This window comes from Planctomyces sp. SH-PL14, assembly GCF_001610835.1.
GTDB lineage: Bacteria > Planctomycetota > Planctomycetia > Planctomycetales > Planctomycetaceae > Planctomyces_A.
The window spans coordinates 2685941-2916626 of record NZ_CP011270.1; the positions used below are offsets into that span (position 1 = coordinate 2685941).

Genomic DNA, 230686 nt, shown 5'->3' on the forward strand with positions numbered 1-230686 from the left:
ACAGTGGCCCAGATGTCGCATCGGGATCGCTGGCAGAAGCTGGGGTTGATTAATGAACCGAATTGCGAAGAAGCCAAGGATCGCGACGAATACGGCCTGCGGCTGGATCGGTGGAAAGGGGATCCGAAGAACGCTTATCCCACGGATCCCCAATATGGCCGTCCGACTGGAGTCATCGGCCTGCGGATGTTCGACAATCCGAAATTCGACAAGACGAAGTGGGACTATGCCGGCTATTCAAAAGTCCCCGGAAAGTACGAGCCACCGCACTTGTTCGGGATTACGTGTGCCTTTTGCCACGTCGCATTCGATCCCCTCAACCCGCCTCAGGACCCCATTCGTCCGCGGTGGGAGAATCTCGCCGCCAACATCGGCAACCAATACCTCCACGAAGGCCGGCTTTTCTTTGGAACCGAGGGGCTCTTCCGATTTCATGAAAAGGAAGGGCTCGGCCCGGACGACTTTGTCTGGCAGTACGGTGAGACCCAGCAGCGTGGAACTTCGGAGACCTCTCGCTTCAGTTACGACTTCCTGAACAATCCCAACACGATCAACCCCGTGTTCTATGTCGGGCAGCGAGTCCCCTTCTTTGAGACGACTCCCCCCGGTCTCCCCCAGCGAACATTGCACGTCCTCAAGGACGGGGCCGATTCCGTCGGGCTGGAGATGGGCTTGGCCCGCGTTTTCATCAACATCGGGATGGAAGGGCCCTACTGGATCGACCATCTCTGGAATCCTGTGAAAGGAACGCCGCAGCGGCCGATGCTTCTGGACGAGATTCGCCGCAAGGTGCCGGCCGAGCGGTTGAAGTATCTCGACGCCCGATATGCCGATGGCGGGCCGGGGACGGTCGGATATACGCCCGATTGGCCCATGGGGAAAAGTTGGGCCCTGACCGAGGCGCGAATCCCCGCGCTCATTGCGTACCTCTCATCGTACGAGCCGATGCGGCTGAAAGATGCCCCGGACGGCGCCAGGCACCTGCTCAATCCCTCCAAGTCCGAAGAGGCCGAGCGGCTCAAACGCGGCAAGATTCTCTTTGCCGATCATTGCGCCGAATGCCACTCCAACAAGCAGCCATTTTATCTGCTGAAGGATGTTGAGGAGCGGCGTGAGTTCTACCGTCGTTCGGTCCTTGCCGACGACTTTCTGGATGGGAACACGCTCAGCAGCGACGAGCGATACCCGGTCACGCGAATTCAGACGAATGCTGCCCGGTCGCTCGCCACGAACGCCATTGAAGGGGACCTCTGGGCCGATTTCTCCTCGCGAGAATACAAAGCATTGCCCAGCGTGGGTGTCCTGAAATTTCCCAATCCCTATTTGGGAGAGGTGACGTTTACCGCGCCGGGAGGAGGGCGAGGCTACTACCGCCCCGCCTCGCTGGTCAGCCTGTGGGCGACTGCACCGTATCTGCACAACAATTCTGTTGGTCCGCTCATGTCGGACGACCGGATGACCGTGCCCGACCCGTCGGTCAAGGAACGCGTCGTGCTCTTTCAACGTGGGATGGAGCAGATGCTGCTTCTGACCCCGAGGACGACGGTGATCAAAAGGACCACCGAGGAATGCACGCTCGTTCCGCCAGAAGTGATTCGCCGGGTGGTGGTGGCCCTGGCCGTCCAAAAGGTCGCCAGGCACCTGGCACCCGCCATCGAGAATGCCGTTGCCACACCGGAGCAGAAAGACGCGTTGGCCGCGGAAGCGGAACGCATTCTGAGCGAACGGTTCGATGACACGTTCGCGGGAGGCCTGTTGTTCGCCTCGGCGGCCGTCCAGGCGCTGGAGCAGCAGCAGGCCGCGCTGGTCGAGGCCTTGTCCTTGAAGCTCGAGGCCGAACTGTCGAAATCGAATGCGGCGAAGTCCATTGTTCGAGAGTTGCTTCCGAGCCTCCGGCCGACGCTGGAGTCCGGAGTGAAGTCCGGCATCGCCGACCTGCAATTGCTCGTCAGCATGAACTGGAGGCTGCCCAAAGACTTTCCGATCAACCTGCTGCTCAATCTGCGGGCCGACAAGGTGCCGTACGTCTTGATCTTGGCCGCCCAGACGGGATCAGACCCGACGGCTCTCTTCCAAGCCTTACTTCAACTGAGTGATTGTCCAGACCTCGTCGAGGATCACGGCCATCCGTTCGGGACGCAGCTCTCCGAGCTGGAAAAGCGAGACTTGATCGAGTTTCTGAAGACATTCTGAAACCAGCCGCGTGCAACTCCATGGATGCCGCATTCGATTACATCGTGGTGGGAGCGGGAGCCGGAGGGGGCGTCGTTGCCTCGAGGCTGGCGCTGGCGGGCCATCGTGTGCTCGTCATTGAGGCCGGCGGCCCTGTCGAGAGCCGGAACTCGGAGGTGCCGCTGTTCCATCCTCATGCGTCCGAAGATCCGAGTCTAAGTTGGCGAATGTTCGTCCGGCACTATCCCGAAAATGTGCCTCGCGACTCGAAGGCCGCTTGCGACGGGCGGATCTTCTACCCGCGGGGCGCGGCTGTCGGCGGCAGCACCGCGGTCAACGCCATGATCGGCATCCTACCGCATCATTCCGACTGGGATGGTCTGGCCGCGATGACGAAGGACGAAACATGGAACAGCCGGGAGATGCATCGCTACTTCCGGAGAATCGAGCGCTGCCAGTACATCGCGATGCCGCTCGTCCGAGACGCGCACGAACTGAACCCGGGTGAGCACGGGTTCGAGGGATGGCTCCCGCTGAACCGCCCCGATCGGAGCGACGTGCTAGAGAGGCTTGACCCAGTCCTCACCCGGCTGATCGCCGCCGCCCTCTTCGCCAATTATCCCGAGCTGGCGAAGGCGTTTCGCCAGGTTCAAGATCAGTACAAAGCTGCCAAGCCGATCCTGCTGGAGCACGTGCGGCGCTCGATCGGGACGGTGCTCGATGCGGACAAGTTGCTGAACGACATCGGCCGCAGCGCGCTGCGAAACCTGGTGGCTTCGCAGAAGTCCCGCCGGGATGAACCGGAGACGATCAGCCACCTGACAGAAACGCTCCAGTCGCTGGGGGCAACGTTTCGGCAGATCCACGAGCATCCCCATGAGCTTGCATTGCAGAAGCTGTTTCTGTTCGAAGCCTTCGGACGGTTGAAGCGAGTCCTCGCATCACTCGACAGCGTGCTGGACCCTAACGACATCCGGGTGCTGAACGATCGCCGCCAAGGGGTCTTTTTCATTCCGCAAGCGATCGACGCTCGGACTGGAAAACGCGTGGGGACTGCGGACTTCCTGAACCATGTTCGCGAGGAGAAACCCGGAAACCTGACCATCCAGTCCGGGGTCTACGTGTCGCGCGTCCTCCTGCAGGAGCATCAGAGTGGATACCGGGCCATCGGGGTTGAGTGCATTCCTGGCGAGCAGACCTTTGAGGGGGCACACCGTGGCCATCGGCGGGATCCGACGGGACCGCCGTTTCGGATTCTGGCTCGTCGCGAGGTCATTCTGTGCGCGGGCGCATTGAACACGCCAGCGCTGCTGTTGCTATCGGGAATCGGACCAAAGTGGGAAATCGAGCAGGCGAATTCGCGGCCGGAAAGTGCTTCAAAGATCGAGCCGCTGGTGGATCTGCCGGGTGTCGGCCAGAACTTGCATGACCGGTATGAGATCACAGTCCTGTACAGGATGAAGGAGTTCATTTCACTCCTGGCACATTGCGCCTGCGATCCGAATGGCTCGCTGGACGCAGATCCCGAATGGCAGCGATGGCAGCGCAGAGAGGGAGGGCCTTACGCCAGCAACGGCGCCGTCATCGGGTTCAGTCGTCGATCGCGGCCGGATCTGCTCGATCCGGATTTGTTCGTCCTCGGTCTGCCGGGCCGATTCGTCGGCTACAAGGTCGGTTATGCGCGCGATCTGCTCGACGGTGACGGCCGAGCGTGTTGGAGCTGGGTGATCCTCAAAGGACATTCGCGAAACCGGAAGGGGACCGTGAAGCTGGCTTCCCGCGATCCGCTGGCGATGCCGGACATCTGTTTCCACTATTTCGACCCCCAGGATCCAGGCGATCAGGCCGATCTTGAGGACTTGCAGGAGGGGGTCCGCCTCGTTCGTGAACTGATGTCTCGGGCTGAGGTGCAAGGGGCAGAAGAAGACGGAGCGCTGGCCGGAAGGGACGGGGCGGACCTGGCCGCCGCGATCCGGGCGGAAGCTTGGGGCCATCACGCCTGCGGCACGTGCCAGATCGGAGCGGACGACGACGCGGACGCGGTCTTGTCATCGGATTTTCGCGTGCGGGGAACGTGGAATCTTCGCGTCGTGGATGCGTCCGTGTTTCCGAACATTCCGGGCTTCTTCCTGGCGATGCCTGTTTACATGGCGGCCGAGAAGGCCGCTGACGTGATTCACGCCGCGAGTACAGCGCCTCCGGCCGGTCCAGCCCCCCTCCCCCGCTCCAAGACCTGAGTCGAGGCCCCGAGACATGTCGAGCTCCGCTTTGTCGCTTCCGCATCCCGTGGAGAACGACCCGATTTTCCAGCCGCTCACATTCCGGTCGGGACTGACGGTCAAGAACCGTTTGTTCCGGTCGAACGTTTCGGGGCGGTTCGACCACTACAACGGGCACGGAACCGACGCGCGAATCAACTGGGAGACCAGCTTCGCCCGGGGTGGGGTCGGTGGGATCATTTCGTCGTTTGTGCCGGTCCACGTCCGCGGCCGGATCCTTCCCAACTACGCGATGATCGACGACGACGACAAGATCATGTTCTGGACACGCCTGGCGCAGGACGTTCACGACGCGGGACGCCAAGCCTGGCCGGATGACACTGGATCGCAGAGGGAACCGTGTCAATATCTGCTCCAGCTGAGCCATTCCGGACGACAGCAGGACCAGGGTGGGGTCGAGAACCGATACAAGCGGGCCCTCAGTTCCACCAGCCGGAACGACTATTTTCACGGGATCCTTTGCCAGGCGATGACCCGCCGCGAGATCCGGGAGGTGGTCCATCAGTTCGCCAAGGGGGCGGCGCGGGCGAAGGCGGCCGGGATCGACGGCGTCGAGTTGCATGCGGCCCACGGATATCTCTTCACGCAATTCCTCAGCTCGGCCATCAACGATCGGAGAGACGAGTACGGTGGGTCGCTGAGGAACAGGGCGAGGTTCATGCTGGAGGTTATTGACGCCATCCAGCAGGAGGTCAATGGAAAAGACGGCCCGGAGACGCATCCGTGGTTCCATGTGCAGTTGAAGATCAACGCGGTGGACTTCGACAACGCGCTTTATCCGTGGCGGAACCGCGGAAACACGTTGGAGGAATCGCTAGAGCTGTGCGACCTGGCCGTTCACGACGGAATCGACGCTCTGCACATCTCCAGTGGAAGCATCTTTCCTCACCCGCGGAGCCCGGCGGGAGATTTCCCCTTGTCGGAGGCGATCGACTGGTACGACGGCATGCTTTCCAGCGGCGTCAACGCCCGATTCAACTACTTCGTCTTCAAGGCGCCCATCATCGGGCCGCTCTTCCGGTGGTGGTGGAACTATCGCCGCGGCGTTCCTTTCGAGGCGATTCAGCTCGGCATCAACCTGGAGCTCGCCGCTGCTGTCAAAGAGCAGACCCCGGCCGACGTGAAGGTCATCGTAACCGGCGGGTTCCAGCACGCGTTCGTTATCCGGGAAGCGCTGCGGTCCGGCAAGATCGACGCCGTCTCGATCGCCCGACCCCTGATCGCCAATCGCGACCTTCCCAAGCTGTTTCGCAAGGGGATGGACTGGGAGCATGCCTCGTGGATTCCAGACGGACAGTGGCCGATCCGAAATCGGAACCCCTGCACATACTGCAACAGGTGCCTGCTCAACGACCTCGAGAATCCGCTGGGCTGCTACGAACAGAGTCGCTATCCGGACTATGACGCCATGATCCAAGAGGTCATGGAGGTGTTCACGCCCGATCCGAAATTCTGGAGCGTTTCCCCGCCCGGTCCGACACCCATTCCGCCTTCGACTCCGCCAAACGTTCCGCCCGGCCCCCAATAGCAGTCGCAACCCGACGTGAAGGCCAGCCCCCCATGAGTGACACCGAACTTGTCCCGCCGATCGTCGTCGAGCGCCGCCGGCTTCGGCGGCGGGCTGTCGCGTTCATGGTCACATTGGCCCTGGCGGTGAGCTCGCTGGTCTACTGGTTGGTCCTCGCGGAGATCCCGGTGGACTATGTTCGCGACGAAGACCACTTCCTCCACGGGTCGATCGGCTCCGACTACGGCGGGGGGATTCCCCTGCGGATTTGGAAGATCCTGCCGGCGGTGTTTCCGGAATACCTCCCGGACGGAGGACTCCAGTTCCGCTCGGCTCCCGATCGACGGTTCGCCTGGCGCGACGGGTACGCATCGTTCGGTTTCCTGATGGAGCCGGTCTCCGACCTGAACGCCCCTCCGCTCCCGATCGGCTTCTCGCAGAGGCGTGTGCTCGTTGATCGGGTGGGCTTGAATTGCGCCCTGTGCCATACCAGCACGGTCCGCATCGTCAAGGGGATGAACATCCCCGAGGTCTATCCGCAACATAAGCCCCAGGTCATCGAGCGCCGCAGCATGGAGCCGCACGGCGTGCCCACCGAGAGCCTGCTGATCTATGGCATGCCGGCCAACACGGTGGACCTGGAAGCTTACTTTACCTTCCTCTTCCGGTGCGCCGAGGACTCCCGGTTCACGACAGAAGGGATCATGCAGGCCGTGCGCCGGAGTGCCGAGGAAGAAGGGAATCCCTTGGCGAAGACCGACGACCTGATCCTCACTAGGGCCGTGCCGCTGCTCAAGGAAACCCTCAGGCTACGCCGCCATCAGTTGAACTATCTCTCGTTGCTGCCGCATTCGCCGGGGGAGCCGGTGTCTCTTCGATTTGGCCCGGGACGGGTGGACACATTCAATCCTTACAAGTCCATTCAGTTCGGGTTCCCTTACGACGGGACTTACGGCATTGCTGATTACCCCTCGATCTGGAACCAGCGGCCGCGGGAAGGCATGCAGTTGCATTGGGACGGGAACAACCGCTCCGTCTTCGAGAGAAATATCAGCGCGTCGCTGGGGGCAGGCGCAACCCCTGTGTCGCTCGACTTCGACCGGATCCTCCGCGTCGCGGCCTGGATCGGTGCGCCTCCCATGGTGCCGTCGTCGGAGGAACCTGAATCGTTGATCGATCGCAGCCGGCCATATCCTGCGGCGGGCCAGATGCCGATCCCCAATTATCCGTTCGCCATCGACCGGACGCTGGCCGCGCGGGGGGCGGGCCTTTATGCGAAGCGCTGTGCCACGTGCCATGACTGGGACGGATCGCAAATTGGAACGGTCGAACCCATCGCCAGCATCGGGACCGATTCCGCGCGGCTCGACTCATACACCGAGGCCCTGCAGTCCAATCAGAACCTGCTCGGAGCCGATCACTGGTGGCGGTTCAAGAATTTCCGCAAGACCAACGGATACGCCAACGGCCCTCTGGACGGAATCTGGGCCCGCGCGCCCTATCTCCATAACGGCTCGGTTCCGACGCTGCTCGATCTATTCCGCAAGCCTTGCAATGAGGATGACCTCCACGAGCTGGGCCTCAATTCCGAGACCGACCTGGTCGCGCTCGCGACGAGTCCCTCGCGTGTGTCGAAATTGATTCAGAACGCCCGTGACCAGGGACTTCGTCCTCCGCTCTTCTTTCGCGGCGATGATGAGTATGACCCGGTGAACGGGGGATTCCGTTGCGACCGGCCCTACTCGGTCGACGGCCGGAAGCTGTACCTGTTCAGCACCATCGAGATTCGATCCGATGGCGTCCGCACGCTCTTGGGCAACGGGCACCAAGGACACTACGGCGAGCGGTTTGGGACCGAGCTGAACGAAGGCGAGCGGCAGGCCGTCGTCGAATACCAGAAAACGTTCGGGCAGCCTTCCCCCTGAAATGAAACCCGAGTGTCACATGCACGAGAGCGTAAGCTGGTTCCGTTGGGCAATGGTCTTCGGGTTCATGATCACGAACTTTTTCGCGATCGCCGGGATCTTTGCTCCGGGCGCGGTTCTGACCCTGCTGGACCTGCCACTGGCGACATCGCCGGTCTGGCCGGCGTTCGCCTGGCTGCTCATGTTCCTCGTGAGCTGCTTCTCCATCCCGGCCGCTATTGATCCGTTGCGGCACTGGCCGACGGCCGTGTTCAGCGTCCTCAGCCATTTTGTTTATGCCGCATTCTGGTACTGGCAGTTTCCCGCGCTGGCCCACAGGCCGGCCCCCTTGATCTGGTGGCTGGAGTTCATTCTCGGCGCGATCCAGCTGGTGCTCCTCACGCTGGTCCGCCGCGCCGCCCTGACGGAATCGATCAGTCCCAGGATCTAGTACCGCTCACATGCTGTCGCGGAGACGTTCCATGGCCTCCTATCTGCCCGAAACGACCCGGCCTCGCCGCCGCCGAATCAGGCGCTGGCTTCTGTCGGGTCTTTTCGCACTGGTGTTGGTCGGCGGAGCGCTGGTGTGGGAGAAACTCTTCCACGAATACCCGCAGGAGTTCGCTACAACAGCCGACCAGTTCAAATACGGATCGATCGGCGCGGAGAACTCCCAGGGAATTCCTTACTGGATCTGGGTCGTCCTGCCGCGAGTCTTTCCCGATCACCTGCCGGGGCCCGGCGGTTATGCCTCGCTGGGAATTGTCTGGGAGCAGGTCGACCCCGGCCACCCCGCGCCGGAAATGCCCGTCGGCTTTTCAAGGAAGCGGATCGGCTATGACCGCGTCGCCGTCAATTGCGCTCTCTGCCATTCGGCGACCTACCGCACTCGATCCGACGACGGGCGGCTCTCGGTGACGAATGTCGTGCCGGGCGGACCCGCCGGCCGCTTCGATCCCCAGTCCTATCTGGCGTTCCTCCGCGATTGTGCCCAAGACCAACGGTTCAACGCCGACACGCTGATGGAAGCCATCTCCTACAACGTGAAACTCTCGACGCTCGACCAGTGGCTGTACCGCTATGTCCTGATTCCCGGGACGCGGGACGCTCTCTTGAAGCAGTCCGCGGCCAGTCAGTGGATGCAGAGTCGCCCCCTGTGGGGCCACGGCCGTATCGACCCGTTCAATCCGGTCAAGTTCGGAATGCTCGAGATGAACCTCGACCGAACGATCGGCAACTCCGACATGATGCCTCTTTGGGACCTGTCCAGCCGCCGGACGCGTCAGGGGACATGGAATCTGCACTGGGACGGACTCAATGTCGATCCACTCGATACTTCGCTTGCGGGCGCGTTGGGAGATGGAGCCACACGAAAATCGCTGCCCGTCGATCAGATCCGCAATCTGCAAACCTGGTTTACGTTCGAACTGCCGCCCCCCGGCAGTCCACCCGGCGCGAGGGCGAAGCGCGAACTGATCGAGGAGGGACGCCAGATTTTTGCCCGGCACTGCAGCGATTGCCACGGCCGCAAAGGAGATCGCCTCAATGAAGTCATCGTCTGGTCGTCAGACGATCCCAACGCCACGGACGACCATCGCCTGAAGATGTGGAACACGCTGACGGGGGACAATCCGCCGCGGCACGCGGCCGCGATCTACAATGACTACGGGAATGGCTATGCATGGGACTTGAACTCATTCGTCAAGACCGAAGGCTATGTGGCCACGCCCCTGCAGGGGCTGTGGCTTCGAGGTCCTTACCTGCACAATGGCTCCGTGCCGACACTGGCCGACCTGCTCTGTCCACCTCTGTCTCAGGTGGAACAGCGAAAGTTGATCCTGGATGCGGCGGTCGAGACCAACCTGACCCGGCTGCTGGTGGAGTTCTTCACGGACCGCCCGGCGGATACAAGGACATTCGACAACCTGGTAACCACTCTCAAGGACGCGCGCGACGAGAGTGCCACGCGTCGTCTGGACGAGTTTCTGGAAGGGCTGCGGCGAGCGGAAATCAGTCCCGAAGGAGCCTCCGCGGTCGCGACCCGGCTGCAGCGGCTGAAGCCACTCGTCGATCGAGTGATCCGGCTGGCTCGCGAAAGACGGCGCCGGCCTCCCATGTTCTACCGCGGCTCGGACGTGCTCGACATCGAGCATGTCGGATTTGTTCACGACAGTTCGGGGGTCGTCGGCCGGCACCTGGCGGTTCCTTACGTCACGCTCGTTCCCGGCAACAGTGCCCAAGGGCACCTCTACGGCACCACCCTTCCGCAGAGCCAAAAGCACGCGCTGCTGGAATTCTTGCGCAATGGTGAGTTCTAGAACTCGCCATCGATCCGGAGGAGTTGACCATCCATGACGCAACACGATCCGCAAATTGATCGCAACGGCTGGGGATTCTGGTTTCGAATTGCACTCTGGGCCGGGATTCTCCAGGACTTTGTCCTAGGCGTGCCAGCCGTGTTCTGGCCCAATGCGACGCTCCAGACGCTCGGACAAACGGCATCGCGTGAGCCAGCTTATGTCTCATTCGCCGCCGTGGTCCTGCTGACCTTGGGGGCGATGTATCTCCCGGCAGCCTGCAATCCTTACCGGCATCGCACGATCGCATGGCTGTCCGTGTTGGCGCGGCCTCCGGGGGTTTCCTTCTTCTTCATTCTCTATTCCGGGACCTATCCCCTTTTCGGCGTCGTGGACCTCGTCCTCTCGCTGTTGCAGATTCCGCTGCTGATCCTGGCGCTGTACGGCAAAGTCGACCAGCCCTCCGGTCTCGCCATCGAGGGCGACGATCCCAAAGCCCAGTCCCCGTTTGGCTACTTCGGAACGACATTCCGCAAGCTTCAATCGGTCGTCTGGAGCGATGCGTATTCCAGGATTCCCTACCACTTGGCGCTGGGGCCCTTCCGCCTGATCACGTTCTGCAATCACTCCGCCCGGAACCTGATCGACAAACGGGACCTTCTTCCCTATTTCGACAAGTTGATCCATGCCAACGGCATCTGCCATGCGGGAACCTGGGAGATCACTGAAGAGTCTCCTTATTCCGGCTTCTTCGCGAAAGGTTCAAAAGGGCTGCTCCTGGCCCGGCTATCGGTCGCGGGCCTGACGGTCTCCCCCGGCACCCGCCGCGCCTTCGGAATTGCCGGCAAGCTGTTTCCTACGATGGACCACGACGAACAGGTCTATCCCGCGAACTTCGTCACCGTCAGCCACCTGAGCGGCGACCGGTCCAATTATGTGATCGACATCCCGGTGACCAACCGTCCGACCATCGGACTCGACCCGCTGGCGAATCTGATCAACCGCGGGATCTTCCGACTGATGGACCGTCGGCCGGGATTCCGTCAACTGCACCCGATTTCAATGCTGGGGCTTGGCCCGAAGGACCCGGTCAGTACTCCGACTCTGATGATGCTCCGCGCCCCCGACTCGCTCCCGCGAGTGAAGGCCAAGGACTTTCGCGAGGAACTCCGCGTGAAGAACTATCCGAATGGAGAGCTCATCTTCGAGATCCTCGTCCGCGAAAGCACGGACAAGGCGTGGAACAGAATCGGAAGGATTACATTTACGGACGATATCGTTTCGGAGAGCGGCGACAAGCGATTGCATTTCTGGATCCCGCGAGACATTGGCGTTACTTAATATTGACGTCCTTTACCCCCCCGGTTCTCTCATGAAAAAATCCTTGTGTTTGGCCGTTCTACTACTTGTGTTCGCGTCGAAAACGACGGCACAGCAGTTTTCTCAAGACGTCGAAATGATCGCGTTCGATGACACTGGAAACCTGATCCCGGCATCAGCCCAGCGGTTGAATGTGATTCTCAATCAGCCCGGAACTCCGCCGCCGACCGATGTATATATCGTCGCCCATGGATGGAACAACAGCTTCAGCGAGGCCAGGGCATCCTATCGAAAGATGATGGACCAGATGCGCGCGGTTGCCAACCGGCATACCTTGCTGGACGCGTCTTACCGTTCACTGATTGTCGGCGTCAGCTGGCCTTCCAAGGCCTGGGACGAGGAACCGCAGGGTCGTTCTCTGACAGATGAAGGAACCAGCGACAGCGATCTGCTAACGCTGTATCGCGTATTCCCGGCTGCGCTCGGCAACGGAACTTATGAGCAAGACATCTTAACGATGCAGCAATTGCTGGCCACCGCTCCTGAGTCGCTGACGGTGGCCGACTATCAGGTTGCGGAAGACCTGTTTCGCAAATACCGCTTGAAAGGGGAAGATGCTGACGATGACGGCGTCTTTCTCTTTGCAACGGATGGTCGGGGATTGTTCGATTCTCGCTTTTCCATCCGCAATGGTCTGCGGATGTTTACCTATTGGCAAATGAAGGAGCGCGCCGGAGTCATTGGCCAGAAAGGCGTGCGGCCTAAGCTAATCGACCGCATCCATGTCGCTTATCCGCAGGCTCGGGTCCATCTGTTGGGGCACAGCTTTGGCTGCAAAATGATGCTGGCCTGTCTTGCTGCGAACCAACCTCCGGTGCGCAAGGTCGAATCGCTGGTATTGCTGCAGGGCGCGGTGTCCTATCAGGCGATGAGCCCGATCGGCAGTTACGCCAACGTCACAACTCGCGTGGCAGGTCCCATCCTCGCCACATTTTCCGAACACGACTCGGCTCTCGGGCTGCCCTACGAACTCGCGTCGCAAGTGGCCGGGCAAACCGCGGAACGGAGCGCGTCCGTCTACAGTGCGCTCGGACGAGTGGGAGCAGAGATCGGACAGCGGATCACAATCGTCGACGACCAGGCCGCTGATCCCTATGTCCTGAGGCCGGGGGTCTACAGCGCCGATGGACGAAGATACGTTCTGGAACACAGTGATTTTTTCAACGCAGCCGTCGCGAGGCTGATCTGGTCGGCTGTCCGGCCACAGGCAACTGGTGTTCAGCCAACCGATCATGGCCCGGCGCGATCACTTGGTCGCGGTCGTTCGTCTGATGAATTGCGAGGAGCCGCGCAACGTGCGTCGAAATTGGTGGCTGCAAGTGGCGATCTGCCTGATCGCGCCATCTTTCAACTCTTCGTCGAAAGTGTCGATTCGCAACTTGCAGCGCCTTCTCAGGCAGACGCACTCGGAACGGTAGCGGACTCCATCACTTTTCCGCCGCTTTCCATAACACTCGATGAACCGGGCGGGTTTAACCTGACAGCGGCCAGACCGTTACGCGTCGACATCAATCGAAGTCTTGTCCGGAGTTCGTTGCGAAGCAAATTGATTGATGAGCAGTTTATCCTGGTCGACTCGTACCGGAAGAACGTCCGCCAGATGATCATCGACGGACGGGCCGATGCGGGTGTCGAGCGTGTGCTGGGTGACTGCGGCCAGCGCGATGGTGACTTTAAACAGTGCGTGGCCGTCGGCTGGCGACGCAAGGGACTGGACGGAGACTGGTCATGGGAAGGCTCAGGAACGCTGGTCGATTCGAACTTTGTGCTGACGGCGGGGCACGTCGTACCTGATGGATTGCGGTTGCGCGCGCCAGCCGAGCGAATTGATACGATCGCCAACCGGTGGGAGTTCGCAGTTCTGATTGGAAATGACGTCAGTGCTGAAAGGCCCACCATCAAGCGCGTCAAGTTGCGCCACGAGCATCCTGAGTTCGACGGGATCCGCTATCGACATGATCTGGCGCTGCTGGAACTGGTCGACCCGGTAAAGCCAGCCGATCTCGGACTCGCCGACGGCGCAGCGCTCCCCATCCAGCCAGCGGCAACGGAAGTGTGGAACAATGTAACACCGCAATTGGTAACGCTGGTTGGGTTCGGTTCCTGCAATCGGACAGCCGATCCGGAGTCTTTCGGATCGAGACGCGCCGCGCCCGATGTCCCTGTCGGGATTCCAGCAAGCGAGAGCGATGCAAGAATTCTGGGGTGCAATTTTCCCTGGGAGTTCGCAGCCGGTGGAATGGGAGTCGATACCTGCAAAGGTGATAGCGGGGGTCCCGTCTTCTTTTTCGACGGTACCAAGTATTGGCTTGTGGGGGTCACGTCGCGTGCCGCCCACATCAATGTCGCTGCTGGCATCTCGGTCGCTGCGCCGCAAATATCGCCTTGTGGAGACGGAGGGGTTTATGTCTGGATTGGAAAGTATCTTGACACTTGGATTCGACCTGCGATGAGGGCTGCCCGGGCCTCGGGTGCGACCACAGGGACCGGGAATTGAAATGACTCGGCCCATTGACTTAATCGTCGTAGGCAGTGGCTTCGGGGGCGCTGTCGTGGCGTGCCGGGCTGCCGAGGCCGGGGCGCGCGTGCTGGTGTTGGAACGCGGCCGGAGGTGGACGCCCGACACGTACCCTCGAACGTTCAAGGATCCCTGGCTGTTCGATGCGCACCGCCCTCGGTATTGCAACGGCTGGTTGGACGTCCGCGTGTTCCCGAAAATGACCGTGGTCCAGGGGGCCGGCGTCGGTGGAGGATCGCTGTGTTACTCGAGTGTTCTCCTGCCGGCGACGCCCGACGCGTTTGAGTCGGGCTGGCCGCCGGAGATCACGTTTCGCGAGTTGCAGCCCTACTATGAGCGGGCGGCACAGATGCTCCAACCGGCACCGGTTCCCGACGGACAGCGTTCGGCGCGGTTTCGATTGCTGCAGAGGGCGGCCGCCGCGGCGGGCCTCTCGGAGCAATTTCGTCCGGCCCCACTGGCGGTCTCGTTCGATCCCAACTACTCGTTCGACCTTCCGGAGCCGATTCACCCCCGGCACACTCACGCGTTCCGGAACGAACATGGCCGATGGCAGGGAACCTGCGTGCATCTGGGCAACTGCGACATCGGTTGCGACGTCCGCGCCAAGAATACGCTCGATCTCAACTACCTGGCGGTGGCCGAGAACCATGGGGCCGACATCCGGCCGTTGCATCTCGTCCGGTTTGTGGAGCCTGGCGGTCGGGGGTATCGGGTCCATGTCACGCAGCTGTCCAGCGGCGCCACCGAGGTGCTCGAGGCCCCCAAGGTCGTCTTGGCGGCCGGGTCGCTGGGAACGACGGAAATCCTGCTTCGATCTCGAGACGAATATGGAACGCTCCCTCAAATCAGCCCTGCGTTGGGTTCCGGCTGGAGTGCGAACGCGAACGTGCTCACACCAGCGAAATACCCTAATCGGAACGCCGTGCAGCAAGGCATCGGACCGACGATTTCCGCCATACTGGATTTTGGAGACGGCCCGCGACAAGGTCAGAAGTTCGTAGTGGAGGACGACGGCTTTCCCAATGTCCTTCTCAACACGCTGCGGGCGAAGTGGTCCACGCGCTGGGGCTCATCGGTCGCCATGTCTTTTCCCCCTTTGCTGCGGCGGGGTTTTGGCGAAAAGAACCCGCTTGCCAACCTGATGATATGGTTGGGAGCGGGAGTTGACCGCTCGGACGGCCACCTTCGCCTCCGCCGCCAATGGCTGACTCCCTGGAAGCGTCGTCTCACTCTCAAATGGGACGCCGCCAGTGCCCTGGCCACGGTTGAAACCATTCTGCAGGTTCACAAGGAATTGACCTCCCGAACCGGTGGACGGTTGCAGATCCCCTTCTACTGGCGATGGTTCCGACACCTCGTGACCGTTCATCCACTCGGCGGAAGCAGGATATCTCAGGATGTTCTGTCGGGAGTCACCAATCATTTCGGAGAAGTGTTCGGGTACAAGGGGCTATTCGTCTGCGATGGAGCGGCCATCCCGCAGGCTATCGGACGGAACCCTTCATTAACAATCGCTGCTCTGGCGGAGAGATCTTCGCACTTCCTACTCCACAATTCTGATCATATAACCTAACAGCGTGTTGAAAGACCGTCCTTCGCGTGGCGATTTCATACGCGTTCTAGTTGGAAGTGGCGCGTTTGAGTGCCTTGTCGGAGCAGACGGTCTTCATCAGTTCGGGGTTGAGAACTGCAGTCCGCCATGCGGACATGGCCGCCGCCTCCAGCGAGTCGTAGTCGGCGTAGGACTTGTTCGACCAGTAGTGGCTCTTGAGGTAATGCCACAGATTCTCCGCCGGGTTCAGTTCTGGACTGTAAGCCGGAAGCTGCAGGACCGTGACATTGGCAGGCACACGGAGCATGTGGCTGGTGTGGAAGCCCGCTCCATCCCAGATCAGGACAGCCTGTTCGTCGGCACTTGAAGCTGCGGATCCGGTCGCTCCTGAAGGAGGAGCGGGTCGAGGAGGACTGCGAGCAAGGCGCCTGGACGAAACGGTGGCGGACGTGGCTGGCCGGTGTGTTGCTGCCGGAGCATTCGCGATGGGTGCTGGATCGGGACCTCAAACGTCTCGATCAGCTAGCTCATGAGATCAAGGAAGTGGACAACCGGATGGAGGAGGCGACGCGGGAAGACGTCGTAGTCCAGACGCTCCGGAAGCAGCCGGGAGTCGGCGTGGTGACGGCGCTGCTGTTGCGGGCTGTGATCGGCCGCTTCGACCGGTTTCGGAGCGGGAAGCAGCTATCGCGGTACTGCGGCCTGACACCGCGGAACGCCTCCAGCGGGAAGCGGCAGTCAGACGGTGGCCTGGTGGCGGAGGGGCACGATGACCTGCGAGCAGCCTTGATCCAGTTGGCGAAGCGTCTTCCCCGGCACGAGCCGAGATGGCAGGAGCTGCATGCGAGGTTACGGAAGACAAAGCCGGCGAACGTAGTCTCGGCGGCGATTGCCAACCGGTGGGTGCGTCGTCTGTATCACGAGTTCGTTCCGGGCCTGAGCCGGAATCGGGGCCCCGCATGAGGCCGAACAAGGGAACATGAAGGACGAAGGAGCTTGGAGATGAGGAACCGAAGGAAGAAGACCACTGCGACGCCTGCGTCGCGAGGATGAGCTCGAGTGCCACTTGGGCGGAGGGAGAGGACAACCTCTCGATCCGACTCGTCAGCAGACAGGGCAGTTCTCGCAACCTCGAACATCCCCACATGGGCTAGGTGCTCCGCACCGAGGCTCGGATAGAAGACTGGGCTTCCCGCAGCGATCCACCTTCCGACCGATTCCGACTTGACGAGCAACAGACTTGCATAGAAATGGCACCCGGCCCCAGCCACCCCGCCGAGCGTGAATCTCCAACATGCCAGGTGTTGATCCAGCATTCGCCACTTATTGAAAGACAATCGACTGTCCGCTTTGGATGGCGACACTGCATAACCGACTTAGTCTCTCTAGAACTGGCTCCCCATCAACATCAATAAACGAATCATATAGACACGTCGGCTTCAAGCCTAAAAAATGTGCAACATGTCTCTGCCAATCAGATTGGTACTGAATGGCAGGCAGGTCCCGAAACTTTGCTGATATATCCTCGAGCTCGCCTTTTAGTCGCTCACATTCGGCGAGAGTCCATTCGCCGTCACAATCGGAATGAAGAATTAACGTCGGATACTTATCCCCAGTCTTCCCTCCCTCGAGAAGCTCCGTGACACTGTCTCGAAAGAATCCGAAGTCGGCGTAGCTCCCAACCTCGACTCCTTCGAGCTCATCACCATCGTCGAACACACACAGATACAACCCCATTGCTTCCTAACCTCTCTCAATATGCAAGAGCCCGGAGTGCTCCTTTTGGAAATCACGCAAACGCGGCTGCAGCCTGCACTGCATGGGTACATGGATGATCAGCTTAATCCCACTCTGCAGTGCTCGGTAGGTTAGCAGCCGAATTTGATATGTAAGGCTAAGTGAAGAGACATTCTTTATTAAATGAAGTGCGTCTCGATGTTCGGCATCGGCTCTGGTTCCTCTGGCTGTCTGATGTTTTGTGTAGCGGTACTCTATGCTCATTCTACCCCTCGACACGCACGCCCCACCGACTGAGCCAATCGCGAAATGTCGGACTAATTGGCCTTGTCGTGTGGATCGTATACGGTTGCCCTTCAATTACGGACCGATATGTTTGGAGTCTCAGCTGATAGCTGGACTGCAAGATGCTGGTGCCTCCTTTTATTTCAGTAAAACCGCCCTCTGTAGCGTCCAGAATTGTGCCTTTCAGGACTCCCGTCTTTGTGTGTTTAGCTTCACCCACAATCACCTTGAATGCCGCACTCTGCGTTTCATTGCCTGTGGGCCGCCACACTGTCGTGTTCTTTGGAAGTCCGAGTTTCCCCAGTTCATAGGCTTCATGCTCGCGGCCAGCTTTTAACGCGTCTTGTCCTAACTTGAAGAGACAGTCGTCATTGGCATTATGGACGAGCACGCCGGCTGAAGTAACTTCATAGACATGCTCGCCATGAACTTCGATATTGTACACCGAAACTGGATTTCTGCACTGCCCAATTGCCTCAACCCAAACAGGCCCGTTCCGGCCGAGCAGAGCATCCCCCACGTTCAGTTCACCCAAGGGTCGCCAGCATCCATCGTCTGCCGACCAGACGGGGTGGATTGACGTCCCTTCCAGGGTTTCTCCGGTCGACAACGCAGCCCGAACCGTGCCGTCGACCTGGCGGGTGATGAACCGACCAGTGACTATTTGGCCATCACCTACTGCCAGTCGCGGACAGGCCGCGATGGAGTGGACAGTCGCCCAGCCCTCCACCTCCAGTTCCCGGGAAACGATCGGAATTCGCCCTTTCACCTCCACCTGCTGCTGCGTCACCCACCACTGGGGCCTAAGTAATTCCGCGTCGACGACCGTTCCGTCAGTTCGAGTCACTTCAAGCGTCAGACAGACCCAGGTTTCCCGATCAGGCTCAGCGAAGGTACTGTCGTAGTCTCCAGGAATCGGATTGCGTCTAGCGACCCGCGCTCCTAACGGAACCGATTCGATCGGCACACAAGTGGACGACGCAGCCTCCAAAACCGAAGCGAATTGAGTCGTTAACGTACCATGACCACCCTGATTCGTCGGTTCGACGTCGCAAATTACTCCAGTGTCGTGGCCTTTCGGCATAGAGGCTACACGGACAAGAGTTCCGGCAACGAAGCAGCCGGCGTTTCTCATTGTCCCGCCTGTCGCGGCGATATCCATTCCCGCCTCGACGAACGAGGCGATCGTACTGCTCCCAGTTAGATCCGTGAGGATTTGATGCTTGAACGTCTCCGTCGGCGTGTTCGTCAACATCGTTGTTACGCCGGCGTAAAAATTGTCTCCCCCCGTCAGAAGCATATAACCGACGCCAATTGCTGCAACGGGCCCGAGAACCGGACAGGTCATGAGGATACCACCAGCGGTGGCGATCATGACGACACTGCCTGCAATCTGCCCGGCAGCTTGGATCCGGGGAAGTTGCTCCTGCACGTGATCGAGGGCTTGGTCGAGTACATCACCTTCATGGCCCCCGATCGCTGCAATCAGTGAGTCGATGGCGTTGGGGGCACTCTCTTCGGCTGCCGTAGAGTCCTCATGGTTGACCGAGTCATCAATACACTCTTCCTGCGAGACTCGGTTCGCCGTCTGCTCCCGGGCGTCCTCGACTGCATCCGCGATGTTCTCCGCCACCTCGGCCGGTGGAATCGGGGGCTGAGGCAGAGTGGCGGGGAGCCGAACCGTCGGAATTCCTGCCTTGTCGTAATCTTCTGCTTGTGAATCCGTGTCGAACAAGAAGCCCCAGAGAAATCCGCCATCTGCATCCTTCAGCTTTCGGTGCAGCGTTTCCCGAGTGGCTGAATCGACCGGGAAGGCATCAATTCCGCTGAGGATCTTGCCGCTCGCGTCCGCGACTGCAATTCCCTTGGCATTCATGTCCTTGATGAACGTGTCCTGAAGCTCCTTCTGACTCTTCTCGACCCGCGGCAGTTCGCTCCGCTTGCCTCGCCCCTGAGCCCCCGCCTTCTGGATGTCAGTCCATCCGGCGTCGGTCAGAACCTGGTGAGTCGTCTTTCCTCCCGTGATTGTGAGGTGATAGGAGTAGGGTTCCCGGTCGCTCCAGCCGTTCTCCGTGATCGGTTCCTGAGTTTCGCCTTTGACCCAGCAGACGTTCCCGTCGCACTCGAGCATCTTCGACTGTTCGCCCAGCTTCGCCACCAGATCGCGACCGAACCCCATCACCGCGTCCGCATTCAGCGAAAAGGCGTCCACGATCCCCGTGATGACCTGCGAGCCGTTGATCCCGCCACCGGCCTGCGTGCTGTTGTTGCCAGTGGGCGACGTTGACATCGCGTTGTAGATCGTCCGCCACTCCGTCGTGGTCGTGGGGCTGCCGCTGCTGCCGGAACTGCCGCTGCCTGAGCCCGATTCGCCGCCTGACGAAGAACCTTCGCCGCTGCCGCTGGACTCACCGCTTCCACTTGATTCTCCGCTGCCGCTGGTCTGGCCTTCGGTCTCGACCGGAGTGATCGGGATCGGGAGGGTCCAGGTCTGGCCGTCGTTCGAGTACGCGCCGGTCCCCACGGCTGCGCCGTAGGTGTTCAGGTCCAGCGAGGCCGCGTCCGCCAGGCCGGTCCAGGCGACATATGTCGTCTCGGTGACCGGGGGATGCGCCGCCAGGAGGACCCACAGATGGGATCCTCCGGAGCCGGCGATCCCCGCGCCCAGGATCCCGGTCTCTTCCTGCGTGGAGGTCGAGGTGGAGCCCGACTGTGTGGTGGCGTCGGTCAGGCTCCGCTCCAGCCACAGTTCGCCGGTCACAGGATCGAACCAGCCCGCGTCCTCCACTGTGATCGTCTGGTTCCCGCTTCCGTCCATCCCGCCGGACCAGCCGGCCCAGGAGCGGGACTGGATCGTCTCGCCGGAGGCTGTGTATTCCCCGATCGTGTAGGCCGGGCCGCCGTCGGGGCGCGCTCCCTCGCCCGCTTCGCTGAGGTCGATGTCGATCTTCAGGACCTCGCTGCCGTGGACAGAGAAGCTGGAACCGGTCGCCAGGTCCCAGCCATAGGGAGCCTCCTCTTCCGACGGGGGAGTGATGGCCTCTTTCCAGTTCCCGCCGAACTGCTGGTCGACGGTCTCATTGCGCTCGTAGTGGAGCTGCTCGTCCTCCAGCAGGATCTCCGTCCGGGAGCTGTGGGTCGCGCTGGAGCCGCGGCGATAGACCTTCAAGGCCGTGAACTGCGGACGCTCCTCCTCCGCCTCCATCTCGAAGTTGGCCGAGTCGGTCCGGACTTCGTGGCGGAAGTGGTCTTCGTCCCCGTTGTCAAAGGTGCGGCGGTCCGTGACATCGTAGGCGACGGTCCGCATCACATTCGCGCTTTGTACCGCTGCCCGCTGCCCCAGGTTGGTCCGGACCTGGGCGCCGGCCCCTTCGATCCACAGGGTAACGCTCCCCTCGGCGACCACTTCGGCGGACCGCGTGTCGTTGTCCGCGACGTTCCCGTCCGCGTCGGCGTCCCGGACCAACTTGCTGATGATGGTCCGCTGGACGTCGTCCGACATGGAATACTGAGTGTCCGCCAGACCGGAACTTTCCTGCATCTGCTCGTTGAGCGTGCTGTGAGTGAACGAAGTCGTGAACGATGCCTCGTCCTGCACCAGCTGCGTCTCCATGTTCGAGTCGAGCTCCAGCTCGATCCAGCGGTTGTAAGTATAGGAACCGATGGCGGTGTCGACGCTCTCCGAGCTGACCTGGCGGCTTCCGGACGTGATTCCATCGAAGCTCTCCTCGCTCGAATACTGCTGCATGAGCGTTGAGGAACTTCCACCGATCGTGTCGACCGATTCCTGCCCTTCCCCCCCGAACAGCACGGTTGTCATCTGCATCGAGCTGTCGGTCGAGAGCGTGCGATACTCCGACTCCGAGTCGGAGGATTCCACGAGGAGCCCGGCCGAGAACGGCGCGTTCGGGGCGGCGTTCACACTCACCACGCCCCCCATCAGGCCGAACTGGCGGCTGGGGGCCACCACGCCTCCCATGTTCACCCGCTCCTGAGTCCACTCTTCCGCTTCGCGGACCTCCTCGTGAACCGCCATCACCTCCGACTTCTCCGTGGTGACGATCGAGCCGGTCGTCGAGTACGTGTAGCCGGGGTCGTCGTTCGTCGGCACCGCCTCGGGATCGGGCGTTCCGGTGGTCAGGACGTGCGTGGTGTTGGTCGATTCCGACGCGAACGTGCTGCGATCGCGGGTCTCGCTGGTGACATCGCCCGAATAATTCCGGACGCGGGTCACCATATAGTCGGTCCAGGGACTGGAACCGGGGACGAAAACGGTGAACTGCAGGAAGGTGTCGGGCGGGAGACCGCGGTGGCCCTCGCCGCCGGTCGAGCTCCCCTCCGGCAGCGTGATCGACGCCCCGCGCTCCGTAATCTCCGTGTTGGTCAGCGTCCGGGTGTGGAGGACTGTCTGGCTGGAGCTGACTTCGTCCTCGGCGGCCTGGACGCTGCCGTTCTCCAGGACCCGCGTCCCCGAGCCGTACATGAAGTGGTCGATCGTCTGGCCCGCCGTCCAGTCGTGCTGCTGCGTCTGGATGAGCCGCGTATCGCGGAGGTCGTTCGTCTTGGGGTCGAAGATCGTGACGTCCGCCTCGACATCCTCCCAGAAGGTGGTGGCGGCGTCATAGATCGAGATGGCCCAGGTGTCGCTTTCCAGGATCACCTCGGCGTCCGGCGGCGGATTCTCGGGATCGACGACCGTGGTCCCCCAGCCGTCGACGGTCGACGACTCGCTCCGGACGCGGAGGGACTGGGAATCGTGCAGCCGCGTGCCCGTCATGCCGGCCGCCACAACCTCCTCCGGATCGCTCGCCGACGTGAGGGCCACAGTCAGGCCGCCGAACGTGATCGCCCCGCCGGTCAGGCTGCCATCCAGGAAGACTCCCCCGCCGGTCCCGACCGAGTACATCCGCATGGCGGAGGTCTCGTCGACCGGCAGCTGAATCGTGACGAAGCCGGGGTCGACCGGGTTCTCGAACTGCGTCGGATCGTCGGAATGCCCTTCCCACTGCAGGTCTTCCGGCAGCGAATTCGCCGGGTTGAAGGGGATCACGATCCCGCCGGTCTCGGAGAGCGAATGCCGGTCCGTGATGACGGTCGACTGCACCCCGTTGCGGATCGTTTCGACGTCGAGATGCGAGACTTCCTCGGTGTAGCCGCTGAAGGCGGTCACGTCGGTGTAGTCGTACGTCGATTCCAGGACGATCTCGGTGACGAGATGGGCCTCGTCCTCCTCGACGACGCCGTCCTGGTCGACATCGACGTTCTCGACCTCCAGCGAAAAGCTCGACACGGAGCTCGAGGTCTCCGCCCAGGCGGTGATGCCGGACTCAATGGTGTTGCTGGTGCTCTGCAGGATCGTGTGCGTGATCTGGTTGCCGCCGGTGGGGATTGTTGCCGTCGTTGTCTTGTCGACGTCGAGCGTCAGGGAGTCCTGAGTGAAGTAGGCCTCCGTCCCCGCCCCCGTGCTGGCCGTGGTGGTCGACGTCGAGTATCCCAGCGACGCCCCGTTGCTCCCGGTCGCTCCTTCGGTCTCCGTCTCGACCGAGAGCGTCCACTCCTCGGTCCCCTCCGTGCGAAGAACGGACTCGGACGCGAACGGGATGGCCGGACCCGTGCCGGACATGTTCAAGGTCGTGATGTTGACACGGTCCTCCGTGGAGTAGTCGCTCTCCCCGGCGGACTCCAGGAGCCCGCCGGCGGTGAAGGTCACGTCGCTGCCGACGAGGGTCGTGTGCCGCGAATCCGCCGTGGACCACGTGTCGCCATCGGGCCGCGCGGCGGTGACGTTGGTTGATTCCACGTGGCTGTGCCGGATGAGCGTGGTCATCGTCTCTTCGACCGGATCATCGTGCGTCAGCGTGTAGAGGACGTCGCTCTCCAGTGTCGTGGCGTCGTGCCCTTCGCTGGTCCCGGTCAGGCTCCCCGACACGAGTGTTCCGGACGAGGTGGTCTGGTACTCGTCCTCGATCGTCGAATCCAGCCGAGTCGTCGAGATCGTCCTCGTCTGGTCGCCATTCATGGCGATATAGAGTCCCGAGGTGAGATCAGCGTGCTGGATCGACACGAGCGTGCCGCTGTCCGAGTAGGCGTAGGCCGAACCGGTGATCTGATGCGCCGCGTCGTAGGTCGTCGTCAGCGAGAAGGCGAATTCGTCGTGCGTGACGAAGGAGGAGTGGGAGGTGTCGAGAAGCGACACATTCAGCGTGATGTCGTAGGCCGGTTGCTCCGCCGCCGCGGGAACGGTGATGGTCCGCGTGGTGGACTCGTCGACGTCCGACTCGGTGGTGACCGAGAAATCGTCCTCGCCCGAAGACTCGTAGCTCAGCGTCGACGACGCCCCGCTCTGCAGCACGAGCTGCCACTCGTAGCCGCCGGACGTCTGGACCTCGATCCGCTCCGTGGAGTCGGCCGCCGTGGTCGACAGGACGACGAGCGTACCGTTGTAAGTCTCTTCGACGCTCTCTTCGAACGCCGGCCCCGACGCGGCCGAACCGGGGAGCGTGCCGAGCCGGACGTGCCGCTCCTGGTCCCCGGACGAGCTGTACAGCCCCGTGACGGTGAAGGTCCCCCCCTCCGCGTCGGTCTCGACGACGTCGGTCTCGCGAACGAACGCGTAGTGGTCGGACTCATGGACCAGGACGTACCAGGAGACCGTCTCGACCCCGACCCCGTCGTAGGACTTCGAATAGAAGAACTCGGTGTCGGTCGATCCCGTTTGCGTGAGCGTGTAGGTGACGCCGTTCTGGTCGTCGAAGGTCGTCACGACGGTGTAGGTGGTGACGACGTGCTCGAAGTACGTCCAGCCGCCGTATTCGTCGACGGTCGACGAGGTGGTGACCGATTCGGACTCGACCGTGGTCCGCGCGTACTGGGAGTCCGCGAGTTCCCAGGTCTCGGGATCCTCGGTGTTGTCGGAGGTGGTCGTGACCGTGGAGAGCGCGACGTTCCCCTGCGAACCGGTCGGCAGGAGATCGAGGTAGGGATCCGTCAGGCCCCCCCACTCCGTCCCGACGGCGAGCCCGCCGAGCACCGGCAGCTCGATGTTGGGCGAATACTGCTCCCGGCCGAAGACATCGATCCGCGGCGGCGGGGCGGTGCTCGATCCTTCGCCGCTCGACCCGCTGCCGTACGGGTTGCCGTTCCCCCCCGAGTAGCCGTTGCCGTACTCGGTTCCGGAACCGGACGTGCTGCCGCCTCCCGTCCCGCTCGTCGATCCGGAGCCTTCTCCCGATCCCGACGAACTCCCCTCCCCGCTGCCGGAGGTCTCTCCGCTTCCCGACCCGCTCCCTTCCCCGGAGCCGCTCCCCTCACCCGAACCGCTGCCGCTGCCGGATCCGGTTCCCGATCCCGGAGCGACGACCTCGATGGAGATGAGAGCTGTTGCCGAGCCGTAGGTGTCCGCGACCGTGACCGAGAAGGTGTAGGTCTGGCCTTCGACGAGCTGCGTCGGATCGCTGACCGTGATGGCCCCCGTGGACCAGTCCAGGAGGAACGGGCCGGTCGATTCGGACGTCATCCAGTTCAGGGAGTCCCCTTCCGGATCGTTCGCCACGGGGGTTCCGACCGCGGCTCCGTACAGGGCGTCGCTCTCGACCTGGTAGCTGTACGTGGTCTGCGTGAACTGCGGCGGCTGGTTGAGCGGCGGCGCGATGGTGATGGAGACGGTGGCCGCGTCCTGGCCCCAGGCGTCGACGACCATCACTCCGAAGGTGTAGGTCTGGCCTACCGTCAGGGACCACGGATCGTTCACGCGGATCGAGCCGTCGGAATCGACGGAGAACGGCGAAGAATTGTCCGTCGCCCAGTAGAGCCGATAGTCCCCTTCGGCATCCGTGGCCGCGATCTGGCCGACGGTCGCATACTGCTGGACGTCCCGCGGGACGGAGAACTCGAACGTGGACTCGGTGAACGCGGGGGGCTGGTTCGTCGACGGCGTGACGAGGATCGAGACGGCCGTCGTCGCGGACCCGTAGTAATCTTGCGCGGTGACTTCGAAGGTGTAGGTCGTTCCCACCTGCAGCGCGTAGGAGTCGTAGACCCGGATCTGGCCGGTCATAGAGTCGACCGTGAACGGCCAGCTGCTGCTGGAGGACGAGAAGTAGAGACTCCCTCCATCGGCGTCCTCGACGCTCAGCGTCCCCACGACCGCCTCGCTCGAGGAATTGAGCGGCAGGGTGTATTCGAACTCGGCTTGGGTGAAGCTCAGCGGCGTGCGGGGGGTGACGTCCACCTGCAGCTCGTACGCCAGGCCTGGGGCGCTGCTCCCCCCCGATCCGGAGCCTTCTCCGGAACCCGAGCCGGAGCCGTACGTGGAATACCACTCGTTGCCGGCCGCGGAGAGGCCGATGTAGTAGGTCCCGGACGAGGAGGCGCTGAACGTCAGGACGCTGTCGTTCGAGGATTGACCGGTCTGCGGATCGATCCCGTTGCCGTTCGCCGCCACCTCGTATCCCCACTCGTCGAAGACGCGGAGATGGCTGTCGAGGCTGCTCAGGGATGTGCCGTTGTCGCGCTGGGCCGCGTCGATGTCGAGCCGGACGGAATCGCCCGCGTTGAGCGTGATGCGGTAGAAATCGACGTCGTAGGCGCCGTTCGCGTTGTCGCCGATCTGTCCGGCGGCCCGGGCGGACTGGCCGGTCAGCAGGTGGCTCGTGGAGGTGTCGTCTCCGGCGACGTCGCCGACGAAGATCGAAACCTGGGTCGCCGCCGAGGAGTCCCCTCCGACTTCGACGACGTACTGGAACTGGTCGACCCCGGTGTAGCCCGTGGCGGGGGTGTAGGAGAATGTGCCGTCCGCGTTGAGGCTGACCGAGCCGTGGGCTGCGTTCTGGGTCAGCGCAGCGCTGCTGCCGGACGTCGCGCCGGGGTCGTTCGCCAAGACGCTGACGGCCGAGGCCAGGGCCTGGTCGGCGGGGGTGTGGTAGACGTCGGGCTGTGCGGAGACGCCGGACAGGAGGGTCCGCGCCTCGAGAGCTTCGGGGAGGCCGAGCCGGGCGGACGCGCGGGTCCGGCGGCGTGGACGCCGGACGGCGTTCCACCAGAAGCGCGCACGAACAAACCGCAGCCATGACGTGAGCAGCATGCCGTCATCCCTGTCAAAACGAAGCAGGCCCTAGGACTTGGCCCCTGAGTCCTGCGAACGATTGTGAATGTGTCGTCGAACTTGGTAGCCCTGTTCCTTTCACCCACCTGGAAAATGGTCTCTAGGAAACAGGCACGGCGGTCCTTCAACTTCGTGAACGATTTCGGCCCCCGAGTCAATGCGAGCGAGCCCCCTCGATGCCGTTTCCAAAGGATCAGCGCGCGGCTCAGGGCTCTCACCCCGGGGCGCCGCTTTGCTGTGACCAACTTTGGCGAACGGGGTTCGAGAACACCCCCTCAGATGCACCGTCAAGGCGTTGGCGCTTCAACCTGGCGATTGGCGCCCGATGGGATCGGACGGCAGCCGGTGCAAATGTAACGGCTCGATCGTCGTCGCATTGAAGAGGCTCGCCCAGACCCCTGTCCAGCAGTTTGTTTCCATTTCGCATCGCGGCAATTTTCGCATCCCAAGAGTGAAGAATTGACGGAGTGTCGAATCCAAAGGGTTGCGCTACCGATTGCAGATCATGCTGTTCGTCTCTCGCGATTGAATCTCATGGCAGGAGGATCGATTCCACGTCCGACAGGTTCGGAAGTCATGGATCGACTTCCAATAGCTGAGGGAAAGGGCAGGAGGTCCCCACGTACTCATGGGGACCTCCGAAGTTGCCTTTCGATGTAGTGATTCGCGTTCTATCTGTCACGACTGCGTCGAGAATGCATGCGGATCCCTCCAGAGTGGAAGGACATTGCCACGCTGATGAGAGCAGTTATGAGGAAGACAGCCCACGAACTAGTCGCGGTGCCAACCAAGGTCGCAATAGTTAGAGCGCCATTTACGTGCGCATTGTTCAGTTTCTGACGATCACTCAAGCGATTCTCCTTTCGAGGGTTCACGACGAGCCGACGAGGTAGTGGGCGGCTCGATGATCAATAAAGACAGTCCCAGTCTTGATGGAGTTGGGGCAGCATCAGTTGCCCGTGCAGTGGCCATCGCCAAACGAGGTCGCCTCCGAAGTCCGGCTCGCCACCGCCCGGTCCTCCCGTTCGGCTAATTTGCGAATTCCGTTGCTTACAAAGAGAGTCTCTTTGTATTCTTAGACGATCCAATTCCCGGCAATTACATTGAGTTCGAGGATGAGACGTCTGCCTAAGATCGAGCCTGTGGGAGGCATCTGGCGTGCTAGGGAGTGTGGACATTGAGGGTGGCGTTTTCCTCTGGAGTTGGCATCATCGGCTGCACTTCAGACCGGTCAAGGAAGACCACGATGTCCAGACGCCACGCTCTCACCGACGCGCAGTGGAACCGGATCCAGGATCTCTTGCCCGGTAAGGCTGGTGATCCGGGGAAGACGGCTGCAGACAATCGTCTCTTTGTGGACGCAATCCTGTTTGTCGCCAAGACAGGGGTTCTCTGGAGAGACCTCCCCGAACGATTCGGGAAGTGGAACAGCGTCTGGCGACGATTCGATCGCTGGTGTGAACGGAACGTCTGGAAACGACTGGCTCAGGAACTGGGCGAGTCGGATCTCGCCGAACTCCAACTCGACTCGACGTCCGTCAAAGTGCATGTCGCGGGCCTTGGCGGTCGTCGTCAGGCCGAGGAAAAAAGAGGATGCCGACGAGCGCCGCTGTCTCGGCCGGTCTCGCGGAGGTCTGAATACCAAGGTCCATGCGGCTGTCGATGCTCAAGGGCACGTGGTCAGCATGAAGCTCAGCCCCGGCCAGGACGGTGACGGCCCGCACGGCCGGGAACTGCTTGCGGAGTTCTCCCGAGGGCAGATTGAGCACGTTCTCGCTGACACCGCCTACGACGGTGATGAAACGCGGGCCCTGGTGAAGCGGCTGAAAGCGAAGGCTTGTATCAAGCCGCACAAAAGGCGGACCAGGACGAAGCGTTACGACAAGGAGCGTTACAAGCACCGGAATCTTGTGGAGCGGTTCTTCGGCCGCATCAAGCAATTCCGTCGTGTGGCGACCCGGCCCGAAAGGACGGCCAGGAACTTTGTCGGCTTCGTCTGGCTCGCGGCCCTCATCATGGACGTCTTGTGATTGTCCACACTGCGTAGCACGTTGGGTCTGAGCTATGAGACCCAGCCCTTTGAAGGTGCATCCTCCTTCATGGTAAACCGGTGTCATGTCGAGACATGCACAGGATTTCCAGGGAGGAGGCGACCATGGTTGGTCAATCGGTCCTCGACCGCTTCATTCAGCAGGCTCCGCTTTGTGTTATGGCCCGGGCGACACTTGAGAAAGTCTTCGCCCCGCAGAGATTGGATGCCCTGTTTCAACGGACGGCTGTCCGACAGTACGAACGGGAGCTTCTGTTCTCGACCGTCGTCGATCTCATGAGCCTGGTCGTCTGTCGCGTCACACCGTCCGTTCATCGGGCCTATCAGCAGAAGAAGGCCCAGATTCCCGTCTCCATCCGGGCTCTCTACGACAAACTGGGGCATATCGAACCGGCCACGTCCCGAGAACTGGTGCGGCAGACCGCCTCTGAGATGGCCGAGCTGATCCGGACGCTGCCGGCGATGGCGGCTCCCCTCCTTCCCGGATACCGGGTCAAGATTCTCGACGGCAACCACCTAGAGGGAACAGAGCATCGGCTCAAGCCGCTGCGAACTCAAGGAGGCGGAGCCTTGCCCGGCCAGTGCGTCGTCCTGCTCGATCCCCAGCTCCGCATGATCCTGGACGTGATTCCTGACCTGGATGCCTACACCCAGGAGTGTCGTCTCTGCCTGCCGCTGTTGGAGGGGATCGAACCCAAGGATGTGGTGATCGACGATCGGAACTTCTGTACGAGCGAACTCCTGTTCGGTCTGGCCCGACACGCCGCGTTCTTCATCACCCGGCAGCATCGGGGCCGGCTGCGATGGGAGGTTACCGGGAAAGCCAAATCGCTCGGCCGGGGCGATTCCGGCCGCCTGACGGAAGAGCCTGTCCGCCTGACGGATCCCACAACCGGTGAGGTCCTGCCGGTCCGCAGAATCACCATCGAGTTGGACGAACCAACCCGGGATCACGACTCCACGCTCCACTTGCTGACGAACCTGCCCGCCAGTGAGGTCACCGCAGCACAGGTCGCTGAGCTGTATCGGGAGCGATGGACGATCGAGACAGCCTTCCAGGAACTGACGACACACCTGAGGTGTGAACTCAACACCCTTGGCTATCCGCCTGCGGCCCTCTTCGGCTTCTGCACGGCGGTTGCGTGCTACAACGTCCTGGCGGTCGTGCAGGCCGCTCTGGCTTCTGCTCATGGCCAGGAGTTCGTTGACGAGCAGTTCTCGCACTGGCGGATGTCGGATGAGCTCAGCCGCACCTACGTCGGGATGATGATCGCGATTCCGGCGGATCAATGGGAACAGTATGGAACTCTTCCCACCGAAGCTCTCAGCCGGCAGCTCCACGTCTGGGCCCAGAGCGTCGATGTCATCCGATATCGCAAATCGATTCGTGGTCCCAAGACACGCACCAAACGTCCAGCCGCGAGGGCTCAGCACTTCTCGACCGACAGGCTTCTCAAGCAGCGGAGATCCAACACGGGATAGCCACCTTCAAAGGGCCCGCTCTCTGGCCCCTGCGGCGACGTCCCCTAGAATTGACGCCACCCGATTGTCAGCTTTGGGACGTGCTTCCTTGTCCACCGACCCCGGCATTCCGCTCGATCAGTTCTCTCCCGAGGAAATCGCGTTCTTCCAGGAGAACGGCTACGTCATCGTCCGCGGCCTGGGTGACACGGTCACGCGGGAGCGGATGTCGGAGGTGACGCTCGAAGGGCTCGCGCGGCTCATCGAGCCGGTCGAACTCGAAGCAGACCTGCACTACCCTGGCGCGCCGCAGTCGCGCGAAGCGGAAGGGGGCCGCACGGTCCGCCGCCTCAAGCAGGCGCTGACCCGCGACTACGTCTTCCTGCAATGGGTTCAGCACGCCGCCTTCGCCGGGCGGCTCCGGCAGCTCTTGGGGCCGGAGATCGTCTGTCCGCTGGCGCATCACAACTGCATCATGACCAAGGAGCCGCGGTTCAGCAGTGACACCGGCTGGCATCAGGACATCCGCTACTGGTCGTTCACACGGCCGGACCTCGTCAACATCTGGCTGGCGCTGGGGCGGGAAGACCAGACGAACGGCTGCCTGCAGGTCATTCCCGGCACGCACCGCATGCAGTTCGACCGAAGCCGGTTCGACGATGCGGTCTTTCTGAACCCGGATCACGAGGAAAACAAGCCGCTGATCGAGCGGGCGGTGCCGGTGATCCTGGATCCGGGCGACGTGCTGTTCTTCCACTGCCTGACGTTCCACGCGGCGACGCGGAACTTTTCGGACCAGGCGAAGTATTCGGTCGTGTTCACGTTCCGGGCGGGGGACAATCCGCCGCTGCCGGGGAGCCGCTCCGCAGCCTCATCAGAGCTGATCCTGCGATAGCTGAACCGGGTCCAGGGGCACCCTGGTGGGGGATGCAAGGGGATCACATCCCCTTGCCCGCCGGAGGCCCGTCTCGTCGAAAGATCTCTGAAGGAGCGGGTGTCCAAGCGCGGACAACGTATCGGATGCCCCCACTCCTCGGATTCTGACCGTCCGGCGAAAGTGTCTGACCAGCCGCGCCCGCCTGCCGGGCAGCGTTGGCCCGGCCCCGGGACGGCGGCCTCTGAGTCTGGCTGGCGAGCGCCCGTAGAATCCCGGGCGTTCGCGTTTCGCCATGATTCTCCGTCCTGACGTGCTGCCGATGCCCCGCCTCTCGATCCTCGATCTCGCCTTCGTTCCCGACGTCCTCACCCCCGGGGACGCCCTGCGGAACACGCTCGATCTCGCCCAGCACGCGGAGCGCTGGGGCTATCACCGCTTCTGGCTCGCCGAGCATCACAACATGGTCGGCATCGCGAGCGCCGCGACCGCCGTCGTGATCGGCTACGTCGCGGGGGGCACCCGCACCATCCGCGTCGGCTCGGGGGGGATCATGCTCCCCAACCACGCTCCGCTCGTCATCGCGGAGCAGTTCGGGACTCTCGAATCGCTCTATCCGGGGCGGATCGATCTCGGCCTGGGCCGCGCCCCGGGGACCGATCCCCTGACAATCCGCGCTCTTCGCCGCAACGTGACCGCCGCCGACAGCTTCCCGCAGGACGTGCTCGAGCTCCAGCACTACTTCGAAGAGCCCGGTCCGGCCCAGGCGGTCCGGGCCATTCCAGGAGCGGGGCTGCGGGTGCCGCTCTGGATCCTCGGATCGAGCCTCTTCGGCTCCCAGCTCGCCGGAGTCACCGGCCTGCCGTACGCCTTTGCGTCCCACTTCGCCCCGACGCATCTCATGAACGCCCTCCACATCTACCGCAAGGAGTTTCAGCCCTCCCCACAGCTCGATCGCCCCTACTGCGCCGCGGGGGTGAACGTCATCGTGGCCGACACCGACGCGGAGGCGCGGCGGCTCTTCACGTCGCCCCAGCAGCAGTTCACGCGACTCATCCGCGGCACGCCGGGCAAGCTCCTCCCGCCGATCGACGACATCAACACGTTCTGGGCTCCGCACGAGGAGCAGCAGGCGTCGGCCATGCTCAAGTACGCGTTCGTCGGCTCGCCGGAGACGGTCCGCCGCGGTCTGGAGGCGTTCGTCCGGGACACGGGCGTTGACGAACTCATCGTCGCGGCCGCAATCTACGACCATTCCGCGCGGCTCCGCTCTTACGAGCTTCTCGCCGAGCTCTGGAAGGACGTCAGCGCGGCCTCGCCGGCGGTCGTGAGCGCGACATGACGTTCAAGGTCCTGTTCCATGAAGGCCCCGAAGCCAGCCTGGCGACGCGAGGGCGGATCGGCCGGCTCAAGCTCACCCCGGATGCGGCCGTCATCGACAGCGATCCCCCGGTCGTGATCCCCCACGAGGCCCTGCGGTCGGTCGAGCTGTTCCGGATGCACAACACCGGACGGATGCTGAAGGTGACGCACTCCGGCGGCACGCTGTTCATCACGGTCGTCCGCTTCAGCCTGTTCGGCTTCTTTGCCCTCGTCAACTACTTCGCCACGGGAGAGCTGGCGGAACTGTGGAAGCGGCGAATGCCAGCGGGTCACGACGACTGACCGCCGCTCGCACCGGCCGTGGCGGATGCGTCGGAAGTTGCTAGAAATTCAGGGGATTGCGCTTCCCATGTTCGGCCGGATTCGACAGAACAAGGCCTGACCGGGAGTGCGATCCCTCCCCAAATTCCTGACTGGCGACGGAGTGAGGTTCGTTGTGGCGGACGTGACGTGCGACATCGTGGTGATCGGAACCGGCCCCGGCGGCGAAGGGGCCGCCATGCAGGCGGCCAAGCACGGGAAGCGCGTCGCCGTCATTGAACGGGCCAAGATCGGCGGCAACTGCACCCACACCGCCACGATCCCCAGCAAAGCCCTCCGCCATGCCATCAGCGACATGGTCCAGATCCGGAACAACCCCCTGTTCCGGTCCCGGGCCACATCGCTCGAGTTCACGGTCCGCGATCTCCGCCGGGCCACGAACTCGGTCATCAATCAGCAGATGCTGATGCGGACGACGTTCTACGAACGCAACGACTGCCACCTGTTCCAGGGGAACGCCCGGTTCCTGGGCCCCAACGAGATCGAAGTCGTCGAGGACGACGGCGGACGCAAGACGATCGAGGCGGCCTACTTCGTCATCGCCACCGGCTCGCGCCCCTATCACCCGCACTTCGTCGACTTCAACCACCCGCGGATCTTCGACAGCGACACCATTCTCAAGATCGACGAGGAGATCAAGACCCTCACGATCTACGGAGCCGGGGTCATCGGCTGCGAGTACGCCTCGATGTTCCGGAACATGGGGGTGCGGATCAACCTCATCAACACCCGCGACAAGCTGCTCGACTACCTCGACGAAGAGATCATTGATGCCCTGAGCTACCAGTTCCGGGAGAAGGGGGTCGTGATCCGGAACCTGGAGGAGGTCGACAGCGTCGAAGGACACTCGGACGGCGTGGTCCTGGCCTGCAAGTCCGGCAAGCGGTTCAAGACGGACGCCCTGCTGTGGGCCGCCGGACGGACGGGCAACTCGAACGACATGGGGCTGGAAGCGATCGGCGTCACCCCCAACTCACGCGGCAACATCGAAGTCACCGAGACGCTCCAGACCGCGCAGCCGCATATCTATGCCGTGGGGGACGTGATCGGGATGCCGGCCCTGGCCAGCGCCGCCTACATGCAGGGGCGGTTCGTCTCCATGCACATCCTGGGAGAGAAGGATCTGACGATGATCCGGGACATCCCGACCGGGATCTACACGAGTCCCGAGATCAGCTCGCTGGGGAAGACGGAGCGGGAGCTGACCAACGCCAAGGTCCCCTACGAGATCGGCTACTCGCACTTCAAGAACCTGGCTCGCGCGCAGATCAGCAACCAGACCGCGGGGATGCTCAAGATCCTGTTCCACTGCGAGACGCTGGAGATCCTCGGCATCCACTGCTTCGGGGCGAACGCCTCGGAGATCATCCACATCGGTCAGGCGATCATGATGCAGCCGCCGCCGAACAACACGATCCGCTACTTCATCAACACGACCTTCAACTACCCGACGATGGCGGAAGCCTACCGCGTCGCCGCCCTGAACGGTCTGAACCGCCTGTTCTGAACCGCCGGTTCCCGACGGGCTCGCCATCCGCCACCGCATCAGCCGCCGGACGTTCGGAAGTTCAATCGGAACGTCGGGGCGGAAGCGGGAGCGGCCTCCGGGCCCGGTTTTCCGAAGCTCTGAGCCGAGGCGTTCGCCCGATCCGACGGACCGCCGGACTGCCCTTCGGACGGAGCAGCCGGCCGGAAACCGGAACCGGTTCGGTTCCCCCAGGCCACCGGAGCGAACTCAGGACGGGTCAGCGACATCAGTCCCGCCCCGGGACGCTGGTGAACCGGCCAGGTGCGGAACTCCTGGACGGTCAGCGCCAGCTCGACGTCGTTCCGGAGCCCCATCTTCTTCAGCAGATGGGCGCGGTGCTTCAGGACCGTCTGGACGCCGATCTCGAGTTCCGCGCCGATCTCTTTGGAGCTGCGGCCGCGGACGAGCAGGTTCATGACCTCGCTCTCCCGCGCCGAGAGGAGTTGCATCTGCCGGGCGACGGCGGCGTGCCGGATCCGTGCGGGGAGGAACTGGCGGTCGAGCTGCAGGGCGGTATCGACCGCCTGGACGATCTGGCCGGGCCGCGCCGGGAGAAAGACGGTGTCGGTGACGCTCAGCCGCAGCGCCTGTTCGACGAAGGCTGCATCGCCCCGTTCGCCGACCGCTACCGTGGGGAACTGGCTGCTGAGTCGCCGCAGGGGTGCAAAGGCTTCGTCGTCGTCCAGTTCTTCCTCTTCGCCGCCTTGCAATGGACACGGGAGCGCCAGCACCAGGCAGCACGCCGTCGCTGCGGCCATTTGCTCGATCCACCCGACGTCGTCGCTGAGGTGAATCCGGAGGACGGTCGCCCCCAATCCATAATTTCCCGCGGCCACATCCTCGAACACCGTGTTCAGCGGGTCGAGAACGTAGATCCGCGCGTGCAGATTCTGTGTCATTTGTATTGCGGGCCCCATTACGAGATCCGGCCGAAAAGATTGATGCTTTTGGGGGGAGATCGTCGCGTTAAGGTTCATCGGTCGAATCCACCGCCGATCTGTGACAACGGGTGTCACATGTGTGGCAAAACAGGACAATTCAGGATGCGAGATTTTCGCCGGTTCGGTGGCGAACGGCGAATTATTCCCCTGCCCGCAATCGGCAGCGGCCGAAGGACTTGAGAGCGGGCGCAGGGAGCCGCCTGATCAGGGAGTGCGCGGCGGCCAAAAAAGCAACGCAGCCCCCTTACCTGACCCGCGGGGATTGCAAAGCGAGCGGTGAGTTCTCAGTGCCGGTCCCACAAAAGGGGACATCCGTTGTTTACCACGGTTCCTCGTGGAAGTGCCTCCGGCGGCAAGGGGGCGTGGCCCCCTTGACCCCAGACTGCCGTGGCACGCTGGGTCTGAGCAATCGATGTCGTGCCGGCAAGGACGGTTTTCAGATGCCGTCCAATGCGACGCCCAGCTTCTGAGCTGTGTCCTGGATCTGACGCCAGGTCTCGTCCGGAATCGTCACGCCGGAGGCCGCCCGCTCCTTCCCGCGACGGACCTCGATCTCCCCGGGGAGCAGGATCTCATTCACCCCCGGCAGCTTCCGGGCACTCTTGATCGACTCCGCGTACTTCGAGACCAGACAGTCGAACTCGCTGCGGTCAATAAACCGCGAGATATCGACCACGTACAGCCACACCCCATTGGCCCCCCGCGGCAGGTCATCCCGGCAGACACCGCTCCCGGACAGCATCCCGCACAGCACGTCGACCATCACCGCCAGACCAAAGCCCTTGTGCCCCATCAACGCCCCCCCCAGCGGCAGGATGGCGCCGTACGGCTTGCTGTAGTAATCCCCCGGATTGGCCGACGGGTTGCCGTGCCCGTCGATGATCAGCCCCTCGGGAATCGTCTCCCCCTTCTGGTGCGAGACCCGCAGCTTCCCTTCGGCGGTGGCACTCGTCGTCATGTCGAGGACGATCGCCTCTTCGCCCAGCGGAGCCCCCATGCTGATCGGGTTCGTCCCCAACCGGCGGTCAATTCCGCCGAACGGCGCGACTCCCCCGGGCCCGGGAGCGTTGACCGCCATCAAGGTGACAAAACCTTCGCGTGCGGCTTTATGAGTGTAGGAGCCCAGCCGGCCGACATGGTTGCAGTTCCGGACCATGATCGTCGCCGTGCCCGACTGACGGGCCTTCTCCATCCCCATCGCCAGGGCCTTGGCGGCGATGACCTGGCCGAAGTTGAAGTGCCCGTCGAGGATGGCGAACGCCGGAGCGTCGGTCACGACGTCGATCGGGCTCCCCGGCTTCACGAAGCCTTCGTGCATCATCTGCACGTACTGCACCAGCCGCATGACGCCGTGGCTGTCATGGCCGACGATGTTCGCTTCCGCCAGTTCCTCCGCCACGATCGCCGATTCCTCGACAGGAACCCCCGCCCCATTCAGGACGAGCTGCGCAATCTGGAAAAGCTGGGAACGGTTGAAAGTCGGCATGGGACGGGGCGAGCAAAGAGGGATAAGAGGGGGTGGCTGCGGACAGCCGCCGACTCTATCCGTTCGCCGCGCGATCGGCCAATGGACGACGCACCGGAACCGGACGAGAGAAAGGAGCGGACGATGACGCCCGGTTCAGGCCCGGTTCGCCGCCGGTTCGCTCGCGCTCTTCAGGAGGGCGCGGACCTGGTCGCGAAGATCGTTGTCGGAGAGCTGCTCGATATCGAACAGGCGGAGGAACTGCACGCCGTAGTAGTAGCGGCGGAGCTCCTTGCGGGCGAGGGTCGTGACGACCTCCTCGTCCACGCGGCACACCTTGCACTCGATGAACTTGGTATCGAAGCCGTTCGTCGAAAACCGGACGAACCACGGATGCTCGCTGGGAATCGACTCCATCGAGACGATGCGGGCTCCCCCTTCGGAGACGTCGCGGGTCGAGATCCGTCGCAGTTCCGGAGACCCTCCCGCGCTCGGGAGGAGCAGCAGCCACCCCGGAGTGACGATGCTGGAGCGTGCCTGCCGTCGGCGGTTCATTCCCTGGCCCGCGGTGGTGTTCCCGTTTGAACTGGCCGGAGCGGATTGCGTCGGAGGGTTCAAACAGTCGTTCATTCGCACTCTTTTCCGTCGGTCAGGGGGCGGGGAGCCCCGGCAGGCGGTGAACCGGAAATCGCGGGAGGCTGACGCTCCGTCTGCGCCGGCGTTTCTCGATCACCTCCCTCTATATGGCATACGCCCGGCGCAGCCGCTCCGGCCATTTCCGTAATTGCCCGGATGGGGTCCCAAGCTCCATCGCTCCAACCGTCACAGGCGTCAGGACCCCTGTGATCGCCGCTCCCGGGGCGGTCGGGGGTCCACAAACCGAAAAAACCGCGTTTCGGAAGTGACTTGGAAACTCGCCCAAACCTGAAGGCATAGTGAGATCCGGAGCGGGTCGATCTGGTTCCAAGTCGGCCATTTGCGACAATATCAGGAATTCCGCGGCCCTCGCCTCCGGAGGGGTGTTTCATCTCATCAGGACGGCGTCACCCGCCGTAGGTTGGTGAGGTAGAGGGAGCGCGGGAGCCGGAACGGCCGCCACACGCCGCGGCCGTTCCGGTCCCCGCGTCATCAGTCAGCGTTTGTTCAGGTCAGGACCTCAATGGATATCGGCGCTCTTCTTCTGCAGCGGGGGCTTATCCAGTCGCACCAGCTCGCCGGAATCCGCGGAAACGGACGCCGGGTCGACCAGATCCTCGTGGAACAGGGGGTCATCACCGAGGAGGCGGCCCTCAAGGCGCTCGCCGATGAACTCGGGATGCGGTTCGTCTCGCTCAAGAACTTCGAGGTCGACCGCAACCTCCTGATGCAGTTCCCCGCCACGGCGATCTTCCGCCACAGCGTCCTGCCGCTCGAAAGGACGGGCGAGTGGGTCACGATGGCGACCTCCGACCCGTTCGACCTCGAAGCCCTCGACGAGCTGAGCTCGCTCGGCAACTGCCGGATCCAGCCGGTCATGGCCTGCCGGGACGAGATCGTCGAGCTGATCAAGCAGAACCTGGGGGTCGGCGGCGACACGATCAACCAGCTCGTCGCGCAGCGGGCCGAGGAAGGTGTCGAGCTCCTCGACGCCCTGCCGGAAGGGGAAGTCGACGAGGCGGCCCTCGCTCCCTCGGTCATCCGCCTCGTGAACGAGCTCCTGATGGAAGCTCTCGAGCAGCGGTCGAGCGACGTGCATCTCGAGCCGCAGGAAAAGGGCTTCGTCATCCGCTTCCGGGTCGACGGCCTGCTGCGGGTCCAGCCGGTCCCGCCGGAGATCAACCACTTCGCCTCGGCGATCGTGACCCGTCTCAAGATCATGGCCCGGCTGAACATCGCCGAGAAGCGGCTGCCGCAGGACGGCCGCATCAACCTCCGCGTCCGCGGCCGGGAGATCGACGTCCGTATGTCGATCATCCCGATGCTTCACGGCGAGGGGGTGGTCCTCCGTCTTCTCGACAAGTCGCGGATGGTGTTCGACCTGAAGCGGGTCGGGATGCCGCCGGAGCTCGACGCCAAGTTCAAGGACATCATCTCGCTGCCGCACGGGATCGTCCTGGTGACGGGCCCCACCGGGAGCGGAAAGACGTCGACGCTCTACAGCGCTCTCGGGACGATCAAGTCTCCCGAGACCAAGATCATCACGGTCGAGGACCCGGTCGAATACCACATGGACGGGATCAGCCAGATCCAGGTCCACGCCAAGATCGGCCTGACGTTCGCGGCCGGTCTCCGCAGCATTCTCCGTCACGACCCGGACGTCGTGCTGATCGGAGAAATCCGCGACGGCGAGACCGCCACCAGCGCCATTCAGGCGTCGCTGACGGGCCACCTGGTGTTCAGCACGCTGCACACGAACGACGCCCCCAGCTCCTTCACGCGTCTGGTCGATATGGGTGTCGAGCCGTACCTCGTTGCCAGCACGGTGGAAGGGATCCTGGCCCAGCGTCTGGTCCGCGTCCTCTGCAGCCATTGCAAGGAGGAGTTCACGCCCGACGAGGAATCGCTTCCCGACGATCTCCCCCGGCCGGTCAAGACGCTGTGGCGGCCGAAGGGGTGCCGCAACTGTCGCGAGTCGGGCTTTGCGGGCCGGACGGGGATTTTTGAGCTGTTGATCAACGACCCGGTGATCCGGAACCTGTGTGTGGAGCGGGCCAGTGCTGCGACGATTCGCGACCATTGCCTCAAGCATGGGATGACGACGCTCCGGCAGTCGGGTTACCAGAAGGTGCTGTTGGGACAGACCGCGATTGACGAAGTGGTTCGGACGACCCGCGGCGACATCGGTTGAGGCAAGCACGTTCTGGCCGGCACAGCTCGATAGCTCAAACCCAACGTGCGACGGCAGCCTGGGGTCAAGGGGGCCACGCCCCCTTGCCGCCGGAGGCGCTTCCATGAGGAACCGTGGGACACAACGGATGTCCCCTTTGTGGTGCCGGCGTTGAGGACTCCCTGCTCGCCTTGGAATCCCAGCGGGTTGGTGAGGGGGAATACGGCAAGTTGTCCGCGTTTGGACACGTGCTCCTTCAGATATCTCTCGACGAGACGGCCTCCGGCGGGCAAAGGGGCGTTGCCCCTCTGCACTCCCCACCAGGGGTTACCCCCTGGACCCCGGTGCCTGTCACCCGCTACCCACTTCGCCCCCAATCCGCTATCAGTCCATACCCCGATGACCAAGCCGGCGGAGCCACCCACTTGCATCGACTCATCCCCGCCTCCCTCGCAACCTTCCTCGCCTCAGGCTTCGGCATCGGCTTCGTCCCGTTCGCCCCCGGAACCTTCGGCAGCGTCCTCGGCGTCGCCCTCGCCGGCCTGCTATTGAAGTCCGGACTCCCCCTCGCCTGGTACGCCGCCCTCGCCATGGCGGTCTTCCTCTTCGGCATCCCCTGCACCCGCCGCGCCGCCGAAGTCCAGGGCGTCAAAGACCCCGGCTGGATCGTCCTCGACGAAATCGCCGCCGTCCTCTTCATCTACACGGTCATCCCCTTCACCTGGACAACCGCAGTCCTCGGCTTCCTCCTCTTCCGCCTCTTCGACGTCTCCAAGCCCTACCCGCTCCGCTGGCTCGAACGACTCCCCCACGGCTGGGGCATCATGGCCGACGACGTCGCCGCCGGCTTCTACACCGGCCTCCTGATGGCCATCGCGCGCCACTACGGCTGGCTCAGCGTCTAACGCCGGCCAGCCGCGTCGCATCTCACCCGGATCCCCGTCGGCCGGCCCTTACCCAGCAAACTCGTTCCCAACCTTCCGCGCCCGCGTCGGCTTGTCGAGATCGATCCCCAGCTGCAGGCCCACTTCCACCAGCAGGTTCCACCCGGCCGCCATCTGCACGAACGGCCCCAGGTCCCCCAGGTCCGGAATCAAAATCGTCGGGAACGGCGTCGGCCGCGACGAAATCGCAATGATCGACATCCCAATGTTCTTCTGCAGGACATCGGCAAACTTCTGCTCCGACTCGGCGTACGGCTCCACCCAGATCAGCACGTCGTCCGCGTTCATCACCTCTTCGATCCCGTGGACGGCGTACGTCCCCTCCAGGTAATCGGCCGACTTGCGGGTGATCTCATTCGTCTTGAGCGTCAGCTCCTCCGCCACCCCCTCATTCCGCCCCGCCCAGTAAATGTGCCCCGCCCGGGCGATCCTCGCGGTGACGTCGGCTGGAATCGCCACGGTCAACGCGGCCTGAACCGCCGCGGCCAGTTCCTCCCGCCGCCCCGCCAGCGCCGGCTTCCCGGCGACCTGCTCCAACAGCCCCCGATAGAAGAGGGCCTGTTCGACCACGCTCTTCGTCGCCGCGACCGCCCCTTCCGGCCCGCAGGTCAGGACGTAACCCCGCGTCGCCAGCGACTCCAGCTTCGAGTCCGCAAAGGCGGTGAGGCTGTAGCGGCTCGTGTGCCCCCCCTTCTGGAGCTTGTCGAACAGCCCGATCACCTCGGCGGTGCGGCCGGAGTTCGAAAGGGCAAACACCGACCACCCGCTCAGGTCATATTCCTGCGCCTGCCGGCCGGCGTCCGTGTGCAGTTCCAGCTTCCACCCTTGGCGGCGGGCGTGGGCCATCGCGCTCTTGGCGGGAAAAATCCGGCTCGACCCTTCCCCCGTCAGCAGGAGGCGTCCGGTCGCCGCAATCTCCTTGGCCGTCTCTCCGCCGCGGGAGGGATCGAACCCCCGGATGATCTCCGGAACGGCGAGCATGTCGCGGGTGAGGCCGAACTTCGTGTAGCGGGAATCCGTCGAATTCATGGATCAGGCAGGAGTCGAGTCGGGAACGGAAGGCAGGCGATGCGACTGCGGGACGCTACACAATGCCGTGCCGACCCCGAACAGTCAAACCGGGCCGGATGAACCGTGCCCGCCCGGCGAATTCCCCGGCGAATTCCCCGGCGAACTTCCCCGCGGCTTCCGGCCCCGGACACCCCGCCCTGAGAGGTCGCGCTCCCCCAACAGTCACCCGCCTCCTCGCGGCCCCCCTCCCAGCAAATCGCCTCACCGGGGAACCCCTCGTTGACGTCCGAACAGGCGGGGTCTACAGTCAACTACTTCGATTTCTCACAATCCGGTCCGAACGAGGGACGTTCGTCGGAGCAGAGCCGCTGCTTCCTCGGACCGCATCCCGGAACCCTTTCCGTTCGGTCCCGGTTCCCCGCCCACTCGAGCGCATCCGTTCTCATGGCGAAACCCGAAACTCCGCGACGTCCGGACCGTTCTCGTGACTCCGGCCAGCGGTCTTCGATCTGGCTGGTCTTCCTGCTGGTCCTGTTCGTCGGCGTTTCGATGTTCTATCTGAAGCCGCTGAGCGACCCGCGGGAGCTCACCTTCTCCGAGTTCCTGAACGGCGTCGAAAAGCACGAGTATCACGACGGGAACGTCTACGAGCTGCAGATCGGCGAGCAGGTCATCACGTTCCAGAACGCCCCGACCCCCAAGCGGTCGTTCCTGCTCAGCCCCTCCACGACCGAGACCGGAACCGACTTCAAGAAGTACCGGATCTATCTCCTCGGCATCCGCGACGAAGCGGTCGAGAAACTGCGCCTCGTTCTCCAGAAGAACGGCATCGACTACCGCGGCACCACCCCGCCCGCCTTCGACTGGTGGTCCCTCTCCAGCCTCCTGATGATGGGCCTGCTGCTCGGCTCGCTCCTCATCTTCTTCCGCAAGATGGGGGGCCCCGGCGCCGCCATGTCGTTCAGCCGCAGCCGCGGCAAGCTCTACGCGGAAGACGACGTCAAAATCACCTTCGACGACGTGGCCGGCATCGAGGAGGCGGTCGACGAGCTCAGGGAAGTCGTCGAGTTCCTCCGCACCCCGCAGAAGTACCAGGCCCTCGGCGGCCGGATCCCCCGCGGCGTCCTGCTCGTCGGTCCTCCGGGAACCGGCAAGACCCTCCTCGCCAAGGCGGTCGCCGGCGAAGCGGGCGTGCCGTTCTTCAGCCTCTCGGGCTCGGACTTCGTCGAGCTGTTCGTCGGCGTCGGCGCGGCCCGCGTCCGCGACATGTTCGCCCAGGCGGTCCAGAAGGCCCCCAGCATCATCTTCATCGACGAGCTCGACGCCCTCGGCAAGCGCCGCGGCGACGGCGGGCCGGGGAACCACGACGAGCGGGATCAGACCCTCAACGCCCTCCTCGTCGAGATGGACGGCTTCGGCACCGACCAGAGCGTCATCGTCATGGGGGCCACCAACCGCCCCGAGATCCTCGACCCCGCCCTGATGCGGCCGGGCCGGTTCGACCGCCACGTCCTCGTCGACAAGCCTTCCTACAAGGGGCGGGCCGCGATCCTCCGCGTCCACTCCAAGAAGGTCAAGATGGCGGAGGACGTCAACATCGACCACCTCGCCAAGATCTCCCCGGGCTTCGTCGGGGCGGACCTCGCCAACCTCGTCAACGAGGCGGCGCTCCTCGCCGCGCGGAACAACAAGCACTCGGTCGGGATGAAGGAGTTCGAGGAGGCGATCGACCGCGTCGTCGCCGGTCTCGAGAAGTCGTCGAAGATCATCCACGAGGACGAGAAGCGCCGCGTCGCCTACCACGAGTGCGGCCACGCCCTCGTCGCCTGCACGCTCCCGCAGACCGACCCGGTCCACAAGATCTCGATCATCCCCCGCGGCTTCGGCGCGCTCGGCTACATGATGCAGCGTCCCGACGACGACAAGCATCTCGTGACCCAGACCGAGCTCCACAACCGGATCTGCGTCCTGCTCGGCGGGATCGCGGCCGAAGAGGTCGTCTTCCAGGAGACCTCGACCGGTCCGCAGAACGACCTCGAACGGGCGACCGACATCGCCCGGCGGATGGTGACCGAGTGGGGGATGAGCCAGAAGCTCGGCCGCGTCAACTACGGCGAGGCCCGCCGCTCGGCGTTCCTCGGCTCCACGATGCAGGGCCCCGCCGACCACGTCCACAGCGAGCAGACGATCCGCGAGATCGACCTCGAAGTGAAGCGGATCATCGACGAGTGCATGGCGACGGCGCGGGAAGTCCTGCAGTCGCGGCGGGTGGTCCTGGAGCAGCTCACGAAGGAGCTGATCGAGATCGAGGTGATGGACTCGGAGCGGATCAACAAGATCCTCGACAGCCACAAGGTCGGTCCGCAGATCAAGCCGGGAACGTACGTCGATCCGCACGGCCCGACGGCGGCCGCGCACCCGGCCCCCGCGGCCCATCCGATCACGGAAGCGGACCTCCTCCCCAGGACCGGCGACAGCGCCTGATCACGGCAGCTCAAAGGTCCGCGGCTTCGGCATCTCGGATCGCCAGTCGGCCGCGGACCTCTCGGCCGGTTTCGGCGCCACCGGGCGGCAATCGCAACCGGGAAGACACCAGTAGACGCTCGTGTCCTGATCGATCCGGCCGACGAGCTTGGACGGGACCTCGCTGATCGTGTGCTCCCCGTCGAACAGAAAGAGCGCCGTCCCGGTCCGCACGATCAGGTAGCCCTTCATCATCCGGGGAAAGGGCTGATCGTGGAGATGCACGGTCACATGGCGGCCCCCGCCGTGCCCGATCGTCCGCAGAAACCACCCGTAGGTCGGGGGATACCACAGGAGGAACGAGGCCGCGACGACCAGACCGGCCATCGCCATGCCGCAGCCGATGGGCGAAATGCGTTTCACCGCCCCCATGGTCCCCGCGGCCAGCATCATGACGACCGGCGCCACGAGCTGGTTTCCCTGCAGCCCCACGCTCCGGACCACGGCCAGCCATCCCGACATGATGAACAGGATCGCCAAGAGGGCGACCGGCAGGAGCACCACCCGCTTCCAGGTCGGGAACTCGGTATCATCTTCGGACTTGAAGGACCTCAGGGCCGTCAGCACCGTCCAGGCCGCCAGGTAGATCGCGGCGGCGGACAGCGTGATGACAAAGCTGACGACGGCCGCCGTCTCGGCCACAAAGGGGATCCCGTCGGCCGGCGTCCGGACGCCGTAGTAGAGCACATACCAGTAGGCGCCGAGCTTCGTGAGAAACCCCGCGACCCCCGCGCTCCCGATCGCGCTCACCAGAGCGCCGATGACCAGCCGGATCGGCAGCGAGACCGGCCCGAGCGAACCGGCAACTTTCCTGACCCCCTCGACGAAGTTCGTCCCCATCCGGCCCCTCCCTACCCGTTGCCCCCGCTTCCCCGCGGATCATCGCTCGAGAGTATGGCGGCCCCTGTCCGGGCGTCCAATCCGCCGGCCCTCTCGCTCATTGCCGTGCTCGGCCCCGCTCACTTGGCCCGCTTCAGCTCCGCGATCTCGTCCTTGAAGCCGGCGATCTTCTCCGGGTCGAGGTGATCGCGGACGAGGTTCCGGAACGTCGTCACGAGCTTATTGATCCGGGCCTCGGCCAGCCGGTCCTTGCGGTCGCGGGCGGACTGGATCCCGCGGACGCGGACCGCTTCCACCCGCTCGTCGAAGTCGGCGATCGACGGGAGATCGATGATCCGGCTCGTGAGGCTTTCGATCTCGTCCCACTTGTCGAGCCGGGAGAGCTGCTTCGCGCGGGCCATGAACACCTCCCGCTGGCCGACGATGGCGATCAGCTCCCCTTCCAGGATGCTGAGCTCCCCTTCGACGGTGAGGCGGGCCGAATCGTCCGGCACCTCCAGGAGGAGTTCCGGCACAATCCCCGGAACGACCGGGACGCGGGCCAGGAGGATCGAGCCGCTGTGGACCTGCACCCAGCGGAGGACCTGGGCCGGATCGCGCGCCAGATCGATCCGCCCCAGCCGGTCCGTGGTCAGGGCCAGGGGAGCGGGGGCCGGCGCCGATTCGGGGGAGGCAGCGGCAGTAGCGGGAGCAGAAGGAGCCGCTTCACGCCGCTCGGGGCTCCCGTCCAGGACGTCGACACGGGCGCCGACGACCGGGTTCCCGGGATTGCCGTAGGGGACGATCCGCAGCCGCGTCCCCGCGAGAGAGGGGCGGGCCAGGATCGCCCGCAGCTCCGTCCGGCGGCGGCCGGGAACGAGCGGCGCATTGAAGGCGGACGCGATCCGGCCGACAACGAGGCTCCGGTCGCGCGACTCGACCGAGAGATAAGTCCACGGGACCACGAACCGCCGCAGGACCTCCCGCTCGCGGTTGAGCATCCGCTGAAACGGAATGAAGACGGTCTTCTCGGGGAGGGGGAGGAAGCGGGGATCGGAGGGGAGCAGCTCGCCCCCCTGGATCTCCAGCTCGGCCTCGGCCCCGTCGACCTTCCGGATCACGGCGAGAGGCCGGAAGGCGTCCGCCAGCATGGTCGTCAGCGCGGCGGCGACGAGCCGGGAGTCGGTCACGGCCCGGGCCGACCAGCTCCCCAGCGTCGCGGAGCTGCGGTCCCACTCGCCCGCCCGGAGCGTGTACTCCGCTCCGGCGACGTCGAGCGCCGCGAGGAACACCTTGTCTTCGGGACGGCCTTCGAGCGCCGGCCGCCACGCTTCGAGCGCGCGGGTCTCCGCCGGAATCGGAGACAGGACGAGTCCGCGGCCCGCCTCCTCGATCGCCAGCGGCTCCCACAGCGGCCCGGCCCCCGAACCGACCTGCTCCTGGAGATCGCGGAGAATTCCGCGGCGGACCTCCGGAGTCCACTCGGGCGCATCGGAAAAGGTCACCTGGATCGCGACGGAATAGGATTGCAGCCCCGGTCGCGAAGGGACGCGGACCACCGGTGCCGGCGCCGCGGGAGGGACAGCGCCGGGGTCGGCGGCCGCGGGCGAAGCGGTTGCGGCCGCCGCCTCGGACGGCGCGCCCGGCTGCGGATCCTGAGCCCGCGCGGCGGCGGACCAGACAAAGGCCGCGGCCAGCAGCAGGCCCCGCAGGACGCAGCCTCGGGGAGCGGGAGCGCGCGTCGTCATGGCAGCTCCATCCGGTACCACGGCTCGATCGTCCACCGGTCCAGGCTGTCGTAGACCTGCATCGGCACGGCCGGGAGGTCCCGGACCGTCTTGCGGACGACCTGGAACGAATCGGTCTCCCACAGCGGAATCACGGCGCAGTCGGCCAGGACCTTCCGCAGGACCGCGCGGGCGAACTCGCTCGCCCGGGCGGAGTCGGTGATCCGGTCCAGTTCGATCAGGTCGTGCCGCAGCCAGGAGGGGAGGTGATCCAGGTCGGCGATCCGGGCCACGGGGCTGGCGGTGACGAGGGGCCACAGATCGATCGTCGGCTCGGTGAGGACCGCCGCCCGGTACAGGATGTCCCAGTCCGCCGGGGGAGGAGGGCCGTCCGCCGAGATGATCTCGACCTGAATCCCGACCCGTTTCCAGGCCCGCACGAGCGCCTCGCAGGCGGCCCGCTCGACCGGCTCCCCGGGAGCGACGAGCCTCAGGACCGGGAGCTCCGTCCCGTTCCCGAGCTGATGCGCGGCGGCGAGCGACATTGCGATGGCGGTCGGGACGTCGTATTCGAGCGGCGGGAAGTCGCCCCGCGCGATGCTGAGCGGTTCCGGGAACGGCGTCCGGGAGACCCGGCCGTGCTGCCGCTGCAGACCGCGGAGCAGGACGTCGCTGAGGATCGCCTCGCGGGGAACGGAGCTCGCCAGCGCCCGCCGGAGCTCGCGGTTCCGGAGCGGGACGCTCCGCGGGTTGAACTGCAGGAAGTGCGTCAGCGGCAGGGCCATCGGCCGGACGTGGAACTCGCGCGTCGTCTCCGGGATCGCCTGCAGCTCCCGGACGAACCAGGCGGGCAGGTCCGGGACGAGCGACACTTCCCCCTGGACAAGCGCCCGGTACGCCCGGTCCGGACTGTCATAGACGTGCTCCACCACCTCCGCCGTCCGGTACCGCGGCTGCCCCCCCGGCTCCGGACGGGCGCGGCGATACGACACGGCGACGTCGGTCTCTTCGCGGACCGTGAAGCCCCCCGCCCCGTCATCTCGGTGCGCCGGCTGCTGCGGCGGCGGCTCCGCGGAGCCCCCCTCTCCTGCCGCCGGCGGCTCGGGCTCCCCGACGGCGATCCGGGCCAGGATCGGCTCGATCCGTGCGGGAACACGGCGGAACTCGATCGTCAGCGAGTACGGAGTCTGCACACGGACGGAGTCGACGTACGTCGCGAGACGTTCATCGAATGCCGGCGACGCGGAGTCGAGCCTGGCCAGGAGGGCCTCCCCGCAGGACTCGGCGGAGAGCGGGCCCTGCATCTCCCAGGGCTGGGCGTGCGTCCGAAGCGTCAGGAGCATCCGCCGCCCCAGGTCCTCCGGCTCCCAGTCGTTGAAGTACCGGGTCCGGTACGAGACCAGTCCCCCCTGAACCCGTTCGGGATGAAACAGCGGAGCGGGCCGGAGCGACTGCTCGCGCAGGTCGGCCCGCGACGGCGTGAGCCGCGGGCCCCGTCCGCGGGGATCGACCGTCCGGACGGTCCCGACATGCAGCCGGGGATAGCGCAGCAGGTGAGCCCGATGCCGGGCCTTCATTTCAGGGAGCTCCGGCCAGACCGCCGCCGCCACCTCGGCCCGGAGCGCCGCGGTCCGGACGTCCCCCCGCGCGGCCGCCTCGTCCGCTTCGGCCAGGATCCGCCGCGCTTCGCCCGCCAGCCGGTCGGCGATCGCGCTCGCCGCCGCGCTCTCGGGCCGCATCGCCCGGATCCGGCGATAGACGTGCTGGACGTTCGCGATGTTTCCGTCTCCCCACGCCCGCTCGCCCCAGGCCGCTCCCGCGCCCTCGATCACTTCCGACAGGCCGGGCAACTGCGAGTCCCGGCGGAACAGCTCCTCCGCCAGCACGAGCGCCGGCTCGAACTGCATCGTCTGCAGCCGCAGCCGGGCGTCGGCGAGAACGAGCTTGTTGTGGCGGTCGGCGACGCCGATCCAGGTGCCATATCGCCGCTCCATCAGGATCTGGAGCTCCATCGCGACGTCGATCTCGTTCGCCTCGACGAGCTGGTCGATCCGCCGCAGGACGAGGTCTTCGTGATGGAGGACCTGCTTCACCATCTTGATCGGGATGCGGTACTCGGGGAGTTCCGATTCCCCCGGCAGGATCACGGCGAGAAACTTCTGTTCGTCGATGCGGGCCTGGAGGTTCTCCATCTCCTCCGGCGGAGTCGTCGGCTTCAGCCGCAGGAGGTCGTTGTAGGCCCGGTCGATCTTCGCCAGCGTGTCGGGCCGCGGAACGACCGGCTCGACGACGAGGACGTAGTCGCCGGTCAGGACGATCCAGTCGTGCGGAGGCTCGGTCAGAAACTGCTCCGCCGTCGGGAGGGGGAGGTTCGCCAGTTGCGGGAGCGACTCGATCGACTCCGCGGGGGCCGGCTGAGCGGGCGACGCAGCCGGGGCCGCCGCGGGGTCCGCCGCAGGCGCTTGCGCGGGGGCCGGCTGAGCCAGGCTCGTTCGTCCCGCGCCGATGACGAGGAGCGCGACGAGAACCCGCGCTCCGCACCAGAACGCCTCGCGCCCCCGATCGATCCCGCGACAGGTCCGCCGGACTGCCGACATCATGGCCGGGCCTCCTGCGGAACCCGCTGAAAGCTCCCGTCGAGCGTCCCGACGTAGAGCTCCTGTCCGATCCGGAACGGCCCCGTCGCCAGGAGAGAACGCCCCCGCCGCGTCGATTCGATTTTCCCCGTCTCGGCATTCGCGGCGAAGACCGTCCCGTTCCGCAGGGCCACGTGAACCGTCGACCCCTCGACCCGGGGGGACCCGGCCAGGGACTGCCCCTCGAGGGGAATCGACCAGCGGGAGGCGAGGTTCCCCTCCGGACGAACGGCGTGCAGGGCCTTTCCGCGCTCCTCGACAAAGATCATCCCGTCGGCCGCCCAGAGGTCGTTCTCGATCGGCTGTTCGAAGGTCCGCTCCCCCCGCGGAGCGAGTTCGGAAGAAAACATCTTGAGCGTCCCGTTCGCGAAACCGACGGCGACGATTCCCCCCCCGACCCCCGGCGCGCCGCTCGGGACGCCGCCGAGATCGACCCGCGCCGCTTCGGCCAGGTGGAGCCGCGGCGTCGTCTGCAGCCGGACCAGCAGCATCTGGCCGGTCGACAGGACCGCCACCAGCGACTGATCGTCGAGCGGCGTCACCGACTGCCACGCCGGAGGACGCTCGTCCCCCTGGGCCAGCAGGAAGTCCTGGGCGCTCTCCCCCGCGGCCGACCGGAGCAGATGGAGCCGGCCGGGCATCGGAACGACGACCCGGTTCCCGAGGGCCACCGGCCGAGCGGAGGCGGCCCGCTCCAGCGGGACCTGGCGGTCGACCTGCCCCAGCCGGTTGATGAGCCAGGCCCGCGGATTCGGATCGCCGCTGACGGCGACGAGCTGGCCGTCCGGAAGACTCGTCGCCAGGAGCGGCGCGGTGAGGTCGTCCGGCAGGTTGAGCCGCGCGGGCGACGCCAGCGAGAACCCGGATGTCGCGAGCTGCGCGGGAGTCGCGCGGAACGTCGCTCCCGCCTCGGAGACGGCGATCAGGTCGCCCCCGTCGCCGGGGCCGGCCGACCACGCCAGAAACCGCGCCCCGACCACCGCCTGCCACTCGCTCGTCAGCTCATCGCGGTCGGTGTGGGTCAGCGTGACGGCATCGGTCCAGGCCCGCCGCCGGGCGTTGAAGAGCGTGCTCCCCGCCGTCTGGATCGGCTGCGAGGCGAGGCCCGCGCCGGTCGTCCGCTCGTCCGCCCCCAGGGCTCCCCCGACCAACTGCAGCTTGCGGAGCGTGCTCCCCGCCATCCAGACCTGCCGGTCCGAACCGGCGGCCAGGAACACGAGGCTCTTGCGGGGGGACTGTGTCTGGTAGACCGGCCCGACCGTCACCGGCGGCTCGCCGGCGTCATCGGAAATCGCGAAGGCGCTCACCCGCTCGCCGCTCGAGGGAACAAAGAGGTCCCGCCCGCGGAGGACCGGCGTATCGAGGACGCGGCCGGCGATCGTCCGCGCCGTCCGCTCCTCGGCCGTCGTCGCGGTGTCGACCACCGAGAAGTCGGCCGCCGGAGTCAGCACCCGCAGGACCGCCCCCTCGCCGACGTTCTCGATCGCCAGGAGATACCGCCCCATCGTCAGGAGCGGCGCTTCGACCGATCCCGCCCCGTGCCCGAGGTACGAGACCGTCTGGCATTCCAGCGACTGGCTCCCCAGCGTGTAGGCCACCTCGCGGTTCCCAACGACCAGCAGCCGCTCGCCGTCGCGCCACGCCGCGGGACCGGTCACATCCTGGGAGAAGGTCACGCGGGCCGCGATCCGCCCGGTCTCGAACTCGATCCGGTAGAGACGCCGCCCCTCGGTCGGAACATAGAGCGCGTTCCCGGCGAGAAGCGGATGCCCGCGGACCGGCTCCTCGAGCGTCTGCCGCCAGAGGAGCTTTCCCGAGTTCTGCTGGATCCGCTGCAGCTCCCGCCGCTGCGGGTCGAAGAGGACGAGGCTCTGCGTCGCCGGATCGGCGATCGGAAAGAACGGATGTCCCAGTCCGACCGGCCGCCGCCAGACGGGAGCCCCGGTCACGGTGTCGATCCCGTAGAGACAGTCCTTGGACTGAACGAACGCCGCCTCGCCGACCGAGACCTGATCGGACCGGGACCGGGCGGAAAAGACCCCCGTCGCCGGATCGGGCAGCTCGGACCGGGCGTCGTCCTTCGTCGCGTCGACATCGAGCGCTTCCGCCCGGGCGGTCTTCTTCTCCGCCTCCAGCGTCGACGCCATGAGCCCGGTCACCTTCCGATCCTCGGAGAATTCCGGATAGCGGGCGAGAAGATTCCGCCGCAGGACGAGCGCCTGCATCGGAGTCTGCTTCGCCAGGGCGTCATTGATCTCCTGAACCGCGGCGACAAACGTCTCGTGCCGCAGGTTCTGCTGGTCCGACACACGGGCCCGGCCTTCAATCTGCTTGAGAAGCTCCGCCGGAGGGGTCTCCTTCGGCGAATAGGTCAGAAGCAGCGTCCGGGCCTCTTCCGACACCGCGAGCAGGCCCCGATTGAACGCCTTCCCCGACTCCTCCGCCGCCCCGAGCGCCATTTTGCCGGCCCGCTGCGTGATCGCCGGATACTGGTCGGCGAAGCCGGACGTCTCCCGCTGCGCCGTGATGAACGACTTGAGCTGTTCCACTCCCGCCGGATAGTCCGGGGTCGCGGTCTCGATCTTGGCGTCGACCCGGGCGAGCCCCGCCAGGGCCCGCGCCCCTCCGGCCGAGGGATGCTCCGGATGAAGGTCCGCAAACGAATCCAGGGCCGCGATGGCGGAGTTCAGCTTGCCGTCCCGATAGAGCGTCTCCGCCGCCTGGAACTCCGCATCGGAGGACTGCCGCCCGGCCATCAGGTAGAAGACCCCCCCCACGATCGCGAGGACGAAGATCCCCGCCCCCAGCCCGATCACGAGCGGCGACCGCAGCGGATCCTGCTCGCTGGGCCGGCTGCCGCGGGACTGCAGCGCCTTCTTGAGCCGGTCGGACACCTCGGCCGCGGGCGGGGCCGCCCCGCGTGAAGCCTCCCGGCGGGGACTCACCGCCGCGCGGCGCTCCGGGATCCGCACCTCATCCTCTTCGTCCTCCTCCTCCGGGAGAGCGACCGGACTCGGCGTGGCAGCCGCCTTCTCCCGCCGGCGCTCCTGCCAAGACGGCCGTTCCTCCGGCTCGACCGCTGGCGGACCGCGCCGCAATGACCGCTCCTCCGGCTCCACCGGTGGCGTGCCACGCCGCAACGGCCGCTCTTCCGGAGGCTCCGCGGACGGAGCAGCCCGCCGCGACGCCGGCGGCGGGGTCAGCGGTGACAACTCCACGTCATCCGCCCGGGGCTCGACCTCCTCGTCCCGCGACGGACGCCGACCGCGCTTCGGCGGCTCGGCATCGGCCTCCGCGGCGTCTCCATCGACAAACTGATCGAACTCGGCGGCCGGGTCATCCCGGAGCCGACCCGCAATCCGTTCCGCCGCCGCGCGGTCGGGATCCTCCTCGACCCGCGGCCGTTTCCGACGCGGCGGCTCGACCGGACGCTCCCTGGCCGGCGGTCCCCCCTTATTCTTCGTCGAGGCCGGAGGCTCGTCCCGCTTCGCGGTCCCCGCGGGAACGACGTCCTTCTCCCGATACAGGACGTCGATTCCTCCGAACCGCAGTACGTCTCCCGCCTTCAGCAGCGCCCGCTGGACGACGGCCCCATTGACCTCGATCCCCTGCCCCCCCGCGGCGAGCGCCTCATAGCCGGACTTCGCCCACGCGATCCGGCAATGGAGCACGTCGACCCCCGCCTCGTTCAGGCTGATGTCGTTCGACGAATGGCTCCCGATCGACACGGGCGCCAGCTTCGAGAGCGGGTACCGGTCGATGTCGCCATTCGGATAAAGAATCTTGAGGGACGGCATGCGTAAAGGAGAAGGCTTTCGAGGGACAGGTCAGCGAGAGGGGGACGCGCTCGGAGCGAGGTGGAGGAAACGGGATCAGGGATCCCCCTTCCGGGAGAGCCGCCGCACGCGCTGCATGCCGACATCCATGGCGGTGTCGGTGATCGAGACGACGGTGCCGTGCTTCGCCTCGTACTGGGCCTGGATCAGGACCTCGGTCTTCTGCTCGCCGACCAGCTTCTGGTTCAGGACTTCCCGCAATTCATGGATCCCTGCCACGGCCTTCCCGTCGACCGTGATCCGGTCCTGCCCGTCGACCTCCACGATCACCGAAGACTCCTCGAGGTCTTCGATCGTCGGTCCCGGCGCTCCCCCGCCGGCGCCTGCCTCCTCGGCCTGCTCCTGTTCCTGAGGGGGGGACGTCTCCAGGACCTTCTGAGCCGCAAAGGACGCCGTCACCATAAAGAAGATGAGCAGCAGGAACGTGACGTCGACCATCGCGGTCATGTCGATGGCGTCGTTCTCCTGATGCCGCTTCCGCGAGGGATTCCAGTCCTCGTCCTCCTCGTCTTCGCTGTCGACGGGCCGCGTTCCGCGCCGGGTCTCCCCCGCTCCTCCGGCCGCCGCCTCCCGTTTCGCGATGAGCCCTTCGGCAGCCTCTTCTCCTTCGCCCGCATCGAGCGTCGGAACCGGCACCTCTTCCAGGCACGAAGGACAGACGGTCGTCCCGCCTGCCTTCCGCCGGCTGATGCTGAGGAGCTGCTGACAATGCTCGCAGCGGAACTGGATCGGCATCTCGGCTCACCCGCCTGTCTGCTGGAGAGGATGGGTGAGACACGCCCGCCCGAGTTCCGACGTCAGGCTGCCGAACGGATGTCCGACGCTCCTCCTGGAAAGCCATTCCCCCGGGATCTGGCCCACGTCGGAAAGGGATCGCGGTTCAAGGGGCATCGACCACCCCCACGAGAAAGCGTTCGATCCCCTCCGCGCGGGAGGCTTCCCGGGCCACGTCCTCCACAAACCCGGACGCCACGTCCCGGTCCGCCTTGATGACCACCAGCCGTTTCCCCTCCGTGATCCCCTCCTGCACGTGAGCCGCCACCTTGTCCAAGGCGACCGGCCCGTTCTCCCGCTTCCCGTTCGAGAGATACAGCTCCGGCCCGGTCTCGGTCCGGAACACGGTCAGATAGACGGCGGTCGTCAGGTCCGGGGCCTGGCCGTGGCGGGCCGACGGCATCGTGATCGACGACGCCATGTCGATCGTCGCCGTCACCATGAAGAAAATCTGGAGCAGGAACGCCACATCGATGAGGGGCGTCAGGTCGAGCTCTTCTTCGAAGTGGAGTCGGTTGTGCATGGGGGAGTCGTCAGTTTTCAGTGGGGAAACGACGCGGATCATCGTGCCGTTCACCCCTTCTCCGACTGTTCCAGGCCGTTGAGGAACTCCGTGAGCTGGCCGTGGACCTCGTCGCTGAGCCGGCCGATCCGGACCATGACCCAGCCCCCCAGCAGCGTCATCGGGATCGCGATCACCAGGCCCCACATCGTCGCCATCAGGGCGAGGCCGATGTCGCGAGCCAGGGCCCCGGGATCTCCCTTCTGCGTCGCCGAGATCTTGCTGAACGAGCCGATAATCCCGGTCACGGTCCCCAGCAGCCCGACAAGGGGGGCCGTCTTGGCCACGACCGCCATCCCGAGATGGAGATAGGTCAGCTCCGCCAGGACCTCCCGCTCGAACCGCTGCGTCAGCAGTTTGCCCAGCTTGCCGATCGACAACGCCCGGTGCGCCATCCCGACCAGGATCAGCTGCGCCGTCGCCTTGCTCCAATAGCGCGGCGAGTCACACACCTCGACCACGCCGTCATAGTCCCGCTGCTGCAGCCGGGACTGGATCTCCTCCATGAACTCGTCCCCGGCCCGGCCGTTGCGGAACTGCTTCTGGCGAATCTTGCGAACGACCAGGATCGCCAGAAACGCCCCCAGGAGCCCGAGCATCCCCTGCGTTCCGAAGATCACCGGCTCGGCAAAGTGCAGCACCCGATCGAGCATCGACCGTCCCCCTCGTTCCGCTCCTCCCGGAGGGAGGAAGTTGTTGCTGTTGATCCGTCCCCGTCCCCACCGCCCCTGCCCCGTTCTATCGCAGGAATGTCTGCCGGGCGACGACGAACGTGTAGTCCTTCGCGGTCCGGATCACGTTGAAATAGGTCCGCCGCACTTCCCGCAGTTTCCGGCTCGTCGCCCGGGCTTCGAGCGTTGCCAGCAGGTTCTCGGTCTTCGGCGAATAAAAGTGAAAGATCGTTCCGCGGTCCATGATCCCGGCCTTCCTCAGGAGCGCCTCGTCCGCCCCCTTCCGCTCCCCCCCCTGCCACCGGAAGTAGAGCCGCTTCTCGTCCTTCCCCGACTGGACCTTGCGGGTGACCGGCTGCGGGGAGGAGAGCTTCGAGACGTAGGTCAGGGTTCCATCGGCGGAGAGCACCCCCAGCTCGATCTCGAAGAAATCGAGCTGCCGGGCGTACTCCTCTACGGAGACGCCGTCGGAAAATTTCACGAACCATCGCAGCTCGCGGGGAACGCCCCCCGTGGTTCCGCCGCCCAGTCCCAGCGGCCGCCCCCCCGTCCCGCGGGCGCTCCCGGGGACGCCGGTCGATTCAATGTCATTCGTTTCGACCGGCTCATCGGAAACCGCCATCCCCATCTGGGAGGCCCGGCCGGAGGCAGTCATGACGTTCGCAATCGTCGAAGCGACCGCCGGCGTGTCGTCCGCCGTCGCCGCCTCCACGAGCGAGGCGTTGAACCGCTCCGGCTCCGGAGACTCGACGCGGAGCGTCTCGTCCGGCGAGCCATCCTCATACCCGCCGTCGACGTCCACGATCTCCAGCGGCACCAGCTGTTCAGGCGGCGGAGGGGGGCGGGTCGTGAGCCACCAGCCAATCGCCATCACGGCGGCCAGCGTCACGGCGGCAATCATCGCCATCAGGAGCGAACTCACCCGGTCGTAAGCGGTCACCCGCAAAACAGGACCCGCGTTCCGCGGCAACCGTGGGGGGGCCGCGGCGGGCGAAGGGTTCGGCGACGGGTTGGTCCGGAGCGCCATGCCGTGGGAAGTGTGCTGGCGGACGAAAAAAGCGGCGGAGACCTCCGCCAGAAGGATTTGCGTAACTGCATGCTATGGCGACAGTTCAGGCCGGTCAACGATCGCCAATCCGGCAAACCGGCAGAAACGACGCCCCCGGCCCGTTCGCCGCGGCTTCATATTGACCCTGAATTTTGGCCGGCCTATCGTTTCGGGGTGGCGCCGGGAGCCAGGATGTTCCCCGCCGCTGCGGTCGTTGGATCGACTGCTTACCGTTGCGAATGGAGTCGGATACATGACACCCGCTGTGCTCCCCTTCTCTGAGGCTCAACGTTCCGATGCTCCTGTTCCGCTGATCGATCTGGTGGAACAGTACGAGTCGATCAAAGGGGAAATTCACGAGGCGGTCGACCGCGTCTTCTCGCGGCAGTCGTTCGTCCTGGGTGAAGAGGTCTCGCGGTTCGAGACCAACGTCGCCAAGCACTGCGACGCCCGCCACGCCATCGGCTGCGGCTCCGGGACCGACGCTCTCGTCCTCTCGCTGATGGCCCTCGACATCGGCCCCGGCGACGAAGTCATCACCACCCCGTTCACGTTCTTCGCCACGGCGAGCTGCATCGTCCGCGTCGGCGCAACTCCGGTCTTCGTCGACATCGATCCGGAAACCTTCAACCTCGATCCCGCCGCGGTCGAAGCGGCCGTCACGCCGCGGACCAAGGCGATCATGCCGGTCCACCTCTTCGGCCAGTGTGCGGACATGACCCCCCTCTGGCGAACCAGCGTCCGTCACGGCCTGGCGATCATTGAAGACGCCTGCCAGTCGATCGGCGCCTCGTACAACCAGCGCCGCTGCGGCGTCCTCGGCACGGTCGCCTGCTTCAGCTTCTTCCCGACGAAGAACCTGGGCGGCGCCGGCGACGGCGGGATGATCGCCACGGACGACGCCGACCTCGCGGCCCGCCTCAAGCGGCTCCGCGTCCACGGCGACGCCGGCCGTTACGAGCACGTCGAAGTGGGTCTGTGCAGCCGGCTCGACGCCCTGCAGGCCGCGGTCCTCGACGTCAAACTTAAGTACCTGGACCAGTGGGCCGAAGCCCGGCAGACGAACGCGGCCCGCTACCACGCCGGTCTCCGCCAGCTCGGCGCGACCTCGGCGATGGATCTGCCGCTGACCCGTCCGCAGTGCGGCCACGTCTTCAACCAGTACTGCATCCGGGTGCATGACGGCCAGCGGGACGCCGTGATGCAGCACCTCAAGGAAAAGCAGGTCGGCTCGGCGATCTACTATCCGAAGCCGCTGCACGTGCAGAAGTGCTTCGCGAACCTCGGCTACAAGATGGGTGACTTCCCGCAGTCGGAGAAGGCGTCAGCCGAGATCATGGCCCTGCCGATCTACGCAGAACTGGGCGAAGCCCGCCAGCACCGGGTGATCGAGTCTCTCGCCTCGGCGGTGGGTGCCGGCGAGCGGAACCGCACGCTCAGCTTCCCGAAGACCGAACGCCGCGCGGCGTAGTTTTTCGATGGTCTGCGACGCAGTACAAGGACGGTCCCAACCAGGGCCGTCCTTTTTTCGTTGGGCGGCTGACCATTGCAGCCCCAATCACCGGGCCCAGGGGCACCCTGGTGGCGTGCAGGGGCCACCCCCTGCCCGCCGGAGGCCGTCTCGTCTCGATCTCTCTGAAGGAGCGAGTGCCCAAACGCGGACACCGTGTCAGATGCCCCCACATCAACCCGCGACGATTGCGACGCGAGCATGGAGTCCTCAACGCTGGCTCCACAAAGCGGTCGTCCGTTGCCACCACGGTTCCTCACAGGAGTGCCTCCGGCGGCAATGGGGTGAGACCCCCTTGACCCAGCCCTTTGAAGGTGCATCCTCCTTCATGGTAAACCGGTGTCATGTCGAGACATGCACAGGATTTCCAGGGAGGAGGCGACCATGGTTGGTCAATCGGTCCTCGACCGCTTCATTCAGCAGGCTCCGCTTTGTGTTATGGCCCGGGCGACGCTTGAGAAAGTCTTCGCCCCGCAAAGATTGGATGCCCTGTTTCAACGGACGGCTGTCCGACAGTACGAACGGGAGCTTCTGTTCTCGACCGTCGTCGATCTCATGAGCCTGGTCGTCTGTCGCGTCACACCGTCCGTTCATCGGGCCTATCAGCAGAAGAAGGCCCAGATTCCCGTCTCCATCCGGGCTCTCTACGACAAACTGGGGCATATCGAACCGGCCACGTCCCGAGAACTGGTGCGGCAGACCGCCTCTGAGATGGCCGAGCTGATCCGGACGCTGCCGGCGATGGCGGCTCCCCTCCTTCCCGGATACCGGGTCAAGATTCTCGACGGCAACCACCTAGAGGGAACAGAGCATCGGCTCAAGCCGCTGCGAACTCAAGGAGGCGGAGCCTTGCCCGGCCAGTGCGTCGTCCTGCTCGATCCCCAGCTCCGCATGATCCTGGACGTGATTCCTGACCTGGATGCCTACACCCAGGAGTGTCGTCTCTGCCTGCCGCTGTTGGAGGGGATCGAACCCAAGGATGTGGTGATCGACAATCGGAACTTCTGTACGAGCGAACTCCTGTTCGGTCTGGCCCGACACGCCGCGTTCTTCATCACCCGGCAGCATCGGGGCCGGCTGCGATGGGAGGTTACCGGGAAAGCCAAATCGCTCGGCCGGGGCGATTCCGGCCGCCTGACGGAAGAGCCTGTCCGCCTGACGGATCCCACAACCGGTGAGGTCCTGCCGGTCCGCAGAATCACCATCGAGTTGGACGAACCAACCCGGGATCACGACTCCACGCTCCACTTGCTGACGAACCTGCCCGCCAGTGAGGTCACCGCAGCACAGGTCGCTGAGCTGTATCGGGAGCGATGGACGATCGAGACAGCCTTCCAGGAACTGACGACACACCTGAGGTGTGAACTCAACACCCTTGGCTATCCGCCTGCGGCCCTCTTCGGCTTCTGCACGGCGGTTGCGTGCTACAACGTCCTGGCGGTCGTGCAGGCCGCTCTGGCTTCTGCTCATGGCCAGGAGTTCGTTGACGAGCAGTTCTCGCACTGGCGGATGTCGGATGAGCTCAGCCGCACCTACGTCGGGATGATGATCGCGATTCCGGCGGATCAATGGGAACAGTATGGAACTCTTCCCACCGAAGCTCTCAGCCGGCAGCTCCACGTCTGGGCCCAGAGCGTCGATGTCATCCGATATCGCAAATCGATTCGTGGTCCCAAGACACGCACCAAACGTCCAGCCGCGAGGGCTCAGCACTTCTCGACCGACAGGCTTCTCAAGCAGCGGAGATCCAACACGGGATAGCCACCTTCAAAGGGCTGGCCGGAGTGCCTTGAGCGGCGAACGCTCTCGCGGTGAACCGCGCGGGCTCCGCCCAGACCTTATCAGTGTTGACCATCGTGAGCATCTCGGCGAACTCGGTAGTGCCTTCTGGGTCATAGGCGGTGTTCGCCTGATCTCTCAGGCCACCGAACAGAGCCAACAACTCATCCTTCGACCTGGCATTGACGAAGCCCGCCGGAACTTCCGCACTATTCGACCCGATGATGAGGGGCACCTGTGCCTGACGGCCGGCCCCGTAGCCGCTCTCAGCCGTCTCCACCGCGAGCCGGCCGTCGAGAATCGGCCCGGAATATGTGGGTGGACCGCCAGGGCCCGCAGTTTGGCAAGCGCGGCCGCATCGACGCCCTCGATCCCGTGCCTCTTGGCGAAGTTCACGCCAATGGTCTCTGCTGAAACCGGATAGTGGCGATCTGCATTTTCCTTACTGATCGGCCGCCCGGTCAGCACACCGTCCCAGCCACCACCCGACTGGCTGATCGCCCTGTGGAACAGCCCGCGGGACAAGGGTGAACTCAGCAGAGTGTGCACAGAGACCTACCCCTTTCAAGGTCGTTTGCGTTTGCGTTTCTCAAGGAGTCTGGCGGTCGAGAGGTGATCGTTGCGGCGTCCTGTTTTCGCGGGAGGCGGGTGTTTCGGACCTCGCTTCCGCTTGGGATACCGGGACAACTTCACCCTCTTCGCCAGACGAACCAGCTCCTTCGCCAGCCCCTGGGGGCACAACCCCTGGTGCCAGCACCACGCCGAAGCCTCCACAGCGATCTCCAGACCGCAGTGCGTCAGCAGCACGTCATGCATCAGGTGATAGTCGGACAGCGTCGCCTCGATCGTCTCCCAGCCGTGAACCGACTTCAGCGCCCCCTTGACCACCGCATACGTGTTCCAGGCCACCACCGCCACGGCAAACGAGAACAGGGCCGCCCGCGGATAGCCCAGCGTTTCCACCTCGCACCGCAGAACCTCCGTCAGACACTGGAACGCCTCTTCGATCGTCCACCGCAGGCGGTACGCCTCCACCACCTCGCCGGGCGGGACCGTTTCAGCCGGAAGATTCGTCAGGATGTGGACTTCGCTCTCCCCCTGGTTCGTCGGTCCGTCCAGTTCGATCGTCAGCCGCCGGACCGGCAGCGTCTGGCCCTCATAGTTCAGGTCCAGGGTCTGCTCGAACATCATCCCCGTCGCCGTCCGGCCGATCCGCCGCCGCTTCCCCTCCCGCTCCCAGGAGAGCGTCGAGCGATGCTGGCGGATCACAAAGCTGGCCGCGTGTTCCACGATTCCGAACAGGATCCGGCTCGTGCAGAAGTTCCGGTCGGCGACGAGCACCATCCCCTTCCGCAACCGCTCCAGCAGCTCCGGGACGAGCGAGCGTTCCTGGGCATGGCCATCCTCACCGGGAACAAGTTCCGTGATCAGCCCCCGACGAAGGTCCAGCAGGGCCAGCGTCTGTCCGGGGAGGGCCGCTTCGCGGGTCGTCCGCAACTCGGCAAGCCGGTGCTCCGTGCTGGTCAGGTGATTCCCGTCGACACAATAGACGTCGTACGTCTTCAGTCCCCCGGTCAGCACGGGTGGCCGCAGGCCCGGCAGAGCATCGATGGCTCGTGCGGCATCGCGGGCGGTCTCGCGGACCAGGGCGGCCGTGACGGCCGGTTCAAGCCGTCGAAGTTTGTCGTACAGGGCCTGGGGTGAGATGTCGAGTTTGTCCTGAGCCGCCAGATAGGCGGCATGGACAGACGGCTGCGAACGGGTGGCGACAGCCGACATGATCGCCACGAGCTGCGAGAACAGGAGCTGGCGGCTGTACTGCCGCTGGGCGGCCCGCTGGAAGACCTCATCCAGCCGCTCGGGCCGCAGCAGGTTCTCCAGAACGGCCCGCACCATGACCGCGGCGGGACAGCGTTCGACAAAACGCTCCAACACTTCGGCTGGCAACATCCCTGTTGTCCTCTCCAGGAGTCCGTCGCAACCTCCAGACAGAGACAGGGTAAGGACTGACTCGCTCACCTTTAAAGGGGTAGCACAGAGACCCCACCGGCCGACTCGCCGAAGATCGTCACGTTGTTCGGGTCTCCTCCGAACGCGGCGATGTTTTGCCGCACCCACTTGAGCGCCGCAATCTGATCCATATAGCCGTAGTTGCCTTTGGCCTCGTCCGGATGCTCAAGGCTGAGCGCGGGGAAGGCGAAAAAGCCCAGGCGACCCAGGCGGTAGTTGAAGGTGACGAGCATGACGCCCTGCTTGGCGAACGCATCCCCCGACGATCCGGCGCCGCTCCCAAACACGAATGCACCGCCGTGGATCCACACCATGACCGGCAGCTTCGAGTCGGGGCTGGCCGTGGCAGGTCGCCACACATTGATAAACAGGCAGTCCTCCGACGAGTTCGGCGCGATGCCGCCCGCCCCGCCCCGTCCAAATCCCGCCTGGGCGCAATTGGCGCCGAACTGACTTGCGTCTCGCTCTCCGTCCCACGTCACGGCGGGCTGAGGTGGACGCCAGCGATTGGGACCGACAGGCGCGGCCGCATAGGGAATCCCCTTGAAGACCGAGACATCTCCTTCGGTAACACCACGGACGACACCAGATATGGTGCGAGCGGTCGGTGCCGGGCCCGGGGCGGTATTGGCCTTGCCGACGTTGGCCTCTTGCGCCTGTGCTGAGCTCAGGCAGAATATGGCGATGATCGCGGTGAGTCTCATGGGTATCTCGCTCGAAAGTCGGGAGGAGTGTTGCCTGCCTGAAACGAGTTCTCAGGGGAGGCTCGGTGACGCGGAAACCGTCGGGAAGCTCATGGCGTGCTTTGGGATAGAGGACTTCCCAGTTGCGATCGTGTGTTGGAACCAGCCGTCCACTTCCGTCCCCTGCCGAAGCCATCGTTCTGCAAACGCTGGCCTCTCTCCGGTCCTTTGGGAAGGGCACTCCGGACAGGTCGAACGCAGTCTCCCCGTCCCATATGAGGTGCGCCGGCTGTCGTCACAGAGCGCGCAAAAACCAGCATTTGAGAGGAAAGGATGTGAATCGCTGACCAACCCCAATGCAGTCGGAAGGGCATGGACTCACGACCACTTCCATTCGAAGCTGAAGAGCCTATGCGATCCGATGAGGGGAGTACCGAACCGTCGTAACTGTCAGACGCTGCTACACAATCGTTGGCCGTTTTTGCTCCCGAGCGGCAGGGCTCCTCTTTTTGAATATGACGGCGGCGAAGCCGTCCGTGCCGAGCTGCTGAAGCTCTGATTGCTGGTTCGTCTGGTCGTCTCCGTCCGTCGCGTATAGGGCTCGCAACCGGGGTTCCCTGTACGCGACGGACGGAGGCGGCCCAAACGACGCAACGCTCGCCCTCCCAGCCTTTGTGTCACCCCACTCGTGGCAGGAGAGGGGCCAGGGGAGAGGTCGATGCCGCGACTGAAAAGCCTGTGCGGCACGCGACCTGCAATCCGGCTGATCACCGACGGCACCGGACGCTTTTCATCTGCCAAATGTGAAGGGATTACATCAATGGGGAGATCGTCGTCGAAGAAGTTGCAAGGGGGCGCGGCCGCTCCAGCTGCCAAACCGATACAGGAGCGGAAGTCTCGAAAAATCGCCGACGAGTCGATCGAACACTGGGAACTCCGAGTTTGGAAGAGAGGTGTTCCCGAGGTCGTGACTATGCTCGCGAAGGTCTTCGCTTACGCGGCCGAAGACTACTTCGAGTTCTTCCGCCTGCGCGCGAGGGACAGTTCCATCAACTCCGCACGTTCCCGATTCTGGAGTGGGAGTCTCTCTATCTCAATCCGAGCAAGGCAGGCCGCTTTGTCCGCCGGAAGTGTGGTCGGTCGACTCGCTCTCTGCGCATTCTTCAAGTGGGTGTCCGGTGGTTCCTCCATCGCTGGCATCGCCTGAACGTCTTCAACCGAGCCGTGCTTCTGTTTCGGGTGATGGCAGACAGAGCGCGCCATCTCACCAGCCTGGAGGCCTGGTCGCTGCCGATCGCGTTGGGGTTCCAGAAAGGACTGGGCGAGATCGAGGCCGACCGCGGAATGGGAATTGAAGATCTCCGGCGGGCCGAATCGCAGTTCTTTCTGACGATCTGGCTCCCCGCGATGCTACTCCTCGGCAAGTGTCCGGCGAAGCTCTACCAGCTGTCGGCGGCGGGGGACCTGTCGGCCGTTCTGGAACTGATCCGGCTCGACCCGTTCGCTGTCCAGTTGCCAGCCGTTCAAGTCGTCTACGGCAATCTGCTTCGGGAGAATGACGCTGCCAAACTGGAAGCCTTCCGTCTCGCCCAGGGGGAGTCGGTCGACTTGGCGGCGAGTCGGTCCCTCTTCAAATCGCAGTTTGCTGCCAGGTCATCGGACTCTCGAAGATCTGGTGCGGAATTGTCCGAGACGACAGAGCGTGTTTCGATCCGGTCGACCTGTGGAATCTCTTCGATCTCATCGCCAAAGAACGTGGACGAGTGAACGACTCCGAGGACTTGGTGAGTTACGAAGCCTTTCGGAAAGCGGTGGGGCGCTGCGAGATCGGCCTTTCGAGGGAAGGCTGGGACATTTTCCGCTGATTCTTGTCCCGGGCTAAGTGGCTGGAGCAGAGCACGCTCCCGCCACGATGCCTAAACAAAAGAAGAGACCGAGTTCTGGAGCTCCGACACCGGGGGAATGCTTTGGAGTCGCCGCGTCCGGTGAGGAGCGAGGAGCGAGCGAACCGGTCGCGGCGAGCCTGTGGGACGATCCGGCTGGTAGAAGCCCCAGTAACACCTACCCCCAGAGTAGTCAGCTGGCATCGGGGCAGGTGCCTCTGGCTGGTCGTCTTGGCTCGTTCGTTTCCGGGGGACTGGACTGGTTTGAGGGCTCATTCTCAGTCTCCTTCGATCCCATTACCCGAAGTCGGCTCATTCGGGAACTCGATGCGATCAAGGCGCGTTGTCAGGAAACCAGCATCCCGGACGAGTGTGTCCGCTTACTGGGCCGCGTCGATGTCCGTGTCCATCGGCTGGGGATCAATCGAGGAGGAGAGCGGGGAACTCACTACGCCTATCAGATCTCCTACGCCGGGATCACGATCGGCCTGGGCGATTGGAACGCCGAGGAACGTCAGGCCGATAACCTGTTCGTTCGGATGACGGGCGAAACCTGTCTCCTCAAGGGGGCCTGTTTGGTCGAAGCGGGCCACTTCATCACTCGGTTCAAGGCGGTTCATCCGCAGACCGAGCTGGTCGTGGCCGGGGAACTGGTCTTCGGCAAGATCGACGGCGAGCTGATTCCTGTCGACCGGTCACTCATCAGTCCCATTCGGGTCTTCAAGCAGGGCTTCGGATGCTTCGTCTCGGGCTTCAAGCAGATGGGAGTGCCGATCACCCGCCGGGCCGAGTTGGTAAGGCATGTCGTGAAGGCCGTCGACGGTGTGATGGACTCATCCGAGAAGTGGGCCGATTTCTTTGACGAGTATCGCTTGTTGCTGGAGGAGTGCAGCACATGAGCGCCACTCCTTCGCCTTCTCCGTCGGCTGCTGTTCCGATGCCCGCGGGCGCTCCCTCCTGGGTGACTGCGGATCTCATTGCCCACACGCTGCGAGTCTGGCAACGGTACTACGCCGAACCGTTGAAGCCCGAGGACGCCCTGGCGATGATCGTCGGTGTATCGAAACTGAATCGGGTCATCAGTGAAGGGTCTGGAGCATGAAGCGTTTCGTCGCACTGGCACGGGTCAGCAGTCGCGAACAGGAACGGGAAGGGTTTTCGCTCGAAGTCCAGGAAGAGGCGCTCCGTCGGTACGCCCTCCAGCATGGGGGCGAGATTGTCCGGTTCTTCAAGATCGCTGAGACGGCCAGCAAGACGGACGAGCGGAGAGCGTTCAGAGAGCTAGTCCGATACGCGAAGCAGAATGCCCCGGGACTCGACGGGCTCTTGTTCTATAAGGTCGACCGGGCGGCGCGGAACCTGTTCGACTATGTCGAGCTCGAACGCCTGGAGTCGGAGTACAACGTCCCGTTCATCTCGGTCAGCCAGCCGACGGAGAACACGCCGTCTGGCCGGATGATGCGGCGGACGATGGCCAACATGGCCAGCTTCTACACCGAGCAGCAGTCGGTGGATGTCCGCGAAGGTCTCGCGAGAAGAGTGCAAGAGGGCTGGTTCGTCGGCAAAGCTCCGTACGGTTACCGGAACGTGCGGAAGGATGGGCGGAGCGTCGTTGAGGTCGATCCCCATGCGGCCGACAACGTCCGGCGGATGTTCCACCTCTACGCCTACGAGCCGCTAACGCTCGACAAGCTCATCGAGCGACTGACGGCGGAAGGCCGGGTGTATCGCCTCCCCGCAATGCCATTCGCCAAGGGCTCAGTCCACAATATCCTCCGAGATCGGGCTTACATCGGAGAGGTCGAGTTCCGGAGCAGCTGGTATCCGGGCAAGCAGGAGCCAATCGTCGACCGTGGAACCTGGGACCGTGTGCAGGCCATCGTCCGCGGCCGTGTCTATCACAGCCACGAGATGACCTATGCCGGCGAGTTCATGACCTGCGGTCATTGCGGACACCCGATCACGGGCGAACGGAAGACGCGCGAGACGAAGAACGGCACGCGGGAATACGTCTACTACCGTTGCTCCCGCTACACCGCCGAAGGTCACCCCCGCACGCGGGTTCCCGAAGCCGAATTCGATCGCGAGATCCTTGAGCTGTTCGGCCGGATGAAGATTCAGGATCCGGAGGTCGTCGAATGGTTCCGCGCCGTGCTGCGGTCACAGTCGAAGGACGCCCAGGAGGAGAGCCAAGCGCAGAACGCTGAACTCCAGCGCCAGCGAACGCTGCTCATCACTCAGCAGAGCCGTCTCATCGACATGCGGATCGCCGAGTAGATCGATCAGGACACGTTCGCCCGGAAGCAGACCGAACTACGCGACCGACTGGCTTCGATCACACTGCAGCTGGAGATCGTCGACCGGTCGCGGTCGGAGCTGGCCGACTTGGCCGTGAAAGTGTTTGAACTTTCGCAAACGCTGTCGGAGAAGTGGCTTACAGCGGACTATGCCACGAAGCGGCGGATTCTCGAAATCGTCTGTTTGAACTGCCGCCTCGATGGCGTAAGTCTCAGCCCGCAAATGAGAAAGCCCTTCGACGTTCTCGCCGAAGGACTTCTCGTTCCATCAAGTCGGGGTGACGGGATTTGAACCTGCCACCTCCTGGTCCCGAATGAGGCGGGCGACTGGCTGGGAACTCGAAGCTGCGGGGAAATCCAGCAAAAACATTGGTGGACGAATCGCAGACATTCTACCAATCGCAGGCACTATGTCCATGTTTTGTTCCGGATCGCACAGAGTTCCGTGCCATAGCGTGCCACGCCAGTACCGACACCGGCCGCAACAATTCGGCCTGTCGCCCCCGGTGACTCTGGAAGGTGATTCATGACCAACAAACTCACGATGATCGAGAAGCGGTCCGACATTTCGAAGCCGGTCGTCGACCTCACGCGAAACGATACAGCATCATTTCAACGGGCGGCGACGGCCTAAATTACGTTAGCCTTGCTCTGCAAAGCAGTTACCAGCCGCATCCTCGAGTCTGACGATGTCGGCCGGAGCGGTCGGATCTCCGCCGGCTGCGAGATTTGTCGAGCGCTTGACAACTTTGATTTGCGACCCACGAATCTCGTCCAATTGCTCATTCTCGTAGTCCTCATCGGGGACAGCGGTCGGAGGAATCGCTGCGGCACCTCGCGGTGTTTCGCCGATCGAAGAATCCGCAGACGCCGCGGCGGAACGTCGTAAGAAACGGGCCTCCGCTTCTTCCGCACGGCTCATCGATGGCGGCGATGCAGAATTGGGCGAATCCAGGCTGACAGGTTCGTCTCCAGACAGCGAACGAGCTCGACGTCGAATACTGCTTAAGCTTTCAGACTTCGCGTCGGCAGGTAAAAACCTACTTGTGTCGCGTTCCATGGCTCAACCTCCTCTTCGTTTCGTCCGACTGAATTCTAGCAGAAAGTCCAATGTCGCCGACAGGAGATCGGGCTACCAACCGAGTCCGAGCAACGTGTACTCCCTGAGAATTTTCATTTCCACAGCCCTGCTGAACGGATCATCAGGCCCGTGTGGCAGTTGGCTGGCGTACTTTTTCTTTGCCTCAAACAGCGCTCTTGCCGGAAACAGGCCTCGATTGATGTTCGCCCAGAATTCATCGTGCATCGGTTTTCCGAAGAAATCCAGTCCCCACGGAGCCGTCGGCTTGACTGGCGAATAGTGTGTCCCCGTGCATCCGACGAACGCGAGTGCACCTGCTTGGAGAAAGGCAATCGCAATCGAAGACTCCGGTCCTCGAGGTCTTAGGGCGACGCCTGGCCTCAGCTTTGCCGCGGCCGGTGTGACCGTAAGGGCACCCCAGCAGCAACCGGTAAACACGATGGCGCCCGATGCTCGGTCTGGAACACTTTGAAGATCAACTGCCTCAACGAGCCCGCCGGCATCCTCGCCCCAGTAACGTGTGGCATCGTTGTCTGATCCATGCAGCATGAAATAGACATCACCGGTTAGGTTCATTTGCGGGCGAAGTAACTCGGGCGTAAATGGCCCTGACCGCTGTGCGACCAGATCTATATTCCCAGAAATTGGCTTGTAGACCGCATCGGCGAACGCGCGAGCCGAATTTCGAACTCCGAACCTGACTGTCCGTTTCGGGGCGGATGCTTGGATCGCATGGAGCAAGACGTCCGAACGACGGCCATCCGGAATACGTGACACAGGCAACTCGGCAACGGAATCGCCATCAATGTCGCCGTAGAGAGCATCGCTCCAGACAATGAAGCGATCGGAGTCGCGTCCTGTCAGTCCGAGCCCATCCAGGGTTGCCCGCAGTTTCGCATCGAGGACGTCCAATCTGGCAGACTGCACGACATCGTAGCCTCCAACTAGGACGACTCCGTCGTAGGTTCGCTCGGATAACTCTGCACGGACGAGCTTGATTGCCTGGTCGACCGTATCTGCCGATGCCGGCAATTCAAGGAGTGTCTTGCCGGCATCTTTGATTGCCTTCAACGCCGCAGTCGCCTCATTAAGGCCAATGTTTCGATTGAGCTGGTCGCGTCGCGTCACGAACAGCAGCGATTCGTTAATCGTTCGTCCGCCGCCAAGTCGGACGGAAGTTGATGGCATCGGAGAAACCCTCGTCTCAGCGCCAAGCTTACGATCCGTTGGCAGCGAACGTGGATTGACCGGAACTACTTCGGGTTCAAGAGTTTTTTTTTGACCGGGATTGACCTGTATCGTCACTGTGACCGTCGTGTCGACATGAGGAACGCGGGCAATCACCTCGACAACGCCACTTGTCCCACTCGGTGATTCAACGTTGATCGACGAGGCCGGAGTAATCTCTGTCGGCGGTGTTTCGACCTCCGAAGATTCATCGCGTCTTGGCGTCGTCGCGGGGTTTTTGCGGAAATTGTTCAGCTCGCCACGCTCCGGAATAAACGTGGGTTTTCCGCGAACTTTCTTGACCGTGATCAACCCATTCCGGTCGGTTCGTGCGAAGCTCAAAGAATCTGACCTGTCCTTGAGGAGCTTCAGTACGCCTGCATCTGGGTGTGACGGATCTTTCACTCCCCCAGTGTGTCCGAACAAATGGACGTCACCCCATTCGTTGAGAACGCTCTCGTCGAGCCCGTTGTAGCTCGCATGGTGGGGGAGCTTGACGAAGTCGAAGGCGCCCTCAGCAACTATATCAGCAATTATGACGTCGCGTAACTTCCTCATCTCGGGATCAAGATCAGTCACTTCCGGCTCTGCAAACTGCATGTCTCCAGGGAGAAGGGCTCGCCAGCCGTCCGCCTGGAGGCGGATCACAATACTCTGATCATTTTTTGCAGCACCGACACCAGGTCGATCTTCCACCGCTGCATCTGGGGACAATACTTGCCCCTTGCGTGCAAGATCCGCGACGGCTTGTCGATACATCGTCACCAGTGATGCTGAGTCATCAGCAATCGCAGGCCCGGACTGAAGTGAATCACTTGCATCGGTGACAGAGTCGGAAATGGTCATTGCGCAGAGCGCGAGATGCTTGGGCGTTGGCCCCAACACCTTGAATCCAAAACCGGCAAGACTCCGCTCAATTGCCGCCACACTCGCGGCGGGGTTTGTGCCGTAACGCACTATTTTCGTGTCGTTCTCCTGAAGCGCCGTCAGCATGTCCTTGTATTTCGATTCGAGCGTTGCAGCGTCCTCGATGAACTGCGCAAGCGCGGCGTCATCTAGATCGTCTGCAGGCTCCTCCTGAAGCGCGACTGCGAGCTTTCTAACGGCTGGCGATGTGATCGAATCGACCGGACTCACGTCTGATGCGTCGCGCCCGAAACCCAGTCTCTCGTCCGCAACGAGGGCGGCGTCGCATGTAATCACTCCGTCTGACACTAAGCGCGGCATGCAGCCAATGTGATCGGAGTGTGCGTGAGTCACTACAATCAGGTCGAAGTGGAACGGTGGCGCGTGGTCGAACACTTTCTTCAGCTGGGCGCTGATCCGGTCCAAATCTCCTTCGTGCCCAGCGTCAATGAAAATGTTCTGGCCGTCGTGGGTGGCCACGATGCAGTCGCCATACTTCGTCAGGCCTACATCAAGCAGATGGATTTCCATGCTCGCCCCTAGGTTGGTTGGCCGTACAGCAGTCTTCGCAAGAAACTTCGGTCGTCAACTAGCCCACTGACAACTCATCTTCAAAGAGTAGTGCTGCCTTTGTCAACCATTCGTGGAGGGCGCCAGACGATTCTTAACCGACGCAGCGAAGCGATCAGACCTCTCAGCGTTGCGTTCAGACCTCGCGGAAGCCCACACTGTCTGGCTGTGCGAGTTGATGGGTTTTCTCTTGTGGACGGCTTCTCGAGGGCGATCAGTCGTGGCTCATCTCACGTTCGTTCACGGAATCAAGAACAAACCCCCCGCAGACGAACTGCTCGAGGCTTGGCGCGATACGCTGTCGGCAAATGGGGGCATCAACTCTTCGTCGTTTCCGATCTCGATGTCGATGGTCTACTGGGCTGATGTCCTCTACGCGGAACCGGAGTTGGCGGCTGAAGACTCGCTGGGCGATGAACCAGTTGACGACTCAGTCATCAATCACGATTTGGCGAAAGCAGCTACTGACCCGAAGGCGGCCAGGTTTCTCGCAGGGCTTGCAGGCAAACTTACGGTTGCAACCCTGAAATCTGCGGCCGAAGAAGATCTCGTCTCCGAGGACCGTGTGCCAATACCGTGGTTCCTCAAAGGGCCGCTGATGTCGGCGCTACTTCGAGACGTACATCACTACTTGTTCAATACTCGGTACAGACCTCGAGCGGGAATCGAGTACAGGGTCCAAGATGAGATACGGAAACGTTTCGTCCAGAGTCTGAAAACGACCACCTCACGGTCTAGGCCGCACATTGTTGTGTCGCACAGCATGGGGACCGTCATTGCGTACGACTGCCTGAAGCGGGTCGCAGATTGCCCAACAATCGATGCGCTCGTGACGATCGGCAGTCCGCTCGGGCTCGACGAGATCCAAGATCAAATGCAACCCGAGTGGACCCGCAATGATGGTTTCCCGTCGGGGAGGGTCACGAGTTGGGTGAATGTCTTTGACAAACTTGATCCGGTCGCTGGTTTCGACCCACTTTTACGAAACGACTATCTGAAGAATGGCAAGCCGGAGGTTCTGGACATTGAGGAACCAAATTGGGGTGCCTGGCGACATGACATTTCGAAGTATCTTTCCGGTCCCAGACTCAGATCTGCCCTGCGCTCGTTACTGGGCATGACGTCTGCGCCCGACGCACCCCAGGATTCCGCACTCGGCGACAGAACGCCTTGCGCGAGCGGGTCCTTCGATCATGTGCGAACTTGGCTAGGAACGGTCAATGACGCGATGGTATCTGACGAGGCGTCAATTGCTGGGAGGCCGATTGAGAGTGTGGAGTTCTCAGCAGCAATCGGCGACGCAATAAGCCACCTCCAATCGGAGGCCTTCGAGGCCGGCACGTCACTCATGACCGCCTGCCGAGACCGACTGGCATCTTTGCTTCAGTCACACGTGTCTCGACTTCCGGTCGCATCCTCGGCAACAGTTCAGGACATGGCATTCGACAAGGATGACACGAAGCGTGCGCTGAAGGATATCTTCGACCAGGCCAAGAAGCAGAAAAAACATTCACCAGCCCGCCCTCGTTCGATGGTCCCGGAGCGCCTGCCCAACAATGCTCGAATCTTTTTGGTCAGTGACTTTGGCACGGGACTGTACGGGGCCCCCGTCATCAACAAGACGGTCCTGGCTGGCGAACCGTTTGACCTCCTCCTGCACTTGGGTGACATTTACTACTCAGGAACCGAAGAGGAAGTAGGCGAGCGTTTCTTGCGGCACTGGCCGATGGCCGCTGGGCACGTTAGCCGAACATTGAACGGAAACCACGATATGTATTCGGGGGGCTATGGTTACTTCGACGTAGCGCTCCCCGCATTTCGGCAGGAGTCGAGTTACTTCGCTCTTCAGAACGACAACTGGCTCCTCATCGGACTCGACACTGCATACAAGGACAACTCGATCGGGCGCAAACAACGGCATTGGATCGATCGAATCGTCGACGAAGCTGGAGATCGGCGACTGATACTCTTTTCGCATCATCCCTTGTTTTCCAACTTCAAGGAGGCAGGTGAAAAGCTCGCCAAGGGTCTGGAGCATCTGCTCGTCAGCCGCCGCATCGATGCTTGGTACTGGGGGCATGAGCACCATTGCGTGATCTACGATCGCCATCCCATCTTCGGGCTCCGGGGGCGATGCCTCGGAAACGGAGGCATGCCAAGCAAAAGAAGTAAACTGAATTCTTTCGCTGTAGAACGTTCGCTTGGGAATATTCAGTGGCGCCGTGGTCCCAACGTCGTTACGCCTCGCTCTCTATACCTCGATGGGCCCAACCATTTTATCCCTGAGAACCCAAGCGAATACGGCCCGCATGGCTACATGACGCTCTCGCTTCGCAGCAACCGTGTAACCGAGCAGGTTCATCTCGCGGGCGGCGAGGTGGTCTTCGAAGGAACATATTGACGCCTTCGCACAAGGCTTTGCTTGTCCGCTCCTCCGCCTTCGGAAGATCGTAAGTGCGTCAGAAAAGAGGGGTCAGGCCATGCAGTGAATTCTCCAGTAGGTGGACCATACAGCTGCAGCGCTTCGAAGGAGCGCACCCAGTTGACATAACGACGTTGCCCCGCGCTCCCGTCAGCCCATCCCCGAACACTTCAACCGCTGGCAAACCAACGTCTTACAAACCGACTCGATCACCCCTGTGTCAAGCGGCCAGCCCCGCGCGGCATACGCCTGGTAGCCTATCCGATGAAGATTGGCCCCTAGCCCGGCAGCGGACGGTGCGATTCCAGAGACCTCCGCGGACAGGTCCAGTTGTCCCTCCAAGGCCGCACGATCGAGAATTTTGCACGAATTACACCGCTTGGTCCCGAATAAGGCGGGCGACTGGTTGGGAACGCGAAGCTGCGGGGGAATCCAGCAAAAACATTGATGGACGAATCGCCGATATTCTACCAATCGCAGGCCTCAGGTCCATATGTGGCACGGATCGCACAGAGTTCCGTGCCATAGCGTGCCATCCTCTGATCGCCGTGAAACTGCGAAACCGGTTTCGCACAGCATCGACTACGCCTGCCGACGAAACAGAATCAACTCCTGCCTCCCTAACGCCTTCCGCGAACCGGCTCGTAGTAGGCCTCGTTGTTCACAGGATCGTTGTGTGGGGCCAGAACGTATTCGTTTCCGGCATGATTTTGCGAGATCCCTTCGCATCGGATCTTCAGCGCCTCGAACAGAGCATTTGCGGCGGCTGCGACATTCCCGTTCGCATCCAAGGGAATGCGTCCATAAAGTTCAAAGCGGTCCGAGAATGATTGCTTGGGCAAGAGAGGCGTTCTTCGCCCTGACACGCTCCCCGATCCAACGAGTGTTTCTCCCTCTCCTGTAACCACCCGCCAATGAGAATCGATGGAGCTGAAGTGGATTCCCCCGTGGGTAGCAGCCTGCACCGATCGGTTCTGACCTTCGATCGCCACCGTATAATGGATTCGCACAGCATCCGCCTCCTGAACACAGTGTCCGCTAGAGTAGCGAATGCGATCCACCTCTACGATTGCATGGGTCATTCGCTTGGAGAGCAGGTCCACATAGAAGTGGGGTGCAGGAGCCGATGAATGCCCCACCCTGTAGTAGTACTTCTGATCGCTGTTCGACTGGTGCGGAGCGTGCGGGCTGTCGTCATACTCAATGACGAAGATCCTGCCATCCGCATGATTCGCGAATGGCACGCCATAGACTCGATAAGCTCGATTCGTGTAGCTGACGCTGGCTCGAATTAGATCGGACAACCAATCCTCTGTCGGAGTGTCACCGACCCGACCTAGACAGGCTTCAAGTTCTCGGTCATCGCTGATACCGAAAATTAGGGTTCCGCCCCCGAATTGCCGAATGCGGACGTCTTTGTCGCGACTTCCGTCCGTATTCTCTCTCTCATGTCAGGTCGGAAATACGCCGCACCTTTGAACTCCCATTGATCGTTCTCGCTGCGAGAAACTAACTCCAAAACTTGCTCAGCAGTCGCGGTGGAATGATCCAGAAGTGCCACCTTCTCAATTGCCAGCCAGATCTTGCATTTTTTTGCGTGTGTCGTCGCCCGGCGATTAGACCCGTGCGAAGAATCTTAGGCGCAACTCAACAAATCAGATCTCGGATAATTCCAAGCTCATCGAGCTTCGATGTCTCGGTGGCCGTGACACGGGCCACTTCCGAGGGCCGACATCCGGTTCCAAGCAACGCCGTCAGGAAGTCGCGGAAGGCGGCATCTTTGACGCCGCCGAGAATCTGGCCGCGTTCTTCCGGCGTCGGAATGCGTTCTCGCCGGCTCGATCTCGGTGCAACGAGTGTTTTGAGCGGATGGACCGTGATCAGACCCTGCTGCATCGACCAAGAATAAGCCCGCTTCACGGCAATGATGGCGTGACGCTTCGCACCCTTCCAGTTCTTCCTCCCGTCGAGCCAGCGACTGACGTGAAACGGCTTGATTGCGTTTGCTGCGAACCTTCCGAATTGCCGACAGAAGGCGTTCAGGAAGAGCTTGTCGTTCTCGTAGACTTCGCGAGTGTGGTTCGCTTCCGAGAAGTCGAGAAACAGATCGCACAGCGTGGCGATCGGGATGGAATCCGTCGCCGCCGAGGCGACTCCGCCACCGGCCATCAGCTTGTGAAAGGCGGCCTTGGCTTCAGCTTTGTTGGCCTTGCCGCGTGCCAGCAGCACTTGCTTGCCGCCATGTTGGACGTACCAGGAATCTCGGTCCGAGCGATACCAGGGGCGAGCAGAACGCATGGAAAACTCCTCTCAGCTGGTTGAGCTGAAGGCTGGAGTTCTCATGTGCTTTCGTCCCTCCTGATTCGAGATGGAGGGAGTTCCGTGCCAGATAGCGTGCCACGATGCTCGGGGCAGATGATGAAAATGAAGAAGCCCCTCGACGTAACTCGTCGAAGGGCTTCTCGTTCCATCAAGTCGGGGTGACCGGCGATGGACATTTCGTAACGACTTTACGCCGACGGGGCTCATGCGAACAGCGGTTGCAAAATCGCTGGCTTTCACCGCTGCCGACTTCTGGCAGATGGCGAATGATCGCGAGTCCAGTGCGTAGATTCCTCTCGGCAGGCCATCCGGCCACCGTGAGATGACGACAGTGTCCGAAACCACCGATTTCGCCCCCCGGTCCCTCAGTTCGCAGCATATTGGTGCCTCCTATGCACGGTTCAGCTCCGAGCATCAGAAGGACACCAGCATTGATGATCAGCAGCGAGTCTGTCGCGATCGCGCCGAAAGAGATGGCGTTCTGATCGACCCGCGGTTCGAGTTCTCGGACCGCGCCGTGTCCGGAACGGTCCTCGTGCGGGAGGGTCTTGACGCGTTGCGCGCTGCAGCTAGGGACCGTAAGTTCTCGGTGCTGTACGTGTACAGTACCAGCCGGCTCGGTCGCGAATCGACCTTCACGTTCGAGTTGCTGAAGGAGCTTGTTCTTGATTGCAAGGTGCGGCTGGTTTCTGCCTCCGAGGGCATCGACTCGTCTCACGAGTGCTGGTACGACATGAGCGTCTTCACGGGGCTGCAGCACGAACGTTACGTGAAGGACTTGAGCAACCACGTTCGGCGGGGCCAGGAAGGGACCGTGCTTCAGGGCTTCAGTATCGGCGACCTTTGCTACGGTTACGAGTCCATCCCGGCGCCGAACGGCGAAACGGTCGGACGGGGACGGGACGCGAAGCCGCGTAAGGTCTACTCCGTTGTCCGTGAGCTGGCAAACTGGGTTCTTCAGATGTTTCGTTGGTACGGCGACGAGCATCGGACGCTGGGCTGGATCGTGGACGAGCTGAATCGCTTGAAGGCCCCGAAGTACTACCGGTGCAGCAAGGAGTCGTGGAATCGGGACATGGTGGTTCGGATCCTCCGGAACGAGAAGTACGTCGGGCGTTGGCCGTGGCGGCTTTCGAAGCGGGTTCGGAGCTGGAAGACCGGCAAGGTCCGGCAGGTCGCGGTCCCCGAAAATGAGCGTTCGCAGTTCACTCGGGAGCTGCCGGAACTGCAGATCGTCGACACTGAGCTGTTTGACCGGGTTCGTGATCGGCTGAACAAGAACAGTGAGACTTTCCGGAAGCACCGTAAGAGCGACGGACGCCTCTCCGGATCACCTCCGCGCGGTCAGAAGCGGCACCTGCTCGACGGCCTTTTCGTCTGCAAGGCATGCCGGAGTCGCTTTGCAGTTCTCGACCACGAGAAGAGGTTCTACATCTGTGCAGGCCGCCACCGCAATCAGTGCGGGTGCAAAGCCCGGGTTCCGCGGGAGCTGGCCGAGTCGATGATCGTCGACGTTGTGACGAACCGTTTGCTCAAGAACGCGACGTGGCAGGCTGCCGCTCACAGTCACACGACGGCTATCTGGCAGTCGTTGACGACGGATAAGCCTGACGCGCTCTCGGCTCTGAGGAGTAAGCAGGTCGATTTGGAGGGTGTTCTCGAACACCTTATGCAGTCGATCGAGAAGGCGCCGAACCCGCCGGCGAAGATTCTGGAACGCATCGAACAGCGAACTCGAGAGCTTGAAGAGGTCAAGGCAGAGATCGTTCGCGAATCTCGGGTCCCCGGCCTTCCTGCCAAGGCCCCCACTTCTGAGGAGATCGAAGAGCATCTTCGGAATCTCTTCTCTCTCCTTCGGAGCGGGACGCCTGCGGCTATTGAGTCCTTTCAGAAGTTGATCGACGGGCCCGTGGTACTTGAGGAGGTTCCCATCCCGAATCGGAAGCGGAAGTTCCTGAAGGGGACCGTTCGTCTCCGCTCCCTCTTGGTGACGCAGTCCGTCCTGCGACGAGACGTCTCGTCGACTGAAGATCACGATACGACGGAGACCATTGAGTTGGCGTTCCGACGCGAAGACGACACGTCGGAGCACGCTCGCCGGGCCCACGCTCTGTGGCACGAAGGAAAGCGGTGCATCGAGATCGCTGAAGAGCTCGGAGTTACGCCGAATCACGTCACAACCCTTTTCAAGTATGCGGCGAAGAACCTGAATCTGCCTTACCCCAGTACCACTGTGCGTAAGCGTCTTGAGGACTCCCTGTACACTCGGATCGAATCCACTGTCATGGATCGTTGGAATGCAGGTGCTCTGATCGGCCAGATCGCCGACGAGCTTGGTGTGAATCGGGCGACAGTGAAGATCGTCGTCGACCGTTGGTACGAGAAGCAGGGGACCGCGATGCCGGACGGGCGCACGCGGCGGAAGTCGCTGACCGTCAAGCAGCGTGAGATCCTCCTTCTCGCGACTCCGAGTCCTTCCGAACACGATACGCCGACGGGCACGTCACCGGGAGGCGGCGAAGCGCCCCCCGTCGAAGGACCGATCGATGGGCCGGCCGGCGCGGCGGCGTAACGGCTCATGGCAGTTTTTTGAAACTGTGAACCTCGCGAGAGGGGGAGTGGTTCGACCACTCCCCCTCTTTTTCTTTGGCAGCCAGCCCCAACTCCGACCACTTACACACCTCCAACGGAAAGGAGCTCAACACATCCCCAGCTACACATTGGCTGCAATCCTCAATCTCAGAAGGAGATCTCATGACGCATGTCGACCACATACCTATCCCGCGGGCTGATCATGCATTGACTGTTTTGAACAATGACCTCAGTTGGGCCGCAGTGCAGACCGCCCGCCTAGTTCACTTCCTGGCAGGTGTCGAAAGCTGTCCTCAGTCGCGCCGCCCAGTCAGGGCGCGATCTCGGCGAAAGAGGCGGAGACGAGTCACGGTGACCATCCATGTCGAATGACGGTCCTGATGATCTTTCAGAACACGCCGCAAGCACGCCGCCCTTTACAACGCTCTTCACGCTGTTCGTGCTTTTTTGTCCGGGAGCCTTCTGGGTTGCCACTCTGATCGCCTGTGTCGTCATTCCTGTCCGGGCGACGTGGCATTTCTCCCGGGCTCTGTCGGCACGGCGCTCCGACGGTTCCCCCCCTCACCAACCTTAGTTGGCAATCCTCATCTCAAGGAGATCCTGTGTCCCACATTGTTCACATTCAGGCGGAGGTCCGCGATCCGATTGCGGTCACCAGCGCTTGCAGTCGGTTGAGCCTGCCTCAACCGGTCCAAGGCGAGCATCAGCTGTTCACAAAGCAAGTCGCGGGATTGGGCATTCAGCTCCCACGATGGCAGTACCCGGTCGTCTGCCAGATTGAGACCGGCCAACTCCAGTACGACAACTACGAGGGTCGCTGGGGAGATCCTGCCGAACTCGATCGCTTCCTGCAGGGGTACGCCGTTGAAGCGGCCAAGCAGGAGGCCCGCCGACAGGGGTACAGCGTCACCGAGCAGCCCCTCGCAGACGGCTCGGTTCGTCTCACCGTCCAGGTCGGAGGTTGAGACTCCCTATGAAGACCATCGAGATCACCATCGCTCCGAATGGCCAAACCAAGGTCGAGACCAGAGGCTTCGAAGGGAACTCCTGCCGTCAGGCGAGTAAGTTCCTCGAACAAACTCTTGGCCGCACGATCGAAGAACGGCTCACTTCGGAGTTCTACGCCACGCAATCTCAGTCCCACCGAACTGAGACCAAGGCCTGACGGCTCCCGCCGCAGGTCTCTCGCCGCTCATCTTCAATCGTCCGTGGGCCCTCTCCACAGGCACGCTTCCCACATTCTCAACCTCAACGGAGACCACCCATGACGCTCACCGAGCGTTTGCGGGAGTCGGTCCGCGCCTGCTTCACCGGGCTGTGGATCGAATCCCATGAACATCACGATGCTCTGCTGGAGATCCAGCAGCTCTGCCGCCAGGAAGGCTGGCAACTCGCCACCTGGGACATCGATCAGGGGCTTGTCGGTCCCGGAGCCGCAGCGGCTTCGGCGGCGGATCCGCTCTCGGCCATCCGGTCGCTGGGAGCCCTCGCCCAACCGGAGGGTACGACGCTGCTCGTCCTGCAGAACTTCCACCGCTTCCTGCAGTCCGCTGAGATTGTCCAGACGCTCTCCCGGCAGATCCTGGCCGGGAAGCAGAACCGGACCTTCGTCGTCGTCCTGGCGCCGGTGGTCACCATCCCGGTTGAGCTCGAGAAGCTGTTCCTGGTCCTGGAGCACGAGCTCCCGGGACGGGATCAGCTGGCCGAGATCGCTCGCGGGATTGGAACGGAGCAGGGAGACCTTCCGAGTGGCGCCGAGTTGGACAGCCTCCTCGACACCGCTTCGGGATTGACCCGCTACGAGGCGGAGGGGGCCTTCAGCCTGTCCCTCGTCCGGCAGGGCCGGATTACCCCGGACACGGTCTGGGAGCTGAAGACGCAGACGCTCCGCAAGAGCGGCCTGATGTCGCTCTACCGCGGCGACGACTCTTTCGACAGCCTGGGAGGGCTGGCCGCCCTCAAGGCCTTCTGCCGACGATCCCTACTGCATCCCCGCGGGCAAACGAAGCCGAAGGGCGTCCTCCTGCTGGGAGTCCCGGGGACCGGTAAGAGCGCCTTCGCCAAGGCCCTTGGCCGGGAGACCGGACGTCCCACGCTCTGTCTCGACATCGGGGCCCTGATGGGCTCCCTCGTCGGCCAGACCGAGCAGAACATCCGGCAGGCGCTCCGCATCGCCGATGCGATGGCGCCCTGCGTCCTGTTCATCGACGAGGTTGAGAAGGCGCTCAGCGGGGTGTCGGGAACCGGCGACTCGGGAGTCTCCTCCCGGCTCTTCGGATCGCTCCTGACCTGGATGAACGACCACACGTCGGACGTGTACCTCGTCACCACCTGCAACGACATCTCTCGCCTTCCCCCGGAGTTCTCCCGGGCAGAACGGTTCGACGGAATCTTTTTCCTGAACCTGCCGGGGCAAAGTGAGCGGGAGGCGATCTGGCGGCTCTACATCGAGCAGTTCGGGCTCGATCCCGACCAGAAGCAGCCGGCGGATGAGCAGTGGACGGGAGCGGAGATTCGGGCGTGCTGCCGCTTGGCGGCCCTGCTCGATCTCCCGCTCGTTCAAGCCGCCCAGAACGTCGTTCCGGTCGCTGTCACGGCGGCCGAGTCCGTCGATCGGCTTCGGAACTGGGCCAGCGGCCGGTGTCTCTCGGCGGATCTGCCAGGGATCTACACCGTCGGTCCCATCCCGAAGACGTCACGGCGCAAGATCACGCCGTCGACGAACTGATGTGTTGATCTGTTTCCCATCTCCATAGGAGCGGCTTGGCCGCTCCTTTTTCATTTGACACAGGAGTGTTTTCCAGATGTCTTCGACGATTCTCGAAGTGCCGGAGACGGCTTCGTTCCAAGCGGTTGAGGCCGCCCAGCGGCTCCGGACCACAATGGCCGCCACCCGGGTCAGCTTCACGTGGCTGGGAGTCCACAAGACCCTCAGTCCGGAACAGAAGGCTCAGGCGGCGGACCGATTCGATGCCGAGGCGAAGTTCGTCTCGGCCAGCAAGAAGCTGCTCGATACCCAGCACCCCCAGTTCCGGGCCGTTACGGCGGTCCGGGGCAAGATCCTTCAGCACTGGAAGGATCAGACGCTTCCCTATCCCGAGCCGGGGCTGCGGCTAATCCCCCAGGGACAGATCGACCGCTTCGACCGGACGCTGCAGGCGTACCAGCGGGAGCTGACCAGGGCCGTTTCTGACCTCGATGCGACCTACGCCGAACTGCGGGAGGCGGCACGGAATCGACTGGGACGGCTGTTCAACCCGTCCGACTACCCGGTCTCCCTCCGGGACGAGTTTGGAGTGACGTGGGAGTTTCCGGCGGTGGAACCGCCGAACTACCTGCAGCAGCTCAACCCGGCCCTCTACGAGCAGCAGTGCCAGCGGGTTCAGGCTCGTTTCGACGAAGCGGTCCAGCTGGCCGAGCAGGCCTTCCTGGAGGAACTCTCCAGGCTGGTCGAACACCTCGCCGAGCGGCTTTCCGGAGCCGACGACGGGAAGCCGAAGGTTTTCCGGGACTCGGCCGTCGAGAATCTCGGAGAATTCTTTGACCGCTTTCGTCGGCTCAACTTCCGGTCGAACGAGCAGCTCGACGCGGTTGTCGAGCGGGCCCGGAACCTCCTTAACGGGGTTCAACCCCAGGAGCTGCGGGACAACGCCCAGCTGCGGGGCCGGATGGTCACGCAATTGTCGAACGTTCAGGCGTCGCTCGATGGCCTGATGGTCGACCGGCCGCGGCGGTCGATCCTGCGGGGCCCGCGTCCGGAGACGCCGTGATGGAGCTGGTCATCAGCCCGTCTGGTGAGATCACCACGATCTATAACGAAGTTCTGAATCTGGCGGCCCTCGGCGCCCAGCGGATCGAGCGGGCCAGCCACGTTGAACCGGACGCTTCCGGCCGCTGGTTCGCACGGATCATCGACGGGCCGGTGCTGGGCCCGTTTGACCGCCGTTCCGAAGCGATCGCCGCCGAGGTCGAGTGGCTTGTGGCCCATCGACTTCGACCCGCCTTGTAGCCCCCTTCTCTTCGAACGTCCTCTCAGCCGCGGCTCCTTGATTGGGGCCGCGGCTGTTTTCGTCTCCCTGATTCCCAAAGGAACTCATCCATGACTCAGTCCGATCTCCACCGCGCTGTCGCTCGCTCCACCGGAGAAGACATCTCCGTCATCGCCGCCCGGGGCTTCTCCCTCGCCGAACCGTTCGCCGAGGACGACTCCGATCTCGATCTGTACCTCGATTGGGACCTGGTCGACGCCGAGCGCAACGTCGCCCTGTTTCCGAATCGCTCGGCGTAAGCCCTCGGGGCCTCCCTCCCGGCCATTCAATTCCGTCCCCTTTTTAGAAAGTTTCGTCCATGTCCATTCGCCGCTGGATGACATTCGGTCTGCTGGTGTTCTGCGCCTCGTTTCTGTTCTTCTTCGTCCGTGGATGCCGCTCCGGAATGACTGCTTCGGAACTCCGCGGCCGTTGGATCGACGACCGGGAGGCGGACTTTCCGGTCCGCTGGGAGTTCCAGCGGGATCCCCAGGGCCGCCGCTCGATGCAGGTCGCCTTCGGTGAGCTGGGCGTCGCCTTAGGGACTTGGGCGGTGGATGGCTCACGCCTCCAGATCGACGTCACCGAGGCACCGGCCCTCCTCAAGGTGGGCGCCTTCTTCACCGGACGGGTGGCCATGGGACCTGTCGAGTTCGAGATCGTCGAACTGTCGGAGAGGCGGCTGGTGCTTGCGCCGCCGGGAGCGACGGACCCCTCCCAGCGGTACGAGTGTCGTCGAGTTCCGTAGTGTCCGTTCATCACCTTGATCGAAAGCCGCACGGCATGTGTCCGTGCGGCTTTCTTTTACCCATCCACAAAGGAGAGACCTTGCCATCCTCCCTGACAGTTCGTCGCTGTGATCTGCAGCGGTTTCTGAAAGTCATCCGCGGGGCCGGACTCCTTTCCCGTAAAGGGATCCCTGCCTGGGTGTCGCTGGATGCGTCGTCGGGTGTTCTCCGGCTCCGGGCAGCAAACACCCAGGTCGAAGTTCAGCTTCAGCTGGAAGCCGCCGATTCGGCTTTCGAAGCCATCGTCGATGCGGAGTTCCTGAAGATCTGCTCGGGCAAAGAGGCGAGTTCTGTGACCTTGAGCCTCGCGGACGATGAGGTCACCGCGTCCTGGTTCGATGCAGACGTGCCCCGGGCGGCCCGGTTTGTGCTGCGGTCCAGTGACTCGGTTCCGCCGGCCGTCGCAGCCCCGGAGATCCTCGCAACCAACGAACCGCACCTGCTGGAGGCACTCCGCGAGGCGCAGGCGACCACGGACCCCGGGGCCAGCCGGTTCGCGCTGGCCTGTGTTCAGCTGCGATCGGCAGAGGGACGGATCGCCGCGACCGACAGCCGGCAACTCCTGGTCCAGCGGGGATACCAGTTCCCGTGGGCCGGTGATCGGCTGATGCAGATCACCCCGGTCTTCGGAGCCCAGGAGATCGACCGGTCGCAGGACGTGCAGATCGGCGAAGCCGGGAACTGGATCGCGGTTCAGGCCGGCCCCTGGCGGATCGCCCACGCGGTCGAGGTGGAAGGACGGTTTCCGAATGTCGACCTGGTGATCCCGTCACCGTCGTCGCTGGTGTCCTCAATGTCGGTTGAGACTGGTGATGCCCGGTTTGTGCTGGAGAGGCTCGACAAGCTCCCTTGCAGCGACACGCTCCACGAGCCGGTCACGGTCGAACTGAATGGATCCGTGGCCATCCGGTCACGCCAGGAGGAGTCGGCGGCGGCCGTGGAACTGGTCTTGTCTCGTACTCAGCGGAACGGCAACGAATGCCGTCTGCAGATGGATCGTCGGTATCTCGGTCGCGCCCTGAAGCTCGGACTTCGAGAGGTCGGCTTCACGGCAGGCGGAGGTCCCTGCGTCGCCCGCGACGCTCAGCGGGACTACGTCTGGATGGGCCTCGGACAGGAGAACACGATCTCGGCGGCCGATGTCGGCGATCGCCTGCTGTCCGAAGAATCGGTGGGCGGCTAACGGAAACGGCCGGGCGGTCAGCGCTCGTCTCGGCAGCGTGCGCCGCTCACCAACTACGCCGCATGACGTCGTCCGGCGGTCCGGCGAGACGTCAGGCCCTCCCCGGCTGAATCTCGGTTCAGCCGGGGAGGATCCTCGTCTTTAGCTATCAGAGGTCACCGAAGGACGTTCGTCAGAGCTCACCGGACTCGCCGCCAGTCGGTTTTCATCGGTGGCCGGGCCTTCCGGCTGACTGCCATCTGCTGCTTGTTGGATCTCGGCCATGTAGGTCGACGACATCGTCCACAGAACAAGGAGGGTGAGAGCTACGGTCAGCGTGCCCATCGTCCACCATCCCTTGGCCAGGAACGCGTTGTACAGGGAATGGAGGACCATCGCCGGGACCTGCAGCATGACGTAGGTCAGGAACAGGTGTTGCCAGCCCGCTTCACCTTCCTTGGCTGGCTCGGAGCGACGTTCAAACGCGGAGCGAAGCTGCGGCACTTCATTGGCGATCGCGAGAGCCGTCAGCCCGCCCCACGCGGCGTGAAGGGGGGCACAACCAAAGAATCGAACGAGATAGATTCCGAACGGCGCATTGCCTTTGCTGTAGACCTCCGAGGCATACCACATTCCTTCGGCGATCCCGAAACCGAGTCCGGACATCGCTCCCAGGAACGGGAGGTCTGCCCGCATGTTGTTGACATTCGAGCGGGACATCAGGTTGACGTTCTTCGACAGGACGAGGCGGAGGACCGGCAGCGCCTTGATGAACTCCTCACAGAGGGCAACACTAAAGAAGGTGGCGAAGAGGGTCCCGAAGAAGGATCCCGAGGGCTGCAGTGCCGACTGATACCCCTTCCCGATCCCTCGGAGCAGCATGTACCAGACGGGGCCGAAGTTCGAGGAGTCCTTACCGTTCACGGAAGCCAGGACGATGTTCTGAAACAGCAAAAGCAGCAGGACGCCGGCGACGGCCGTGAAGATGAACTTTCCGTAGCCCCGCACGCAGGTCTCAGAAGAGCGACGAAAGCCCTTGTGGAGCGTGACACTGAAGACCCAGACGGAGATCCCTGCCAGTATCCAGCTTGCGAACGCGCTCGGTCGATAGGCTCCCTCGGTCCAAGGGAACAGGTAGGCGCCGAGACAGACAGCCGAGAACGTGGCCACGGATTGCCCGCTCAGCACCGCAGGAGCTTCTGTAACGCTACCGCTTGGGGTGGTGCCTGAGGGGGTGACCGCCTCGTCGCCATTCGTTGGACGTTGGTCGAGCAAGGTTCCGGCTGGAAGGGGCTCCGTTTGAGGAGTTTCTGAAGGGTGAGCAGCCCCGACATCGGCCGATGCGGGTGTTATCTCGTTCTTGGTTTGCGTGATCTCGATGCCAGCGTCGTGGATCGAGAGCCACGCATCCGGCAGCGAAGGGGGCTCGGATTCGTCGTCATGGTCCATGCCAAGTCCGCGGAGGGCGGAAGCCTCAATCCACGTCTCGAAGCCGGGTCTCCAGACAAGATCCCATGCCGCTAAGCTCCCGTTGCTCCACCGGTCACGCAGTTCCTCTTCGCTGATGGGCCCAACTCGGTTTCCTCCAGAGCTGTAGTACCAGCGAGTTCTCAACGCGAAATCGACGGGACGGGAGATTGGGTCTATTGGACGTCCCTCGTTCTCGCCAAAGTGCTGGCCCAACTTCGATTTCTCTTCGGCCGATGCCACAGGGCGGCCTCCACGATCTGGGGGCGCAGACGGGACTAGGTTCCGATCTCGCGCCAATTGGTCTCACAAGCCGCGTCGCCGGCCTCGGCCGACGCAGAACACACAATAGTGTGCAACACGGTAGTGTGTAGACCGTTTTGCACACAATCGAGTGCAGTGCTGAACCAAGGAACAGCACTGTGGATTCGATTCAGCAGAGGTTTGGAGTCATTTTGCGCCGAGAGCGCGAGGCGGCCGGTCTGTCCCAAGAAGGCCTTGCTGAGCTGGCCGGACTGCATCGCAACTATGTCGGACTGCTGGAGCGGGGACAGCGAATTCCCTCGCTCTTGGTCATCGAAAAGCTTTGCGGCGCGCTCAATACATCTCTGTCGAGATTCTTCGGGGCGGTTGAATCCCTTCAATGACGCCCGTGGCGATGTCAGATGCTGGCCGGACTAGGAAAGAATCCCCAGAGCTCCACTCCCACGGGAGCCCGGGGGCTTGGTCACGGAATGTCCGTAGGATTGAACGGACAACCGCACGCAATGCTCGACGGTTCGAGCGATCCCTCGTCTAGCCAATCCAGACGGGGCGGTTGGCGATCGGCGAAGCCATCGCCCCCTCCTTCTCCATCATCTGGATCCCCATGGATCCGATCACGAGCGAGTTGGCGCTGGTCTTGAAACCGCCTGTGGCTTTGGCCCCAGAGCTCTAGGAACTCTGAGACCTCGGGGATCTCCTCTGCCCCCACACCATTGGCGATTCGCCGGATACGACGGACACACGCCTCCCGATCAACTTGTTCGTAGCACGGTCCCAGGTGAGCCACAAAGCCCTGCACGATATCTGGCACATAGAGCGGGAAGTCTCCCGACTCGCGTTCCAGCCGTAGCTGCTGCTCCAGTCGCGTCCATTTCCACTCGGGCGGCCGGAGAACCGGGCCCTCGTTCGCCATGGAGACGTCCCATCCCAGCCATTCCACCGTTTCACCGGCACGGAGGTCTGTGATGTCGTTCTCCGGGGTCCCCTTGAGCCGCATGCCGCCGGGGAGGAGTTCCCGGAGCGTATGGAGGGCATCCAATCCCTCCTCGCGTGATCTGCACGGAATGAGCAGATCGTCAGCGTAGCGGATCAAGTGGAGATCCTGGTGGCGAGCCAGCCATGCCTGGTCCAAGGTCGCATCGAGAAGGATGTTCAGCAGGAGGGGAGAGAGCCCCCCTCCCTGGCTGATTCCTCGCCGTGGCGCGTCCGAGGAGCGATTCCGCCCCCGCATGGTGCGGAGGTGGGCTTCCAGGAACTTCGCAATCAGGTCTGGCAGGTTTGGCGCGTCAGGTGCGTTTCGGAGCTCTGTGTTTGGGAACCTCGCATCGATCAGGTCAATCAGGTCGTCATGGGGCACGGTTCCAAAGGCATCCTGGATGTCGGCCGCGAGCCAGACGAATCGTTCGTCCCGGTTCGCGGTTTCGATGGCGGTCGCGACTGCGTCATTCCGGTCCCGCCGGGGGCGGAAGCCGAAGTTGAGGCGCGCGAGCGTCGGATCCACCAGGGGCTGTACGATCTGAACAATTGACCGCTGGACCACAAGATCCTGCCAATTGAAGATCGCGATCGGCCGGGTTTGGCCGTTCGGCTTGGGGATCTCCCGGATCCGCGGCGGGCTCGGTCGGTAGCTGCCATCGAGAATTCCCCGCTTAAGGCGGGTGATCTCGCGATAGACAGTGTTCCCACGGTGAGTCCGCAAATCGGCGAGGCGTTGTCCGTTAGGACCGGGGGCCCCACCGCCATTTTCGAAAACGTGCTCCACAGCGATACCGAGGAGACTGGTGTCCGCAATGCGGCTCAGCAGCTTGGAATGGAGAGATCTCCGCTCGTCTGCTGGGAGCCGCCCATACCGTTTGCACTCTTTCTCATGCCGGCGCAGGATCTCATGACGGTCGCCGCCCAGGCGGCCTTGCGGCCCAGGGGGGACGGCTCGTCGGTAGTTCCTATACGGCCGGAGATAGGTGTCGAGGCTCACGGTCAATCGGTATTGGGAGGTTTGAACTCCGGCTGACGACTAGCAGCCGGGAATCTTTACAGCGGTCTGAGGACGGGCCGGCGGGCCCCGTGCGTTAGGTGATATCAGCTTCATGAGCTCAAACCTCCGGTGAAGACGTCGACGACGTGACAGGGCCCACCCGGCGGGCCGCCTTCTTGGCTCGCTTCACAAGCTCGCGGCACAGCGGACGGAAATGTGATCCGGCGCTCTTGTACATCTGCTTCCGAGCCAAGCCCCACTGCGAGGCTTCGTCGCAGAACTCGTCCGTCAGATCAATCAGCCGGAGCGGCAGACTGCCCCGCTGGCGATCATTGAGATAGCCCTCGAACCAGGTCCCCGGCAGGCCTCCCATCGCGACGATCAGATCAGAGGGTGTGAAGATGCGGCGTTCATGCATCTCGTGGGCCGCCGGCAAGGTGACAATGCTGTGCGGAGGCAGGTTCAACGGTTGCGATTTTGCATTGAGGACAGGCCAGCCCGGCAGCCGGCCGGCGAGCTTGTGGGAATGCTTCATTGTTGCCGCCAACAAAACAAGGCGATTCAGGGAAGCGGGGCGCGAGAACTCGGTGATGAGTTCGTTTGCAAGACTGGCCACGAACCGGTTTCGGGCATTGTGCCGGTCGTAATACTTCGAGCGGCGATCGTGCCCCTGGCCTTCTGCTTGCGGCCGGCGGTGTCCTCCGAACGGGGCAAAGGAGTGCGTTAGGACCTCCGGACGGGGCCGACAGAGATCCTCAATCACGGGTCCAACAAAAGTGTCGAGATCCTGGAGATCCTCCCAATCCAGCTGATCGTCCGGAGTGTGGATCACAACGATGGACTGCGCGTGCGAATCGCAAACAATCGGAAACGCACTGTCCGCAATCCCCCCATGCCAATAGGGAAACACGATCCGGTAGACGTGCCAGTTGACGCGTTTTGCTGCGGGAAAAGTGGCGACGGCGATTCGCGACGTTCCCCACTCCTCAGGCCCCCGCAACCGTTCAACGGTTTCATTCAGTGCCGCCTGGAGACGGTATGCCAGGGGCTCCAACTGCTTCTCTTTGGGAACGGCAAACAGCACCTTTCCGGGGCTTTCCCGAACCAGCTTCACAGACTGTTCCATCCTCCCGCTCTCGTCGTCCACGAGAATCTGACCGTTCGGACCTCGCAGGGGACAGCCGAGTTCGTACCGAATTCGAGCCCGTTCAAGTACCTCCTGGATAACTGGAATATTCCGCATCCAGATTTCGAACATGTCGACGTTCAACATGACCGGCCGGGTGATGGCGCTCGCGGGCATCCAAATGTCGGAGTTCTCGTATCGAGAAAGCTCGTCTTCTGCGCGGCACTGATAGCTGAACGGCAAGTGGGGCACGAGGCGCTGGAAAGTCTGGTAGTCGACACGAATGGTCCCCACACCATAGGGATTGCCGATTCGGAGCCTATCAGTCTGGCGATCCTGCCAGTTCCGGAGAGCCTGAAGTCGAGGGTCTGACGCCATATTAGGAGCCTGACGGCAAGCCAAATGCCTGGAATGGAGTTACCTGATATTCGTCCAGTCCGTTGTTGGACGGACTCGGACTGCCCTGTCCACGTGGGACGATTCTGACGCGATGGAGAATCGCGCAAAGGCCGACTTCGGCGGTTTTGGAACTTTTTTCATACCGGGACGAACGGCGTCCGGCTGGAAAGCCACTGCCAAATCGTCTATCCACAGACTGGAGTCTCCTCCGTCGAACCGAGTCAAACGGCTGGGCCAGCCGCCTCTACAGAGATCTCAGCACGTTGACGCGGAGTCTTTGGCCCTTCACATTCCGGAACAGCCCTGGCCACGCTGTTGCGAGTCAACGTTCCAGGGACCTGAGCCATGCCACGCGACAACAAGCGTTCCCCAGCCGGGACGGCAGCGGAATCCGCTTCCACCACAAACGCCGATCGAATCGTCGCCTACCACCAACTCGGCAAGAAGATCGCCAGGCGAGTGGATCAAGGCTCGTCGATCGACAGCGCCATTCGCGACGAGGGATATGGCAATTCCCGATTCACAGCATACAAGGCGCACCAGTTCGCCCGGGTCATCGACTCCGACGCCGAACTTCAGCGATATCTCAGTGCCGCGAAACAGGGGCGTTTCAGCTGGACTCATATCCAGGCCCTGCTGCTGATAAAGGAGCCGGGCGAGCGCCGCCAATTCTTCCGGACGGCGCTGGCAGGTCGATGGACTCCTAAACGACTCCGGCTGGAAATCACGCATCGATCACCGTTCGGGACGAGGGGGCTCCATCGACAAGGGCGGAAGTTCCGCGTACCGAAGTCGGCTGAGGACTTACGGGCCTCGCTGGTTGAGATGCTACGACGTCCCTATGGGCTTCTTGAACAGTTGCTGACAGGGGATGCGTTGATCGCGCTGGAGCTGGATGCCGCCCAAGAGAAATGTCTGGCCAAGCTGAAGAGCGGAATTGACGAGTTCGCTCGTGCGTTCAGTTTGCCTGACGATGACGCGGCTCAGTCCTGATCGAGAAGTCGTTGCAGCGATGCACAGACCCCGCGATCGCGAAAGCAGTGGAGTGCCTTCTCCTGCTGCGGCGGGCCGATTGCGGCAAACGCCCAGATGGGCAAGTTGCCTAAGATGGCTCGCTTGCATGCTAGCAGTCGAGATGTAACGCAGGGCGGACCCGCTCGCCCCTCAAGTCACGTTCCCGGCTCAAAACTCGTCAGCTTTGTTTCGATCGCACCGACGATGCGGAGGGTATTGTCGACACCACCACAGCGTATCGTGAACGCAATGAGTGGGTCAGCCTGAAGCTTCTGAACAGCTTTCTGAACGGCGGGAAGCCCCCCCATTTTGAGAGCCAACAGCATGACCTGCTGCTCCATTGCCGTTTCCCGGTCAGCGACGTCCGGAAGCGGCCGACGAACCGTACGGGACTTGAACTCGAACTTGTGGTGACAAGCGGGGCATTCCTTCGTCACTGGCCCTTTGACGAAGCCTTCGCACTGCGGGCATCGCTTCCATCCCGCGCCCTGGGGTTCCTTCGAGTAACCTTCGATTTCAGTTTCGGTCGTTGCTTTCTTGGCCATGCTTTCGCCTGTGGTTGTGCTTTCGGAAACTTGGTCGGACCCTAATCCGACCGAATGGCAAGGTCAAACCTGCGGCCCTGGGGAAAACCTGGACAGGCGGAGCGTCCGGGTCATCCCGGCCCATCGTTCTGGGCACGCGGCCTTCCCTAGGTGGGTGATCTCGATTTGACCGGGGGGTCTATCAGCAATCACGGATAAAGACGGCATCCGCCGCCGGTGATGAACCGAAGTGTTTTCAAAGGGAGGCTCAACGTTCGGCCAGGATAGCCTACGGAATCGTTGACGCTCCTCGTTCGACAGGACTACGCCGCAGGTAGACGTGTCGACAACACTCCAGGCGCAGAGGATTGTCGGCCAAAGTCCTATTGGCTCAGTCACACCGGCGGCAACTCTCCTGCTGCCAAGAATTCGACCCGAGATCATCGCACTCGAAATCTTCTCTTGATCGACACTCGGTCGTGCGTAGACTCGTTTCACCGATGGTCGCTTGAGCGGTCGGAGCTGGCCCGCTTCAACTGTTCGCGTCCATTGGCAGAAAACGCCCTCTTTGTGCAACCGGGGGCGTTTTCGCCTTTTAGATGGGGCGGATCCTCTTGGTCGCTTTGAGCACTTCCGAGTCGGGAAGTCGTATATCGGCTCGCCCTGCAACATGGAAGCCAAGTCTCGCCCGGTCTGGCTCAAACGGAATATAGATAATGTCCACGTTCGGCGTGAGCTGAGACGCCGTGTGGATGCTCACGACGATTTCTCCAGCGTCGCAAGGACTCCCCGGAGCGCGAACGAATGTGACTCGGTCGGCGCCGATCTCCGTCAGAGTCAGCGTGAGCGAATCATCGATGATCAGCGACTGTCCTAATCCACGAGACACGACGAACACGCGACGACCTCCGGCAGTAAAAGGTCGCCCACCAGTCTGTCGTCATAGCGATCGGGGATCAACGAAGGGCTGCAGGAGTTTGGCCTTGAAGAGTCTCACCCATCGAAACGAGACGTGCTACCTCAGCTTGGGGCGAATGTGGAACTCACCGGTAGTCTTTCTGCCACGCGGTCCGGTATCAGAGCTGGACAGAATCGCGACGTCATTCAGCAGTTTGCCCCGCAACTTGACCTGAGCGACTCCCACCTTCTCCGACTCAAAAGCCACGGGCCCCGAGGCTTTCGTTTTGGCCGTTCCAGAGACGTTGTGGGTTCTCAAGTCAGCTCCCTCGCGCCTAACGGACATCTCGCCTTTGAACGTCTCGCCTCTTCTATCGCTGATCGTCAGCACCACCTCTGCATCCGGGGGGCCCTTGGGACCATACTTGGCCCGTCCCTCCCAGATCGAACCGGCGGTGAACGGATCTTCCGGTAAGGACTTCCCCGTAGAAAATCCCCCATTTGGCCACCGCGTTACTCACGACCAAGGCCGCGGCCGCTGGAGGCGGCTCACTTCCGACATCTGGGCAAGCGGCCACTGATTTCGTTCCTAACATCATTCCGCATCTACACTTTGTGCAGCAGCTGCCTACAATGACTTTGTATGCAAGCCGCAGATGACACACCTGGATGATGATGGACGCCGCTCGACTGTCTTGTCGTTGGCGGTAATGGGCTTTCTTCCTCTCACATCGTTGACTCCCGGGTTGCTGGTTCGCGGTGCCTGCGCGTATCCCGACACGCCTGACGGCGGGCCGTGATCGTGCTGCATCCATGTTGGACCAGCTCGTCGGTCGAAAGGAGTGATCTGATGCTGTCGACATCTGTCCCACAAACGGTCAACGGCGACGTTCGAATTCCGTTTCGACGCAATGGCCGTCTCGTCGAACTGACATTCGAACACGCCTTCGCCGTGGCTCACTACCTCTGGTCCAAGGGACGGTTCGAACAGGCCGCCCAAGTCTTTGACGTCTTGTCAGTCATTCCCGGTCGAGGTCCGAAAGCGTCCATCTTCCTGGCTCACTGCCGAGTCATGTTGGCAGACTACGCCGGGTGCAGCGGCCTGCTTCATCGAGAGTTGGATGACGAACAGTTTGCGACCACAGCCTCCACACTCCACGAGGCCTTCGTCATGTGGAAGTGCGGCTTCTACGTAGAGGCGAAGCAGGGACTGCGGGCTGTCGTCGAGGAGCAGACCACGCTTCCATCTGTTCCGTTGATCCTCGCGGAACTGCTTGGCAAGGTTGGGAACTGGACTCGGCCTCCTCAATTGCTGACATTGGCCGTGCGCCGCGATCGGCCCAATGGTGCTGTCGCACAGATCGCGAAGCGAATGCTTCCCGACGTGAAACGACGTGCTGAGGAACAGGTTCGTCGCCGTACGAACAGGGCCACCGGCACCGGGCGAGTCATGTCTCACAACGGTCGAGATCGGCAAGCCTGACATACCGTTCCGGCACCTTATGTCGCGTCGCGAAGGCGTCTGAGTCGGTCTGCTGTGAGCATCGATCTCACCAACGGCCAGCCATCCGCGGCTTTGTAGGGATATTCGGCTGTCCTCCGAGGTTCGGCCACGGGCACTTGCCCGTCCCCATCCGGTCTCCAGAGCTGTAACGTACGTCGCTGATCGCCCGAACCGGCCTGGATCCATCTGGACGCCATGAAAACAAGACTCCTCCAGTATTGGGAGAACTTCCGAAGCAGTTTCTGGTTTGTGCCTTCGATCATGGCCGCCGCCGCGGCCTTGCTGGCCGTGGTCGGGGTGCAGCTCGACCTGGCCCTCAAGAATACGCAAGTCGAGGGATGGTGGGTCTATCGAGGAGGAGCGGAAGGGGCGCGAGCCGTCCTCTCGGTCGTGGCGGGGTCGATGATCTCGGTTGCGGGAACGGTCTTTTCCATCACCATCGTGGCGCTGACCCTCGCGTCGTCGCAGTTCGGGCCTCGGCTGCTTCGCAATTTCATGCGGGACACTGTCAACCAGTTTGTCCTCGGCGTATTCACCTCAACGTTTCTCTTCTGCCTATTGGTTCTCCGTACAGTCCGCGGCATCGACGACGACCAGTTTGTCCCGCACCTTTCGATCACCCTGGGCGTTGTCTTGGCGGTCGCCAGCCTCGCAGTGCTGATCTACTTCATTCACCACACCTCCGTCTCGATTCAGGTCACACATCTGATCAGCGAAGTCAGCCGAGAACTGCGCGAGACGATCACGCGTCTGTATCCCGAAAGAGACGATGGTCGCGACCTCGCAAGTCTTGATGCCCGGGCGACTGAGCCGAGCTTTGCGGAGGATGCGACGGCCGCGATTGCCGCCCGAAGTCACGGGTACTTGCTGGCAATTGACGTGGAACGGCTTCGACGCATCGCGACCGACAACGATGCGATAATTCTGCTCGGCTTGAGACCGGGGCAGTTTGCGCTGGAAGGAAGTCCCCTGGCGCGGCTCTCTCCGCGGGAACGGGTGTCCGAAGACATCGAACGGTCTATCAACCAGGCCTTTGTCTGGGGTACGGATCGGATCCCGAACCAGGACGTCGAATGCGCTGTGAGTCAGCTGGTCGAGATCGCGCTCAGGGCGCTTTCGCCCGGGATCAATGATCCGTTCACAGCCATCAACTGCATTGACTGGCTGGGTGACTCCATCGGGTTTCTCTCCAGTCGCTCCGAACCATCGAAGTATCTCAACGATGAGAAGGGGCAAATGCGAGTCGTGACGCGGCCGGTCGCCTTCGGCGGTGTCGTCGATGCGGCATTCAATCAGATTCGTCAGGCTGCCCGAACCAATGCTGCTGTGACCATTCGCCTCCTTGAGGTCATCGGACTGTTGCTTCAGCGGGGACTCAGCAACGATCGCCGTCAGGTTCTCCTGGATCATGCCGAGATGATCTGGAGAGGCGCCCAGGATGCGTTACCCGAAGAGTCGGACCGGCGCGACGTCGATGAGCGATACCAGGTCGTGCAGCGGAAATGGTCGCTATCGGAAAGGCCCTGACGAACACTGCGTCGGTGTCTGGTGAGCCCCCTCCCATTGAGATGGAAACGCCATCGCCGTTTTCGCAGTCGCCGCCGCAACGGATTGCCGAATCGCGTCCTATTCGGCAACCGATTTCTTGAGCCGATTGGTGCTCCCCTTCGTTTCCGTCTCGCAGGGGTATCGTCGGCGTCGGAGCTCAGCCCGCCCGGGCTCTGTTGTGTGCTCCCCCGGAGTGTGTGGGAGCAAGCCCTTAGTACAGATCAACGTCGTGAAGCGGAGGAACATATCGTGGCCGCGACGATTCTTCAGTTCCTGGCCTCGGCTGGCGTCATCATCGTGGCAGGGACGTATCTGTCTCGATTCGCGGACGAGATCGCCGAGCGGACAGGATTCGGCCGCCTGCTGATCGGCAGCGTCCTGCTGGCCGGGGCAACGTCGCTTCCGGAGCTGTCGGTCGACGTCTCCGCCGTGAGAAAGGGGATGGTCGACCTGGCCATTGGAGACCTGATGGGGAGCAGCCTGTTCAATCTGTTGATCCTGGCGATCCTCGACCTGTCGGTGCACTCGAAAGGGAGGATGCTGTCGCGGGAGGCCGCCCGTCATGCCCTCTCGGGGAACGTCGGAGCAGCCTTGACGGCGATCGTGGCGGTGGGCCTCCTGACGCCGCACGTCTTGGGCAGTGGAGAGATTCTGGGAGTCTCCTATGGACTGTGGCTCGTCGCCGCTGGTTATCTGATGGGAGTTCGGATGATCTACTTCGATCAGGTGGCCTCGCGGGCCGAGGCCACCGCGGACGCAACTCCGTCCAAATCGAAGTTGCCCACTGGATCGTGGCGGACTTCGGTTTTGGGATTCGCTCTTTCGGCCGCAGCAATCGTTGTGACCGGGCCCTTCCTCGCCGAGGCCGCGGGTGCGATCGCTGACGCAAGCGGGCTCGGCAAGACCTTTGTCGGGACGACCCTGGTCGCTTTCAGCACGTCCCTGCCCGAGCTGGTTGCATCGTTCGCGGCGCTCCGGATGGGAGCGCTCGACCTCGCCATCGGCAATGTGTTCGGGAGCAATGCGTTCAACATGATGCTCTTGATTCCCTTGGATCTCATCCACCGGGGTCCTCTCCTCGGAGCGGTCTCGGGAGCCCACGCTATCACCTGCCTGGCGGCGATCGTCTCCACGCTCATCGTCGTTCTCGGCCAGCTGTACCACGCAGAACGACGAAGACGGGTGATCGAGCCGGATGCCACTCTCGTGATTGCCACTGTGCTCGGCGCGTTGTGGCTGATCTACTGGAACGGCGGCACATGACGGAGAACGACGCATGCATCGAACTCAGTGGAATGATCGCATCTGTGGAGTCCTGCTGGCGGGCTGCGTCGCCAACATCGTTGCCTTCGGTGCCCATGGATTGGCTCTCGGAGGGAGCGTCTGGAACGGGAAATGTGAGAGAGGGAAGTTCTTCGTCGGCGATCACGGTCGGTTCACGGAGGTGACGGAAAGGCAGTGGCAGCGGCTGTGGAGACACGAGCTATCACTCTTCGCGACCGTTCCACTGGGAATCTTTGCCGGCTTCCTGCTTCAGCGTTCGGAGAAGATTCGTCGGCAGCGATCCACGGCCATCCGATCTGGAGCAGCGACCTGAGCAGGAGAAGACGGGATTCGCCGGCCTCGAATGGGAAAAGCGACTCCTTACCGAACGGGAAGGTCGCTGGGACTCCACCTTGTGAAGCTCAAAAGAGTCGCGATGCAGACAAAAAGGGCCGGGGCGAGGAGGGCCAGATAGTCGAACAGAGCGGTCAGTGGAATCGCGAGGCCAGCCCCGGTCATAAAAGAGAGGATCTTTCCACCACGGAGGGCGGCGCCCTTCAACGCCGACTTGCGTTCGTCGCCGTCGGCCAGAATCGCTGTCCCCAGATGGATGCCGACATCGGTCGCCGGCCCTGTCACGTGAGTCGTTCTCACCGCCAGTCCTGTCGTCGACGCAACGGCTGCGTTCTGCAGGCCCATCGTAAAGGCCAACAGAGAGAGGAACGCCACCGGAGGCGGCCCAGCCGTGGCGGGCTCTCCCAAGCTCCCAAACAATCCGGCTCGCCCCGCCGCGGCAGTGCCGGCCAGCAGCAGGACCACGGAGACCAGCGGCGTCGCCCAGCGAGGCCGCTTTCCCCGGCGCGCCCGCTCCTGAATGACGATCACCGACGTCGCCCCGCCGATGATGAAGCTGAAGAGGATGACCGCATACTCCACCGCGACCCCGATGGCCGGCCACTCCAGCCCAAGGCGGGTCACCGTTCCCGTCACATGCGTGACGAACTGCTGGCACATGATGAACGCGAACCCATTCACCATTCCTGCCGCGCAGGCGAGAAGCATCCAACTCGGCAGGTGTCGTGGAGAGTAGATTGTCTCTGGGGTATGAAGCGTAATCTTCATGGCGTGTATCGTGAAAACTCAGCTTTGTTCAGGGACATCGGTCTACCGGAAATCGAATGGGACGACGCAGTGCGCTCCACGCCCCAGAGCAGCGCACCGGGAATGCGCGTCTTTCTATGGCTGTGCACCCCCGGTGCCGTCGAGACAGCGAAATGACCAACTGCCACAAGTGGCCTCCAACTGCGAAGTTGCTCGCGGCTCTAAATTGGCGGTACGCGACTCTTCGAGGGGATTCTTACTGCTCGCGTTTGAAACCAGAGCTGGCCGCAGTGGAAGGCTGGTCCTGACACGGGCTGTCGGACAGTCGTTCATCGTCGAAGAGTCGATCATCTTCACTTTGCAACGCGTCTGGGCGATTCGCGCGACACTCCTCCGGCGGACCTCTGGCACACCGTGAGAGCCTCAAGTGGAGATTCACGTCGACGAGCAGCGGGCAGTCCGCTTCCCGTTTTGGCAACAAAGAGATTGGGGACTGTCTCGACGCGGTTGGGGAACGGCCCCGGTCTACCCTTTTCCGTCGGGAACCAGCCCGCGCCCAGGCGCCGAAAGTTTCGGAGTGGGCCGGCTTCTGTAGCTAAGGCTCCCGTGTGACAGCGAGAAGCCATCGATGAACATAGAGAGGCTACAGTGGCCAAACAGGTAAACTTGGTCGCCGCGAATGACCAGTTCGAGGCACTGCGGCATACCCCTCGGAAAGACGTGTCTCGCGGGAGTGAGACTCTGGTGGCTCCGAAGCTCCTCCGCCGTCTTCACCGCGAATGCGACGCTGAGAGGGGCTCAACACCAGCAGCGTCATAAAGCGAACAGACGATGACCCCGCTATCCGACTCAGTGGCAGTTGGCTTAACACAACCGGGCACGAGAAATGCGGCGATACACAGTTGGGCCTTCCGTTGGAGAAGGGGTCGTCCCGGTTCAGCTACGCTGCCGATCGACGCGGTCGCCGCAATTGATTGATTCACCGGCTGCACGCCCCCGCAACCCCATTCGTCGAAAGGCTTCAGACGATGCGACTCTTCATCTTGGCGATTGTGCTCTGCTCCGTACTCTCGCCCCACGCCTGCATTGCCGAAGACGGGGGAGCCAAGGATTCGTTTGCGGCTGGCTCTGTTTGGATGGGTGACATGCGATTGGCCAGAGAGGACTCTCGAACAGGGCAGGCGGCACTCACCGTCGCCGAACGGAACGGGGAGACCTTCAAAGGCGCGCTCGTTGTCAAGGGGCCCGGCGGGCGCGTCTTCACTTTCGAAGTCACCGGCACGGCTCCCACCAAGGCCGCTGGCGCCGTGATCTGCGAGACACCCAAAGAAGGACTCCAGCAACTCAAGCTGCGAGGCAAGTTGTCGAACGGAGTGACCATATTGGGGGTCGTCGGGACATCCCCGTTTGGCGACAAAGGGGCTGCGGCGATCGTGCTAAAGCAGAAGCTCTAGGACAGGGATCGGCAACGCGACGTTCGGAACGATTCTACCCAACTCAATAAGCAAAACGCCCGGGCAGCGGTGTCAAGCTATGCCCGAGCGCGAATGCCCGGGTTGCCGGACCTACGGACACTCCAGGGGCAGACTACGCTGTGGCGTCAATTCACGATACCCCGATAATTCGCTGAGCGTCGCTGTCGTTGCCAAGGGCGGAAAGGGGCGGTGGGGATCAAGCCGCACATAGACTTGCCCCTCTCTTGTCGCGACTTCTTCCCCTGAAACACCCGGGGACAGGAGCAGCAGGGAGGCGGGCCAGCACTGCACCCTCCAATGTTTGGTGCAGACGCACTTCGGGGAGGAAGAGCGGCCGGACGCGAACTCTAAGAAGCGACCTCAGAGCTCAAGCGTCCGGCAGCGGTTGCTTCCGCGATACGGCTTCGTACGCTCGCCTTTCAGGCCCAGCCTATGCCTGGGACTTTCCCCCCGTAGTGCTGCCGCCCGACGACACCGAAATCCGGTCGACCAAGTATCCTGCAAGCGCCCCCACGCAGAGGAACGGGATTGCGGCAATCGGAACAAACACAAGCCCTATCGCTGCTTGCGCGTCGGCTGAAAGGGCGAGCGAAGAGTGAAACCACCCCAGGAATCCGAACGTCATGAGACAGGGAGTGACGAGTGATATCGGCCTCCTGTAGACGTAGGTCAGGCCGAGCAAGGTAAGCCACGTCGGAGCGTTCATTACTGAGATAAACAGGATCGCGGTGGCGCCACCAGCTGTGTATTGCCCTACCCACTCGGGACCTCCAAGTAATCGGGCACCGAACGGAAGCACTGCCCCGACAACGGCGATCAGAAGTCGTGCAGTCCCCATGACGCCTCCACAAACCGGGCATCGCCGTCGGCACTTCGGCTCATTCCTGGCTGCTGCAGCATCTTGCGTACCCCTTCTCGTCCGTGACGGTCGTGAGAACGGGAAACATTGTCCTACGCAGGAGACGGCGCATCTCGCAGTGAGCTGGATCCCTTGTGACCATGTGGCGGCACAAAGTTCGCACAGCCTAGGCTGCCCCAGAGATCTTACCGGGCAATCGCTCCACCACTCGCCAGGAGAAGTACGATGATCGGTCGCCGAGCATTTGGATTGGCAGGTCTGTCCGCCCTTGGGCTGGCCGCGATAGAGGGCTCGCTGTACGCCAAGGAGGGAGGAGATGCCGGGCACGGCGACATGGCTTGCGCGGAGGCCTGCTCCGATTGCCAGCGGATGTGTGACATGTGCGCCACGCACTGTGCTCAAATGCTGGCCGACGGAAAGAAGAGTCACTTGGCGACGTTGGAAACCTGCCGCGATTGCGCGGATCTCTGCGCCACTGCTGCGCAGATTGTGGCCCGGGGAGGTCCGTTTGCGGCTCTGGTCTGCCGGGCCTGTGCCGACGCCTGTTCCGGCTGCGCGAAGGAGTGCGAGAAGTTTCCGGACGATAAACACATGAAGCTGTGCGCCGAGGAGTGCCGCAAGTGCGAAAAGGCCTGCCGCACGATGCTGGAGCACGCTGGCCACTAAGATAATGGCTAGGCCGCCGCGGCGATTCGTTGGACGACCGGACGTGGCCGCCGCCCACGATCGTACGGGGACAGAGATCAGGCCAATCAGGCAGGACGTGGTATCGAACGGCTCCCTCGGCGGTACTAAGCATACCGGGCCGCTTGCGAATGCGGTCTGAGCCCCTGGCGTTCGTTGAGGTCGGTTCTGACACATCCAAAGCGTTAGGGGAGTGCGCTCGACGTACGCTTGATAATGCCCGTCGAGCCTAGCCGCTGCATCTCCCCCAACGCCTTGTTGTTCCCAAATCGCACTACTTTCCGAATCTGGCCGAGAAGCCACTAGCGATTCGCATCCCTGCTGCGCCGCAAGCTCCGTCAGCGGGAGCAGCCTTCAGGTGACGTGGCATCTGGGATTGTGCTGGTCAATCACCGACGCCGCTCTGCACTGGACTGTTAATCCGCATCTCCTATGGAAGTCCCCAGAAAAACATGATCGCGACAGCTGTGGGAGGCACAGCCCCCAAGAGCAGCCCCAGCGGACTGATGCCGTCCTCTCCAAACGCCTTGCTCCGGTTCAAAATCCCCGCTCCCGCCGGGTTGGGGGCATTGGCGATCACCGTCAGACCTCCCCCCGTGACCGCCCCGGCCACCAGCGCGTACTTGAGCTCGTCGCTGATCCCTTCAACAAGGGAGCCGAGGTACGTCAGCGCGGCGTTGTCCGTGATCGCCGTTAAAGCCGTTGCACCAAAATACAGCGATGAGCCTCCAAGGCTGCTGATAAGAGGCTTCAGCCAATACTCCTGCAGGCTTCCGAGGGTCACGAGCCCCGCCAGGAAGAACCCGACGAGGAGACCTTCGCGGAGCTTGAGCCGGTCCTGGTATTCGCGGGTCGCTGTCGCCAGCCCCAGGAACAGCATGAACACCCCCAGGAACACATCCGGGTGATGGGCCAGCCCGACCACGGCCGCCAGGAACAGGCAGTGCAGGATCGTCAGCCACGCCGGGATCGGGCGGGCCACCGCTTCCACTGGTTCCATCGCCGCGAGTTCCCGACGAAAGGCCCACGCCGTGCAAACCGTAGAGACGGTCGCGGCAAGGGCCGCCCGCCATCCGAAGTGCGACAGCATAAACCAGGTGTCCCACTCCCACTTCCGGGCCACCATCAGGACCGGCGGCGCGGCGAAGTGTGTCAGGGTTCCGCCGATTGAGACGTTGACAAACAGCAGCCCCAGCAGGGCGTAGGCGAACCGGGATGTGATCTCCTGGTCAAAGTACCGCCGTTTCAAGACGAGCGCCAGGAGCGTCATCGCGGCGGGTTCCGTCACAAAGGAGCCCAGGAGCGGCCCCACGGAGAGAGCTGTGACAAAGAAGGCGGTCTCCTGGGGCAATGGCAGGAGCCGCGAGACGCGATTCAGGATTCGCTCCGCGAGCGCCACGACGGGGCGGGTGGCGGCGATGACCATCACGACGAAGACGAACTTGGCCTCGGTGAAGTTCAGGCCGTCGATGTAGTGGGCCGCCTGCTCGACCGAGCCGGTGACCGCCACGATCCCGACGAACAGCGCGGCGGCCCACAGGCCGAACACGACCTCAGTCTCGGCCAGAAAGTGGAGCAGGTTCTCGGCGATCGAGCCTTCGGGAAAGCGGTGGGCCCACTTCGCAAAGCGGCCGACGAGGAACGTGTGAAGAACAGCCAGGGCGAACAGAACCGTCGCCAGAATTTCCAGTGTCGAGGGAGTCATGGCACCGTGCGCGGAGAGTCTGATGCGGACGGGAGAGCCGGCATCGAGACAGGACGAAGGAAGAGCCGGCGTCGAGGACCGGGCCGCTACCAGCCGCCGCCGTTCGTCAAAAAGAGCTTGAGGTAGAGATCGTGCTCAGAGGAGGCACGCGGTTCCGCCGGGCGGGAGCACTGCGACGGCGTGGAACGGGAACCTCTCATGTCCGCCAGTGTAGCGGCCGGAAGGGGGGCGACAACGCGTTTCGCCAGTCCACTTGCGAAGAACCTCACAACGGACAATCGGACAAGAAAACAGGTTCCCGGTCCTCTACCCTCAACCTACGATGAGAATTCAGGACAGCCGCCTCCACACTCCGATCTAAGTCTCCATTGGTCTCATCGTGAACCGGGCCTTCACCACCGAACACGATCTCTACCTGAAGCTCTTCATTACCAATGGGGGCGGGTGGTAGCACCCGTTCGTGCCTCCCTGTCGTCATCCCGCTCCAACTCTGCCAGGGATGACGCTGTTGCGCGCCTGCGGGCACGGTGCGCCCTCTCTGGCCGTCTCCAATGCGGAATTCCCATGAACACTGCGCCGCACTCCGCGTCGATGCTGGTCGTTTTCTGTCGCATCTTCTGGATGCTCTTCGGTCCGCTCCTGTTCGCTCTATCGCTCTACCATGTGGCCACGGCCAGCGGCGGGGGTTTCCGCCCCGCGGACGCCTGCTGTCTGGCGCTTGCGGCCGCCCTGCCGATCGCCCGCTGGATCGAGTCCTTCGGCGGCGATCCCCGGACCGCGACGGGCGATCCCGTCACCCGCGGCGAGATCTGGAGATACACCTGGATCGCGGGCGGTGGGGGCCTGTGGCTGTGGATCACGACACGAGCGATCCTGCTGCTCATCTTCGACCATTGAAGCCTTCGTGTCGGCATTGCCCTGCAGAAGGCGCCCGTTCTGACGCGATTCCCGATCCATGCGGAATCGGAGACCGTCGGCCAAGATTTCGCCGCGTGCGGATGATCGGCGCTCGCCGGCGGTCCGATGCTTGTCAGATGCCGCGGCTTGAGGCAGGATGGGGTGACCCGTTCTTGACGGGACAATGGGCTAAGTTCGTCGACGATTGAGTGGCGTTATGTACTTCAAATTCAACTGTCCGCACTGCGAGCGTTCACTCAAAGTCAGTCAGGACCGCAGTGGCAAGAAGGTGGCCTGTCCCTACTGCCACAATTCTCTCGTCGTTCCAGATCTCCCCGCGGATGCCGCGGCTCCCTCGGCGCCGGGGGAGTTCAACTGGAGTGCTCTGGCGGCTCAGACGGCGGCCGGAGCATCCGCGGTCACCGACGCCGCGGGACGGAGTGCCGCAGGGCGGCCGCGCGAGAGCATGCCAATCGGTTCGGCCCGCAGCCACTCCTCGGCCGGCAGCGACGTCAGCCTGGTGACCAGCGGGGCGATCGGCTTCGTATGCGCCTCCCTGCTCTTTGCCGCGCTCTATCCCTTCCGAACGGTCCGCGCCGGAGGGATGTTCTGGGACAGCTTTTCGATCAACTTCCCGACGACGCTGCTGATGTTCTGGTCGTTCGCGATCCTGTTCCTGAAGTGGCGGCAGCTCGCCCGACAGAAGTCGGCGATGCTCCTCGACCTGCTGCCGACCGACATCTCGCAGGAGATCACGCTGCAGTCGCTCGACCGCTTCGCGGCACACATCAACAGCCTGCCGGCGGACGCTCAGGAGAGCATCCTGGTGAACCGCGTCCGGCGGGGAATCGAGCACTTCCGCGTCCGCAAGAGCGCCGCCGAAACCGTGACGATGATGGAGTCCCAGTCGGCGATCGACGCCAGCAACGTGGCGGGCAGCTACACCATTATCAAGGTCTTCATCTGGGCCATGCCGATCCTGGGCTTCATCGGCACCGTCATGGGGGTCAGCAGCGCCGTCAGCGGCCTGTCGGCGACGCTGCAGAGCGCGAATGACATCTCGGCAGTGACGGAGTCCATGAAGGGGGTTTTCGGCGGGCTGGGAGTCGCCTTCGATACGACGCTACTGGCCCTGGTCATGAGCATGGCGGTCAAGATCCCGACGTCCGCCATGCAGAAGAGCGAGGACGGCGTCGTCACGGTCGCCGACGAATACTGCAATGAGAATCTCCTACGGCGGCTGAATGACGATCACGACGCCACGAACCGCGGCGGGCCGACCGACGCGAGGGTCTTCCGGGAGGCGGTCGAGGCGGCGCTCGGAACGCACCACGCCGAACTCGAGAACTGGATGAAGAAACTCGATGCGATCGGGTCCAGGTTCTCCACCCAGATTGCGCAAGGCTGGGAAGACCTCAACCGGCGGATGCAGGAGCGGCATCAGGAAGAGGACCAGCACCTCGCCCAGTTCCGTCAGCAGTACGTGGAGCAGGTGACCCAGCTCAGCCGCGAGTTGACCGGCATGACCTCCGCGGCGGGGGACATCCAGAGGCAGCTCGCAGAGCTGACGTCCCAGACGGCGGCGGCGCAGAAGGAGGTCGAGAAATCGGCCGGTGAGTCCGCCGGGGCGCTGCAAACCGCGTTTGTGGGGCTGGAGCGGGGTCTGACGTCGCTCGGCAGCGTGCTGGAGTCTCTGGGAGAGAAACAGGTCCTGATCCAGCAGGTCGAAGCTCCACGTCGCTGGTGGTTCAGCCGCAAGCCGTACGGCCACGGCTGATTCCTCGCCGCCCTCCCGTTTCCCAATGAAGTCATGGCCAGACGACCTCCTCCGGACGAAGACGACGTTTCACTCTTCCCTTTCCTGAGCATCGTCGCGTCGATCATCGGCGTGCTGACGCTCATGATCGCCTCCGTCACGCTCGGACAGATGAACCAGGGGGACGCAAAGGAGGTTGTCGCGAACGCCCAGGAGATGCAGCGGATCAGGAAGGAGCTGGATGAGTCCGAAGAGGCGATCCGCGAACTCTCCCTGCGGCTCGATGCCGATCAGGCCCGGCTGCTGAAAGAAGGGGGACAGCGTCGGGAGGAACTGGTCAAATCCCGCGCCGAGCTGGACGCATTGCTGAAGGAACTGGCGGCAACACAAAAGAAGGCCGCGGAGCAGAAGTCGATCAAGATCGTGATTCCCGAGCTGCCCGAAGGTCAGCGGGAGACCGTGGCGGATATGCAGGCACAGCTCGGCAGCGTCAAGGAACGGCTGGCGGTCTTGACGAAGGACCTGAACGCCAAGAGAGCCCCCTCCCAGGAGGCCGAGGTCTCGGTCCTGCCAAGCGGATCGGGGCTCAATATCATGCCGAGCTTCATCGAGTGCCAGCGGGACGCCATCGTGCTCCACACGGAGGCCGAACCGCTGCTTGTTCGCACCGCAGAAGCGGCGGCGAACCCTAAGTTTGTCGCACTTCTGGAGAAGGTCGCCAACGGGCGCGACACGGCGATTATCTTTCTGGTCCGCAGCGACGGGCTCGATACCTACCGAACGGTCAAAGCGTTGTGTGACGCCAACGAGGTCCGCAACGGAAAGCTTCCGGTTGTGGGACAGGGACGCCTGGATCTCAGTCACTTCCGCAAAACGGAGATGCCCCCTAAATGAGACGGCGGGTCAAAGTCGAAGAAGACGACGGGGGCGGACTCGATTCGCTGCTCGACACGATGACCAACGTCCTGGGCATCCTGGTCCTGGTGATCGTCACGACGCAGCTTGACGTCAAAGATGCCGTGAAGCGGATCGCGGACTCCGACGTCGTCCAGCCCGAGGCCCTGGAGGCGGCCCGTCAAAAGCTCACTCTGACAAAGGACCAGGCCGAACAGATCCGGTCTCAACTGGGGGCGGTCCCGATGAGCGACGCGGGGGCAGTCACGGTCGAGATCGACGACCTCCGCCGCAAGATCGACGAGACGCGCGGCTCGCTGGCGACGACAACAAAGACCGTCAACGAGTACGCGCTGAAGATCCAGCAGGACACCAAGAAAGTCGAAGAGGCCAGGAAGCTGCTGCAGGACCTGAAGGAGACCGAGCCGAAGCGGATGGAACTCAAGGAAAGCCTCGCCTCCGCTCTCAAAGACGAGGCCCGGCTGAAGGCCCTGCTCGACAAGACCCCTGTGCAGCGGGCTCCGCCTCCCAAGACGGTGACACTCCCTGACCCGCGCCCCGCTCCGGAAGGGGCCCGCCCGGTCACGTTTCTGTGCACGGGCAATCGCGTCTATCCGATCGCGGCCGACGACCTGCGGACCTCCATCGCCAAGTCGGCCGAGCAGGTGGTGGCCGCCCGGGGACTGGACGGCGGGCCCGAATCGGGGGTGAACTTCGACCGGTTCAAGGCCGAGTTCCGCCGGCAGAACCGCAACCTGCGGGACGACTTCTTTGATATCGAAGTCTATGCCGCCGGGATCTATCCGCGGCTGAAGTTCACGCCGCGGGACAAGGCAGGGTTCCACGAGGGGGAGGTCGTCAAGCCGCGCGGCAAGTTCACGCAGATCCTCTCGACGCTCGACCGGACGAAGTATTACGCCCAGTTCATCGTCCTCCCCGACAGCTTTGAGGTGTACCTCGCGGCTCGGGCGGTGGCGGACCAGGCGGGCATCCTCTCGGGCTGGGACCCGCAGCCGCATAGTTTTCAGTACACGACACACCTGGGAGGCCCAATCCTGTTCGGTCCCAAGCCGCCCCCGGATCCCAATCCCAAACCGGCGCCGCCCGCCAAGCCGGCGAATGTCATCGATTGAGGGCGTGCCGCTGTGAGTCAGGTGCTACGGCCCGTGACTCGGCGGGCAGTCCTGCCCCCAAATCGACGCAAAGCCGCTGGCTGGCCCTGCGCCGGCAGCGAAGCATCGGCGCGTCCACGCAGTCGAAGTATGGGACATCTCACTCAACACTCGGGAACTCCTCGCGGCGGTCCCGTAACCACCGGAGAAACGCCACCAGATCCGCCGGATCGTTGAGGTGCCCACGAGCGGCGCTCTCCGGCTTGGATTGGATCCGTAACATCACCCCCGCCGGAAACCGGCGGAACACGTCCTCATCCGTTTCATCATCGCCAAAGAACCACAGCCGTTCCGGCGGAAGCTCCCACTGCCGCAACAGCGCCGCCACGGCGTCTGCCTTCGTCGCCCCATGTCGCGGGCGAAGTTCGATCACGGCGTGTCCTTTCCGCATTCCAATCGTGGTCCGTGTCTGGATGAACTCGGCGATCGTCGCATGGACCTCGTCCCAGAACTCCGGCGGCGTGGCCCGGACATGGACCGTGAGCGTCAGCGCCTTGTCCTCGATCCAGACGCCGGGGGCCCGCAGCCGCCCTGGAAGCTCCATCCGGCAGACTTCCAGCTCGTCCCGGTAAAACGGAGGCGGAGGGACCACGATTGTCCCGTCGTCCAGTTCCAAACCGTGGTTGCCGGCAAACCGCAGACCGTCCGCGGCAACGCGGGTCCGGACGTCCGCCAGCGCCCGCCCCGACACGACTGCCATCCGGACGAGAGGATCTCCGGCCAGATGTTCCAACAGTTCCGGGATGCCGGGCTGAAGCTGGACCAATTCCGGGCGCGGCGCGATCGGGGCCAGCGTTCCGTCGAAGTCAAAGCAGAGGGCCAGCGGCCCCCGCGCGACGGCAGCCAGTTCCGACTGAAGAGAGATCCAATGCCTCATGGTTCGAACCGGTCCGAAATCCGCAGCAGCGTCGAAAGGAACTTGCCGCCCCAGCGATAGACGTTGTTCTGCAGCACGTGCTCGCGCATCCGCGACATGCGGAGCGCCTGGTCGTCCGGGGACATGGTCAGCGCAAAAGCGATGGCCTGCGCGACCTCGTGACTGGCAAAGGGGTTGATCCCCACCGCCTGTTCCAGTTCGCGGTACGCCCCGGTGAACCGGCTCAGGATCAGGACCCCCGCGTTGTCCGAGCGGCTCATGACGAACTCCTTGGCGACGAGGTTCATTCCGTCGTGCAGGGAGCTGACGGTCATGTAGTGGGCCAGGCGGTGCAAGGCCATCATTTCCGGCTGCGACTGGTGCTCCTTGATGAGGACCACCGGCTGCCAGTGGGGCTGGCGGAACTTCCAGTTGATCCGCTCGATCGCCAGGTCCACTTCCTCTTCGATCCGCTGGTACTCCGTCAGGTGCGACCGGCTCGGGACGGCGATCTGCAGGAAGACCGTCTTGCCGTGCCACTCCGGATGCTCCGTGAGGAACTTCTCGTACCCCCGCAGCCGCTCTGGAATCCCCTTGGTGTAGTCCAGCCGCTCGATCCCCAGCCCCAGCAGGCGGTTCCCCAGCCGCAGCCGCTTCCGCCACTTCTCCATCCGGGCCGTCACGTCATCCGAGTCCGCCATCCGGGCGTGGGCCTCGGCGTCGATGCTGATCGGGAACGGACGGACCATTGTCGACTGTCCCTGCCGCGTGATCTCCGAATGCTCGTGATCGATCCGCGCTTCCAGGAACCGATCGACGGTGGTCAGGAAGTTCTGGCAGTGATAGCGGATGTGGAACCCCAGCAGGTCGTTGCCGAGCAGTCCGTCCAGCAACTCCTCCTTCCATGGGAAGGGACGGAACATCTCGTGGTTGGGCCACGGAATGTGAAAGAACTGCAGGATCTTGAGATCGCCTCCCCGCTCCTTCAGGAGCCGAGGGAGAAGGCAGAAGTGATAGTCCTGGATGAAAACGACAGCCGGCTCTCCATCCGCTTCGCGAATGACGGCGTCAGCGAAGCGTTCGTTCACGCGGCGATACGTCTGCCAGTCCGCCTCGTCGAAATGCGGCCGGGTGAACGTGACGTGGCACAGGGGCCACAGCGCGCGGTTGGAGAGGCCGTAGTAGTACCCTTCCTCCTCCTCTTTCGTGAGCCACACCCTCCGCAAGCGGTAACGCGGCGAATCCGGGGGGACCTGCAGGCTGTCGTTCTGATCCACGACCTCGGCATCGGCGTCGCCGGCTCCGTGGGCAATCCAGGTCCCGCCGCTCGCCATCATGATCGGGTCGATCGCGGTCGACATACCGCTCGCCGGCCGAAAGCAGGCGATGCCATCTTCCGTGAAGCGGTGGATGTAAGGCTCGCGATTGGAGACCGCGATGAACTTCCGGTTCGAGAGCTCCGCTCCGATCAGACCTTCCAGCCGGGCCCGGTCCCACGTGGTTGCCATCAATCCCAGTCCTCCCGGTGGTTCACCGCCCCACCATGGCGACTCATCTCCCCTGCGCCAACCTCTGTCATCAACTCGGAGCGAATTCGGTGACACGGATGTCCCGGAGCAGCATCCGAAACCGCAGTTCCCCTTGGGAGGTGAGGCCTTCTCCTCTGTCGATCGGATCGGCCAGATCGGCCGAGCTGAAGAAGGTCTGTGGGCCGGTTGGCCCTCCTCTTCGTTACACTCGACCTTGAGCGCGACTCGAATTCGATCAGCATGGGAACCGTGATGAAGTCATTGGCCGCCGTCGTTTCCTGGTTCGTGGGGACGGAGAATGCCAGCATTGCGAAGTGGATTCTCCTTTCCAGTGCCATCGGGATCGTGGCGGGGCTTGGAGCGATCGTCTTTCAGATCTCCAGCCAAGCGGTCTTTCACCACACCCTCGGCAATCTCGCGCATTACTCGCCCGGTGAGCCGCGAGGAGAACATACACCTTTCACGCACGACGCAGAGTCACCGTTGTCGCCCGTGATGTTGCTGGTGGCCATCACGTTGGGAGGACTCGTTTCCGGGATTCTCGTCTACACATTCGCACCCGAGGCGGAAGGACATGGCACCGACGCCGCGATAGAAGCCTTTCACCAGAAACGCGGCTATATCAAGCCATTGATTCCGATCGTCAAGCTGGTGGCCTCCGCCGTGACCATCGGCACCGGTGGGTCCGGAGGACGCGAGGGCCCGATCGCACAGATCGGCGCCGGATTCGGCTCGTTCCTGGGGACGCGGCTCGGACTCTCGTCTCGCGATCGACGGCTCATGTTGACAGCCGGAATCGCCGCGGGGGTCGGCTCCATCTTTCGCGCCCCTCTGGCGGCGGCCATCTTTTCGGCCGAGATCCTCTATCGCGACGCCGATCTGGAGACGGATGCCATCATCCCGTCGGCGATCTCTTCCATTGTTGGATTCAGTGTCTACTCGCTGAGCCTTCCCGCAGACAAACGGTTCATGCCGTTGTTCGGCAATGGTCTGGGATACTCCGTGACGTCGATCGCTGAGTTGCTTCCTCTCACTTTGCTCGTTGCGGTGTTGGTTGCGGCCAGCTTCGCCTACGTCCGCGTCTTCTACGGGTTGCACGCCGCATTCAAGAAAGTGCCTGTGTCGCCGCAACTGCGGCCAGCGATCGGAGCATTTCTGACAGGCCTTTGCGGGCTGGGCCTCTATTTCACTTCGGGCCGGAATCCTCATCTTCTGAGCGTACTCTCCACGGGTTATGGAGTTCTGCAGACGGCCCTGGAGAATGCGCAGAGCCTGGGAGCGACGACGCTGATCCTTGTCGCGGTCTTCAAGATTCTCACGACATCGCTGACGATCGGGTCGGGAGGCTCTGGCGGCGTCTTTGGCCCGTCGATGGTGATCGGCGGCTGCTTGGGTGCGGCCGTAGGGCTCGCAGCGCATTCCGTCGTCCCTTCCTTGGCGCCCAAGCCCGAAATCTTTGCGATCGTCGGAATGGCGGGATTCTTTGCCGGGAGCGCCCACGCACCCATCTCGACGATCATCATGGTGTCAGAGATGACAGGCGACTACCGCCTGTTGTTGCCCACCATGTGGGTCTCCACACTTTGCTTCCTCCTCTGTCACCGCTGGTCGCTTTATGAGAAGCAGGTCCCAACTCGTATGGACTCGCCGGCGCACCGTGGAGACTTCCTTGTGGATGTCCTCGAAGGACTGCACGTGAAAGACGTCCAGCTCCGACAGCGCGAAACAATCCGGGAATCCATGACGATGAAGCAGATCATGGACGTCCTGCCGACAACGCGTCAGAGCATCTTTCCCGTCGTCGACATGGGGGACCGGGTCGTCGGCGTGTTCTCGATCGACGATGTCAGGTCGTACTTCTTCGATCAGTCGATCTGGACGCTCGCCAACGCAAGGGACGTCATGACAACTCGCATCGTGAGCCTGACGCCGAAAGATGACCTGAATACGGCCCTCCGACGTTTCACTTCCGTCAATGTCGACGAACTGCCCGTTTTGAGCGAGGAGGGGGCCAAACTCCTTGGCATGCTCTCGCGCAAGGACACAGTCGCAGAATACAACCGCCGGGTACTGGCACATCAAGAGGCCGTCGCAGCGCATGCGTAGGCATAAGCGTTTGTCGACCGGGAACTCGCAGCCAAGTGACTCGCCCTCCCGACTGGTAATTCGCCGGCTCGCCGACGGGATTCCACTGTGGTGAGCGAGAGTATTTCTCCGTTGCGTCCGGCCCAAGCTGTCTCCAGAATCCGTCCGCTCGGGGATGGTCGAGCGGAGCGGTGGTTGGCCCTACACCCTCCGATCCCGTCCCCGGGCGTCGTTTTCCGCTGATCCAACGAGGGGCGCTCTGCCTATGTCGACGAGGAGAAGCCGGCTTACGTCGGTGCCCATTTCACAACGAAGGGCAAGTCTCCCTGAGGAATTCGCCTCCCGATGCCGTTGCCGTCCTGAACCTGGCCGGTAGATTGACCTTCTTGCCGGGACGCGCTCACTCTTCTCGGCCAATCGTTGCTTGACGACTTCTCGGAAGTAGTGCCATGCGATTCGGCGTTCTGTGGGCGATTGTCTTCTTGTGTTCGTTGGAGTGCCGCGGACAAGAGCCGGACGGGACCTACTACATTCCCTTCGGATCGATCGTTACGAAGGTGGATGCCCCCTTCAAGACGAGCGGCACGGACAAGGTCGTCATTCCGGCCAAGACCATGCTGACGGTCATTGTCGTCAAAGGGAATGACGTGAGAGTCGAATGGCACGACGGCCGGCGTCTTCTCCGCGGATCGCTCAAGCGGGAAGATACCCTTCCAATGTCCAAGGGCTTCCTCTTTCTGGACGAGGAACTCAAGGCATCGCCTACGGCGCGAAACTACGAAGCCCACGGTCTTTTCACACACTCGCTCGGAGAGTACGACGAGGCAATCAAGCAGTTTGACAAGGCCATTGAACTCGAACCGAGCAAGGCGACGTACTATCTGAGCCGGGGACTGTCCTATGACGCGAAGGGAGAGTTCGAGCAGGCGATCGAAGACTACACCCGATGCCTTAAACTCAATCCAGAGATGACGCGAGCCCTCTGTTGCCGGGCGGGTCTCCTGGCGGAGACCGGGAAGGATGACGAGGCCATCCAGGATGTCGAGGCAGCAATCGCACTCGATCCGAAAGATCCCCGCAATCTCCAGCAGCGAGGCTGGCTCATGGAAAAAAAGAGGGAGTTTGCCGCTGCGATTCGAGACTACGAGGCGTCCGTGCGTGTCGCCCCCGACTATGTCGCCGGCCACAACGCTGTCGCCTGGGTCTTGGCAACCTGTCCCGATGACAAACTGAGGAACGGTGCCAAGGCGGTGGTCGCCGCGACAAAGGCCTGCAAGCTAACCAACTGGGTCAGCTCTGGAGAGCTCGACACCCTGGCTGCCGCCTGCGCGGAGAAGGGCGACTTCAAGAATGCCGTGAAGTGGCAAACGAGAGTCGTCAAGTCGGATGACCCGCAGTTCGGAGAAGAGCACGAGGCCCGGCTCAAGCTGTATGAGACCAGGAAGCCCTATCACCAGGAATGACCCGATGGCTTTTTCGTGGTCTGCCGAACCGGTCCAGCGGTAGGGGGCTGGGTTGTCTCACGGGACAGAACTGCTCATGGTGCGAGGGTGAAGCTCCATCGCGAGAATTCTTCCGCATCGCCCACCGTGAGAGACATCGACGTGAAGGTGAACCTGATCGCACTCGCCGTCGGCCTGCTGGCGTTCCTCCCAGTCGGATCGGCCGACGAACGAAGCCCGGCCCCCATCGTCCTGACCGCCAACGACCTGTCGATCGCAACGGGCCAACCGTCTCTCGTCCTGATGTCCTGCGGCTCCGTGCAGATCCCTGTCTGGTCGCTCTCCGGGGGGACCGTTGGGCAGTCGGTTGCCGGCCTCGTCGGAGACCTCCCCCGCGACTGCACCGCCGTGAAGGTCGAGATCGTTGTCATCACGGCGGACGAGAAGACGAATCCGAACGTCGAGGATGTCTACCGCGTCCACCTCTCGCAGATGGTGGAGAATGCCCCCGTCACCGCCCGCTACACCCTCGGGGCTCCGGTCCGGATGGCGCTCTCCGCCGCGCCGTTCGAGACCCGCACCATCGTTCTGGAATCGGGCCACGAGGTGGTCCCCGGCGCTCCCCTGTGGCTGCGGATTCAGCGCGAGCCGGGCGATCCCGCGGATACCTTCACCAGCCCCATCGGCCTGGCGATGGTCAAGGTGACTCCGATCGCTCCTCCCGCAAAGCCCCACGTCGTCCAGGACATCTCTGGCTACAACTCATGGCCGATGCTGCAGGCGATCGGAGACAAGCTGGTCTGCGTCTACAGCCGAGGCGGCGGACATACGATCGGCGAAGACAGCCGCGCCGCGTACGCCCGGACCTCCACGGACGGCGGAAAGACCTGGACGCCGGAGACCGTGGTGGCCAATACGCCGCACTACGGCGAGGTTCCCGTGGGGAAGGGACTGGACTCCCGCGGGGCGATGCTGGTCTGGATCCGCCGTGTCGGGCCGGAGCGGCATGAAGACCTCTACCGCACCACGGACGGAGTGACCTTCACCCTCGTGACGACGCCGAAGCTCGCCATGAATCCGATGCAGATCACAGACATCTTCACCGTGCCGGATGTCGGACTGATGGCCCTGTGGTTCGCCGGAGACTACGGGGACAAGCCGACGAACGCCTGGGGGACCGTGACGAGCCGCGACGACGGCGGCACCTGGACCCAGACCACGGTCGAATCGGGGCTGCCCAAAGAGCAGTGGCCCACCGAGCCCGCCGCCGTCTCGCTGGGCGACGGCCGGATTCTCGCCATCGCCCGGACCGAGATGGGCGGCCCGACCACGGCGCGGTCTCAGTTCCAACTGGAGTCCCGCGACTCCGGAGCGACGTGGACCCGCTCGCAGACGAACATCACCGATGTCGCGAACTCCACGCCGAGTCTGATGCTCGACCCCGAAACCGGGCTCCTGAGCCACTACTACTATCAGCGCGGGCGGGGCCTGCTGCGCCGCCGGGTCGTCGACCCCGGGAACGTGTTCGGCCGTCCGCTCCACTGGCCGGCATCCGAGGTGGTCGCCACGGGTAGCCAGGTCATGTTCGACGCGGGCAATGTGAACGCCACTCGTCTCGGCAACAACCACGCCCTCGCCTTCTACTCCGGCAAGGCCCCCGACACGTCCGTCCTGGTCTCCGTGCTCCCAGTGCCGCCCGCTGCGCCCGCCGACAATGACACTTCGCTTCAGCAGTGACAAACGTCTCACAATGAAGATATGACGACACAGCCAAACGCCCGCATCGTCAAGGTCTGCCTGCTCGACCTCCCCAATGGAACGTTCCCTCCACGACTGCAACGTCAAGCACGACAAGTACCGGTCTCTCGTCGCTCACTGCAACCGCCGCGGCAGTGACCGCGCCCCGATGATCACGTTCTCTTCCAGTGTGTGACGGCGACTCCTGTCTGAGACTCCAGTGCCGCCGAACTCGAAGTGCGGTCAGGGATGCGACCAGTTCGAGCAAGGAGGTGCTGAAAACGACGAAGGGCGTCTACGGCTGGATGAAATCGAGCGACTCCCACCTTCGCCATCGAAAATTCGATGATTGCCTCGACCTCCGGTGGCCTCTGCAGCGCTGATCCCCCTAAACTCACGAAGCCGAATCTCAGCGACCTCAACATGACGAGTACAACGACCGTTCCACGCGAGCGCGACGCGGGCGACTGAGAAGATTCCTTCCAATCTGCACGGTTCGTCTGGCTTCAATCTGCGAACCCGATCGTCAGGGAGAGACTTGCATGCTCCTGCAACCTTCACACGTCGTCCTGGGGCTCGGGGTGCTGCTGGCGTCCTTGTCCGCGAGCCCGCAGGCGGAGTGCGGAGAGGAACCACGCTTCCAGGGCCGGAGTCTGACGTTGTGGCTGAACGACCTCGCCTACGGTCGCTATCCCGACATGGAGAAGCACAGCGCCGCAGTGAAGGCCGTCCGTGGGATGGGCGTGGACGCAATCCCGATCCTCATGAATCGCATCACAACTACGAGCGAGAGCCCGACGCAGCTGTTGCGCAGCGAACTCAAGCGGGACGCGCAGATGCTGCAAGACACACAGACCGTGTCCGCCTTCGAGGCACTTGGACCAGCCTCCCATTCCGAAATCCCGACACTCATCGGTCTACTGGCACCGCAGTATGACGCGGCAGGCGAGTCTCCTACGGAACCGGAATGCTGGCTCAAGTACCGCAGTTCAGATCTGGCCGGAAGAGTGCTTGAGGTCATGGGGGCCGCTGCCGTCAATCCGCTTCTCAAGGCCCTCGAAGAGAAAGACCCGCGGATCCGCTTTGGTGCAGTCGGGGTGCTTGAGAACACTTACCGGCGTTCTCAAGATGACCGGATCGTTCCGGCCATCCTGAAGCGACTGCGAGATGAAGATACTCAGGTTCGATGGGTCTCCGCCCGTGCTCTGGGTTCAATCGGTGTTCTATCGGAAACTTGTGTTCCCGCGCTTGCCGAATGTGTTCGCAACGACCCGGAGGGGAATGTGCGATCCTACGCACTGATGGCGTTGAAGAAGTTTGGTCCGCGAGCCAAAGTCGCTCTTCCGGCCGTGATGGCAGCGACTACTGACGAAAACAGCGATATTCGTTCATACGCGCGCGATGCGGTCAAGGCGATCCAGGCGGACGCACCAGGAACGCGTTAGTGCGAGTCTCCCAACTGAAGCGTTCAACCGGGACGACTCGGATACGGACGGACGATCAACTTCGCCAACCTTGCTTCACCTGAAATGTCAGATTCGGGGTCCTCACGGAAGCGAGTGCACCGAAAACTGCAATCAGGATGAAGCTAACGTCGGGATTCTGCAAAGTCTTCCGACAGCGGACCTTGCAAAACGAGGCTTGACCGCAGGGACCGGTGGCTGCGGTCACTGGCTACCGCGTGGCTTGTCTTGGGAGAGGCCGAGTTGAAACGTGAGCTGGCCCTGAAGATCGATGGGGATCGTCTTTGGTGGCCCATCACCAGACCTTGGAATCAATGGGCTGACTTCTTCATGCCCCATGACGATTCGAAACCACGCTTCCCGGTCCGTCATAACGCGGTACATCCGTTCGTCCGCCGTCTCAGCGAGGAACGGGCGATCGACCGGAATTGGCAGGTGCTTCTGCTCTGCTTTGGATCCGATCCGATCCACTCATCCGGTTCGCTGTTCGAGATTACTCAGATTCCAGTCCAAATCGTGGTGGATACCCGCAACCCGGTCTGCGACTGATCCCGCAGAAGGAGATCGATCAGTTCGACCGGACGCTCCAGGCGTACCAGCGAGAGCTGACTCGGGCGGTTTCTGACCTCGACGCCACCTACGCCAAACTGAGGGAGGCGGCGCGGCATCGGCTCGGACAGCTGTTCAATACATCCCAACTACCCCATTTCTCTCCGGGACGAGCTTGGAGTGGCGTGGGAGTTTCCGGCGGTAGAACCGCCGAACTACCTCCAGCAGCTTAGTCCTGCCCTTTACGAGCAGCTGCGGGCGCCGACGATGGGAAGCCCAAGGTCTTCCGGGACTCAGCCGTTGAGAACTTGGGAGAGTTCTTCGATCGCTTCCGGCGGCTCAACGTCCGCTCGAATGAGCAGCTCGACGGAGTCGTCGAGCGGGCTCGGAACCTCCTCCAGGGTGTTCAACCTCAGGAACTGAGAGACAGAGATCCCAGAGTCCCACTCCCACGGGAACTCTGGGGCCCGGTCATGAAATTTCCGACAGATTGAACGGACAGCCATAGTCCTCTCTCGAAAATTCGAGCTCTGCCGCGGCGGGTGAAGCCAGCCGCGGCGCTTCACGATCGGCGAAGCCATCGCCCGATCCTCTTCATTCCAACAGCCAGTCTGAGCCTGCTGGCGGGCAAGGCGGCATAGACGCTAGAACCGCCCGAAACTCTCGTGCCAGTATCCTCTCAGATCCTGGGGCGACGGGAGCTCTTCAGCTCCTACGTTCATGGCGGCTCCCCGGATTCGGCGGACCCAGTCCTCCCGATCAACGCGCTCGTAACAGGGGCCCAGTTGGTCCACAAAGCCGCGGAGCATATACGGAACACGGAGTGGGAAGTCTTCCCCCTCGCGTTCCAGCCGGAACGCTTCCTCCAGGTGCTCCATCCGCCGTCGGTATGCAGGCCCGTACAGAGTCGTGAATGAGGCACCCCGGCCAGGGTCGCGTCAAGGCCCCTTCGTCCAGAGTTCTGCGACCGCACCCAGTGCGGTATCGACGTCGAACAGATCGAGCCATTCGGTGGTCGGGATCTCGGCGAGAATCGCTCCATCGTTGACGGAGGCAATAAACAGCCCATCATCTGTCTGAACTACGAGCCGCTGTTGATTCTTGGTGACCGCGATGGCATGAATGTCAACGTCGAGGGATGGCAGCACCACGCGGCTCTCCTCAGGATCCTCGAGATCCAGAAGGAACATGGTTTGCCCCTGCGGAGAATTCGCATAGTGACTCGCCACGATCCAGCGGCCTGTTCGGTCGATGCCATACAGAATGGCTCCAGGTCGACGCTGGTGGAGAAGCGCCCCTGAATCGACGTTGTACACGCTGAAGCTTTCATCTTCGCCGATAACGACCGTCTTCCCTGACGGGCTAAAGCAATATCCAAAGTGAGCTTCCGAAGATGGGAACTGGGAAATGATCTTTCCCGTTGTCAGATCGAAAATCAGCACTCCGACACTGGACACACGACAGGCGAACCGTGTTCCAGATCGATCGAAACTTCCGCCCGCGCTTTCCGCAAACTCCTTTGACAGGATTGGAGCGGCGTCGCCTAACCGCCACACTTCGATCGTCGAAGCGGGCCCCCTCTGGGGGCGATTAGGCGGGTCGGTCGAATGTTGGTTGTAGACGAACGCGAGCAACTTGCCGTCCGGGCTCCGCACGATCGGGAAAGGGGGCGCGCCGCGAATCGGAATCGAATACGACTTGCCGTCGCGGGAGCGGACGCGAGCCGCTCGATTTGCCGGCTCCGCGTTCGACCAGAGATCCACTCCATTGTGGACACCCGAAGTATCCCCCCATTTTCCTAGAGCAACAGCGTCCGGAATGGGCAGCGCCTCATACTTCCGCTGGACGTCCTTGGACCGGGGCCAAACGATAGTCCGCCCCTCAGCATCGATCGCCGCGACGGCCGCCCGGGAGACCGCGACACTGCAGGGGCCTTGAGATCCGCGGAATTCCCGTTTTACGGCTGCCTCGGGTTCCCAGAGCCGGACAATCTTATCGTTGCACCCGATCGCAACATCTCCCTCGCTTGCGGCAAGGCTCCACACGTATCCCGTGTGGAGCTTTGTCGACGTGTGTCCCGTTTTCGCCACCAGGCTGTTGTCCTTGCCGACCTCACACACCATCGGTTCTGAGACGGCGGGGAAGACGCACCGATAATCGACCGGCTCCACCGGTCCTCGGAACTCATTTCCGCTGCGGTACAGTTCGCCGTTCAGACGCCAAATGTCACGGCGGCTGTTGGCGAACATTGTTCCATCTCCGAAGAACGCAATGTTGGGAATTGTCGCATCCGTTTCAAAGTCAACCACAGACTGGCGGATGCCACTGACTGAAGGCGGTCCCTGGACCATCTCGTGACTCCGGATGTTCCAAGCCTTCCAGGGATCACCGTCAGCGACGATCCATTGACCGTTGGGCGAGAAGCCTGCGGCCCGCCCACTGATCTCCCGATCTGCTTCCACGGCAAACTTCTGGACGCCGGACTCGGCATCCCAGATTCGGAGGTAGGATTTCGGCCGAATCTCGAAGATGCGCTGATCCTCGCGGGAGATCGCCGCCACCAGTCTTCCGTCCGGACTGAACATCACTCCGTTGTGCCAGCCATGACGCCCCCCACTCCAGGGATCGCCGGTCCCAATCAGATGTTTCCAAAGCGAGCGTCCTGTTCGCACATCCCAAACGCCGGCTTCGCGCAAATCACTCACTGCCACCCGGGTCCCTTGAGTATTGAGGGCCAGTCCGAACCCCCGAAAGTTCTCCGACTCGATCGTCGTGAACTCCTGATTGATTCCGAGTTTGTGGTTCCAGTAGGTCCATTCCAAACCGCGATGGATGTTGTCGGCGATCTCCTTCCTGGCCAGAGTTTCACGGATCAGGTCGTGCCGGTTCTCTGTCCATAACAGTGGGATCCGCTGGATCTCCTGGACATACACTCACCACGCACGCTCCGACTCCGCTTTGACCCGTGCCAGCCGCTGCTGCTCCGTCAGTTCTTCTTGGGCCTTCTTCAGCGTTTCGGCGGTTGCGGCGTTCTGCTTCGCCAGTTCTGCGTTCTTCTTGGCCTCGGCCTCGTTTCTTCTGGCGGCATCCGCGGCGGCCGACTCTGCCAAAGCCAGCCGCCGATCCTTGTCCGCTTGAATCTCGGCCGCGTGCGTCGCACGGCGCTGTCTTAAATACTCGCACGAACCGGCCACCATCCCGACCAAGAGAATCCCGAGAGCTATGGTGAACTGCATGACCTGCGACCGCCGCCGCTCGGCCTCTCGCTGTCGCAAATCGTCGAAGTCGACCTCCAGAAGCGATGCCAGGATTCGGAGTCGAGCTCGCGTCCGGACGACTTTTGCGGTGAGGTCTTTCCGCGGACGAACGTCCGACGCCAGAGGCTCGATAAGTTCCAGCGCAGCGAGCGAGCCCTCACCTCTCGCGGTCGCCGCGCGGCGGATCTCGCCCAATGCGATAGGGAACGCCTCGTGCGGCTCGCCATCGATCAGCAGGGCGAGGATGCGATCGTGTCGCCCTAGCTCTCGAAAACGAACGATCTCTCGATTGACCCATTGCGATTCGCGCGTCCGCCGCGAACAAACCACGATTAGAAATCTGGCCCGGACCAATGCTCGATCGATCTCCCGGCTGAGATCAGAGGATGCAGCCAATTCCTCTTCATCCAAAAAACGGGACGCAGCCGAGCTCGTACTCCCAAGTCGCGGACAAGCCGCTTCGGAGTCTTGAATGTCTCGATTTCCCGATGAAGCCATTGAGCCCAAGTACGGTCTTCATCGAAATGGCGATAGCTGATGAAGGCCTCATAGTCGTATGCGTAATCCGGAGAAGCGGGCTTTCCGACCGAGCCGGAAGACGGAGCCGACGCGTTCGCGGCGGGAGAAGAAGTGTGTTGCGGCGCAGCGGGGCGGACGGCAGGCGGCAGGCGCACGGCCATCGGTCCGTTCGTCACCTTTGTCACCTCGTCCCGCGCACTGTTCATGGTCCCGCAACTGGGACATCTCACTCGTCGGTTTCGGGTCTTGTCACCTACGCGAAGCTTCATGCCGCACGCAACGCAGGGAATCGTCGTTGGCATTGTTTCAGATCCATTCTGCAACAGATCGACAGGCGCTAGTCCGCGACAGTGTCACCCGTGCCGGCTCGACAACACCGAGTGCGGAGGAGACATACCAAATCCCGGCCCGATGGCTCAAAACTCAAAGCTGGATATTAGTTCTTAGGCAATTTTCGCAGCAAGACTTAGAGACTGTTGTGCACAATCTGTCATGAGATTCATCGTTCTACGGAGGATCAGGGTGGCGAACGCCAGCGAGTGTCAGCCGGCTAACACCGTTCTGCGCCGTTCGTAGTCGTGGGCCAGACGCCGAAACCCGGCCCCCCAAGGCTCGTACAACCCCCGTCGCCCTGGCAAGAGCACAAGCCCCTTCTTCGCTTCGGCGTATGTGACCACTTCGCTTTTGTGGAAGTGTCTGATCAGTGTACCGCTCCATCCTCATAGCTCAGACCGGAAGTCGCCCACGTGACGGCTGCACATGTTCGTGATGATCTTGCATCGTCAAAGAAGGCTGTCATGAACCGCGTCTCCCTCGCATTAACTCACTTCAACCTCCAAATTGCCCGAGCAGGGTCACGCGCAGGGCACTGACTCTCAATCCTTGGGCTATGGGGACGGCTCACGAGTTCGGTTTGCCGGGACTCACCAGGGGCGAACCGCCTGGCACTACTTCCGCCGGCAGTTCGGCAGGTGGCAGCACGACTTCTTTGAGCGGCGGTACATACATCAGGGAGTATGCCACATAGCCAGCGACTCCTGGCACAATCAGCAGAAACAGGACGCCTAACATGACCCATGGCATCATGGTGGGCATAGTATGCTGCGATTCAGTCCGCTTGCGAGGCTGAGTTTTCGAACTCGAACCGTCCGTGCGGCGCGGCGTCTGCGTCTGCGGACGCGGAGGCGCGACTATCGTAGGTTGATTGAGGCCCAACGCGTTCGAAGTGTCCCGGAGGGGTGACTCGGGAGGAAGGCCGCCAGCCATCGTCTCGGCCCCCCAGTTGACCGGGCTGTCGGATCCGCCTGCTCCGTGGGGCGGCTGTTGCGACGGAGCAGATGTGGAGCGAGCCCCTGCACCTACTTTCTCCGGAACATTGGCGGTATTCGGCACGCAAGTCCGCAGTTCCTCGATCACCTCACGCATCGACTGGTGACGTTTATGTGGCTGCTTAGACAGCATTTTTTGGAACACTCGATCTAGCTCTGGCGGCACATCGGGCCGCTGCTCCCGCAGCGAGGGAGTGGGCACAGAAACGTGGGCATGGATTTTGGCATAGACCGTCGGCCCGTCATAAACTGGTCGTCCAACCAGCAGGTGCCAAAGGGTGACTCCAAGTGAGTAGACATCGCTGCGCGCGTCCGCATTCGAGAGCCCCTGGGCCTGCTCGGGGGCCATGTAATCGACGGTTCCTACCGCAGCCTGCCCAACGCTGATGTCCGAGGCCGGCCCCGCGTCGGAGGCGAGTCCTAAGTCGAGGATCTTGACGATCCCTTTATCGTCGAGGATCAGGTTCGACAACTTGATATCGCGATGAATCACTGCCTGGTCATGGGCATGACCCAATCCGGCAGCCGCTTGGAGCGTGAACCCCACCGCCCTCTCAACCGACAACACCCCTTCGCTGGCGACCAGCTTTTGAAGGTCGGTTCCGGAGACCAGCTCCATCGCGAAGTAGTCGATCCCTTCGGACTGACCGGCGTCATAGACCACCACGATGTTTGGGTGGCTGAGCCGCGCCAGGACTTTAATCTCGCGGAGGAAGCGGGCCATTTGCCGCGGGGCGCGGGTGGGGTCGGGCAGGAATGTCTTCAGAGCGACGACTCGGTCCATCCTGCGATGGCGGGCCTTGAAGACCATCCCCATCCCCCCCTGTCCGAGCAGATCGAGGATGATATAGTCATTCAGCATCAGCGCCCGACCGTTGTTCTCAAGAATCTGCGTCCGCTGGTAATCGGTCAGATGCTTAAGGTCCACTAGGAGCGCCGCGAACCGTGCGGCGTCCTTCGGGGAGTGCCGACGGCGGAGTGCCTGCAGTTCCTCCTGCGACAGCAGCCCGCATTCCAGAACTGTTGTCGACAACTGATCGATTGAAACAGCCATCACAAGTCTCCGCTCACTGCTCCGAACCCTGCGCGGCATCATGCAAGAAATGCACGACGCCAATCATTTCACTCTGGGACGGCGAACGCCGCGGCAGAGCGACGGTCTCTCACCCTCGTTCCCGCTCACCGCCAGGTCAGGTTGGTGAGCCCCGCTTCTTCTTCTCCGTCCCCTTCCAGCTCCTGACGCATCTGGGCCACCGGAAAGGCGATGTACACAGGCGAATCATTCTTCAGGTACATGGTGTTGATCCCATACACCACGCCGCTGGACTGGCCATTTCGGAAGACAAGCGGTCCCCCCGAGTTCCCGGGGCGAATCGGGGCGGTGTGTTGCGCGTTGTAGAGCCCCCCAGACTCCTCCTGAACAACGCTGATCTCGCCGGGAGTGGGGGTCAGTTCGAAACCGCTGGTTTTGTAAGTATCGCGGTGGCTTTCTTTGCCGAAGAACAGTTCCGCTGCCGTCTTGGGCTCGCTGCGGGCCTTGGCGATCGCCTGCTCCTCGTCCGTCACGGCCAACTGGGCCACTCCGGGGAAACCGAAGGCCAGAACAGCCGATAACTTCGCAGTCGTGCTGCTGTTGCTGAGGGCGAAGTATGGCGACTCAGTCCGTTCGATCTTCAGGACCGCCATATCGAAGCGACGGCTGGTGTGGACGAGTTCGGACGGGAAACCCTTCCCTCCAAAGTACGTCATCAGCACAGGCTTGATCCTGTCTATCTTTTTGACGTAGGCGTCGATAATCGCGTGCATCTCGGGGTCGGGCTGCGGCTTGCCATCTTTGTCGACGGCGATCCGCCCAGCCTCTCGCTTGATACCGTAACTGGCTTTAAGGGACGACGTCAGCCGGCTGACTCGCCCTTCCGGAGTCGATTTCAGGTAGGCCCGGTGGTCGTCGATCACATGCCGATTGGTCAACGCGATGCCGTCGGCAGTCACCGAGAAGCAAGTCCCGTGTCCCAAGTTCTCCTCGTGGTGCTCGCCGGTCTCCAAATCGATGCTGAGGAACGCGACCACCATCCCGGTTGCGCTGTTGACCGCGGCGTTTACGGCTTCGTCGGACAGATCCGTCGACTCGATCGCCACGGCCGGTACGGATTCCGAACCACCGCCCGACCGAGAGTTCGCGATCAATACGCCGGATCCCGCCTTCGCGGGCACCGTCTTGCCTGACGACGTCTTGTCGGCCTTCGCCATCGCGGACGAAGATGGGGACCGGAAGAACCAGATCCCTCCTCCGACAACGACCACCAACGCCGCGACGATGCCGGCGACCGTCGCGATCCATCGGCCGCGCGAGGCTTTGGAGGGGGCGAAGGAGTTGGGAAAGAACTGCCGGGCCTCCAGCCAGCTCGGCAACCCCGCTTTCCAGACCAGCGTTTCCCGCGAGATCATCTGCTTGGCAATCAGATCCTTGATGAACGCTTCGTCCACGGGGCCGATCTTGGATTCGCCCGCGTTGTAGTACCACTCCTTGATCCCGGCCGCGGCTCCGGGAGGGACGGCCTCCTGGGGGCCGCTGGCGGTCTTGGCCTGGAAGACCTGCGTCATTTCGGTCGCCGGGCTCCAGCGAAACTGGTCGACGGAGACCTGGTGCAGCTTGCTGAACTGCCCACGCCCGGCCATGCGGCAGAGTTGCTCGACGGAATACGGACCTTTGACCTGTCCGCGGATGCGGATGAAATAGCGTGTCTGATCCATTCCAAAAGCCGTCATCGTCGTTTCTCGTTCAGTTCGGCACGGCGGGGGCGGGATACGTGGCGCTCGCGGGACGCGCGAAGACGAGCCGCCCGGGCAGGAAATACGCGGTCGTCGCCGTCGGCAGCCATCGAGGGCGGCTGCCGTCGTATCGCCCGATCGTCTCAAACCGCCCGGCCGCCGTCTCGCTGGCTCCCGGCAGGATCACCAGCAGCGAGCCCGAGCCGCTGGACGTTGTGACGTCGATCATCGGCTTGCCGTCCTCGTCGTACGTCATCCATCCGACGCTGCTGTATTGCGTGACGAGTTCGTTCTGCAGATCCTTCAAGACATTGGTCGATGTCGGCCAGACGCGGTCGAAATCGTTGCTCGCGATCTCCGTCAGGTATTCGAGGCACCGCCCCCGGCGCTGCGCGACCTCCTCGCTCCGGGGATCGGCCCAGTCGGTGCGGAGGTTGATCCGCTCGACCGTCGTACTCAGCTTCGATTCAAAATCCAGGAACGGTTTGTGAGTCGGTGCCGACAGACTTCCGGCCTTGGTCAAGTCGCACATATCCCGCAGCAACGTCAGTCGCAGGATCGCATCGACCGGCGGGTCCTCCCGGTCTTCTTTGTCATTGATGATCGCCCTGGCGAGTCGGCTCATCGTGAGATCCCAGTTCTCGATGCTGATCGCGTCGAGCTCATCCTGCATTTTCTTGGCGAGCTTGAGCTGCGGCGCCGCTTTGGGTTTCGCGATGTCGAGCTTGCTCGGAGCCAGGATGATCGTTGCGGAATTGCCGACCGCCGACCAGCTGGCGAACTCCACGCGGTCGGATTTCGAGCTGGCGGTCCCGGCAATGAGATAAAACGGAGCAGGACGCCCCTTCTCTCGCACGATCTCGAGGTCCCGCATGTAAGCCGCGTCGAGGATATTCGCCTTCAATTGAGCGATGAGTCCGGCTTTGGGATCGATGCGATTCTCCACGACGGCCAACGCCTTGAGATAGCTCTGCGCCCCTTCCGCCAGCGGGGTTCTGGGGAACGCCTTCAGGAATTCATTCGCCTCATTCCGCCTCGCTCCGATCAGATCCACCGATTCGGGAAAGAGCCTCCCGAACTCCTGGGGGAACTTCCGGACCGCGAACAGGGACGCCCAGAGCTCCGCTTCGGCCGAGGCCTGTTTCATTGCGGCGGCGAGGGGATCGTCCTTCAGTTCCGTGGAGAAGGCGAGCAGGAGACCGGTGAATGTCTTCACCTCGCTCACGCCTTCCGGCGTCGAACGAATCCGGGACTTTGCATTCAGCTCGGACAGCAACTGCTTCCGCTTGCCGGCCATGATCATCGCGCGTTCCATCGCGTCGATCGCCGCCAGGATCTCGGCCTGAGCCTTCAGGGTTGGCTCCGCTACACCATTCAGTCCCTCGGTGGTCTGTCTCACGTCTTGGCGGAGCTGGTTCAACTTGTCACTGCTCGCTTGCGGCGACAGTGTATTATGCGTCTCTTTCAGGTCCTCCAGGGAGTCCTTGTGCCCTTCCATCTTGGACGCGATCTTTTTGTTCCAGTCCTCCATCAGCTTCCGGCGTTTGTCGATGACCGGTTTGACGCGTTCGTCGATCGCGTCTTTGTCCATCGCCGGCGGCTGCTTGGCGATCCCTTCCGCTTTCGTCAGTAGCTGATTGAACCGCGCGCCGTCTTCCGCCGGAACCTCGTCCGCCTGGTTAAGAAGTTTCTCGACCTCTTTGGATCGAGATTCGAGACTCCCCTTCATCTCGTCGATACGGAGGCAGGCGGCCTTCCAGTCCTTGTTGTCCGAAAAGTACTTGGGCTCATACTGGAGACGGACTCCAACGGCCATCGGCACGTCGCCGGTTTCCAAAGCCTTATCGATCTCCGCGATGGCGTCCTTCCGAATGGAGGCCCCCGTTGCGCCGGTGACAGAGACCGTCACCAGGACCACGAGCGCGGTTTCGATGAGACTCGCGATCCCTCCGATCAGGAGCCGTTTCCGCGTCCGGTTGGTGCGGAAGGAATCGATGCGTTCGAGAAGCTGCGATTCCACATCGAAGGGGAGCGTCCGGCCCAACGCATCAGTCTGGTCAGCGAGCTGCCGAAGAGCCTCTTCCGAAGTGTGGCTCCGCCCGAGCGCCCTATGGACTTCCGTGAGGTGCTCGCTCCAGGCCGAATCGTCGGACTCGGCGGCGGTCCGCTCTTCACACCAGGCCGCGGCATCCCGCGATCCTCGGACGAGCGGATCGTCCGCCGGCAACGCGGCCAGCGGAAAAAACTTCGTCCACTCCCGGTACGGAGTTGTCGCCTGCGCGAAATCGTCCGCGGCGTAGGCGGCTTGGAGCTTCTCAAAGATCTGTCCCAGACGGGAACGGGCATCCTTTCGCTCGGCCTCCCGCACCTGCGACTGCAAGGTCGGAATGAGCTTAGGTGGGAGCGCGATCGTCCACGGCACGTCCTGGACTTCGGCCAGCAGGTTCTGACACTCGACGAGTGAGGCGCCGCGTCCCCCCGTCCGCGCGACCTGAACGATCTGCGCGAGCCGGGCCTCCTCGTAGGCGCGGAGATCGGTCTGCCAGACCTCGGTATTCGGATCGTTCAGCGCGAGCTGCCGCAGGTGGGCCACCCGCTGCGCGAGGGGCGCTCGCTGCAACGCCAGCTTACGGTGCTGCCGCAACAGACTCTCCAGCGGGGCGTGCTCGCTGTAGGCCTCATCGATCATCTGGGCCACGTCGTGAAGCGGCGGCTCCGAGAGGGGCAGCTCCAGGAACTGCGCCAGCTCCTGCCATCGCTTCCACTCATCGTCCGTCAGCCCCTGCACAACCCCCACGGCTTCGATGAGCCGCGGTTCGGTCTCGGCCTCCTGGATCGCCTCGACCCGCAGCCCCTGGCGGAGATACTCGCCGCAGCGACGGAGCCGTTCGTTGATCTTCCGCGTGACCTCCTGGAAATCCTTGGAGAGGGCCACCATCTCATTCGATTTCTCGATCCGTTCGTCGGCCAGTGCCGCGCGGATTCGATCGATCAATGCTTGTATCTGTTGCATAAAACCCACTAACTCGCATCAGACGACGGACACGACGACTGAATCCAACCAAACGATCATTTGCCAGTTTTTCCGACTTTGACTGCCGCAGTCTTGCCTTTGAATCGAAACAGGTCGAAGAACTCTCCGCCGGGAACCGCGCCGGAGGAATCGGCAGGAGGATGGACAGGAGCCATTCTGATCTGGACCATCGCGGATTCGACACGAAGCTCTTTCTGAAGCGGACTCAACTCGCGGCCGTGGTGAACCACTTTTTTAAGATCCTCCAGATAGCGACCGGCTTTCTCCCTTAAGTCCTTGGCATATTTCCCGGCTTCTTCGTCGGACCTGTTCTTGTCCTCTCCCCGCCAATGTGTCTTCGCACTGGACACGCTGCCCTCCACGCCGGCGATGAATCTTTCAACATCACTGTCGCTCAACTCTCCGGTATACTTTGGCGCCAAAACTTTTGAGTCAAAGTCCCGCAAGGCAAACTGCTTTACAATCTCGCTCCTGTCCTTGTTGAGTGTCTCTTGTTCCGCATCATGCTTGTTATTTTCCACAGCAAGGCTGGGCGTTGACTCAAAGTCCAGAATCATGGAAGAAGGCGATTTTGGCCCTGCTGAATTAGGGCTTTTCAACCACAGCTGCTGAAACTTGCCGTTTGTGAGCTGACTCAAATCCCATCGCGGCGCGCCAGCCTCTCCTTGAATGAGAGGAAGCGGCTCACCTTTGAAGGTCAGTTGGATATTCGACAGTCGCAGTGTGCTGGAATCGATCCCGCCCAACCAACTCTTCAGCCTGGGAACTTCCGTCCCGAAACTTTTCAGATCGAACTTCAAGTGGAAGTTGTCGATCGACACGCCCTCGTTCACATCGACCGGTGGGGCGAACTGCAAGTGAAGATTCGAGCGGCTGTCGCCGTCCTCGATCCACAGGACAGCATGTTCAAGGTGGGTTTTGTCAATATCGCCAATCGACTGCTGCGGCTTGATCCTGGCTTGCAGCTGGCCGATGCCATTCAGTGACACCACAATCTCGGCATACGGTGCTGGACTTCCAATATTCCGCTTTTCCGAAATCGAGTAGGCGCCGTCTTTGAAGGTATGGCTTGGATCGTAGAGCTTGCTGCTGCCAGGGGCGGTCACGGATGGGAGAAGCAGGAACGCCCGCGTGACAGATTTGAGTTTCAAATCTTCAGCCGCCGGGAACGTGATCTCGACGGCGTCGTTCCCCTTGAGTTCCGGCTTCTTCTCTGCGACCAGGATCGTCCTGGCTGGCGCCGCATCCTTTGGATCGGGCATTTCGACAGGCTTCCCGTCTGGTCGGGCGGCGGGCACCCCGTCCGGTCGGGCGGCTGGCACCCCGTCTGGTCGGGCGGCCGGCATCCCGTCGGGTCGGGCGGCCGGCATCCCGTCGGGTCGGGCGGCGGGCGGCATCGGAGCGGGCGGCGCCGGGTTTTGCGACATGGGGGGGGGCGTTGTCACTGACGGCGGCGTGCCGGGGGGCATGGTGGTGGGCGGCATGGTCTCCGGCATTCCCGAATCCTCGGGAGCTTTCCGCACTCGATCGTCATCCGAATTTCTCTCAGGTCGCGGGATAGACGCCATGCGCTGGTCGTCAGAAGGGGAAGCAGCCGGAGGAGGAGGTGGGGGGGAAGCCGCGACACCTCTCTCCCCCTTCTTCGAAAGCACAAACGCCACGACTGCGGCGGCTAGGACGACTGTTGCCGCCGCGGCGCCGCCGACCAGAGCCCACGGAAAGTCGGCCTGGGCCCGCGCCCGGTGTCCTAGGGGGAGCCCCGGCGGACGCGGCTCCTCCTCGGCGTAGTCCTCCACATGGCTCATCCGGTCCGCTGCCGCGGGACGCCGCCCTGCGGCGGAAGCCGGGTGTCCGGCGGGGCCGGCGACCGGGATCCCCGATCGGTTCGGATCGATGTGGCGGGGAGCCGTCGGCCGCTTCACGACGATTCCCGTCCGGGCAGTTTGGACGAGAGCCCCGCCGGGCGGGGGGGGCTGCAGGGCCGTGAGGTCGATCCGCAGGGCGTTTACGAACCGGAGGCTCTGCTGGACTTCGGTTGACCCGGCGACGATCCCCGACCACAGATAGTCCACCGTCTTCGGCAAAGACGCGCCGTACGTCGCGAACGTGACATCCCACCGCCGACTCTCCGGAAGCAGGGCGATCGCCTCTTCGAAGAGCGCCAGAACATCGATCTTCGGCGGATAGATCAGAAACACTTTCCGGTCCGGATCGGCCAGGAACGACTCCGCCATGATCCCGGCCCAGCCCGCCTTGTCGGCACTCCCGGTCACGCGCGCCCATTCGTCGCAACGCCCCGCCGGACGCGGCTGTTGCGGAGGGATCCGCGCGGAGGGGAACTGCTCCAGCCGGCCATCCCACCGATTGATCATCCACCCCGGCCGGCCGAGCAGCCAGGCAGGTCCCGCCGGGCCCGCGGCTCCCTCGAGGACGATGTGGTGCGCCAGTTTGTTGGATCGACCGCTGTAGTCGAGCGGACAGTCCGAAACGCGCGACAGGACGTGCTCCAGCCGTCCGCCGATCCGCAGCAGGTAGTGCCCCCAGTTGACCGGATTGTCCGCGGCCTCGGCGCTCCCCGGCGTGAAGACGTGCCGATAGCCGCTCAGCGATTCGAGCAGATCCATCGTCGGCCCCGGGATGCCGCGGCTGCTCTTGACGGTGCAATATCCGCTGCTGCCGGGCTTCAGGCCCGCGGGAGCGGACGTATTGAGGATCTCGTGAATCATCAAATCGCTTTCGATCGAATCCGGAAGAGACATCACCAGACCCCCGAAGCTCCGGGGGCTGCCGTCACAGCTCCAGTTTTCCGGCGCGAATCTTGGGAATCAGCCCTAGCGAGCTGTTCGCCATGGCATACAGGAACGGGACCTCCGCCCAGAACGGCTCGACTTCCCCGGGGCGCATCATGGGGCGGCCCGTTGCCGCATCGACATGCGTGCTCCATCCCGTGGCGCTGACCGGGATGTACCGGACCTGCTTCGAGAAGTTCTCCGCGGCACTGACGATCTCCGTGCACGTCGAAATCAGCAGCTTACGGATCCGCTGCGACACCTTGTCGATCAGCGTCGTGTCCATTCCCAGTTGCGGCCGCGAGGTCCCGTCCGGCGAAGTCCAAGCGGCATGGGCGTACGCTGAAAGATCGCGCGGATTGTCAAAGACTAGGTGCAGCCAGCGGTCGCACTTGGTGACGATGACCGTCACGGGCCTGTTGTACTTCTGGTTGGTCGCCAGTCCGGCAAACCGGCGGATCCGGGTGGCCGCCTCTTCGAACACCCCTTCCTGCGAGCCCAGGTGCGACTTGTCCGTCACCCCTTCATTCAGCGATTCATCGAGCCGCCGGAAGCGGCTGTCCTGGAGCGGATCGAAAACGAAGAACAGCATGCTGGCTTCCGCCAGGTGCCGGGTCACCGGGGCCGAGGCCTTCTCCTGACCGGGCAGGAAACTTTCCCCCGCGTTGTCGAACAGGCAGATCGTCCGGCCAAATCCCCGCCGCTCGATGTTGGGGTGGTTCTCCTGCAACCGCATCGTGAACAGATACGGAAGGGCGTACATCACGGACTGATTGCCATAGTTCACCGCCGCGTACCCGTATTCGTCTCCCGTCGTCTGAGTTTTGAGAATCAGCTCCTGCATTTCCTGGAGTTGATCGGGACGCGGGTTGGCGAACAGGCTCTGCTCGTACTGCTTCAGCCGCATGTTAAACGTGGCGTCCGCGTCCGCGAACGCGGTGGCGAACTTGATCGGGAGCATCCGCCGCAACTGGCGGGACATTGCTGCCAGAAAGTAGCTCTTGCCGCTGGAGGGGGCACCGATGATGGAGAGAAAGAAGGTCTGCAGTTCCATCATCGGTCGGGCCACTTCGAGATGGCATCTCGGGCAGGCCAGACGATGGCAGGGGAAGCCGCGGGGGTCGATCGCCTCGGCGTTGGGGGAGAAGCGACTCGGGAGAAAGCGAAGCTGGGCGTTGGGAACGCGACTGTCGAGATTGAACAGGTCCTGATGCTCGCTGATCCACAGCACGTCCTCGGGCTGGAACTTGTGCCAGCACTGCGGGCATGTGACGCGAGGCAGGAGTGGCGTGGCTGTGGACATGAAAGTCACTTCTCGATCAAGGATACCCGTCGCCGGCGACAACCGTTCCGAGCCCGACCCGTGGGCAGAATTCCCTCTCCGCCCCAAAGGCCCTGCTCACGCAGAGCGAGACACACGCTCGAGATGAGCCCACCCATACTCCGGAGCAACCTCCCCCGGAGCATCCGATCCGCTTCGCCGGCTCCCGGATGCCGGCTCACGGAGGCCGTTGATGCTAGGATGAGCCGATCTCCCGCTTGAAACCTTCTATCGTCCGCACCGGACAACTGCAATCGGGGCCCCGGTCGCTGGCCGCCCCCGTCCCTGGAAACCACCAGCGCCGCTTGGCAATCTTCAAAGGTCGCTACACATCGAAGCCATCGCGAGCCTGAACACGGCTGGTGACGACACTGCCAAAACGGGGCCGGCGGGGAGAGTGGGAGGCGGAAGCGCGGAGGCGATTCGGAATCGGCCGTGAGAAAGGGTCATCGACACCGCGGGCAGGGAATCTTGCCGGACCCATTGCAGGTACCACACGGGAAGTACTCCGTGACCGGCTTGATGATGTCCTTTCCCAAAACCGGATCCTTGCCCGCAACGACGTTCCTCGTCCTGGCGATCTTGCCCCGCTGGCATCCTCTGGCATGGCAGTTCAAAAACTTCGGACCGTTGCAGAGGTTGCAAACCGGGTCTGCGAGCCAGCGGGCCGTGACGCTGTCTCCGTTCGGCGAATCCATGGGAACGACCGGCTGGTAACAGCGGATCGTGACTATTGCCTTCGAAAAGACTGCCAGCCTCTCCTCGTCGACCCGAGGAATCGGGGCCGTTGACGGTGCGAAGGAAGCATCGACCATCTTGGCGAACGCCAGAAGATCGGACGTTGGGACCGCGCCGATGCGATCGGCGGGGAGCTTGAATCCGGAGCTCCTCATGCCAACCACATGCCCCCCCTCGTCCAGAATCGGACCGCCAAAAAAGGCCGACGGAGCATCCAGCAGCATCAGCCCCTCCGCTTCCGTCGTCGGAAGCATGGCAATCTTGCATTTCAACACTTCGGCATCCGCCGCGTCTACCGAGGCTCGGGACCGGCCCATCGCCACAACATTGGCCCCCTTGCTCGGCGCGGCGCTGGCCATCCAGACGGGAGGGGCCTTCAGGGCGGTGCAGCGGAGCAGCGCCACATCGCGAAACCCCGAAGCGCCGACCAACTCGGCGTCGAGCTCTCCGGATGTCGTCGGGGACGAGATCTTGACCGTCACCGCATTTCCCAGCAGCTCCCGGCTGGTGACAACCAATCCTGGCGCGATGACGAAACCGTTTCCCAGGCCCGTTTCCAGCATGAGCCCGCTTGAGGGCTCGCTGCTCCCTGAAGGAACATCACTCCGCGGCACCGCCAGATACATATAACGCCAGCCGTCCTTTGTGCTTTCCGCGGATGGAATCGATCCCGGCGGAACTCCGACCAGGAGGGCTTCAAAGCGGCGACGCTCAGTGGTCGTCAAGGGAATCACGGAGTTGGCCGACTCTGCCATCAGGTGGACGACGTTATAAGCCAGCTCGGGAGTTTCGGGGGCCAATTCCGCGAGTCGACGCCACGCGTCAATGGCCGGCGCAAGTTTTTTCTGTCGAATGCAGCATAGAGCCAGATTGTTCAGAGACGGAATGTGATCCTCACACCGATTTAACACCTTTCGAAAATGCCGCTCACCGGTCTCGGGCGAGTTCGCGTATGCGGGAGTGTTGAGCATCCCCAACAGGAAGTCTGCCTGAATGCCATTCTCATTGACCCGGCTGGCTTTCTCCAACCCCTCCTTACACGAGCGGTAGTCCTTTGCTGCCAGATCGACCAGGGCTTTCTCAACCAGGAAGTTGGCTTCCTTGATCCGTTCGGCGTTCACTTCGACTGTGACCCAGTCGTTCCCATTCCGGACCAGCTTATTGCCCGCCCGTTCTTTCCAGGCCCCTAGTTCCAGTTCAATCTTCTTCCGCTGAGTGGAACTCAGCCCTTTGTCCTGCAACAGGGCTTCCAGAATGGCCAGCGACTCGACGGCTTGGTCGGCTGACTTGGCCCGCTGAAACGCGGCGTCGATGGCCTGCTCCAGAGGTCCCTTGGAGAACGACGGCTTGGAAGTGGGCGGAGATTGCGCCCAGAGCGATCCGGTTAGGACAATTCCGACGAATGACAGTGTCAGCAGTTGCACCCACCGGCGCGATGCTGATGAATCAAGAACGCTGAATCCCCGGCTATGGAGCATTGCCGACTCTCACACGCTGTTCAACTATTGAAAATGCCCTAGGCCCAAACGCTGATCCCGCTAGCGCACCATCAGCACCTGCACAGGGTAACGAACCAAGATCGCTAAACAAAGGCATTTCTGCCCGCGAATGCGGCCGACCAAAGATGAATTCCTGAATGGAATGAACAGACTGCTGAGAGGGCATCCGACCACACGCCGTGACTCGATTGCAGGGGAATGTCGCGAGCAGCACCCAATGGTCGGCAAGGCTGATTGAGGGGAGGCGATGCCGAATTCTTCAATGAAGATCGCCTTGGGCGCGGCTCAAGGACAACGCTCTCCCGTGTCGGCGGAAGGGACGAAGTCTCCGCGGAATTGAATCGCCTGAACCGGGGCGTCGAAGGCCTCGAACCGTGGTTCTCGAATGATGCCCCGACTACCATCCCTTCTCGGGCTGTCGGGCCGTCTGCGCCTCGCGAGTTCTCCCTCCTGACGACTTGGCAGTCCTCTGGGCGGCCCGATGCCTGACCCTGGTCTGCACAATGTGAAGAGGGCAATGTCAGATGAAACCGTTGACCGCTTCGGCCTGTCCAGCCCTTTTTGAAATCGCGACGGGCAGACTCCATTCGCTGATCTCCTTCGAGCAGTTCGTTGTTGGGCGGAGCCCTGACGCGGACCTGCCCGTTACGAACAGTGCGTGCTCAAGGCAGCAGTTTCGGCTCCTGCGGCAGCAGGATCAGTGGCTCATCGAGAACCTCTCAAAGCACAATTCGACGGTTCACAACGGCGCTCCGGTCGTCGCTCCGATCGTCCTGGCACACGGCGACGTCATCCAAGTTGACGCGTTGCAGTTCGAGTTCCGGACCGCCGAACACGTCGTCGCCGGAACGCTCGGTTTCAGTGACGAAGCGCAGCTGATGGCTACGTCGACGGCACTTTCGGCGGCGCCCTGTGGCCCGCCGACGCAGATTGGAGCCTCGACGACGGAGTCCTCCTCGTCGTCTATGCCGAGTGGTTCCATCGCCGTTCACGGCCAGCTCCTCATCGGCAGAGACAAGGGCCAGGTCCAGATCCTGGTGGATGACCCTAACGTCTCGCGCATCCACGCCCAGGTCCAGTCGAAGCATGGCCGGATCGAGATCACTGATCTAAAGAGTACAAACGGGACCTTTCACAACGGGCGACAAATCGAGACCGTCACAGCACTCAAGCCTGGCGATCGGATTGACATCGGACCGATGTCCTTTGTTTGCGACGGCCAGAATCTGATTGCGAAGTCGCGGGCGAACAACGTTGAACTGGTGGGCCGCAGCATCCGGCGGATCGTCCCAGACCGCTTGACGGGAAAGCCGCTGACTCTGCTCGACGGCATCAATCTCGTCATCCGTCCGAAGGAGTTCGTCTGCCTGCTCGGGCCCAGCGGCTCCGGGAAGTCGACGCTCCTGTCCGCTCTCAGTGCGCGGGTCCCCGCAACGAGCGGTTCCGTGACGCTCAACCAGGAAGATCTGTACCTGAACTTTGAAGCGCTGAAACGTGACATCGCCGTCGTGCACCAGAAGGACGTGATGCACGACCTTCTGCCTGTGGAGGTCGCACTGAACTACACCGCCCGATTGCGGCTCCCCGCCGACACGACGTCCACCGAGATCCGCACGACCATCCGTACCCTCCTCGAGAGCGTGGGACTGACGCACCGCCGGGCGGTCCGCATCCGGGACTTGAGCGGCGGCCAGCTCAAACGAGCCAGCCTGGCAAACGAGATCATCAGCCGCCCCAGCCTGCTGTTTCTGGACGAGGTCACGAGTGGGCTGGATGAGCAGACGGACCGGGAGATGATGCAGCTCTTCCGCAAGGTCGCCGATGAAGGCAAGACGGTGGTCTGCATCACGCACAGCGTCGCCAACGTCGAGCAGAACTGCGACCTGATCGTCGTTCTGACGGTGGGGGGGAAACTGGCGTTCCTCGGGCCTCCCGCTGAGGGGCTCAGTTACTTTCAGGTCCGCTACCTGGGTGACATCTATGAGAAGCTGGCGGAGGCTCCGGCCGAGGTGTGGCAGCAGAGGTTCGAAGCGCATCCTTGCTATTCCAAGTACATCGACGCCCGCATGCCGCCCGACGAGTCGTGGGAGGAGCCCGTTCCGCGGCGCGCGTCCGCGCTCCGGGAGCGGGCGAAGCTGTTTCGCTACCAGCTGGTGCTGCTCACGTCCCGCTACTTCCGGATCCGGATGGCGGACTCCCGATCGCTGCTCCTGATGATGGGGCAGTGCCTGCTGGTGGCGGCTCTCCTGAGCCTGCTGTTCGGCGATCTGACCGTCGACAACGCCAACCTGCCGGAGATTGCGCTCAACTCCCGCAGCCTGCTCTTCCTGATGGCGGTGTCGACCTTCTGGTTCGGCTGCAACAATTCCGCCACCGAGATCATCAAGGAGCGCGTGATCTTCAGCCGGGAAGTGGACGTCAACCTCCTGCCAAGCGCCTACTACGCGTCCAAGCTGATCCTGCTGGGGGTGATCGGAGTCACGCAGAGCATGCTGCTCCTGCTGGTGGTCCACATGGCCACCGCCTTTTCGGGAAACGTGCTTACTTACGCCGGCATCTTCGCCCTTTTGAATGTCACCGGAACGGCCATGGGGCTGCTCCTCTCGTCGCTGGCTAAGACGGAAGAACAGGCGGTCACCCTGGTCCCCCTCGTTCTCATTCCGCAGATCATCCTGGCCGGCGTGATTTCGCAGTTGTCCGGAATGCTGGAGACCTTCAGCGAGGCGTTTATCACGACCTTCTGGGGCATGCGGGCTCTGATTCCCTGCCTGGATGAAAAGCTAGTGACCGGGCTCGGCGCCAAGGAGTGGTCGACGAAATCCGCATGCCAGATGCTCGCGCTGCACTTCGGCGTCTTGGTGGTGACGACGCTCATCGTCCAGGCGCTACGGGACGGCCGCGGTTCCCGATTCGGCCGGGCGCTCGCCAGAGACCGGAGACGGACGCCCGGTCGGCCCCCCTCCCGCGCGGCGGGATGAGACGGGGCGTCCGGGCCACTTTCAGGGAGCGATCGCGGGGGCAAACCGGCTCCAGATGTGAATCGAGTACTGGCCGCCGAAGGTCGCGAAGTGAATCCCGTCGCGGAAGAACTCCGCCCCGCGGAAATCGGGCTCTACCGCGCAGGGCTGCTCCGATCGCTTTCCCTCCGCCAGCGACCGCGAGAAGATCGTTCCGGAACTGCGGCCGGACTCCTGCTCCAGACAGGCGGCGCGATCCGGACTGATGGCAACCGGCCAGCGAAGCGGGACAGTCTCGGGCTGGAGGTCGCCGGCGGGAAGGCGGTACTGCCGCAGAACGTGCGTCTCCTTTCCGCCCCCTTCGACGCTGGCGACGTAGGCGGTCGTCTGGTCGAGCGAGAACCCGTAGAGAGGCGCCTCGTCGGCCGCTCCCGTCTCGTTCCTCAACGCCGCCGAAAAGAGGACCTTACGATAGCCGGGTGAGACGACAACCAGCTCCTTGTCGGTCGGAATCGCGAGCAGTGAACCGCCTGCGGCAAAGAGTCCACTGCGAGCGAACAGTTTGCTCAGCGCGGGCATCTCAACCGGTTGCCCCTCTTCCATCAGCCGAAGGCCGCCGTTGAACGGCGACTCCAGCGTCGTCAGCTTGCCAAATGTCTGGTTGGCGGCAATCGTCACCCCCATTTCACGCTCAAGATTCGTCAGCTTGCCGCTGGCGACATCGACCATGACCGACTCACGTCCGAACGGGTAGTCTGTGCCGAACAGCCGCTCTCCGTCGGTGGAGTACCAGATCCGCCATCCCCAGTTCTCCCCCAGGCGGCGCTCAAGGCGAATCGCCTTGGAGCGGACATCCCAGACCACAAGGTCTCCGAGGACGCTGACCGCGGCCACCTGATTGATTGCGGGGTGAACGGCGATCGACGTGAATCCGACGTGCCCCCCCTTGGCGATCCCCAGGCTGCTCCATCGCAGTTCCGTTCCCGCGAGCCCGCGGGCGGCTTGACCTCGCTGGACCGCAGGGGCGGGGACCGGAGAGGGGGGCCTGGCACCAGGCGGCGGAGTAGGGCCACGCGGCTGTGACGGAGCGAGGCCACGGGGCGGGGCGACCGGTCCGGCGAATCCCGGAACGAACGGGGGAGGGGCCGGGGCTTTCCCGACGGGAGCCGCAGGAGGCATGGGCTCTGGCTGCGGTTCATCCTCGGACGCTTCGCGGACGGTACGGGCCAGCCGTTCCAGGGACGGGGGAAGCGATTCGGCCGTATTCCATGCCAGGAGCTGTCCGGTCGGCAGCCGTCTCGATGTGGGATTCAAGCGGTTTCCCACGGCCACGAGATGCTGATTCGTCCCGTCGAGCGCGACCCCTGAGAACTCATAGTCGTTGTCCGCCGTGATCCGCAGACACTCCTTCCAGTGCCCGGTCCCCCACACGATGATTTCTCCCGGGCCATGATTGGTCTCCAGGTGACCGCCGATGATGTGGCGACCGCTGCAGCTCACCAGCCGTTTCCCGTCGGGGGAGAACGTGAGGCCGGTGATGCCCCGGCGGTGTCCGCGGAGCGTGGCCAGTTCTTTCCAGTCGCGCGTGTCGCAGATCACTACGTCCCCCGAGCCCATCCCCAGGGCCGCGACACTCCCTTGTGAATCGAACGCCAACCGGACAATCGCCGCCGGCGCCAGTGTGAATCCCAACCCGGAGTAGGCATCCCCGGACAAGTCCGGGATCGCGGTTTGGCGGATGGGAAGCTCGGTCCGCGCACCGCTGGCGATGTCGACCTTCCAGGCGGTCTTGCGGTCCAAGAAGCAGAGGGAATCGCTCCCGGAGAACGCGACGGCCCGGATCTCGGGGAACTCGTCCGATGACATCGGTCTTTTGGGCGCGGCCACACCGATTTCAGAGTGCTGCTTTCCCGTTCGTGCGTCCCAGACGACAACTTTCGCCTCCGCGGCAACGGCGATCCAGCAGCCATCTGCCGAGGAGGCGACATCCCGAAAGTGACCGCTCGCCTGGTCCAGCGGGACAGTCAGGCCGTCGCGGTAGAGAAGCAGTTGCCGCTCCTCCGCCGGTTCTTCCTTGCCGCTGCCCAAAACCGAGACGCCGCGATCGCGGAGGACCGCATAGTTCCCCGGCGCATCCCCCAGAGCCAGCCCCCGGCCCGGGAAGTCGGTTTCCACGAGCGGGGCTCCCAGCGCGGACGCCTGCGCGTCCCAGACGAGGACTTCTCCCGACTCATCGGCACTGGCGAGACGCTGGCCGTCCGGGGCGGCCCGGACGTGGGTGATCCGCGCCGCATGACCCTTCTTCGGCAGCGGATCGGCATCGAGCGCGGAATCCCAGAGATGAACGAGATGTCCCTCGGCGCTCGCCACCTGCTGGTCGTCATTCAGGAAGATCGCTCCCAGTCCCATGCCTCCCGCGAACGACGGTTGCTCGACCGGAACCTCGGCAGGGAACTGCTGCCGATGCAGCTCCGATTTCGTTTGCGGGTCCCAGACCAGTAGCTCCCCTGGCAGCGACTCCTGATCTCGATGTCCTCCTCTGGTCGGACTCGACCGAGTGACGATTCTGGTCCCATCCGCGCTGTACGCCAGCCCCCACAGCGGTGCGCCGCTGCCGAGCTGGCGGAGGTATTCACACTTCCCAGACCGGGTGTTCCAGATCCCCAGAGAGCCGTCCATGCCTCCGCTTGCGACGTGCCCGCCATCCGGACTGTAAGCCAGGCACGTCACTGGCCCGTCGTGGCGGTCGAGGAACTGCGTGGGTGCGAGGGGATTGCGGCGGGAAGTCCGGTTCTGAGTCAGGTTGAGAACCTGCTCTCCCGTTTTAGAGTTCCACAGTTCGATTCCCCCTGCGACATCGGCCGTCGCGATGAGTTCTCCGTCGGCCCGAAACGCGACACTCATGAAAGGATACACTCTCGGTTGGATGGTCACCCGAGTGGCGAGGTCGTCCGCCGACAGAAGCTGCAACGCCCCCGGACGCTCCTTTTGGGACAGGACCGCGATTCGCGCCCCCGTGGGATCGATTCCGATACCGGTCGTGTGGGTCTCACTGTCGCGGAGGATCTCACGCGCTCCGGACGCGACGTTCCAGCGGACCAGCTCCTGCTTCGCGGTGACGCCATACACGAAGGCGGAGTCCGCCGACCAGACGAGCCCTTCCAGCCGCGATTCTCCCCGCAACGAGATCCCCGCGCCGCGCGTCAGCCGGTTCCAGTAATGCCACTCGAATCCTCGCAGGTCGGGAGTGTCGGTCGGCAGCTTCCCGGGCAGGTAGCGATCCAGCCGCCTCCGCATCAGATCAACACGGCCATCCTCCCACAGCCCCGGCAGGCTGCGGATGTCGTTGACGTATTCCTCCTCGAAACGGCCCGACTCACTGGTGGCGAGCTGCTTCTTGCTCCGCACGAGATCGTCGTCCCGTTGGCTGAGCTGCTCGGTCCGCTCGGTCAGCGTGTCGCTGGCGGAGGTGAGCTGGTTCTGCAGAACCTCCGCTTGCTGCCGGGAGGCGCCGGCATAGATCAGAAGGCCAACGACCACGGCCGACAGGGCCAGACTGCTGATCCCGACGGTCCATTGCTGTTTCCGCCTCCGTTGACGATCCCGCTGGCGGAGGCTGTCGAAGGCCAAGCCGGTCAGCCCCGCGACGAGCCGCATCAGCGCCGTGGCTTTGGTATCCGCGTGGGAGCGGATATCGGCCCCGATCGGCTCGACCCGCCGCGTCTCGATGAGCTTACCCGCTGGGCTGACCGGATGCCGTAGTGCCGGGGGAAAGCACTCCTTCAACGAGGCGCGGTTCTTGTCCGAGACATTGGGCTCGCCCGCCGCGATCAGGGGGAGGACCGGGCGCTCGGGATACAGCTGCTTGAAGAGCCGCACCTCTTCATTGACCCACCGCGAGGCGGCCGCCGCGGGCGAGCAGATCACGATCAGGGCCGCCGACTCCCGCAGAGCGTGTCGGATGACCTGGTCCAGATCGGAGCTAGTGGGGATCTCCTCGGTGTCCCGGAAGATGGGAAACAACCGGGCCGGAATGGGGCCGCCGCGACCGGTCGCCCCGACGAAGTTCCGGGGAACGCGGTACGTCTCCAGAGAGCGGTGCAGCCACGCTGCGGTCGCTGCATCCCTGTGGCTGTAGCTGATGAAGGCAAAGTACTTCAGCGTCTTTGGCGGCTGCATGTGTCCAGGTTTCCCCCAAGCACCGCGGTCAGTCCCCCGCGGAGAGATGGATTGTCGTGGTTCGTTATTCCGGCTTGGCGTATTCGAGTCTGGCCCTCACCTGTCCGTTCTCGTCCTGCAGGCCCCCGCACTGCGCAGAAAAGTAGCGAGCAGCATTCCGTGTCAATTGCAGAGGTCCTCTGCTCGTCAACAATTCGAGTGAGAACAATCCGCTCACATGTGCCCCGCAAGATTCTTTCGGCCCGTACGCCAACGTGAAACGTATTGTAGGCTGGCCAGTACCCCGTATCGCGTCCGGCTGGCGCCGTTGATTCTCACCCGCCACGCGAGGCCCCTTCTCCGCGTGAGCCATCTTACGACTGGCAGACTCTGTCGTCACTCCTGCGGGGGGCCGCTCGACGATTCGTGGTCGGAGGGACGAATACAGCGGAGTACGGTGTTCGAGTCCTCTCCACGACTCGGCCGACGCACTCGCCGGCACGGTGGCAATCGCTGAATTCTCGTGTGCGATGGCCGCCGGGATCCCAGGCGTCCCGTGGCTCCCGGAGAGCTCCTTCCTCTGGACCGCGGGACACCACAGCCACTCTCCCCAGCTTGAAAAACGCTCCGTTCAACGGTGAGGGGACGCGGCACGAAGCGGAATCGCCCCGGCCGCGGTCTTGAGCGCGGCACGAACCTGTTGGATGTCCTTGAGCTTCTCATCCCGCGGTAGGATGTGCCAGGGGACGATCACCGGACTCAAGCCGCGCGCCTTCTGGTTGGCCCGTTCCTGGTCGTCGACTCCCGACGGACCGTACCTCCAGCCGGCCAGCAGCCGTTCCGCCATCCATCGGTTGTGCTCCATCTCTGCCAGGACCAGTTCCTCCCGAGTCCCTTCGCCAACGCCTGGTGCTTCCGTCCCGGCCGAAACCCCCTCGTGGCTCTTAAAGTCGGCCACCGCGGCGAGCTTGATCGCGAGGTGGTCGGCGGCGGAGCGATTGGACTCTTTGGTCTTCTCCGACAATCGCTGCCAGGGTACGGGGGCCACGTCGGAGAGCCTGGGGTTCTGGCGCACGTATTCTTCGTGCGTGTGCTTCCCGATCGCTTCCCGGGAGAACGCGATGGCATCGCCGTCGCTGGGGACTTCCTGGATCGCCCCGAAGGGAAACAGGTTCTTGTCCCGGTCGAGCGTGGCCGCCAACTCCGGCTGCCGCGGCAACCAGACAAAGAGGGGGACCGGCTTCCGGCATCCCAGGTTCGTCAGCAGTTCGCGGAGCTGGATCGCCGTCTCGAAGTTCGCGCGGTCCTCCTGACCGCAAACGATCACAACAGGCCGGACCGCCTCCTCCGCAAACTCATCGACAAGCTGGCGGGCGAACCGTTCATCCAGGCGTGCGGAGGCGAGTTGGACGAAGCGGGAGTTCGTGACATACTGGACCGCTTCGCCTCCGGCGATGCGGATTCCGTCCGGAAGCGGATGACGGTTCCAGCTCCAGTCGTCCGCTTCCGGGAGGAAGGCCGAAACACCGATCGTCGCCCCGTCCCAGGAGGTGAAACGGCAGAACCGGGCCAGAAACGCTCTCGCCGAGGATTCGATATCGACGTCCGCAATTGTGAGTCGGCTGCGGCGGCGGTTCGGAAAATGGCCGAGCCGGCCGAGCTCGACTGCCAGGGCCTGCCCCGTCGCTCCAAAGCCGACAAGAACATAATGGGCCACTTCCGACTCGCGGCGCGGAGCGTACGGCCACAATTGATGTGCGACGAGCCGGGTTGCCGCCGCCTGGAGCCCAGTGGAGACGTGGATCTCGGACGACTCCACACCGGGGAGGACAGACGAGTTGGGCTGTAGCTTGGCGGCGAGGCCCGTCTCGACGACGAGCGGCGCCTTGAGGCGGAGGGGCTGACTCACTCCTCCTTCGGGGGGAAGGCCGAAAAATAGTCTCGGATCGTCAAAGGGACTCCCCACGTTGATCGCCAGATCTCGATAGCCGTCCCGCAGAAGTTCCACCTGCGCGCACATCCGGGAAAGGTAGTATTCGCGTCCGTCTGCTGCGCGGAGCGCCTCCTCATAGGCGGATCGAGCGTTCGGCCAGTTCCCCACCAGGAGATGCGTCTCCCCTTCCATGGCGGGGATCCAGACGTTGTCGTCGTCGAGACGAGGCCGCCAGATGGCTGGCTCTTGCAACAGGAGGACGGCGTCCTCCCGGACCTCACGCAGAAGCGGTTGGCTCTCGGAGAGCGGGGCGAGCGTGACCCGCAACGACGCGCGAAGGAACCGCATCGTAAGCTGATTGATTCGCGGATAGAAGGAGTGCGAGAGCTCGTAGGCGTGCCGGTAGGCTTCCTCAGCCTCCTGCAGGCTCGCCAGCGCCCGAGGGGGGCTGGTGACGCGGAGGCGGGCGGCGCGTTTCTTGTAGAGCTTGCCGAAGCGGCACAACGTCTCCTCGCTTCCGCCGAAGCGGCGTTTCTGGTCCGTCAGTAGCCGCATGGCCTCATCGTCGCGCCCCTGCAGCTCGAGGACATGCGCCAGTTCGTCGGCGATCGGCAGTGCGTAAGGATGGTCCGCCAACCCTCGGAGGAGGATCTCCTCGGCCCGCAGCAGCTGCTCGGGAACGGAGTCCTGCCGGTAGAGGCGGGCTTCCGCGATGACGTCTCGATAGGTTGGGATCTTCATGCCGTTCCACTCCTCGGCGGCAGGACATAGCGTGCGGCGGCGCATCCGGCCGAGAGGTATGCCCCTTTCCGCTCGACCGGTTTCAGGTTGGAGAAGCGGACCGCGTTGAGTCCGTAGACCGAGAGGACGAAGTCGTATTCCGCCCGCCACAACTGGCTTCGGTTCGACTGGCTCAGATGCCGCGCGGCGAGGTTCCGGATCCTGAGCAGAAGCCACTTGAGCCGGTCCGCGGGCGTCGGCAGGTCCGCCCGAGGGGGCCAGTCGAAGTGGCCGTGGGCCGCGCGGCTCGTTTCTCCCAGAGCCGTCTCAAACTCGACGACGTCCCGGGAGAACGACCGGTCATGGACGAACAGCCGCGGATAGGCGCGGATCTTGAACTCTGTTTCCAGTTTCACGAAGTCCCAGGCGATGAGGTTGTTCGCCCCCAAGTTTCCGTAGTCGAAGACGGCGGGCCACAGGACCAGGTCTTCGACACGGCCGACCAGAATGTTGCGGCCGTGCAGATCGCCATGCCCCCGCCCGCGCAGCAGCCGCGGAAACGGCCGCTCCCCCCAGTGGTCCATCAGGTAACGGAGCTGGTAGACCGGATCGTGGAACTGGTCCTTCCAGCGAGGGTGCTCCAGCTCGGTCGTCACTTCGCAGCGGAGCTGGAGCGCTTCCGGCGCCTCCCAGTCCGACAGATTGCGGACCAGATGGCGATCGATCCGGGGCTCTCGAACTTCGTCGCGCCATGTCTTGGGATCGTCGTCAAAGGAGTGGGAGTACAGGAGGCGGCCCAGCCGTTCGTATAACTCGAACAGCAGGCTGGCCAAGGACTGAGCAGTCGGTTCGCCCACGCGAACGCACGCCAGGAGGGCTTCTTCGAGCGGGACTGTCTGCTCGACGCCGATCATCTGCTGCGCGTCTTCGTAGATCAGGGCGATCAGGTCGCTACCGTGGTAAGCGGCTTTGAGTCCCATGAGGACCAAGTCGTGGTGGACACCGTCCGGCCGGCAAACGTTCCAGTTTTCGAACTCCTCCGCGAGGGGGTTCCTTGTTCCCGGCGTATGGGCTCGCTTTCCCAGCTTGACGACCATCGGCCTGGTCTGATCTCCCTGTGTCACTTCGACGCCCAAGATGCATTCATCGTCCTGCTGCTGCCGGAATCCCTTATAGACCTGCTGGACAACGACATGGCTCGCGTCCGGAAACACAAGCTCGATTCTCTGTCGCAGGTCCCTCAGGAACGGCTCCAGTGCATTGCGACATTCCGCTAACAGAGGTGCTGCGCGGCGCTCTAGCTTGTTTTGCGCCAAGAGCGAGAAGATCACTCGCACAGCCATGTTGCGCCCTCGGTCGTTCGATTCACTGATCACGATCATGTTAGCTCTCGAACGTCATGTTAAGCGTTCATCGCCGCCCGAACCGGGTCCAGGGGCACTCTGGTCAGCGGGTGCAGGGGAGCGAATCCCCCTTGGCCTCCGGAGGCTTGGCCTGTCGAGAACTATCGGAAGGAGTTGGTGTCCAATCGCGGACAACGTGCGGGATGCCCCCTCACCAACCCGCGGCGATTGCAAAGCCGGCGGTGTGGTGTGGGGGAGTCCTCAACGCGGGTACCACAAAGCGGACATCCGTTGCTTACAACTGTTCCTCATCGGACGGCAGCCGGGCGTCAATGGGGTTGAGCGAGTGCGGACCGTCACTCCGCGGACTCACGGCCGGCAATCCAGTCCAAGGAGCGAGCCACCTGCGCATCGATCGCCTTCCCGGACAATGTCCGTCCGGCGCGGACCTCCGCCTCGCTCACCCAGCAGTTCTCCGGCGCCTCCAAGACTCTTGTCGCCACCGCGTCGTCGCGAAGCCAGCCACTGAACAGCTCGAAGGCATATCGCGTCTCCGCGCCGGCCGACTTCGAGAACGCCTTGTATTCGAGCCGGGTCGTCACGGGCCGGTCGGAGATCTGGAAGTCAATCTCCGGCATCAGCCGCAACTCCTCCGTCACCTCCCGCACGCAACAGTCACGGAACGTCTCTCCCTTCCGCCGGTGGCCGCCGATCAAGGAATACGCCCGCCACCGTTCATTCCATTGCGTCAGGTACGCCGTTGTCCCATCGGGCGTGGAACGGGTAAACAACGCCAAGGCCGACTCAGAAACACGCATGTCCACACCTCGTTGTCCGCAGTCCCCCTGTCGAACGGATCGACATCCCCTATGGCAGCCAGCCCCACTCCACACAGGCGGTGAGGATTGGCTTCACCGAGGGAGAGAGCGGGTGGTAGTTCCCTCTCAGCAACGTGTCGACATCCGCCAGCACGACGCGATCGCTCCCGGCCGCGGCCGCCGCGAAGTCAGGATGGACCTCCACCGGCACGACGGTGAACTGATAGTCCTTCAGCTGCCCGTCCGCCCCGCCACGCCACGTGTGGCGGACCGCCTGCCCCGTCTGGCCAGTCGCGACCCACACCGGAAGCCGGAACACCTCGGCCGCCGCGCGAACCGCCGCCGCTTCCGGCGTCTCCGCCGGAGGGCCGGCGTCCAGCTTCGACATGGGCAACACGAAGGCCCCCCAACGCTCGTTCCAGGCCAGAGCCAGCCGACCATCGAACTTCATCAACGCCACGCCAATCGACACAACGGGGTACTCGGACATGGGAGTCATTCCTTGGGGAAAAGAACAATTCTCTTTTGGTGATTTCTTGCCGTTCGATTCACTTGTGGAATACACTACGAGCCGCCCATCGGACGAGCAAGGTGGAAGCTGAAAGAATCGCGAGACTGGTCAAATTGGATGTCGAACCCGAATCATCTTCCGCTCGAACTGCTCGAAACGTTCGTGGCGATCGCCGACCACGACGGGGACGCCGCTGCCGCGGGACGCCAGCTGGAGATCTCCCAGCCGACGGTCTCGAAGCGGCTGGCGGCTCTGCGTCGGCTGACCGCGGATGGCTCGCGGCCCCCCTGGTTGCTGCTGAAGGGGAAACGCTGGCTGCTGACGTCCGAAGGGGAAAGAATGCGAGGAGTGGCGGCGGACCTAATCCGCCAGTACCGGCGTGTGGAGGCTTTTGCCGCCGGTGGGAGCCTCCCCTCACGGCCGGAAGTCTCCCTCGCGTGCGGCCAGCAGGCGGCGGCCGGTTTTGTGAAAGGTGCTGTAGAACGATTTCTCCAGGAGCAGCCGGAGTCGCGGATTCGCCTGTCGACGGCGCGGGCGAAAGCGCGGATCGAGGGGGTGGCGGCGGGGCGATTCGATCTGGCGGTGGTCGCCGAGGCCCCCGCGATCATTCGCCGGACAGCGCGGACCGAGCTCTTCGTCGAGACGCTTTTTGAAGATCGCCTGGTCTTGGCCGCCAATCCTCGGCCGAAGGCGACATGGGCCCGGCAATGGGGCGAGCTCCCGACCGATCGCCCGGCGGCGGCCCGGGATCTCGTCGGCCTCCCGTTCATTCTTCCCGAGCCCGACGCGACCCGGCGGCAGCAGTTCGACCAGTGGATCTACCGGAGCACCGGACAACCGGTGGATGTGGTGATTGAAACCGGCGGCTGGCAGACAATCCTGGACTTTGCCTCGGCCGGACTAGGCGTCGCCTTGGCCTCGCAAAGTGCGATCGACTGGCTCGATGGAACTCGCCCCGAGGAGCTGACGACGCGATTGTTAGCGGTCCGAGACTTGCATCCGAGGATCGTTCACTTGATAGCTCGTAAGATTCACGGACAGAACGAGCCGGATCTTGAAGGAACCGCGGCAGGCCTCCGCTCGGCACTGAAACGCATGGCCGAGGTGACGACAATTCCTCGATGAGACGAAGCCTGTCAAGATCTTCCTGGCCAGGCCGACATCGCAATTACACGATAGGCTGGTCATGCGAGACGCGAGGGGACACCATCTTTGAGCGGACTATGAACCTTGGTCCTAGCTCACCGATCTCAAGTCCCGCGGACTGCTCGACAGCACGCTCCTGATTTATACCACGGAGTTCGGCCGTCAGCCCGCAACACGGGGCCGAGAACGCGACCACAATCCCGGAGCGTGCACCGCTGGGAGGTTGCGATTTCTCAATACACCCGCCGCTGTGCCCTGGTTCTAAGGGACGCTCGGATCCCCTGAGCCTTGACCTCATCCCGCAGCTCCCCGGAGCGAAGTGGCTTGGATACACTTCTCAGTTCGCACGGGAGCGTTATCCTCTCTTTGCTGCTCGGAGGGAAGCGTGGCTCGGAGGCTCCTTGGCTTCTGCGAGTGTGGGAACGCGGAGGGCTGTGGCTCGGAGGGAAGCGTCGCTCGGATACACTCGGAACCAGTCCTGCCCAGCGTTCTCCGAAGCTGTGGCTCGGAGGGAAGCGTCGCTCGGATACACTACGACCGGGTGAAGCGCCGCCGCCTCTGCAGCTGTGGCTCGGAGGGAAGCGTCGCTCGGATACACTGGCCGAGGAACGGTACGACCGACTCGAACTGCTGTGGCTCGGAGGGAAGCGTCGCTCGGATACACTGCAGTGCGTCGTGACATCACCGCCCTACTTGCTGTGGCTCGGAGGGAAGCGTCGCTCGGATACACTGTCAATGGTTTGGCAGAGGCGGGGCATTGCGCTGTGGCTCGGAGGGAAGCGTCGCTCGGATACACTCCAAGACCACGGCGGGAACCTCTACGCCGCGCTGTGGCTCGGAGGGAAGCGTCGCTCGGATACACTCCCACTGCTTCTCAACCGTGATCCCGAAGTGCTGTGGCTCGGAGGGAAGCGTCGCTCGGATACACTGGATGCGGAGGGGGGCAACATCTTCGAAGTGCTGTGGCTCGGAGGGAAGCGTCGCTCGGATACACTGAAGAAGGCGACTCCTGGGCCGTGGGTGGCGCTGTGGCTCGGAGGGAAGCGTCGCTCGGATACACTGATGCACAAGAACTCCCTCCACCTGATGTCGCTGTGGCTCGGAGGGAAGCGTCGCTCGGATACACTAGGAACGAACGCACTTCCAGTTCTACGATGGCTGTGGCTCGGAGGGAAGCGTCGCTCGGATACACTATTTCGTCTTGTGACTATGCCCGGGGAGAAGCTGTGGCTCGGAGGGAAGCGTCGCTCGGATACACTTCTTCCAGTTCGGTCCGATGCGATTCAGTTGCTGTGGCTCGGAGGGAAGCGTCGCTCGGATACACTGACATACTCCGAATGCCCGTCACCGACATAGCTGTGGCTCGGAGGGAAGCGTCGCTCGGATACACTGCACCTGCCGGCCCGGTGGACACTGCGGATGCTGTGGCTCGGAGGGAAGCGTCGCTCGGATACACTAAAAGATCGCTGCGCAGAATCACGTCCGTCGCTGTGGCTCGGAGGGAAGCGTCGCTCGGATACACTACCTTTGACGTAATCCTCTCGGCTGCAGCGAGATGACCGCAGCCGCCAATCAGAAAAGCTGCAATTGTTGAGGCTGCGGCTCGGGGGCAGCGCGCGTTTTTCCATGGTAGACCTCCATTTTGCCAAACTGCCGGTCTGTCACCATAAGAAGACGGACATGGCCGTCGCGGGGGAGCTTGCGGACAATTTTATCGCGGTGGGCATCAGCTGTCTGCTCACTGTCGCAGCAACGGGCATAGACCGAGTACTGCATCTGCGAGAATCCATTGTCGAGGAGCAGGTTGCGGAAGCGAACGTAGTTTCGCTTCGCCGCCCGGTCATCCACAGGAAGGTCGAACATCGCGAACAGCCACACGACCTTATATCCCGAAAACGCGTGTTCACTCCGGGGCATCCGCGAAACCCTCCGGAAGCTTGAGTTGGGCACCGGCCTCCTGGATCGCCTGGGCGAGCGACTGGGCCGTGAGAGTGAGCGCGTCGAAAAGTGTGCGGATCTGCTGGTGGATGCGGACGTGGCGGGTCAGGCTACCGAGGAGTTGCTGGCGGATGTCGCGGTCCAACTCCGCCAGCGACTCTCGTCCCGATGCGACCTGAACGACGGCCCGGTCGACGAACGGGCGATACGGCTCCATGACGTCGTCCGCCAGACACCAGCTGTTGTACTTATTGTGGTGATGCAGTCCGACCGATGGATGCAGGCCGGCGGCGCAGATCGCGCGGGCTGTGGCGGCGCGAAGGACGGCGTACCCGTAGTTCAAAAGGCGGTTGTGGTCGGCGGCGTCGCGGTCACGGCGGAAGTCGCTGCCGAACAGGGCAGTCCAGTAGCGTCTTGCCGCCCGGCCTTCGACGTTGGTCGGGTCGCCGGAGCGGACGAGCGGAAGCAGGGCGGCGAGCCCGGCATCGGTCTCATGGGTCTCCGTCAGGAGGCCCGCCTGCATTGCGATCTTGCCGCGGACGATCTGCTGCCAGAGTCGCTTGGCGCGAGGGAGCGGCAGCGAAAACTGTTCGCGGAACCGTTCCGTTTGAGTGGAGTGGGCGTCGAGCGGAAGGAGCAGTCCCACCGGCATGCGGGCGCGGTCGCAGGTCACGAGGGTTCCGCCGTGAGCAACGAGCTCGGTGAGGACCGCTTGGGTGTAGCTGACCTGCGGATGAGCGACGATGACAACGGCGAGGTCGTCGAGCGGGATGCTGTGAGCTTCCCTTCCTGAAGCTGAACGACGAGCTGTTGCCGTTCGACGCGGAGGCGCGCGGGAGATTCGGCAATTTCGAGAATACGGTTCCGCATCGGCCCGGCCCGGGGATGGCGATGTGGACCTCCGATGTCGGCTATGGCTCCGCAATACCTTCAAGTCTGAGTTTGCTGGGTGACTCAATGCAAGAACAAACGAGGATGAACTCAGCGGGTCAGTGAGAAGTTATCTCCCCAACTGGGGAGACTCGCACTTTTCTGGTGCTGCGTTTTCTGAGAGAGTCGATGCTCTGCAGTCGGTTCCATGTGGTGCGATCGGGATTGGCAATGGTGAGCTGCGTGTGTTCGCACAGCTGAAGTTCGTTATCGGAAAGTTTCTGAACCCTGTAGAGGGCATCCTTGCCGTCAGGACCGGTCAGCAACAGGCTGTCGTTCTTCGTCAGGGAGAACAGGAACTTCACTGTCTGGCCGGGCTTCAGTTTCCAGGCGAACTGAAGCTGCTCGGTCGTCTTGGGGATCAGGACCTTCTCCCCCGGAGTCTTCCGGTTCGCATTGAGCGTCAGGTGCGCGTCGAGCCGCGTGATGACTTCGTGGGCCCAGTAGAGCTCCTGGCCCTCCTCATTAAGAACTGTGTAGACCATTGAGGCGTAGTTCGAGTCCTTCCCGCTGGCGATCTGACGCTGGGTGGCCCCCTGGCCAACCGTTCGGGGCTTGCTGTCGGTGCGGAGGCGGACCTTGAAGATCGGGCTGCCGGGGCCGCTGCCGTTCTCCTTCCTCAGCATCGGGAAATTCTCGGGCTTGCCGTTCTTGTCGGCCCAGAACTTGGCCGGCACTTTGTCGCTCTTGTTGACGGCGGCGGCACAGAGCTCCTGGTACTTCTGCTGGACCGCGAGGCGGACGCGGGCGTCGACGATCTGTTCGCCAACGATCTCCTTTTCGGTCAGCCGGTCGAGCGACTTGCGGATGCGGAACTCCGGCTTCGCCTTCTTGCCATCCCCGACCTGGAATGGCTTCGAATAGTTTGTCTCCGCGTGGAGCGGACCGGCGAGGGTGCGGGTCGGACGGTGCGAGACGTACAGGCTGCCGATGCACTGACGGGCTTCGTCGAGGAACGAGTCCCACGGCTGCTCGAGGCCATCGAGGAAGGCGTTGAAGCGTCCGCCGGGACGGGCCCCTTCTTCCGCCAGACTTGCGAGCTTCTGGATGCGGTCCTGCGATGAGAGGGCGACGATCAGGGCGTCGATGGCGTGGTGACGGTGGTCCTCACGGTTCTTCTCGTCGTTTTCGCTGAGCACCCGGTCGAGATGCCAGCCGCGGCGGAGCATCCAGGTCAGGCCACCGGTCGGCGTGACGATCCGCTGCGTCTGCTCCTGGTCGTTTCGGCCGCCAAAGAGCGTGCCGAGATACTGCGCCGCCAGACGCGAGTTGTACCGCGTGTCGTTGAGATGCCGCGTCACGAACCCTTCGGGGACGGCGGGCATCTCGAAGCGCTCGAGCTTCCGTTCGGCGTGCGGGCCTTTGAACGCCCGAACGCGCTGGAGCGTCTTCTCGTACTCGTCCGGGCTCAGACAGTCGATCGGGAGACGGTCCTTCTTCTGATGGCGGTTGAAGTCGACAAAGCACAGCGTCTTGTTGCCGAAGGAATCGTCGAGATACCGGCGGGGGAAGATGTGCTCGACGTCGAACTTGGGATGCGGCCCCAGGAGCGACTGGGCGTCAATCCGCTGGCCAGTGTAGGGGCAGGTCCAGTCGCACTCGACGGCGAGCATCCATTTCTCGATATCGGCGCGGGAGGGGCGGGGGATGTTCTTGAGCTGAGCGACGATCTCGTCGGCGGCCCGCTCGCGGCGCTTGCGGTTGTCTTCGTTGTCCTTCCAGAGCTGCTTGCGGCGATCGCGCGAGTTCTTGAGCTCGCGGGCGAGCTCGATGAACACCTGCTCGGGCTTGCCGTAGTTGTCGATCAGAGCGTTGACGACTTTTCGCAGCTCGGTCAGGGCGCGAATGACGGCCGGATTGCGGATGTCCCGGTTCCAGTGATGGACCGGCGGGAGCTTGTCATGAGCCGTGCCCGCTTGGAGCGAGGCGGGATAGGCCGCCAGACGGGCGGTGGCATAGGGCGCGCCATTTCGCATCAGCGGCAGAAGTTTTTCGAGGGCCTGCCGCGATAGGCTGCCGTAGCCCTCCTCCAGCGACGCGTCGGCCAGCCTCTTCGCTTGCTCGTCGGAGAGATTCCACTTGGCTTTCGCTCGCCGCTGGAGCGCCTGGGGCTTGCGATAGTGCAGGACTTCGAGGGCAACTCGCTCCCGTTCGTCATCCGAAAGCCCTTCCCATTGCTCCCCGCCGAAGATCGGAGCGAGCTTGGCGTTGGTGCGGTGGCCAATGAGCTTCTGGTCCTCTTCCTCACCGAAGCCCTGCTGCGTGAACGTCGTCCCTTTGGGCAGCTTCAAGAGCGTGCGGACTTTCGACAGGGCCATCTCGCCTTGGTTCTGCAGAGCACCGAGGACGATCTGGCGCTCCTCGTCGGCCAGGCAGCGTTTCCCCTGGCCCGGAATGACCGCTTGCAAATGGTTGACCGCCTGAAGAACGCGGAACTCCTGGAACAGCGGGATGGCGATCGTGCAGCGGCGACGATCCGGTTCGAGCGAGCAGCGGCCGATGAGCCGGCTGTGTGATTTGAGCGGACGCTGGAAGAAGAGGATCCGTTGAATGCGGTCCCAGTCGGATTCCGGGATCCGCGGATGGAGAGGGGCTTGGGCCGCGCGAATGGCCCTGAACTCGTCCCGGTACATTTCGCGAGCGGTGTACCGTTTGACGACCTGACCGCTTTTGTCCTGTTCGTTCTCGACTCCGAAGTGACCGGCATCGTTCTCGAATCCGAACCGGCCCTGGCGGAGCGTGAACGAGTCGCGAACGTACTGGGCTAGAGTCCGGTCACCGCGGGCCTCGTTGGTCGCCTTGATCCCGCCGGCAACCTTGCCCTCTTCGTCCGCGTCTCGTTTTCCTTTACGGTTGCTGGCAAAACCTCGACGCTGAACCAGATGATAGAGCGCCCGACCGAGCTCGAACGGATCGAGCGTCTCTCCGTCGGCCCCCTTCGCTCGCAGAATGTACGGGAGCTTCTGATAGGCGATCAGGGCGTCCCGGTCGCCATGTTCGAACTCTTGTGGGAGATGCTTCTTTCCGAGCTGCGCATCGAGGGCCTTGATCTCCTGGTCGCGGACGTCCGACAGCGCGCCCCGTTTGCCATCCATCGACTCCGGAGGGTAGGGGACGGTCTTGGGCAGCAGCCCGATCTGCTGAAGCCAGACGAAAAGGTTTCGCTTGCGATGCTGCTTCCGCCAGTGCTGACGCCTGGGCTGGCGCGCGTTACGGCGTTCTGCTCCTCGCGAGCTGTCTTTGCCTTGTTCGACGTCCCCCTCAACTCCGGCTTCGAAGATCCGAACGCCCGTTGCGACCAGCTTGACCGGCTTTGGGGTGTTCCCCTTCGAGAGCTGGATGACCGCCCAACCGAGCGAGCTCACACCGAGGTCGAGTCCGAGTCGGTAGCGCATGACGAAATGTCCTGGTTTCAAAGTGCAGCCGGAGAGCGAGATTGACTCGCAAAGGCGAAACGGCGAATTGCCCGGCCACATTTTCAGACTACCACCGTTGCCTTTGGTGGCAAGCGACGGAAGAATATCGGCAGTGTATCCGAGCGACGTTTGCCTCCCTGTCACAGTAAGGCTTATGGCGCGTACGGTTCAATCCGTGGGACTGGTCTTGGACCAGTCCCTTTTTCTTGCGCACCGCGCGCCCATTTCCGCGACTGCGTCACGATGCAGCTTGGTCGCCGCAGCCCGACAAGTGAAGCGTGAAATTTACTCGGCGAGAGGGATTCGCGCAACGATCTCGGAATTGAAGCGAAACGTGCGAGCGTCGCTTCGGCCTTGCCGCACATTGCATCTCGCTACTGACGGCCCATGCGTCAATGAGTGAATGCAGCCGAGGTGACGATTGGCTAGAGTGTGGATGCGTTCGGTCGAGGCAAGTATGAACGCGGACTGAGGCCGATTTCGTGTCGAGCGGGTCGCGCGATCTGGGTTTGGGAGCAGGAGCTTCTAAGGAAATGTTTGATCAACGGGTCTTGGAGCAGGTCCGTACATGCCTCGGCGAGGTAGCCGACTCCCGCGAGATTCCTTCGGCGGAGCAACTGGACGCGTACTTCGCCACCTTTCGGGATCGCTTCGGCCCGCAGCAACTGGGCTCGCTCGATGGCGATGCGCTTCTGGAGCGGATGCACGGGCGATCCGATGCGCATGGCTCCCTGATGTACTGGCTGGAGTTCAAGGACGACGCCGAGTTTCCCGGTATCTTCGGAGGGATCGGGGGCGGAAGCGCTCTCAAGTTCGGCATCTTCCAGCGCAAGGAGAACGGCGAGTGGGTCACAGGATCGGCACAGAAGCAGACTGTGCTTTCACGAGCTGACGCAATTGCCTATGTCCGTCGGCAGCGCGACCAGTTGCTGGCGTGCGTGCAGCTGATGGACTCGCTTCCTGTCGACTCCCCGCTCTCCTCGTATCTCGAGTTGCAGCGATCAATCAACGAGGCGGCTCCAGACGTCGCTCAGTTGGGGTGGACGCACAAATACTTGAGTCTCCTATTTACAACAAAGATCGACGATATCCACAGCGTCGAACACCAGCAATTTCACTTGCACCGACTGCTGATGACGCCCCCGGAGGAGAAAGGCCGATACGTCTGCACCTGGCACTTTGTGCAATTGATGCGGGAGCTCCAGACTTCGATGTTTCAGACGACGGCCGCCCTATATCGCCGGAACGGCTCTCCCTTCCGATATTGGCGGATTGGATCAAGCGAGGGCAGCGAGCCACGCAGCCGCTGGGAGATGATGCGTGACGAGAATGTTGTCGCGGTGGGCTGGGGCAAGCTTGGGGATCTCTCCGGATTCCGCAGCGGATCCGGCGGAGGCGAGCAGCTGAAACCCCTCCTTGCAGCCGCGTATGAGAAGGGGGCCCCTCAGATCGGCAACGAAGCCGGGCAGCTGTGGATGTTCATCAGCAAAATGGCCCCCCGGGACATTGTTGCGGTAATGGATGGTGCGACTGTGCTGGGAATCGCCCGCGTTGAGGGAGACTACTTTCATGCTGAAGGGCAACCATTCCCCAACCGCCGTAAGGCAACCTGGCAGAGTCTCGACGAGTGGAAGATGACGGATCCGGCGGGTCTGCGCCGTTCCGTAACTTCACTGGACAAATATTCGAAGACGATCGTCGAATTGGAGCGAAAGCTCCTCGCTGGAGGTGGAACAGTTGCCCCCATCCCGCCGCCGCTTCCCGAGTTGACTGGGACTCGGGCGCGGATTCAGTCGACTCTCGAGCGCAAAGGGCAAGTCATTCTGTACGGGCCTCCGGGGACCGGAAAGACGCATTGGGCGGAGTCAACTGCGCGAGAGCTAGCGGCCCGCGACGCGTTTGGAATGACGTACGAGGACCTGACTCCGGAACAGCGGCGCGAGGTCGATGGAGAGGGGGAGCAGTCCGGACTCGTCCGCTTCTGTTGTTTCCACCCTGCATACGGCTATGAAGACTTCATCGAGGGGTTGCAGCCCCGCGGCTCGGATGGACCGCTCGGGTTTGTGGTGAAGCCGGGTATCTTTCGTCGGCTGTGCGAAGAGGCGGCGCAGGCTCCCAAGCGGATGTTTTATCTCATCGTCGACGAGATTAACCGCGGAGACATTCCGAGGATATTCGGAGAGTTACTGCTGCTCTTAGAGAAGAGCCGGAGGGGGTTGCAGGTCTTGCTGCCAATGTCACGTTCGGCCTTCTCGGTTCCTCCGAATGTCCGATTGATTGGAACGATGAACACGGCCGACCGCTCGATCGCGTTGCTGGACACTGCCCTGCGGCGGCGGTTCGGATTCGTGGAATTGATGCCGGCCTATGACACACTGCGCGACACTGTCATTGAGGGGATCCCGCTCGCGCCTTGGTTGCAAGAATTGAACGCGCGCATCTGCAGGCACATCGGCCGCGACGCCCGCAATCTTCAGATCGGCCATTCCTACCTCCTCGAAGGCGGGAAGCCCATTAACACATTCACCAGGCTCTCTCGGATCGTTCAAGACGACATCATCCCTCTGCTTGAGGAGTACTGTTACGAGGATTTTGAAGTGCTCCAGAACATCCTGCAGGCAGGTTTGGTCGATGTAGAGAAGCAGCAGGTTCGGCACGAAGTGTTTGACGCTGAGCGGAAGGCCGATCTGATCCACGCCCTTCTGGCGTTCTGCCCGGACGTTGTGGCGTCGAAGGAGGCACTCGAAGCCGACGAGACCGAATCGTCGGAAGTCGACGACAACGACGGAGAGCCGCAGTGAGCTCCCCAATTCGCCTTCGCCTGACCGAGTGGGATGAGGCCCGGCCTATTCGTGGATCGAGGCTCGAGGGAGTCTTTGTCTCTGATACGCCGTTGGCAGCCCGCTCTATTGCCGCCCTGCATGTCGGCCCGATGCTTGAAGTCGACGAGCTTCGGGAGGGGACCCGAATTCGATCGTTCGCATTCGTCGGCCGGGTGTCGTTCGGAAGCGTCGAAGTGACCATCGACCCGAAGATCCCCCGGACGCCACTGATGGCCCTGTTGCGATATGCCTGCGGCGGGACGCGGATGGCCCGACTCATGTCGACGCCCTTCTCCACCGAGGACGATTCGTTTCAGGACCTTCTCGTGGAGCAACTTGCTCGCGAAGCAGAGAACTTGCTCAAGAGCGGCCTCATTCGCTGTTACTCTCGACAGACCGAATGGCTGTCGAGTCCCCGCGGCCGGATTGATCTGGCGACGTATGCTCGGGCCGCGCAGACATCTGCAAAGCTACATTGCACGCACTTCCCACGCTTGGCGGACTGGGCTCCGAATCAACTGCTGCGGGCGGGACTGAAACTGGCAGCATCGCTTGCGACAAGCGTGGAACTGCGGAGCAAGATGCGGCGTCTCATGAGCATGATGGGCGATGCCGTGACGCTCGTTCCCCTGAATCGGCCCCTCATGGAGGAATGGGAACGGGGTCGAAGCCGTCAAACACGCGCATACGAGACGGCCGTCGAACTGATCCGATTGTTGGCCCATGGAGCAGGACTCTCCCTCTCGGAAGAGAACGAAACCATTCGGATCAACGGCTTCCTCTTTGACATGAATCGGTTCTTTCAGACCATTCTGTCGAGATTTCTGCAGGAGCACTTGGCCGGGTACGAGGTCGAGTTCGAACACCGGCTGAAGGGGATGATGTCCTATGTCCGGGAGAAGAATCCCCGCAACCGACAAAGCCCAACGCCTCGTCCCGATCTCGCCATCCTACGCCGAGGGCGTGTAGTCCGTTTGCTGGATGCCAAGTATCGAGACCTCTGGAACAGTCCCCTTCCGACCCACATGCTCTACCAGCTTGCGGTCTACGCGATTGGGGGTGGAGCAGACGGGACAGCAGCAATCCTTTACCCCACGACAGATCCGCAAGCGCGTGATGCTGCGATCGCGATTCGTGATCCGGTGCGAGACACTCCGATGGGACAAGTCGTTCTGCGCCCAATCAACCTCATTGTTCTCTCGAATTTAGTTCGAGGTTCGAACTCTCGCGCTTGTCAGCAAGAGGCGATGCGATGGGCCGGAGTGGAATGGTGAAGAGTTCCAGCCCGATAGCCCCGATGCGAATTCGATGTGGGAAGCAAGGGGCCGGCCCATGTGGATGCTCTGCTGTTTTACCACGACGGAGAATCGTCATTGTCGTCGATGGAGCGAGGCACAGGCGACATAGAGAGAAGCCGAAGTCCAGCCGTTCCAGGCATTCCACGAACGACTGAAAGTCCACCACCGAACGCGTAACGCGGGACGGCCCCTCAATGGACACGATCTCGACATCGTTGAGTTCGGGAAGTCTCTGCTCCCAAGGGAGGTATTCGGGGCCGAACGACGTACCCCGGTGAAGCCGGCGGTGGAATGCCAAACGGCCGCTTTCGTAACGGCGCGTCAATTCCTCGAGTTCTGCAAAGCCATCCAGCACTTCCGAGCCGGAGTGAATTACCGTGCTCAACCGATGCAACATGAGTACTGGAATAGGGGACACAGGCTCAGAAGAAAGGGGAAGGCGATTGGTGATCACGGCGTAGCTCCTCAGTTGTGATGAAGGCAGGGGGCCCTCCGAAGTCCCGTGCCGGCCCAAAGCGTCTTGCTGATCCGTAACGTCGCTGCTGTATGAAATCTGCTCGCGCCCCCTGGGGGGCAGTCTCCCAAACTCACCCGCTCGAGAAGGCGCAGACACATGGCAGTCGCCCAGTCGGATCAGTGGCCAAGTGCTGCCCAACGTTGTGACCGAGAAGCAACCGGTTCCAGACGCCTCCGCGGAATCGACACTTCTGCCTCACCGTCCACTCGATGCAGTCCCTCCTCAGCGACACTGCCGGCGGTGCCTAAACTTCGGGCGTAATCGCGTCATAACTCCTTGGAGGGGAAACCGTTATCTTCGACGGCCCCTCCTACACACAAGGAGTAGAATGTGTCTGAACGAGAGAACCGCTCGAAATCTGACGAGGGCCAGCTGAGCCCCGAGGCTGCAGAATTCGCTAGACAGGTGGGCCGCCTGATCGCCATGCAGTTCATCCCTTCGGGGACCAAGTCTCCGGCCCTTCCATCACGGGCCACCCGAACGGGCGTGGAGAGCGGGGACCAAAGGGGGGCCGATCAAGTTTCGTGAGATCCGTCAAAATTGGTCGACTTGGGGTTCTCGACTTCCGCTGGCGAGGGCAAAAAGAGGGATCACACTTCATTCAACGGAGCGGCCACGTGAGCCCTTCCACGATTCCTGCAACCCCGGCGTCAGATGGCTTTGAAAAGGCCGTCGAAGCTCTGGCACGGCAGGACGTCGACGCCATGGTGACTTACCTCCACCGGGTCCTGCCCCCTGGGACGGTCACCAAGACCTTCTCCATTCCCGCGGAGATCTATCTCCGGCTGGCTGTGATGCTTCGTTTTCGGCTCTGGGAAGAGCGTGGAATCCCATGCCACATTGACGCTGGGCTTCCGTCCTCATCGGAGGTAATGCACGAACTGGCGCGCGAATTGAAGACGTTCGAACTGAAGAACACCGCTTACGAGCTGGGAGCACACATGTTGTGTGTTCTGAGAAACGACATCCTTTGGAACACGGAGGACGACTCGCTTCGTTTCAAGACGGCGATCAACGTCGACCTCACCGACGACTTGATCGATGCCATCGCAGGCTTCTTGCTTCAACAGACCCGGGAGATCTGAACATTGTCGAAAAAGCTCAGCAGACCAGCTGCTGGCCGAGCGCTGTTCTACTCACGGGACAGCGGCGGCCAGCATGAGATGACCCCCGGCAAGTATGTCGAGTGGGCTGCGGCCAAGGCGCGCGCCTTGGGTTTGAAGTTCAACGGAACCCCCGAAGTGATCCGATCCCTCATCGAGCGAGGGCAGTGCCGCCGGGGCGACGTTTTCTTTGACAACTGTGTCTCGGGAAACGTCCTCAAGCGCGATGGCCTTGATTCCCTGTTCGCGGAGATTGAGCGTGACGCGGGGATCTCTCATGTCTTCATTCCCCGCCGCGATCGCTTGGCCCGACCGGATCGTCCAGCCGAAGGAGTCGAACTCGAACATCGACTGCGGACGGCTGGAATCACGTTGGTCTTCCAAGAGCGTAGTCTGCCTCCGCTCAAGCGGGGAGTCCGCGAGAATATCGGCGATCAGATCACGGCCCTGGTCGAGTACGACGCGAGCGGGAAGTTTCGAGACGATCACTCGGAACGGATGATCTGGGCCAAGCTTGCCCTGGCCCAGAAGGGGCATTCGACCGGCGGCCGCCCCCCGTTCGGCTACCGCCGCTTCTTGGTTGACGAAGCGGGCAACGAGGTACGGCAGCTTGTAGACGGCGAGAAGGTGCGACAGGCAGGACACCATGTGGAATGGCGGCCAGGCCCCCCGGAGGAGATCGGCCTGATTCTTCGCATCGCCAGCATGTTGGAGACGATGCCGGCGCTGCGGGTCGCAAAGGTTCTGACCGCGGAGGGGATTCCAGCGCCGGATGCGGGGCGGACGCGGCATGACAACGGAATCCCGCACCAAGTCAGAGGCGTTTGGCACCAGACAACGATTACCAACATCGCCAGGAATCCGCTCTCCCGAGCGATTGTGATATTTGGTCGCCGGGCCATGGGCGACCGTCGGCGGATGACGCCGAGCGGACCGCGGCCGGTTGAAGAGGAAGACCGGCGCGCGGACGGCCAGCCCAAAGTCTGCCAGGTTCCCGTGGAGGAGCGGATCAGCGCTCCGGCCGCCTTTGAACCGTTGTTTCCGAAGGAGCAGGCAGATCGCTTGGACGCGATTCTGGATAAGCGGGCCGGAAGCCAGCGCGGCAAGCCGCGCTCGCGCGATCCGGAGAAGAATCCGCTCGGGGCCCGGATCTTCGATATGGCATGCCGCTGGCCGATGTACCGGGCGGCTGATGGCGACCGGTACTTCTACCGGTGTGGTCTGTATCAGCAGTCTGACGGAGCTGAATGTCGCCACAATCGGATTCCGGGGGCCCAGGCCGCCCAGGTCGGGCTCGCAGCAATCCGGCAGCAGTTTCTGGATCCGGAGGCGAGAAGCGCGCTCAAGGCAAAACTGGAAGCCAAACTCGCTTCGCTGGCTGCTGTCGAGCCTTCGCATGTCCTCGAATTGCGGAAGGTGACGTCGGACCTGGCGTCCGCCGAGGAGAAACTCGCGGTCATCGAACGCAACATGGCAGAGGCGACCAACGCCAAGCAGCTTGCGGCAATGCAGCGGGTGTTCGACGAGCGCAGTGCCGAGCTTGAGCGTCTCAGAGAGAAGAAGGATGCTCTGTCGGCGATGTCAGTGGCGCCGCGCGATCACGAACTCGCCGTGCAACGCGCAATGGATCTCCTGAACAACCTTCCGGATTTGATTGAGCAGGCCGAGAACCAGGGGGCCGTCAAGCGGCTGTTCGATCTGGTTGATCTTCGGATGTACCTGTCGTTCGAACAGGTCAAAAAGACGAAGCGGACTCTCAATCAGCTGGCAGGCGGGATCATCACGATCGGATCCGCACCGGCACCGATCCAACCGTACAGTGGTCCGACAACCCGCGGATCCATTGAAAAAGCCTCGGAGATGGTCTCCGAGGCTGTTCCCTCTGTCGATGAGGAAGAGTCGTTACGAAATGTAAGTCGGGGTGACAGGATTTGAACCTGCGACCTCCTGGTCCCGAACCAGGCGCTCTAGCCAAGCTGAGCCACACCCCGAGGTGAGTGGGGGGAGCGTAGGTGATGTCCCAAATCGGGTCAACCTACGCTGTTTGTCTATTGATCTCCTGCAACTTCCTCCCGCAGCCTCCGGCAGATTCCCTCACCTTACGGCGGTGGTATGGACGCTCTTCGATGCGTTGACGCGACGCTTGGCGATGAGGACCGGCTGGCTGTTGCCGTGTTGGGGTCGGTCGTTCGGACTTACGATCCGTCGTCACATGTTGCGAACGTGCGTTCTCCCACGTCCGGAAGGACGCATCCTCGCTCTCGCAGGTTCACTGATTTTTTGGGCGAGATCTCGGCCGGTTGTGGTCCGGTGGGGCAGGTTGCCAAGAGGAGGCGGCGGGGGCGTCGCCCAGGGATCGCTTCCCGCTTATACTTGCCGCGACCGTTCCTTGCGGGAGAGGGTTGTCGATGAGGAAATCCGTTGCGGCTGTCGGGGTTTGGCTGTTGGGGCTCGCGGCCGTGGCGGCTGCCGGAGACTGGCGGCAGTTTCGCGGGACGGATGCCACCGGCGTGGCGGTTGACGAGGCGGTTCCGCTGAAGTGGAGTGATACCGAGAACCTGGCCTGGAAGGTCGATCTTCCGGGGCGGGGACTGTCGAGCCCGATTGTTGTCGGGAACCGGGTCTATGTGTCGGCGTCATCGGGCGTGCGGCAGGAACGGCTGCATGTTCTGTGCTTTGATGCCGCGACCGGGTCGCGGCTCTGGGAGCGGCAGTTCTGGGCGACCGGCCGGACCTCGTCCCATCCCAAGACCTGTAATGCGGCTCCGACCCCTTGCAGCGACGGCCGGCGGATCTTTGCGTCGTTCTCGAGTAACGACGTGGTCTGCCTCGACCTGGACGGGCAGCTCGAGTGGTATCGGGGGCTGACGAGCGATTTTCCGAATGCCAGCAACAGTTTGGGGATGTCGTCGTCGCCGATCGTGGTCGGGGAGACGCTGGTCTGCATGGTCGAGTGCGACGCGGAGTCGTTCACCACCGGCCTGGATGTCGCGACGGGCAAAGCGAGGTGGAAGATTGATCGGCCGCGGCGGGCCAACTGGACTTCGCCGGGGATTCTCCGGGGCAAGGAAACGGGTGGCGACCGGGTCCTGGTTCAGTCGACCGCCGGCGTGGTGGCGCTCGATCCGCTGACCGGGAAGCCGGAGTGGACCTACAGCGAAGGGGCGTCGTCGATCCCGTCTCTGGTGGTTGATGGTCAGGTGGCTTATGTCCCTTCGCACGGGATCACGGCGCTGCGGTCGACGCCGTCGGGGAGCGATGTGCCGGAGATGTTGTGGCGGGCGGAAGGGGCCTCGCCGGGGACGGGGAGTCCGATCCTGTATCAGGGATCGCTTTACTTTGTGGCTGGCAGCGGGGTGTTGACGAGTCTCGATCCGAAGACCGGCGAGAAGAAGTGGCAGACTCGTCTCAAGGGGCCCTTCAGCGGCAGCCCGGTGGCGGCGGCGGGGCACCTGTTTGTGTTCAATGAGGAGGGGCTTGGCCAGGTGGTCAATCTCTCCGGCGACAAGGGGGATGTGGCTCACACCCACGGTTTTGGCGAGATCATTCTTTGCACGCCGGCGATCAGCGATGGTGCGATTTATGTGCGGAGTGACGGGCACCTGTGGAAGATCGGCTCCCGCTGAACCGTGATCGTGGCGCGCAGTCGATCCGAACGCTCGGACCGCGCCCTTGCCGGCACGGCTCCCATTGCTCAAACCCAATGTTCGACGGCCGCTGGGGTCAAGGGGGCCTCGCCCCCTTGCCGCCGGAGGCGCTTCCATGAGGAACCGTGGGACACAACGGATGTCTGTTTTGTGCAACCGGCGTTGAGTCGTTTGCCCGCTAAGATGGCGTTCCGTGGAAGGAGAGTTCTTTCGTCCCCGGCGGGACTTCCCGCGGCGTGGACTCCCTCACCCTGCGCCGCTCTTTTTGCGCTCACCGCGGGTTGGTGAGAGGGCATCCGGCACGTTGTTCGCGCTTGGACACGTGTTCCTTCCGACGGTCTCCGACGAGACAAGCCTCCGGCGGGCAAGGGGGTGTGACCCCCTTGCATCCCCCACCAGGGTGCCCCTGGACCCGGTTGAGGCTGCAGTTATGACGGCACGGATGACGAGACTCCCGCCTCGGGGAGTGCCGCATCCACCGGGACCTCTTTGAGTCGCAGCGCAATCAGATTCTCATTCGTCAGCGGCCGGGCAAAATAAAAGCCCTGGGCATAATCGCACCCCAGCTCAAGCAGCTTGGCCGCCTGCTCGGCCGTCTCGACCCCTTCCGCCACCACCTTGATCTCCATGCTCCGGGCAATCGTCGTCAGCCCCTGGATCATCGCCACGGCGTCCTCGGAGCGGGAGATCTCCCCGATCAGCGACTGGTCGATCTTGAGCGTGTCGACCGGGAATTGGTGCAGAGAGGCGAACGACGAGCAACCCGTCCCAAAATCGTCGATCGACAGCTTGAGGCCGAGCGCCTTGATCGCGTTCATCGCCCGCACGGCCGACTTGATGTCCCCCGCAAAGAAGTCCTCCGTCACCTCAATATGGATCTGCGACGGCTCGATACCGTACGTCTGCAGCGCGGACGCAACGACGTTCGGCAGCTCCCGCTGCGAAAACTGCTTCCGCGAGACATTGATGCTGATCGACGGCGGAGCCCACGGCCCCAGCATCTTCCGCCATTCGGCAAACCGTCGGCACGCCTCGCGGAAGACCCACTCGCCGATCATCAGGATCAGCGACGATTCCTCGGCGACCGGAATGAACTCCCCCGGCGAGATCAGCCCCTGATCGGGATGCTTCCAGCGAACGAGGGCCTCCACCGACTCCAGCGACCGGGTGCGGAGGTCGTAGATCGGCTGGAATACCAGGAACAGCTGGTTCTCCGCGATCGCGCGGTGCAGGTCCGACTCCAGCCTCATCCGCCGCCGGACCCGCTCGTGCATCGACGCGTCGAACAGGACGTATCGCGACTTGCCGTTCCGCTTCGCCTCGTACATGGCGGTGTCGGCGTCGCGGACGACGTCCTCGGGGCGGTCGTAGCGGGGCGAGCCGACCACGATCCCGATGCTCGCCGTGGAGTAGACCTCGTGCTCGCCGATCACGTACGGCCGGGCCAGGGCTCCCATCAGCCGGTCCGCCACGACCCGGGCGTCGTCCGGGGTGCGGAGTTCGGTCAGCAGGACGACGAACTCGTCCCCTCCCAGCCGGGCGGTCGTCGACTCGTCGAGATGGCAGCTCACGGAATCGACGCCGCGGATCTGCTCCCGCAGCCGCGCCGCAATCTGGACCAGGAGCTCGTCCCCCGCGTCATGCCCCAGGCTGTCGTTGACGATCTTGAAGCGGTCGAAGTCCAGGAACATGACGGCATAGCCGAAGTGCCCCGTCCGGACCGACCGCTGCATCTGCTGGGACAGCCGGTCGAGGAACAGCGCCCGGTTGGGGAGCTTCGTGAGCTGGTCGATGCGGGCCGATTCCCGCAGCCGTTCCTCGGTCTCCTTGAGCGAAGTGATGTCGGAAAGAGAGCCGGCCATCCGCCGGGCCCGTCCCTGATCGTTCCGCACCGCCTCGCCGCGGAACCGGAACCAGCGAAACGGGCCAGGCTTCGTCCGGAGCCGGCAGACCGCGTCGAACTGATCCCCTTCCTCCAGGTGCCGCTGGAGCTTGTCCATCACCTCCTGGCGGTCCTCGGGGTGAACGTGCTCATCGAATGACTCGAAGCGATGAGCGAATTCGTCTTCCGCGTACCCCAGCAGCTCCTTGAACCGCCGCGAGTAGAAAACGTTCCCGGACAGGACGCTCCAGTCCCAGATCCCGTCGTTCGAGCCGCTGAGGGCCAGCTCGAACTGCTCCTTGGTCTCCCGCAGGGCCGCCTCGGTCTGCTTCTGCTGGGTCAGGTCCTCGGTGAACATCATCAAGCCGGCGATCGAACCGTCGCCATGCCGCCACGGACGGACTTCCCAGTGCAGGATCTGGTCGCAGTCCGCGTCGTCCGGCCGCCAGATGTCGAGCGGGTTGGTGACCGTCTCCCCGGCAAGGCATCGCTGGTGCACCTCCCGCCAGCGTCCCGGCAGCTCCGGGAAGACTTCGTAGTGCGTCCGGCCGATGATCTCCCGGCCTTCGAGGCCGTAGTCGGTGATCCACCGCTCGCTGACCGCCAGGTACCGCATGTCCCGGTCGAACATGGCGATGGCCGCCGGCGCATGCTCGACAAAGGCCAGCAGGAGGGCCCGTTCGTTGGCCATCTCCAGCTCGGCCCGCTTGCGGGGGGTGATGTCGGTCCCCATCACGACGTACTGGGAGACGCGCCCCTCGCCGTCCCGGAAGGGGACGATCGTGTTGTCGACCCAGTACAGGCTGCCGTCCGCCGCGCGGCAGCACATCTCTCCATGCCAGTTCCCCTCAGCGAGGGTCCGCCAGATCCCGTCCCACTGGGCGTCCGCGTCCGGCCCGGCGTCGAGGAGGCGATGGGTCATGCCCGCGAGCTGCTCCCGGCGATACCCGCTCTGCTGGCAGAACTTGTTGTTCGTATGCGTGAAGTAGCCGTACTGGTCGATGACGGAGATGATCGCATGCTGGTCGAGGGCGTACTTCAGCGAGCCGAGCTCCGCCAGCGTCGATTCCGTCCGCTGCCGCGCCGCCTGGGACTCGGCCCGCGCCGCCCGTTCCCGCTCCTCGCGGCGGAGGACTTCGCGAAACAGCGAATCGATCTGGCGCGCCAGCCGGCCGAGTTCATCGTGCCGCCCTACCTTCAGTCGCGCGTCGCGGTTGCCGAGCGCGATCTCGTCCGCGAAGCGGGACATCGCTTCCACGGGACGCAGGACCGACTGGCGGATGAGGAGGTAGACCCCGGTCGAAAGGAGACCGATCGCCCCCAGGAGTGCCAGCCCCAGCCGCCGCGTCCGGATGTCATGGGCCGCCTTGAGCAGGCTGCCGTCGATGCGGATCGCGACCAGCCCCGGCGTCGACGGTCCCTCCGCGAAGGGGCGGACGAAGGGGAGAAGCAGCTCGACCGTCTCGATTGTTCCAGGAATCCGGCGGAACTCCGCCTGCCCCGTCTCCGCCGCCCGGGCCGCCGCATCCGCCGAGTCCGCGAGCTCGGGGATCTCGGAGAACGACCGGCCGGTCCAGACCGATTGGTTGGCGATCGCGACGGTCAGGGGAACGGCGGGAGGTTTGCCGTTCGCGATCACGACGGACTGCACGCCCGGCTCCGCCACATAGGAGGCGGCGAGCCGCGTCAGCAGCACGCGGTTGGCGTCGGCGGACGCGACGTCGGCCAGCGTCCGGCCGAGGGTCCAGGCCTGCGTCTGCAGATGCCGCTCCCGCTGGCTCTTTTCGCTCTCCCCGATCCAGTGCAGGCCGAGCATCGCGATGGCCAGCGTGCCGCACACGAGCGGCAGCACGACCGTCGCCCGGATGCCGAGCCGAGCGCGAGCGAGAGGAAAGGCGTTCCAGGGCATTCGGGTTCCGAGCGGCATCACGACACGGCGGCTCCTGCCCGGATGCTCCTGCCGAGTGTTATCGAACGGCCCATGGAGCTTGCCTATCGCGCTCCCGGGTGATTCCTTCGGGGCCGGCAAATAGTCACGAGGCGGATGCGACTTTTCCGAACATTCCGGAACGATCGACTGTTCCCGGAAGAACGACATCCCTGTCAACGACCGCTAAACTCGGCACGACCCGTCATCGACCCTCACCGTCGTTCCCTTTTCGTTCGAAATCCCTTCCCGCTCGCGAAAGGATGCCATGAGAACGTTCTGGCTGATCGCTCTGGTTCCGCTCCTGCTCCCGGCCATTCTACGAGGCGAGGAACAGGTCGAGGACCGTTCCGGACAGCCCTGCTGGATCCTGCGGAGCGACCGGGTCGAAGTCGCGGTGACGAAGGTCGGAGGCCACATGGCGCCGGTCGTGTTCGACCGGACATCGGAGAAGCCGATCCAGCCCTACTACGTCAGCCCGTGGCAGACGGAAAAGCGGACGCTCGACGTCCCCGTGCTCGTCCCGCTGCGGGGGGACTTCTTCTGCATGCCGTTCGGCGGCAACGCGGAGGCCTTCAAGGGCGAAAAGCACCCGCCGCATGGCGAGGTCGCCGGTTCTCCCTGGCAGTTCGTCTCTTCGGTCGACGGAACGACGGCGGACGGGAAGCGGCTGCACACGCTGACGCTCGCGCTCGAAACCAAGGTTCGGCCGGGGAAGGTCACGAAGCGAATTCAGCTCGTCGACGGGGAGGATGTGGTCTACACGCAACACGTCGTGGAAGGGTTCCGCGGTCCGGCGCCCGTGGCCCATCACGCCACGCTCGCCCTCCCCGAAACGCCGCGGTCGGTCGAAATCCGCGTCAGCCCGTTCCGGTTTGGCCGGACGAACCCGGGGGTCTTCAGCGATCCGGCGAACCGCGAGTACCAGGCTCTCGCCGTCAACGCGCCGTTTGAGGACCTGCGGAAGGTTCCGGTCCGGTTCAAGGACGCCTCCGACGCCGATCTGACCGCGTTCCCGGACCGGACCGGGTATGCCGACCTCATCGCCCTGGCGAACAAGCCGGACGGGGCGAACCCCGCCTGGGTGACCGCGTTCAACCGCGAGACGAAGTCGATGTGGTTCTCGCTGAAGGACCCGGCGGTTCTGCCGATGACGGTCTTCTGGATCGAGAACCGCGGCCGGCACGCCTCCCCCTGGGACGGGCGGAACCGGTGCCTGGGGCTGGAAGACGTGTGCGCCTACTTTGCCGACGGCCTCGTTCCGTCGGTCACCCCCAATGCTCTCAACGAGCAGGGGGTCAAGACGGCCCATGTCCTCAGCGGCGAGGAGCCGTTCGTCGTCAACTACATCCAGGGAGCGGCCCCGGCGACGGGCGCGGCCGGACGGATCGAATTCGGCCCCGGGGCGATGACCGTCCGGGGCGAGGACGGGACGGCCAAGACGGTCCCGGTCCGGCACGAATTTCTGAAAACAGGGAAGCTCTGAGCTGGCAGCGCGCGAGGCCCGGAGTCACTTCACGAAGAAGGGGACACGACCGATGTCAGGACCGCCGCCGCAACCGCATGCCGGCCCGGCTCAAGGGAGCGAACTGTCACGTCCGGAGCACGGGGACGCATCGCTGCTGAGTCTCTGGAGCCGCATTCCGCTCTACATCCGGATCCTGGCCGGCCTGCTCCTCGGCATCGTCGTCGGGGTCGTGCTGGGGCCGCATGCCCACATCCTGGAGGTCCCGAGCAAGCTCGTGCTCCGGCTCCTGGGGGCCCTCGCGCCGCCGCTCATTCTGCTGGCGGTGGTCCAGGTCCTGATGCGGGCGGAGCTTCCCAAGGGGGCCGCGTTCCGGCTGCTGAGCCTGCTGCTGCTCAACACCTGCGTGGCGATCCTCATCGGCCTGCTGGTTGCCAACATCCTTCAGCCGGGACGGTGGATCCCGGTGAAGCTCGAGGAGCCCGCGAAGGAAACCGCCGTCGTCAATCCGCTCTCGCTGTTCCTCGACAACATTCCCAAGAGCGTTCTGGGGCCCTTCGGGGACGAGGGGAAGGTGATCTCGGTCATCATGATCGCGGTCGCGTTCGGCATCGCGCTGCGGAGCCGGAAGGACCGCTCGATCGCCACCGTGTCGGACCTCGTCGACACCGCGCTCGAGACGCTGCTGACGCTGCTGCACTGGATCATCGAGATCATCCCGCTGGCGGTGTTCGGGATCGTCGCGTCGCTGATCGGCGTCCGGGGGTTCCACGCGTTCGTCCCGCTCGGGGGCTTCATCGTCGCGGTGCTCCTGGCCCTCGTGCTTCAGGTGGTCTACTACCTGGTCCGCATCCGCTTCGGGTCGTGGGTCGATCCCTTCAAGGTCCTGCACGACATGCGGGACGCCCTGGTGATGGCGTTCTCGACCGCCAGCTCGACGGTGACGATGCCGGTCACCTACTCGGCCCTCCGGGAGCGGGTCGGCCTGCGGGAGCGGTCGGCGAGCCTCGGCGCGCTTGTCGGGGCGAACTTCAACAACGACGGGACCGCTCTCTACGAGGCGATGTCGGCGCTGTTCATCAGCCAGCTCGTCGGGCAGCACCTGACGCTCGGCCAGCAGTTCATGGTGGTCCTGACGTCGATCGTCGCCTCCGTCGGAGCGGCCGGGATTCCCGAGGCGGGGATCGTCACGATGACCCTCGTCTTCAAGGCGGTCGGACTCCCGACCGAGTACATCCTGACGCTCCTGACGGTCGACTGGTTCCTCGACCGCTGCCGGACCGCGGTCAACGTCATGGGGGACGTCAACGTCAGCTGTCTCCTCGACGGCCACACGCCGGAATCGGCCGAGGTTCCTGCCGCAGCCCTGTCCGTTTCCGCGCCCGAACCGCCTCCCCCGTGATTGTCGTCCGGGCCGGTCCCTAGATCACCTCCTGAAGCGCCGCCATGAATTCGCCGCTCCGAAGACTCCTGGCCGACTACGGCATGGTCGGCGTGCTGCTGATCTTGTGCACTGTCTTCAGCGTGCTGACGATCCGGCCGCAGCCGATCTCGGGCGAAGGGGGCGGGGCGGGCCTGGCGGAGGAACTGCTGTCGCGGCACCCGGGGGGCCGGTTCGTCGTCATCGCCGGGAGCGGAGCGGAAGAAGCGGCCTTCGTCCGAGGCTTTGAAGGGACGATGTCGCGGGGCAACGGCCGGGTCGTCACCGCGGTTGCCGGTGAACCGCGTGCAGGGCGGCGGACGCTGACTGCCGCCGCCCAGGAGTCGCCGGTGCCCGACGCGATCGCGGTCTCGCCCGCGGCGCGGCAATGGGTTCTCTTCGACTCGCTCGCCGCGGACTTTCCGGCGCTGAAGGACGTTCCGCTCGTCGCCCCCCAGAGCCGCTCGTGGCCCGACTTCCTCAAGGTCGGAAACCTTCTCAACATCGCCAACCACATTGTCGTCGTGGCGATCATCGCCATCGGCATGACGATGGTGATCATCACCGGCGGTATCGATCTCTCGGTCGGGAGCGTGATCGCCCTCTCGGCCGTCGTGACCGGGCTGCTGATCGAGCGGCGATTCGGAGCCGAGAGCGCCACGACCGGACAGATGGTGGTGGCCGCCGCCGGAGGGCTGGCGTGCGCCGCGGCGATCGGCCTGTTCAACGGGACGCTGGTGACCCGCCTGGGGCTGCCGCCGTTCATCGTCACCCTGGGATCGATGCTCATCACGAGCGGCATGGCCTACAAGGCGACGAAGGGGGAGGAGATGCACCACCTCCCGGCGAGCTTCACCTGGCTGGGGCGAGGGACGCAGTGGGGGATTCCGAACTCCGTCCTGCTGCTGCTCGCCCTCTACATTGTCGCGCACCTCCTGATGTCCCGGACGATCCTCGGCCGGCATCTCTACGCGGTTGGGGGAAATGCCGTCGCCGCGCGGCTCTCCGGGATCCGGACCGGGCGGGTTGTCCTCTTCGCCTATATCGTCTGTTCGATCCTGGCCGGCATGGGGGGCGTCATCATGGCTTCCGAGCTCAAGAGCGGCTCCCCCCGGTACGGCCAGATGTACGAGCTCTACGTCATCGCGGCGGTCGTTGTCGGGGGGACGAGTCTCTTCGGCGGTCAGGGGACGATGTTCGGGACCCTGGTCGGCGCGCTGATCATCGCCGTCATCCGAAATGGGATGAATTTGTTGCATGTCGAGTCGTACACGCAGAATGTCATTTTTGGATCCGTTATTCTGGGGGCTGTGGTTCTCGATCAGTTCAAAGATCGACGGCTTCGCTCGGGTTGAGCCCGAGACGTCCGGACTGCGCATCCGGAGGCCGTGCCGGGGAGTCGTGCCATGCCGCAGATCATCGAAGGAATCCTGACGACGCGGAACGAGGACGGCACGACGAACGTCGCCCCCATGGGGCCGATCGTCCGCCCGGACTGGACGGAGTTCGTCTTTCGCCCCTTTCCGACCTCCGTCACCTACCACAACCTCAAGCGGACCGGGCAGGGGGTCTTTCACGTCACGGACGATGTCCGGCTGATCGTGGAAGCGGCCCTCGACCTGCCGTCCCCCGAGCGGGAGTTCCAGCCGACCAGTCGGGTTGAAGGGGAAGTCCTGGCGCAGACGTGCCGCTGGTACGAGGTCGAGGTTCAGTCGATCGACGAATCGGGCCAGCGCCCCCGGATGGCGGCCCGGGTTGTCGCCGAGGGGCGGATCCGCGACTTCTGTGGCTTCAACCGGGCGAAGCACGCCATTGTCGAAGCGACGATCCTGGCGACGCGGCTTCACCTGCTGACCCGGGGGGAGGTCGATCGGCAGATCGCGATGCTGGGGGTCACGGTCGAGAAGACCGCGAGTCCCGAGGACGCCGAGGTGTTTGAGATCGTCCGGCGGTTCGTCCGCGAGCATGTGCCGCCGACGCCGATCGAGGCGTAAGGAAACGACGTCCTTGCCGGGACGACTCGATAGCTCAAACCCAACGTGCCACGGCAGCCTGGGTCAAGGGGGTCTCACCCCCTTGCCGCCGGAGGCCTCTTCTCGGAGGAACCGTGGGACACAACGGGCGCCCCTTTGTGGAACCGGCGTTGAGAACTCACCGCTCGCCCGGAAATCGAAGCGGGTTGGTGAGGGGGGCATCCGGCACGGTGTCCGCGTTTGGACACGTGGTCCTTCAGACATCTCTCGACGAGAGGGCCTCCGGCGGGCAAGAGGGGCGTTGCCCCCTTGCATCCCCCACCAGGGGTGCCCCCTGGACCCCGGATTATTCGTCCGCTGACACGGCTGCCTCCTCCCTAGACGCTCGTCCCTACACCCTCATCCCCTCTATGATCCCCGGATGTCACAGATCCCGGTTTCCATCGCCTACGGCAGCGCCCGTCCCCTCTCACTTTCTATCGACCCGGCCCGGCTGCGCCTGAACTTCGTCCCCCCCCCGGCCGTCGCCGGACTGACGGAAAAGCTCGACGAACTCCTCGAACAACCGCTGGAGTTTCCCGCCCTGCGACAGGCGATCGTCCCCGGCGACCGCGTGGCCCTCGTCCTCGACCAGCGCGTCCCGCAGGGAGAACAGGTCCTCTCCAGCGTCGTCCGGCTTCTGACTTCGCATGGCGTCGAGGCCGGGGACATCCTCGTGCTCCAGCCGGCCGATCTCCGCGGCCAGCGGGCCCGCGATCCCCGCGGCGCCCTCGCGCCGGAAGCGGCCCGCGACGTTCAGTGGGCCACCCACGACCCCACCATCGAGGACGGCGCAGCCTACCTTGCCTCGACCGCTGGCGGCGAGCGGATCTATCTCAGCAAGAAGCTCCTCGACTCCGACGTCATGGTCATCCTCGGAGCGACGACGTTCGATCCCGTCCTCGGCTATCGCGGCACCGGCAGCGCACTCTACCCGGGCCTTTCAACGACCGAGGCCCTCCGCAAATCGATGGGACAGGGGCACGACGAACTGGGCCCGGACGACAGCCGCCCGATCCGCCAGATGATCGATGAGATCCAGTGGCTCGCCGGACTGCAGTTCGTCGTTCAGGTCATTCCGGGAGCGGGAGGGATGGCCGGGGGAGTCTTCGCCGGATCGGCCGACGCCGTCTTCCGCGAAGCCCGCGCGGCGCTCGGCGCCGCATGGAAGATCGCCGCCGGCGAGCGGGCCGAGATGGTCATTGTCTCGGTCGACGAGCCGGCGTCGCGGCAGACCTGGTTCGAGATCGGAGCCGCCCTCGACGTCGCCCGCCGCCTCGTCTCGAAGGACGGCCGGATCATCCTCCTGAGCCAGATCCAGGCGCCGCTGTCGGAAGGGATGGAGATCCTCCGGGAAGCTCACAAGCCGCGCGACGCCCTGAAGCCGCTCCGCGAGCGTCAGCCCGCCGACCTGATCCCGGCGACCCAGATCGCGCAGGCCCTCGACTGGGCGAACGTCTATCTCCTGAGCCGCCTTCCGGGTGACACGGTCGAAGACCTGTGCATCGTTCCGCTCAACGACATCGCCGAGGTAGAGCGGCTCGTCGAACAGGCCGAAGACGTCACCGTTGTGGGCGCGGCGCATCACGTCAGCGTGACCGCGTCTTAAGGCGCGTCGGCGGGACGGTGCCGGCTAAGCGAACTTCCAGATCGCCTGCCGCAGTTGTGCTTCGGGAGCGGTCTTGAGCCGCTCGTACCACACGGTCACGAGCCGACCATCCGCCCGCTCGACCGTCGACGGATACCCCAGGTCGCCCCCCGCTCCATCCCCGGAAATCGTCGCCGGCGCGCTCCACGTCTTCCCGTGGTCCTCGCTCACCCGCACCTGATTCCCGAACGGCGCCCGCCGATAGCCGTACGACATCAGGAGCCGCCCATCCCGCAGCCGCAGCAGATGGCTCGGCAACCCCCATACACCGATGGACCGCGGAACGGACCACGTCTTTCCGCCGTCCGTCGACTCCGACTGCAGCGTCTCCCCCGCGTTCGGCTTGTTGTGGTTCCGGATGTGGCACACGATCGTCCCGTTCGCCGCCTCGACCGCGTGCATCTCGTGATACTCCTTGTGATTGTCTCCTGGCCGCGTCGGGATATCGGCGAGCCATTCCCAGCTCTGACCATCATCGGTCGACCGGCACACCCCGACCTTCCGGTCCGGCTCCCAGAGCGCCACGCCGGGATAGAGAAGCCCGCCGCCCGTCAGGCTCACCGGTCCGTGCGGACTGTTGACCGGCACCCGGTAGCGGGCTGACCAGTTCACCCCGCCGTCGGTCGACCGCAGCATCCAGCATCCCAGCTCGGCCTGCCGCTGCTCGGCGGAGATCCGGTTGTGAACGGCCCGCCACTCGTTGAGCAGCTTTTCGTCCCAGGCTCCCGGCTGTCCCGCCGCGATCGCTTCTGCCTTCTTGAGCACCGGCTCGTAGGCGAGCGACGTGAACGTCGTGATGAGGATGGTTCCCTTGGCGGTTTCGACGACGCCGGCATCGCGGTCGTCGATGGGACCGTCGTAGATCACCTGTGGCCACCGCCACGTCTTGCCGCCATCCTGGGACCGCATCAGTTCCACGCGGCCGAACGGACAGACGTGCGTCTCCCGGCCGCCGGAGAAGACCAGCAGGAGTTCGCCATTGGCCCGCGCCGCGACCGTTGGCCAGCCGTGATAGAGCGGGGCCTTGTAGCTGATGATCCGGGTCTCTTCGACCTCGATCCCGGGGCCTGCGGCGGGGGGTGTGTCGCCCCAGGCGGTCCGCGCGCCGAGTGCCAGGACCATGGATGAGCGCAGCCAGTTCCGGCGATCCATTCGGTTCACGTCACGCCTTTCCGCACGATGCCGCGGTTGGCGACGCGAGCGCGAAGGGCGCTCCGCCGGTCCGGGCACTTTGTTCATTGTGCCGCCAGACAGGAGGATCGCAACCCGCGCGGAATGGCCGGCTCAAATCGCGTCCCAGCCGGCACGGCTCCCATAGCTCAAACCCAATGTGCTACGGCAGCCTGGGGTCAAGGGGGCCACGCCCCCTTGCCGCCGGAGGCACTCCTGTGAGGAACCGTGGTATGCAACGGATGCCCGCTTTGTGGAACCGGCAGTGAGAACTCACCGCTCACCCTGGAATCCCCGCGGGTTGGTGACGGGGCATACGACACGGTGTCCGCGCGTGGACACATACTTCTTCCGACGGTGTCCGACGAGACGGCCTCCGGCGGGCAAAGGGCCAGAAAGACAACACAGGCCCCTCTGCACTCCCCACCAGGGTGCCCCTGGACCCGACTTGATGTCGTTCTCCTGCCTTAGAGCTGAGTCGGCTCCGGTTCCCCCTGCAACGCCGGTTCGGCCCGCGCCGGCTTCTCCTCCTCGCGTGCGGTCACCGGGAGACCGAAGCTGGCGATCAGCAGCAGCGCGCCGCCAAACACGATCCCCAGCACAAGCGCATTCTTCACGACCCAGGTCACCCCATCCCCACCATCCGTCAGATGCCCCGCCGGACGCGCGGGAGCAAGCGAGATCGTCGGGACGTCGGTCTCCGGGTTCGTCGGGTCGGGCCCCAGAGGAGGCAACGCCGCTCGCGATCCCTCCTCGGCCACCGGCCGCGCGAGACGAAGCTCCGGTCCCGCGACAGGCGGAACCGCAGGAGCCAGGCTCGCGATCACGTTCATGTCCGAAGCCGGAGGCGATTCGGACTGCGACCGGTCGAGGGCCTCGGCAACGTCCACCATCGTCCAGAATCGGTCATCCGGCCGCGGAGAAACGAGCCGATCGACAATGTCGGCGAGCGCCGGCGAGACGCCGGGACGAAGCGTGCGGACCGGAGGGGTCGGCTCCTGCCGCCGCGCCGACCAGGAACGGTCGTCGCCGCCAGGAGCGGGCGCTGAATGACCGGTGAGGAGGGAATAGAAGGTCCGGCCGAGTCCGGCCAGGTCATCCCCCCCGCTGAACTGGGAGCCGTCTGCCCCGGGCTCGGAAGCTGAGACCGGGACAAAGCCGGCCGGCAGCACCCGGACGGTGCCGGCGGCATCGATCAGCAGGTTCTCCGCGCGGACGTCGCCATGCCGCTGTCCCGCCTCGTGCAGGCGGGACAGCCCCTGGACCGTCTGCCGGAAGAGGCTCACGACCTCGCTCATCGGTATGGCGTTCCGCCGGGCCCGCGTCTCCAGGATCTCGGCGTCGTCGTGTCCGTCTTCCAGCGGCATCGCGAGGTAATGGATCGCATTGATCCCCGCGGAGTCCGTTCCGACATCGGAGATCCGCAGGAGGTGCGGATCCTCGGGGATCGACGCGGCCTCCATCGACTGGCGGAGCCGCTCCAGAATGGCCTCGTCCGGACCGCGGCGGGGAAGGTCGATCTTGAGCACGCAGGGCTCGCCGGTCGGGACACGCTCCGCGAGATAGGTCGATCGCGTCTCCTGCCGGTGCAGGGGCTTTCGCAGCCGATACGGTCCCAGGTGGAAGCCGTGGAACTTCCCCTGCAGCAGCGCCTCGGACTGCCAGGGGGTGACCAGGCCGCGGCGGACCATCTCGTGAGCGAGCCGATCGGCGTCCCACGAACAGGCCCCGCGGAACTCAAGGTCGCGGACAAAGTCACTGAGACGGGATTCGGAGACGATTCCGCTCAGGCGCGTTCCAGCCAGGAACGATTCGACGGTGTGCAGGGAGGACATGAGGACCGATCCGGCGCGAAGCGTTTCAGGGACTCGGAAAGGGGAGCCGCCGGAGATCGCCCGCCAGAATTCGGCGGATGCGAAAATCTCGCACAACAACTCCTCGTCCTACTAACGTTCCCGATAGAAACGCCGCGGGACAGCCCGTTGACCCGGAAGCGCACGAATCACTGCGTTGATGAAAGGAAGCAACGCGAGACACCCGGACGGTCGTCACATTCGGAACAGACGTCAGATCCGGCACTGTGTCCCAACCGGGTCCAGGGGCACCCTGGTGGGGGATGCAAGGGGGCAACGCCCTCTTGCCCGCCGGAGGCCTGGCCGTCGAGAGATGTCTGAAGGAGCACGTGTCCAAGCGCGGACAAAGTGTCGTACGCCCCCTCATCTAACCCGCGGGGATTGCAGAGTGGGCGGTGTGTTGTGAGGGAGTCCTCAACGCCGGCTCCACAAAGGGGACGTCCGTTGTGTCCCATGTTTCAGCGAGGAAGAGGCCTCCGGCGGCAAGGGGGTGAGACCCCCTTGACCCCGGCTGCCGTGGCACGCTGGGTTGAGCTGAGACGCTGTGCCGGCAAGGACGTCGTCCGAGCCAGCGGGACAACGCATTTCTACCGCTAGCCCCTGTTAGCTCCGCTGGGCTTCGACTGTTGGGGAGCGCCCCCCTCCTCCGAGATCTCCTCCGGCCGGAAGGCGACATCGATGAGAGTCGTCACCCCCCGTCCGGACTTGCTGAACCCCTTGCGGAGATGGAACCGCCACAGGAGTTCCTCGTCCGGCATGTCGAGGACCGGCGTCGACGGGATGAAGGTCTCCAGCGTCTCGCCCGGAGCGAGCTCGTGGCCCAGCTCCTGCCCCTTGAGAACATTCTGGTCGGTGTGCGGATGGGTCAGCATGTAGCCGAACGCGCGGTGGTCCGAGGCCTTGGCGATGAAATTGTTCGTCTGATATCCCGGAGTCAGCCCGATCGGCTGCTTCGTGTAGACGAGATACCGGTCCAGGACCGGAATCGTCTGGTCCTGGGAGACGTTGCGGAAGCGGATCCAGAGCTTGACGACCGGCCCTTCCGGGAGCGGGGCGAGCGACGGATCGACGGGGTTCACGTACTCCACCATGCCGCGGGTCAGCCGGACCGGCTCGACCTCGATGTTGCCGAACCGCCGCTTCTCACCCAGGCGGATCCTGTGGCCCGGATTGAGCTCCACATCCTGCTGCATCACCTTGACCTGGCCCGCCTTCAGGACCGGCATGTCCGGAAGACTTTCGAGCCGGTCCTCGCGGACCGACTTGTCCATCAGCCGCTTGAACAGGATTCCGGCGGCGATCGTCGACAGGACCGCGTAGCTGATGAGCGCGATCTTGAGAGTATCGCGCTTCGGTGCGGGCCTGGACGCGGGGACGCGGCTGGTCGAAGGCCCGGAGTCCGAAGTGAAGGCTGAGTCGGACGCAGCCGAAGAGTGCCACGGCGCATCGCCGGTTGCCTCATCCGCCGCCGGAGCGGCCCCCGTCATCGCGGCCACGCCCAGCGCCGCGGCCCCGAAGGCCGCTGCTTCTTCGAGAGGGAGCGGAAATCCCGCCGGCAAGGTCTCGAGTGTCTGCTGCTCAGCCGCCGCCTCGTCCGCAGGTGTCGTAGGGCTGGCGTCGCCGCTGGCAACGTCGCCGGTCGGACTCAACTCCGACGGAGGCGCGGTCGGCGCGGGCGACGAAACGGTCGACAGTTCATTGGCGGTCAGAGAGGACGTTGCGGTCGGGAAGACGAACGTCGCGTACGGGTCTTCTCCCTCGTGACCGGGCATCGGTGCCGGCTCGGGCGCCGTCACAGGTTCGGCGGCCGCGTCGGCCACGCTCGCCTCTGCGCTGACTGCCGGGACGTCGGACGGGGGGGCAGGTTCAGCTTCCGATGCCGCCGGTTCCACGACCGCGGCATCGGCCACGGTCGGCGGCTCCTGCTCAGTCTCGAAAGGGGGCTCGACGCCGATATCGAGCGCCGCCAGTCCTCCATCCTCGGGAAGGGGGATCGGAACCGTCGTGTCGAACACCGGGCGCGGGAAGGAGAATTCCCCCGGCTCGTTGGCCAATGGCGAGGGATTCCCCGGCGTCTCCGGGCTCTCGCCGAATTCCCCGGTCCCCGATTCCCCGGTCCCTGTTGCCCCTGTCCCCGCCGTTCTGGTCTCCTCCGCTGCCGCGGTCGGTTCCAGGGGGAGCGTGTGGACGGAGGACTCGGCCGCCGCTTTGACCGCCGCGGCATCGAGCACATCCGTGTTCGACTCCGCCACCTTGTTCAGACCCAGCCGTCCTTCGGAGGAGGCCAGCGTCGAAGAAGGGAGATCGTCGAAGATCGAGCTGCTGACTTCGTCCGGAGGAGTCTCGGCCCGTCCGACCGAGGAATCACTCATGACGTGCGAATCTTGTCCATCCGGGCGCGTACCGGGATCTGAGTTGTTGAGCGACATAAAGCCTAGCGTGCCATCGCCAAAGACCGTTGAAGCCGCCATCGTGCCATGCCGCGGAGGAATTCGCAACACGCTGTCCGAAAGGACAGTTTTCCGGATCGCGCTGCCGGGAGCCGTCGGTGGAAAGCGGGCGTTTCCGTTCGCCTGCGGGGCAGCTGTTTCCGTAGACTCCTCGTCAGGGACGGGCGATTGAACGGGTTGTGCCGGAGCAGCCATCCCGCGGAGCGCGGTCGGACCAGCCGATTTCCGAGCCGTCGCCGGCACGTTTCTCCCCTGGCATTCGAATCTCGCAGGATCAGGCCATGACCGACCGCCGCCGTCACCGAGGCTGGAAGGAACTGCTGCTGGGCCGGCTGCCGCTCGAGACGGAGACGAACGTCTTCATCCTGGTCAACCTGCTCGACTTCTTCATGACGTACTGGATGCTCATGTCGGCTCAGCCGGAGAACGGCCGGTTCTACGAGGCCAACCCGTTCGCGAGCTACTTCCTCTACCGCTGGGGGGTGACCAAGGGGCTGCTGGGCTACAAGCTGACAACGGTTCTCGTCGTCTGCCTGATCGCCCAGATCGTGGCCCTCACGCGGCTGGAAACCGCGCGGCGGCTGCTGATCTTCGGGACGCTCGTCATCGCCGGCGTGGTCGTCTACAGCGGCCTGCTCTACGTCCGCCACACCGGCGGCCCGCTCGTCTGAGGTCCCAGGCAGCGGCGATCTCGACGCTCGTCCTGTCTCGGCACGGCCGGAGCAAACTTCTCCGAACCTTGACACCCGCGCCCCGTCTCGGCACCTTACAAATCGACGTTCACGCATGTGACTGTCGCTCCGAGTCCCTCCTCCCCCGACCGATGGACGCCCGGTCCATCTCCCGGTCCACTGTTGACCGGCCCCGCCCGCTCGCCTCCCTCGCCCCCAGCCCGCCTAGGGAAAGCTGTCTATGCCCATGTCGTTCCTTCGCGCGTTCTCGCTCCTGGCCGTTCTGTTCGGAGTGACGTCCGTCGGTCTGGCGGACGATGCCGCGCTGACGCAGCTCAAGACCGAGTCCGATGCCGCCAAGACCCAGAGCACGGCGGCCGCCGCGGCTCATCAGGAGGGGGCCGGCAAGCTGCGGATGCTGGAGCAGCAGCTCCTCAAGGCCAAGCGGGAGCTGGACCTCGCGAACAAGCGTCTCAAGGAGCAGCAGGACGCGCTCCCCAAGCAGCAGGAAGCCCTGACCAAGGCGACCGAGCCGAAGACCGCGGCGGACAAGGCGCTCGAAGAGGCGACCAAGGGGGCTGCCGAAGCAAACAAGGGAGTCGAGGAAGCGGCCAAGCGGGCGGAAGAAGCGGCCAAGACCAACGACGCCAAGCAGATCGAAGAGGCCAAGAAGGCACAGGACGAGAGCAAGAAGACGCTCGAGCAGAAGAACAAAGTCGTCGAGGAGAAGAAGAAGGCCCTGGAAGGCGTGACGAAGCCGTTCGCGGACGCCGACGCCGTCGTCAAGAAGACGAACGAAACGATCGCCGCCGCCCAGCAGACGATTACGACCTCGAACGAAGCGATCGCCAAGCTCGATCCCGAAGTGACCGCCCTCAAGGGACAGGTCCCGCAGCTGGAGGCGGCCTCGACCACCGCGCGGCAGGCCTACATCGCCAAGCAGAAGGGGGTCGAGCAGCACCTCAAGGGAATGGGGCAGTGGGTCTCGTTCTCGCAGGAGGTCGCGCCGGTCTTCTACCAGCGGTGCCTCGCCTGCCACAACGCCCGGATGGCCAAGGGGCGGTTCAACATGGAGAACTACGCCGCGATCATGAAGGGGGGGGAGTCGGGCGCCGCTATTGAGCCGGGGAAGACCGACAGCAATCTCTGCCAGCAGATCGCCGACGGCACGATGCCCCAGGACGCCGACCCGCTGACCGCGGAGCAGATCGCCCTCGTCAACAAGTGGGTCCAGCTCGGAGCCCAGCTCGACGTCGGCGTCGAGCCGACTGCGGCCCTGATCCGGGTTATCCCCAAGTTCACGCAGCCCGCCGCGCCGGAGGCCTATCCGGTCCCGGTCTCGGTCGCCGCCGTCGCGATCAGCCCCGATGGAAAACTGCTGGCGACCGGGGGCTACCACGAGCTTCTGCTGTGGGACATGGAGCAGGGGACGATCGTCCGCCGGATCGGCAACGTCGCGGAACGGGTCCATCACATCGTCTTCCATCCCGACAACCAGCGGATCGTCATTGCGGCGGGCACGCCGGGGCAGGTCGGGGAAGCGAAGGTCTTCCAGATCGCCGACGGCAAGCTCCTCGCCGATCTCGTGACGACCGAGGACTCCGTTTTCGGCGTCGCCCTTAGTCCGGACGGGAACCGCCTCGCCACCTGCGGCGCGGATCGGACGGTTCACATCTTCGACGTCGCGACCTGGAAGGAAGAAGTCCTCATCGAAGACCACGCCGACTGGGTGATGGACGTCGCCTGGTCGCCCGACGGCAAGCGGATCGCGACCGCGAGCCGTGACAAGACGTCGAAGGTCTTCGACAGCAAGACGGGTGACGGCGTCGCGACGTTCAGCGCGCACTCGGACGCGGTCTACACCGTCGGCTTCCTGGCGGACAACGAGCACGTCATCTCCGGTGGCAGCGACAAGCAGCTCCGGGTCTGGAAGATCGCCGACTCGAAGCAGGCCCGCAATATGGGACTCGGCGGCGAAGTTCTCCGGCTCCGGATTCTGCCGGACAACCGTGTCGTCTGTGCCAGTGCCGACAAGACGGCCCGGCTGTACAACGCGGCGGACGGCAAGCAGCTCAAGAACTTCCAGGGCTCGAAGGACTGGCTTTACACGGTTGATTTCCATCCGGCGACGAATAAGGTCGTGACCGGCAGCTTTGACGGGGAGATTCGGTTGTGGAACGCCGAGTCGGAGAAGGTGGAGAAGTCCTGGACCGGCTCTCCGGGGATCGCTGCTCCGCAGACGGCGGCGAAGTAATTGCGAGGGCTGCGAGTTTTCCCGGGTCCAGGGGCTACCCTGGTGGGGAGTGCAGAGGGGCAACGCCCCTTTGCCCGCCGGAGGCCCGTCTCGTCTCGATCTCTCTGAAAGAGCGAGGGGCCAACCGCGGACAAGGTGCCGGATGCCCCCCTATCTAACCCGCGGGGATTGCAAAGCCAGCGGTGGGATGTGAGGGAGTCCTCAACGCTGGTGCCACAAGGGGGACATCCGTTGTGTCCCACGGTTCGTCATCGAAGAGGCCTCCGGCGGCAAGGGGGTGAGACCCCCTTGACCCCAGCGGCCGAAGAACATTGGGTTTGAGCAAAGGGAGCTACGCCGGCAAGGACGCGGTTCGAGACAGCGGGAGCAGAACGCGTCCTTCTGCGCAATACCCACGCTGTGCTTCAGTGAACAAAGATCGGAGTTGCAAACAACGCATCTTCAGATCGCGGCGTCGCCGTCACCCTTGCCCGTCCCCTCCAACCGCGATTGCGCCAGAATCCGCTCGCGGAACGCCGGCACCGTCCCCTCACGGATCGCCCGCCGCAACCCCTTCATGACGTCCTGGTAGTACGCCAGGTTGTGGACCGAGATCAGCATCGGCCCCAGCATCTCGTCGGCCTGGAACAGGTGCCGCAGATAGCCGCGGCTGAAACCGTGGCACGCCGGGCAGGCACAGTCCGGATCGAGCGGCCCCGTATCCCGCTGGTGCTTCTGGTTCCGCAGCTTGACGATCCCGCGGCTCGTGAACGCGGTCGCGTTCCGCCCGTTGCGGGTCGGCATCACGCAGTCGAACAGATCGATCCCCCGCATCACCGCCTCGACGAGGTCGATCGGCCGGCCGACCCCCATCAGGTACCGCGGCTTCCGTTCCGGCAGGACCGGGACCGTGAAGTCGAGCGTCCGGTACATCTGCTCGGGACTCTCGCCGACGCTCAGCCCCCCAACGGCGTATCCCGGGAACTCGATCGGCAGCAGCTCCGACGCCGACCGGATCCGCATCCCCTCGTCGATTCCCCCCTGGACGATCCCGAACAGTGCCTGGTCCGCGCGGCGGTGGGCATCGCGGCAGCGGCGGGCCCAGGCGGTCGTCCGCGCGACCGCGGCGGCGATGACGTCCAGCGGCGCATCGGCCGGCGGACACTCGTCGAGGCACATGATGCAGTCCGCCCCCAGGTCCTCCTGGATCTGGACCGCTTTCTCCGGCGAGAGATGCAGCAGCGTGCCGTCGAGATGCGACTTGAAGACGACCTCGTCGTCGGACAGTTTTCGCGCGGAGGCGAGGCTGAAGACCTGGAAGCCGCCGCTGTCGGTCAGGATCGGCCCGGACCACTGCATGAATTCGTGGAGACCGCCCAGGTCCCGCACCACCTCCGGTCCGGGCCGGATCGCGAGGTGATACGTGTTGGCCAGGATCATCGTCGCGCCGAGGTCGGCGAGCTGATGCGGCCAGACCCCCTTGACGGTCCCCCGCGTCCCGACCGGCATGAAGGCGGGAGTCTCGACCGTCCCGTGCGGCGTCACCCATCGGCCGCGGCGGGCCCGGGTGGCGGTGTCGGTCTGGTCGAGGAAGAACTCAAATGCACTCATGGGATCGGCACGGTATTCTGCTGGAGCGCCTCGGGAAAGCGTGGATGTCGCCGCTTCCGGCCGATCGTCGGAAGCGGGCGGCACTGATTTCGTCAAAGGTCCGTCATGGCTGAGCAGTACGTTCCCGGTCCGCCCCCCGTCGTCGGCATTCCTCCGCTGGCCGGCCTCTGCACCTTCGAGGAGGCGTCGCGGGAGGGGCTTTCGGTCGATGCCGCGGTGTCGTGGCTCAAGCGGCTGCACTTCGCCTTCGTCCGGCTCCACGAGATCCTGATTGCCCGGATTCCGTCGGAGCCGCAATACGAGCTCAAGACCGCCTACAGCCACCACGCCTATCTCTGCGCGGAGCACGCGACCGCCATCCGGACCCGCGTGAGCGAGATGCGGGAGCCGCCGCTGGGACTGGAGGTCGTCCCGCATCCGGGGCTGGCGTACGTCTTCGATGAGATCGAGTCCGCTCCCTCCTCCCGGGAACTCGTCTGGGGGGCCTACGGCATCATGCTCCTGGCGGTCCAGGATGCGCTCGCGAAATACCTCGAACGGACGAACCGGCTGGCGGATGCCCCGTCGGCGCGGCTCGTGCGGTTCGCCGACCTCGAAGTCGCCGACATGCTCCGCTTCGGCGAAACCGCCCTCGCCGCGCTCCTCTCTCCGGCGGAGCGCAAAGCCCTGCAGCCCTGGACGGCGTCCCTCGGACAGGCTCTCGCCGCCGCGGGCGGGCTGTCGGGCCAAGCAGGTCCGCTGAGCGAAACGCTTCCTGAGCGGAACTTCTCCGCGCGGCCGCGAGCCTTCGATCCGGTCCCGCGCCGCGACGCCCGGTTTCAGGACCCGTACAACGCCGGCGTGAACCCGGAGGCCTTCCTCTACGACGAGCGGTTCTCCTCGCGCGACAAGACGCTGATGATGTTCTACAAGCGCCTGCGGGAGATCGACGTCCCGGAGATGATGGCCAGCATCCTGGCGGAGACCCCGGGCAAGCCGTGGGGCTTCTACCGCGACATGTCCCGCCAGCTCTGGGACGAAGCTCGCCACGCCATGATGGGGGAAGTCGGGTTCCGGTCTCTCGGCATCGACTGGACCGCCATCCCGATCAACTTCACCTGGTCGCTCAACCTCAACACGCAGCTCACCGCCCAGGAACGGCACGCCGTCCTGTTCTACATCGAGCAGGGGCTCATGCCCCGGACGGGCAAGCGGTACGAGTGGGAAGTCGGCACCGCCTCCGGAAACCCGCTCTCGGGGGTCTTCCAGGACTTCGACTGGGCCGATGAAGTCCTCCACGCCCAGATCGGCCGGCAGTGGTACGTCCCCGGATTCGCCGGCCTGAACGAAGCGCTCGCCTACGGCGACCAGTGCTGGTCCCGCGTCCTGAGCCACTGGCACGAATACCGGGACCAGGGACTGACCGAGCACCGAAACTGGTGGCCCGAAGTGTACCGCTCCGCTTGCGAGACCTGGGGAGTCGCCCCCGATCCCGAGGGGATGGCGTTCTCGGAAACGTATGCGACCGTGCGGGCGGATTTGAAGACGATCTCGGCATCAGGATGACAACGTGATCGAGGCGCCGGATCGAAGTCCGCGGATCAGACGTCAGAAGTCATCGTCTGAGGAATCAGCCCTTCGCCATGAATAGGGCACGAGAAGGATGAGCGGGTATCTGTCACGGGAACACGAAGTCATCCATCGTCTGACGACGTCGACGGATCTGGCCGTCCGCGACGCATTGCTCCAGGAACTGGAATGCCTGCGGGTCGAGAGGTGCCACTTCCACGAGCGGTGGCGGTGGATCTACGACGTTGGCGAGTTCCACTGCTGGACTGAAACTGGCTACGACCCGTCGCTGTCACAGTGGCCCCGCGATATCCAACTGCTGGGGGCGATGGCATACGGTGTGTCAGACATCCAGAACGGCGGCCTCCACCAGTTCTTCGGGAACGAGACGGGGACGATGGCTCCCGAGATGGCGGAGTGGTGCGAACGAAATGATCTGCCGCACATCGCCGACATCCTGCGCGAGGCGATGGCGATCGTCGGTGATCCTTATCCGCGATCGCAGTCGGAACGTCGTCAGATCCTCACCGCCTGGATCACCGAAATGGGTTTCGAGAAAGGTCGCGAGGCTTGGGATCCGTTCCAGTCGCTCGATTCCCGGTTCTACGAGACCTGGGAGAGTGTCTCGTTCGACGATACCGCGGATCGCTGGTTGCGGGACGTCTGCGGCATTCGAAGCCTTCGGCAACTTCCTCCCGGCGTCGTCGATTTCGGCCCCTTTTCGAACCACTTCGTCCGCGCCTACTGGAACGATCGCGCGACTCATCCAGACGGCGAGCCGATGCCCCTGACGGTCGATCAGGTCCTGGAGAAGATTCGGCACCATACCGCTTCGGCCGATTTCCGGACCTTCCGGATCCAGATGGGCAACCCTTTCGGTGCTCCTCTGGTGACCACATTTCAGCGAGAGGGGAATGACTGGAGCGTCGTCGGATTTCGGGAGGGTGGCGAGGACTTGTTGCAGGAGCCGAAGGCCGCGGCCGTCCGATCGAGGCTGAATCGCGTTTTCGAAACCTGCCGGCAGCTTCTGGCGCTCCCAACGGACCGACCAGACGGCGTGTCTCCTTGAAACGCGCGGCGGCGTCCCGTTCCGATCCCTGACGAACGCCGAGGCTGCGGTTACACTCCCCGCGTCGCGAAAACCCATCTCATTCGCCAATCCCCATGATCTCGGCCGTCGTCACCAAGATGAAAAAGGAAGACCTTCCCGCCGGGGAGGTCCTCTGCAGCTACTGCAGCGGGAAGTGCTGCCGGTACTTCGCGCTGCCGATCGACAAGCCGGAGGAGCGGAAAGAGTACGAGAACATCCGCTGGTTCATGCTCCACGGGCGGGTCGGGCTCTTCGTCGAAGGGGAGACGTGGTACCTGATGGTCTTTAACGACTGTCGCCACCTGCTGCCCGACAACCGCTGCGGAATCTACGAGACCCGGCCGACGATCTGTCGCACGTACTCCACCGACAACTGCGAGTACGACGACGACGGGATCTACGACCAGTATTTTGAGGCTCCCGAGCAGATGTGGGAGTACATGCAGGCGATGCTTCCGGCCGAGCGGCCGCGGAAGTTTTCGGTCGAGCCGCCTCATCCGGCGGAGATTTCGCTGCCGGTGATCTGATCAGGGCCGGCGGCCGGGTGATCGCCAGGAGAGCGGACAGCCGAGCCGGTTCCATCAGACCGGCTTCTAGAGATTGCGTCTCAGCGGACAGCTTCCGCAGGCGCCGATGATGTCGTTGATCCGCCGATGGCAGCAGGTGCAGCCGTCTCCGGCTCCCGTCATCGACCGGACATCTTTCCAGGTCTCCGCGCCGCAAGCCGAGACGGCATTGACGATTTCGGACTGACGAACGGCGAGACACCGGCAGACGATCGGGTCGTCTTGCGCGGGAAGAGAAGCCGTCAGATCAGTTTGCCGAACCATTGTCGCCGCCAGAGCAGTCGCAATTGAGACGCTGTCTCAGTAAGCGTATCGGCGATCAGAATGACCGTCAAACTCTGGAAGTTGAATTTCCAGTAATGAGGAGGGGGCACGGTTACAGAATGCGGCGCCCGTCCGGCCTCTACGGGGCGGGCGGGGTCAGCCCCATGTCGGCGAGCAGGAACTTCATGTCGTCCCACACCGGTTTTTTTGCCTCCGGGTTCCGCAGGAGGTACGACGGGTGGTAGGTGCAGAGGACCTTCGCCTCCCCGTGGCGGTAGAATCGCCCGCGCATCTTTCCGATCGAATCTGTAACGCCCATCAGGTTTTGCGCCGCGACGGAGCCCCAGCACACGATGTACTCGGGGCGGACGGTCTCGATCTGCCCGTCGAGGTATTCGCGGCAGTTGGCCGCCTCGGTCGGCAGCGGCGTCCGGTTCCCCGGCGGGCGGCAGCGGAGGATGTTGCAGATATAGAGGTCTTCCCGCTTCCAGCCGCAGGCGGTGATGATCCGGTTGAGAAGCTGCCCGGCCCGCCCCACGAACGGCTCTCCCTGGGCATCCTCGTCCGCCCCCGGGGCCTCGCCGATGAACATCACCGTGGCATTGGGGTTGCCGACGCCAAAGACTGTCTGAGTCCGGGTTTGCGCCAGTTCCTGACAGCGGACGCACTGCGCGACGCGGGCCGCCAGCGCGGCGAGGCGGTCCTGTCGGCTCTGGAGGGAGTCGGCGCGAGCGGGCGGCATGTCGTCCGGTTCGGTGAGACTGGCCGCAGCGGCCGGCGGAGGAGCAGGGGAAGCGGCGGCCGCCCGTTCAACTGCGAGGATTTCCCGCGGCGGGGGGCCGACTTCGGGCTCGATTTCGACCGGAGGAGCGGGGGCAGCAGGGACCGGCGCGGCCGCCACGGGAGGAGTGGGGGAAGCCGGCGGAACCGGAACCTCCGCCTCAGGAACGGCCGCCGCGTCCGCGGCTGACGCCGGCGGGCTGTTGGGAACGTGCGTCAGCCCTGCGAACTTCCAGCTGTCGAGCCACTGGCGGCGTGCAATCTGTTCGTTCGGCATGGTCAAACCTGTCCACGGCTCCGGCAGGAGGCGGACTGCGTTTTAGAGGCGGAAATCCGAAAGTCCAAGCCTGAAGGGCCCGTAGCCGGATCCAGCCGCGAGGTGATTCCGGCGCCGGCCGATCGGCGGGCGGGCCCCGGTTTTCCTCACAAGCGGCATTCCGGCAGCCCGCGCCGCGAAATCGCCGTGAAACGGAAGCGTTTTGAGCGGTCCGGGGCAACTCGCCAGCCGTTCCCGCTTTCTGCGTGAATCTCTGCGGAATGCGATTCGCGAGAGCGGGGGTACGGATGTCGCATCCCCCTCGGCACGCGGCTAGAATCCGCGGTCTTGTGGATCCGTAGGACCTTTGAGGAGTGGCGGTGGACGCGTTGTTTGGCGGCTCGATGACGAATCTGCTCGCATTCTCGGGTCCGTGGGGCCAGGAGTTCGAATGGGGCCACCTCGGTCTCATCGGGCTGCTGATCGTCCTCGAAGGGGTTCTGTCGATCGACAATGCGCTCGTCCTGGGGCTGCTGGCGAAGCGGCTTCCCAAGGCGCAGCAGCCCCGGGCGCTGACCTACGGACTCGTCGGGGCGTTCGTCTTCCGGTTCATCGCCATCGCCACCGCCAGCTACCTGCTGCGGTGGTGGGTCGTGAAGCTCCTTGGCGGCGGGTACCTGCTGTACGTCGCGCTCAAGCACTTCTTCTTCGAGACGCAGGAAGAAGTGGATGAGACGATCACCTCCGACGCCGCCGGCCAGCCGCGCATCGTCGAGCGGACGACCGGCCGCGAACTGACCGACACCGAAGAAGAGGTCGAGATCGCCGAGCGCGTTCCCGTCCCGGTCTCCGAAGAGGTCATGCGGAAGGAAGAAGCGGCCGCGCGGGTCTCGGCCCGCAAGTTCTGGTCGACGGTACTCGTGATCGAGCTGACCGACATCGCCTTCGCGATCGACTCGATCCTGGCGGCGATCGCGCTCGTCGGGACCCCGCCGAAGGGCCATCCCGAGACCGCGCCGCACCCGCAGCTGTGGGTCGTCATCGCCGGCGGCATCCTGGGCGTGATCCTGATGCGGTTCGCCGCCGTCCTGTTCATCAAGCTCCTCGAGAAGTTCCCGCGGTTCGAAACCGCCGCGTATCTCCTGGTCTGCGTGATCGGCGGCAAGCTGCTGGCGGACTGGTGGTTCAACTCGACGACGAAGACGGTCCTGGACTTCCACAGCCCGCATTCGCCGGCCTTCTGGACCTTCTGGATCGCGATGCTGGTCTCGTTCTGCGTCGGCTTCATCCGCAGCAAGCCGAAGCCCGAGGCGGCCGCCTGACGCGGCCTCGGACCGATTTCGCCGGTTGATGACCAAAGACGGCCCCAACCTTCTCGGGCTCTCCCGTCTCTGGCTGAGAACTGACCACTGAGAACCGAGAACTCTCCCCAAGCCAGTCGCATGTCAGACGTGTTGGCCCGGATCGTCGAGCACAAGCGGACCGAGATCGCGGAGGCGAAGCGCCGCGTTCCGGTGACCGATCTCCTGGAGCAGTTGCCGGCCTCGCCGCCGGTCCGGGACTTCATCGGCTCGATCCGCGCGCGCGGCCCGATCGGTCTGATCGCCGAGGTCAAGAAGGCGAGTCCTTCGGCCGGGCTGATCCGCGACGACTTCGATCCGGTGAAGATCGCCAGCGTTTACGCCGGGAGCGGCGCGGCGTGCATCAGCGTGCTGACCGATGAAAAATTCTTTCAGGGGCATCTCGAGTTCCTGCGGCAGATCCGGGCGGCGGTTTCGATTCCGCTGCTGCGGAAGGATTTCATCCTCGACCGTTACCAGATCCTCGAAGGCCGCATCGCCGGCGCGGACGCCGTCCTGCTCATCGCCGAGTGCCTCAGCGACGACGAACTGACGGACCTGTACGCCTACACCCGCGAGCTCGGGATGGAGGCCCTGATCGAGCTGTACGAGCCGGAGAATCTTGAACGGGTCCTGAAGGTCGAGCCGCGGCTCGTCGGCGTGAACAACCGCGACCTGCGGTCGTTCAAGACGGATCTCGGCCACTCCGCGACGATTCGGGCTCAGGTTCCCCGTTCGGTCTGTTTCGTTAGCGAGAGCGGGATCGAGACCCGTCAGCACGTCGAGTCCTTGATCGCTTCGGATGTCGATGCCATTCTCGTCGGGGAGACGCTGATGCGGTCGGCCGACATCGGCGGCAAGGTTCGCGAGCTCCTTGGTCTTTCGACGCCGCAATCCGTATGACTCGGCGAGTAGCATGACTCGACTGGCACTTTGTCTGGCCCGCCTCTGTGCCTCCGCGTGGGTCGGAGCCGCAGTTCTGTTCGTGATTGTTTCGGTGGGGCAGGTTCTTTCGCGGCAGTTCACGTCGGAAGTGACGGACCGGCTCGTTGCGCTGCGGTTTCCGCCGTATTACCTGTTCGGGTTCGGGCTCGTGGGGGCGGCGCTGCTGGGGACGCTGCTTGGGTGGCGGCACGTGGGAAGCGGGCGCCGGGCCGGGGTGGTGAGCGTTCTTCTGGTGTTGGCTCTGGTTCTGATGGCGGGGGACTATCTGGCGATTTACCGGCCGCTGATTGCGATGATCACGCCGCCTGGGCAGACCCGGACCACGGACTTTGAGCGGTATCATCATGCGTCGGAGCTGGCGAATACGGTACACCTCGGGCTTGTGATGCTGGCGGCTCTGCTGTTGAACTGGCCGCCGGCATCCCGTGACGACGCATCACCACGCAGCCGCACCTGACCTCATCCGGGTCCAGGGGCACCCTGGTGGGGAGTGCAGAGGGGCAACGCCCCTTTGCCCGCCGGAGGCCTGGCCGTCGAGAGATGTCTGAAGGAGATCGTGTCCAGACGCGGACGACGTGCCGGATGCCCCCTCACCAACCCGCGGGGAGTTCAAAGCGAGCGATGAGTTCTCAGCGCCGGTACCACAAAGGGGACATCCGTTTCGTCCCATAGTTCCTCATAGAAGAGGCCTCCGGCGGCAAGGGGGCGAGGCCCCCTTGACCCCAGCGGCCATGGCACAATGGGTTTGAGCTATGGATGTCGCGCCGGCAAGAACGCGGATCAGTCGATGTAGACGAACTCGTTCAGACTAAAGATCGCCTGCGCCAGATCCGTCCGCGCCACCACCTCTCCATCACTCCGCCCCGCGTCCGCATACCGCCGGCTCTGCGACTCAAAGAACCCCACCGCCGCCCGCCGCTCCGCCTCATTCGGCTCCCGACCAAACGCCAGCCGGTATCCCGCAGTTACCGTCGCCTCCGGACTCTCCCGCTGCATCTGCCTCGCAAACGCCTCCGAATACTCCCGCCCCTGCGGACTGTTGAGGAACATCAGCGCCTGCGGAGCAATCGTCGTCGTCGGCCGCTGCCCAATGCTGACCAGGTGCTCCGGCCAGTCGAAGAGCATCATCACGGGGATCAGCCCGCTCCGCTTGATCTGGAAATACACGCTCCGCCGCCGCATCCCCTGATCGAGCGTCCCCGCCGCATACATCGTCGGATCCAAGAGCCCCGAGACCGCCAGCATCGCATCCCGGATCGGCTCCGCCTCCAGCCGCTGCGGCGCCCGCCGCCAGTGCAGAACGTTCTCCCGGTCCACGCTCGCCCGCGCCTCGTCGAACGCGCCGTCCTGCATGTAAACCTGACTCGTCATCATCAGCTTGTGCAGCCGCTTCAGCGTCCAGCCGTTCCGGACCAGATCGCCCGCCAGCCACTCCAGCAGCTCGGGATGCGACGGCTTCTCCCCCTGGATCCCAAAGTCGTTCGGTGTCGCCACCAGCCCCCGGCCAAAGTGATGCTGCCACAACCGGTTGACCACAACCCGCGCGGCCAGGTTCCCCGCTCCGCGGTCCGGATCCGTGATCCAGTGCGCGAGCGACGCCCGGCGGAACGACGTCTGCTTCCAACCTTCCGGCGGTGAGACGGCCCACGCCGCCGGCTCCGCCCCCTGCGGCATCAAGACCTGCAGGAAGCCCAGCGAAGCCGCGTCCCCCTTCTGATTCACATCCCCACGCTTGAGGACGTAGGTCTCCGGATAGAAGTGCGGGAACCCGCGGCCGTCGGCATGGTGCGGCAGGTGCGGCCGCCCCTCAGTCGTCACGAGAACCTTCGTGAGCTGAACTCCGGAACCCTTGTCGGTGAGCTCCTTGACAGCGGCGGTCCGCTTCGCCCACTCGGGGCTCTTCGCCCGGAACCACGCCAGCCCGGTCGGCCACGCGCCACTGGCCGGGTCCGGATTCGCTTTCAATGCAACGAGGGCCTCCCGGATCGCCGGATCGAGCGTCGTCCCGCCGACCACCAGATCCGGGCTCGCCTGCGAGGACACCGACAAACGGAACCGTCCGAGCGAGTGCTTCGGATTGGGATGCGTCATCTTGAGGACGACGGTCAGCCGCGCTCCTTCGGCAAGGGCGACCGGCGTCTCGAACTCGAACACGGCCGCCTGATCCCTCCCGATCCCGCCAGCATCGACCGCCCACCCTGTTCCGTCCGCGGGATCGAGCGATGCCGCGACCGACAGGTCTCCCATGTTCTGCTGATGCGTCGCCCGGGCGCTCTTGAGCCGGACCGGCACCGGTTCCCCGGTCCCCGAGAGCGGAGCGGCGGTGACCGTGATTTCGCTCAGGACAAAGTTCCCGTTCCCGGCCCTGCCCGGCCCCTTCTGCGGAAGCGAGTCGTGCGTCAGGGCCTCCAGACGGAGAGCCGTCACGTTCGGCAGCCGCGTCTCCCCGGTGATGGTGACCGTCTCGGTCGCGGGGGCGTTCCCGGAAGCGAGGAACGCCCCATCCCCCTGGAGGGCGTAGGCGCTCTTCTTCGCGGCCGAGACCTGCGGAGCGGCCAGCAGGTCCCACGGACCGAGCGCCTGCTGCGGATCAAACGTCGTCAGCCACTGCCGGAACTCGTCCGGCAGCTTCGCCGCCTCGTAGTCCCGGACCTCCTTCTCGAGCTCCTCCCTGCGGAGCGTGAACTGCCGCAGCCGCTCCGCGTTGGCGGCCGGTTCGAGGTCCATGTCGACCTCGCTCCGGATCGCGGTCGTGAAGGCCGAAGCCAGCCGGTAGTAGTCGCGGGCGGGGATCGGATCAAACTTGTGGTCGTGGCACCGGGCACAGCCGATTGACAGCCCCAGGAACGCAACGCCGGTCGTGGCCACGATGTCGTCCAGCTCGTCGTAGCGGGCGGACTCAAACTCCGCCTCGGTCAGCTGCGTCGGGAATGCCCCCGCCCCGATGAATCCCGTCGCCATCATCGCCAGCTGGTCGTTCGGCGCCAGTTCGTCTCCCGCCAGCTGCCACTTCACGAACTGCGGGTACGGCATGTCCTGATTGAAGGCTTTGATCAAGAAGTTGCGGTAGTGGTAAGCCGTGTTGCGGTCGTAGTCCTGCTCATACCCGTGCGACTCCGCATAGCGGGCCACGTCCATCCAGTGCCGCGCCCAGCGTTCGCCGTAGTGCTCTGATTCCAGCAGCCGGTCGACGAGTTTTTCATACGCCGCCGGATCGGGATCGTTCACGAACCGGTCGACCTGATCCGGCGTCGGCGGAAGCCCGAGGAGGTCGAAGTACGCCCGGCGGATCAGGACGCGGCGCGAAGCGGCTGCGTTTCCGTGAAGCCCCTTCGCCTCCTGCGCCGCGGCAATAAACCGGTCGATCGGCGTCCGGCACCAGGTCTCATTCCGCACCGCGGGGATTGCCGGTGCCGCGAGCGGACGGAACGACCAGAACTGGCGGTCCGCATCGGTGACGACCATCTCCTTCGGTGCCGCGACCGGCCCGTCGGTCAGCGGCTTGTCATAAGGCGCCCCGAGCTCGATCCACTTCTTGAGGGCCTTCAGCTGCTCCTCCGGCAGCTTGTCTTTCTGCAGGGGCATGAAGGGCTCAGCCGTCCGGGCGACAACCGCGTAGAGATGGCTGTCCTCAGCGGTCTCGCCCAGCATCCCGCTCTCTTCGAGTTTCTCCCGTGTCGAGAGATCGAAGTCCGCTTTGACCGACTTCCCGCCGTGGCAGTCGAGGCATTCCTTGACCAGGATCGCCCGGACCGTGCTCTTGAAGAGGGCCGTCCCCTGCTTGACCCGCTCAACATGATCCGGCGCGACGGCTCCCTTCGGCTCCGCGGCCAGAAGCGAACTGGCCACGAGGAGGAGGGCGACTAGGGACAACAGGAGCCCGGGCACAGGCAAGCGGGATCGCGGCATGGCGTTCGTTCGGAGGCGGGAAGAACGGCAGGAGAATCCATCGGCGGGAACCGATTCATCCTATCGGCGTCCAGGGCGCGGCGATAGCGGAGCGTCGCCGGTTTCCGGCGGTGTGAGGGCGGAGAGCGACGTGTGGGAGGGCGAGGCTCCGGCCGAGCCGCGGCGATGCAAAGGAACTCTCGAACTGCACATCGCTGAGAACCTTCGCGGCTCAGCAGGAGCTTCGCCCTCCCGCGGCTGCGATCACGTTGCGCGTTGGTCAAGTATGCCCGCCACTCAAAGCCATCCCGTGACGGTCGCCAGGTCCAGCGGTACGCCGGCCACCTTCACCGCCGCGCCGACCAGGCTGCGGGCGATGTTGTAGTAGATCACCACCCCGCCGATATCGCTCAGCGAGGCAATCAGCGGGTTCGACATGATCGCCGGATCGGCGCCCATCTTCCGCAGTCCGAGCGGCAGCATCGATCCGGTCAGCGTCCCCATCGTGACGACCATCAGCACGGTCATCCCGATCACGCTCGACTGCTTGATGCTCCCCAGAAGCAGCATCCCCGCCAGGAAGGCAATCGAGGCCAGCGTGCTCCCCAGCAGGAGTCCGATGCGGAACTCCCGCCAGGCGATCTGCTGGATGTGACCTTCCGTCTCGTTCTGGCTGATGGCCCGCACGACGAGCGTTGCCGACTGCGACCCGGCGTTCCCCCCGCTGGCGAGGACGAGGGGCAGGAACAGCACCATCCAGTTCCCGTGCGCCCCGGGCTCGAACAGGTTGATGACGTGCGCCGTCAGGCACGACGCGAACATCAGGATCACCAGCCAGATCCCCCGTTTCCAGGCGAGCGTGAAGAACGGCGTATCGAGGTAGCTGTCTTCGAGAGGCGCCACGGCCCCGAGTCGGTGGGCGTCCTCGGTCGCCTCTTCGACGGTGACCTCCGTCGCGTCGTCGTGGGTCACGATCCCGACGAGCTTGTTGTGGTTGTCGACGACCGGGATGGCGATGAAGCCGTACTTCGACATCTCCTGGGCGACGAACTCCTGGTCGTCGTCGACCCGGACGGAGATGACCCGCGTGTCCATGATGTCCGACAGGATCGCCCCCGCCTTGGCCTGGAGCAGGCGGCGGAGCGTCAGGAAGCCGATGAGGTGGCGTTCCTTGTCGGTGATGTAGATGTAGTAGATGGTTTCGCTGTGCGGTGCCTGTTCGCGGAGGAGGTCCATCGCCTCGATGACCGTGATGTTGGCGGGGAGCGAGGCGTAGTCGGTCGTCATGATCGACCCCGCGCTTCCTTCCGGGTAGGAGAGGAGGCGGCGGATGTCGTTGCGGGCGGGCTGGGCGACGAGCGGCAGGAGTGTTTCGACGAAGGCGTCGTCGAGGCGGTCGAGAAGGTCGACGCGGTCGTCCGCCGACATCTGCTCAATGACTTTGGAGAGGTGTTCCTGGTCGACGGATTTGACGAGGTCTTCCTGGTAGGGGAGCGAGAAGAACTCGAAGATCTCGGCTTCGCGTACGGGGGTGGAGTGTTTGAGGACGTCCCAGGTTTTGGCGGGGTCCCAGCCTTCCATGACTTCGGCGATGACGCCGGGGTGGAGGGCGTTGCAGAACTCCGCCATGCCGAAGTCGTCGTGCTCCTCGATCATCATCACGAGTTCGGGGAGGAACAGGGAGTTGTAGATCGAGGGCATGGCCGGCGGTCTGAGCGGGTCGGTCGGATTCGGGGAATAGTAGCGCGTCGCGGTGGGTGGGATGAGTCTCCAAGCGGGGGAATCGGGAAGAACGGTCGATCTTGCGGAGGGGCGGGAGACTTCGAGATTCCGTCTCTTGCCGCGCCCAATGCGTCTTCTCGCCGGCGCGGCTGTGCCACCTCAAACCCAACTTGCTACGGCAGCCTGGGGTCAAGGGGTTTCGACCCCTTGCCGCCGGAGGCGCTTCCATGAGGAACCGTGGTAAGCAACGGACGACCACTTTGTGGAACCGACGTTGAGGACTCCCCGCTCGCTCTGGAATCTCCGCGGGTTGGTGAGGGGGTATCCGGCACAGTGTTCGCGTTTGGACACGATCTCCTTCAGACATCTCTCGACGAGAAGGCCTCCGGCGGGCAAAGGGGCGTTGCCCCTCTGCACTCCCCACCAGGGTGCCCCTGGACCCGGTATTGGCTGACTGCCACTTTGCACACTGGTAACTTCCGATGCGATCGGCCACGATCGCCCACCATGAACAGAACATCTCGCTTCGGCCGCACTCTCCTCCTCTCTCTCTCCCTCACTTGCGCGTCGTTCCCGGCTGCTTACGCCCAGGACAAACCCGCAACCAAAATCGAACTCCCCGCCACGGACGACGGACTCCCCGGCGAAGGTCCCATCCGCCGCTACGACTGGTTTAAAAACCTCTGGACCCAGAAACGCACCGCCTGGGCCAAACGAGTCCAGGAAGACCAGAAAGCCCTCGTCTTCCTCGGCGACTCCATCACCCAGGGCTGGGGCGACAACCTCGGCAACAGCTTCCCCGGCGTCAAAGTCGCCAACCGCGGCATCAGCGGCGACACCACCCGCGGCATGCTCATCCGCCTGAAGGACGACGTCCTCTCCCTCAACCCCACCGGCGTCGTCATGCTGATGGGAACAAACGACCTCGAAGAACAGGCCACCCCCGAACAGATCGCCGGCAACCTCAAGCGGATCGTGGCCGAACTCAAGAGCCACAACGACAAGATGCCGATCGTTCTCTGCCTCGTCTTCCCCAGTTCGGAAACAAAGAAACGCCCCGCCGACAAGATCAAGGCGATCAACACCCTCTACGCCGCCGCCGTGAAGGGGGACCCCCAGGTCACGGTCATCGACACCTACGCCCTCTTTGCCGACGACAAAGGAGACGCCAAGAAGGAAGAGTTCCCGGACCTGCTCCACCCGAATGCCGCCGGCTACGCCAAGTGGGCTGCCTCCCTCCGCCCGATCCTCGCGACCCTCGACTTCCTCGAAACGACCGACGACGACTTCGAGTACGAGCCGGGCGCGATCCGGCTGTTCAACGGCAAGGATCTCACCGGCTGGGGCTTCCGCGAACCGAAGACCCTCGCCGCCGGCGAAACGTTCGACGGCAAGACCGCCAGCTCCGACGGCCGATACGTCGCCAAGCACGGCCGGCTGATCGTCACGACCCCGCCGGAAGGCCGCCGCATCCAGCAGCTCTGGACCAAGCAGGAGTTCCCCAAAGACTTCACGCTCAAGCTCGAGTTCCGCGCCACGCCGAACGCCGATAGCGGCGTCTTCATCCGCAAGCCGCAGCTCCAGTGCCGCGACTACCCGCTGGCCGGCCCCTACAAGATGCTGACGAAGTACCGGCCGCAGGACTGGAACGAGCTTGTGGTTGTGGTGAAGGACAAGACCGCTCACTGCACCTGCAACGGCGAAGTCTTGGAAGCGGCCTACGCGCTTCCGGAGACCGGCCCGATCGGCCTCGAAGGGGATCGCGGCCAGATGGAATACCGCCGGATCCGCCTCGTCGAAACGCCGTGACAAGTCGGAGGCCACTGACCGTTCTGCCTTGATCTGTGTGCATCTGTGTTCATCTGTGGCTTAAGAGTTTTCAGCCACAGATGAACACAGATAAACACGGATAGGAGGGAGAGCAGAGTCAGGCTTCATCAAATCACGCAGTCACATCGAGGACCGGCGTGGCCCCCGCTTCGACGTTTCTCCGCATCTCGTCCATCCCCTCCCGGAAGGACTCGCGAACGGCGGCGAGGTCGACCGTCCGGCAGTAGTGCGTGTAGATGATCGCTTCCCGCAGGATCAGGAACTGCCGCAGGAGATCGGCGTCGATTTCGACGTGCGGCCGAACGCCGCGATAGCCGGCCAGGAAGGCGTCCCAGCGCTCTCCGATCCGCGCAGCGAGCTCGTCGGCCGGGACCCGGTTCAGGAGCCGGCAGTAGATGGAGTCGTACAGGATCGTGGCGAAATCCTGCTCGATCGGCCCGTGCTCGCAGTTGTCGAAGTCGAAGAGGGTCAGCCGTCCGTCGTCGACGAAGACGTTCGAGAACGAGATGTCGGCGTGCAGCAGCCCCAGCCGGTGCTCAACCTGCGGCGCCAACCTCGCCACGAGGGAGCGAGCCGCTGCGCGAAAGCCTCCGACGGACGCGGCTGTGTACCGCTCGATATCGCCGTTCAGCAGCCGCGACGCGTGCCACGGTGCGCGGGCCGAAGTGGAGTCCGCCGCCGCCGTCCGGTCGTCGAACACCGCCGCGTGCAGCCGCGCGGTCACTTCTCCGAGGCGGGCGTGGAACTCCGGAGTGAGATCCGCGATCTCGACCGCTCGGCCGGGAGCCCTGTCGAAGCAGACGACGAGATAGTCTTTGCCGTCGATCGAAACGACGTGACAGCGTTGGCCCTCGCTCGAGAGTCGAGCCCGGCAGACCGGCACGTCCTGGCGGGCCAGGTTCTCGATCCAATCCAGCTCCGCTTCGACCTCCGCCAGCGTCCGGCTGCGGCCGGAGGACACCCGCAGCACCGCGGGATCGTCCGGAGAACCGCATTCATAAACGTGGTTCTGCGACGAACGGATCCACCGCAGTTCGTCGGCCTGAAAGCCGAACGGCCGGCCAAGTCGAGTCAGCAGGCTGCGGTCCAGCATAAGACGACTTCGGAATCAGCCCGCAGCCGCCAGTCGGCCGGATGTTCTCCGGCTGAAAACTGACGACTGACAACTAAGAACTCCCCACTACTCCGCCTGCATCGCCACGCGGGCTCGGCCAGCCGGCTCCGGAGCGTCGAGGCCTCCGAGCAGCGATTCCCGGACGCGGCGGGGAATCATCGGGAGTGGCGGAAGCTCGAGCGGGGTCTGGCCGCGGACGATCGCGTCCGGCTCGCTCATGAGCGGCTGGGCCCGGCGGGCCGGCACCGAGATCGCGAGCTGCGGATCCTCCTGCGTCCGGATCGGCGGGCTTCCCGCCATGACCCAGCCCTGCCACTTCCCTTCGAGCTCAGCGACGCCGCGGTAGCCGTAGTGCTGCCGGGTCGCCTGTTCCCAGCCGTGCTGATGGGCGTCTTGTAGGAATTGCAAATAGGTCGCCCGGCCCGTCTTCCCCTTCTGCTGCACCAGGAACTCGGCCAGCGAGTACCCCTCGGCGTAGAGAGTCAGCGTCTTCCGCATGTCCTTGGGATACTCGGCGATGTCGAACAGCTCGGCGAGCGGGATCCGCTGGTTCTTCTGGATCACGTCGTTGAGAAGGGCGATCTGCCGCATCCGCTCCGACTCATGCTCGCACAGGCTCGCCGCTCCTTCGTCCGCCCAGCGGGGAAGCGGGCGGCGGAAATGCGTCGCGAAGATCGTGTGGTTGACCTCGTGAGGGATGACGGAGTCGAGGACCCGCTCGAGCGTCCCCTGCACGTTCATGTTCCAGCCGAAGACTTCGCCCCGGTCGAACGTGAACGTCGTGGCCCCGCCGGCGCCGAGCTGCCCCACCTTGACCGAGATCCGGCACGATTCCCGCCAGGGCGGAAACTCCTGGCCGAGCCACTCGATGGCAAGGGACTTGCGGTAGTACTCGGCTGTCTTGGCCACCTTCTCGGCGATCTCGTCCGTCGGTGCGGTGACGACGAAATTGCGAGTGGAATAGGTTCCCCCCCACACGGAGGTGGCGAACCCGAACACCAAGAGTACAGACAGCCAGCTGCGGGCGGTCGCATCCATGCGCATCGAATCGCGTTCCAGTAAGAGCCAAAGGGGGGAGTGGCGGCGATCCCCAGGACCAGTTCGAGTCGATTCGAACCGCTGCAACCGGGTGATCGTTCGGCGCGCCGCGTTCCGTGCGGAGGGCCGATCCGGCGATTTGCGAACGCTATGCCGCAATTTCTGCCGGTTCGTGTGCGGGGGGACTCTACCGCAACAGATGCTGACGCCGCAAGAAGATACGGCAATTCCCCGCTTCGTGATCGTTTCTCCAGACGCCGCAAGGATTTGTAAAAGTTGCAGGAATTCGGCAATTCCGCCTGCTTTCAATGCAGGGGCCGGGAGGCCGTCTCGACAGCGCGCAAATCGTCGCCCTATAAAGCCGCACCCTTCGTCGGCCGTTCCGTGCCGACCCACGTTTGGTCACGTCCGGTTCCTCCCCCCCTCCAGCGTCCTTCCGTCCCGCCCTCCCGGCGGGTCCGAGCGACACCCCTCCTTGTCCCCTCCGAACCGCGACGCCCTCCCCCAGGTGTGCCATGTTGAAAGCGTTCCCGCGAGTTGCGATCGGAACGGCTCTCCTGCTGACTGGATGCCAGAGCTCCGGCTGGATGCTCGGCATGCGGAAGCCGCCCGGCGCGGAAGCGATGGCGGATGCGTCTGCGGGTAAAGGACTGATCCCCTTCAACAAGAAGGGAGACGCCGCTGCCGGTGTGGAGACCTTCACCAAGAAGGGGCGGGAGCAGCTTCAGGCGTACTACAAGGACTCGAGCAGGCCGTCTCATCTGCAGGAGGCGGAAAAGAGCTTCGAGCGGGCCCTGCTGGTCGACCAGAAGAGCGCGGAAGCCCATCACGGACTGGCGGTCTGCCTCGATCTCCAGAAGCGATATCCCGCCGCCGAGGAACACTACAAGAAGGCGATGGCGGCCGACCCCGGCAATGGGACCTACGTCGCCGACCTGGGGTACTCGTACTACCTCCAGAACCGCTACCCCGAAAGCGAAAAGCTCCTGCAGCAGGCGCTGTCGATCGATCCCTCCAATTCGCTGGCGACCCGCAACCTGGGGATGACGTACGCCAGGCAGGGGAAGACGGAACTCGCCGAAAGCACGTTCCGCCGCGTCATGAACGACGGCGAAATCCGGCAGGCGATGGCCCAGGCATCCACCCCCTCGTCCGACATCGCCCTGGCGAGCGCCGAGCAGAAGAAACCGGCGGGCGCGTCCGCCGCTCCTCCGGGAAGTTGGGAAGAGGTCCAGGCCCGGATGGAAGAGGCGCGGCAGACCGCGGTCCGCGACCGCGACACCCGCAACCGGCAGCAGCAGATCCGCCAGACCGGCGTCGATCCGCGGGACTACCGCGGCCGCGATCCCTACGCCGACGTCAAGCAGAACCTGGCCGACCTCGAACGCTCCGGCTCCGCGACCGCCCGTCCGAACGGTCCGGTCTATCTCGATGCCAACGGCATCCAGCCGGTGCCGCACCAGGCGACCGTCTACCCGGAATCGCAGCAGACCTATCATCCGGGTGGAGCGATCCAGCAGCTCGGCCATCTCGAAGTCCCGGCGAACGCCCAGAGCTGGACCCCCGGTGCCGGCTCACCCCACGCCGCTCCCTCGCAGCCGACGAGCTACGCCGCCGGCTACCCCGCGCAGCCGTCCGCTCCCCATGGGGCAGCGGGTCAACCGCCGCAGGGCCGACCGTCGCAGCCGCCGTACTATGACGCCGGCGCGGGATTCCAGCAGACGCCCCAGTTCCCGCAGCAGGGACAGCCGGCGGTCAACGCCTATGGGGCCCGCACGCCCCAGGGGGCCCAGTCGGCGGCCGCGCCCGCCGGCGGGATGAACGCCTATCCCGGCCCCGAAGGCTTCGGCAGCGGCGTTCCGATGCCGGGGCAGAACATCCAGCAGGCCTCGGCTCAGGGAGCGGCCTATGCTGCCGCCCAGGGAGGAGCCAATGCTCCGTGGGGACAGGATGCCCCTCTGGTTCCGAACACGCTCAACCCGGCGATGTCCGCCGGGCCGCAGATGCCCGCTTTCCCGCAGGGTTCGCCGCCGCCGGGCGTGAGCCCGTACGCCGCGAATGTGCCCGGGGCCGTCCCTCCCGGTGTCGGTCCGGCTTCGTTCAACCCGCCGCAGTTCGGCGCCACCCCGCCCGGTCCGGTCGGGCCGGGTTCCAATCTCGGGGCGGCTCCCGCCCTCTTCGCGCCGAATCCGAACGGCGCGGCGGCCGCGGCGATGATGATGCAGCAGGGGGGCAACATGGCTCCCCAGGCCGGATTGCAGTCGGCCGGCGACCTCGAGCAGGCCAAGAGGCAGGCCGCCATGACCGGTCTCGGGGTGGGCCCCGGCCCGCTGTTCCAGTCCCCGTCCCATCCGGGCAGTGAAGCCGCCGCCGCGCGGGGCGCCGCCTTGAACGCTCCCCCGAACGCCGGCTCGATGACCTGGCCCACGATGCCGGGCGCTGCCATGCCCGGGGCCGCCATGCCGGGCGGTATGATGTCCGGCACCGATCCTCGTGGACAGGGTTTTGGGGCTCCTCCCGCCGCTCCCCTGACGATGCCCGCCTCGCCTCCACCGGCGATGAACGGAGCTCCCGATGGACTCCAGGCACCGCAGCAGCTCTGGAACGGCGCTCAGGCGTCCGCTCCCGGGCGGATCCTTCCGACGAATCTCCAGGTTCCGGACCTCCGGCAGGCGGGCCATCCGGACGTCGAGTCGACGTGGGACCTCTACCGCCAGCAGACGAACCAGCTCGGACAGCAGACCCCGGCGCCCTCGGCAAACTACCGGACTACGAACCAGTTCGCCGCCGGCTCGCCGTTCAATGGTGTGAACCCCGCCGGCGCACCGCCGTCCGGTGCGGCCGCCCCCACGTCGCTCCCGCCGGTCGATTCCCTCCAGACCTACGAGGCCGAGCGGGCCCGCGCCTTCCGGATGGAGCAGCAGAACCAGCAGATCATCAGCCGCACTCCCTCGAATGCCGTTCCGTCCCCGGCGTCGCAGCAGCGGATGCTCGACCCCAACATGGCGGCTCCGGCCGATCAGATGATTCAGACGTGGGGGAACCAGTCGATCGTCCCGCCGGCGTACCCTTCGCGGATGGCGGATGAGTCGTCGTACCGGGCCAAGGACTACGACCGTGGCGTCGAAGCTCCTTCGCAGTATCAGCCGCTCCAGAACGAGTACCAGGCGGGGACGGTGATTCCGGAACGCTATCCCGGTTCCAATCCGCCGCCGTCGAACTACAGCTCCTCGTCGAGCCGGTCGTCTGGAGCCACCACCCCGGGCAGCTACCGCAGCTCGGCTCTTCCGGCGATCGTTCCCGCGGGAAGCGGTCGGTAGGCGGAACTGACCGGGGACGTGGGAACAGGGGATCGAGAACGTCACGTTGCCTGCTGGCGACGTGACGGTTCCTCTTGAGGTCCGCGGATTTCCGGCCCATTCGCTCGGGATTTGCGAGAGTCACGCTTCGACTCGGTATCGCAGGACAGTACGCTCTCGGCTTTGTGGAGCTCTCCAGCCGGCCTGAGGGTGACCGCCGCGCGGTCCCTGGAGGCCGGTCGATGTCGGCCAAGGAGCTCCGTGATTCCGCCTCGTTCCCGCAGTCATTCGATCCCGACCCGCTCATGTTCGACGTCTACGCCATCGGCAACGCTCTTCTGGACATTCAGGCCCACGTCAGCGACTCCGTGTTGGAAGAGCTGAAGTTCGCCAAGGGGATGATGACCCTCGTCGAGCTGGAGACGCAGAAGAAGGTCCTGCACCACATTCTCGGTGCGAAGATCAGCCGGTGCGCCGGGGGCTCGGCGGCGAACACGATCATCGGCCTGGCGCAGTTCGGCGGGAAGGGGGCCTTCGGCGGTAAGGTCGCCCGCGACGAGATCGGTCAGTTCTATCTGAAGGATATGGATGCGGTCGGCGTGGCGACGGCGGTGGAGCCGGTCGACGGCCAGACCGGGACGAGCGTGATCCTCATCACCGAGGACGCGCAGCGGACGATGCTGACGAACCTGTCGGTCGCTTCGACGCTCACTCCGGACGACGTTTCCGAGAAGCAGATCCAGTCGTCCAAGTACGTCTATGTGGAAGGCTATCTCTTTGCGGGGGAGCCGACCCGGCAGGCGGCGTATCGGACGATCGAGCTCGCGAAGCGGCATGGCGTGAAGGTGGCGCTGACGGTGTCGGATCCGTTCCTGATTCAGTATCACCGGGACGAGTTCTGGAAGCTGATCGAGGGTCCGGTCGATCTGCTCTTCTGCAACCTGGAAGAGGCGCGGGCGCTGACGGGGAAGCTGGATCCGGTGGATTGTGCTCAGGAGATTCACCGGCATGCGGAGAATGTGGCACTGACGCTGGGTGGTGACGGTTCGATCCTGATGCATGAGCGGCAGGTGATTCCGATTGAAGGGGTGTCCTGCAAGGCGGTGGATACGACGGGTGCGGGGGACATGTATGCCGGGGCGATTCTGTACGGCATTACGAATGGGTTGAGCTGGAAGCAGGCGGGTCATCTGGCGTCGCGTGCGGCGGCGCGGGTGGTTTCGCAGCTGGGAGCTCGTCTGGCGAAGCCGATGACGGCGGAAGAGATCCGTCAGGGGTAAGTGGCGATTCAAGCGAGGCGCACTCCAACCGGGTCCAGGGGGACCCTGGTGGGGGATGCAAGGGGGCAACGCCCTCTTGCCCGCCGGAGGCCTGGCCGTCGAGAGATGTCTGAAGGAGAGCGTGTCCAGGCGCGGACAGCGTGCCGGATGCCCCCACATCAACCCGCGGGGATTCCAGAGCGGGCGGTGAGTCTTCAACGCCGGTACCACAAAGGGGACATCCGCTGTGTCCCACGGTTCCTCATTGAAGTGCCTCCGGCGGCAAGGGGGCGAGGCCCCCTTGACCCCAGGCTGCCGTCGCACATTGGTCTTGAGGTGGCACAGCCGCGCCGGCCAGGACGCGGTTCGAGCTTCAGGCCGTTCTCGCTGACATTCTTCGCAGATCGCGACGCAATCGCTTAACGCGGCCGCGACAAACTGACCCCCGCAGAGCGGAGTGATTGTCTGAACGGTGGCGTACCGCCCCGCGGGCCCGGTCTTTCCCCTCGTGAAAGAGATCCGGCGGGACTCGCGGCAGAGCAGGACGCTCTCGTCTTCATCAGGAAGAGTCCGAGCGATGTGGTGGACCTTGCTGACGGCGGTGGCCGTGCCGACGACAGGGTGCCTGGCCTGGCATCGATGGAACCGCGTCCAACTCTATCGCCGCCTCGCCAGCGAGCGAACCTCCCTCATCGCCCGCCAACACGTCGGCTTCGACCTCCCCTCCCCGGCCGAGTCCACGCGCGAAGCCTTCGCCCGCGAACCGATTGCCCGGATCGACCGAGTCCTGACCGAAGAGACCCGTCAGGCCGCCCTGGCCGAGTGTGCGCAGCATCGCTCCCTGATCGAACGCAGCTACGTCCCCGGCCACAAGAAGGGGGGAACGATCTGCTACGAGCGGGTCCACCGCCACCTGCCGATCTGCCTCTCGATCTACCACTCCCGCGTCCTGCAGGACTACCTGTCAGACCTCATCGGTTCGGAAGTCCGCCCGACCGGGGACCATGATCAGAGCTCCTGCTCGGTCCTGATGTACACGGAAGCGGGCGACCACATCGGCTGGCACTACGACCACAACTTCTACCGCGGCCGACACTTCACGGTCCTGATCCCGCTCATCAACCGGAGCGCCGCGGGAGACGGCGTCTCGCAGAGCCTCCTCAAGCAGCAGCGTCCGGGGAACGAGGACGCCGTGTTCAGTACCGCCGCCAACTCCCTGATCCTGTTCGAAGGGGCCCGCATCCGGCACTGCGCGACGCCGTTGGGAGACGGCGAACTTCGGATCATGCTGAGCATGACCTACGCCACGGACTCGCGAATCCGCCTCTCGCACGAGATCGCCCGCCGGATCAAAGACACGGCGTTCTTTGGCGTCCGAGCCCTCTGGGACTGAGCCGACCATGACCGGCGAGCGGTGGGCGTCAGCCCACTGATCACATCGTCGTTGTCGTGCGGAATCAGCGGGCTGACGCCTGCCGCTCGCCGGTCCTGATGAGGCTCACCAATCCGGCGAAGACCGGCGCCCCCAGAAACACCCCCGCGGCATCCGTGAACCGCCCCAGGGGCGGGCAGACGGGAATGACGACTGCGAGGTTGAGAAGGGCGTACAGCAGCGCGAGCCCGACGAGCAGTCTCAGTCCGGGCTCGAACGCTGGCCACGAGTCCGCCGCAAACAGAAGCCGACACAGAACCGCTCCCACCAGAAGCCCCACGACGAGCAGCGCCATGGGGTTGTCGAGAATGTCCCACGCCAGCTTCTTGGCCCCCTGCCGCGTCGCTTTCACCACCCAGACCGCGTAGTCGCGGGGGTGCTGGAACAGGAGAGCCGTCCCGAGCCGCCGCAGCGGCCCGTTGATCGGCTGTCCGTCGCCGGCGACATGCTCGGCAGCGGGGACGAAGTCGGACCAGATCGTCGGGTCGTAGTCGTTCTCCATCCGCAGGTAGTGCAGCCGCGGCTCCGCGGCGTACGGGCCGCGGGGGGCTTCGTTGACGCGGTGCTCCAGCGCCGCGGCCGCGATCGGCCGCAGGTCCTCCGGCAGCCGGGGCATGTCCCCCTCCTCCAGAAACTGCCCGGTGATCCCGACGAGGTTGTACCCCCCGAACGACACGATCCCGAACTGCCCCACGACCACCTGCCGCAAGCCGCAGTACGCCAGGAGCGGAAGCACAACCATCAGCCCGACACGAATCAGCAATCCCCATCGCGACCGCCTCGTCGCGGGCGTTACCACCGACGACGCCAGCACGGCGAGAACAGGACAGAGCACGATGACAAAAAGATAGGCCGGTCGAACCAGCCACGCGGCCGTCGCCGACAGGATCAGCAGAAGCCCGGACAAGACGCCGCCTCGGACCGAAAACGAAATCGTGGCGGCGCAGGCCAGGATCCCCAGCGCCGCCGCGAGCGTGTCGGTCGCGACCGTTTCCACGTAACCGTGGAGGATGTTGGCGTAGAGCAGCGAACTCGCCGCCGCGAGCGCGATCCCCGTGGAGGCAGCAGCACGGCGAAGGGCCGCCAGGAACACCGCCGCGGCCCCGAAGTAAGCCAGCATCTGGAGCGTCGGCACCACGGCATGGTCCCCGCCGAACAGCGAGGCGAGCTTCAGGAACGCCGGGTAGCCGGGAGTCCGGATGCTTGTCAGTGCCCCGCGAAGCGAGTCCCAGGGAAAGTTCGCGTAACCGACCGTGTCCCGAACGACTTGCGGCGCCAGCTTTCCCGTTCGCCACAGCACGCCCGCCACGGCCAGCATCTGCAGTCCCAGGAGGGCCCATGCCGAAAGCGGCGGCCGCCCCGGAACTTCGGTCGGCGTGGAAACCGCGGCGGCGGCACTTGAGACGACAGCCATTTGAAGGGGACGCAGGGGCGCGGGCGAAGGGGGGGACTACGCGGTGGGAAACGGGGCGGGTATCATAAGCGGCATGATCAGCTCTCGCATGGACGGATTCTCCTTTCATCCCGTGATCCGGGAGTGGTTTCAGCGGCGGTTCCGGAATCCGACAGACCCGCAGGCCCAGGGCTGGCCGCACATCGCCGCGGGAAAGCACACGCTGATCGCCGCCCCGACCGGGAGCGGCAAGACCCTGACGGCGTTCCTGGCGGTCATCGACCGCCTCTTCCGCGAAGCTGCCGAGGGGAATCCCGCGGATGAAGTCGAGGACGACGAAGCCGAGGAGAGCCTCGCCGCGGAACCGAAGCCCGGCATCCGGGTCATCTACGTCTCCCCTCTCCGGGCTCTCTCGAACGACATGCAGAAGAACCTGGAGCAACCGCTCCAGGAGATCTATGCCGAAGCGGCCGCGCAAGGCCTGAATGTCCCTCCGATCCGGGTCGGCTTGCGGACCGGCGATACCCCCTCGCACAAGCGGGCGGCGATCGTCAAGAACCCGCCGCAGATCCTGGTGACGACTCCCGAGTCGCTGTACCTGATGCTCACCAGCGAGCGGGCGCGAGAGGTCCTGCGGAGCGTCGACACCCTGATCGTCGACGAAATCCACGCCCTTGTCCGCGACAAACGGGGCTCGCACCTCTCGCTGTCGGTGGAGCGCCTCGCGGCCCTGACGAACAGACCGCTCCAGCGGATCGGCCTCTCGGCGACGCAGAAGCCGATCGAGCGGATGGCGGAGTTCCTCATCGGCGCCCGGCCGGCCGAGACGCCGCCGACCGAGCCTCTGCCTTGTGCGATCGTCGATGTCGGCCATCAGCGGGAGCTGGATCTGGCGATCGAGGTCCCGCCGTCGGAGCTCAGCGCCGTCTGCTCGCACGAGCAGTGGGCGGAGGTCAACGCCCGGATCGTCGAGCTCATCAACACCCACCGCAGCACTCTGATCTTCGTCAACACGCGGCGGATGGCGGAGCGGGTCACCTATCAGCTCACGCAGCTTCTGGGTGACGAAGCGGTCGGCAGCCACCACGGCTCGCTGGCGGCGGACATCCGGCTCTCGACGGAACAGAAACTCAAGAACGGCGAGCTCAAGGCGGTCGTGGCGACGGCGTCCCTCGAGCTCGGGATCGACGTCGGCTACATCGACCTCGTGATCCAGCTCGGCTCTCCGCGTTCGATCGCCACCTTCCTGCAGCGGATCGGCCGCTCCGGGCACGCCCTCGGCCTCGTCCCCAAGGGGCGGCTGTTCGCTCTGACGCGCGACGAAGTCCTGGAGTGCATGGGGCTGATCCGCGCCATCCGCGCCGGCCGGCTCGACGTCATCCCGATCCCGGAATCCCCGGCCGATGTCCTGGCCCAGCAGATCGTCGCCGAAGTCGCGGCCCGGGAGTGGTCCACCGACGAACTGTTCGACCTCACCCGCCGGGCGTACCCCTATCGCGATCTCCCCCGCGAGCAGTTCGACAAGATCCTGACGTTCCTCAGCGAAGGGCTCACGACCGGAGCCGGCCGCGGAACGACGCTGCTGCATCACGATCAGGTCAATCGCCGCCTCCGATCGCGGGCCGGATCCCGGATCAACGCCACCACGAACGGCGGGGCGATTCCGGAAGTCGACCAGATCCGCGTCGTCCTCGACCAGGAGCAGACAGTCGTCGGCTCGGTCGACGAAGAGTTCGGCATCGAGAGCCAGGCCGGCGACATCTTTCTGCTCGGGAACACGTCGTGGCGGATCCTCGCTCTGCGGGGGAATGACCTGATCGTCGGCGACGCCCAAGGCGCCCCGCCGACGATCCCGTTCTGGCGCGGCGAAGCTCCCGGCCGGACGATCGAGCTCTCGGAGGAGATTTCCGCGCTCCGAGAGCAGTTGGAGACGCGGATTCGCGAAGCCCTCCCCGCCGCCGGGCTGCCGAGCTCAGACGACGAAACCGCCGCCCCCTGGGCGCCCCCCGCCGCTCTCGTGCGGTGGCTGGTCGACGAAACGCACTGCACCCCGCACGCCGCGGGACAGATGGTCGAGTATGTTGCGGCCCAGCAGGCGGCGGTCGGACTCGTCCCGACGCAGACGCGGGTGATCTTCGAGCGGTTCTTTGACGAGTCCGGCGGGATGCAGCTCGTCGTTCATGCCCCGTTCGGCAGCCGGATCAACCGCGCGTGGGGCCTCGCGATGCGGAAGCGGTTCTGCCGCTCGTTCGACTTCGAGCTCCAGGCGACCGCGGACGACGACGGCTTCATCCTCTCGCTCGGCCCGCAGCACAGTTTTCCGATCGAGAGCCTCTTCCCGATGATGCGGACCGACAACGCCCGCAACCTCCTCGAGCAGGCGATCCTGGCGGTCCCGATGTTCCAGTTGCGGTGGCGGTGGAACGCAACCCGGGCCCTGCAGGTGTCCCGGATGCGGAACGGCAAGAAGGTTCCGCCCGCTCTGCAGCGGTTCCGCTCAGACGACCTGCTGACGGCGGTCTTCCCCAAGCTGACCGGCTGCCAGGAGAACATCGTCGGCGACCACGAGATCCCCGACCACCCGCTCGTCCAGCAGACCATGGAGGACTGCCTCCACGAGGCGCTCGATCTCGACGGTCTCCTCGATGTTCTCGGGAAAGTCGAAAGCGGCGCGATCACGTTCGTCGCCCGCGACACGCGCGAGCCTTCGCCGTTCGCCTACGAGCTGCTGAACTCGAACCCCTACGCCTTCCTCGACGGGGGCGAAGTCCAGGAGCGGCGGGCCCGCACCGCGCAGACGCGGCGGTCGGTCTCGGTCGAGAGCGCCCGCGACCTGGGCCGCCTCGATCCGGCCGCCATCGCCCAGGTGATCGAGGAAGCCCGGCCGCTCATCCGCAACGCGGACGACCTGCACGACGTCCTGCAGAGCCGGATCTTCGTTCCGCTTCCGGAGCTCGTCTCGACGCTCCGCAGTCCCCCGCAGCTTCTCGCCCCCATCGAGTGGGTCCCGCTGGCGGACCGCCTGATCGAAGACGGACGGGCGGCCAGGGTCACGCTCCCCTCGGGCCTGCAAGGGTGGACCTGCGCCGAGCGCTGGCCGGCGCTGCGGGCGATCTTCCCGGAGGCGCTCGCGGAACCGCCGCTCACCGCACCGGCCTCGGTCCGGCACGACTGGACCGACGTCGAAGCGAGGCTGACGCTCATCCGCGGGGCGATGGAGATCGCCGGACCGGTCACGGCGCACGAGCTCGCCGGCGTCATGGGGCTCGCGGAGAACGAGGTCTTCGCCTGCCTCGAAGCGCTCGAAGGAGAAGGGATCGTCCTGCGGGGCCGGTTCCGCAACGGCTCCGCCTATGATCCCGCCGGCGATCCGCGGGCGACGGATGTCGAGTGGTGCCATCGCCGGCTCCTTTCCCGCATCCACCGCAAGACCGTCGCGGGGCTCCGCCGCGAGATCGAGCCGGTGGACGTCCCGACCTTTATGCGGTTCCTGTTCCAGCACCAGTGCGTGCTGCCGGGGGCGCGGAGGAAGGAATCGACGGGGGCTTTTGACGCGATCGTCCAGCTTCAGGGGATGGATATCCCGGCGGTCGCCTGGGAGCGGGACATCCTTCCCGCGCGAGTCGAGAACTACCGCCGCGAATGGCTCGACGAACTATGTCTCACGGGGGAAGTCGGCTGGACCCGGCTCCACCCGCCGGGCCGCGATCCGGAGAAGGCCCGGCCGATGGCGAGCCTGACCCGGGTCGCCCCGATCTCGCTCTTCCTCCGCGAAGACCTCGGCTGGCTGATGACCGGCGCGGAGCCTTGCCCCCGCGACTCGCTCAGCACCCCCGCTCAAGAGCTCGTCGAGCACCTGGAGCGCGGCGGAGCGATGTTCGCCACCGATCTTCTTTCGGCGACCCGGATGCTCCCCGCTCAGCTCGACGACGCGCTCGGCGAGCTCGTGGCCCGCGGCGTCGTCACCTCCGACGGTTTCTCGGGACTCCGCGCGCTTGTGCGGGAAGGCTCGTCCGAGTCCGGGGCCGCCAGGACCGGCCCCAAGGTCGTGCGGCACCGCCGCGCTTCCTCGACCGGCCGCTGGACGCTCGTCCCGACCCGCCTCGCGACCGAGATGCCGGAGCCAACGCCCGATGAGCGGCGGACCTTTGTCGAAGAGTGGGCCTGGCAGCTTCTCCGCCGCTGGGGCGTGGTCTTCAAGGACCTACTCACCCGGGAGCAGGGAACCCCTGCATGGTGGGAGCTGGTGCAGCACTTCCGCCGCCTTGAGGCCCGCGGGGAGATCCGCGGCGGGCGGTTCATTCAGGGGGTGGCGGGCGAGCAGTTCGCGCTCTCGGATACGGTCCGGACGCTCCGCGACCTGCGCGAGGCCCCGGCCAAAGGGGATGCCGTCTCTCCCGCGGTTGCGATCTCGGCCGCCGATCCGCTCAATCTCGTCGGGATCCTGACCGACCACGCTCGGGTTCCCAGCACGGCTGGGAACCGGATTCTCTATTGGCACGGCAGGCCGGTGGCTCATCTCATCGGCGGCGAGTGCACGATCTACCCGGACTGTCCGCCGGAAGCGATTCCGATCGTCCGGCAGCGGTTCGAGCTCCGCGTCGCCGGGCCGGCACCCTCGCCGGTGCCACTGCGGGAGGACGTTCCGACGCCGAGTCCGGCCAGCGATTCTGCGGCCCCGGCTCAGAAACCGCCAGCCGCCGAAGATCAGAAGGATCAGAAGGATCAGAAGAATCAGAAGAATCAGAAGAAGCGCGCCCCGGCCCGCGTCCTCCTGCGGCCGGCCTCCAATCAGCGAATGTTTCCCTCGGGAGCGCCGCGGCCACGGTTCTCGTAGGGGGGATGCGCGACTCAAAGTGCCCAGTCATCGGGTCCAGGGGCACCCTGGTGGGGAGTGCAGAGGGGCAACGCCCCTTTGCCCGCCGGAGGCCCTCTCGTCGAGAGATGTCTGAAGGAGCACGTGTCCAAGCGCGGACAGCGTGTCGTATGCCCCCACACCAACCCGCGGGGAATCCAAAGCGGGCGTTGAGTCCTCAACGCCGGCTCCACAAAGCGGACATCCGTTGTGTCCCACGGTTCCTCAGGGAAGTGCCTCCGGCGGCAAGGGGGCCTGTGTTGTTTTTTGGCCCCTTGACCCCAGGCTGCCGTGGCACGTTGGGTTTGAGCTATCGAGTCGTCCCGGCAAGGACACTGTTTGAGCCAGCGGGATGAACCATTCCGCTCGCCCCGCTTACCGTCCGTCTACCGCACCCTGGCATACTCCAGCGCCCGGGTGCCGTCGGTCGCGAGCTGAATCGACTTCTGGTCCTCGGCCCGCTGCTTCATCGAAGTCGAACGGCGCGGAATCAGATCGAACCCGAAGAACGGCGTCGGCGAGTTGCTGTCCATGTGGAAATACTGGTTCCCCATCTCGCATCCCGAAGAGGAGGCGAGCAGGACGAACGGCCCCAGCAGGGCCAGGGCAGAACGAAACCGGGACATGATCGAACCCGCTGATCGTGCGTTAGGCCCTTGCGGGCGGGTTTTCAGTTTTTCAGTCGTCCGCTTTCAGTCATCAGCCAGGCGCTGCAGCCGCAGGTCGACGTCGAACGTCCGCCTTCCCGGTCCTGACTGAAAACTGACAACTGAGAACTCACAACTTCCCTCACTTCGCCGAAGTCGGTTCCCACTGCTCCGGAACGCTGAACGGACTGATGGCGGAGATCGCCGCGCATCCATTGAAGCTGACGAGAATCAGGAGGAGTCCCAGGGTCAATCGCGTCATGTTGCTCTCCGGGGCAAGTCGTGGGGATCGGGTGATATCAGCTCGGCCGGAGAGGGGGGAACGGGATTTGGTCGTTTAGCGCGCTTTCTAATCACCGCGAGCCCGTCCGTCGGCAGCTTTTGCCACAAGAAGAGGAAAGCCGCCTGGCGCGACCCGTCCCCTGGGAGGGCGAGGCTCCAGCCGAGCCGCGGCGATGGCTCCCGCGGCCGATCAATCCTCGACGCCGCGCAGCGAGCGACCGCGTCATTCCCCTCGCCGTCTTCTCTGCGTCCTCCGTTTCTCTGTGTTTCAAAACTCTTCCGGAAGAGGGAAACACAGAGGCATAGAGATCACGGAGAAAGAAGGAGATACCGCGCTCCGACCAACGGGCCAGCGGCAACGACCCCGCCTCGCCACGGACCCGCAAACCTGACAATCGAAGGATTTTGGGGACGCACTTCGCGAACGCCCTCACAGAAAACCTCGCCCAACCACTGTTCGCACCCCTGGCCGGCGAAGAGGTGAGGGGGCATCCGGCACGTTGTCCGCGCTTGGACACGCCCTCCTTCAGACATCTCTCGACGGCCAAGCCTCCGGCGGGCAAAGGGGGGCCAAGAAAACAACACAGGCCCCTCTGCACTCCCCACCAGGGTCCCCCTGGACCCGGTGGATGGGGGTCGTCCATTTGCCGCGAACACTTTCTTACGACCACCACATTCTCCCAAACGACCCTTGCCCCAACCGTCCACCACCCGCTGAAATACCTGCATGGCCCCCAACGACCGGGAACTCATGCTGCGCGTCCAGGCGGGCGAACATAATCTGTTCGCCCAGCTCGTGGACCGCTTCCGGCCCCGGCTCCTCCGCTTTGCCGCCAACAAACTCGGCGACCGCACCGCCGCCGAAGACGCCGTCCAGGAAACCTTCCTCGCCGTCTTCGTTTCACGAGCGTCCTACGACTCCCGGTTCGCCCTCAGCACCTGGATCTGGACCATCCTCCTCAACGCGTGCCGCAAGGCCCACGCCAAACGCTCCCGACCCCTCGTCGCCTCCACGGCCTCCCTGGGGACATCGCCGACTCCCGCCGAGTCCGAACGATCCGAAGACCGCGAAGAACTCCACGCCTGGCTCGCCCACCTTCCTGAAGTGGAAGCGGACGCCCTCCGGCTGCGGTTCTTCGGCGAACTGAGTTTTGAAGAGATCGCCGCGGCCATGAACAGCAGCGTCAGCGGAGCGAAAGTCCGGGTCCGCCGTGGACTCGAACGCCTCGCCGAACTGGCCCGCCAGGGCCGCGTGGAACCTGTCCGAGATCCGGACCCCGTCCCGGGGAGTGGAACATGATCACCTGCGATCAAGCCTTCGACTGCATGACCGACGCCCGGCGGAAGGACAGCCCCGAGCTCGCCGCCCACCTTGCGGACTGCCCCCGCTGCCGCCAGATGGCCGAGACCCTCGCGCCCGCCGTCGACCTTCTCACGGGACCCGTCCCCCCCTGGATGAGCGGCGAAGCGGTCGCCACCCGGACCGCCGCCGACACCGAGACCGTCGCGCTCGCCGTTCGCTCCGCCCAGCGGCTCGGCCGGCCCCGCACGCTCCTCGGCACTCCGCTGCGGCGCAGCCTCCTCGCCTCGATGGGGGGCGCCCTCGTCGGCGCCCTGGCGATGGCGCTCCTGCTGCCCGCTCAGAAACCGTCCCGGCCCGCGGCGGGCGAAGTCTGCACCTGGCAGAACCGCAGCGCCGCCATGGTCAACGACGCCAAAACCCTCGCCCTCTCCTGCGTGGTCTGCCACATCCAGGACACCAAGTAGCTTCCCGAAGTTTCGCGTGAGTCCTCAGCCTCTCTTCTACGGTCCGCTTCGTCTTCCGACGCGGTATCTCCTCTCGCCGCTCGCCGGGTTCACGAACCTGCCGTTCCGACGGATCTGCCACGAGATCGGCGGACTCGGTCTCGGCACGACGGACCTCGTCAGCGCCCGCGGCCTGATCGAGGGGAGTCAGAAGACTCTCCAGCTCATCGCCACCTGCGCGGAGGACAAGCCGTTCGCCGTCCAGATCTTCGGCGGCGAGCCCGAGGTCATGCGCGACGCGGCCCAGCTCCTGGAAGGCAAGGGGGTCGACTCGGTCGACATCAATATGGGCTGCCCGGTCCAGCGGATCACGGGGGGCGGCGCGGGCTCGGCCATGATGTGCCGCCCCACCGACACGATCGATCTCGTCCGGACCGTCGTTGAGTCGGTCCGGATCCCCGTCACCGTCAAGATGCGGCTCGGCTGGGACGAGCAGCAGATCACCGCCCCGTTCTTCGCCCGCGAGTTCGAACAGACCGGCGTCGCCGCCATCGCGATCCACGGCCGCACGCGGGCCCAGGGGTTCTCAGGCTCGGTCAGCCGGCCGGGAATCCGGCAGGTGGTCGAAGCGGTCCAGCGGATCCCGGTGATCGGCAACGGTGACATCCGGACGGTCGCGCAGGCGGCCGAGATGTTCCGCGAGACCGGCTGTCACGGGATCTCGATCGGCCGCGGCGCCCTCGCCAACCCCTGGATCTTCCGCCAGCTCGTCGAGCAGGAGATGACGGGGACTTTTTCGCCCGCGGGCTCGTTCGAAGACCGCCTCGAGCTGATGTCGCGGCAGTTCCGCTACCTCGTCGATCTCGTCGGCGAATACCGGGCGCTTCCTGCCTTCCGGAAGATGGCCCACTGGTATCTCAAGTCGATGCACGTCCGGGCTCACCTGCGGAACGCCTTCCAGGTCGCCCAGACCTGCGGCGAGGTGGCCGACGTTCTGACGGGGATCCGGGAAGAGGGCCCTTCCCGCGGCAACCGGACGGGCGAGCTTCCTGACATGCACATCCCCGTCCCGGCGGGACCGGTTGAACGCTGGTGAAGTCAATTACCGGGTCCAGGGGGCACCCTGGTGGGGGATGCAAGGGGGCAACGCCCTCTTGCCCGCCGGAGGCCTGGCCGTCGGACGCTGTCTGAAGGAGTGAGTGTCCAAACGCGGACAACGTGCCGTATGCCCCCTCACCAACCCGCGGGGAGTGCAAAGCCAGCGGTGCGGTGTGACGGAGTCCTCAGCGTGGATGCGGTTTGAGCGAGCATAGCTAAGGCGCAAGACCCACTCTCGACTCACGAATCCGAAGGACACCGCACCGTGGGAGCTCAAACCATCTCGACGGGAACGTCTTCGTCGTCCGTGTCCTGGTTTCCACGGCGGCGGCGCGGATACAGGAGTTCGGCCGGATGCGTGAGGCCGATCAGGTGCGCGATCGCCAGATACGTTCCCCCGCCGGCGACGCAGACCGTCGCCAGCCCCGCCGCGCTCATGCGGCTGGGGCCTGTGAATGCCCCGCTCAACAGGTAGCAGACCACGACCATCCCTGCCGACGCTGCGAGCGTCTTTCCGACCGTCCGGCCGATCGAGGCGGCGTCGAATGCTCCGAACCGGGTTGTTGCGGCCCAGACGCACAGACCCAGTTGAACGATCGCGGAGATCGAGCTGGCCCACGCGAGGCCGTCCCCTCCGACGAGGAACACGAGCGACAGGCTCAGCACCAGGTTGAGCGCGACGGCGATCGAAGCCATCCGGACCGGAGTCAGCCGGTCCTCGACCGCATAGAAGCCGCGGTTCACGATCAGCACCGCGATCGAGGCCCAGACGCTCACGCCGTAGCCGACGACCATCCGCGCCGTCAGGGCTGAGTCGTGGCGGTCGAAGTTCCCCCGCTCGAACAGCACCTGCGTCAGCGGCGCCGCGAGTTGCACGAGCGCCACGCTGGCCGGGATCCCGATCGCCAGCGCCATCTCGAGGCCATGCCCGTAGTCGCGGCGGAAGAGCGTCCAGTCCTCCCGCTTGGCTGACCGCGTCAGGACCGGAAAGAGGACGGTCCCGAGGGCCACGCCGAAGACCCCCATCGGGAACTGCAGCAACCGGTAGGCGTAGTACAGGGCCGCGGCGGTTCCTGTGGTGACCGTCGAGGTCGATCCGATGGCGGTTCGCTCTCCATCGGCCAGCCACCACGCCAGCGAGGTGTCCATTAGGGTGCTGGCCTGACTCAACAGCACTCCCGCCAGGACCGGCGTCATGGCGGCAAACACCGCCCGCACCTGCGGCCAGACCCCTCGCCAGTCCGACGTGAGACCATAACCGCGACCCGCCAGCACGACGTACGGAATGAGCAACTGCACCACCCCCCCGACGACGACTCCCCCCGCGACGAGCTGGATCCGATGGGCCGAGTCCGCCGAGGCCCAGGGAGCGACGAACGTGGACGCGATCCAGGCGATGTTGAGCAGCACCGGGATCATCGCCGGCCAGAAGAAGCTCCGCAGCGACTGCAGCACGGCGCACAGCTGCGCCGAAAGACAGATGACCAGCAGGTAAGGAAGCAGGATCGCGATCAACTGCAGCAGCAGCGTCGTCCGCTCGCTCCACGTTCCCAGGAGAAAGGCGAGGCCGATCGCTCCTTCGGCCATGAGAACGAAGACGACCAAGAGCGCCGCCAGCGTGAACAGGACGCCCGACGAGAGCCGGCGGGCTTCCGCAGGGCCGCGCTGCTCCAGCTCCTGAACGAACCGGGGGAGGAACGCCGTCGTCAGCGCCCCTTCGCCGAGGAGCTGCCGAAAGACGTTCGGGATCCGGAACGCGAGCGTGAAGGCATCCGACACCGTTCCGGCGCCGAACAGCCACGCCATGGCCATCTCCCGCCCCAGGCCGAGAACACGGCTGAGGAGCGTGCAGATGCTGACCAGCCGCACGCTGGCGAGCGTCGAACGGGTCGACGCGGGGGACGCGTCGGCCGTAGCCGGGGCTGTCGAACTGGGAGGACCGTCCATGTCGGACGGGGTTATAGAGTTCCGTCGAACTCCGCGACCAGCCCGTTGGAGTTCACGCTTCGGCGTGCTCCTCTCCGCCTTGCGGATTCGCCGTCGTCCCCTCCGGGGGCAACGGCTCCCCTCGACCCGTCCGCCAGATGCCGCGCCACAGTCTCTGCCCCGTCAGGGCCAGAAGCCCCGCCACAACCGCCACGATGATCCATCCGGCGGCGGGGATCGTCTCGCCCGTCCGGTCCTGGAAGTCGCTCGCGACTGTCGCCAGGTACACGAACAATGCGATCCACCCAGCCCACGGTCCCCCGCGGCCGGCGACCCCTTCGGCCAAAAGGACCGTCGCCCCGCACAGTCCCAGAACGGCCTGCGGTAGCGGGTATCCCGACTCCAGAGTAGCCGGCCCCAGCAGCGCTCCGGTCGAGCCCCCTACAAGTACCGCGGCGAGGAGCCGAACCCATCGCCCGCTTCCGGCCCGCCCCGGTCCGAGGATCCATCCCGGCAGCAGCGCCACCGCCACATAGAGGATGAGTGTCAGGGAATTCACCGGGACGCTGGGCATGCGAGACCACTGCGAAGGGAAACAAGAACGTGCCGATGGATGGTAGCCGGAGAGCCGCAAGTCCTCGTCTGTCCGGGGCATTGAGGAGGTGAAATGCCTTATGCCGTTGGCTCGCACGATGTTCTTGCCGACACGACTGTGCTCGCTCAAACCCAACGTGCTACGGCAGCCTGGGGTCAAGGGGGCCATGCCCCCTTGCCGCCGGAGGCGCTTCCATGAGGAACCGTGGGACACAACGGATGTCCCCTTTGTGGTACCGGCGTTGAGGACTCACCGCTCGCTTTGCAATCCCCGCGGGTTGGTGAGGAGGCATACGGCACGTTGTCCGCGCTTGGACACTGCGCGCTTCAGACAACTTTCGATGGCCAGGCCTCCGGCGGGCAAAGGGGCGTTGCCCCTCTGCACTCCCCACCAGGGTGCCCCTGGACCCGGTTGGGGAGCAATGCCTGACCAACATTGAGCAAACGCACCTTCTCCCTTCAGCCTTCCGCACCCTTTCGGGACGGCGGTACGATGCCAAGTACATCGCACCAGGAACACCCTCTGTGACGGTTGCCACCTATCGCCGGTATCAGATGGAGCTGGAGGTCCGGCGAAAGGCTCTCGCCGAGCCCGAGCTCCCCCCCGGCTACCAGTGGCAGTGCTGGCTCCCCGGCCGCTGCCTCGTCCACGCGCGGGTCAAGTACGAGAGCTTCGTCAACGACCTCGACGGACGCGTCTTCCCCTGCCTCGGCGACCGCGCCGGTTGCCGCCGGTTGATGTTCGACATCTCCCAGCACTCCGGTTTCCTGCCCGGCGCGACATGGCTCGTGGCGGTCGCCGGCCACGCCTCGCAGGACGCGGCCATCCCGTGCGGCGGCGTGCAGGGGATTCTCGTCTCCCGCCACTGCGGCAACATCCAGAACGTCGGCGTCATCCCCGAGCATCGCCGCCGCGGCCTCGGCCGGGCCCTCGTCCTGAAAGCGATGCAGGGCTTTCGGGCGGCCGGCGCACGGCGGGTTTCGCTCGAGGTCACGGCCGAGAACGAACAGGCGGTCGCTCTCTATCTGGACATGGGCTTTCAGGTCGTCAAAACGTGGCAGCGGTTCGTCGACGACGCCTCTGCCGATGAAGCGGAAGTGGAGGCGATCGTCTCCGGGAGCCTCAGCTCCGAGCGGACATGACGGCGGCAAACCCGTTCCCGCCATCGGGATCGGCGCGAGCCTCAGCATGATTCGTTTTGCCGCACAAGCCCGCTGTCGCGAAACGGCGCATTCGTCTTGACCTGAATCACACAGACCTGCAATTCTTGCCGGTGTTGGCAGAACGCCAGCCGATCTGGTGCGACAGCGTCCACGCCGTCCACCCTACAGCACCCCTTCACGGCCCTCCGCGGCTGTCGACCCCTTCAGGCATGGAGGCCTGACCGGATGCTTCTTCGCAATCTCGCTGCGCCTCCTCAAGCCCTCCTCACTTCCTCGTCTCGCCTCTCCGCTCCTCTCGTCTCGCCCCCGTCCCTGCCTCGTTCCGTCCGTCGGTAGTCCCCACCACCGATCTCACGTTCTCTCCACGACTCGACCCCTCACCGGGAGTGTCCGCATGGTCAGTTCATCGACCTTCGTCGCGATCGTTCTGTCGATTCTCGGCGCCCAGGCCCGGGGCGAAGTCCTGGACTTCGGCCTCACGTACTGCGGCCCGTGCCAGCAGATGAACCCGATCGTGGAGAAGCTGGCCCGCGAGGGGCACCCGATCCGCAAGGTGGATGGGGAGCGCGATCAGGCCCAGGCGAGCCGATTCAACGTCACCCGTTTTCCGACCTTCATCCTCGTGGTGGATGGCCGGGAAGTGCAGCGGGTCTCGGGACTCCAGAGCGAAGAGCAGCTGCGGATGATGCTCGCCCGCATTCCGACCGCGACCCCCACGGCCTCGGCGGGCCAGGGTCAGGCGGGCAGCGTGGCCGCGGCGCCGCCAACCCGTCCCGTCAACGTCATCAATCCTCCCGGTCCCTTCCGCTCGAGCCTGGGCGAGGCGGCTCCCCTGCCGCGTCCTGCCAGCCACGATGCCCCGGTCGCCGCTCCGCCGCGCGTCGCCCAGGTGGAGGAGAAGGAGCGGATGTGGCCCTTTGGAAAGAAGAAGGACGCTCCGCCGGCCGTCCGCGCCAGCGGGCATGAACTCGAAGGCGCCGCCCCCGCAGTAGCGTCGATCGACGACATCCTGTTCCGCGTCAGCGTCCGGATCCGCGTTCAGGTTGGTGACAAGATCAACCGCGGCTCGGGGACGATCATCGAAAGCAAGCCGGGCCGCACGCTCATCATGACCTGCGGCCACATCTTCCGCGGGATCGACGAGACGGCGAAGATCGAAGTCGACGTCGCCCCCTGGGAGCAGCCCAGGAAGTTCGTCGCCCGGCTGGTGAAGCACGATCTCGAATCCGACGTCGGTGTGATTTCGATTCCGACGACCGAACCGCTGCCGGTCGCCCCGGTCGCCCGCCGCAGCCAGAACCCGAAGGTCGGCGATCCGATGGTCTGCATCGGCTGCAGCGGCGGCGCGAACCCGACGCGGGAGCAGATCCGCGTCACCGCCCTCGACAAGTACGAAGGCCCCTCGACGATCGAATGCGGCGGACTCCCGGTCCAGGGCCGTTCGGGAGGCGGACTCTTCGACGCCGCCGGCCGCCTCACCGGGATCTGCATTAATGCCGATCCGCAGGGACAGCGGGGCATCTACGCTGGCCTCTCGGCCGTGCAGGATCTGCTGACCGCTTCCAACCTGGCCTACCTCCACACCGAGCCCGAGACGCGGGTCGCCGAAGCGGAAGCCGCTCCGGCCGCGAACTCGCGGGATGCCGGCATCGCCTTCGGTGGCGACTCGGGCAACCCGTTCGGCCGGTCCTCGGCGAACGATCGGGCCGACGCCGCTCCGGCGGTGGATCCCCGGAGCCTTCCGGAATCGATGCGCGGCAGTGTCGCGATCAGCCCGGCCGTCGTTCCGGCCTCGGCTCCGGCGGCTGTCTCCGCTCCGCTCGATATTCCGGCCGATGAGGCGGAGGTCGTGGTCGTGATCCGCAAGAAGAACCAGCCGCAGAACGCTCCGCGGGTGATCGTGATCCACGAAGCGAGCGCGAAGTTCCAGCAGTACCTCGAAGGGGAACTCGGCCCGGCGGGTGCTCCTGCGATGTCGACCGCCGGCTTGGATCAGGGGGATCGTCCGCTGGTTGCTCGGCGGCCGGCTGCTCCCGCGGACTATGCTGGGGAATCGAAGGCCTCGCGGATCGGTCTGCCGCAGACGACTCTTTCGGAAGAGGTCCCGGCCCGGCCGTACGTGCGCCGGAAGAAGTGATTCGAAGGTTCGTCCGCGTTCTTGCCGGACGGACGCCTTAGCTCAAACCCAATGTGCCACGGCGGGCTGGGGTCAAGGGGGCCATGCCCCCTTGCCGCCGGAGGCACTTCTGTGAGGAACCGTGGTACGTAACGGATGTCCGTTTTGTGGAACCGGCGTTGAGGATTCCACGCCCGCTTAGTAATCCTCGCGGGATAGGTGAGGGGGTATCCGGCACGGTGTCCGCGATTGGACACGCGCTCCTTCAGACATCTTTCGACGGCCAGGCCTCCGGCGGGCAAGGGGGATTCTCCCCCTTGCATCCCCTGACCAGGGTGCCCCTGGACCCGGTTGATGAGCCACGTTGGGCTTGCCCCTCACAGCTTCGGGGCGGCCGGTGCTGCATTCGCCGGACGATTGCGGGCAAAACGGGCCATGCTCTCTGTGAACTCGGCTTCCGAAATCGTCCCGTTCCCGTCAGTGTCGATCTGAGTCAGCCGGTCCTTCATCGGCCCCTGCAACTCATCACCCGTCAACTGCCCGTCGCCGTTCGTGTCGAGCGCAGTGAACCGCTCCTTGGGCGACTTCCGCTCGCCAGGGCTTCCATTCGGTCCCGGCCCGCTTGAACCCCCTGGACCTGCCGGGGCTCCCGGTCCCCCGGGCGCGCCTCCCGGACCTGGCTTGGCCTGACCTTCGCCAGGGCCGCCCGCGGGAGTCGCCCCGGCCGGAATCTTGATCTCCGACGCCGTCTTTCCGAGCTCGCGGGCCACTTCCCCTTCAATCACGGCGATCTCGGGCGCAAACCGCGTGCGGGGATTCAACACCACCCGCTCTCCGGCCTGGACGCCATCCTTGACCTCGACATGGCTCTGGTTGGAAGACCCGACCATGAGGTCCCGCCGGACCGGACCGTTCTCCGTCAGGACGAACGCGAAGGTCCGTCCGCCGATGGCGACCACCGACTGCACCGGGATCTGCAGGACGTTGTCGCGGTTGTCGACCAGGATCTCCACCTGGGCGGTCAGCCCGGGGCGAAGGGTCTTGAGGATCTCGACGCCGTCGGTCAGCTTGATCTCGGTCTCGTACTCGCGGAGGTCCATCTGCGGCCAGCGGCCCGACATCGGGACGGAGGAGACCTCGGTCACGACGCCGTTGAAGAACGTGTCCGGGAAGGCCTCGATCCGGATCCGGGTCGGGAGGTCGCGGCGGACGGCGGCGATCTGCGACTCGTGGATCCGGCAGTCGACCTTCATGCGGGTGATGTCGGGCAGGTTGATGATTGCCTGCCGCTCGCGGACCTGGGCCCCCTCGGTGATCGTCTCCGGGTTGCTGCCGCCGCGGTTGCTGTTCTGGAGGTTCGCGTAAACCACTTCCCCGTCCTGCGGGGCCCGCATCGTGCAGACGTCGATCTGCCGCTTCCAGCGTTCGAGGGTGGACTTTTCGGCCTCCGCGGTCAGCGTCTTGGCCTTGATGTCTTCCTTCGCCTGGACGACCGCCGCGTCGCACTTGATCTGCGTCCGCTCCAGCTCCCGCTTGAACTCCTGGGCGTTCGCCTTGAGCTCTTCGATGCGGCGGTTGTAGTCGTACTCCTTGAGGACCTTGAGCTCCTCGACCGCCGTGGCGAGCTTCAGCTCCGCCTGCTTCACGCCGATCCGTTCCGCCTCGAGGTCGTTCTGCGTCCGGGCTCCCTTGCGGACCTGGAGCTTGGTGAACTCGTAGGTCTCCTTGATCCGCAGCAGGTCTTCTTCGGCGATCGCCACATTGCCGGCGAGCTGATTGACCGACTTGGGATATTCGCCGTTCTCGAACTTGTCGAGGTCCAGGTCCGCCAGCCGGAGCTTCAGCTTGACCGCCTCGATGTCGGTTTCGTTCTGGCGAAGCAGAATCTCCAGGCTCTTCTCGGCCGTGACCGCGGCGGCGGCCGCCTGCGAGGCCTTGATCTCCTGGAGGGTGTACTTCTCGCGCAGGGCCGAGGAGTCGAGTTCGCAGACGACGTCGCCGGTCTTGACCGCGGTCCCCTCGGCGACGATCGAGATGATCGTCGTCGAGCCTTCGACGAGGCTCGTCAGCGTGGCGTTGCCGGAGCTGTCGACGTGCCCGGCCACGTTGACCGAAATCAGGAACGGCTTCTTCTCGGCCACTTCCGTGATGAGGTGGCTGTAGTCGTTCCGCTTCGACCCCGAGAGCCCCAGGTTCTCAGTCAGCGAGTTCCAGCGGCTGACGACGCTCGCGCTCCAGTCCGGCCGCGTCGTCACCGCGTAGGCCGTCGCCCCGGCGCCCGTCAAGCCAATCCCCAACAGAGACAGTGTCATCCAGCGCCGACGCCCCGACGGGGTCAAGGGTTGGTACGACAAGTCCAGGTTCTGGCTCATTATTGAAGATCCTCGGATCACGGTAGAACGGATCGTTCCACACCCCATCTTCGCCCAGATCCATGATACCCATGTCCCGGTAGATATTGAGCCGGTTCCGCTCGTAATCGACCCAGTTCTGGATCAGGGAATTCTGACCGTTCAAAATCGCGTTCAACGCACCGAGCAGGTTGTTCCCCTGCAGACCGGTTCCGCGGGTGCTCGTCTGGCCGGGGGCCTTGGGACGGAGCGCCTCATCGACTGCCAGATCGTACTGAGTCGCCCCCAGGCGGATCGCTTGCTTCGACGTCTCCAGATTCTCGCGGAGAACCTGCATCTGACGCCAGTCTCGGCGGATCTGTTGCTTCACCGTGTCTTCAGCCAGCATGTAATTTCGCTTGGCCCGCTCATAGGCAATGAGGGCCGCGCGGTACGTGTTCCGTTCCGAAATCTGGTCGAGCGGGGCGGTGAATCGCATCCCGAAGCGGTAGCTGCTCCGGTCCCGCCGGAAGTCGAACGGCCGGTTCCCGCCGGAAGTCCCGATGTCCCCTTCGACCACGATGTCCGCCTGGGACCGCAGGCGGTTGGCGACCACCTCGACGAAGCGGCGGGCGTCCATCACGAGCGCCCGGGAGTTCATCAGGTCGAGCCGGTTCTCGACCCCGGCCGCGACGCTGTCTTCCAGACTCACCGCATAGGGGCGGACCCGGATCATCTCGGCCCGGACGCCGACGAGCGTTCCCGCCAGGTTCCGGGTGTCGCGCAGCAGCTTTTCGTGACGATCCAGGATCTCCAGCCGCATCGCATCGCGGGCCTCCTTGGAGAGATCGGGATCCTCGAGCTCCTTCCGCCACAGGACAATCTCGTCCTGCCGCTGCTGGAGCTGGGCGGAGGTCAGGTCGAAGATCCGCTGGTCGCGGTCGAAGTCGTTCGTCAGCCGGTCGCGGTTCTCCTCCGCCAGCAGCGATTCCAGGATGGCGGGAACCTCGCCGCGGAGCCGCTCAATATCCTGCCGGACGATCTGGATTCCCTCGGCCGACACCATCCGCACGACTCGCTCGTACTCGTCGATCACCTTCTTGAGCTGTTCGACGGTCGGAACGTGTTCCTGTCCCGGCGGGAGAGCCTGCCCGTCCGGCGGGACTTCTAGCTGCGCCCAGCTCTGGGGGACGAAGTCCGTGACGATCAGCTCCAACTCGCGAAGCCGCTGCTCGATGAGTTCGAACTGGGAGAGGGATGTCTGGTCGATCGAGAAATCGATGTCCGGCGGCAGGCCGAGCTGCACCTTGTAGTTGTCGAGGGCGTCCTGGTACTGCCGCTGCAGGTTGCGGAGTCGCTGCAGCGAGCCGGTGTAGCTCGACTTGAGCTGCACGACGTCGAGGGTCGAGGCCTCGGCCCGCAGCGGGACGATGATCGTCAGGATCGCGTCCTGGTAGGCGGGATCCTTCGAGATCGCCTTCAGCTGGATCTCGTCCTCTTCGGACATCGGCCCCAGCCAGGTCAGCAGTTTGCGGTCGGGGTCATAGGAGAGCCGTCCCTTGAAGTTCTCCGGAATCGCGAAGTCGGCGGGGAGGGTCTCCAGGTCGATCCGCGACGCGATGTTGGCGGGGCGGTCGCCCGTCGAGGCTTCGAGCAGGTCGACCTGACGGCGGATCCGGTCGAGGTTCCCCTCTTCGTTGAGGATGCTCTGCGCGAGCTGCAGCAGTCCCAGGTAACCGCCGCCGCCGCCGGGTCCGCCGACGACATCGGTGAACAGGATCTGCCGGTAGCGGGCGAGGTCGCGGGTCTCATACAGGAGGTCGCGTTCCGACTGCGTCAGGTTCTCGAGGACGACCTTGCGGCCGGCATTGATCAGCAGCGGCTGCACGAGTGAATACGAGAGCACCGAGGCCGAATTCGTCTGGTTTCCGCCCGAGAAGAGCCAGACGGTGTTGTTGGCCAGTTCCACCGCGAGCTGTCCGCCGGCGGGGAGGAGCTGGCTGACGCCGAAACGGCTGTCGGCCGTGGCTCTCCCGATCCGTCCGGGACGGGCGTCCGACACGATGTCGGCCCCCGGTTCGCGGCCGCCGATCCCGAGGTAGCGGACGCCGAACTGGAACCGTTCGAAGGTCACGTTGAGGGCGGCGAGGTACAGGTCCTCGATGTTGAACTGGTAGTCCCGGCTGTGGATCTGGGCCAGGTTGACGGCGTCCTGGACCTTGACCTGCTCGATCTTGGGGGGACCGGCGAGGTAGCGGCCGTTCTGCGGGTCGATCATCTCCGGGCTGATGCCGTAGCGGAGCAGCCACTGCGGGTTCTCGACGCGGAGCGTGTCGCCGAACTTGTGCCAGCCCTTGTATCCCTGCCAGCCGTCGACCCAGTGCATGTACTGGTGGGCGGCGGGATCGTCTGGCGGCAGCGGGGCGCAGTCTGGGTCGTGCGGGTCGAAGAACCGGCTTTCGGGATCGGGGGTGACGTTCAGCCGGGGGAGCGACCAGCGGGGATCGGTGAACCGCTCCATCTCCGCCTGGTAGACGTCCATGTCCGCCTGCTTCCGCCAGAACGGGCGCGAGCAGCCGGTATGGGCCAGACCGAGCAGCGCGGCGCAGCAGACCGCGGCCAGCCGGCGGCGGGTGCGTCGGCGGGAGGGCTTCGTTCCTCGGGCGGGCGTGAGGACGGAAGAGAACATCAGGCGGCGCGCTCCACCACGCGTGACGGTTCGAGGCTTTCGTCGGTGAGGGCCGAGACCAGCGTCGAGACGAGGCCGGCCAGCGACTCCGAGACCCGCAGCGATTCTTCCGGCGTCCACTCGGCAAAGGTCTGGCGGAGGCGGACATCGCGGCGGTCGCGGGCAATCTGGAGGAGGGCCTGGCCGTGACCGCTCATCGCCAGGACGCTGCGGCGGCGGTCGGTGGCGGACCGCTGGCGGACCAGGAGGCCGTCCGCCTGCATCCGTTCAATGAGGGTGCAGACGGTCGACTCGGAGAGGCCGAGGGCCCGGGCGACGTCGGTTTGGGAGCTGCACGAGAGGGAGTCTTCGAGGAGTTCGAGAACGTCGACGCGGGTCGAGCTGATTCCCGTGGGGCCGTAGCACTGGGAGAGGAGTTCTTCGAGCAGGCGGTTCGCCTGCCGGAGCCGGAGGACGATCTCCGCGCCGTGGGACATGTCGGGCATCTGGGGAATCCTTTCCACGGTCCGGCGGCAACTCGACCGGCAGCCATGGCCGATCAACACATTTGGCAGATCCTTCGCTTTCCAATGATTCGGTTTGGAATGGTTCGAAACTGAAGGAGTTCAAAGGTTGCGCAAACTTTTATGGGAGATCGGCGGGGAATCGGGACCGATTTCGTGGTCGCTGTGATTCCCCTTCAAGAACCGTTTCGCGTCCCCAGGCGAACGCGGACGGCGTTCCACGCCCCGGGCTCGTTTGGGGAACACACACCAGCCCGAAGCGCCGGCGAGGGACGAAGCGGAAATTCGCTCGCGCTTCGGGCTAGGGTAGGCAGGCGAGCGGGGGGCGTCAGCCCCCTGATTCCGCGTTCAAACAGCCCGGTTTCCTGAAGGATGCAGCAGAGCAATCCGGAAACGCGAGGTTGTCGGAAACAGGCTCACGCGGAGATGCGGAGAACGCGGCGAGAAAACGGGGGATGCCTGTCTCTTCTCCGCGTGAACCCCCTCTTCTCTCTCGCACGACGGCGAAGAGGGGTGGGCACGTCCGGCCGCTCGGTTTCCGACAGCTCAGTCCAGGCCGAAATCCTGGGCGATGTCCCGGACCCGGGTCACCTTGGCCTGACCCTGCAGGGGCGCCTGCCTCTCGTCCCACTCTTCCCAGTGGGGAAGATCGAGGTCGAGCTGGGCGATCGAAGCGGTCTTCATCTCCTGAAGCCGTCCGGTTGCCTCGTGCAGCAGTTCCTCGAGGCCCGGGTTGTGACCGATGCAGAGGACGCGGTGTGCGGTTCCGGGGAGGGAGCGGAGGACTTTCCGCCACGTCGGGACTGTTGCCAGGTAGAGTTCCGGGGTGATGACGACCTTGTCCCGGAAACCGCACGCTGGAGCGAGGAGGTCCGCTGTTTCGCGGGTTCGCCGGGCGTCCGAGCAGACGATCAGGTCGGGAACGAGTTTCTGTGCGCGGAGCCATTCGCCCATGAGGGGGGCGGAGAGCTGGCCTCGGTCGTTGAGGGGCCGCTCGTGGTCGGACATGGCGGGATTGTCCCAGCTCGACTTGGCGTGCCGCATCAGCAGGAGTGTGCGCATGTGGATTCTCCTTGGCGGGTGCCGTTCTATCAGACCGGGGGAGGGGAATGTAGTGGGAACCGCCGTTCGAAGCGTGTCTTGCCGGCACGGCTATGCCACCTCAAACCCAACGTGCGACGGCAGCCTGGGGTCAAGGGGGCCACGCCCCCTTGCCGCCGGAGGCACTCCTGTGAGGAACCGTGGTACGCAACGGACGTCCCCTTTGTGGTACCGGCGGTGAGAACTCCCCGCTCGCTTTGGACGCCCCGTGGGTTGGTGTGGGGGCATACGACACCTTGTTCGCGTTCGGACACCCCCCCTTTCAGGCATCTCTCGACGGCCAGGCCTCCGGCGGGCAAGAGGGCGTTGCCCCCTTGCATCCCCCACCAGGGTGCCCCTGGACCCGGCTGGTTTGAGACGCACCCGACTCCCGCGCTTTCCTCGACCGCAACCGGTATGATTTCGCGTTGCTCCGTGCGCCCCTCCCCACGGACCAACCCACTTTCACCCCCGTTTCCCACCAGACTGACCGAGAATGTTCGTCGATCGCGTTGAAATTCGTTGCAAAGCCGGAGACGGAGGGGACGGCTGCTCCAGCTTTCGCCGCGAAGCCCACGTCCCCCGCGGCGGACCCGACGGCGGCGACGGCGGCCGCGGCGGCAGCATCATCGTCCGCGCCGACACCAACCAGGGAAACCTCGCCGGCCACGTCGGTCACCGCCAGTGGAACGCCCAGGACGGCCAGAACGGCATGGGCTCCCTCTGCACCGGCCGCTCCGGCGAAGACGAAGTCATCCTCGTCCCGACCGGCACGCTCGTGAAGGACGCGGACCACGACTTTGTCCTCAAGGACCTCAAACACCACGGCGAGGAATTCATCGTCGCCCGCGGCGGCAAGGGAGGCCGGGGAAACAAGTACTTCGCCAACGCCATCAACCGGACCCCCAAAGAGTTCGAAGAGGGCGAAGAAGGCGAACTGCGGAACGTCATCCTTGAACTCAAACTGATCGCCGACGTCGGCGTCATCGGCAAACCGAACGCCGGCAAGTCGACCCTCCTCAGCCGCCTCTCCCGCGCGACTCCCGAGATCGCCAACTACCCGTTCACGACCAAGTACCCGAACCTCGGCGTCGTCAGCGTCGGCTCCGACCACCAGTTCGTGATGGCCGATATCCCCGGACTCATCGAAGGGGCCCACGCCGGCGTCGGCCTCGGCCATGAGTTCCTGAAGCACGTCCAGCGGACCAAGGTCCTCGTCCACCTCGTCGAGCCCGATCCGGACGACCAGACGAACCCGGTCGACAACTACCACCAGATCCGCAAGGAAATCGGCCTCTACGACCCGGCCCTGCTCGAGCGGCCGGAGTTCATCGCCATCTCGAAGAGCGAGCTCGCGGACGCCGAGGCGGCCGCGGAACTCCTGGAAGAGGCCCTCGGCGCCCCGGTCCGGCGGATCTCCGCAGCGACGGGCCATGGACTCCCGGAGCTGATCCGCGACGTCAACAACCTCCTGATGCGGATCGCCGAAGAGGAAGCCGCCACCGAAGCGGAAGCGGCCCGGGCGGCCGCGGCCGCCGAAAAGGCTCCGGCCCCGCCGGAGGCGGTCGAGAGTGAGCCGATGGATCTCGACAATCCCGCTCCCGCGGAATCGACCCCATGAATCTGGCGGAAATGACCTGGAAGGCGGTGGCCAACCTCGACCGCGACACGCCGGTCGTGATCCCGGTCGCGGCCCTGGAACAGCACGGGCACCATCTCCCGGTCTTCACCGACAGCATGCTGCTCGGCGAAGTCGTCCGCCGCGTCGAACCGGAGCTGGCGGAACAGGTCCTCTTCGCCCCCCTGCAGTGGCTCGGGAACTCCGACCACCACCTCGACTTTCCGGGGACCATGACCGCCGCCCCGCGGACCTATATCGATCTCCTGGGGCGGATGGCGGAGAATTTCCTCCATCACGGCTTCCGCCGGATCGTGTTCCTCAACGGCCACGGGGGAAACGAGGTCCCCGGCCGCCAGGCGATCTTCGAGCTGCGGCAGGCCCATCGGAAACGGGCCGATCTGTTGCTCCTGTTCTCGACCTACTGGGACTTCGGCGATCCGACGCGGGGGGCCATCCCGCTCGTCCAGCGGCAGATGGGGCACGCCTGCGAGTGGGAAACATCGATGATCCTCCGGATCGCCCCCGACCTCGTCGGGCCGATCGAGGACCTCGACGACGTCTCCTTCGAGTTCGGCTTCGGCAAGGCCTACCGCGGCTGGGTCACGCAGGACCGGACCGAGACCGGCCACATCGGAGCCCCCCGGTCAGCCACCCCCGAGAAGGGGGAACAACTCTTCCAGACGTACGCCGTCGGAGTCACGCGGTTCCTCCGTGAGGTGGCCGAGTGGGACGGGCAGGGTTGGAAGACGTAGGTGGTTGAGAGCCAGAAGGCTTTCTGAACGCTGAAGGCGTTGCACAACCTTATAGCCTGGGGCAACGCCCCAGGAACCATGACGGCGCTCGACCTCAAGCCCTGAAGGGGCGTTACAACCTGGACGTTGTGTCGCCCCTTCAGGGCTCATCGATCACCGCTGCCCGCAAACCTGGGGCGCTGCCCCGGGCTGGATTGTTTCACGCCGTTGGCGTGGCCGGCTCTGAACATCCCGTCTCTCCGGGGCTCTTGCGTTGGTCCCGCCCGCCGCTGCGGGTCAGAAGGAACCCGCATGCTCTGCCAAACAAGACCTGCATCTCACCGTCGCGATCTCCCATCCCGCGTGAAACTCCTTGGTCCCCTTCGTGCCTCCTTGGTGTCCTGGTGTTTAACTCCCTCTCGGGATTCCTTCACGGACTCTTCCGATTACGTCAACGGAATGCGCCGCGTTGACTTCTCTCAACACGTCGACCTCGCGCGTGGTTCCCCGTAATAAGGTGGTGCCGAAATTGAAGTTGCGCCGCCTCGAGATCCCTCCGAGTTTCCAGGCATTTCTTGACCGTCCCCTAACACCCTGTAGAATCTCAATGCAACGCTTGTTCGCCACGACACACTCGCAAGTGCTCTTGCGGCCGCTGTTTGGGCCTCAACGTTGCAAGATGCCCACGGACCGGTGAAGACCGCTTCACCGGCAACTCCCCGGAGGGGACGCAGGGACTGAGATCGAACGCTCCGATGGATGCCCATCCGAAGTGTCAGACTCGTTGCAACGGCCTGCTTTTCACGAACATGCGAGGGACCCGTGTCGGAAGATTTCACGAACGATTTTCGTGAGATCGTGCGCGACCGGACCGACATCGTCCAACTCATCGGCGAATCCGTCGCGCTCATCCCCGCCCACGGGGGACGCGAATACAAGGGGCTGTGCCCGTTTCATGACGACCACAACCCCAGCATGATGGTCTACCCGCAGCGGCAGAGTTTCCGCTGCTGGTCCTGTCAGACCGGGGGGGACGTCTTCACGTTCGTCATGGAACGGGAGAAGGTCACCTTTCCGGAAGCGATGGAAATCCTGGCGCGGCGGGCGAACCTCGCACTGCCG

The 230686-nt window shown here is 63.9% G+C and carries 151 protein-coding genes, 1 tRNA gene, 3 pseudogenes and 1 CRISPR repeat array (1 of these 156 only partly in view); of the genes and pseudogenes, 89 read left to right on the forward strand and 66 right to left on the reverse strand.

Annotation, left to right across the window (positions count from 1 at the left end):
- The first annotated feature begins 672 nt into the window (after positions 1–672).
- The 10 genes and pseudogenes from VT03_RS33380 to VT03_RS10625 all read left to right on the forward strand — a co-directional run bounded on the left by VT03_RS33380 (position 673) and on the right by VT03_RS10625 (position 15633).
- Positions 673–2193, forward strand: a complete 1521-nt coding sequence (locus VT03_RS33380; RefSeq protein ID WP_156514399.1) for a hypothetical protein — start codon at positions 673–675, stop codon at positions 2191–2193.
- Between the two features lie 20 nt (positions 2194–2213).
- A pseudogene (locus VT03_RS35215) lies at positions 2214–2624 on the forward strand (GMC family oxidoreductase N-terminal domain-containing protein); the annotation flags it as partial.
- 261 nt (positions 2625–2885) lie between these two features.
- Positions 2886–4409 (forward strand): GMC family oxidoreductase, encoded by a 1524-nt coding sequence (locus VT03_RS10590; protein WP_231870637.1) that lies wholly within the window; start codon positions 2886–2888, stop codon positions 4407–4409.
- A 16-nt stretch (positions 4410–4425) separates the two neighbouring features.
- A complete protein-coding gene (locus VT03_RS10595; protein ID WP_075092955.1) occupies positions 4426–5979 on the forward strand; it encodes an NADH:flavin oxidoreductase in 1554 nt (517 codons plus the stop codon).
- Positions 5980–6245: 266 nt separating this feature from the next.
- Positions 6246–7883 carry a c-type cytochrome gene (locus VT03_RS10600; RefSeq protein ID WP_156514400.1) on the forward strand — a complete coding sequence of 546 codons (1638 nt, stop codon included), beginning with the start codon at positions 6246–6248 and terminating at the stop codon, positions 7881–7883.
- A gap of 19 nt (positions 7884–7902) precedes the next feature.
- On the forward strand, positions 7903–8313 hold the full coding sequence (locus VT03_RS10605) for a hypothetical protein (RefSeq protein ID WP_156514401.1): 411 nt from the start codon (positions 7903–7905) through the stop codon (positions 8311–8313).
- A gap of 31 nt (positions 8314–8344) precedes the next feature.
- Positions 8345–10180 carry a hypothetical protein gene (locus VT03_RS10610; protein ID WP_075092958.1) on the forward strand — a complete coding sequence of 612 codons (1836 nt, stop codon included), beginning with the start codon at positions 8345–8347 and terminating at the stop codon, positions 10178–10180.
- Positions 10181–10318: 138 nt separating this feature from the next.
- Positions 10319–11500, forward strand: a complete 1182-nt coding sequence (locus tag VT03_RS34155; protein WP_197489289.1) for a hypothetical protein — start codon at positions 10319–10321, stop codon at positions 11498–11500.
- Positions 11501–11531: 31 nt separating this feature from the next.
- Positions 11532–14036: a S1 family peptidase gene (locus VT03_RS10620; protein WP_197489290.1), complete on the forward strand. Its 2505-nt coding sequence runs from the start codon at positions 11532–11534 to the stop codon at positions 14034–14036.
- 1 nt (position 14037) lies between these two features.
- Positions 14038–15633, forward strand: coding sequence for a GMC oxidoreductase (locus VT03_RS10625; RefSeq protein WP_075092961.1), 1596 nt, complete (start codon positions 14038–14040; stop codon positions 15631–15633).
- A gap of 46 nt (positions 15634–15679) precedes the next feature.
- On the opposite strand, the gene VT03_RS10630 is transcribed toward VT03_RS10625, so the two are convergent.
- Positions 15680–15955: a transposase gene (locus VT03_RS10630; protein WP_315850212.1), complete on the reverse strand. Its 276-nt coding sequence runs from the start codon at positions 15953–15955 to the stop codon at positions 15680–15682.
- Positions 15956–15975: 20 nt separating this feature from the next.
- Here VT03_RS10630 and VT03_RS10635 point away from each other — a divergent pair, with 20 nt between their 5' ends.
- Positions 15976–16575 (forward strand): transposase, encoded by a 600-nt coding sequence (locus VT03_RS10635; RefSeq protein WP_075092963.1) that lies wholly within the window; start codon positions 15976–15978, stop codon positions 16573–16575.
- Between the two features lie 360 nt (positions 16576–16935).
- On the opposite strand, the gene VT03_RS35220 is transcribed toward VT03_RS10635, so the two are convergent.
- Positions 16936–17349, reverse strand: a complete 414-nt coding sequence (locus tag VT03_RS35220) for an Imm70 family immunity protein (RefSeq protein ID WP_075092964.1) — start codon at positions 17347–17349, stop codon at positions 16936–16938.
- A 265-nt stretch (positions 17350–17614) separates the two neighbouring features.
- Positions 17615–26716 carry an Ig-like domain-containing protein gene (locus VT03_RS10645; protein ID WP_075092965.1) on the reverse strand — a complete coding sequence of 3034 codons (9102 nt, stop codon included), beginning with the start codon at positions 26714–26716 and terminating at the stop codon, positions 17615–17617.
- A gap of 1267 nt (positions 26717–27983) precedes the next feature.
- Here VT03_RS10645 and VT03_RS35225 point away from each other — a divergent pair.
- The 7 genes and pseudogenes from VT03_RS35225 to sthA form a co-directional block, all read left to right on the forward strand.
- Positions 27984–28277 (forward strand): annotated as a pseudogene (locus VT03_RS35225) (transposase); the annotation flags it as partial.
- Positions 28278–28296: 19 nt separating this feature from the next.
- Positions 28297–28767 (forward strand): IS5 family transposase, encoded by a 471-nt coding sequence (locus VT03_RS34975; RefSeq protein WP_410000386.1) that lies wholly within the window; start codon positions 28297–28299, stop codon positions 28765–28767.
- A gap of 125 nt (positions 28768–28892) precedes the next feature.
- A complete protein-coding gene (locus tag VT03_RS10660; RefSeq protein ID WP_075092675.1) occupies positions 28893–30269 on the forward strand; it encodes a transposase in 1377 nt (458 codons plus the stop codon).
- 88 nt (positions 30270–30357) lie between these two features.
- Positions 30358–31143, forward strand: a complete 786-nt coding sequence (locus VT03_RS10665) for a phytanoyl-CoA dioxygenase family protein (protein WP_231870638.1) — start codon at positions 30358–30360, stop codon at positions 31141–31143.
- 301 nt (positions 31144–31444) lie between these two features.
- The gene (locus tag VT03_RS10670) at positions 31445–32464 is read left to right on the forward strand and encodes an LLM class flavin-dependent oxidoreductase (RefSeq protein ID WP_075097050.1); all 1020 of its coding nucleotides are present in this window, start codon (positions 31445–31447) and stop codon (positions 32462–32464) included.
- Complete coding sequence (locus VT03_RS10675; RefSeq protein WP_075092966.1) at positions 32461–32787, forward strand: hypothetical protein; 327 nt, start codon at positions 32461–32463, stop codon at positions 32785–32787. Before VT03_RS10670 ends, VT03_RS10675 begins: the two co-directional genes overlap by 4 nt.
- A 154-nt stretch (positions 32788–32941) precedes the next feature.
- The gene (sthA, locus tag VT03_RS10680; protein WP_075092967.1) at positions 32942–34333 is read left to right on the forward strand and encodes a Si-specific NAD(P)(+) transhydrogenase; all 1392 of its coding nucleotides are present in this window, start codon (positions 32942–32944) and stop codon (positions 34331–34333) included.
- Between the two features lie 38 nt (positions 34334–34371).
- Here the strand turns inward: sthA and VT03_RS10685 are convergent, their stop codons facing one another.
- From VT03_RS10685 to VT03_RS10695, 3 genes are all read right to left on the reverse strand, one after another.
- Positions 34372–35253: a response regulator transcription factor gene (locus VT03_RS10685; protein WP_075092968.1), complete on the reverse strand. Its 882-nt coding sequence runs from the start codon at positions 35251–35253 to the stop codon at positions 34372–34374.
- Between the two features lie 478 nt (positions 35254–35731).
- Positions 35732–36781: an Ldh family oxidoreductase gene (locus VT03_RS10690; protein WP_075092969.1), complete on the reverse strand. Its 1050-nt coding sequence runs from the start codon at positions 36779–36781 to the stop codon at positions 35732–35734.
- 135 nt (positions 36782–36916) lie between these two features.
- Positions 36917–37390: a PilZ domain-containing protein gene (locus VT03_RS10695; RefSeq protein WP_075092970.1), complete on the reverse strand. Its 474-nt coding sequence runs from the start codon at positions 37388–37390 to the stop codon at positions 36917–36919.
- Positions 37391–37919: 529 nt separating this feature from the next.
- Here VT03_RS10695 and VT03_RS10700 point away from each other — a divergent pair.
- On the forward strand, positions 37920–39587 hold the full coding sequence (locus VT03_RS10700) for a GspE/PulE family protein (protein ID WP_075092971.1): 1668 nt from the start codon (positions 37920–37922) through the stop codon (positions 39585–39587).
- 404 nt (positions 39588–39991) lie between these two features.
- Positions 39992–40471 (forward strand): phosphatidylglycerophosphatase A, encoded by a 480-nt coding sequence (locus tag VT03_RS34160; RefSeq protein ID WP_075092972.1) that lies wholly within the window; start codon positions 39992–39994, stop codon positions 40469–40471.
- A gap of 48 nt (positions 40472–40519) precedes the next feature.
- On the opposite strand, the gene VT03_RS10710 is transcribed toward VT03_RS34160, so the two are convergent.
- Entirely contained in the window at positions 40520–41539 is a 1020-nt protein-coding gene (locus tag VT03_RS10710; protein WP_075092973.1) for an SIS domain-containing protein, read from the reverse strand.
- Between the two features lie 426 nt (positions 41540–41965).
- Here VT03_RS10710 and ftsH point away from each other — a divergent pair, with 426 nt between their 5' ends.
- Positions 41966–44005: an ATP-dependent zinc metalloprotease FtsH gene (gene ftsH, locus VT03_RS10715; RefSeq protein WP_082846766.1), complete on the forward strand. Its 2040-nt coding sequence runs from the start codon at positions 41966–41968 to the stop codon at positions 44003–44005.
- Here ftsH and VT03_RS10720 read toward each other — a convergent pair whose 3' ends face one another.
- From VT03_RS10720 to VT03_RS10755, 8 genes are all read right to left on the reverse strand, one after another.
- Entirely contained in the window at positions 44006–44884 is an 879-nt protein-coding gene (locus VT03_RS10720) for a hypothetical protein (RefSeq protein WP_075092975.1), read from the reverse strand.
- A 119-nt stretch (positions 44885–45003) separates the two neighbouring features.
- A complete protein-coding gene (locus tag VT03_RS10725) occupies positions 45004–46611 on the reverse strand; it encodes a hypothetical protein (protein WP_075092976.1) in 1608 nt (535 codons plus the stop codon).
- Positions 46608–49190 carry an ABC transporter substrate-binding protein gene (locus VT03_RS10730; protein ID WP_075092977.1) on the reverse strand — a complete coding sequence of 861 codons (2583 nt, stop codon included), beginning with the start codon at positions 49188–49190 and terminating at the stop codon, positions 46608–46610. The genes VT03_RS10725 and VT03_RS10730 overlap by 4 nt, the downstream gene beginning before the upstream one ends.
- Positions 49187–53023, reverse strand: coding sequence for a PQQ-binding-like beta-propeller repeat protein (locus VT03_RS10735; protein ID WP_075092978.1), 3837 nt, complete (start codon positions 53021–53023; stop codon positions 49187–49189). The genes VT03_RS10730 and VT03_RS10735 overlap by 4 nt, the downstream gene beginning before the upstream one ends.
- A gap of 75 nt (positions 53024–53098) precedes the next feature.
- The gene (locus VT03_RS10740; RefSeq protein ID WP_075092979.1) at positions 53099–53797 is read right to left on the reverse strand and encodes an ExbD/TolR family protein; all 699 of its coding nucleotides are present in this window, start codon (positions 53795–53797) and stop codon (positions 53099–53101) included.
- Positions 53798–53942: 145 nt separating this feature from the next.
- Positions 53943–54359: an ExbD/TolR family protein gene (locus VT03_RS10745; protein WP_082846767.1), complete on the reverse strand. Its 417-nt coding sequence runs from the start codon at positions 54357–54359 to the stop codon at positions 53943–53945.
- 50 nt (positions 54360–54409) lie between these two features.
- Complete coding sequence (locus tag VT03_RS10750) at positions 54410–55051, reverse strand: MotA/TolQ/ExbB proton channel family protein (RefSeq protein ID WP_075092981.1); 642 nt, start codon at positions 55049–55051, stop codon at positions 54410–54412.
- 85 nt (positions 55052–55136) lie between these two features.
- Positions 55137–56009: a hypothetical protein gene (locus tag VT03_RS10755; protein ID WP_231870640.1), complete on the reverse strand. Its 873-nt coding sequence runs from the start codon at positions 56007–56009 to the stop codon at positions 55137–55139.
- Positions 56010–56370: 361 nt separating this feature from the next.
- Between VT03_RS10755 and VT03_RS10760 the strand changes: the two genes are divergently transcribed.
- Both VT03_RS10760 and VT03_RS10765 read left to right on the forward strand, forming a co-directional pair.
- Entirely contained in the window at positions 56371–57588 is a 1218-nt protein-coding gene (locus tag VT03_RS10760) for a DegT/DnrJ/EryC1/StrS family aminotransferase (protein WP_075092983.1), read from the forward strand.
- 423 nt (positions 57589–58011) lie between these two features.
- Positions 58012–59388: a transposase gene (locus VT03_RS10765; RefSeq protein WP_075092984.1), complete on the forward strand. Its 1377-nt coding sequence runs from the start codon at positions 58012–58014 to the stop codon at positions 59386–59388.
- Positions 59389–59970: 582 nt separating this feature from the next.
- Here the strand turns inward: VT03_RS10765 and VT03_RS10775 are convergent.
- Together VT03_RS10775 and VT03_RS10780 are read right to left on the reverse strand one after the other, a co-directional pair.
- Positions 59971–61356: an IS4 family transposase gene (locus VT03_RS10775; protein WP_075092986.1), complete on the reverse strand. Its 1386-nt coding sequence runs from the start codon at positions 61354–61356 to the stop codon at positions 59971–59973.
- A gap of 71 nt (positions 61357–61427) precedes the next feature.
- On the reverse strand, positions 61428–62120 hold the full coding sequence (locus VT03_RS10780) for a carboxylesterase family protein (protein ID WP_082846117.1): 693 nt from the start codon (positions 62118–62120) through the stop codon (positions 61428–61430).
- Between the two features lie 697 nt (positions 62121–62817).
- Here VT03_RS10780 and VT03_RS10785 point away from each other — a divergent pair.
- From VT03_RS10785 to VT03_RS10800, 5 genes are all read left to right on the forward strand, one after another.
- Positions 62818–63306 (forward strand): hypothetical protein, encoded by a 489-nt coding sequence (locus VT03_RS10785; protein ID WP_156514403.1) that lies wholly within the window; start codon positions 62818–62820, stop codon positions 63304–63306.
- A 35-nt stretch (positions 63307–63341) separates the two neighbouring features.
- Positions 63342–63866: a hypothetical protein gene (locus tag VT03_RS10790; protein WP_156514404.1), complete on the forward strand. Its 525-nt coding sequence runs from the start codon at positions 63342–63344 to the stop codon at positions 63864–63866.
- Positions 63867–64194: 328 nt separating this feature from the next.
- Positions 64195–64881, forward strand: coding sequence for a hypothetical protein (locus VT03_RS10795; protein ID WP_075092989.1), 687 nt, complete (start codon positions 64195–64197; stop codon positions 64879–64881).
- Entirely contained in the window at positions 64878–65084 is a 207-nt protein-coding gene (locus VT03_RS33385) for a hypothetical protein (protein ID WP_156514405.1), read from the forward strand. The genes VT03_RS10795 and VT03_RS33385 overlap by 4 nt, the downstream gene beginning before the upstream one ends.
- The gene (locus tag VT03_RS10800) at positions 65081–66259 is read left to right on the forward strand and encodes a recombinase family protein (RefSeq protein ID WP_197489291.1); all 1179 of its coding nucleotides are present in this window, start codon (positions 65081–65083) and stop codon (positions 66257–66259) included. Before VT03_RS33385 ends, VT03_RS10800 begins: the two co-directional genes overlap by 4 nt.
- 660 nt (positions 66260–66919) lie before the next feature.
- Here VT03_RS10800 and VT03_RS33390 read toward each other — a convergent pair.
- Both VT03_RS33390 and VT03_RS10805 read right to left on the reverse strand, forming a co-directional pair.
- A complete protein-coding gene (locus VT03_RS33390) occupies positions 66920–67339 on the reverse strand; it encodes a hypothetical protein (protein ID WP_156514406.1) in 420 nt (139 codons plus the stop codon).
- A gap of 72 nt (positions 67340–67411) precedes the next feature.
- Positions 67412–70024, reverse strand: coding sequence for an MBL fold metallo-hydrolase (locus tag VT03_RS10805; RefSeq protein ID WP_075092990.1), 2613 nt, complete (start codon positions 70022–70024; stop codon positions 67412–67414).
- Between the two features lie 259 nt (positions 70025–70283).
- Here VT03_RS10805 and VT03_RS10810 point away from each other — a divergent pair, with 259 nt between their 5' ends.
- Positions 70284–72464: a metallophosphoesterase gene (locus tag VT03_RS10810; protein ID WP_075092991.1), complete on the forward strand. Its 2181-nt coding sequence runs from the start codon at positions 70284–70286 to the stop codon at positions 72462–72464.
- 641 nt (positions 72465–73105) lie between these two features.
- Here the strand turns inward: VT03_RS10810 and VT03_RS33395 are convergent.
- Positions 73106–73891: a helix-turn-helix domain-containing protein gene (locus VT03_RS33395; RefSeq protein WP_156514408.1), complete on the reverse strand. Its 786-nt coding sequence runs from the start codon at positions 73889–73891 to the stop codon at positions 73106–73108.
- 241 nt (positions 73892–74132) lie between these two features.
- Positions 74133–74783: a hypothetical protein gene (locus VT03_RS10820; RefSeq protein ID WP_156514409.1), complete on the reverse strand. Its 651-nt coding sequence runs from the start codon at positions 74781–74783 to the stop codon at positions 74133–74135.
- Positions 74784–75129: 346 nt separating this feature from the next.
- On the opposite strand from VT03_RS10820, the gene VT03_RS10825 reads away from it, so the two are divergent.
- The 9 genes from VT03_RS10825 (at position 75130) to VT03_RS10865 (ending at position 83398) form a co-directional block, all read left to right on the forward strand.
- The gene (locus VT03_RS10825; RefSeq protein WP_082846119.1) at positions 75130–77379 is read left to right on the forward strand and encodes a recombinase family protein; all 2250 of its coding nucleotides are present in this window, start codon (positions 75130–75132) and stop codon (positions 77377–77379) included.
- 751 nt (positions 77380–78130) lie between these two features.
- The gene (locus VT03_RS34615; RefSeq protein ID WP_231870641.1) at positions 78131–78364 is read left to right on the forward strand and encodes a DUF1257 domain-containing protein; all 234 of its coding nucleotides are present in this window, start codon (positions 78131–78133) and stop codon (positions 78362–78364) included.
- An 8-nt stretch (positions 78365–78372) separates the two neighbouring features.
- The gene (locus VT03_RS10835; protein WP_075092995.1) at positions 78373–78564 is read left to right on the forward strand and encodes a DUF2997 domain-containing protein; all 192 of its coding nucleotides are present in this window, start codon (positions 78373–78375) and stop codon (positions 78562–78564) included.
- 99 nt (positions 78565–78663) lie between these two features.
- Positions 78664–80127, forward strand: coding sequence for an AAA family ATPase (locus tag VT03_RS10840; RefSeq protein WP_075092996.1), 1464 nt, complete (start codon positions 78664–78666; stop codon positions 80125–80127).
- Positions 80128–80203: 76 nt separating this feature from the next.
- A complete protein-coding gene (locus VT03_RS10845; protein WP_075092997.1) occupies positions 80204–81169 on the forward strand; it encodes a hypothetical protein in 966 nt (321 codons plus the stop codon).
- On the forward strand, positions 81169–81408 hold the full coding sequence (locus tag VT03_RS10850) for a hypothetical protein (protein WP_075092998.1): 240 nt from the start codon (positions 81169–81171) through the stop codon (positions 81406–81408). Before VT03_RS10845 ends, VT03_RS10850 begins: the two co-directional genes overlap by 1 nt.
- Positions 81409–81498: 90 nt before the next feature.
- The gene (locus VT03_RS10855) at positions 81499–81687 is read left to right on the forward strand and encodes a hypothetical protein (protein WP_075092999.1); all 189 of its coding nucleotides are present in this window, start codon (positions 81499–81501) and stop codon (positions 81685–81687) included.
- A gap of 59 nt (positions 81688–81746) precedes the next feature.
- Positions 81747–82175, forward strand: a complete 429-nt coding sequence (locus VT03_RS10860) for a hypothetical protein (protein WP_075093000.1) — start codon at positions 81747–81749, stop codon at positions 82173–82175.
- An 80-nt stretch (positions 82176–82255) separates the two neighbouring features.
- A complete protein-coding gene (locus VT03_RS10865; RefSeq protein WP_156514410.1) occupies positions 82256–83398 on the forward strand; it encodes a hypothetical protein in 1143 nt (380 codons plus the stop codon).
- 141 nt (positions 83399–83539) lie between these two features.
- Here the strand turns inward: VT03_RS10865 and VT03_RS10870 are convergent, their stop codons facing one another.
- Positions 83540–85087, reverse strand: a complete 1548-nt coding sequence (locus VT03_RS10870) for a PrsW family glutamic-type intramembrane protease (protein WP_197489293.1) — start codon at positions 85085–85087, stop codon at positions 83540–83542.
- A 179-nt stretch (positions 85088–85266) separates the two neighbouring features.
- Between VT03_RS10870 and VT03_RS10875 the strand changes: the two genes are divergently transcribed.
- The gene (locus VT03_RS10875) at positions 85267–85491 is read left to right on the forward strand and encodes a helix-turn-helix domain-containing protein (protein WP_075093003.1); all 225 of its coding nucleotides are present in this window, start codon (positions 85267–85269) and stop codon (positions 85489–85491) included.
- Between the two features lie 80 nt (positions 85492–85571).
- Here VT03_RS10875 and VT03_RS10880 read toward each other — a convergent pair whose 3' ends face one another.
- Together VT03_RS10880 and VT03_RS10890 are read right to left on the reverse strand one after the other, a co-directional pair.
- Positions 85572–86807: a reverse transcriptase domain-containing protein gene (locus VT03_RS10880; RefSeq protein ID WP_075093004.1), complete on the reverse strand. Its 1236-nt coding sequence runs from the start codon at positions 86805–86807 to the stop codon at positions 85572–85574.
- Positions 86808–87201: 394 nt separating this feature from the next.
- Positions 87202–88452 (reverse strand): hypothetical protein, encoded by a 1251-nt coding sequence (locus VT03_RS10890; protein ID WP_156514411.1) that lies wholly within the window; start codon positions 88450–88452, stop codon positions 87202–87204.
- A 501-nt stretch (positions 88453–88953) separates the two neighbouring features.
- Here VT03_RS10890 and VT03_RS10895 point away from each other — a divergent pair.
- The gene (locus VT03_RS10895) at positions 88954–89601 is read left to right on the forward strand and encodes a hypothetical protein (protein WP_075093007.1); all 648 of its coding nucleotides are present in this window, start codon (positions 88954–88956) and stop codon (positions 89599–89601) included.
- A 176-nt stretch (positions 89602–89777) separates the two neighbouring features.
- On the opposite strand, the gene VT03_RS10900 is transcribed toward VT03_RS10895, so the two are convergent.
- Both VT03_RS10900 and VT03_RS10910 read right to left on the reverse strand, forming a co-directional pair.
- Positions 89778–90167: a hypothetical protein gene (locus tag VT03_RS10900; RefSeq protein WP_075093008.1), complete on the reverse strand. Its 390-nt coding sequence runs from the start codon at positions 90165–90167 to the stop codon at positions 89778–89780.
- A gap of 994 nt (positions 90168–91161) precedes the next feature.
- Positions 91162–91437, reverse strand: a complete 276-nt coding sequence (locus VT03_RS10910; protein ID WP_075093010.1) for a hypothetical protein — start codon at positions 91435–91437, stop codon at positions 91162–91164.
- Between the two features lie 456 nt (positions 91438–91893).
- Here VT03_RS10910 and VT03_RS10915 point away from each other — a divergent pair, with 456 nt between their 5' ends.
- From VT03_RS10915 to VT03_RS10925, 3 genes are all read left to right on the forward strand, one after another.
- Positions 91894–92526 (forward strand): tetratricopeptide repeat protein, encoded by a 633-nt coding sequence (locus VT03_RS10915; RefSeq protein ID WP_075093011.1) that lies wholly within the window; start codon positions 91894–91896, stop codon positions 92524–92526.
- Between the two features lie 216 nt (positions 92527–92742).
- Positions 92743–94074: a DUF2254 domain-containing protein gene (locus tag VT03_RS10920; protein ID WP_075093012.1), complete on the forward strand. Its 1332-nt coding sequence runs from the start codon at positions 92743–92745 to the stop codon at positions 94072–94074.
- A gap of 216 nt (positions 94075–94290) precedes the next feature.
- A complete protein-coding gene (locus tag VT03_RS10925) occupies positions 94291–95358 on the forward strand; it encodes a sodium:calcium antiporter (protein ID WP_197489294.1) in 1068 nt (355 codons plus the stop codon).
- A gap of 381 nt (positions 95359–95739) precedes the next feature.
- Here the strand turns inward: VT03_RS10925 and VT03_RS10935 are convergent, their stop codons facing one another.
- Positions 95740–96420, reverse strand: a complete 681-nt coding sequence (locus tag VT03_RS10935) for a YoaK family protein (protein WP_075093014.1) — start codon at positions 96418–96420, stop codon at positions 95740–95742.
- A gap of 1067 nt (positions 96421–97487) precedes the next feature.
- On the opposite strand from VT03_RS10935, the gene VT03_RS10940 reads away from it, so the two are divergent.
- The gene (locus tag VT03_RS10940; RefSeq protein ID WP_075093015.1) at positions 97488–97913 is read left to right on the forward strand and encodes a hypothetical protein; all 426 of its coding nucleotides are present in this window, start codon (positions 97488–97490) and stop codon (positions 97911–97913) included.
- A gap of 1105 nt (positions 97914–99018) precedes the next feature.
- Positions 99019–99459, forward strand: a complete 441-nt coding sequence (locus VT03_RS10950) for a four-helix bundle copper-binding protein (RefSeq protein WP_197489295.1) — start codon at positions 99019–99021, stop codon at positions 99457–99459.
- Between the two features lie 448 nt (positions 99460–99907).
- Here the strand turns inward: VT03_RS10950 and VT03_RS10955 are convergent, their stop codons facing one another.
- Entirely contained in the window at positions 99908–101182 is a 1275-nt protein-coding gene (locus VT03_RS10955) for a putative Na+/H+ antiporter (RefSeq protein WP_075093017.1), read from the reverse strand.
- Positions 101183–101746: 564 nt separating this feature from the next.
- On the opposite strand from VT03_RS10955, the gene VT03_RS10960 reads away from it, so the two are divergent.
- From VT03_RS10960 to VT03_RS10975, 4 genes are all read left to right on the forward strand, one after another.
- Complete coding sequence (locus VT03_RS10960; protein WP_075093018.1) at positions 101747–102079, forward strand: hypothetical protein; 333 nt, start codon at positions 101747–101749, stop codon at positions 102077–102079.
- 217 nt (positions 102080–102296) lie between these two features.
- Entirely contained in the window at positions 102297–103856 is a 1560-nt protein-coding gene (locus VT03_RS10965; protein ID WP_075093019.1) for a MotA/TolQ/ExbB proton channel family protein, read from the forward strand.
- A 33-nt stretch (positions 103857–103889) separates the two neighbouring features.
- Positions 103890–104729, forward strand: coding sequence for a hypothetical protein (locus VT03_RS10970; protein ID WP_075093020.1), 840 nt, complete (start codon positions 103890–103892; stop codon positions 104727–104729).
- A complete protein-coding gene (locus VT03_RS10975) occupies positions 104726–105862 on the forward strand; it encodes a hypothetical protein (protein ID WP_075093021.1) in 1137 nt (378 codons plus the stop codon). The genes VT03_RS10970 and VT03_RS10975 overlap by 4 nt, the downstream gene beginning before the upstream one ends.
- Positions 105863–106001: 139 nt before the next feature.
- Here the strand turns inward: VT03_RS10975 and otsB are convergent, their stop codons facing one another.
- Together otsB and VT03_RS10985 are read right to left on the reverse strand one after the other, a co-directional pair.
- The gene (gene otsB, locus VT03_RS10980) at positions 106002–106778 is read right to left on the reverse strand and encodes a trehalose-phosphatase (RefSeq protein ID WP_075093022.1); all 777 of its coding nucleotides are present in this window, start codon (positions 106776–106778) and stop codon (positions 106002–106004) included.
- On the reverse strand, positions 106775–108265 hold the full coding sequence (locus VT03_RS10985; RefSeq protein ID WP_075093023.1) for a trehalose-6-phosphate synthase: 1491 nt from the start codon (positions 108263–108265) through the stop codon (positions 106775–106777). Before VT03_RS10985 ends, otsB begins: the two co-directional genes overlap by 4 nt.
- Positions 108266–108472: 207 nt before the next feature.
- On the opposite strand from VT03_RS10985, the gene VT03_RS10990 reads away from it, so the two are divergent.
- The 5 genes from VT03_RS10990 to VT03_RS11010 all read left to right on the forward strand — a co-directional run bounded on the left by VT03_RS10990 (position 108473) and on the right by VT03_RS11010 (position 115562).
- On the forward strand, positions 108473–110392 hold the full coding sequence (locus tag VT03_RS10990) for a chloride channel protein (RefSeq protein WP_231870642.1): 1920 nt from the start codon (positions 108473–108475) through the stop codon (positions 110390–110392).
- Between the two features lie 593 nt (positions 110393–110985).
- Positions 110986–111834 (forward strand): tetratricopeptide repeat protein, encoded by an 849-nt coding sequence (locus VT03_RS10995; RefSeq protein ID WP_197489296.1) that lies wholly within the window; start codon positions 110986–110988, stop codon positions 111832–111834.
- A 126-nt stretch (positions 111835–111960) separates the two neighbouring features.
- Positions 111961–113550 carry a sialidase family protein gene (locus tag VT03_RS11000; RefSeq protein WP_197489297.1) on the forward strand — a complete coding sequence of 530 codons (1590 nt, stop codon included), beginning with the start codon at positions 111961–111963 and terminating at the stop codon, positions 113548–113550.
- 659 nt (positions 113551–114209) lie between these two features.
- The gene (locus tag VT03_RS11005; RefSeq protein ID WP_197489298.1) at positions 114210–114995 is read left to right on the forward strand and encodes a HEAT repeat domain-containing protein; all 786 of its coding nucleotides are present in this window, start codon (positions 114210–114212) and stop codon (positions 114993–114995) included.
- Between the two features lie 261 nt (positions 114996–115256).
- Complete coding sequence (locus tag VT03_RS11010) at positions 115257–115562, forward strand: hypothetical protein (RefSeq protein ID WP_156514413.1); 306 nt, start codon at positions 115257–115259, stop codon at positions 115560–115562.
- 938 nt (positions 115563–116500) lie between these two features.
- On the opposite strand, the gene VT03_RS11025 is transcribed toward VT03_RS11010, so the two are convergent.
- From VT03_RS11025 to VT03_RS11060, 8 genes are all read right to left on the reverse strand, one after another.
- Entirely contained in the window at positions 116501–118495 is a 1995-nt protein-coding gene (locus VT03_RS11025; protein WP_075093030.1) for a WD40 repeat domain-containing protein, read from the reverse strand.
- Entirely contained in the window at positions 118496–119317 is an 822-nt protein-coding gene (locus VT03_RS11030; RefSeq protein WP_082846124.1) for a toll/interleukin-1 receptor domain-containing protein, read from the reverse strand. It lies immediately after the preceding gene.
- Between the two features lie 921 nt (positions 119318–120238).
- Positions 120239–121720: a serine/threonine protein kinase gene (locus VT03_RS11035; protein ID WP_075093032.1), complete on the reverse strand. Its 1482-nt coding sequence runs from the start codon at positions 121718–121720 to the stop codon at positions 120239–120241.
- A gap of 125 nt (positions 121721–121845) precedes the next feature.
- Positions 121846–123435 carry a GYF domain-containing protein gene (locus VT03_RS11040; RefSeq protein WP_075093033.1) on the reverse strand — a complete coding sequence of 530 codons (1590 nt, stop codon included), beginning with the start codon at positions 123433–123435 and terminating at the stop codon, positions 121846–121848.
- A gap of 13 nt (positions 123436–123448) precedes the next feature.
- Positions 123449–126433 (reverse strand): hypothetical protein, encoded by a 2985-nt coding sequence (locus tag VT03_RS11045; RefSeq protein WP_075093034.1) that lies wholly within the window; start codon positions 126431–126433, stop codon positions 123449–123451.
- Positions 126434–126507: 74 nt separating this feature from the next.
- Positions 126508–129231, reverse strand: a complete 2724-nt coding sequence (locus VT03_RS11050) for a hypothetical protein (protein WP_075093035.1) — start codon at positions 129229–129231, stop codon at positions 126508–126510.
- 31 nt (positions 129232–129262) lie between these two features.
- Positions 129263–130564 carry a hypothetical protein gene (locus tag VT03_RS11055; protein ID WP_075093036.1) on the reverse strand — a complete coding sequence of 434 codons (1302 nt, stop codon included), beginning with the start codon at positions 130562–130564 and terminating at the stop codon, positions 129263–129265.
- Between the two features lie 464 nt (positions 130565–131028).
- Positions 131029–132744: a trypsin-like peptidase domain-containing protein gene (locus VT03_RS11060; protein WP_075093037.1), complete on the reverse strand. Its 1716-nt coding sequence runs from the start codon at positions 132742–132744 to the stop codon at positions 131029–131031.
- 599 nt (positions 132745–133343) lie between these two features.
- On the opposite strand from VT03_RS11060, the gene VT03_RS11065 reads away from it, so the two are divergent.
- The gene (locus tag VT03_RS11065) at positions 133344–135797 is read left to right on the forward strand and encodes an FHA domain-containing protein (RefSeq protein WP_075093038.1); all 2454 of its coding nucleotides are present in this window, start codon (positions 133344–133346) and stop codon (positions 135795–135797) included.
- A 21-nt stretch (positions 135798–135818) separates the two neighbouring features.
- On the opposite strand, the gene VT03_RS11070 is transcribed toward VT03_RS11065, so the two are convergent.
- The 3 genes from VT03_RS11070 to VT03_RS11080 form a co-directional block, all read right to left on the reverse strand.
- Positions 135819–139955, reverse strand: coding sequence for a TIR domain-containing protein (locus VT03_RS11070; RefSeq protein WP_075093039.1), 4137 nt, complete (start codon positions 139953–139955; stop codon positions 135819–135821).
- A gap of 610 nt (positions 139956–140565) precedes the next feature.
- Entirely contained in the window at positions 140566–142608 is a 2043-nt protein-coding gene (locus tag VT03_RS11075) for a tetratricopeptide repeat-containing protein (RefSeq protein ID WP_075093040.1), read from the reverse strand.
- Entirely contained in the window at positions 142605–143567 is a 963-nt protein-coding gene (locus VT03_RS11080; RefSeq protein ID WP_156514416.1) for a hypothetical protein, read from the reverse strand. The genes VT03_RS11075 and VT03_RS11080 overlap by 4 nt, the downstream gene beginning before the upstream one ends.
- An 87-nt stretch (positions 143568–143654) precedes the next feature.
- On the opposite strand from VT03_RS11080, the gene VT03_RS33400 reads away from it, so the two are divergent.
- Entirely contained in the window at positions 143655–143864 is a 210-nt protein-coding gene (locus VT03_RS33400; RefSeq protein ID WP_156514417.1) for a hypothetical protein, read from the forward strand.
- 422 nt (positions 143865–144286) lie between these two features.
- Here VT03_RS33400 and VT03_RS11085 read toward each other — a convergent pair whose 3' ends face one another.
- Positions 144287–144748: an NUDIX domain-containing protein gene (locus VT03_RS11085; RefSeq protein WP_075093042.1), complete on the reverse strand. Its 462-nt coding sequence runs from the start codon at positions 144746–144748 to the stop codon at positions 144287–144289.
- A 49-nt stretch (positions 144749–144797) separates the two neighbouring features.
- Positions 144798–145238, reverse strand: a complete 441-nt coding sequence (locus tag VT03_RS11090; protein WP_075093043.1) for a hypothetical protein — start codon at positions 145236–145238, stop codon at positions 144798–144800.
- Positions 145239–145376: 138 nt separating this feature from the next.
- Between VT03_RS11090 and VT03_RS11095 the strand changes: the two genes are divergently transcribed.
- Both VT03_RS11095 and VT03_RS11100 read left to right on the forward strand, forming a co-directional pair.
- Positions 145377–146384: a substrate-binding domain-containing protein gene (locus tag VT03_RS11095; RefSeq protein WP_075093044.1), complete on the forward strand. Its 1008-nt coding sequence runs from the start codon at positions 145377–145379 to the stop codon at positions 146382–146384.
- A 127-nt stretch (positions 146385–146511) separates the two neighbouring features.
- Positions 146512–146670, forward strand: a pseudogene (locus VT03_RS11100) (DUF1501 domain-containing protein); the annotation flags it as partial.
- Positions 146671–146836: 166 nt separating this feature from the next.
- A CRISPR array of direct repeats spans positions 146837–147928; the repeat unit is 36 nt; unit sequence GCTGTGGCTCGGAGGGAAGCGTCGCTCGGATACACT.
- A gap of 49 nt (positions 147929–147977) precedes the next feature.
- Here the strand turns inward: VT03_RS11100 and cas2 are convergent.
- From cas2 to cas9, 3 genes are read right to left on the reverse strand one after another with little or no spacing between them, the layout of a single operon-like run.
- Positions 147978–148283 (reverse strand): CRISPR-associated endonuclease Cas2, encoded by a 306-nt coding sequence (gene cas2 / locus VT03_RS11105; protein ID WP_156514418.1) that lies wholly within the window; start codon positions 148281–148283, stop codon positions 147978–147980.
- Between the two features lie 25 nt (positions 148284–148308).
- On the reverse strand, positions 148309–149301 hold the full coding sequence (cas1, locus tag VT03_RS11110; RefSeq protein ID WP_315850210.1) for a type II CRISPR-associated endonuclease Cas1: 993 nt from the start codon (positions 149299–149301) through the stop codon (positions 148309–148311).
- 31 nt (positions 149302–149332) lie between these two features.
- Positions 149333–152668, reverse strand: coding sequence for a type II CRISPR RNA-guided endonuclease Cas9 (gene cas9, locus VT03_RS11115; protein WP_075093047.1), 3336 nt, complete (start codon positions 152666–152668; stop codon positions 149333–149335).
- A 554-nt stretch (positions 152669–153222) separates the two neighbouring features.
- On the opposite strand from cas9, the gene VT03_RS11120 reads away from it, so the two are divergent.
- From VT03_RS11120 to VT03_RS11135, 4 genes are all read left to right on the forward strand, one after another.
- A complete protein-coding gene (locus VT03_RS11120) occupies positions 153223–155490 on the forward strand; it encodes an AAA family ATPase (protein WP_075093048.1) in 2268 nt (755 codons plus the stop codon).
- A gap of 92 nt (positions 155491–155582) precedes the next feature.
- Positions 155583–156785: an McrC family protein gene (locus tag VT03_RS11125; RefSeq protein ID WP_156514419.1), complete on the forward strand. Its 1203-nt coding sequence runs from the start codon at positions 155583–155585 to the stop codon at positions 156783–156785.
- A gap of 1158 nt (positions 156786–157943) precedes the next feature.
- Entirely contained in the window at positions 157944–158411 is a 468-nt protein-coding gene (locus VT03_RS11130) for a hypothetical protein (protein ID WP_075093050.1), read from the forward strand.
- Positions 158412–158414: 3 nt separating this feature from the next.
- On the forward strand, positions 158415–160364 hold the full coding sequence (locus tag VT03_RS11135; RefSeq protein ID WP_156514420.1) for a recombinase family protein: 1950 nt from the start codon (positions 158415–158417) through the stop codon (positions 160362–160364).
- Here VT03_RS11135 and VT03_RS11140 read toward each other — a convergent pair.
- A tRNA-Pro gene (locus VT03_RS11140) sits at positions 160346–160420 on the reverse strand. The genes VT03_RS11135 and VT03_RS11140 overlap by 19 nt on opposite strands.
- 417 nt (positions 160421–160837) lie before the next feature.
- On the opposite strand from VT03_RS11140, the gene VT03_RS11145 reads away from it, so the two are divergent.
- Complete coding sequence (locus VT03_RS11145; protein WP_075093052.1) at positions 160838–162055, forward strand: PQQ-binding-like beta-propeller repeat protein; 1218 nt, start codon at positions 160838–160840, stop codon at positions 162053–162055.
- A gap of 449 nt (positions 162056–162504) precedes the next feature.
- On the opposite strand, the gene VT03_RS11150 is transcribed toward VT03_RS11145, so the two are convergent.
- Complete coding sequence (locus VT03_RS11150; protein ID WP_197489301.1) at positions 162505–165867, reverse strand: EAL domain-containing protein; 3363 nt, start codon at positions 165865–165867, stop codon at positions 162505–162507.
- Positions 165868–166153: 286 nt separating this feature from the next.
- Between VT03_RS11150 and VT03_RS11155 the strand changes: the two genes are divergently transcribed.
- The 5 genes from VT03_RS11155 to VT03_RS11175 all read left to right on the forward strand — a co-directional run bounded on the left by VT03_RS11155 (position 166154) and on the right by VT03_RS11175 (position 172391).
- Entirely contained in the window at positions 166154–167371 is a 1218-nt protein-coding gene (locus tag VT03_RS11155) for a hypothetical protein (protein WP_075093054.1), read from the forward strand.
- 52 nt (positions 167372–167423) lie between these two features.
- Positions 167424–168752: a dicarboxylate/amino acid:cation symporter gene (locus VT03_RS11160; RefSeq protein ID WP_082846129.1), complete on the forward strand. Its 1329-nt coding sequence runs from the start codon at positions 167424–167426 to the stop codon at positions 168750–168752.
- Between the two features lie 44 nt (positions 168753–168796).
- Positions 168797–170125, forward strand: coding sequence for an ABC transporter permease (locus tag VT03_RS11165; protein ID WP_075093055.1), 1329 nt, complete (start codon positions 168797–168799; stop codon positions 170123–170125).
- A 51-nt stretch (positions 170126–170176) separates the two neighbouring features.
- A complete protein-coding gene (locus VT03_RS11170) occupies positions 170177–170764 on the forward strand; it encodes a DUF447 domain-containing protein (protein WP_075093056.1) in 588 nt (195 codons plus the stop codon).
- Between the two features lie 400 nt (positions 170765–171164).
- Positions 171165–172391, forward strand: a complete 1227-nt coding sequence (locus VT03_RS11175; RefSeq protein WP_075093057.1) for a lactate racemase domain-containing protein — start codon at positions 171165–171167, stop codon at positions 172389–172391.
- A gap of 24 nt (positions 172392–172415) precedes the next feature.
- On the opposite strand, the gene VT03_RS11180 is transcribed toward VT03_RS11175, so the two are convergent.
- The 3 genes from VT03_RS11180 to VT03_RS11190 all read right to left on the reverse strand — a co-directional run bounded on the left by VT03_RS11180 (position 172416) and on the right by VT03_RS11190 (position 177825).
- Positions 172416–173582 (reverse strand): sialidase family protein, encoded by a 1167-nt coding sequence (locus tag VT03_RS11180; RefSeq protein WP_075093058.1) that lies wholly within the window; start codon positions 173580–173582, stop codon positions 172416–172418.
- A gap of 485 nt (positions 173583–174067) precedes the next feature.
- Positions 174068–175435: a serine/threonine protein kinase gene (locus VT03_RS11185; RefSeq protein WP_075093059.1), complete on the reverse strand. Its 1368-nt coding sequence runs from the start codon at positions 175433–175435 to the stop codon at positions 174068–174070.
- Positions 175436–176046: 611 nt separating this feature from the next.
- Positions 176047–177825 carry a hypothetical protein gene (locus tag VT03_RS11190; RefSeq protein ID WP_075093060.1) on the reverse strand — a complete coding sequence of 593 codons (1779 nt, stop codon included), beginning with the start codon at positions 177823–177825 and terminating at the stop codon, positions 176047–176049.
- Between the two features lie 359 nt (positions 177826–178184).
- On the opposite strand from VT03_RS11190, the gene VT03_RS11195 reads away from it, so the two are divergent.
- Together VT03_RS11195 and VT03_RS11200 are read left to right on the forward strand one after the other, a co-directional pair.
- A complete protein-coding gene (locus tag VT03_RS11195) occupies positions 178185–178574 on the forward strand; it encodes a DUF5658 family protein (protein ID WP_075093061.1) in 390 nt (129 codons plus the stop codon).
- Between the two features lie 247 nt (positions 178575–178821).
- Positions 178822–180828, forward strand: coding sequence for a c-type cytochrome domain-containing protein (locus tag VT03_RS11200; RefSeq protein ID WP_075093062.1), 2007 nt, complete (start codon positions 178822–178824; stop codon positions 180826–180828).
- Between the two features lie 441 nt (positions 180829–181269).
- Here the strand turns inward: VT03_RS11200 and tgt are convergent, their stop codons facing one another.
- Positions 181270–182418: a tRNA guanosine(34) transglycosylase Tgt gene (gene tgt, locus VT03_RS11205; protein WP_075093063.1), complete on the reverse strand. Its 1149-nt coding sequence runs from the start codon at positions 182416–182418 to the stop codon at positions 181270–181272.
- Positions 182419–182523: 105 nt separating this feature from the next.
- On the opposite strand from tgt, the gene VT03_RS11210 reads away from it, so the two are divergent.
- The 3 genes from VT03_RS11210 to VT03_RS11220 all read left to right on the forward strand — a co-directional run bounded on the left by VT03_RS11210 (position 182524) and on the right by VT03_RS11220 (position 185583).
- Entirely contained in the window at positions 182524–183963 is a 1440-nt protein-coding gene (locus tag VT03_RS11210) for a hypothetical protein (protein WP_075093064.1), read from the forward strand.
- 97 nt (positions 183964–184060) lie between these two features.
- Entirely contained in the window at positions 184061–185035 is a 975-nt protein-coding gene (locus tag VT03_RS11215; protein WP_075093065.1) for a DUF4375 domain-containing protein, read from the forward strand.
- 95 nt (positions 185036–185130) lie between these two features.
- Complete coding sequence (locus VT03_RS11220; protein WP_075093066.1) at positions 185131–185583, forward strand: YkgJ family cysteine cluster protein; 453 nt, start codon at positions 185131–185133, stop codon at positions 185581–185583.
- 66 nt (positions 185584–185649) lie between these two features.
- Here the strand turns inward: VT03_RS11220 and VT03_RS11225 are convergent, their stop codons facing one another.
- The gene (locus tag VT03_RS11225) at positions 185650–185886 is read right to left on the reverse strand and encodes a (2Fe-2S)-binding protein (protein ID WP_075093067.1); all 237 of its coding nucleotides are present in this window, start codon (positions 185884–185886) and stop codon (positions 185650–185652) included.
- 139 nt (positions 185887–186025) lie between these two features.
- Positions 186026–186943, reverse strand: a complete 918-nt coding sequence (locus VT03_RS11230; protein ID WP_075093068.1) for a uracil-DNA glycosylase — start codon at positions 186941–186943, stop codon at positions 186026–186028.
- 359 nt (positions 186944–187302) lie between these two features.
- Between VT03_RS11230 and VT03_RS11235 the strand changes: the two genes are divergently transcribed.
- The 3 genes from VT03_RS11235 to VT03_RS11245 all read left to right on the forward strand — a co-directional run bounded on the left by VT03_RS11235 (position 187303) and on the right by VT03_RS11245 (position 189664).
- Positions 187303–188244 (forward strand): TerC family protein, encoded by a 942-nt coding sequence (locus tag VT03_RS11235; protein ID WP_075093069.1) that lies wholly within the window; start codon positions 187303–187305, stop codon positions 188242–188244.
- A gap of 120 nt (positions 188245–188364) precedes the next feature.
- Positions 188365–189165, forward strand: a complete 801-nt coding sequence (gene trpC / locus VT03_RS11240; protein ID WP_075093070.1) for an indole-3-glycerol phosphate synthase TrpC — start codon at positions 188365–188367, stop codon at positions 189163–189165.
- A 13-nt stretch (positions 189166–189178) separates the two neighbouring features.
- Positions 189179–189664 carry a hypothetical protein gene (locus VT03_RS11245; RefSeq protein ID WP_156514421.1) on the forward strand — a complete coding sequence of 162 codons (486 nt, stop codon included), beginning with the start codon at positions 189179–189181 and terminating at the stop codon, positions 189662–189664.
- A 323-nt stretch (positions 189665–189987) separates the two neighbouring features.
- On the opposite strand, the gene VT03_RS11250 is transcribed toward VT03_RS11245, so the two are convergent.
- A complete protein-coding gene (locus VT03_RS11250; protein ID WP_075093072.1) occupies positions 189988–193116 on the reverse strand; it encodes a DUF1549 domain-containing protein in 3129 nt (1042 codons plus the stop codon).
- Between the two features lie 276 nt (positions 193117–193392).
- Complete coding sequence (gene mgtE / locus VT03_RS11255) at positions 193393–194796, reverse strand: magnesium transporter (RefSeq protein WP_231870644.1); 1404 nt, start codon at positions 194794–194796, stop codon at positions 193393–193395.
- A 528-nt stretch (positions 194797–195324) separates the two neighbouring features.
- On the opposite strand from mgtE, the gene VT03_RS11260 reads away from it, so the two are divergent.
- The gene (locus VT03_RS11260) at positions 195325–196626 is read left to right on the forward strand and encodes a GDSL-type esterase/lipase family protein (protein WP_075093073.1); all 1302 of its coding nucleotides are present in this window, start codon (positions 195325–195327) and stop codon (positions 196624–196626) included.
- A 133-nt stretch (positions 196627–196759) separates the two neighbouring features.
- On the opposite strand, the gene VT03_RS11265 is transcribed toward VT03_RS11260, so the two are convergent.
- Positions 196760–197740, reverse strand: coding sequence for a phosphotransferase enzyme family protein (locus VT03_RS11265; protein WP_075093074.1), 981 nt, complete (start codon positions 197738–197740; stop codon positions 196760–196762).
- 87 nt (positions 197741–197827) lie between these two features.
- Positions 197828–198805 carry a hypothetical protein gene (locus tag VT03_RS11270; protein WP_075093075.1) on the reverse strand — a complete coding sequence of 326 codons (978 nt, stop codon included), beginning with the start codon at positions 198803–198805 and terminating at the stop codon, positions 197828–197830.
- A gap of 509 nt (positions 198806–199314) precedes the next feature.
- On the opposite strand from VT03_RS11270, the gene VT03_RS11275 reads away from it, so the two are divergent.
- The 3 genes from VT03_RS11275 to VT03_RS11285 all read left to right on the forward strand — a co-directional run bounded on the left by VT03_RS11275 (position 199315) and on the right by VT03_RS11285 (position 204750).
- Complete coding sequence (locus VT03_RS11275) at positions 199315–202119, forward strand: tetratricopeptide repeat protein (RefSeq protein WP_075093076.1); 2805 nt, start codon at positions 199315–199317, stop codon at positions 202117–202119.
- 284 nt (positions 202120–202403) lie between these two features.
- Positions 202404–203378, forward strand: coding sequence for an adenosine kinase (locus VT03_RS11280; RefSeq protein ID WP_075097057.1), 975 nt, complete (start codon positions 202404–202406; stop codon positions 203376–203378).
- Between the two features lie 556 nt (positions 203379–203934).
- Positions 203935–204750, forward strand: a complete 816-nt coding sequence (locus VT03_RS11285) for a hypothetical protein (protein WP_075093077.1) — start codon at positions 203935–203937, stop codon at positions 204748–204750.
- 64 nt (positions 204751–204814) lie between these two features.
- On the opposite strand, the gene VT03_RS11290 is transcribed toward VT03_RS11285, so the two are convergent.
- Positions 204815–206203: a hypothetical protein gene (locus VT03_RS11290; protein ID WP_075093078.1), complete on the reverse strand. Its 1389-nt coding sequence runs from the start codon at positions 206201–206203 to the stop codon at positions 204815–204817.
- Positions 206204–206276: 73 nt separating this feature from the next.
- Between VT03_RS11290 and VT03_RS11295 the strand changes: the two genes are divergently transcribed.
- A complete protein-coding gene (locus VT03_RS11295; RefSeq protein ID WP_075093079.1) occupies positions 206277–211019 on the forward strand; it encodes a DEAD/DEAH box helicase in 4743 nt (1580 codons plus the stop codon).
- Positions 211020–211423: 404 nt separating this feature from the next.
- Here VT03_RS11295 and VT03_RS11300 read toward each other — a convergent pair whose 3' ends face one another.
- Positions 211424–211663 (reverse strand): hypothetical protein, encoded by a 240-nt coding sequence (locus tag VT03_RS11300; RefSeq protein ID WP_075093080.1) that lies wholly within the window; start codon positions 211661–211663, stop codon positions 211424–211426.
- Between the two features lie 1030 nt (positions 211664–212693).
- On the opposite strand from VT03_RS11300, the gene VT03_RS11305 reads away from it, so the two are divergent.
- The 3 genes from VT03_RS11305 to dusB are packed head-to-tail and all read left to right on the forward strand — an operon-like array spanning position 212694 to position 214808.
- Complete coding sequence (locus VT03_RS11305) at positions 212694–213266, forward strand: RNA polymerase sigma factor (protein ID WP_075093081.1); 573 nt, start codon at positions 212694–212696, stop codon at positions 213264–213266.
- Positions 213263–213733, forward strand: a complete 471-nt coding sequence (locus VT03_RS11310; protein ID WP_075093082.1) for a hypothetical protein — start codon at positions 213263–213265, stop codon at positions 213731–213733. The genes VT03_RS11305 and VT03_RS11310 overlap by 4 nt, the downstream gene beginning before the upstream one ends.
- A 16-nt stretch (positions 213734–213749) precedes the next feature.
- A complete protein-coding gene (dusB, locus tag VT03_RS11315) occupies positions 213750–214808 on the forward strand; it encodes a tRNA dihydrouridine synthase DusB (protein WP_075093083.1) in 1059 nt (352 codons plus the stop codon).
- A 275-nt stretch (positions 214809–215083) separates the two neighbouring features.
- On the opposite strand, the gene murJ is transcribed toward dusB, so the two are convergent.
- Positions 215084–216757 carry a murein biosynthesis integral membrane protein MurJ gene (murJ, locus tag VT03_RS11320; protein ID WP_075093084.1) on the reverse strand — a complete coding sequence of 558 codons (1674 nt, stop codon included), beginning with the start codon at positions 216755–216757 and terminating at the stop codon, positions 215084–215086.
- A 52-nt stretch (positions 216758–216809) separates the two neighbouring features.
- Entirely contained in the window at positions 216810–217310 is a 501-nt protein-coding gene (locus VT03_RS11325; RefSeq protein ID WP_075093085.1) for a hypothetical protein, read from the reverse strand.
- 545 nt (positions 217311–217855) lie between these two features.
- On the opposite strand from VT03_RS11325, the gene VT03_RS11330 reads away from it, so the two are divergent.
- Together VT03_RS11330 and VT03_RS11335 are read left to right on the forward strand one after the other, a co-directional pair.
- The gene (locus VT03_RS11330) at positions 217856–218473 is read left to right on the forward strand and encodes a GNAT family N-acetyltransferase (RefSeq protein WP_231870645.1); all 618 of its coding nucleotides are present in this window, start codon (positions 217856–217858) and stop codon (positions 218471–218473) included.
- A 415-nt stretch (positions 218474–218888) separates the two neighbouring features.
- Positions 218889–220631, forward strand: a complete 1743-nt coding sequence (locus tag VT03_RS11335; protein ID WP_075093086.1) for a trypsin-like peptidase domain-containing protein — start codon at positions 218889–218891, stop codon at positions 220629–220631.
- 356 nt (positions 220632–220987) lie between these two features.
- Here the strand turns inward: VT03_RS11335 and VT03_RS11340 are convergent, their stop codons facing one another.
- The 4 genes from VT03_RS11340 to VT03_RS11355 all read right to left on the reverse strand — a co-directional run bounded on the left by VT03_RS11340 (position 220988) and on the right by VT03_RS11355 (position 227194).
- Entirely contained in the window at positions 220988–222922 is a 1935-nt protein-coding gene (locus tag VT03_RS11340; RefSeq protein WP_156514423.1) for a hypothetical protein, read from the reverse strand.
- The gene (locus tag VT03_RS11345) at positions 222807–225629 is read right to left on the reverse strand and encodes a TolC family protein (RefSeq protein ID WP_075093088.1); all 2823 of its coding nucleotides are present in this window, start codon (positions 225627–225629) and stop codon (positions 222807–222809) included. Before VT03_RS11345 ends, VT03_RS11340 begins: the two co-directional genes overlap by 116 nt.
- The gene (locus VT03_RS11350) at positions 225629–226114 is read right to left on the reverse strand and encodes a MarR family winged helix-turn-helix transcriptional regulator (RefSeq protein ID WP_075093089.1); all 486 of its coding nucleotides are present in this window, start codon (positions 226112–226114) and stop codon (positions 225629–225631) included. The genes VT03_RS11345 and VT03_RS11350 overlap by 1 nt, the downstream gene beginning before the upstream one ends.
- 564 nt (positions 226115–226678) lie before the next feature.
- The gene (locus VT03_RS11355; protein ID WP_075093090.1) at positions 226679–227194 is read right to left on the reverse strand and encodes a SixA phosphatase family protein; all 516 of its coding nucleotides are present in this window, start codon (positions 227192–227194) and stop codon (positions 226679–226681) included.
- 514 nt (positions 227195–227708) lie between these two features.
- Here VT03_RS11355 and obgE point away from each other — a divergent pair.
- The 3 genes from obgE to dnaG all read left to right on the forward strand — a co-directional run.
- Complete coding sequence (gene obgE, locus VT03_RS11360; protein ID WP_075093091.1) at positions 227709–228833, forward strand: GTPase ObgE; 1125 nt, start codon at positions 227709–227711, stop codon at positions 228831–228833.
- Positions 228830–229585, forward strand: a complete 756-nt coding sequence (locus VT03_RS11365; RefSeq protein WP_075093092.1) for a creatininase family protein — start codon at positions 228830–228832, stop codon at positions 229583–229585. The genes obgE and VT03_RS11365 overlap by 4 nt, the downstream gene beginning before the upstream one ends.
- 801 nt (positions 229586–230386) lie before the next feature.
- A protein-coding gene (dnaG, locus tag VT03_RS11370; RefSeq protein ID WP_075093093.1) for a DNA primase crosses the window boundary here: on the forward strand, positions 230387–230686 show its 5' end (the start). The gene runs 1593 nt beyond the window's last position; 300 of the gene's 1893 nt are visible here — the first part of the coding sequence; the start codon lies at positions 230387–230389; its stop codon lies off the right edge, out of view.

Coding starts and splice junctions, on each gene's coding strand:
- VT03_RS10725 (WP_075092976.1), bottom strand. CDS start 46,611: ATGACGACGCGCGCTCCCGCTCCCCGAGGCTGCGTCCTGCGGGGCCTG.
- VT03_RS33385 (WP_156514405.1), top strand. CDS start 64,878: ATGAGCGCCACTCCTTCGCCTTCTCCGTCGGCTGCTGTTCCGATGCCC.
- VT03_RS11175 (WP_075093057.1), top strand. CDS start 171,165: ATGTCACAGATCCCGGTTTCCATCGCCTACGGCAGCGCCCGTCCCCTC.
- VT03_RS10950 (WP_197489295.1), top strand. CDS start 99,019: ATGATCGGTCGCCGAGCATTTGGATTGGCAGGTCTGTCCGCCCTTGGG.
- VT03_RS11275 (WP_075093076.1), top strand. CDS start 199,315: ATGTTGAAAGCGTTCCCGCGAGTTGCGATCGGAACGGCTCTCCTGCTG.
- VT03_RS11290 (WP_075093078.1), bottom strand. CDS start 206,203: ATGGCTGTCGTCTCAAGTGCCGCCGCCGCGGTTTCCACGCCGACCGAA.
- VT03_RS10965 (WP_075093019.1), top strand. CDS start 102,297: ATGTACTTCAAATTCAACTGTCCGCACTGCGAGCGTTCACTCAAAGTC.
- VT03_RS11305 (WP_075093081.1), top strand. CDS start 212,694: ATGGCCCCCAACGACCGGGAACTCATGCTGCGCGTCCAGGCGGGCGAA.
- VT03_RS11065 (WP_075093038.1), top strand. CDS start 133,344: ATGAAACCGTTGACCGCTTCGGCCTGTCCAGCCCTTTTTGAAATCGCG.
- VT03_RS11210 (WP_075093064.1), top strand. CDS start 182,524: ATGGCTGAGCAGTACGTTCCCGGTCCGCCCCCCGTCGTCGGCATTCCT.
- VT03_RS11335 (WP_075093086.1), top strand. CDS start 218,889: ATGGTCAGTTCATCGACCTTCGTCGCGATCGTTCTGTCGATTCTCGGC.
- VT03_RS10745 (WP_082846767.1), bottom strand. CDS start 54,359: ATGCACAACCGACTCCACTTCGAAGAAGAGCTCGACCTGACGCCCCTC.
- VT03_RS10675 (WP_075092966.1), top strand. CDS start 32,461: ATGACGTTCAAGGTCCTGTTCCATGAAGGCCCCGAAGCCAGCCTGGCG.
- VT03_RS10855 (WP_075092999.1), top strand. CDS start 81,499: ATGACTCAGTCCGATCTCCACCGCGCTGTCGCTCGCTCCACCGGAGAA.
- VT03_RS11095 (WP_075093044.1), top strand. CDS start 145,377: ATGTCGAACCCGAATCATCTTCCGCTCGAACTGCTCGAAACGTTCGTG.
- VT03_RS11145 (WP_075093052.1), top strand. CDS start 160,838: ATGAGGAAATCCGTTGCGGCTGTCGGGGTTTGGCTGTTGGGGCTCGCG.
- VT03_RS33400 (WP_156514417.1), top strand. CDS start 143,655: ATGGGCTCGCTTTCCCAGCTTGACGACCATCGGCCTGGTCTGATCTCC.
- VT03_RS10785 (WP_156514403.1), top strand. CDS start 62,818: ATGCCGCGACTGAAAAGCCTGTGCGGCACGCGACCTGCAATCCGGCTG.
- VT03_RS11150 (WP_197489301.1), bottom strand. CDS start 165,867: ATGCCCTGGAACGCCTTTCCTCTCGCTCGCGCTCGGCTCGGCATCCGG.
- VT03_RS10685 (WP_075092968.1), bottom strand. CDS start 35,253: ATGACACAGAATCTGCACGCGCGGATCTACGTTCTCGACCCGCTGAAC.
- VT03_RS11070 (WP_075093039.1), bottom strand. CDS start 139,955: ATGCAGCCGCCAAAGACGCTGAAGTACTTTGCCTTCATCAGCTACAGC.
- VT03_RS11160 (WP_082846129.1), top strand. CDS start 167,424: ATGTCAGGACCGCCGCCGCAACCGCATGCCGGCCCGGCTCAAGGGAGC.
- VT03_RS10695 (WP_075092970.1), bottom strand. CDS start 37,390: ATGAACGACTGTTTGAACCCTCCGACGCAATCCGCTCCGGCCAGTTCA.
- VT03_RS10985 (WP_075093023.1), bottom strand. CDS start 108,265: ATGGCAACCACGTGGGACCGGGCCCGGCTGGAAGGTCTGATCGGAGCG.
- VT03_RS10955 (WP_075093017.1), bottom strand. CDS start 101,182: ATGACTCCCTCGACACTGGAAATTCTGGCGACGGTTCTGTTCGCCCTG.
- murJ (WP_075093084.1), bottom strand. CDS start 216,757: ATGGACGGTCCTCCCAGTTCGACAGCCCCGGCTACGGCCGACGCGTCC.
- VT03_RS10700 (WP_075092971.1), top strand. CDS start 37,920: ATGGATATCGGCGCTCTTCTTCTGCAGCGGGGGCTTATCCAGTCGCAC.
- VT03_RS10860 (WP_075093000.1), top strand. CDS start 81,747: ATGTCCATTCGCCGCTGGATGACATTCGGTCTGCTGGTGTTCTGCGCC.
- VT03_RS11300 (WP_075093080.1), bottom strand. CDS start 211,663: ATGTCCCGGTTTCGTTCTGCCCTGGCCCTGCTGGGGCCGTTCGTCCTG.
- VT03_RS11340 (WP_156514423.1), bottom strand. CDS start 222,922: ATGACACTGTCTCTGTTGGGGATTGGCTTGACGGGCGCCGGGGCGACG.
- VT03_RS10765 (WP_075092984.1), top strand. CDS start 58,012: ATGGTTGGTCAATCGGTCCTCGACCGCTTCATTCAGCAGGCTCCGCTT.
- VT03_RS10850 (WP_075092998.1), top strand. CDS start 81,169: ATGGAGCTGGTCATCAGCCCGTCTGGTGAGATCACCACGATCTATAAC.
- VT03_RS10820 (WP_156514409.1), bottom strand. CDS start 74,783: ATGCGTTCTGCTCGCCCCTGGTATCGCTCGGACCGAGATTCCTGGTAC.
- VT03_RS10920 (WP_075093012.1), top strand. CDS start 92,743: ATGAAAACAAGACTCCTCCAGTATTGGGAGAACTTCCGAAGCAGTTTC.
- VT03_RS11055 (WP_075093036.1), bottom strand. CDS start 130,564: ATGTCCACAGCCACGCCACTCCTGCCTCGCGTCACATGCCCGCAGTGC.
- VT03_RS10975 (WP_075093021.1), top strand. CDS start 104,726: ATGAGACGGCGGGTCAAAGTCGAAGAAGACGACGGGGGCGGACTCGAT.
- VT03_RS10825 (WP_082846119.1), top strand. CDS start 75,130: ATGACGACAGTGTCCGAAACCACCGATTTCGCCCCCCGGTCCCTCAGT.
- VT03_RS10940 (WP_075093015.1), top strand. CDS start 97,488: ATGCGACTCTTCATCTTGGCGATTGTGCTCTGCTCCGTACTCTCGCCC.
- trpC (WP_075093070.1), top strand. CDS start 188,365: ATGTCAGACGTGTTGGCCCGGATCGTCGAGCACAAGCGGACCGAGATC.
- VT03_RS11030 (WP_082846124.1), bottom strand. CDS start 119,317: ATGGCTTCATCGGGAAATCGAGACATTCAAGACTCCGAAGCGGCTTGT.
- VT03_RS11295 (WP_075093079.1), top strand. CDS start 206,277: ATGATCAGCTCTCGCATGGACGGATTCTCCTTTCATCCCGTGATCCGG.
- VT03_RS10960 (WP_075093018.1), top strand. CDS start 101,747: ATGAACACTGCGCCGCACTCCGCGTCGATGCTGGTCGTTTTCTGTCGC.
- VT03_RS11245 (WP_156514421.1), top strand. CDS start 189,179: ATGACTCGACTGGCACTTTGTCTGGCCCGCCTCTGTGCCTCCGCGTGG.
- otsB (WP_075093022.1), bottom strand. CDS start 106,778: ATGAGGCATTGGATCTCTCTTCAGTCGGAACTGGCTGCCGTCGCGCGG.
- VT03_RS11230 (WP_075093068.1), bottom strand. CDS start 186,943: ATGCCGAACGAACAGATTGCACGCCGCCAGTGGCTCGACAGCTGGAAG.
- VT03_RS11200 (WP_075093062.1), top strand. CDS start 178,822: ATGTCGTTCCTTCGCGCGTTCTCGCTCCTGGCCGTTCTGTTCGGAGTG.
- VT03_RS10900 (WP_075093008.1), bottom strand. CDS start 90,167: ATGGCCAAGAAAGCAACGACCGAAACTGAAATCGAAGGTTACTCGAAG.
- VT03_RS10710 (WP_075092973.1), bottom strand. CDS start 41,539: ATGAATTCGACGGATTCCCGCTACACGAAGTTCGGCCTCACCCGCGAC.
- VT03_RS11050 (WP_075093035.1), bottom strand. CDS start 129,231: ATGTCTCTTCCGGATTCGATCGAAAGCGATTTGATGATTCACGAGATC.
- VT03_RS10760 (WP_075092983.1), top strand. CDS start 56,371: ATGACACCCGCTGTGCTCCCCTTCTCTGAGGCTCAACGTTCCGATGCT.
- VT03_RS10620 (WP_197489290.1), top strand. CDS start 11,532: ATGAAAAAATCCTTGTGTTTGGCCGTTCTACTACTTGTGTTCGCGTCG.
- VT03_RS11350 (WP_075093089.1), bottom strand. CDS start 226,114: ATGCCCGACATGTCCCACGGCGCGGAGATCGTCCTCCGGCTCCGGCAG.
- VT03_RS10915 (WP_075093011.1), top strand. CDS start 91,894: ATGCTGTCGACATCTGTCCCACAAACGGTCAACGGCGACGTTCGAATT.
- cas9 (WP_075093047.1), bottom strand. CDS start 152,668: ATGCGCTACCGACTCGGACTCGACCTCGGTGTGAGCTCGCTCGGTTGG.
- VT03_RS11035 (WP_075093032.1), bottom strand. CDS start 121,720: ATGGCTGTTTCAATCGATCAGTTGTCGACAACAGTTCTGGAATGCGGG.
- VT03_RS10970 (WP_075093020.1), top strand. CDS start 103,890: ATGGCCAGACGACCTCCTCCGGACGAAGACGACGTTTCACTCTTCCCT.
- VT03_RS10690 (WP_075092969.1), bottom strand. CDS start 36,781: ATGCCGACTTTCAACCGTTCCCAGCTTTTCCAGATTGCGCAGCTCGTC.
- VT03_RS11355 (WP_075093090.1), bottom strand. CDS start 227,194: ATGCGCACACTCCTGCTGATGCGGCACGCCAAGTCGAGCTGGGACAAT.
- VT03_RS11090 (WP_075093043.1), bottom strand. CDS start 145,238: ATGTCCGAGTACCCCGTTGTGTCGATTGGCGTGGCGTTGATGAAGTTC.
- VT03_RS10775 (WP_075092986.1), bottom strand. CDS start 61,356: ATGTTGCCAGCCGAAGTGTTGGAGCGTTTTGTCGAACGCTGTCCCGCC.
- VT03_RS10610 (WP_075092958.1), top strand. CDS start 8,345: ATGGCCTCCTATCTGCCCGAAACGACCCGGCCTCGCCGCCGCCGAATC.
- VT03_RS10790 (WP_156514404.1), top strand. CDS start 63,342: ATGGCAGACAGAGCGCGCCATCTCACCAGCCTGGAGGCCTGGTCGCTG.
- VT03_RS11220 (WP_075093066.1), top strand. CDS start 185,131: ATGATCTCGGCCGTCGTCACCAAGATGAAAAAGGAAGACCTTCCCGCC.
- VT03_RS11325 (WP_075093085.1), bottom strand. CDS start 217,310: ATGCCCAGCGTCCCGGTGAATTCCCTGACACTCATCCTCTATGTGGCG.
- VT03_RS11270 (WP_075093075.1), bottom strand. CDS start 198,805: ATGCGCATGGATGCGACCGCCCGCAGCTGGCTGTCTGTACTCTTGGTG.
- VT03_RS11250 (WP_075093072.1), bottom strand. CDS start 193,116: ATGCCGCGATCCCGCTTGCCTGTGCCCGGGCTCCTGTTGTCCCTAGTC.
- VT03_RS10805 (WP_075092990.1), bottom strand. CDS start 70,024: ATGGAAATCCATCTGCTTGATGTAGGCCTGACGAAGTATGGCGACTGC.
- VT03_RS10660 (WP_075092675.1), top strand. CDS start 28,893: ATGGTTGGTCAATCGGTCCTCGACCGCTTCATTCAGCAGGCTCCGCTT.
- VT03_RS10835 (WP_075092995.1), top strand. CDS start 78,373: ATGAAGACCATCGAGATCACCATCGCTCCGAATGGCCAAACCAAGGTC.
- VT03_RS10995 (WP_197489296.1), top strand. CDS start 110,986: ATGCTGACGGTCATTGTCGTCAAAGGGAATGACGTGAGAGTCGAATGG.
- VT03_RS10720 (WP_075092975.1), bottom strand. CDS start 44,884: ATGGGGACGAACTTCGTCGAGGGGGTCAGGAAAGTTGCCGGTTCGCTC.
- tgt (WP_075093063.1), bottom strand. CDS start 182,418: ATGAGTGCATTTGAGTTCTTCCTCGACCAGACCGACACCGCCACCCGG.
- VT03_RS10645 (WP_075092965.1), bottom strand. CDS start 26,716: ATGCTGCTCACGTCATGGCTGCGGTTTGTTCGTGCGCGCTTCTGGTGG.
- VT03_RS10845 (WP_075092997.1), top strand. CDS start 80,204: ATGTCTTCGACGATTCTCGAAGTGCCGGAGACGGCTTCGTTCCAAGCG.
- VT03_RS35220 (WP_075092964.1), bottom strand. CDS start 17,349: ATGGGGTTGTATCTGTGTGTGTTCGACGATGGTGATGAGCTCGAAGGA.
- VT03_RS10670 (WP_075097050.1), top strand. CDS start 31,445: ATGCCCCGCCTCTCGATCCTCGATCTCGCCTTCGTTCCCGACGTCCTC.
- VT03_RS10605 (WP_156514401.1), top strand. CDS start 7,903: ATGCACGAGAGCGTAAGCTGGTTCCGTTGGGCAATGGTCTTCGGGTTC.
- VT03_RS11075 (WP_075093040.1), bottom strand. CDS start 142,608: ATGAAGATCCCAACCTATCGAGACGTCATCGCGGAAGCCCGCCTCTAC.
- VT03_RS10740 (WP_075092979.1), bottom strand. CDS start 53,797: ATGCCGATCCAGTTCCGCTGCGAGCATTGTCAGCAGCTCCTCAGCATC.
- VT03_RS11170 (WP_075093056.1), top strand. CDS start 170,177: ATGCCGCAGATCATCGAAGGAATCCTGACGACGCGGAACGAGGACGGC.
- VT03_RS11190 (WP_075093060.1), bottom strand. CDS start 177,825: ATGAGTGATTCCTCGGTCGGACGGGCCGAGACTCCTCCGGACGAAGTC.
- VT03_RS11085 (WP_075093042.1), bottom strand. CDS start 144,748: ATGCGTGTTTCTGAGTCGGCCTTGGCGTTGTTTACCCGTTCCACGCCC.
- VT03_RS11215 (WP_075093065.1), top strand. CDS start 184,061: ATGAGCGGGTATCTGTCACGGGAACACGAAGTCATCCATCGTCTGACG.
- VT03_RS10735 (WP_075092978.1), bottom strand. CDS start 53,023: ATGCCGTCCCTCAAGATTCTTTATCCGAATGGCGACATCGACCGGTAC.
- VT03_RS10840 (WP_075092996.1), top strand. CDS start 78,664: ATGACGCTCACCGAGCGTTTGCGGGAGTCGGTCCGCGCCTGCTTCACC.
- VT03_RS10895 (WP_075093007.1), top strand. CDS start 88,954: ATGCCACGCGACAACAAGCGTTCCCCAGCCGGGACGGCAGCGGAATCC.
- VT03_RS11345 (WP_075093088.1), bottom strand. CDS start 225,629: ATGTTCTCTTCCGTCCTCACGCCCGCCCGAGGAACGAAGCCCTCCCGC.
- VT03_RS10625 (WP_075092961.1), top strand. CDS start 14,038: ATGACTCGGCCCATTGACTTAATCGTCGTAGGCAGTGGCTTCGGGGGC.
- VT03_RS11040 (WP_075093033.1), bottom strand. CDS start 123,435: ATGACGGCTTTTGGAATGGATCAGACACGCTATTTCATCCGCATCCGC.
- obgE (WP_075093091.1), top strand. CDS start 227,709: ATGTTCGTCGATCGCGTTGAAATTCGTTGCAAAGCCGGAGACGGAGGG.
- VT03_RS10730 (WP_075092977.1), bottom strand. CDS start 49,190: ATGATGTCGGCAGTCCGGCGGACCTGTCGCGGGATCGATCGGGGGCGC.
- VT03_RS11310 (WP_075093082.1), top strand. CDS start 213,263: ATGATCACCTGCGATCAAGCCTTCGACTGCATGACCGACGCCCGGCGG.
- VT03_RS11080 (WP_156514416.1), bottom strand. CDS start 143,567: ATGGGACTCAAAGCCGCTTACCACGGTAGCGACCTGATCGCCCTGATC.
- VT03_RS11155 (WP_075093054.1), top strand. CDS start 166,154: ATGAGAACGTTCTGGCTGATCGCTCTGGTTCCGCTCCTGCTCCCGGCC.
- VT03_RS11280 (WP_075097057.1), top strand. CDS start 202,404: ATGTTCGACGTCTACGCCATCGGCAACGCTCTTCTGGACATTCAGGCC.
- ftsH (WP_082846766.1), top strand. CDS start 41,966: ATGGCGAAACCCGAAACTCCGCGACGTCCGGACCGTTCTCGTGACTCC.
- VT03_RS10750 (WP_075092981.1), bottom strand. CDS start 55,051: ATGCTCGATCGGGTGCTGCACTTTGCCGAGCCGGTGATCTTCGGAACG.
- VT03_RS10780 (WP_082846117.1), bottom strand. CDS start 62,120: ATGAGACTCACCGCGATCATCGCCATATTCTGCCTGAGCTCAGCACAG.
- VT03_RS11195 (WP_075093061.1), top strand. CDS start 178,185: ATGACCGACCGCCGCCGTCACCGAGGCTGGAAGGAACTGCTGCTGGGC.
- VT03_RS11120 (WP_075093048.1), top strand. CDS start 153,223: ATGTTTGATCAACGGGTCTTGGAGCAGGTCCGTACATGCCTCGGCGAG.
- VT03_RS10800 (WP_197489291.1), top strand. CDS start 65,081: ATGAAGCGTTTCGTCGCACTGGCACGGGTCAGCAGTCGCGAACAGGAA.
- VT03_RS10595 (WP_075092955.1), top strand. CDS start 4,426: ATGTCGAGCTCCGCTTTGTCGCTTCCGCATCCCGTGGAGAACGACCCG.
- VT03_RS11365 (WP_075093092.1), top strand. CDS start 228,830: ATGAATCTGGCGGAAATGACCTGGAAGGCGGTGGCCAACCTCGACCGC.
- mgtE (WP_231870644.1), bottom strand. CDS start 194,796: ATGCCCTCGATCTACAACTCCCTGTTCCTCCCCGAACTCGTGATGATG.
- VT03_RS10935 (WP_075093014.1), bottom strand. CDS start 96,420: ATGCTTCTCGCCTGCGCGGCAGGAATGGTGAATGGGTTCGCGTTCATC.
- VT03_RS11165 (WP_075093055.1), top strand. CDS start 168,797: ATGAATTCGCCGCTCCGAAGACTCCTGGCCGACTACGGCATGGTCGGC.
- VT03_RS11260 (WP_075093073.1), top strand. CDS start 195,325: ATGAACAGAACATCTCGCTTCGGCCGCACTCTCCTCCTCTCTCTCTCC.
- VT03_RS11185 (WP_075093059.1), bottom strand. CDS start 175,435: ATGTCCTCCCTGCACACCGTCGAATCGTTCCTGGCTGGAACGCGCCTG.
- VT03_RS33390 (WP_156514406.1), bottom strand. CDS start 67,339: ATGGAACGCGACACAAGTAGGTTTTTACCTGCCGACGCGAAGTCTGAA.
- VT03_RS11180 (WP_075093058.1), bottom strand. CDS start 173,582: ATGGATCGCCGGAACTGGCTGCGCTCATCCATGGTCCTGGCACTCGGC.
- VT03_RS11225 (WP_075093067.1), bottom strand. CDS start 185,886: ATGGTTCGGCAAACTGATCTGACGGCTTCTCTTCCCGCGCAAGACGAC.
- VT03_RS11285 (WP_075093077.1), top strand. CDS start 203,935: ATGTGGTGGACCTTGCTGACGGCGGTGGCCGTGCCGACGACAGGGTGC.
- VT03_RS11265 (WP_075093074.1), bottom strand. CDS start 197,740: ATGCTGGACCGCAGCCTGCTGACTCGACTTGGCCGGCCGTTCGGCTTT.